The 230,686-nt window shown below is 32.6% G+C and carries 195 protein-coding genes and 3 tRNA genes (2 of these 198 only partly in view); 134 read left to right on the top strand and 64 right to left on the bottom strand.

Annotated features, from left to right (window positions below):
* Nucleotides 1–452: the beginning of an oxygen-dependent tRNA uridine(34) hydroxylase TrhO gene (locus tag BLW23_RS15345; RefSeq protein WP_093671377.1), read on the bottom strand. 580 nt of this gene lie to the left of the window's left edge; 452 of the gene's 1,032 nt are visible here — the first part of the coding sequence; the start codon lies at nt 450–452; its stop codon lies beyond the left edge, outside the window.
* 302 nt (nt 453–754) lie between these two features.
* Here BLW23_RS15345 and BLW23_RS15350 point away from each other — a divergent pair, with 302 nt between their 5' ends.
* From BLW23_RS15350 to BLW23_RS15360, 3 genes are all read left to right on the top strand, one after another.
* A complete protein-coding gene (locus tag BLW23_RS15350) occupies nt 755–1,762 on the top strand; it encodes an aspartate-semialdehyde dehydrogenase (protein ID WP_093671850.1) in 1,008 nt (335 codons plus the stop codon).
* Between the two features lie 237 nt (nt 1,763–1,999).
* The gene (locus BLW23_RS15355) at nt 2,000–2,650 is read left to right on the top strand and encodes an HD domain-containing protein (RefSeq protein ID WP_093671379.1); all 651 of its coding nucleotides are present in this window, start codon (nt 2,000–2,002) and stop codon (nt 2,648–2,650) included.
* 157 nt (nt 2,651–2,807) lie between these two features.
* Entirely contained in the window at nt 2,808–3,239 is a 432-nt protein-coding gene (locus tag BLW23_RS15360; RefSeq protein ID WP_093671381.1) for a GNAT family N-acetyltransferase, read from the top strand.
* A 180-nt stretch (nt 3,240–3,419) separates the two neighbouring features.
* Here BLW23_RS15360 and BLW23_RS15365 read toward each other — a convergent pair whose 3' ends face one another.
* From BLW23_RS15365 to BLW23_RS15380, 4 genes are read right to left on the bottom strand one after another with little or no spacing between them, the layout of a single operon-like run.
* Nucleotides 3,420–4,202, bottom strand: a complete 783-nt coding sequence (locus BLW23_RS15365) for an enoyl-CoA hydratase/isomerase family protein (RefSeq protein ID WP_093671383.1) — start codon at nt 4,200–4,202, stop codon at nt 3,420–3,422.
* 37 nt (nt 4,203–4,239) lie between these two features.
* Nucleotides 4,240–5,649 carry a sensor histidine kinase gene (locus BLW23_RS15370; RefSeq protein WP_093671385.1) on the bottom strand — a complete coding sequence of 470 codons (1,410 nt, stop codon included), beginning with the start codon at nt 5,647–5,649 and terminating at the stop codon, nt 4,240–4,242.
* 44 nt (nt 5,650–5,693) lie between these two features.
* On the bottom strand, nt 5,694–6,269 hold the full coding sequence (locus tag BLW23_RS15375; protein ID WP_093671387.1) for a hypothetical protein: 576 nt from the start codon (nt 6,267–6,269) through the stop codon (nt 5,694–5,696).
* Complete coding sequence (locus BLW23_RS15380) at nt 6,269–7,420, bottom strand: DNA polymerase III subunit (RefSeq protein WP_093671389.1); 1,152 nt, start codon at nt 7,418–7,420, stop codon at nt 6,269–6,271. Before BLW23_RS15380 ends, BLW23_RS15375 begins: the two co-directional genes overlap by 1 nt.
* A gap of 216 nt (nt 7,421–7,636) precedes the next feature.
* Between BLW23_RS15380 and BLW23_RS15385 the strand changes: the two genes are divergently transcribed.
* The 9 genes from BLW23_RS15385 (at nt 7,637) to BLW23_RS15430 (ending at nt 18,603) form a co-directional block, all read left to right on the top strand.
* On the top strand, nt 7,637–7,861 hold the full coding sequence (locus tag BLW23_RS15385; protein ID WP_093671391.1) for a FeoA family protein: 225 nt from the start codon (nt 7,637–7,639) through the stop codon (nt 7,859–7,861).
* 9 nt (nt 7,862–7,870) lie between these two features.
* Nucleotides 7,871–9,976, top strand: coding sequence for a ferrous iron transport protein B (feoB, locus tag BLW23_RS15390; RefSeq protein ID WP_093671393.1), 2,106 nt, complete (start codon nt 7,871–7,873; stop codon nt 9,974–9,976).
* Between the two features lie 287 nt (nt 9,977–10,263).
* Nucleotides 10,264–10,641 carry a hypothetical protein gene (locus tag BLW23_RS15400; RefSeq protein WP_093671397.1) on the top strand — a complete coding sequence of 126 codons (378 nt, stop codon included), beginning with the start codon at nt 10,264–10,266 and terminating at the stop codon, nt 10,639–10,641.
* 349 nt (nt 10,642–10,990) lie between these two features.
* Nucleotides 10,991–11,227: a hypothetical protein gene (locus BLW23_RS15405; RefSeq protein WP_143032198.1), complete on the top strand. Its 237-nt coding sequence runs from the start codon at nt 10,991–10,993 to the stop codon at nt 11,225–11,227.
* 282 nt (nt 11,228–11,509) lie between these two features.
* Nucleotides 11,510–11,890: a hypothetical protein gene (locus BLW23_RS15410; RefSeq protein WP_093671401.1), complete on the top strand. Its 381-nt coding sequence runs from the start codon at nt 11,510–11,512 to the stop codon at nt 11,888–11,890.
* Nucleotides 11,891–12,148: 258 nt separating this feature from the next.
* Nucleotides 12,149–12,388, top strand: a complete 240-nt coding sequence (locus BLW23_RS15415) for a hypothetical protein (RefSeq protein ID WP_093671403.1) — start codon at nt 12,149–12,151, stop codon at nt 12,386–12,388.
* A 911-nt stretch (nt 12,389–13,299) separates the two neighbouring features.
* Nucleotides 13,300–14,478, top strand: a complete 1,179-nt coding sequence (locus BLW23_RS15420) for an outer membrane protein assembly factor BamB family protein (protein ID WP_093671405.1) — start codon at nt 13,300–13,302, stop codon at nt 14,476–14,478.
* A gap of 187 nt (nt 14,479–14,665) precedes the next feature.
* A complete protein-coding gene (locus tag BLW23_RS15425; protein ID WP_093671407.1) occupies nt 14,666–18,046 on the top strand; it encodes a hypothetical protein in 3,381 nt (1,126 codons plus the stop codon).
* A gap of 80 nt (nt 18,047–18,126) precedes the next feature.
* Nucleotides 18,127–18,603, top strand: a complete 477-nt coding sequence (locus BLW23_RS15430) for a DUF3575 domain-containing protein (protein WP_093671409.1) — start codon at nt 18,127–18,129, stop codon at nt 18,601–18,603.
* Between the two features lie 35 nt (nt 18,604–18,638).
* Here the strand turns inward: BLW23_RS15430 and brnQ are convergent, their stop codons facing one another.
* Nucleotides 18,639–19,922: a branched-chain amino acid transport system II carrier protein gene (gene brnQ, locus BLW23_RS15435; protein WP_093671411.1), complete on the bottom strand. Its 1,284-nt coding sequence runs from the start codon at nt 19,920–19,922 to the stop codon at nt 18,639–18,641.
* A gap of 39 nt (nt 19,923–19,961) precedes the next feature.
* Between brnQ and BLW23_RS15440 the strand changes: the two genes are divergently transcribed.
* Together BLW23_RS15440 and upp are read left to right on the top strand one after the other, a co-directional pair.
* On the top strand, nt 19,962–20,732 hold the full coding sequence (locus BLW23_RS15440) for an alpha/beta fold hydrolase (RefSeq protein WP_093671413.1): 771 nt from the start codon (nt 19,962–19,964) through the stop codon (nt 20,730–20,732).
* A gap of 69 nt (nt 20,733–20,801) precedes the next feature.
* Entirely contained in the window at nt 20,802–21,455 is a 654-nt protein-coding gene (upp, locus tag BLW23_RS15445) for a uracil phosphoribosyltransferase (RefSeq protein WP_093671415.1), read from the top strand.
* Nucleotides 21,456–21,465: 10 nt separating this feature from the next.
* Here the strand turns inward: upp and BLW23_RS15450 are convergent, their stop codons facing one another.
* Nucleotides 21,466–22,371 carry a DUF6427 family protein gene (locus BLW23_RS15450; RefSeq protein ID WP_093671417.1) on the bottom strand — a complete coding sequence of 302 codons (906 nt, stop codon included), beginning with the start codon at nt 22,369–22,371 and terminating at the stop codon, nt 21,466–21,468.
* Nucleotides 22,372–22,413: 42 nt separating this feature from the next.
* Between BLW23_RS15450 and BLW23_RS15455 the strand changes: the two genes are divergently transcribed.
* From BLW23_RS15455 to BLW23_RS15500, 10 genes are all read left to right on the top strand, one after another.
* A complete protein-coding gene (locus tag BLW23_RS15455; protein WP_093671419.1) occupies nt 22,414–22,632 on the top strand; it encodes a DUF6341 family protein in 219 nt (72 codons plus the stop codon).
* An 11-nt stretch (nt 22,633–22,643) separates the two neighbouring features.
* Nucleotides 22,644–23,315, top strand: coding sequence for a tRNA (guanosine(46)-N7)-methyltransferase TrmB (gene trmB, locus BLW23_RS15460; RefSeq protein ID WP_093671421.1), 672 nt, complete (start codon nt 22,644–22,646; stop codon nt 23,313–23,315).
* A gap of 9 nt (nt 23,316–23,324) precedes the next feature.
* Nucleotides 23,325–23,936 carry a hypothetical protein gene (locus tag BLW23_RS15465; RefSeq protein WP_093671423.1) on the top strand — a complete coding sequence of 204 codons (612 nt, stop codon included), beginning with the start codon at nt 23,325–23,327 and terminating at the stop codon, nt 23,934–23,936.
* Between the two features lie 3 nt (nt 23,937–23,939).
* A complete protein-coding gene (locus tag BLW23_RS15470; protein ID WP_093671425.1) occupies nt 23,940–24,272 on the top strand; it encodes an MGMT family protein in 333 nt (110 codons plus the stop codon).
* Nucleotides 24,273–24,432: 160 nt separating this feature from the next.
* Nucleotides 24,433–25,563, top strand: coding sequence for an Mrp/NBP35 family ATP-binding protein (locus tag BLW23_RS15475; RefSeq protein ID WP_093671427.1), 1,131 nt, complete (start codon nt 24,433–24,435; stop codon nt 25,561–25,563).
* Nucleotides 25,564–25,664: 101 nt separating this feature from the next.
* Complete coding sequence (locus BLW23_RS15480) at nt 25,665–25,901, top strand: NifU family protein (RefSeq protein WP_093671429.1); 237 nt, start codon at nt 25,665–25,667, stop codon at nt 25,899–25,901.
* A gap of 216 nt (nt 25,902–26,117) precedes the next feature.
* Nucleotides 26,118–27,173, top strand: a complete 1,056-nt coding sequence (locus BLW23_RS15485; protein ID WP_093671431.1) for an NAD(P)/FAD-dependent oxidoreductase — start codon at nt 26,118–26,120, stop codon at nt 27,171–27,173.
* A gap of 76 nt (nt 27,174–27,249) precedes the next feature.
* The gene (locus BLW23_RS15490) at nt 27,250–28,167 is read left to right on the top strand and encodes a sterol desaturase family protein (protein WP_093671433.1); all 918 of its coding nucleotides are present in this window, start codon (nt 27,250–27,252) and stop codon (nt 28,165–28,167) included.
* 5 nt (nt 28,168–28,172) lie between these two features.
* Nucleotides 28,173–28,445 (top strand): hypothetical protein, encoded by a 273-nt coding sequence (locus BLW23_RS15495; RefSeq protein WP_093671435.1) that lies wholly within the window; start codon nt 28,173–28,175, stop codon nt 28,443–28,445.
* A gap of 21 nt (nt 28,446–28,466) precedes the next feature.
* Complete coding sequence (locus BLW23_RS15500) at nt 28,467–28,802, top strand: 2Fe-2S iron-sulfur cluster-binding protein (RefSeq protein ID WP_093671437.1); 336 nt, start codon at nt 28,467–28,469, stop codon at nt 28,800–28,802.
* Nucleotides 28,803–28,878: 76 nt separating this feature from the next.
* On the opposite strand, the gene BLW23_RS15505 is transcribed toward BLW23_RS15500, so the two are convergent.
* The 8 genes from BLW23_RS15505 to BLW23_RS15540 all read right to left on the bottom strand — a co-directional run bounded on the left by BLW23_RS15505 (nt 28,879) and on the right by BLW23_RS15540 (nt 39,420).
* Nucleotides 28,879–30,012, bottom strand: coding sequence for a PepSY-associated TM helix domain-containing protein (locus BLW23_RS15505; RefSeq protein ID WP_093671439.1), 1,134 nt, complete (start codon nt 30,010–30,012; stop codon nt 28,879–28,881).
* A gap of 101 nt (nt 30,013–30,113) precedes the next feature.
* On the bottom strand, nt 30,114–30,635 hold the full coding sequence (locus tag BLW23_RS15510) for a flavodoxin (RefSeq protein WP_093671441.1): 522 nt from the start codon (nt 30,633–30,635) through the stop codon (nt 30,114–30,116).
* A complete protein-coding gene (locus BLW23_RS15515; protein WP_093671443.1) occupies nt 30,632–31,297 on the bottom strand; it encodes a class I SAM-dependent methyltransferase in 666 nt (221 codons plus the stop codon). The genes BLW23_RS15510 and BLW23_RS15515 overlap by 4 nt, the downstream gene beginning before the upstream one ends.
* Before the next feature lie 20 nt (nt 31,298–31,317).
* Nucleotides 31,318–33,375 carry a PepSY-associated TM helix domain-containing protein gene (locus tag BLW23_RS15520; protein ID WP_093671445.1) on the bottom strand — a complete coding sequence of 686 codons (2,058 nt, stop codon included), beginning with the start codon at nt 33,373–33,375 and terminating at the stop codon, nt 31,318–31,320.
* Nucleotides 33,375–33,677 (bottom strand): hypothetical protein, encoded by a 303-nt coding sequence (locus BLW23_RS15525; RefSeq protein ID WP_093671447.1) that lies wholly within the window; start codon nt 33,675–33,677, stop codon nt 33,375–33,377. Before BLW23_RS15525 ends, BLW23_RS15520 begins: the two co-directional genes overlap by 1 nt.
* A 2-nt stretch (nt 33,678–33,679) precedes the next feature.
* Nucleotides 33,680–34,009, bottom strand: coding sequence for a hypothetical protein (locus BLW23_RS15530; protein WP_093671449.1), 330 nt, complete (start codon nt 34,007–34,009; stop codon nt 33,680–33,682).
* A gap of 55 nt (nt 34,010–34,064) precedes the next feature.
* The gene (locus BLW23_RS15535) at nt 34,065–36,737 is read right to left on the bottom strand and encodes a TonB-dependent receptor (protein ID WP_093671451.1); all 2,673 of its coding nucleotides are present in this window, start codon (nt 36,735–36,737) and stop codon (nt 34,065–34,067) included.
* A 271-nt stretch (nt 36,738–37,008) separates the two neighbouring features.
* Entirely contained in the window at nt 37,009–39,420 is a 2,412-nt protein-coding gene (locus tag BLW23_RS15540) for a TonB-dependent receptor (protein ID WP_093671453.1), read from the bottom strand.
* A 344-nt stretch (nt 39,421–39,764) separates the two neighbouring features.
* Between BLW23_RS15540 and BLW23_RS15545 the strand changes: the two genes are divergently transcribed.
* The 26 genes from BLW23_RS15545 (at nt 39,765) to BLW23_RS15670 (ending at nt 67,055) form a co-directional block, all read left to right on the top strand.
* Nucleotides 39,765–40,922 carry a homogentisate 1,2-dioxygenase gene (locus BLW23_RS15545; protein WP_093671455.1) on the top strand — a complete coding sequence of 386 codons (1,158 nt, stop codon included), beginning with the start codon at nt 39,765–39,767 and terminating at the stop codon, nt 40,920–40,922.
* A gap of 86 nt (nt 40,923–41,008) precedes the next feature.
* Nucleotides 41,009–41,206, top strand: coding sequence for a four helix bundle protein (locus BLW23_RS23920; RefSeq protein WP_410529757.1), 198 nt, complete (start codon nt 41,009–41,011; stop codon nt 41,204–41,206).
* A 48-nt stretch (nt 41,207–41,254) separates the two neighbouring features.
* A complete protein-coding gene (gene hppD / locus BLW23_RS15555; RefSeq protein WP_093671459.1) occupies nt 41,255–42,415 on the top strand; it encodes a 4-hydroxyphenylpyruvate dioxygenase in 1,161 nt (386 codons plus the stop codon).
* Between the two features lie 247 nt (nt 42,416–42,662).
* Nucleotides 42,663–43,580: a tryptophan 2,3-dioxygenase family protein gene (locus BLW23_RS15560; protein WP_093671461.1), complete on the top strand. Its 918-nt coding sequence runs from the start codon at nt 42,663–42,665 to the stop codon at nt 43,578–43,580.
* Between the two features lie 132 nt (nt 43,581–43,712).
* On the top strand, nt 43,713–44,492 hold the full coding sequence (locus BLW23_RS15565; RefSeq protein ID WP_093671851.1) for a DUF3108 domain-containing protein: 780 nt from the start codon (nt 43,713–43,715) through the stop codon (nt 44,490–44,492).
* 188 nt (nt 44,493–44,680) lie between these two features.
* A complete protein-coding gene (locus tag BLW23_RS15570) occupies nt 44,681–45,964 on the top strand; it encodes a peptidoglycan DD-metalloendopeptidase family protein (protein WP_093671463.1) in 1,284 nt (427 codons plus the stop codon).
* A gap of 5 nt (nt 45,965–45,969) precedes the next feature.
* A complete protein-coding gene (gene pgi / locus BLW23_RS15575; protein WP_093671465.1) occupies nt 45,970–47,538 on the top strand; it encodes a glucose-6-phosphate isomerase in 1,569 nt (522 codons plus the stop codon).
* 117 nt (nt 47,539–47,655) lie between these two features.
* Nucleotides 47,656–50,190: a TonB-dependent receptor gene (locus BLW23_RS15580; protein WP_093671467.1), complete on the top strand. Its 2,535-nt coding sequence runs from the start codon at nt 47,656–47,658 to the stop codon at nt 50,188–50,190.
* A 131-nt stretch (nt 50,191–50,321) separates the two neighbouring features.
* The gene (locus BLW23_RS15585; RefSeq protein WP_093671469.1) at nt 50,322–50,744 is read left to right on the top strand and encodes a hypothetical protein; all 423 of its coding nucleotides are present in this window, start codon (nt 50,322–50,324) and stop codon (nt 50,742–50,744) included.
* Nucleotides 50,745–50,914: 170 nt separating this feature from the next.
* Complete coding sequence (locus tag BLW23_RS15590; protein WP_093671471.1) at nt 50,915–51,643, top strand: lysophospholipid acyltransferase family protein; 729 nt, start codon at nt 50,915–50,917, stop codon at nt 51,641–51,643.
* 178 nt (nt 51,644–51,821) lie between these two features.
* Nucleotides 51,822–52,802: an acyl-ACP desaturase gene (locus tag BLW23_RS15595; RefSeq protein WP_093671473.1), complete on the top strand. Its 981-nt coding sequence runs from the start codon at nt 51,822–51,824 to the stop codon at nt 52,800–52,802.
* Nucleotides 52,803–53,733: 931 nt separating this feature from the next.
* Nucleotides 53,734–55,314: an NADP-dependent glyceraldehyde-3-phosphate dehydrogenase gene (locus tag BLW23_RS15600; RefSeq protein WP_093671475.1), complete on the top strand. Its 1,581-nt coding sequence runs from the start codon at nt 53,734–53,736 to the stop codon at nt 55,312–55,314.
* 88 nt (nt 55,315–55,402) lie between these two features.
* Nucleotides 55,403–55,738 (top strand): avidin-fold protein, encoded by a 336-nt coding sequence (locus tag BLW23_RS15605; protein WP_093671477.1) that lies wholly within the window; start codon nt 55,403–55,405, stop codon nt 55,736–55,738.
* A complete protein-coding gene (locus tag BLW23_RS15610; protein WP_093671479.1) occupies nt 55,735–56,037 on the top strand; it encodes an antibiotic biosynthesis monooxygenase family protein in 303 nt (100 codons plus the stop codon). The genes BLW23_RS15605 and BLW23_RS15610 overlap by 4 nt, the downstream gene beginning before the upstream one ends.
* Nucleotides 56,038–56,069: 32 nt before the next feature.
* Nucleotides 56,070–56,399: a gamma-glutamylcyclotransferase family protein gene (locus BLW23_RS15615; RefSeq protein WP_093671481.1), complete on the top strand. Its 330-nt coding sequence runs from the start codon at nt 56,070–56,072 to the stop codon at nt 56,397–56,399.
* Nucleotides 56,400–56,543: 144 nt separating this feature from the next.
* Entirely contained in the window at nt 56,544–57,779 is a 1,236-nt protein-coding gene (locus BLW23_RS15620; protein WP_093671483.1) for an NAD(P)/FAD-dependent oxidoreductase, read from the top strand.
* Between the two features lie 11 nt (nt 57,780–57,790).
* Nucleotides 57,791–58,318, top strand: coding sequence for a ClbS/DfsB family four-helix bundle protein (locus BLW23_RS15625; protein WP_093671485.1), 528 nt, complete (start codon nt 57,791–57,793; stop codon nt 58,316–58,318).
* A 35-nt stretch (nt 58,319–58,353) separates the two neighbouring features.
* Nucleotides 58,354–60,108, top strand: coding sequence for a CocE/NonD family hydrolase (locus BLW23_RS15630; RefSeq protein ID WP_176829846.1), 1,755 nt, complete (start codon nt 58,354–58,356; stop codon nt 60,106–60,108).
* A gap of 142 nt (nt 60,109–60,250) precedes the next feature.
* Nucleotides 60,251–60,532 (top strand): hypothetical protein, encoded by a 282-nt coding sequence (locus BLW23_RS15635; protein ID WP_143032200.1) that lies wholly within the window; start codon nt 60,251–60,253, stop codon nt 60,530–60,532.
* 203 nt (nt 60,533–60,735) lie between these two features.
* A complete protein-coding gene (gene map, locus BLW23_RS15640; protein ID WP_093671492.1) occupies nt 60,736–61,500 on the top strand; it encodes a type I methionyl aminopeptidase in 765 nt (254 codons plus the stop codon).
* Nucleotides 61,501–61,596: 96 nt separating this feature from the next.
* Complete coding sequence (locus BLW23_RS15645; protein ID WP_093671494.1) at nt 61,597–62,121, top strand: TetR/AcrR family transcriptional regulator; 525 nt, start codon at nt 61,597–61,599, stop codon at nt 62,119–62,121.
* 11 nt (nt 62,122–62,132) lie between these two features.
* A complete protein-coding gene (locus BLW23_RS15650; RefSeq protein ID WP_176829847.1) occupies nt 62,133–62,543 on the top strand; it encodes a nuclear transport factor 2 family protein in 411 nt (136 codons plus the stop codon).
* A gap of 119 nt (nt 62,544–62,662) precedes the next feature.
* On the top strand, nt 62,663–62,854 hold the full coding sequence (locus BLW23_RS15655; RefSeq protein WP_093671498.1) for a hypothetical protein: 192 nt from the start codon (nt 62,663–62,665) through the stop codon (nt 62,852–62,854).
* Between the two features lie 171 nt (nt 62,855–63,025).
* Entirely contained in the window at nt 63,026–63,544 is a 519-nt protein-coding gene (locus BLW23_RS15660; protein ID WP_093671500.1) for a GNAT family N-acetyltransferase, read from the top strand.
* A 472-nt stretch (nt 63,545–64,016) separates the two neighbouring features.
* Nucleotides 64,017–65,951 carry a LodA/GoxA family CTQ-dependent oxidase gene (locus tag BLW23_RS15665; protein ID WP_176829848.1) on the top strand — a complete coding sequence of 645 codons (1,935 nt, stop codon included), beginning with the start codon at nt 64,017–64,019 and terminating at the stop codon, nt 65,949–65,951.
* Between the two features lie 6 nt (nt 65,952–65,957).
* Entirely contained in the window at nt 65,958–67,055 is a 1,098-nt protein-coding gene (locus BLW23_RS15670) for an NAD(P)/FAD-dependent oxidoreductase (RefSeq protein WP_093671502.1), read from the top strand.
* A 234-nt stretch (nt 67,056–67,289) separates the two neighbouring features.
* Here the strand turns inward: BLW23_RS15670 and BLW23_RS15675 are convergent, their stop codons facing one another.
* Nucleotides 67,290–68,108, bottom strand: a complete 819-nt coding sequence (locus BLW23_RS15675; RefSeq protein ID WP_093671504.1) for an amidohydrolase — start codon at nt 68,106–68,108, stop codon at nt 67,290–67,292.
* Between the two features lie 243 nt (nt 68,109–68,351).
* Nucleotides 68,352–69,611, bottom strand: coding sequence for a C1 family peptidase (locus BLW23_RS15680; protein ID WP_093671506.1), 1,260 nt, complete (start codon nt 69,609–69,611; stop codon nt 68,352–68,354).
* A gap of 283 nt (nt 69,612–69,894) precedes the next feature.
* Here BLW23_RS15680 and BLW23_RS15685 point away from each other — a divergent pair, with 283 nt between their 5' ends.
* Nucleotides 69,895–72,648, top strand: a complete 2,754-nt coding sequence (locus BLW23_RS15685; protein ID WP_093671508.1) for a PD-(D/E)XK nuclease family protein — start codon at nt 69,895–69,897, stop codon at nt 72,646–72,648.
* A 38-nt stretch (nt 72,649–72,686) separates the two neighbouring features.
* Here BLW23_RS15685 and BLW23_RS15690 read toward each other — a convergent pair whose 3' ends face one another.
* Nucleotides 72,687–73,373 carry an ArsR/SmtB family transcription factor gene (locus BLW23_RS15690; RefSeq protein ID WP_093671510.1) on the bottom strand — a complete coding sequence of 229 codons (687 nt, stop codon included), beginning with the start codon at nt 73,371–73,373 and terminating at the stop codon, nt 72,687–72,689.
* Between the two features lie 70 nt (nt 73,374–73,443).
* On the opposite strand from BLW23_RS15690, the gene BLW23_RS15695 reads away from it, so the two are divergent.
* Both BLW23_RS15695 and BLW23_RS15700 read left to right on the top strand, forming a co-directional pair.
* Entirely contained in the window at nt 73,444–73,857 is a 414-nt protein-coding gene (locus BLW23_RS15695; RefSeq protein WP_093671512.1) for an amino acid-binding ACT domain-containing protein, read from the top strand.
* Entirely contained in the window at nt 73,854–74,330 is a 477-nt protein-coding gene (locus tag BLW23_RS15700) for an OsmC family protein (RefSeq protein WP_093671514.1), read from the top strand. The genes BLW23_RS15695 and BLW23_RS15700 overlap by 4 nt, the downstream gene beginning before the upstream one ends.
* Before the next feature lie 231 nt (nt 74,331–74,561).
* Here the strand turns inward: BLW23_RS15700 and BLW23_RS15705 are convergent, their stop codons facing one another.
* Nucleotides 74,562–75,095, bottom strand: a complete 534-nt coding sequence (locus BLW23_RS15705) for a GNAT family N-acetyltransferase (RefSeq protein WP_093671516.1) — start codon at nt 75,093–75,095, stop codon at nt 74,562–74,564.
* Between the two features lie 11 nt (nt 75,096–75,106).
* Nucleotides 75,107–75,529: a molybdenum cofactor biosynthesis protein MoaE gene (locus tag BLW23_RS15710; RefSeq protein ID WP_093671518.1), complete on the bottom strand. Its 423-nt coding sequence runs from the start codon at nt 75,527–75,529 to the stop codon at nt 75,107–75,109.
* A gap of 235 nt (nt 75,530–75,764) precedes the next feature.
* On the opposite strand from BLW23_RS15710, the gene BLW23_RS15715 reads away from it, so the two are divergent.
* From BLW23_RS15715 to BLW23_RS15735, 5 genes are all read left to right on the top strand, one after another.
* Entirely contained in the window at nt 75,765–76,052 is a 288-nt protein-coding gene (locus tag BLW23_RS15715) for a YciI family protein (protein ID WP_093671520.1), read from the top strand.
* 37 nt (nt 76,053–76,089) lie between these two features.
* Nucleotides 76,090–77,277, top strand: a complete 1,188-nt coding sequence (locus BLW23_RS15720) for a phosphoglycerate kinase (protein ID WP_093671522.1) — start codon at nt 76,090–76,092, stop codon at nt 77,275–77,277.
* Between the two features lie 202 nt (nt 77,278–77,479).
* Complete coding sequence (locus tag BLW23_RS15725; RefSeq protein WP_093671524.1) at nt 77,480–77,671, top strand: hypothetical protein; 192 nt, start codon at nt 77,480–77,482, stop codon at nt 77,669–77,671.
* 21 nt (nt 77,672–77,692) lie between these two features.
* Entirely contained in the window at nt 77,693–78,730 is a 1,038-nt protein-coding gene (locus BLW23_RS15730; RefSeq protein ID WP_093671526.1) for an NADP(H)-dependent aldo-keto reductase, read from the top strand.
* A 309-nt stretch (nt 78,731–79,039) separates the two neighbouring features.
* A complete protein-coding gene (locus BLW23_RS15735; RefSeq protein WP_093668298.1) occupies nt 79,040–80,296 on the top strand; it encodes a transposase in 1,257 nt (418 codons plus the stop codon).
* A 307-nt stretch (nt 80,297–80,603) separates the two neighbouring features.
* Here BLW23_RS15735 and trpS read toward each other — a convergent pair whose 3' ends face one another.
* A complete protein-coding gene (trpS, locus tag BLW23_RS15740) occupies nt 80,604–81,572 on the bottom strand; it encodes a tryptophan--tRNA ligase (protein ID WP_093671528.1) in 969 nt (322 codons plus the stop codon).
* Nucleotides 81,573–81,760: 188 nt separating this feature from the next.
* Here trpS and BLW23_RS15745 point away from each other — a divergent pair, with 188 nt between their 5' ends.
* The 3 genes from BLW23_RS15745 to BLW23_RS15755 all read left to right on the top strand — a co-directional run bounded on the left by BLW23_RS15745 (nt 81,761) and on the right by BLW23_RS15755 (nt 84,831).
* Nucleotides 81,761–82,525, top strand: a complete 765-nt coding sequence (locus tag BLW23_RS15745; RefSeq protein WP_176829849.1) for a lysophospholipid acyltransferase family protein — start codon at nt 81,761–81,763, stop codon at nt 82,523–82,525.
* A gap of 257 nt (nt 82,526–82,782) precedes the next feature.
* The gene (locus BLW23_RS15750; protein WP_176829850.1) at nt 82,783–83,496 is read left to right on the top strand and encodes a LytR/AlgR family response regulator transcription factor; all 714 of its coding nucleotides are present in this window, start codon (nt 82,783–82,785) and stop codon (nt 83,494–83,496) included.
* 3 nt (nt 83,497–83,499) lie between these two features.
* Entirely contained in the window at nt 83,500–84,831 is a 1,332-nt protein-coding gene (locus BLW23_RS15755) for a sensor histidine kinase (protein ID WP_093671533.1), read from the top strand.
* A gap of 262 nt (nt 84,832–85,093) precedes the next feature.
* On the opposite strand, the gene BLW23_RS15760 is transcribed toward BLW23_RS15755, so the two are convergent.
* The gene (locus BLW23_RS15760) at nt 85,094–85,564 is read right to left on the bottom strand and encodes a CYTH domain-containing protein (RefSeq protein ID WP_093671535.1); all 471 of its coding nucleotides are present in this window, start codon (nt 85,562–85,564) and stop codon (nt 85,094–85,096) included.
* A gap of 187 nt (nt 85,565–85,751) precedes the next feature.
* Here BLW23_RS15760 and BLW23_RS15765 point away from each other — a divergent pair, with 187 nt between their 5' ends.
* Genes BLW23_RS15765 through BLW23_RS15780 form a run of 4 tightly spaced genes read left to right on the top strand, consistent with a single transcriptional unit; the run spans nt 85,752 to nt 91,568 of the window.
* Nucleotides 85,752–88,076, top strand: a complete 2,325-nt coding sequence (locus BLW23_RS15765) for a type IX secretion system anionic LPS delivery protein PorZ (protein WP_093671853.1) — start codon at nt 85,752–85,754, stop codon at nt 88,074–88,076.
* Entirely contained in the window at nt 88,076–88,798 is a 723-nt protein-coding gene (gene recO / locus BLW23_RS15770) for a DNA repair protein RecO (RefSeq protein WP_093671537.1), read from the top strand. Before BLW23_RS15765 ends, recO begins: the two co-directional genes overlap by 1 nt.
* 7 nt (nt 88,799–88,805) lie before the next feature.
* Nucleotides 88,806–91,289: a TonB-dependent receptor gene (locus BLW23_RS15775; protein WP_093671539.1), complete on the top strand. Its 2,484-nt coding sequence runs from the start codon at nt 88,806–88,808 to the stop codon at nt 91,287–91,289.
* 6 nt (nt 91,290–91,295) lie between these two features.
* A complete protein-coding gene (locus BLW23_RS15780; RefSeq protein WP_093671541.1) occupies nt 91,296–91,568 on the top strand; it encodes a DUF3817 domain-containing protein in 273 nt (90 codons plus the stop codon).
* 168 nt (nt 91,569–91,736) lie between these two features.
* Here BLW23_RS15780 and BLW23_RS15785 read toward each other — a convergent pair whose 3' ends face one another.
* The 11 genes from BLW23_RS15785 to BLW23_RS15835 form a co-directional block, all read right to left on the bottom strand.
* Nucleotides 91,737–91,976: a MoaD/ThiS family protein gene (locus tag BLW23_RS15785; protein WP_093671543.1), complete on the bottom strand. Its 240-nt coding sequence runs from the start codon at nt 91,974–91,976 to the stop codon at nt 91,737–91,739.
* A 130-nt stretch (nt 91,977–92,106) separates the two neighbouring features.
* Nucleotides 92,107–93,108, bottom strand: coding sequence for a glycerophosphodiester phosphodiesterase (gene glpQ / locus BLW23_RS15790; RefSeq protein WP_093671545.1), 1,002 nt, complete (start codon nt 93,106–93,108; stop codon nt 92,107–92,109).
* Nucleotides 93,109–93,663: 555 nt separating this feature from the next.
* Nucleotides 93,664–95,970, bottom strand: coding sequence for a peptidase domain-containing ABC transporter (locus tag BLW23_RS15795; RefSeq protein WP_255362811.1), 2,307 nt, complete (start codon nt 95,968–95,970; stop codon nt 93,664–93,666).
* Between the two features lie 592 nt (nt 95,971–96,562).
* Complete coding sequence (locus tag BLW23_RS15800; protein WP_093671857.1) at nt 96,563–98,716, bottom strand: peptidase domain-containing ABC transporter; 2,154 nt, start codon at nt 98,714–98,716, stop codon at nt 96,563–96,565.
* 26 nt (nt 98,717–98,742) lie between these two features.
* Nucleotides 98,743–99,177 carry a hypothetical protein gene (locus BLW23_RS15805; RefSeq protein WP_093671547.1) on the bottom strand — a complete coding sequence of 145 codons (435 nt, stop codon included), beginning with the start codon at nt 99,175–99,177 and terminating at the stop codon, nt 98,743–98,745.
* The gene (locus BLW23_RS15810; RefSeq protein ID WP_093671549.1) at nt 99,174–99,686 is read right to left on the bottom strand and encodes a TlpA family protein disulfide reductase; all 513 of its coding nucleotides are present in this window, start codon (nt 99,684–99,686) and stop codon (nt 99,174–99,176) included. Before BLW23_RS15810 ends, BLW23_RS15805 begins: the two co-directional genes overlap by 4 nt.
* A gap of 283 nt (nt 99,687–99,969) precedes the next feature.
* Nucleotides 99,970–100,608: a hypothetical protein gene (locus BLW23_RS15820; protein ID WP_093671553.1), complete on the bottom strand. Its 639-nt coding sequence runs from the start codon at nt 100,606–100,608 to the stop codon at nt 99,970–99,972.
* Between the two features lie 221 nt (nt 100,609–100,829).
* The gene (locus BLW23_RS23305) at nt 100,830–100,997 is read right to left on the bottom strand and encodes a hypothetical protein (protein WP_176829851.1); all 168 of its coding nucleotides are present in this window, start codon (nt 100,995–100,997) and stop codon (nt 100,830–100,832) included.
* A 27-nt stretch (nt 100,998–101,024) separates the two neighbouring features.
* Nucleotides 101,025–101,210: a hypothetical protein gene (locus tag BLW23_RS15825; protein ID WP_093671555.1), complete on the bottom strand. Its 186-nt coding sequence runs from the start codon at nt 101,208–101,210 to the stop codon at nt 101,025–101,027.
* A gap of 573 nt (nt 101,211–101,783) precedes the next feature.
* The gene (locus BLW23_RS15830) at nt 101,784–103,682 is read right to left on the bottom strand and encodes an amidophosphoribosyltransferase (RefSeq protein ID WP_093671557.1); all 1,899 of its coding nucleotides are present in this window, start codon (nt 103,680–103,682) and stop codon (nt 101,784–101,786) included.
* A 244-nt stretch (nt 103,683–103,926) separates the two neighbouring features.
* Nucleotides 103,927–104,853: a PfkB family carbohydrate kinase gene (locus BLW23_RS15835; RefSeq protein WP_093671559.1), complete on the bottom strand. Its 927-nt coding sequence runs from the start codon at nt 104,851–104,853 to the stop codon at nt 103,927–103,929.
* Between the two features lie 268 nt (nt 104,854–105,121).
* Between BLW23_RS15835 and BLW23_RS15840 the strand changes: the two genes are divergently transcribed.
* The 6 genes from BLW23_RS15840 to BLW23_RS15865 all read left to right on the top strand — a co-directional run bounded on the left by BLW23_RS15840 (nt 105,122) and on the right by BLW23_RS15865 (nt 109,267).
* Nucleotides 105,122–105,547, top strand: coding sequence for a SufE family protein (locus tag BLW23_RS15840; protein ID WP_093671561.1), 426 nt, complete (start codon nt 105,122–105,124; stop codon nt 105,545–105,547).
* Between the two features lie 10 nt (nt 105,548–105,557).
* A complete protein-coding gene (locus BLW23_RS15845) occupies nt 105,558–105,878 on the top strand; it encodes an iron-sulfur cluster assembly protein (RefSeq protein ID WP_093671563.1) in 321 nt (106 codons plus the stop codon).
* 1 nt (nt 105,879) lies between these two features.
* The gene (locus tag BLW23_RS15850; RefSeq protein ID WP_093671565.1) at nt 105,880–106,386 is read left to right on the top strand and encodes a DUF2480 family protein; all 507 of its coding nucleotides are present in this window, start codon (nt 105,880–105,882) and stop codon (nt 106,384–106,386) included.
* Nucleotides 106,387–106,420: 34 nt separating this feature from the next.
* Nucleotides 106,421–107,269 carry a DUF3078 domain-containing protein gene (locus tag BLW23_RS15855; protein WP_093671567.1) on the top strand — a complete coding sequence of 283 codons (849 nt, stop codon included), beginning with the start codon at nt 106,421–106,423 and terminating at the stop codon, nt 107,267–107,269.
* 77 nt (nt 107,270–107,346) lie between these two features.
* Entirely contained in the window at nt 107,347–108,174 is an 828-nt protein-coding gene (locus tag BLW23_RS15860; RefSeq protein ID WP_093671569.1) for a DUF3078 domain-containing protein, read from the top strand.
* A gap of 166 nt (nt 108,175–108,340) precedes the next feature.
* Entirely contained in the window at nt 108,341–109,267 is a 927-nt protein-coding gene (locus BLW23_RS15865) for a hypothetical protein (protein WP_093671571.1), read from the top strand.
* Nucleotides 109,268–109,376: 109 nt separating this feature from the next.
* On the opposite strand, the gene BLW23_RS15870 is transcribed toward BLW23_RS15865, so the two are convergent.
* On the bottom strand, nt 109,377–110,654 hold the full coding sequence (locus BLW23_RS15870; RefSeq protein ID WP_093671573.1) for a S8/S53 family peptidase: 1,278 nt from the start codon (nt 110,652–110,654) through the stop codon (nt 109,377–109,379).
* A gap of 468 nt (nt 110,655–111,122) precedes the next feature.
* Between BLW23_RS15870 and BLW23_RS15875 the strand changes: the two genes are divergently transcribed.
* From BLW23_RS15875 to BLW23_RS15885, 3 genes are read left to right on the top strand one after another with little or no spacing between them, the layout of a single operon-like run.
* Nucleotides 111,123–111,878, top strand: coding sequence for an SDR family NAD(P)-dependent oxidoreductase (locus BLW23_RS15875; RefSeq protein WP_093671575.1), 756 nt, complete (start codon nt 111,123–111,125; stop codon nt 111,876–111,878).
* Nucleotides 111,871–112,737 carry an aldo/keto reductase gene (locus BLW23_RS15880; protein ID WP_093671859.1) on the top strand — a complete coding sequence of 289 codons (867 nt, stop codon included), beginning with the start codon at nt 111,871–111,873 and terminating at the stop codon, nt 112,735–112,737. Before BLW23_RS15875 ends, BLW23_RS15880 begins: the two co-directional genes overlap by 8 nt.
* Nucleotide 112,738: 1 nt before the next feature.
* A complete protein-coding gene (locus BLW23_RS15885; RefSeq protein WP_093671577.1) occupies nt 112,739–113,878 on the top strand; it encodes an ATP-binding protein in 1,140 nt (379 codons plus the stop codon).
* 38 nt (nt 113,879–113,916) lie between these two features.
* Here BLW23_RS15885 and BLW23_RS15890 read toward each other — a convergent pair whose 3' ends face one another.
* The 7 genes from BLW23_RS15890 to BLW23_RS15920 form a co-directional block, all read right to left on the bottom strand.
* Nucleotides 113,917–114,462, bottom strand: coding sequence for a YbhB/YbcL family Raf kinase inhibitor-like protein (locus tag BLW23_RS15890; protein ID WP_093671579.1), 546 nt, complete (start codon nt 114,460–114,462; stop codon nt 113,917–113,919).
* Nucleotides 114,463–114,709: 247 nt separating this feature from the next.
* Nucleotides 114,710–115,546, bottom strand: a complete 837-nt coding sequence (locus BLW23_RS15895; RefSeq protein WP_093671581.1) for a helix-turn-helix domain-containing protein — start codon at nt 115,544–115,546, stop codon at nt 114,710–114,712.
* 206 nt (nt 115,547–115,752) lie between these two features.
* On the bottom strand, nt 115,753–116,946 hold the full coding sequence (locus tag BLW23_RS15900) for a DUF1501 domain-containing protein (protein WP_093671583.1): 1,194 nt from the start codon (nt 116,944–116,946) through the stop codon (nt 115,753–115,755).
* A 12-nt stretch (nt 116,947–116,958) separates the two neighbouring features.
* On the bottom strand, nt 116,959–118,332 hold the full coding sequence (locus BLW23_RS15905; RefSeq protein ID WP_093671585.1) for a DUF1800 domain-containing protein: 1,374 nt from the start codon (nt 118,330–118,332) through the stop codon (nt 116,959–116,961).
* A 105-nt stretch (nt 118,333–118,437) separates the two neighbouring features.
* Nucleotides 118,438–119,199, bottom strand: a complete 762-nt coding sequence (locus tag BLW23_RS15910; RefSeq protein WP_093671587.1) for a cyclase family protein — start codon at nt 119,197–119,199, stop codon at nt 118,438–118,440.
* A gap of 67 nt (nt 119,200–119,266) precedes the next feature.
* Nucleotides 119,267–121,588, bottom strand: a complete 2,322-nt coding sequence (locus tag BLW23_RS15915; protein WP_093671589.1) for a GH92 family glycosyl hydrolase — start codon at nt 121,586–121,588, stop codon at nt 119,267–119,269.
* Between the two features lie 187 nt (nt 121,589–121,775).
* On the bottom strand, nt 121,776–122,402 hold the full coding sequence (locus tag BLW23_RS15920; protein WP_093671591.1) for a hypothetical protein: 627 nt from the start codon (nt 122,400–122,402) through the stop codon (nt 121,776–121,778).
* A 488-nt stretch (nt 122,403–122,890) separates the two neighbouring features.
* On the opposite strand from BLW23_RS15920, the gene BLW23_RS15925 reads away from it, so the two are divergent.
* From BLW23_RS15925 to BLW23_RS15950, 6 genes are all read left to right on the top strand, one after another.
* Entirely contained in the window at nt 122,891–123,274 is a 384-nt protein-coding gene (locus tag BLW23_RS15925; RefSeq protein WP_093671593.1) for an ankyrin repeat domain-containing protein, read from the top strand.
* Between the two features lie 81 nt (nt 123,275–123,355).
* Nucleotides 123,356–124,441, top strand: a complete 1,086-nt coding sequence (locus tag BLW23_RS15930) for a CNNM domain-containing protein (RefSeq protein WP_093671595.1) — start codon at nt 123,356–123,358, stop codon at nt 124,439–124,441.
* Nucleotides 124,442–124,846: 405 nt separating this feature from the next.
* Entirely contained in the window at nt 124,847–125,059 is a 213-nt protein-coding gene (locus tag BLW23_RS15935) for a hypothetical protein (RefSeq protein ID WP_093671597.1), read from the top strand.
* A 25-nt stretch (nt 125,060–125,084) separates the two neighbouring features.
* Nucleotides 125,085–125,276: a hypothetical protein gene (locus BLW23_RS15940; RefSeq protein WP_093671599.1), complete on the top strand. Its 192-nt coding sequence runs from the start codon at nt 125,085–125,087 to the stop codon at nt 125,274–125,276.
* 66 nt (nt 125,277–125,342) lie between these two features.
* Nucleotides 125,343–126,086: a GLPGLI family protein gene (locus tag BLW23_RS15945; protein ID WP_093671601.1), complete on the top strand. Its 744-nt coding sequence runs from the start codon at nt 125,343–125,345 to the stop codon at nt 126,084–126,086.
* A 4-nt stretch (nt 126,087–126,090) separates the two neighbouring features.
* The gene (locus BLW23_RS15950) at nt 126,091–128,760 is read left to right on the top strand and encodes a carboxypeptidase-like regulatory domain-containing protein (RefSeq protein WP_093671603.1); all 2,670 of its coding nucleotides are present in this window, start codon (nt 126,091–126,093) and stop codon (nt 128,758–128,760) included.
* A 2-nt stretch (nt 128,761–128,762) separates the two neighbouring features.
* Here the strand turns inward: BLW23_RS15950 and BLW23_RS15955 are convergent, their stop codons facing one another.
* Together BLW23_RS15955 and BLW23_RS15960 are read right to left on the bottom strand one after the other, a co-directional pair.
* A complete protein-coding gene (locus tag BLW23_RS15955; protein WP_093671605.1) occupies nt 128,763–131,225 on the bottom strand; it encodes a DUF5686 and carboxypeptidase regulatory-like domain-containing protein in 2,463 nt (820 codons plus the stop codon).
* Between the two features lie 132 nt (nt 131,226–131,357).
* Nucleotides 131,358–133,949 carry an AsmA family protein gene (locus BLW23_RS15960; RefSeq protein WP_093671607.1) on the bottom strand — a complete coding sequence of 864 codons (2,592 nt, stop codon included), beginning with the start codon at nt 133,947–133,949 and terminating at the stop codon, nt 131,358–131,360.
* 213 nt (nt 133,950–134,162) lie between these two features.
* Between BLW23_RS15960 and queG the strand changes: the two genes are divergently transcribed.
* A complete protein-coding gene (queG, locus tag BLW23_RS15965; RefSeq protein WP_093671861.1) occupies nt 134,163–135,089 on the top strand; it encodes a tRNA epoxyqueuosine(34) reductase QueG in 927 nt (308 codons plus the stop codon).
* 331 nt (nt 135,090–135,420) lie between these two features.
* Nucleotides 135,421–136,578 carry a Rossmann-fold NAD(P)-binding domain-containing protein gene (locus BLW23_RS15970; RefSeq protein WP_093671609.1) on the top strand — a complete coding sequence of 386 codons (1,158 nt, stop codon included), beginning with the start codon at nt 135,421–135,423 and terminating at the stop codon, nt 136,576–136,578.
* Nucleotides 136,579–136,773: 195 nt separating this feature from the next.
* On the opposite strand, the gene BLW23_RS15975 is transcribed toward BLW23_RS15970, so the two are convergent.
* Together BLW23_RS15975 and BLW23_RS15980 are read right to left on the bottom strand one after the other, a co-directional pair.
* Complete coding sequence (locus BLW23_RS15975) at nt 136,774–137,382, bottom strand: PAS domain-containing protein (RefSeq protein ID WP_093671611.1); 609 nt, start codon at nt 137,380–137,382, stop codon at nt 136,774–136,776.
* Nucleotides 137,383–137,509: 127 nt separating this feature from the next.
* Nucleotides 137,510–138,103, bottom strand: coding sequence for a PAS domain-containing protein (locus BLW23_RS15980; protein WP_093671863.1), 594 nt, complete (start codon nt 138,101–138,103; stop codon nt 137,510–137,512).
* Between the two features lie 150 nt (nt 138,104–138,253).
* On the opposite strand from BLW23_RS15980, the gene BLW23_RS15985 reads away from it, so the two are divergent.
* From BLW23_RS15985 to BLW23_RS16020, 8 genes are all read left to right on the top strand, one after another.
* Nucleotides 138,254–140,545 (top strand): NADP-dependent malic enzyme, encoded by a 2,292-nt coding sequence (locus BLW23_RS15985; protein WP_093671613.1) that lies wholly within the window; start codon nt 138,254–138,256, stop codon nt 140,543–140,545.
* A 69-nt stretch (nt 140,546–140,614) separates the two neighbouring features.
* A complete protein-coding gene (gene ruvA, locus BLW23_RS15990) occupies nt 140,615–141,196 on the top strand; it encodes a Holliday junction branch migration protein RuvA (protein WP_093671615.1) in 582 nt (193 codons plus the stop codon).
* A 20-nt stretch (nt 141,197–141,216) separates the two neighbouring features.
* Nucleotides 141,217–148,407: a T9SS outer membrane translocon Sov/SprA gene (sprA, locus tag BLW23_RS15995; RefSeq protein WP_093671617.1), complete on the top strand. Its 7,191-nt coding sequence runs from the start codon at nt 141,217–141,219 to the stop codon at nt 148,405–148,407.
* 32 nt (nt 148,408–148,439) lie between these two features.
* Nucleotides 148,440–148,820, top strand: a complete 381-nt coding sequence (gene gcvH, locus BLW23_RS16000; RefSeq protein ID WP_093671619.1) for a glycine cleavage system protein GcvH — start codon at nt 148,440–148,442, stop codon at nt 148,818–148,820.
* Nucleotides 148,821–148,830: 10 nt separating this feature from the next.
* Nucleotides 148,831–149,166 carry a VanZ family protein gene (locus BLW23_RS16005; protein ID WP_255362812.1) on the top strand — a complete coding sequence of 112 codons (336 nt, stop codon included), beginning with the start codon at nt 148,831–148,833 and terminating at the stop codon, nt 149,164–149,166.
* Between the two features lie 64 nt (nt 149,167–149,230).
* The gene (locus BLW23_RS16010; protein ID WP_093671621.1) at nt 149,231–149,953 is read left to right on the top strand and encodes an energy transducer TonB; all 723 of its coding nucleotides are present in this window, start codon (nt 149,231–149,233) and stop codon (nt 149,951–149,953) included.
* Between the two features lie 106 nt (nt 149,954–150,059).
* Nucleotides 150,060–150,815, top strand: coding sequence for an energy transducer TonB (locus BLW23_RS16015; RefSeq protein WP_093671623.1), 756 nt, complete (start codon nt 150,060–150,062; stop codon nt 150,813–150,815).
* A 55-nt stretch (nt 150,816–150,870) separates the two neighbouring features.
* Nucleotides 150,871–151,467: an acyltransferase gene (locus BLW23_RS16020; protein WP_093671867.1), complete on the top strand. Its 597-nt coding sequence runs from the start codon at nt 150,871–150,873 to the stop codon at nt 151,465–151,467.
* Nucleotides 151,468–151,613: 146 nt separating this feature from the next.
* Here BLW23_RS16020 and BLW23_RS16025 read toward each other — a convergent pair whose 3' ends face one another.
* From BLW23_RS16025 to BLW23_RS16055, 7 genes are all read right to left on the bottom strand, one after another.
* A complete protein-coding gene (locus tag BLW23_RS16025; RefSeq protein ID WP_093671625.1) occupies nt 151,614–152,648 on the bottom strand; it encodes a LacI family DNA-binding transcriptional regulator in 1,035 nt (344 codons plus the stop codon).
* A 61-nt stretch (nt 152,649–152,709) separates the two neighbouring features.
* Complete coding sequence (locus BLW23_RS16030; protein ID WP_093671627.1) at nt 152,710–154,068, bottom strand: MptA/MptB family glycosyltransferase; 1,359 nt, start codon at nt 154,066–154,068, stop codon at nt 152,710–152,712.
* Entirely contained in the window at nt 154,069–155,559 is a 1,491-nt protein-coding gene (locus BLW23_RS16035) for a cellulose synthase family protein (RefSeq protein WP_093671629.1), read from the bottom strand.
* Nucleotides 155,559–156,251 carry a glycosyltransferase family 2 protein gene (locus BLW23_RS16040; protein WP_093671631.1) on the bottom strand — a complete coding sequence of 231 codons (693 nt, stop codon included), beginning with the start codon at nt 156,249–156,251 and terminating at the stop codon, nt 155,559–155,561. Before BLW23_RS16040 ends, BLW23_RS16035 begins: the two co-directional genes overlap by 1 nt.
* Before the next feature lie 3 nt (nt 156,252–156,254).
* Nucleotides 156,255–156,773, bottom strand: coding sequence for a toxin-antitoxin system YwqK family antitoxin (locus BLW23_RS16045; RefSeq protein WP_255362813.1), 519 nt, complete (start codon nt 156,771–156,773; stop codon nt 156,255–156,257).
* The gene (locus BLW23_RS16050; RefSeq protein ID WP_093671633.1) at nt 156,760–158,385 is read right to left on the bottom strand and encodes a 4Fe-4S binding protein; all 1,626 of its coding nucleotides are present in this window, start codon (nt 158,383–158,385) and stop codon (nt 156,760–156,762) included. Before BLW23_RS16050 ends, BLW23_RS16045 begins: the two co-directional genes overlap by 14 nt.
* A 3-nt stretch (nt 158,386–158,388) precedes the next feature.
* Nucleotides 158,389–159,732, bottom strand: a complete 1,344-nt coding sequence (locus BLW23_RS16055) for an NAD(P)/FAD-dependent oxidoreductase (protein ID WP_093671635.1) — start codon at nt 159,730–159,732, stop codon at nt 158,389–158,391.
* A gap of 140 nt (nt 159,733–159,872) precedes the next feature.
* On the opposite strand from BLW23_RS16055, the gene BLW23_RS16060 reads away from it, so the two are divergent.
* The 4 genes from BLW23_RS16060 to BLW23_RS16075 are packed head-to-tail and all read left to right on the top strand — an operon-like array spanning nt 159,873 to nt 163,756.
* On the top strand, nt 159,873–160,739 hold the full coding sequence (locus tag BLW23_RS16060; RefSeq protein ID WP_093671637.1) for a transporter: 867 nt from the start codon (nt 159,873–159,875) through the stop codon (nt 160,737–160,739).
* 21 nt (nt 160,740–160,760) lie between these two features.
* Nucleotides 160,761–161,762, top strand: coding sequence for a glycoside hydrolase family 113 (locus tag BLW23_RS16065; RefSeq protein ID WP_093671639.1), 1,002 nt, complete (start codon nt 160,761–160,763; stop codon nt 161,760–161,762).
* On the top strand, nt 161,752–162,486 hold the full coding sequence (locus tag BLW23_RS16070; RefSeq protein ID WP_255362814.1) for a hypothetical protein: 735 nt from the start codon (nt 161,752–161,754) through the stop codon (nt 162,484–162,486). The genes BLW23_RS16065 and BLW23_RS16070 overlap by 11 nt, the downstream gene beginning before the upstream one ends.
* Before the next feature lie 4 nt (nt 162,487–162,490).
* On the top strand, nt 162,491–163,756 hold the full coding sequence (locus tag BLW23_RS16075; RefSeq protein WP_093671873.1) for a POTRA domain-containing protein: 1,266 nt from the start codon (nt 162,491–162,493) through the stop codon (nt 163,754–163,756).
* Here the strand turns inward: BLW23_RS16075 and BLW23_RS16080 are convergent.
* The 7 genes from BLW23_RS16080 to BLW23_RS16110 all read right to left on the bottom strand — a co-directional run bounded on the left by BLW23_RS16080 (nt 163,753) and on the right by BLW23_RS16110 (nt 167,295).
* Nucleotides 163,753–164,244, bottom strand: a complete 492-nt coding sequence (locus BLW23_RS16080) for a rhodanese-like domain-containing protein (protein WP_093671641.1) — start codon at nt 164,242–164,244, stop codon at nt 163,753–163,755. The two genes, BLW23_RS16075 and BLW23_RS16080, sit on opposite strands and share 4 nt — an antisense overlap.
* A gap of 25 nt (nt 164,245–164,269) precedes the next feature.
* On the bottom strand, nt 164,270–165,319 hold the full coding sequence (arsS, locus tag BLW23_RS16085) for an arsenosugar biosynthesis radical SAM (seleno)protein ArsS (RefSeq protein ID WP_093671643.1): 1,050 nt from the start codon (nt 165,317–165,319) through the stop codon (nt 164,270–164,272).
* Nucleotides 165,320–165,437: 118 nt separating this feature from the next.
* A complete protein-coding gene (locus BLW23_RS16090) occupies nt 165,438–165,773 on the bottom strand; it encodes an arsenosugar biosynthesis-associated peroxidase-like protein (protein ID WP_093671645.1) in 336 nt (111 codons plus the stop codon).
* Nucleotides 165,774–165,928: 155 nt separating this feature from the next.
* The gene (locus BLW23_RS16095) at nt 165,929–166,636 is read right to left on the bottom strand and encodes a DUF547 domain-containing protein (protein WP_093671647.1); all 708 of its coding nucleotides are present in this window, start codon (nt 166,634–166,636) and stop codon (nt 165,929–165,931) included.
* Between the two features lie 335 nt (nt 166,637–166,971).
* Nucleotides 166,972–167,057, bottom strand: a tRNA-Leu gene (locus BLW23_RS16100).
* Between the two features lie 57 nt (nt 167,058–167,114).
* Nucleotides 167,115–167,200, bottom strand: a tRNA-Leu gene (locus BLW23_RS16105).
* A gap of 23 nt (nt 167,201–167,223) precedes the next feature.
* Nucleotides 167,224–167,295, bottom strand: a tRNA-Gly gene (locus BLW23_RS16110).
* Between the two features lie 168 nt (nt 167,296–167,463).
* Between BLW23_RS16110 and cyoE the strand changes: the two genes are divergently transcribed.
* The 16 genes from cyoE to BLW23_RS16195 all read left to right on the top strand — a co-directional run bounded on the left by cyoE (nt 167,464) and on the right by BLW23_RS16195 (nt 200,958).
* The gene (gene cyoE / locus BLW23_RS16115) at nt 167,464–168,366 is read left to right on the top strand and encodes a heme o synthase (protein ID WP_093671649.1); all 903 of its coding nucleotides are present in this window, start codon (nt 167,464–167,466) and stop codon (nt 168,364–168,366) included.
* Nucleotides 168,366–168,956 (top strand): cytochrome c oxidase subunit 3, encoded by a 591-nt coding sequence (locus tag BLW23_RS16120; protein WP_093671651.1) that lies wholly within the window; start codon nt 168,366–168,368, stop codon nt 168,954–168,956. Before cyoE ends, BLW23_RS16120 begins: the two co-directional genes overlap by 1 nt.
* Nucleotides 168,957–169,012: 56 nt before the next feature.
* A complete protein-coding gene (locus BLW23_RS16125) occupies nt 169,013–169,993 on the top strand; it encodes a cytochrome c oxidase subunit 3 (protein ID WP_093671653.1) in 981 nt (326 codons plus the stop codon).
* A 19-nt stretch (nt 169,994–170,012) separates the two neighbouring features.
* The gene (locus tag BLW23_RS16130; protein ID WP_093671655.1) at nt 170,013–170,357 is read left to right on the top strand and encodes a cytochrome C oxidase subunit IV family protein; all 345 of its coding nucleotides are present in this window, start codon (nt 170,013–170,015) and stop codon (nt 170,355–170,357) included.
* Nucleotides 170,358–170,510: 153 nt separating this feature from the next.
* On the top strand, nt 170,511–171,158 hold the full coding sequence (locus tag BLW23_RS16135; protein WP_093671657.1) for a hypothetical protein: 648 nt from the start codon (nt 170,511–170,513) through the stop codon (nt 171,156–171,158).
* Between the two features lie 35 nt (nt 171,159–171,193).
* Nucleotides 171,194–171,841, top strand: coding sequence for an SCO family protein (locus tag BLW23_RS16140; protein ID WP_093671659.1), 648 nt, complete (start codon nt 171,194–171,196; stop codon nt 171,839–171,841).
* Nucleotides 171,834–172,364, top strand: a complete 531-nt coding sequence (locus BLW23_RS16145; RefSeq protein WP_093671661.1) for a DUF420 domain-containing protein — start codon at nt 171,834–171,836, stop codon at nt 172,362–172,364. Before BLW23_RS16140 ends, BLW23_RS16145 begins: the two co-directional genes overlap by 8 nt.
* A 433-nt stretch (nt 172,365–172,797) precedes the next feature.
* Entirely contained in the window at nt 172,798–174,162 is a 1,365-nt protein-coding gene (locus tag BLW23_RS16155) for a TolC family protein (RefSeq protein ID WP_093671665.1), read from the top strand.
* 93 nt (nt 174,163–174,255) lie between these two features.
* Nucleotides 174,256–174,930 carry a tRNA (adenosine(37)-N6)-threonylcarbamoyltransferase complex dimerization subunit type 1 TsaB gene (gene tsaB / locus BLW23_RS16160; protein WP_093671667.1) on the top strand — a complete coding sequence of 225 codons (675 nt, stop codon included), beginning with the start codon at nt 174,256–174,258 and terminating at the stop codon, nt 174,928–174,930.
* A 387-nt stretch (nt 174,931–175,317) separates the two neighbouring features.
* Entirely contained in the window at nt 175,318–176,736 is a 1,419-nt protein-coding gene (locus BLW23_RS16165) for a hypothetical protein (protein ID WP_093671670.1), read from the top strand.
* A 420-nt stretch (nt 176,737–177,156) separates the two neighbouring features.
* A complete protein-coding gene (locus BLW23_RS16170; protein WP_093671672.1) occupies nt 177,157–180,645 on the top strand; it encodes an Ig-like domain-containing protein in 3,489 nt (1,162 codons plus the stop codon).
* A gap of 802 nt (nt 180,646–181,447) precedes the next feature.
* A complete protein-coding gene (locus BLW23_RS16175; RefSeq protein ID WP_093671674.1) occupies nt 181,448–188,059 on the top strand; it encodes an Ig-like domain-containing protein in 6,612 nt (2,203 codons plus the stop codon).
* Nucleotides 188,060–188,181: 122 nt separating this feature from the next.
* Nucleotides 188,182–193,632, top strand: a complete 5,451-nt coding sequence (locus BLW23_RS16180; protein ID WP_093671676.1) for an Ig-like domain-containing protein — start codon at nt 188,182–188,184, stop codon at nt 193,630–193,632.
* A gap of 130 nt (nt 193,633–193,762) precedes the next feature.
* A complete protein-coding gene (locus tag BLW23_RS16185; protein WP_093671678.1) occupies nt 193,763–197,929 on the top strand; it encodes a DUF7507 domain-containing protein in 4,167 nt (1,388 codons plus the stop codon).
* Nucleotides 197,930–197,965: 36 nt separating this feature from the next.
* The gene (locus tag BLW23_RS16190) at nt 197,966–198,889 is read left to right on the top strand and encodes a PorP/SprF family type IX secretion system membrane protein (RefSeq protein WP_093671680.1); all 924 of its coding nucleotides are present in this window, start codon (nt 197,966–197,968) and stop codon (nt 198,887–198,889) included.
* 11 nt (nt 198,890–198,900) lie between these two features.
* Nucleotides 198,901–200,958: an OmpA family protein gene (locus tag BLW23_RS16195; protein ID WP_093671682.1), complete on the top strand. Its 2,058-nt coding sequence runs from the start codon at nt 198,901–198,903 to the stop codon at nt 200,956–200,958.
* Nucleotides 200,959–201,066: 108 nt separating this feature from the next.
* Here the strand turns inward: BLW23_RS16195 and BLW23_RS16200 are convergent, their stop codons facing one another.
* Genes BLW23_RS16200 through BLW23_RS16210 form a run of 3 tightly spaced genes read right to left on the bottom strand, consistent with a single transcriptional unit; the run spans nt 201,067 to nt 202,552 of the window.
* The gene (locus tag BLW23_RS16200; RefSeq protein ID WP_093671684.1) at nt 201,067–201,873 is read right to left on the bottom strand and encodes a mechanosensitive ion channel family protein; all 807 of its coding nucleotides are present in this window, start codon (nt 201,871–201,873) and stop codon (nt 201,067–201,069) included.
* A 56-nt stretch (nt 201,874–201,929) separates the two neighbouring features.
* Nucleotides 201,930–202,292 carry a DUF1304 domain-containing protein gene (locus BLW23_RS16205; protein WP_093671686.1) on the bottom strand — a complete coding sequence of 121 codons (363 nt, stop codon included), beginning with the start codon at nt 202,290–202,292 and terminating at the stop codon, nt 201,930–201,932.
* Between the two features lie 59 nt (nt 202,293–202,351).
* Nucleotides 202,352–202,552 carry a dodecin family protein gene (locus BLW23_RS16210; protein WP_093671688.1) on the bottom strand — a complete coding sequence of 67 codons (201 nt, stop codon included), beginning with the start codon at nt 202,550–202,552 and terminating at the stop codon, nt 202,352–202,354.
* Between the two features lie 157 nt (nt 202,553–202,709).
* On the opposite strand from BLW23_RS16210, the gene BLW23_RS16215 reads away from it, so the two are divergent.
* A complete protein-coding gene (locus tag BLW23_RS16215; protein ID WP_093671875.1) occupies nt 202,710–203,054 on the top strand; it encodes a toxin-antitoxin system YwqK family antitoxin in 345 nt (114 codons plus the stop codon).
* A gap of 51 nt (nt 203,055–203,105) precedes the next feature.
* On the opposite strand, the gene BLW23_RS16220 is transcribed toward BLW23_RS16215, so the two are convergent.
* The gene (locus BLW23_RS16220; RefSeq protein ID WP_093671690.1) at nt 203,106–203,744 is read right to left on the bottom strand and encodes a ribonuclease H1 domain-containing protein; all 639 of its coding nucleotides are present in this window, start codon (nt 203,742–203,744) and stop codon (nt 203,106–203,108) included.
* Nucleotides 203,737–204,306 carry a phosphoribosylglycinamide formyltransferase gene (locus tag BLW23_RS16225; protein ID WP_093671692.1) on the bottom strand — a complete coding sequence of 190 codons (570 nt, stop codon included), beginning with the start codon at nt 204,304–204,306 and terminating at the stop codon, nt 203,737–203,739. Before BLW23_RS16225 ends, BLW23_RS16220 begins: the two co-directional genes overlap by 8 nt.
* Before the next feature lie 180 nt (nt 204,307–204,486).
* Here BLW23_RS16225 and BLW23_RS16230 point away from each other — a divergent pair, with 180 nt between their 5' ends.
* From BLW23_RS16230 to BLW23_RS16340, 23 genes are all read left to right on the top strand, one after another.
* Complete coding sequence (locus tag BLW23_RS16230; RefSeq protein ID WP_093671694.1) at nt 204,487–204,720, top strand: acyl carrier protein; 234 nt, start codon at nt 204,487–204,489, stop codon at nt 204,718–204,720.
* Nucleotides 204,721–204,744: 24 nt separating this feature from the next.
* On the top strand, nt 204,745–205,995 hold the full coding sequence (fabF, locus tag BLW23_RS16235; protein WP_093671696.1) for a beta-ketoacyl-ACP synthase II: 1,251 nt from the start codon (nt 204,745–204,747) through the stop codon (nt 205,993–205,995).
* Between the two features lie 6 nt (nt 205,996–206,001).
* On the top strand, nt 206,002–206,739 hold the full coding sequence (rnc, locus tag BLW23_RS16240; RefSeq protein WP_093671698.1) for a ribonuclease III: 738 nt from the start codon (nt 206,002–206,004) through the stop codon (nt 206,737–206,739).
* A gap of 83 nt (nt 206,740–206,822) precedes the next feature.
* Complete coding sequence (locus BLW23_RS16245; protein WP_093671700.1) at nt 206,823–207,290, top strand: IPExxxVDY family protein; 468 nt, start codon at nt 206,823–206,825, stop codon at nt 207,288–207,290.
* A 3-nt stretch (nt 207,291–207,293) separates the two neighbouring features.
* Nucleotides 207,294–208,721, top strand: a complete 1,428-nt coding sequence (gene pyk / locus BLW23_RS16250; protein ID WP_093671702.1) for a pyruvate kinase — start codon at nt 207,294–207,296, stop codon at nt 208,719–208,721.
* 103 nt (nt 208,722–208,824) lie between these two features.
* Nucleotides 208,825–209,505, top strand: a complete 681-nt coding sequence (locus BLW23_RS16255; RefSeq protein ID WP_093671704.1) for a toxin-antitoxin system YwqK family antitoxin — start codon at nt 208,825–208,827, stop codon at nt 209,503–209,505.
* Nucleotides 209,462–210,673, top strand: coding sequence for a hypothetical protein (locus tag BLW23_RS16260; protein ID WP_143032201.1), 1,212 nt, complete (start codon nt 209,462–209,464; stop codon nt 210,671–210,673). Before BLW23_RS16255 ends, BLW23_RS16260 begins: the two co-directional genes overlap by 44 nt.
* Nucleotides 210,661–211,005, top strand: a complete 345-nt coding sequence (locus tag BLW23_RS16265) for a hypothetical protein (protein WP_093671708.1) — start codon at nt 210,661–210,663, stop codon at nt 211,003–211,005. Before BLW23_RS16260 ends, BLW23_RS16265 begins: the two co-directional genes overlap by 13 nt.
* A complete protein-coding gene (locus tag BLW23_RS16270; RefSeq protein ID WP_093671710.1) occupies nt 210,992–211,483 on the top strand; it encodes a prepilin-type N-terminal cleavage/methylation domain-containing protein in 492 nt (163 codons plus the stop codon). The genes BLW23_RS16265 and BLW23_RS16270 overlap by 14 nt, the downstream gene beginning before the upstream one ends.
* On the top strand, nt 211,473–212,594 hold the full coding sequence (locus BLW23_RS16275; protein WP_093671712.1) for a type II secretion system F family protein: 1,122 nt from the start codon (nt 211,473–211,475) through the stop codon (nt 212,592–212,594). The genes BLW23_RS16270 and BLW23_RS16275 overlap by 11 nt, the downstream gene beginning before the upstream one ends.
* 50 nt (nt 212,595–212,644) lie before the next feature.
* Nucleotides 212,645–213,055 (top strand): prepilin-type N-terminal cleavage/methylation domain-containing protein, encoded by a 411-nt coding sequence (locus tag BLW23_RS16280; RefSeq protein ID WP_093671714.1) that lies wholly within the window; start codon nt 212,645–212,647, stop codon nt 213,053–213,055.
* A gap of 4 nt (nt 213,056–213,059) precedes the next feature.
* On the top strand, nt 213,060–213,557 hold the full coding sequence (locus BLW23_RS16285) for a hypothetical protein (RefSeq protein WP_093671716.1): 498 nt from the start codon (nt 213,060–213,062) through the stop codon (nt 213,555–213,557).
* Between the two features lie 4 nt (nt 213,558–213,561).
* Nucleotides 213,562–214,941 carry a GspE/PulE family protein gene (locus BLW23_RS16290; protein WP_093671718.1) on the top strand — a complete coding sequence of 460 codons (1,380 nt, stop codon included), beginning with the start codon at nt 213,562–213,564 and terminating at the stop codon, nt 214,939–214,941.
* Between the two features lie 6 nt (nt 214,942–214,947).
* Nucleotides 214,948–216,843, top strand: a complete 1,896-nt coding sequence (locus BLW23_RS16295; protein ID WP_093671720.1) for a hypothetical protein — start codon at nt 214,948–214,950, stop codon at nt 216,841–216,843.
* The gene (locus tag BLW23_RS16300) at nt 216,843–217,991 is read left to right on the top strand and encodes a hypothetical protein (RefSeq protein WP_093671722.1); all 1,149 of its coding nucleotides are present in this window, start codon (nt 216,843–216,845) and stop codon (nt 217,989–217,991) included. The genes BLW23_RS16295 and BLW23_RS16300 overlap by 1 nt, the downstream gene beginning before the upstream one ends.
* Complete coding sequence (locus tag BLW23_RS16305; protein ID WP_093671724.1) at nt 217,988–218,524, top strand: hypothetical protein; 537 nt, start codon at nt 217,988–217,990, stop codon at nt 218,522–218,524. Before BLW23_RS16300 ends, BLW23_RS16305 begins: the two co-directional genes overlap by 4 nt.
* Nucleotides 218,521–219,015: a hypothetical protein gene (locus BLW23_RS16310; protein WP_093671726.1), complete on the top strand. Its 495-nt coding sequence runs from the start codon at nt 218,521–218,523 to the stop codon at nt 219,013–219,015. Before BLW23_RS16305 ends, BLW23_RS16310 begins: the two co-directional genes overlap by 4 nt.
* Before the next feature lies 1 nt (nt 219,016).
* On the top strand, nt 219,017–219,550 hold the full coding sequence (locus BLW23_RS16315) for an OmpH/Skp family outer membrane protein (RefSeq protein WP_093671728.1): 534 nt from the start codon (nt 219,017–219,019) through the stop codon (nt 219,548–219,550).
* 26 nt (nt 219,551–219,576) lie between these two features.
* On the top strand, nt 219,577–220,203 hold the full coding sequence (locus tag BLW23_RS16320) for a hypothetical protein (protein WP_093671730.1): 627 nt from the start codon (nt 219,577–219,579) through the stop codon (nt 220,201–220,203).
* A gap of 138 nt (nt 220,204–220,341) precedes the next feature.
* On the top strand, nt 220,342–226,452 hold the full coding sequence (locus tag BLW23_RS16325; RefSeq protein WP_093671732.1) for a hypothetical protein: 6,111 nt from the start codon (nt 220,342–220,344) through the stop codon (nt 226,450–226,452).
* A 14-nt stretch (nt 226,453–226,466) separates the two neighbouring features.
* A complete protein-coding gene (locus tag BLW23_RS16330) occupies nt 226,467–229,943 on the top strand; it encodes a leucine-rich repeat domain-containing protein (protein ID WP_093671734.1) in 3,477 nt (1,158 codons plus the stop codon).
* Entirely contained in the window at nt 229,933–230,664 is a 732-nt protein-coding gene (locus BLW23_RS16335; protein ID WP_093671736.1) for a LolA3 family protein, read from the top strand. The genes BLW23_RS16330 and BLW23_RS16335 overlap by 11 nt, the downstream gene beginning before the upstream one ends.
* 18 nt (nt 230,665–230,682) lie before the next feature.
* Nucleotides 230,683–230,686, top strand: partial view of an RHS repeat-associated core domain-containing protein gene (locus tag BLW23_RS16340; RefSeq protein WP_143032202.1) — the 5' end (the start) only. It continues 10,406 nt past the right edge of the window; 4 of the gene's 10,410 nt are visible here — the first part of the coding sequence; its start codon is at nt 230,683–230,685; its stop codon lies beyond the right edge, outside the window.

Consider the following 230,686-nt stretch of genomic DNA (forward strand, 5'->3'; position numbering starts at 1 on the left):
ACGCAAACCGTATTAGGGTCTTCTAGCATGGCGTTAAACTCTTTAGCTGATAAATGAACACCTTTGTCTGTTACGTCAAAAGTATTGTCGTTGAGACCGTCAGCAACAATTTTGTCGCGAACCTTTATTTTTAATTTTAAAAACGATTTATTGTCTTGTTCAACGGCAACATTTAAACGAATATCATTTAAAAAAGAAATGGCATCTAATTGTGCCTTTAAAGCTAAAAACTTTTTTGCTGGAACAGAAATTTGAGCGTTTATTCCTTCGTTGGCAACATAAGTTCTTCCTAAAACATCGAGTTCATTCCACTCAATAAATAACTTGTTTCTGAAAAGTGTAGGATTTTGTATTTTATAATACTGATAAAAAGAAATGGTGAGACGGTCTTCTCCCGCCTCGTCAATTAATTTAGCGCGTTCAGCTGCGCTTAACTTGTTGTACAGTTGCATGCTATACCTTTTTAAGTTAAACAAAAATTTAATGTTTTTTAAAACGCGGCAAAGTTACTGATTTTTTGGGGTTTATTGTTTAATATATCACTTTTAATATATTTTTGATAAGATTTTAAACTTAACCTAAAAAATACTAAAATTAGTATACAACTAAAGCTTATTTTTTAAACCTTTGTATTTGTTATGTGTAAGTAACAAATTATATAGTAATTAATTTATAGAAATGAAATCAGTGTGTTTAGTGTTGATTGTTAAGTATTAAAGGTTTCATTTTACCACTAAAAATAAAAAATAAAAAGATGAAAGTAGCGCTTGTAGGAGCTACCGGAATGGTAGGTAATGTAATGTTACAGGTATTGGCTGAAAGAAATTTTCCAGTAACAGAGTTAATTCCTGTTGCTTCTGAACGTTCAGTTGGAAATCAAATAGAATATAAAGGAACCAATTACAGTGTAGTAGGTTTAGAAACAGCGGTTTCTATGAAGCCAGATGTGGCTTTATTCTCTGCTGGAGGTGGAACATCTTTAGAATGGGCTCCAAAATTTGCTGCAGTTGGAACGACAGTAATCGACAATTCATCTGCATGGAGAATGGATCCAACAAAGAAGTTAATCGTTCCAGAAATTAATGCTGGTGAGTTAACAGAAAACGATAAAATTATTGCCAACCCAAACTGTTCTACAATTCAAATGGTTTTGGCGCTGGCTCCATTACATAAGAAATATAAAATCAATAGAATTGTTGTTTCTACATACCAATCAATTACAGGAACAGGGGTAAAAGCTGTTCGTCAGTTAGAAAATGAATCTAATGGAGTTGAAGGGGAAGCGGCATATCCGTATCAAATTCATAAAAATGCATTGCCTCATTGTGATGTTTTTGAAGAAGCTGGTTACACTAAAGAAGAATTAAAGTTAGTAAGAGAAACTCACAAGATATTAGGAGATCCAAGTATTGGCGTTACAGCAACTGCTGTAAGAATACCTGTTGTTGGTGGGCACTCAGAAGCGGTAAATTTAGAGTTTGATTCGCACTATGAATTGGAAGATGTAAGAGCGATTCTTTCTGAAACTGATGGTGTAATTGTTCAAGATAATATTGAAAACAACGAATACCCAATGCCTTTCTTTGCTGAAGGAAAAGATGAGGTTTTTGTTGGAAGAATTAGAAGAGATTTGTCTAGAGAAAATGCATTAAATATGTGGATTGTTGCTGATAACTTAAGAAAAGGTGCAGCAACTAATACAGTTCAGATTGCAGAATATTTAGTAGCAAATAATTTGATAAAAAACACGGTGTTAGCTTAAAAAACGCTAAACAATAATAAATGAAATCCTGAGTGAACGCTCAGGATTTTTTTATTGAACTCATCTTGACTTTTTGTTTTTAACCGAAAATGAGTTTAAATTTGACCAGATGAGACACTTTTTGAAAGTCATAGCCAATAGCTACGAATAAAGAGAGTAACGAAATATGGGTGAATTTCAGTCGTTTTTTAGGAAATAGAAAAAGCCAAGATGAGTTCATTTCTATATTTTTGCTTTATGGATAAAAAAACAATTATTGAGAATACAATTCAATTTGTAAAGGATACACTCAAAGGAGCGGAAGGTGGACATGATTTTTTTCATATAGAACGTGTGTATAAAAACTCTTTAACCATTGCAAAAACGGAAAATGTAGATGAATTTGTTGTGGCATTGGGAGCGTTGCTTCATGATATAGCTGATAGCAAGTTTCATGGTGGAGATGAAAATGTTGGACCTAAAAAAGCACGCGTTTTTTTAGAAGGCCAGAAAGTGGAAGAGCCAGTCATCGTTCATGTAGAAAATATTATTAAAAATATTTCTTTTAAAGGAGGTAATTTTAATCAACAGTTTAACTCTATTGAGTTAGATGTTGTTCAAGATGCTGATCGTTTGGATGCCCTAGGTGCTATTGGTATTGCAAGATGTTTTAATTATGGTGGCTTTAAAAATAGAGAGTTATATAATCCAGAGATTCCTCCAAATTTGAATATGACAAAAGAGGAGTATAAAAAATCTAAAGCACCTACAATTAATCATTTTTATGAAAAACTTCTTTTGTTAAAAGATCGAATGAATACGAAAACGGGAGAGGTAATGGCTATTAAAAGACATTGTTTTATGGAAGAATTTCTGAATCAATTTTATATAGAATGGAAAGGTGAATAATGTTAAATTAATATTATTTTACAATAAGCTTTATGTTAAATTTTGTTTTTTAATAAAATAAAGCTAAGTTTGACAGGTATTCCCAAGAAAAAAATCTTTTTTTTCCCCTTAAGTAAAGAAATAGCATTTAAAACTTTTTAAGTGCTATTTTTATTTTATGGAACCTATTATTACATATCAAGTTATTTTAGAAACATTTAAAGAAAACGAGTTAACAAACTTACTCGATTTATATACTTCAATTTTTGTTTCTGCTGATATTCATTTTTTCAAGAAAAGAATTTTAATAAAAGAAAATGTTATAGCGATCATTGCTTTTAGCGGTGAAAGAGCAATTGGTTTTAAAATAGGGTATCGATATAATAAAGAAACAATGTATAGTTGGGTGGGAGGTGTGTTGAAGATGTATAGAAAACAAGGAATAGGGCAGAAAATGATGGAATTGCAGCATCAAATTGCCAAAGAACAAGGATATAAAAAGGCGAGAACAAAATCAATGAACGAGTTTAAGCCAATGATGATATTAAATCTAAAAAATGGATTTAATATCACCAATGTATATACCAATACGGTAATTTATACCAAATGAACCCTAAAATGCCACATAAATACTTGTTCATTTTTCCTGTTTCTACATTGAAAAACAATTCCGTAGCAAAGGCTATGCAAGAGTTTTACAGCTTTGAAAAAGAAAAAAGCAAGGTCGTTTTTTTTGCATCATTTTAAAATTCGTTTGGTATCAGACTAAAATTGTTTTCGAAAAACAACTTTAGGCACCAGGGAAATTAGGTTTTCTTTTTTCTAAGAAGGCCGTGGTTCCTTCTTTAAAGTCTTCAGTACCAAAACTGTTTCCAAATTCTTCAATTTCGGTTTCATAACCATTAACACCATCTCTAAAGTTGTCATTGATAGCTCTTATTGCAGCACTAATGGCAACTGATGAATTTTTCATAATTTTCGAAGCAAGTTTTTCAGCAAGAGCTAACAGCTCGTTGGGAGAAGTTACGTGGTTTACAAGTCCGTATTCTCTGGCATCCGATGCACCAATCATACTTGCTGTCATAATTAACTCCATAGCTCTTCCTTTTCCTATTAGTTGAGGTAAGCGTTGCGTTCCTCCATAACCAGGAATAACCCCTAATGAAACCTCAGGAAGTCCCATTTTAGCATTATCAGAAGCTATTCTGAAATGACAAGCCATAGCAAGTTCTAAACCACCACCTAAAGCAAAACCATTCACTGCTGCAATTACAGGAGTGGATAGATTTTCAATATAGTCAAACAACATTTCTTGTCCTTTTCTGGCTAAGCCAGCACCTTCTTCAGTTGAAAAGCTGGCAAATTCCGAAATATCTGCTCCTGCAACAAAGGCCTTTTCTCCGCTTCCTGTAATAATAATTACTTTAATACTAGCATCATCTTCTAAGGTTTCAAAAGCTGTATGAAGTTCTTCAATAGTAACCTTATTTAAAGCATTTAATTTTTTCGGACGATTAATGGTAAGCATCGCTAAACCATCTTTTTTTTCAATTAAGAGATTTTCGTAACTCATGTTTTTGTTTAGTTTATTTTGTCAATATAATGCAATACTATGTTTTAGGTAAAATTACGGTAAAAACGGAACCAATGCCTTCAGTTGAAGTAAAACTGATTGAACCATCGTAGGTTTCAATGATTTTTTTAATCATCGGTAGTCCTAATCCCATGCCACTTGTTTTTGTAGTGAATTTAGGTTCAAATACTAACTCTTTGTTTTCTTCAAGAATTCCTTTTCCATTATCCGAAATAGAAATTTTAACGTTGTTACCATCAGAACCTACCTTTACCTCAATTTTTGGAGCAGTTTCATCGTTCTTCATGGCTTGTGTAGCATTTTTAACCAAGTTGGTTACTATTCGTATAAGCTGAGTTTTATCCAAACTAGCATATAATTCATTTTCGCCTGAAATATATTCTATATAATCTTCAGTAAAAATATCCAAAGCATGTTTAACTACATCGTGAACATTAAGTTTTTCTCTCTTTTGTTTTGGCATTTTCGCAAAATCTGAAAAAGCAGAGGCAATAGAACTCATTACATCTATTTGTTGAATAAGTGTTAAGCTGTACTCCGCAACTTTTTCTTTAATGTTTGGATCGTCAGGATTGAATTTTCTTTCAAAACTTTGCACGGTAAGACGCATAGGTGTTAGGGGGTTCTTAATTTCATGTGCCACTTGTTTTGCCATTTCTTTCCAAGCTTCTTCACGTTCACCTTTGGCAAGTTTTACAGCACTTTCTTCAAGCTGATCAATCATGTTGTTATACGATTCAACAAGTGAAATAATCTCTGAGCTAGCGGCATTGAGAATTATTTTTTCATTGCGTTGGTTTAATCGGGTTTCTTTAATTTTTTCAGCGATAGTTTTAATTGATCTAGTAATATAGCTAGATAAGAAATACGCCAATACAATTGCCAAAATGAGCATTAAACCATATACCAAAGTCAATCTTGATAAAAACTCTTCAAGTTCCTTTTTTTGATCAGAATTGTCCTGTGCAATTCTAAGTTCTAAAATTCCTATTCTTTTAAACCTTGAATCATTGATATACGTAAAAGATGATTGGTGTTTTAGCCTGTCAATTATCGTATCTTTTTCAATTCTATGATCTGAATTAATAGCTAAATTCTTTACGGTTTTTTGAGGTAAAGGAATTTCTTTTGCTTGATCGAAATTGTAAGGAATTGATGATTTTAAAAGCTTTCCATGCATGTCATACATAGAAATTGTGAGCTTGTGTACCGAGGCTATTTCATAAATTTTATCTTGAAATATCTTCGGTAGGTTTTCAGAAGTAACAGGATACGTAGTTTTACTAAGCTCTATTTCAATATTATGAGCAGTAGCTTGTTCTTTTCTTCCAAATCGTGATTCGTTGTAGTCTTTAGTTTGTTCTTCGTATTGATATACCGTTACGTAAACGATGAGCATTGATGTCAATAATACCAAGAGTATCATTGATAAGAATATTCTCGTTCTTAAAGAAATGTTGTTAAAAAATGTCAATTGTTAGTTAGTCTTTTAGTTTTCATTAATAATTTGTCGTCAAACTCAGAATCATTATCCCAATCGTATATAACTTTTCCTTTAAAGCCATTTTCAGTTGGCGTAATAGTATAGAAGGTTTTTACCTGTTTTCCTTGGTATTGGTAGTTAACATATAAACTATCTCCTTTGGTTTTCCAAACACCACTAGTTTCACCAACTTTTTTGTCATTAGCTAATAAAAACCATGCAGAAAAAGTCCCATCTTCTTTGTAAGTAGATTGTGCTTTTCCAGAGTTCGGTTTGCTAAAATCGTCTTCAAACACATAATTGCTATCTGATTTTTTATATGTTGGATAGGTTATTTTTATGTATGATGTTTCCCAGTCCCCGATCATGAACTTTTGTAGCAAAAATTGCGCCGATTTTGATTCAGATGAATTTTTACTTTGTTTTTTAAAAGAATCGCAGGAAATAAATAGAAATACAATCGCAATTAAAAGCACTATAAAAAAATAAGAATACGTTCTGTTTTTTTTTATACTATTATTAGAAATGGACTCAAGTTTGATAGAGATTATATTAGTAACCATTACGAATTAAGTTTTTCCTCTTTTGCATGCAAAAGACGCGTAAGTTTAATGGATAAATCTAATAAAATTATTTTAGCATTTCCGTTTCTTTCAATATGGTATTGAGCATCACTTACCTCTTTTTCAATGGTTAAAATGTTTCCACTATGAACAAAAGGCGCGAATTTAGCCAAATCAAAGTTAGAGGTTTTTGTTTCTAAAAACACTAAATCAGGAGTCCCGTAATTAAGTAATAATGCCTGGCGGAAGAATTGCAAACAGTATTGAAGAAATTGCTTTTGTGTTTCTCTTCCAGATTTAGCAATGGTCTCTGACCATCCAATTAAATCTTGAATAACAGCAGCATTTCCTTTAGCTTTAAAGGCACTTCTAATCCAGGTAATAAACCATTGTTCATAAATGGTGTCATTTGAATCGTTATGAAAAATATGGAGTGCTTTGTTATAATTGCCTTCTGATTGATGTGCAATTTTAAGAGCTTCGTTTTCGTTAACACTTTCGTTTTTCACAAGAGTTTTTACAATATCATTTTCAGCAAGTGAAGGGAAATATAATGCTTGACATCTTGATTTAATCGTATTTATGATTTGTCCTTCGTCTTCAGCAACCAATAAAAATATAGTTTTACTTGGAGGTTCTTCAATAAGTTTTAAAAGCTTATTTGAGGCTGCAATATTCATCTTTTCCGCCATCCAAATAATCATAATTTTGAAGCCTCCTTCATATGATTTTAATTGAAGCTTTTTTACAACATCTTCGGCTTCATCAACCCCAATTTGACCTTGTTTGTTTTCAACGCCAATATGTTGAAGCCAGTTGTATAGGCTTCCATAAGGTTGTTCGGTTAAAAAAGAACGCCATTCTTCTAAGAATAAATTGCTTACTGGATGACTTTTTACAGAATCAGTAGTGGTAACAGGAAAAGCAAAATGTAAATCAGGATGCTGTAGTTTATTACATTTTATTTGACAAGCTTCTGGGTTATCAGAAAAGTTGCATAAAATATGTTGGGCATAAGCTATTGCCATGGGTAAACTTCCAGTTCCTTCTTTTCCTATAAATAATTGGGCATGTGGAATTCTTCCATTTTCAGAAGATTTTTTTAAATGCTCTTTAATATGTTCTTGCCCGATAATGTCTTCAAAAGTCATAGTACAAATATACAGTTTCATCTGTTTATTTTTCACTGTTTTTTCTAGCTGATATCAATTGATGGTCGAAATTGCATTAAAAGAAAATTAAAGTAAAAGCATCGGTCAATTAAAGTTTTGTCTATCGTTTTAGAATTAAAATAAGAGATTCCTATAATAGCTTCAGTTTAGAACGGTTCTATTTTGGTATCTTTGCAAGCTAAATCACCATTTTTTTTGAACACAATCGCTACGCTACAAATCGGGGAAAAAGGAATCGTATCAGAGGAATGCCTTGATCGTATACCTTTAAAATTATTAGAAATGGGTTGTTTACCCGGAGTAGAGGTAGAGCTTTTACAAATTGCTCCCTTGAATGATCCTATGTATATATGTGTTAATGGAAGTCACCTTGCCATTCGTAAAGAAACTGCTTGCCAAATTATAGTTACTAAAATTTAAAAATAAACAATGAGTAATAAATTAAAAGTAAGTTTAATTGGAAATCCAAACACAGGAAAAACATCATTGTTTAATGAGTTAACAGGATTAAATCAAAAAGTTGGTAACTATCCTGGAGTAACTGTTGACAAAAAGCAAGGAGTATCGAAGCTGAATAAGAATACTTCTGCGTTAATAACCGATTTGCCTGGAACCTACAGTATTAATCCTACATCATTAGATGAAAGCATTGTGCTAAAATCGTTATTGAGTAATGACCCAAAAGATATTCCTGATGTAATTGTATTGGTGGCTGATGTAGAAAACTTAAAACGAAACTTACTTTTATTTTCTCAAATCCAAGATTTAAAAATTCCTGTAATTCTTGCCATTAATATGGCAGATCAAATGAATAAAAAAGGAATTTCTATTGATGTAAAAGCTTTGGAATCTGAATTGCAAACTAAGGTGGTTCTGATTTCAGTTAGAACAAAAGAAGGTATTCAGGAACTAAAACAAAGTATTGCTGACTTTTCAAAGTTAAAAACACCTTCTAATTTTAAAAGTTTTTACGAAAAAATTGACGCTGAATATTTTACTTCTTTGGAAAAAGTAAGTAGTCGTTTTTCGGTGTATGAATTATGGTTAATGCTTACTAAAAATCACGATGTTAACTTATTATCAGATGAGATTGAAGCGTTAAAATTGTTTAAGAAAGATATTTCAAAACAAAAAAGATACCAGCATAAAGAAACAATATATAGATATCAAAAAATTAACCAAGTTTTAAAGGAAGTCTATACTATTGATAAGGAAAAAGCTTCGGATTTAAGGAGTAGATTGGATAAGGTTTTTACACATAAAATATTCGGGTATGTGCTTTTTTTCGGTCTGCTGTTATTAATTTTTCAGTCTGTTTTCGATTGGGCTTCTGCCCCTATGGATTTTATTGATGGGACGTTTGCCGATTTGGCTGAATATGTAAAAGGAGTATTGCCAGCGGGTATATTTACGGATTTGCTCACAGATGGAATTATACCAGGAATAGGAGGTGTGGTAATTTTTATTCCGCAGATAGCAATTTTATTTTTATTTATTGCCATTTTGGAGGAAACTGGTTATATGAGTAGGGTGGTTTTTCTGATGGATAAAATCATGCGTCGATTTGGAATGAACGGAAAAAGTGTAATTCCTTTAATATCTGGAACAGCTTGTGCGATTCCGGCAGTAATGGCGGCTAGAACTATTTCAAATTGGAAAGAACGTTTGATAACAATTTTGGTAACACCTTTTACCACATGTGCTGCTCGATTGCCTGTCTATGCTATTTTAATTGCCTTAATTATTCCAGATAAAAAGATTTTTGGTTTTTTTAGTTTACAAGGACTTACTTTGCTTAGTTTATACATTTTAGGGTTTGCAACGGCAGTAGTTGCCGCAGTAATTTTACATAAAACACTTAAAATTAAAAGTGCAAGTTTCTTTGTTGTTGAAATGCCAGATTACAAATTACCTTCTGGAAAGAATATTTTTTTAGAGGTTTTTGAGAAAACAAAAACCTTTGTTCTTGATGCAGGAAAAATAATCTTAGCCATTTCTATAGTATTATGGTTTTTAGCTTCTCATGGACCATCTTCATACAATACTGTAGAAAAAGATGTAACGGAACAATATTCTAATTCTGATATTTCGAACTCAGAGTTAGAGCAAAAAATAGCTTCAGGAAAATTAGAAAATTCGTACTTAGGTGTTATTGGTAAAGTAATTGAGCCCACTGTTGAGCCATTGGGTTATGATTGGAAAATAGGAATAGGTTTAGTAGCTTCTTTTGCTGCAAGAGAGGTGTTTGTAGGTACTTTAGCTACAATTTATAGTGTTGAAAGTGGTGATGAGGATACAACTACGATAAAAGAAAGAATGGCTTCAGAAATTAACCCAAAAACAGGGAAGAAGCGATTTAATTTTGCTACAGGAATATCGCTATTACTTTTTTACGCTTTTGCAATGCAGTGTATGGCAACTTTGGCCATTGTAAAAAGAGAAACGAATAGTTGGAAATGGCCTATGATTCAATTGATAGGAATGGGAGTTTTGGCCTATGTTTCTGCTTTAATATCATATCAAATTTTAAGATAATGCAAGAACTATTAGCATATATTACTGTTGCAGGCGCCCTGTTTTTTTTAATAAAGAAATTCTTGTGGAAAGGTAAAAAAAACAAGGGTTGCGACACGAATTGTGGGTGTGGGTAGATGCAATAGCTAGTGCTCGTCTTTGACGAGTACCGAGTAAGAAAAATAGAAATTAATTTTTAAAAACAGATAGAGCCACGTTATAAGCGATTATAACGTGGTTTATTTTTATAAGCTATGGAAATTAAATTTGTTTAATCTCGAAAAAATAATTTTTATAGTTCTAAAAACATGAAGAAACGAATTTATATTACCATTATCATTTTATCATTGTTCTTATCAACCTGTAAAGATTCAAAGAAAATGGAGGCTAGAGTGATGAAGATTGGAAAAGAATTAGTTATGATGGAAACTAAGGGAGATTTCAGATCAAATGAAAACTTTTTGGTAAATGATGTAGTCAATGTAGGAAAGAGCTTATTTAACTTAATTCAAACATTAAAACCTTTTGATAATGTTAGATTTAACGTTGAAAAAGGAGATATACCTTATGGAAATGGGAGTGCAGACTATACATTAGAGATTCTTAAACAAGAATTAAACCTTAAAGTAAGATTAAAATACGATTCTAATTATGATCGGTTTCATCTTTTAGGTTTTTTAACATAAAATGATCGTTTAATTTAAATCAAGAGACAATAAAGTTACAAGTAAAAAGTAAGAATATGCTTTTTTTTGCGTACAATTTATCTCATCATATTCTAAACTAGTTACTTAAAAAACTAAAGATTGTTTGTGTTGTTTTAAGGAATATTATAAAAAACATAAAGTTATGTTATAGCCTTTAAATCCTAAGGTTCTCAATGTTTATTCTCGTAAATTAGAAGAGAAATATGCGATAAGAAAAGAAAACCTCACTTGAAAACAAGATTATCATTATTCATTATAAAAAAATAGACTCAAGCTGTAGGGGTCTTAAAATGCCTACAGTGTTATGAAAACAAATAATTATACTATTATGAAAAAACAAATTTTAAATTTAGGTAAATCTTTAACCAAGTCTCAACAGCAGGATATTTATGGAGGAGTCCCTGGTTATTGTTTTGACAATTCTTCTGGCTACAGAGCAGAATGTAGAGAACTTGCGTTGAATGAATTTAACGATGGAGGATGTCCTACATGGGATTCATGTTTTTCTTATGGATCAGGAGGTTGTGTAGATATGTGTAGAAGTGCACCAGGAGATAGGTACTAATTTAGAATTCCAAACTAGTTTCTACTAATTAATTAAAAACATTTTGAGCCACATTATAAATTAAAAAATATAATGTGGTTTTTTTATTATTTATGATAGAAGTAATGAATCAATAGCTAGTGCTAGTCTGTGACGAGTACCGAGTAAGAAAAATAGAAATTAAATTTTAAAAATAGATAAAGCCACGTTATGAGTAATTGTAACGTGGTTTACTTTTTTATAGATAAGAAGAAAATTAAATTTGTTTAATCTCGAAAAAATGATTTTTATAGCTCTAAAAACATGAAGAAACGAACTTATATTACCATTATCATTTTATCATTGTTCTTATCAACCTGTAAAGATTCAAAGAAAATGGAGGCTAGAGTGATGAAGATTGGAAAAGAATTAGTTATGATGGAAACTAAAGGAGATTTCAGATCAAATGAAAACTTTTTGGTAAATGATGTAGTCAATGTAGGAAAGAGTTTATTTAACTTAATTCAAACATTAAAACCTTTTGATAATGTTAGTTTTAACGTTGAAAAAGGAGATATACCTTATGGAAATGGGAGTGCAGACTATACATTAGAGATTCTTAAACAAGAATTAAACCTTAAAGTAAGATTAAAATACGATTCTAATTATGATCGGTTTCATATTTTAGGGTTCACCTGTAAATAAATACCGTTAGTAGACGGATATTGTATGGTATTTTAAAGTAATATATGTTATAAAACACCTATAGTTTGGCTATAGTCAGTAAAATTGTAGGTTTTAACTATTAATTCTTGTAGATTACAGAAAAAAATAAAAGCTTAAAGAGGAAAACTTCATAGACAAACGATCAAGAAAGTTATTTTTAATAATTATAACAGAATAGACTCAATCTGCAAGAGTCTTTAAATGCTTGTGGAGATATAACCAATTAATTATACTATTATGAAAACACAGATTTTAAATTTAGGAAAATCTTTAACCAAGTCTGAACAAAAAAACATTCAAGGAGGAGTCGTTCCAAATTCTTGTTTTGACAATTCCCCTGGTTACAGAGCAGAATGTAGAGAAATAGCTTTAAATGAATTCAAGTCTGGAGGATGCCCTACATGGAATGCTTGTTTTGTTGGAGGGCCGGGAAATAGTTGCACTGATATGTGTGAAAGCGAACCAGGTGGTAGATAATAGTTTAGAATTCCAAACTAGTTTCTACTAATTAATTAAAAACATTTTAAGCCACATTATAAATTAAAAAATATAATGTGGTTTTTTTATTATTTATGATAGAATTAATAAATCAATAGCTAGTCTATTGAATTACAGAACCACGAAATTTGGATTTAATTTATGTTTAAAAAACTGTTTATGAGTTGTTTATGTGTTGTGTTGAGTTGTGGTTTTAAAATTGAAAATGTTTCAAAACAAGGCATGTGTAAAACGTATGTTTAAGGTAGTGAGGTGTTTATCTGTATACTCCTTTTTTACTACATGCCTACAACATAAGTACTTCACCTACTTTTCGCCAAGTATTCAGCGGTATATTTGCAGTGTAATTAATATCTCTCTCCCCAAAGTATTAATTATTCCCCCTTTAAAAAATAAAGAAAACAAAAGCAACAAGCTGTCAAAACAACTCCCCCCCTCATAACGTTTTGGCAGCTTTTTTTCTTTTTCGCAGTACAAATAAAATCCTTCAAACCTTATAAAAGTTATTTGTTGTTATTATTGTCGACTCTATATTTGAGTTTGTTACGCAGGAACTGATAATTACAATCAGATTAAGTTTAGATTGTAATACGATTTATAAATCAATCCCATGGGGTACAGTCATAAGTTTGAATCAAGTTTAATAAAGAAATTTTAGGATTATATAAAAAAGAAAAAATGTCTCAGGGGATTCTATAATTAAAATGCTAAGACATTTTTAGGGGAATAATTAATATACAAGATAGACTAAAGTTAAGAAAAATATTTTAAAAAGCAAAATAGTTAAGAAAAAGTCATTTGTAGAATAGAATTGTAGTGAGTAAAACTTTTTTACTTTAATAGATTTCCTTTAGTATTGTATTCAAGTAACTACTACTAACCAAAACAATATGATATTACGATTTCTATTAGCCTTTTTCGTGCTTATTAACTTCCCAATCCTGAGTCAAAATAAATCTATATGGACTTTTAAAACTAATAATAGAGTGTATTCTTCACCAGTTATTGAGAATAACAGAATATATATAGGTAGTGGGGATCATTATTTATATGCGATAAATAAAAATACTGGAAATCTGGTTTGGAAATACAAAACAAAAGGAGCAGTGCATTCGACACCCTTTATTTCTAATAATCTAATTTGTTTTTCTAGTGCCGATGGAAATTTATACGGAGTAAATAAGAATAACGGAAACCTTGTTTGGAAATTTGAATCGAAAGGAGAAAAAATGTACGATTTATGGGATTACTATCTTTCTTCTCCAACAGGAAATACCGAAACAGTTTATTGGGGATGTGCTGATGGTAACTTGTATGCCATTGAGAATAAAACAGGAAAGCTACAGTGGAAATTTAAAACCAATGGAGTGGTTCATGCATCACCTGTTTTATATAAAGAGCAGGTATATATTGGAAGTTTTGATGGATATGTATATGCTTTGGGAAAAGATAATGGTCAACTTCTTTGGAAGTTTAAAACAGTAGGAGATGAGTATTTTCCAAATGGAGAAATTCAAAAAGGACTGCTAGTTAAAGATGATGTGGTTTATTTCGGAAGTAGAGATTACAACATGTATGCAATTAACTCCAAAACAGGAACTCTTTTATGGAACTTGAAAGAAAAAAGCGGTTGGATTATAGCGATTCCTACCGAGCATAAAGGCACGTTGTATTTCGGTACTTCTGACGCTCATTTGTTTTATGCAGTAGATAAAAAAACGGGAATTGTTAAATGGACAGCACCTTTACAAATGAGAGTTTATGGATCGGGAGTAGTTCATAATAATACCATTTACTTCGGAAGTTTTGACGGAAAAATTATTGGATTAAATTGCGATACAGGAGAGAGAAACTATGAGTTTCAAACTGAAAGCAGCAAGAAAAATTATAGTTTAATGTATAATGAAAAGGGGCATTTTAAAAAAGGGTTTGAACTTTATGGAGATGATTTTGAGGCTACTGAAAAGTTAATTCATTCACTCGGGTCTATTTTATCTACGCCAATTATTGAGAATAATAGAATATACTTTGGTAGCTCTGATGGTACTATTTATACAGTTAAATTGTGATTTATTTTATGTGTTAACATGAATACGATTCCAGCAGTTTTTTCTTATTATAAAGGGAAATTACGCTAACAAAAAAATACAAAAAGAGTCGTTTTTAGCTAAGAAAACTCAATAAATACAACGATTTTAAAATATTAAGCCCATAACGATAAATAAACTATTTTTGTTTTTACTACGTTGTTAGAATATGATGAACAAAATTTTTTGTGTTTTCTGTTTTTTCGTGATTGTATACGGTCATGCACAAACCAAACAAGAAGAATTTCGTTCTAAAAAAATTCGAGTACTCAAAAATATTATTCAAATTGACAGTTTGAGTATATATCCTGAAGATTTCAAAGTACTAACAGCTAAAGAAAAAAAGGTAATACCTCAAAGTGAATATCAAATCGATTTTGGACTGTCTCAGTTATCAATAGACAAAGAGAAGTATCCAGAAATCATCGTTCAATATTACTTATATCCTGATTTTTTAACAAAAACCTATGTCCCTTTTGATAAACGATTAATTGTAGAAAACACAAAAAACATGGGTAGATTATATAGTGAAACCACTAATAAAAAGACGAAAGATGTTAAATTGTTTGATGGTTTAGAAACCCAAGGTTTTATTACTCGAGGACTTACAAGTGGAAACAATCAAAATGCCGTTACCAATTCTACACTCGATTTAACTATATCAGGAAAACTCTCTAAAAAAGTAGGCATTAGAGCGAATATATTTGATACTAACTTCCCTTTACAACAAAGTGGTTACTCACAAAACGTGACAGATTTTGATAGGATATTCGTTGAATTATATAGTAAACATTGGAATTTGAAAGGAGGAGATATTAGTCTCTCAAATAGAAATAGTTATTTTTTAAATTTTGACAAGCAAGTTTCTGGAGTTGAAGTAGGAGCTAAATTCAATGAAGGTTTAAGCGCTGGGGCTTCTGGAGCTATTGTAAGAGGAAAATTTTCCGTGTTCAATTTTGTTGGTGCTGAGGGCAACCAAGGACCATATAAAATTTTGGGATCGAACAACGAATCTGCCATTATCATGATTGAAGGCAGTGAACGTGTATTTGTAAATGGTATTGCTATTGAAAGGGGCGAAAATAAAGATTATATAATAGATTACAATTTAGCTGAAATACGATTCAACACAACATACCCGATTACCAATGATATGCGTATTCGAATTGAGTTTCAATACTCCGATAGAAATTATACACGATTTATTACTTATGGAAAATCTGAGTATAAAAGTGATTCGTTTGCTATAGCGGGATTTTTCTATAATGAAAACGATGCCAAAAATCAGCCAGTACAACAAAGTCTTACGGATGCCCAAAAGCAAATTTTAGCAAATGCTGGAAACGATCCAAGTAAAATGACTGCCCCAAGTGCCTTTGCTGATCAATTTTCTGCAAATAGGATTCAGTATAAAAAAACAATAGTAGGAGTAGAAGAAGTATTTGAATATACTACGAACGAGAGCGATGAGGTGTATACTGTTACCTTTACGAACGTAGGTCAAAATAGAGGGAATTACGAAGTAGATAAAACCATAGCTATTGGAACTATTTATAAGTATGCAGGAATTAATTCAGGGTCGTTTAGTCCTATTATTCAATTAATAGCACCAACAAAATTACAGGTAGCTGTGGTGAATTCTATGTATAAACCTTCAGAGAAAACAGAGCTTTCTACTGAGCTGGCATTTAGTGACAATGATCAAAACTTGTTTTCAGAAATTGATAATAGAGAAAATCAAAAAGTAGCGGCAAAAGTTGGATGGAAACAGCAAATCTCAAATAAAACTTGGGATGTTTCTAGTAGCTTGGATTATAAATTTATTCAAAACAACTTTCAAACTGTTCAACGTTTCCAGTCAGTTGAATTTAATAGAGATTGGAATTTAGAAAATAGAGCTGGAGATCAAAACGAATTGGGAGTAAAACTGTTTTTTGATAATAAAAAACACACCAAGTTTTCATATGAGTTTCAACACCTTTCTTTTTCCAATAATTTTTCAGGGAATAAGCATGCAATACAAGCAAACATAAAAAAGGAAAAAACTAGTTTTTGGTTACAAGGGAGTTGGTTAGATAACTTCACTAATTCAAGAAACGATAATTTTTACAGGATAAAATCAAAAGCTATGAGAAGTTTTAATAAATCGTGGATAGGAGCTGCTGTAAATCTTGAATCTAATTCCAGAAAATTAACGGCTACCAATAATTTCGATGCTTTAAGTCATAGTTTCAATGAAGTTGAAGGATTCTATGGTGTTGGAGATTCTACCAAAGTATACGTCAAAGTAGGTGTGAATTATCGTACAAATGATAGTATAAAATCAAACGCATTTACACAGGTTAACAATCGTAAAACCTTCTATATAAACAGTAGACTTATTCAGAACAAAACAACCAATTTAACTGTTTTTGCAAATTACCGTAGTACCAATAATACATTCAAAGAAAATGAAGAAGCACTCAATTCAAGAATAGCTTATAACCAACGTTTTTTTAAGAGTTTTTTGACACTTGGGACTAGTTATGAGACAACATCGGGAAATATTGCTCGGCAAGATTTTGTATATGTTAAAACAGAACCAGGACAAGGATATTATACTTGGATTGATTATAATAATGATGGCGAACAACAATTTAATGAGTTTGAAGTAGCACAATTTCAAGATCAGGCAACCTATTTAAGAGTAGCACTCCCGAATATTCGATTTGTTCCAACGCAAAGAGTAAAATGGAAACAATCCGTTACTCTAAATCCGCAAATATGGAAAGCAAAAAAAGGATTGATAAAGTTACTGTCGCATTTCTATAATCAAACCTATGTTACTATTGACAATGAACGATTAAAGGAAGAAGGAGGGTTTCATTGGAATCCCTTTCAGATGGATGGAGAAGAATTATTAGGGCTAACATTTAATATTAGAAATAACTTTTATTTCAATAGAAGTTTGCAAAAGTATAGTTGGACGTATTCTTATGGAAAGTCGAGAAACAAACAGCAATTTTCAATTGGAACTCAAGAAAATAATTCACTCATTCATCAACTAGAGTTTCAGCATAAATTAACCAAGTTTTGGTTGTTTGAGGCGAAAGGAGCACTTTCAGAAAATCAATTGCAAACCGAAAATTTAGCTAATAGAAATTATAACATTCAAATTAAAGAAGTGCAACCTAAACTAACCTTTTTATATAATAAGGATCATAAGTTTTCTTTTTTCTATCATTTAAAAGATAAAGAAAATATTGAAAAGGACTTTGAAAAGCTCCAGCTACAGAAATTAGGATTGTCATACTTTTTCTTAAGTCCAAAGAAAAATCAGTTAACAGCTGACGTTACTATGTTCATTAACAATTTTAGCGGAAATGAAAATTCTCCAGTAGGATATCAGATGCTAGAAGGTTTACAAGTAGGAAGAAACTATACTTGGAGTTTACTCTGGAATCAAAAACTGACTTCCATTTTAAATTTATCGTTAAATTATTTTGGAAGAAAAAGTGAGGGTTCGACAACAATACATTCAGGAACTGTACAATTAAAAGCCATTTTTTAAGTATGTTTGTGGTATAATAATTGCAGAGAATAAGCCTTTAAACAAGATAAAAACAAAATCAAAAAATAAAAAAGAAACCAATGAAAAAAATAATTGTAGCCCTTGTATTATTTGCAGGTACTTTCGCAAACGCGCAACAAGAAGTAAAGATCGACATTGCTGATGGAATCATATTAAAAACCTTAGAGCTCTCTTACGAGTATTATTTGAGTGATCAATCGTCGGTAGGTTTATCAGCGCTTTTTAATTTTGAGAAGGAAAGTGCGGATTTCAGATATAATGAAGATCAAATGTTCACACCTTATTTTCGTCATTACTTTACCAGTAATAGAAACTGGAATCATTTTGGAGAAATATTTTTAGGAATTAATTCTGGGACAAAGGATTCAAGAGAATATACAGACGGAGCCATTGGAATTGCTGCTGGTTCAAAATATGTTTCTAACGGAGGTCTAGTTGTTGGTGCTTATGTCGGAATTGGAAGAAACATGTTTACTTCAGATTCTTATGCAGTTGTGCCAAGAGTTGGAGTAAATGTTGGGTATCGATTTAACTAATCTTATATCAAATAAAAAAATATGAAAACTCACTTTTAAGTGAGTTTTTTTGTTGGCTGTAAGTTTTCAAAAACATTAACTATAATCAATACAATAAATGCTGGAAGTACCCATCCCAAATGATGATTTGCAAAAGGAATTAAATTTGTAGCAGAAGCAAGGATGTTTTTATCAAAAAACTGTAAAAAATCGGGAGTGCTAAAAATAAAAGTAGTGACGATAACTAACTTAAAAGTAGTTGAACTCGCAAATTTCGTAGGTAAAACATTCAAAACAATTAACATAATCGTTATTGGATAAATAAACCTTAATGCAGGAATTGCTACAATAATAATTTTGTGCACATCAAATTGACCAACAGCAACACCTAAAACACACCCAACTAAGGCCGTTATAAAGTAAGCTTTTGAAGAATCTTTAAATAATCCCTTAAAATAATCAGCAGTTCCTGTTATAATACCAACAGCTGTCGTAAAACATGCAAGAGCTACTAATACACTTAATAAAGTAGCACCAATATTTCCTAAAGTTTGCAAACTTAAAGATGAAAGCACTTCTGCTCTCGTTGCACCTTCTTTAAAAGTTGTATTAAACAAGGCTCCATTAAAAATAAGGCCGGCATAAATGACCAATAAACCCGTTGCGGCAATAATACCAGCTCTGGTTATAAAACGTTGTTTTAGTGTAAAAGAAGCATTTTTTTTGAAGTTCATAGAAATAACTAAAACGCCCCCAACGACAATAGCTCCAATGGCATCAAAAGTTTGGTACCCTTCCAAAATACCACTGACTAAAGGAGTCTTAAATGTGCTCGCTAACATGGTGCTTGGAGGGTTGAATATTCCGATACAAATAATTGCTAACAAGATAAGAATGATGAGTGGAGTTAAAAACTTTCCTAAAAGTTCTAATACCTTCGACCTGTTTAATGTAAAAACAAATACCAATGAAAAATAAATAAAACTTGTAATTAATGAGTTTAATTCAAAGTAAGGAGCAATAGCCATTTCATGAGTTACCGAAGCTGTTCTTGGGGCAGGTAAGGCAATAGAAATGATGTAAACAATAATACAGTAAAAGGTGCTAAAAATAGGTGAAACTTTTTTACCAAAATCGTACATCGTTCCTTGAAGTTTAGCATGCGCTAAAATCCCTAAAAAAGGAATAATTACAGCGGTTAAAAAAAAACCTAGAGTTACGAAAGACCATGAATCACCAGCACTTTTCCCTAAAGAAGGAGGAAGAATAAGGTTTCCAGCTCCAAAAAACATAGAAAATAAAGCAAAGCCAATTATAAATACTTCTTTAGTTTTGTTCATACCGTAACAAATTTATCTTTGTCCGAATATAGGTTAAAAATGATTGTAAAATATAAGGAATCAGAAGTTTTTTATACTGATAAAGGGAAAGGAAGTGCCGTTGTTTTATTGCACGGTTTTCTAGAAAATCATTCCATGTGGAATGAAGTGTCTGGGGAACTATCAAAGAAAAATCGTGTTATTACGGTTGATCTATTAGGACATGGGAAGACAGATAGTGTAGGTTATATTCATTTAATGTCGGAAATGGCTTTGGTAGTGCAAACGGTTTTAAAAAAGCTTCGAATTCGTAAATCGTATTTTATAGGTCATTCAATGGGGGGGTATGTGTCTTTAGAGTTTGCAAAATTATTTCCAGAGAAAGTGAAAGGAATTTGTTTAATGAATTCCACTTCACAAGAAGATACCGAAGAGCGAAAAAGAATTCGTAAAGGAGCGAATGAAATAGCCAAGAAGCATCTTACAAAACTTATCCAGAATGCAATTCCTAATTTATTTGCTGAAGATTCTAAAGAGAAGAATTCTGAAAAGATTAAAGAGGTTTTGGAGCAAGCGAAACAAACTTCAGTGAGAGGTTACATGGCTGCGAATGAAGGAATGTTGTTAAGAACAAATAACGAAGAAGTTTTAAAGCAATTTGAAAAGAGAGCGATCATTGTAGGAAAAAACGATCCTGTTTTGAATTATGATACGATCGTAAAAGAAGCGAAAAGAACAAATACAACTCTTGTTGAATTTTCAAATGGTCATATGAGTCATATTGAAAACAAAGAGCTTTTAATCGACTTCTTAAAACAATTTGTAAAATAAAATTGATTCAGCTTCGTAATTTTATAGAAGCTTTTTAACTTAGCCTAGTTACTTCAAAAAAGATTTTATATGAATATACATCACCTATCCCAAGAGAATTCAATAGTAAATAAGTTTTTAGCTGAAATCAGAGATGTTTCCATTCAAAAGGACGCCATGCGTTTTAGAAGAAATATTGAAAGAATTGGTGAGGTTTTGGGGTATGAGCTGAGTAAGAAGTTAAATTATACAAAAATTGTTGCCACAACACCGTTGGGAAAAAAAGAAACCACAATTCCTGAAAGTGATGTGGTATTATGTTCCATACTTAGGGCAGGACTTCCATTGCATCAGGGAATTTTGAATTATTTTGATGACGCAGAAAATGCGTTTATTTCTGCCTATCGCCATCACCCAAAAAACGATGAAAATTTTGAAATAGTTGTCGAATATTTTGCATCTCCATCTATTGAAAACAAAACATTATTATTAATTGACCCTATGCTAGCAACTGGAAAATCGCTAGTAGCGGTGCTTGAAGGAGTGTTAAAGCACGGTACACCAAAGAAAATCCATATAGTTTCTGTAATCGGTTCAGAAGAGGGCGTTACTTATGTAAAAGAAAACTTCCCTAAAAACACGGAGCTTTGGATTGCCGCTATTGATAAAGATTTAAACGATAAAGGATATATTGTTCCAGGCTTAGGTGATGCTGGAGATTTGGCTTTTGGAACAAAAATGTAAGCAATGCGTTTTAAGTAAAAACCAATACAAACGAAGAAATTAAGAAAAGTAAAATAAAAACATCAGCTAACCATCTTTTTTTAATCAATTCAACGCCGTTTGCCAGAACAACAGAGGTAGGAAATAGCAAGTACATAAATTCTACTCCAGTTCGTTCAGGAACTTGTAAAAATACAACCCCAGAAAGGATAAGATGCAACAAGATAAGTATCCAGTTTTTTCTGAATTTATTCAAAACAGCAAGTGTTCTTGGAGACTTCAGTATAATCGATAAAAACGTAAATACTCCAATAAAAAGAATGGAAAACAAAAAGTTTTTTGAAGAATACAAATGGTAGTCAAATACAATTCTCCAAGAGAAAAGATTTGAAAATTGTTCAGTTTTATCGTACCAAAAGCAGTAAGTATAATAAAAAAAGACAGGAACAAAATAACCTAAAACAGGAATAAGTAAGGTTCTATAAGTAAGTTGATTGTGCAAATAAACCGCTATATAAAGTAAAAAAATGAATATAAAGGTGTAGGGTTCAAGAATAAATGAAATACCTAACCATAATCCAGCGTCAAAAAGTTTTTGGTATACTTTTTTAGAAGTTTGCACGCTATAAGCTTTTCTAAAAAGTAATAAGCAGATTAAGTTTGCATAAAATATAGAGTTGATTTCTATATGCTTAATAAAAAAACCTATGAGTATTACATAAAACAGAAAGGCAAAACTATTGTCAAACGTAACTTCGTTTTTTAAAACTATAAAGTTGTAAATAGAAAATACAATAATGAATAAAAAGACTTCTTTTCCAGCGGAAAAAAATGAAATATTCTTCAAAAATAAAGCGATACCAAAATAGATTAGGAATAGTAAGAAGAGTACTACAAAATTAACAGGTTTAGATTTGCTGAAAAAATTGGCTAACATCGATTGTTTTATTATTTTTGCAGTCGTAAAGATAATCAAGTTATGTTAGGATTAAATATTTTTAGATTAATTGGAGACTTATTCTCAATGTTATTAAAGCCATTTGAATGGATTCGTCTTACTTTAGCAAAGGGAGATGCTGGATGGTGGACTTCTAACGCTGTAAATTGGTTGTTTTTATTAGTACTTATTTTATTATTAGGGTACTGGATGGGACAAGCGCTGAAATTTAAGCGTGAAGGAACAGAAGACAGAGCTTAATTCACTTACACTTGGGAAGTAAAAATAAATTAAAACGTTTCAAAGAAAATGAAACGTTTGATAACGTAATTCAGCCTACAAGAGAAGAAGTTGTTTCAGATTTTCAATACAAAGGAAAATGGAATGATTTTTTTGGAAATGATAATCCTATTGTTTTAGAATTAGGATGTGGTAAGGGGGAATATACAATTGCCTTAGCTGAAAAAAATCCCGAGAAGAACTTCATCGGAATTGATATTAAAGGAGCACGGTTTTGGAGAGGAGCAAAAACGGCTATTGAAGAGAACATGAATAATGTTGCTTTCATTAGGACGCAAATAGAATTAATCGATTTTATTTTTGCTGAAAGCGAAGTTTCTGAAATATGGATCACCTTCCCAGATCCTCAAATTAAATACAAAAGGACAAAACATCGTCTTACTAATTCTGAATTCCTGAAGAAATATCAGCATATCATAACGCCTGAAGGAACCATTAATTTGAAAACAGATAGTGAGTTTATGCATGGCTATACTTTAGGTTTATTGCATGGTGAAGGTCATGAAATATTACATGCCAATCACGATGTGTACAAGAATCATTACTCGCCTGGAGAGGTTGTTGAAACACAAACTTTTTACGAAAAACAATATTTAGAGCAAGGAAAACCAATTACATACGTCAAATTTAGAGTGAAGTATTAAAACTCTCTAATGATTTTATTGTATTTGTTACTCGGATTTGTAACCGCTTTTTTAGGATACCTTCCACCGAGTATTCTTAATATTACTGCAAGCAAAATTAGATTGCAAAGAAATAAAACCGCCGCAAAACAGTTTGTTTTAGGTGTGGTATTGGTGGTTGCTATTCAATTGTTCGTAGCATTCATAATCGTTTCTTACTTAAATAAAGCACCTGTTTTATTAGGAACTTTAAAGAAGATTTCTATTGTTGTGTTTGTTTTAATTTCATCCTTTTTTATATATAAAGGATTAAAAACACAAAACACCAGATATAAAAAAAGTATAAAAAACAGCTTTTTTCTTGGACTCTCTCTTTCTTTAATTAACATGTTTGCTATTCCTTTTTTTATCGTCGGATATAGTTATTATCACTCTAAAGGATATATTATGGATGATAAAATTTCATTAATTATTTATACAATGGGAACTGCTTTAGGAGTGTACATGGCATTAACAGGGTATGTTTTCTTAGCAGATAAATACCAGTACAAATTATTAGAGAAAGTAAAGTACTTCAACCTTTTTATAGGAGGGGCCGCTGGTGTAGTTGCATGCTATTCACTCATAATATTGTATTTTTAGCATATGGGAGATTCTGATAATTTTTTTGAAAAAGTCTATAAGGTGGCCAGGTTAATTCCTTATGGAAGAGTTACCAGTTATGGGGCGATAGCCAGATACTTAGGAGCAGCTCGATCTGCTAGAATGGTGGGATGGGCAATGAATAATTCAGGGTCTTTAGAAGAAGAAGTCCCAGCACATAGAGTGGTAAACAGAAAAGGTATATTAACTGGGAAACATCACTTTCAAGGAACCAATTTAATGCAACAATTATTAGAGAGTGAAGGAGTTGAGGTGGTTGATAGTGAAATCCAAAATTTTGAAAAGGTTTTTTGGGATCCAGCCAAAAATTTATAATAGTCATCTGGTAAAGGGTTTACCATAAGTTCAGTTTATAAAACCATAAATTTTGATAATTCAAAGACTTTAAAATCTAAGTGTTATAGCGTATCTTTGTGAACTGGTAGAATATATAAATTACAAGCGTAAAGCAAGTTGTATAAAGCGAATAGCAGAAATGAGTTTTAATAAACAAGATATATACAAAGCGTTAGAAACAATAACAGCTCCAGGAGAGGGAAAAAGTTTAGTTGAAAACGAAAACATAGATAATGTTGTTGTGTTTGGAGAAGAGGTTGTGGTTGATGTAACCATTAGTAATCCTACGTTGCAAGCAAAGAAAAAGGTTGAGGTTGAAATCTCAAAAGCCATTCACGAGCATGTTAATCAAAAGCTTGATGTTAAGGTAAATGTAAAAGTAGAGGTAGAGCCGAAAGAAAATCCAAATCAAATTAGAGGTAAAGAAATTCCAAATATTAAAAACATTATTGCTGTAGCTTCGGGAAAAGGTGGAGTAGGGAAATCTACGATCACATCTAATGTAGCTGTTTCTTTAGCAAAAATGGGATTCAAGGTTGGTGTTTTAGATGCCGATGTTTACGGGCCATCTCAGCACTTAATGTTTGATGTAGAACAAGAAAAACCTTTGGCTACCAATGTTAATGGGCGTTCGAAAATGAAGCCTGTTGAGAATTATGGAGTAAAACTGTTATCATTAGGTTTTTTTACAAGTCCAAACCAAGCGGTTATTTGGAGAGGCCCAATGGCGTCGAAAGCACTTAAGCAATTAATATTTGATGCAGATTGGGGAGAGTTAGATTTTCTATTAATCGATTTACCTCCAGGAACTGGAGATGTTCATTTATCAATAGTACAAGCAGTTCCAATTAACGGGGCAGTTGTGGTAAGCACACCTCAAAATATTGCTTTGGCAGATGCTAAGAAAGGAGTAGCAATGTTTCAACAAGAAAGTATTAACGTTCCTGTATTAGGAATTGTTGAAAACATGGCGTACTTTACACCTGAGGAGCTACCAGATAATAAGTACTATATATTTGGACAGGGAGGAGCTAAAGATTTAGCTGAAGATATTGAAACGAGCTTTTTAGGCGAAATTCCATTAGTTCAAAGTATTAGAGAGGCAGGTGATGTAGGGCATCCAGTAGCATTACAGGAAAACACTCCTTTATCAAACGCTTTTGAAGGTGTTACTAAGGAAATGGTTTCTCAATTATTGAAAAGAAATGCAAACCTTCCTCCAACGGAAGTTGTAAGAATTACAACAATGAGTGGTTGTAGTACGAAATAAAGTGTATTTTTATAGAAATATTAGTAGAAAATTTGTTTAACTAAAAACTCAAATACCCGGTTTGAGTTACTTCTCTTAAGAGAAGATTAAGTGGGGATGTTATGGCATCAACGGAAACGAAAAACAACGTAGAGAAAGCTTTAGAAGAAATCCGTCCTTTTTTAGTAAGTGATGGGGGAAACATTAAGCTACTGTCTATTGAAGAAGATACAGTAAAAGTGCAGTTAGAAGGAGCATGTAGTGGTTGTTCAGTAAACCAAATGACATTGAAAAATGGGGTGGAAGCAACCATTAAAAAATACGCTCCTGAAATAAAAGAAGTAATAAACATAGCGTAACTACTTTTTAACTTTCAGAAACTTATTTTCTGCTTTGATAAGAATTGGAAATATGGTTTCAAGGAAGGTCAGTAATTCAAGTCTGTTTAGAATAGATGTTTTTGTTTTACTGGAAATAATAAGCGGTTGCACAAGCTATTGCTAATAAAAAATATTCCTGTCTTAAATTTTTAAGACAGGAATCTCAGTATAAAAAAGAATATTTTAGTACAACAAATGATTAAAACAGATATATTAATTATCGGTGCGGGTCCTACTGGATTATTCACCGTTTTTGAAGCAGGATTACTTAAGTTACGTTGTCATCTGATTGACGCTTTACCACAACCAGGAGGGCAGTGTTCTGAGATTTATCCGAAAAAACCCATTTACGATATACCCGCCTATCCAGAAATTTTAGCTGGAGATTTAACGGATAAATTGATGGAGCAAATTAAACAGTTTGAGCCAGGTTTCACCCTTGGAGAAAGAGCGGATACTGTGGAAAAACAGGAAGACGGAACTTTTGTAGTAACCACAAATAAAGGAACAAAACATCAAGCACCTATTGTTGCTATTGCGGGAGGTTTGGGAAGTTTTGAGCCTAGAAAACCACCAATTCCAAATATTGCAAATTTTGAGGATAGAGGGGTTGAATATATGATTAAAGAACCAGAGTTATATCGAGATAAAGACGTGGTAATTGCTGGAGGAGGAGACTCTGCTCTAGACTGGTCTATTTTCTTAACAGATGTGGCTAAATCGGTAACCTTAATTCACCGTAGAAATGAATTTAGAGGAGCTTTAGATTCTGTTGATAAAGTTCAGGAATTGAAAAATGAAGGAAAAATAAATCTAATAACGCCCGCAGAAGTTAAAGGAATTGTAGGAGAAGATAAGGTTGAAGGCGTGCTAGTTGAACAAAAAGAGAAAGAGCCTTTTATCCTAAAAACGGATCATTTTATTCCTTTGTTTGGATTGGCGCCTAAATTAGGTCCTATTGCAAATTGGGGGTTAGAAATTGAAAAGAATGCTATTAAAGTAAATAATGCACTAGACTATCAAACGAATATACCAGGTATATATGCTATTGGAGATGTGAACACGTACCCTGGTAAATTAAAGTTAATTCTATGTGGTTTCCATGAAGCAACATTAATGTGTCAAAGTGCGTATCAACGTATTCACCCGAATAAAAAATATGTGATGAAATACACGACTGTTGGTGGGGTTGAAGGTTTTGACGGAACCAAAAAAGAGGCTCCAAAGGCCGTTGTTAAGGCAATCAACTAAAAAAAATTGAACAGGTATTCAAGGTTTTAGTTTTATTAATTATATTAAGACCAGCTAATTAATAAAATTAAAACCCGTGAATATCTTAGATTATGTTACACAATTGTCACAAGACAAGTTATTGTTCTTTGCTTTACCACTTTTTTTTATTTGCATACTTGTAGAGTATCAATTTGCAAAAGAAAAGTACAACGGTAAAGATTCAGGAGTCTCGCTTTTAATGATGCTTTTTTCAGGAATTGTTGAGTTCATCCCGAAAGTATTGGCATTTGTGGCATTTTTCTATTTACATGAAATAAGCCCACTTAAAGATGTTATCCAACGTCAATGGTGGGCTTGGTTATTGTTATTCTTTGCTGATGATATTTCCTATTATTGGTTTCACCGTTTAAATCATGAAGTGCGCTTGCTATGGGCAGGTCATGTATCACATCATTCGTCAATATATATGAATTTGGGAACCGCTTTACGACAAGGAGTAGGTGAACGTGTTCACAAGTTCTTTTTTTGGATATGGATTCCATTATTAGGGATTGATCCTTTAATGATTTTTACGATGATGGGAGTAAGTTTAATTTATCAATTCTTCGTGCATACGGAATTAATTGATAAACTTCCGAAAACGATTGAGTTTATATTTAATACGCCATCACATCATCGTGTACACCATGCCTCCAACATTCGGTATTTAGATTGTAATCACGCGGGTGTGTTGATTATTTGGGACCGTTTGTTTGGAACATTTTCTGAAGAAGTTAAAGAGCTTGATAAGCCTGTATATGGACTTACAGTAAATATTGAAACCTTTAACCCAATAAAGGTAGCAACTCACGAATATTCGGCTATTTGGATGGATGTCCAAAGAGCAAATAAATGGAGCGATAAGTTGAATTATATTTTTAATGCACCAGGGTGGAGTCACGATGGAGAAGATAAAAGAGCCAAGGTTTTAAGAAAGAAATTGAAAGAAGAAGAAAACATTATAGACCTTTAGTAACTATGGAACATTTGATTATAAATTTTGATCTATTAATTTTGGTAGTATTAGGGGGGGCAATAGTTTATTTGAAATATTTGGAGTCTCCGAGAAAAAGAAATCAATTTGCTAAATCGTTATTTGAAAACCCAATTTTTATGGAGGAAAATGATTTTTTCAGCTTTAAAAGCCCGAATTTTAAAACAGGGAATAAAACTACTTCAGTTGGAATAAGAATTCTAGCCATTATTTTGATTATTTTTGTCGCTGTAATTCCTTTAGAGCAATTTTTTTAGAAAAGAATATTAGAAGAGTCTATGGATAGTCAAGATATCACAATTAAAATAACAGATAGAGAAGGTGTTACTCATGAGGTAATAGCACCTACTGATATGGCAATGAATTTAATGGAAGTAGTTCGTTCATACGAACTAGCACCAGAAGGAACCGTTGGAATATGTGGAGGAATGGCCATGTGTGCTTCTTGTCAATGTTATGTGAATTCTAACCACGAACTACCTGAAATGTCAGATGATGAAGACGCAATGCTTGCAGAGGCATTCGATGTTCAAGATAACAGTCGTTTGGGCTGTCAAATTCAAATGACACCCGATTTAAATGGGTTGGAAGTTGAGTTAGCTCCTGAGAGTTAAGCTAAAATTTAAGACAACACTATTTTTGATATGTATTAAACAAGAGATCATGTCTTAAATTTTAACTGAGATAATACTACGCTGTTCTTTTTGAGGTTTTCCTTTTTCGTTTTCTACTAAGCCAGAAAATAAAACCAGTAATAGGTAAACTTGTACAAATGAGACCAGATAAAAAAGTAATAATTTTACCAGTCATCCCCATCCAAAAGCCACAATGAAGATCGAAAATTGTTTGTTCGATGATTTCATGATTCTCTAGTTCCTCTGGCATTTTTACGGGATATCCAGTATAGCCATTGATTAAAATAGCATGACCATTTTTCCAGGTTTTTAGGCCTATTTCTTCTGCGGCTACGCCAAAAAAATGTGCTTTAGTTTCTTTTGAATATGGAAATCCTAATCTTACTTGATGAGCAGTTGGATTTAACTGATATAAATTATTAACTATTGTATCTAACGGAACTATTTGTTTCCCTTTTTCGAATTTCGGATAATATTTTTCAGCCAACTCATGCCCATTTGGAGTACCACCAAAGATTTCTTGAGTTACGTCATTTAATATTTTAAAAGACATTATTAAACCTGTGATTGTAATTAATAAGGCGGGAATCAATACATAAAAACCAAGTACCTTGTGTAAATCGTATACTTTACGTTTCCATTTGGTTCCTTTTTTTATGGTAAAGGAAGCTTGTTTTGATTTTTTATTCCATCGTTTTGGAAACCACAGAATCAAACCCGTGATTAACTCAAATAGGAAGATAATAGTAGATATTCCAACAATAGTCTGCCCCGTTTTATTGAGTAATATTTGGGAATGAATTTTTGCTGCTATATAGAAGAAAACCCAATAGGATTTTGAGTTTTTTAATAATTCACCAGTATATGGATTTATATAAGTATACCTGAAATCTTTAAGTTTTTCGTGAGAAGCAACTCTAAAACTTCGAGTAGGATCTTTATAATCGTCGAAGTAAAAAAGCTCTCTTTTCGGATGTTTTTCTTTAAAATTTCGTAATAACTGATCGTAAGGTTTTTTGCTAATAGCCGTATCATAAGTAACATGTTTTGCTTGACCAGCGCAAATATCTATTACTTCATCGCAGAACACAAAAAGGGTTCCAGATAAAGAAACAATAAAAACAATTAAACCAGAAGTTAACCCCAACCATTCATGGATTGAGCGAGAAACATTTTTAAAATTTTTCATGTGCAGACTATTGCTGCAAAATTATTTCAGATGCCTCGTTATCTTATAACGTAAATGGAATTATTAACAACGCAAAAGGTTGAGGTTAACTAAATACTTTATTAGTTTAAAGAGGCTTCGGTTTGTAATTGATCAAGCCATTTTTTCACTCTTTCTTGTGTTAACTCAGGTTGATTGTCTTCGTCGATAGCTAAACCGTAAAATAGATCCTCACCCTGTATTTCAGCTTTCGATTCACTAAAATCATACCCTTCCACAGGCCAGTTACCTATTATTTCTCCGCCATTTTCTAGAATTACTTTGGCTAACATACCAACACCATCTATAAAGAATTCACCGTAACCGTATTGATCCCCTAAACCGAAAAGAGCTATAGTTTTACCCGTAAAGTCAATGGTTTTAAATTCCTCAAAATAACTTTCCCAGTCGCTTTGAAGATCCCCATCATACCAAGTAGATAAACCTAAAATTAAAAAGTCAAACTTTTCGAAGTCAGATAATGTAGCATTACTTACTTCAATTACTTTAATGTCTGAGGTATTCCATTCATCAACAATATTATGTGTAATTTCCTCAGTCATTCCTGTGTCCGATCCGTAAATTAATCCTATTGTTTTATTCATGATTTGTGTTTTAAAATAGCTATCGTAAAATGTCGGTCAACCAATATGCCCGTTTTGGTTTTAACTTTCTCGGTTCGATGAAGTAATTGACTAATTCGTAATGACGAATGTTTTACCAATAGCTCTATATCTGTTGTATTGTATAACTTAAAATTATTTCCTACGAAAGGAAGTTTTTGCATGAAGTCTTTTTGAGCAAAGGTTACAATGCAAATGCCATTTTCTGAAAGTACCCTTGAAATTTCTTCTAAAAATTGTGTGGGATTTTTCCAGAAATACAAAGTGTTCACCGTAAATATTTTCTGAATGGATTTGTCTTCCAATGGAAGTTTTTTTCCATCATATAATTTAAATGAAACCTCAGAAAAATATTCTTTGTTGAGAAGCTGTTTTTGAGCTTCGAGTTTCATAGTTTCAGAAATTTCTAAACCTATATAACTCAGTTTTGAGGCTTTTTTTAATAAATAATCAAGGTGACCACAATTACCATGTCCAAGTTCTAAAACCACATCATTATTAGCAATGTGGAGTGCATCGATAGACGATTTTGTCATACCAATGTTTGTGTTGTTCATTAAAATTGCCGTTTCAATACCTTTATCTCCTGTTGGGCAACTTAATTGATTTTCTAGTTCCTGAAGTTCTTCCTTAGTAAGTTCCATAGTAAATTTATGGTGTTAAATTAATCTTTACGCCATTGGTTAATGCTCTTAATTAAGAACACGCTAGCAATAACTAAAAGGAATAAAATTAAAATTTCAGATAGGTTAGAAGCTTCGTGAATAATCGCGGTAATAACGTGGTAAACGTTAAATAATCCGACGATAATGGCCCAAATAAAAGAGATTTGTATAAACCACTTCTTTGAAATTTCTATACTTAAAAGACCAAAAGTTAAGGCGAGTCCTTCCATTAAAATTCTCCACTGATGAGCCCAGAAAGGGGTTTCTCCAGTGCTACCTTCTATTAAAACAGATTCTTGAAAATAGATATGAGCTAATCCGTAAATATGATGTAGAATAAATCCAATGGCAATAAATATCCATAAAAGAGAGATTTTAGTTCTCATAGGTATGTAGTTTTTGTCGTTAATTATAGTTTGATCTTGAGGTTTTCTTTCTTTTTTTAAGGCTTCTTCCTCTTTTAAAGCCGCTATATTTTTATAATCAATTGGAGCAACTGAAAAAGCACTTTTTTCTTTGATACTTGGCTTTATTTTAAAATAAATGATTAAGGCAAGTGAAGAAATAATGATCCAAAGTAAATCGATAAATAAAATGTCAAACTGATTATTTAGGTAGGTGTTCCAAATCCAATTATCTGAAATAATTCCGTTGCTAATAGGAATAAGTAAACCAAGAATCCCCCCTAATAATAAGCTTGATTTGTTGGTAAAGTAATTATCTCTTTTAAATCTGTAAAATAGGATGAATAATAACCAAGTTGTAAAGTAAAAATAGTAAATGGCATTCTGTTTATCGTCGAAATACCCGCTCGTAAACTTTACAAATAAAAAGGCCAATGCCGTTACTGGAAGTAAGGATAAACACATTGCAAGGTAAATATGCCCAACTTTTGCAGTGTATAATCGCTGCTTTAAAGCCATGCTTTTTTTATTTCGTGCCTCTATCCATATAAGTACTCCAGTAATAATAACAAAGCAAGTAATTAAGGCTAGAACGAAATAAATTATTTTAAGTGAAATACCACCAAAATCTGCAAAGTGTAATTTACTAATAACACGTTGCGCATCTTGTGCATAATTTAGACGGTTTGGATTTTTAACAGTGTCAATAGTACCAGAATTAACATCATAGGTAACTCTACCCGATCCAATGAAGCGATCATGGCTTTCTAGTTCACCTATTAGTATGTATTTCATATTAACGCCACCGTAGTTTTTAATGTATGCGTTGGTTAGGTGAAAGTTATCCCATTCATTTACTGTTTTGGTAGCAAAACTATTAAAGCTTGGACTTTCTTGTTTCGATGTAGTAATCCATTCATAGCTTTTCATTTCAGGTCGAAGACTTTCCATAAGTTTCGCTTGATTACCATTATACAAGAAATTAGCAGGCAATAAAACTAAAATACCGATACCGAAATAAGCACCAGTAACTGCGAAAATAAACTGAAATGGTAAACCAATAACTCCGAGTGTTGTATGAGCATCTGCCCAAACTTTCTTTAAAATCGCTTTTGGATTAAATGCAAAAAAGTTGGGGATTATTTTTTTCCAGTGAACAATAACTCCCGTTACAATTGCAAACAGAAAGAAAAACGAAACAAGACCAGCTAGGTAAACACCAATAGTTGGTAATTGTTGGAAAAAGTGAAGACGAAAAAGAAATTCTCCTAAGCTATATTGTTGCGTATAGGTTTCGGTTTCAACAGTATTTATGTTTACATAAAAGTAGTTGGGTTGCTTCCCTTTTTCAGAAGCTAGAGAGTCTTTACTGGCTCCCATAGATAAATACATTTTATCTGATGTCTCACTTAGAATTAGTCTTAAGTCTCTTCCATGTAGCTCATAGCGATTGTTTAAGCTGTCGAGTATTTTATCAAAATTGATATCATTTCTCTGAGTATAACTAATAGGATTTCCTTCTTCCCAAACTTGAATTTCTTCTTTGAACAAAGAAAAAGCACCTGCGAAAAAAATTACATATAATGCAATACTTATCACAATACCGCTTATGGTATGAGCATTAAAAAATACGTTGTAATTTCTTGTACTCATTATATAAACGGATTGTTTTTATTAGCAAAAAAGTACAAGGTATATAAGAATATAATTGAAACTCCATAGATGCCCCAGGCTTTCCAGCCGTTCTCAAATAAATAAGGTACAATTAGTAAAACACACCAAACGATGAACAGTGAAAAAACGGAGGTAATGAGTACTTCATTATGTAATGGAACCCAGATAGCAAAAAGCATGTGTAGTAGGGCGGTAATGATATAACCACCTAAAATTCCCGCAGAAATTTTAGCGAATTGGTGCCATGGTGATTTGGTTAAATATTTTGGATTAGCAGGCATGGTTAAAGTAAATATTCAAGGATTAAACAAATGGCAAAAATGAAGATTACATCTATTTTGGTTAACTTGTTGGTAGGAACCAATACAATTAATAAACTCAGTAGTATCATGGTTATAAGGAACCATATTAAAACACCAGAAGTTTGACCAAACAAAGAAATGGCTATAAATAACGAAACCATAAGGTTAATTGACCCTATGATTTTTGAAAGGTTTCGGTTGTTTTGCATCCAAATTTCAACATGAGTGTTTTGAGGAAGAAATATGTTTTGCGAGGTGCTATAAATAGCATAACATCCGGTGAGTGTAATTATAATAAGTAGGTTAATCATTTTGCTAGTAATAATAAAGGACTCCGAATAGTAATTATTCGGAGTCTGATTTTTGTTAAAACTTATAGGTAAGAGTACCTAAGAAAGCACGAGAAGCTTGTGCATTTATAGTACTCCATCCTTTATAATAAACTTCATCTGTTAAATTGTTTACTTTCAAACCAACTCTGATTTTTTCAGCGTCGTAATAAGCACTCGCATTAAATACTGTATAACTTGGTAAAGTAAATTGCCCTGTTATAGCATTATTAATGGTATGATGTTCTGAGGCTCCATTGAATCCGGCACCGAACCCAATATTTTTTAAGAAAGTTCCTTGCTGAAACTTATAATCTGCCCATAAATTATAGATAGTACTTGGTCCTGATTCTTCTGGTCTTCTGTTCAAAAGTTCATCAACGTGTCTGTCTCCAATAATACTAGTAGCATCAGTTACTTTTGTATCGTTATAAGAATACGAAGCCCTGATGTTTAAACCTTTAAAAGGATTGGCATTTATTTCGAACTCTAAACCTTTACTAACAGTTTCTGCTAGATCTATTCTGTCAATTATTAATGCCGATGTGGGATCAGTAACGGTTTGATCATTAGCTGTGATGTGATAATAACTAGCTCCTAAATCTAGTTTTCCATTGAATAAATTGGTTTTAACCCCTCCTTCGAACTGGTTTGCTCTTACTGGTTGAAAAGTGGTAACAGATCCATCGTTGTTAATTGCTGGATCAACATTGATAAAACCTGTTTGATAGTTAGAGAATACAGATAACTTATTTGGAATTGCTTGATACACTACACCAATTTTTGGTGATAATGTTGTTTTTGTATAGTCATCATTTGGATCATTCTCGTTTCCGTTTTGGTCAAAGTGATCTAAACGTAAACCTAGGTTTAAGGTTAAATCTTTTGTTACATTTAGTACGTCTGAAACGTAAACGGCGTAAGTTTTTGAATTTGTTCTGCTGCTCACTTGAGGTACTTGATTAAAAACTTGTTCTAAACGTTCAGCTGAAGGTGAGTAGGTAGCTCCAGGTGTAAAACTGGTATTAAGTACGTTTCCTTGTGCATTAATAAAAGCATCAAAATATGGTAAAGCATTAAATCCACCAGCTACTTGTTGTCCAGTTGCGTTTAAAGCGGGAACAAAGTTGCTTGGAATCGATGGTAATACAGATTGAGGGTCAGCGAAGAATCCTAATAATTGTGGGAAGTTAGATGTTGTAGTTATAACAGGATTCCCGTTTTGAATTCTTGTGTGCTGAGATCTACTCACAAAATCCAATCCAACAACCAATCTGTTTCTTAATTCTCCAATTTTAAAATCACCAATAAAGTTTTGTTGGAAGTTGTAGTTAGAAGCATTGGCATCACGCTTATCGAATATTCTAGTAAAAGCATCCGTTTGAAGTAATCCTCCTGCCTCAGTTAACATAGGCTGAACAAGTGGAGTAATAATAGGTGATAATGATTGAAGGTTAGGGTTTGTAAGTAAACTATTCAATTGAAGAATAGCTAAGGCACCACCATCAACATTATATTGATAAAATCCATTAGCTTCAGAATAACTACTTGCAAAAATAGATTGAGAAGTCCATTCGTCAGAAATCTTATAATCAATAATAGTTCTAGTATTAAATGTTGGGCTTGTTAAGTAGATATCGTTAGAAGTATATGATTTGCTAGGATCAATATTTAACTCTTCTGGATTCTTAGCTAATAAAGGAATTCCTTTTCTTAAGAATAACATTGAAGGATTGGTTTGTTGTGTTCTGGCGTATTCTAAACCAAAAGAGAAATTCAACTTATTATTAACTCTGTAAGAGATCGAAGGAGCTACGAAAAATGTTTTTCTAAAACCAGCGTCTTGAAAGCTGTCTTGAGTTAAATATGATGCATTTAGTCTGAAATAAGGTCCTTTTTTCCCGGCAAGAGGAGTATTGATGTCAGCAGAAACACGATGTGTTCCAAACGAGCCTGTCGTATAGGATACGCTTCCTCCAAATCCTTCATAAGGTTTTTTGGTAACTACATTAATAAGTCCTCCTAATGAAGTTGCTGTACTTCCAAATAATGTTGCAGAAGGCCCTTTTACTACTTCAATTCTTTCGATATAAGAAGGATCAACAGCACTTAATGTAAAACCAGGCATACCATCAACCAATTGAGGCTGTGTAGCAAAACCACGCGAAGCAAAATAACCAGTTCCTTCACCAGGAGCTCGACCTGTAGCTTCCCATAACTTGCTAATTCCAGTGGCGTTATTTAAAGCGTCATCTATATTTGTTACAACTTGAGAATCTAATAATTCAGAAGTAACGGTAGTATAAACTTGTGAGTTCTCAAGATCCTTTAAAGGTAACTTTGAAACATAAGCGGTTTTTTTACGTGAAAATTGATTGTTTCTGCCCGTAACTTGTACTTCTTGTAGTAGTTCATTCCCTTCATACATAACAACTTTTAGGTTCTTTGAAGGAACCGTAATTAAAAGGTTTTTGGTTTTGAAACCAATATATGAGAGTTTGATTTCTTGTGATCCGTTAGGTACATCTTTTATTTCGAAAAGTCCTTCGAAATTTGTTTGCACTCCAATTTTAGTTCCCAATACGGTCACATTAACTCCAGGTATGGGTTCGTTGTTATTGTCAACAACCGTACCTCTAATTTCCCCCTGTTGAGCTACAGCACTAGCCATTATCAAAAACATTGAAATGGCATTTAAAAATCCTTTCATTTTATTTATTTAGATTTAATAAATGATTAAGTATGCAAAAATACTTGATGAGAAGGTAAAAACAAAGTTTGTTTAGATTAAATTTAAATAAAGAAAGGTTTTCGTTTTGATATTCTGATTCTTACAATCGATGTTTTTTTAGAAAGATTACTGAAATTTTAATGCTAATTGTTGATTTTAAAATAGTTCTGGTTTTTAAAAGATGAAAAACCTCAAAATGAAATCATTCTGAGGTTTTTGGGGGATAGGTTGATTTTAAGAAAAATAGTTGTTAGAACTTATAAGTTAAGGTTCCTAATAGAACTCTTGGTGCTTGAGGAGTTAGAGTACTCCAGCCTCTATAATATTCTTTATCCGTTAAGTTGTTTGCTTTAAGACTAATTCTAACTTTTTCAACTTCGTAATAAACAGAAGCATTGAAAATTGTATATGCTGGTAAATCAAAACCGCCTGATGCTGGGTAATCTATCATTGTGTCATAGTCACTGGCACCGTTAACTCCGAAACCTAAACCGAAGTTTTTGGCAATTCCATGCTTGAATTTATAATCAGCCCAAAAGTTATAAGAAGTAGTAGGTCCAGCTTCTCCAATTCTTCTTCCAACTAAATCAGGCCTTGATTCTGATTCTATAAGTTTGTTATCATTATAACTAAAACCACCTCTAAGGTTTAATCCGTCAAATGGGTTAGCATTTACCTCTACTTCAAAACCTTTACTGTTTATTTTACCATCTTGCTGCTTATTAGCTCCAAAGCCCATAACTTTATTGTCAACAGTGATATCATAATAACTAATGCTTGTTTCTAATTTATTATTAAATAAATTCGTTTTTGCACCAAACTCAAATTGATTTGCTTGCTCTAGCTCGAATGACTGAACTCGTGTTCCCGCAGATGGATTTGCAATATCTACTGGAACAATTTCTGGATTTACATAAGTGAAACCATTTTGGTAGTTAGCGAATACAGATAACTTATTTAAGATAGGTTGGTAAACAACTCCGAACTTTGGTGAGAAAGTTGATTCAATATATGTCGTGTCATCATCAGTTGGATTATTAGCATCTCCCTGGTAGTTAAATCTGTCAAAACGCACTCCAGCCATAAATGATAATTCGGGTAAAACGTTTACAACATCAGAGACATATCCACTTAATATGTTTTGATTAATGTCTGTGTCAATGTTACCAACACCACTTAATAAACCGTTAACATTTGTGGAATTAACAGGTAAACCGCTTAATAAATCTCCTTGAGGAGAGTTCACGTTAATTAATGCCCAGTTAGAACTTCTGTCTAATGTTTGTGATTCTAAATAATCAATTCCTACAACAACTCTGTTACGAACTGTTCCTATTTTAAAGTCTCCAGAAAAGTTTTGTTGTAAGTTGAAGGTGTTTGTTTCAGAATCTGATCTTTGTGCGTTTAAACTAAAAGCGGGTAAAACTCTTGGGTTTGTTGGTACTGACCAGTCTGCAAGGTTCCATAAATATGTGTAAATCCCATCTGATTTTGCATTACCTCCTGCAATAACAGTTTGAGAAGACCATTTATCAGAAATTTTATATGCAATTTCCCCTCTATAATTCTGGGTTGGATTTTTTATAGAAATGTCATTGCTTGTTAACGATTTTTTACGATCGTAATTAAGTTCTGCTGCATTACTAAAAGGTAATTGAGCCGATCTGTTAAAGAATAAAAATGGCTGGTTTGTTTGATCTGTTGACGATAACTCATAATTGAAATTAAGAGTTAAACGATCATTTACTTTATACGATAGGGCAGGCGCTAAAAATAAGGCTTTTCTAAAACCAGCATCCTGAAAACTATCTTCAGTTTGGTATCCGGCATTAAAACGTAACGATATGTTTTCATTACTTTCTAAATTGGTATTGAAGTCTACGGTAACTTTACTGAATCCGAAAGAGCCTGCACCAACAGTAATATTACCTCCGGTACCTTTATAAGGTTTTTTAGTAACGATGTTAATCAGCCCACCGTATGATGTAACGGTACTTCCGAATAATGTTGCAGAAGGTCCTTTTACAACTTCAATACGCTCTACATTATCAGGATTTATGAAACCGTTGGTTATACCCGGAACTCCATTTACCAATTGCGGTTGAACAGAGAATCCTCTAATCGAGTAAAAACCAGCACCATCACCACCTCGTCCTGTTGAAGACCAAAGTTTTTCAACTCCAGTGGTGTTTTTTAAAGCTTCTTCAAAGCTTACTACTGACTGAGATACTAAAAGTTGGTTAGTTACGGTACTGTATACCTGTGAATTTTCGATATTTTTTAAAGGTAATTTTGCAACATAGGCTGTTTGTTTACGAGAGAATTTGTTTTTCCTGTCGGTGTCAATCACCACTTCGTTAAGTATTTCATTTCCTTCGTAAAGTGTAATACTTAATTTCTCCGGTTTTTTAACGGAAATTACTTTAGTCTTGAATCCTACAGAAGAAATGATTAATTCTACATTATTAAAAGATTTTAGAGTTAGTTGAAATTCTCCATTGATGTCCGATTGAATACCAGTTGATGTATTTTTAACAAGTACATTGGCGCCAACGATGGGTAAATTATTGTTATCAACAATTACCCCACTCACTTGTCCCCCTTGAGCGATGGATTTTACTATTACTAAAAGAAATAGAATAGTAGATATAGTTCCTTTCATTTTATTTAGATTAATTTAAAACTAACCGCAAAACTATTTCAATCTATTCGAATAACAAAAATTATTTAGAATAAATTTAAATAATATTCTGTTGATGATCGTTTCCCGCTAGATTACTGCTGTTTAGAGTTGTTTTAAATAAAAAACGCTGATCTATTGATGCTGAATTGCTTAACGGAGCATTGAATAAATCTGTATATTTGTAGGAAGAATCTAAAATTATGATGGCTTGTAATACTTACGAGGGCTTATTAATACTTTTAAAATTTCTTATAAAGAGAAATCCAGAGTGATATTGATTTAAAGAGAGAAACAATGAATAATAATCTTTAAATCAAAAAAATATGCCTTTTTATCATAAACTAGGAAAAATTCCACCAAAACGCCATACACAGTTCCGCAAGGAAAATGGTGACTTATACTACGAGCAACTTTTTGGCACTATTGGATTCGATGGTATGTCTACTAACATGTACCACGAGTATAGACCAACGATGGTCAAAGAAATAAAAAAACAGTATAGTGTTGAACCAGAGGTTGCTAAAGCCAATAACATTCAATCGTATCGTTTTAGAGGGTTTCAAGTACCTCAATTTGACGACTATTTAGAGAGTAGAAAAGTTGTACTTACCAACAGCGATTGTAATGTGATTTTATCGGCGCCGAGAAAATCTACTGAAGATTATTTCTATAAAAACACCGATGCTGATGAAGTGATTTTTATCCATAAAGGATCGGGTAGGTTACGCACCATGTTGGGTAATTTAGAGTTTAAATATGGTGACTATTTAGTAATTCCACGAGGAATCATTTATCAATTAGATTTTAATGATGAAGATAATCGTTTATTTATTGTAGAATCATATAGTCCGGTTTATACTCCGAAACGTTATAGAAATTGGTTTGGACAGTTGTTGGAACATTCGCCTTATTGCGAGCGAGATATTCGTCGTCCTGAAGAATTGGAAACTCATAATGAAAAAGGAGATTTCCTAATGAAAATTAAAAAGAAGAATGAAATCATTGAAATGGTTTATGCTTCTCATCCTTTTGATGTAGTTGGGTATGATGGTTTTAATTATCCATATGCTTTTTCTATCCATGATTTTGAACCAATAACAGGTAGAATACACTTACCACCTCCAATTCACCAGACTTTTGAAAGTGCTGGATTTGTAATCTGTAGTTTTGTACCACGTTTATATGACTATCATCCCGACTCTATTCCGGCTCCATATAACCATAGTAATATTGATTCTGATGAGGTTCTTTATTACGTAGATGGAGATTTTATGAGTAGGAATGATGTTGCTCCTGGGCATATTTCATTGCACCCAGCAGGAATTCCTCACGGACCGCATCCTGGTGCTGCAGAGAGAAGTATAGGAGAAAAAGAAACAGAAGAATTAGCGGTAATGGTCGATACTTTTAAACCGTTAATGGTAACTGAAGAAGCTATGAAAATAGCAGATGAAGATTATTATAAATCTTGGTTAGAATAACTTTGAATAAAGAGACAAGAGGATAGAAGGTGAAAATTTTGACTGGTATTTTAAGTCAATGAAAGTTAATTTTTATCCCAAGAAATATTCAGGAAGGACCTTCAAGAGTTGATAAAGGGTTTTCTCATTTTATGGATATCTCACTTGGCTCATCATTCAAGTTAGAAACGCAATTAATAATTGCTCTTAAACGAAATTATATAACGAAAAAAGAATTAACAAAGATTGAAGAAAGAATTGTAGAATTCCATAAGATGGCAATGAGCTTTCAAAAAAAGTTATAATAGCATCTTTTCTAATATCTTTTTTCTCTTTTCAAAAAAGAAGAACACATGTCAAAAGAAATAAAATCAGTAAACTACGGTTTAGAAAAAATATTTGAAGGAGCTCAAGATTTCCTTCCACTTTTAGGAACAGATTATGTTGAATTTTATGTAGGTAACGCAAAACAATCTGCCCATTTTTATAAAACAGCATTTGGGTTTCAATCTCACGCTTATCGTGGTTTAGAAACAGGATCGAAAGACTCCGTAAGTTATGTGTTAAAGCAGGATAAAATAAGATTGGTTTTGACTACTCCATTAAATAGTGAGTCAGCTGTTAACGATCATATTGTTAAGCACGGTGATGGTGTAAAAGTGGTTGCTTTATGGGTAGAAGATGCTCGTTCCGCTTGGGAAGAAACAACAAAAAGAGGAGCAAAATCTTATATGGAGCCAACTGTTGAAAAAGATGAACATGGAGAGGTAGTTCGTTCTGGAATTTACACCTATGGAGAAACGGTTCATATGTTTGTAGAGCGTAAAAATTATACTGGTGCTTTTTTACCTGGTTTTAAAGAATGGAATCCTGATTATAACCCACCAAGTGCCGGATTAAAGTATATCGACCACATGGTAGGTAACGTCGGTTGGGGGCAAATGGACAAGTGGGTGAAATGGTATGAAGAAGTAATGGGGTTTGAGAACTTTCTTTCATTTGATGATAAGCAAATCCATACTGAATATTCAGCACTTATGAGTAAAGTAATGAGTAACGGTAATGGAAGGGTTAAATTTCCAATTAATGAGCCAGCAAAAGCAGCAAAGCGTTCTCAAATTGAAGAGTATTTAGATTTTTACGAAGGAGAAGGCGTTCAGCATATTGCAGTTGCTACGGATGATATCGTTAAAACGGTTGCTCAGTTAAGAGCTAATGGAGTAGAGTTTTTACCACCACCACCACAATCTTATTATGATATGATCCCTGAGAGATTAGGAGTGCATATGGAAATAATGAAAGAAGATATTTCTAAATTACAGGAGTTATCTATTTTAGTTGATGCAGATGAGGAAGGATATTTATTACAAATATTCACAAAACCAGTAGAAGATAGACCAACTTTATTCTTTGAAATTATTCAAAGAATGGGAGCTCGTGGATTTGGAGCTGGAAATTTTAAAGCGTTGTTTGAATCTATTGAAAGAGAGCAACAATTAAGAGGAACACTATAATCAACTATAGAATATGAGAAAATAAAGCCAAGAATTATAACTAATTTCTTGGCTTTTTGTTTTCTAAAAAAAAATGAATCGATATATAAACATAAAATCTCCTTTTTCTTAATCATATTATCGCATATGGAAAAAGTCAAACGCCCTGTATTAAAAATACACTAAGAGAAGAGGAATTCCGGTTTTTGGCAAACATTTAAATACTCATAAGCGAGTAAATGATTAACAATTATTGTAATTTTGACACATGAATAAAGAGGAATTATTAAAGGCCATTGAAGAAAAATACAATGACCTTGGAGTCTCTACAGAAACAATGCTAGAAGGACTTCTTTGGAGTAAACCTATTACGTATTGGGATTATATACAAACTGATGCTCTTTTAGGTTTGCAAATACCTAGAACAACTGAGCCAGACGAGATGGTGTTTATTATGTACCATCAAGTAAATGAATTATTGTTCAAAATGATTTTGTGGGAAATTGATCAGGTAGCAAAGGCTGTTGAAATTTCTGCGGAGAAATTCTCGAAACATTTAACAAGAATTAGTCGATATTTTGATATGCTTTGCAGCTCGTTCTCAGTAATGGCTGATGGAATGGATGTTGAACAATATTTAAAATTTAGAAGCGCTTTAACGCCAGCAAGTGGTTTTCAAAGTGCTCAATATAGAAAGGTTGAGTTTGCTTCAACTGAATTAATCAATTTAATTGATTCACGATTTAGAGATACGATTGATCGAAGCTCGTCATTTAAAAATGCCTATGATCATTTGTATTGGCAAGCAGCTGGTAAAAATTATACTACAGGTCAAAAAACAACTTTATTGAAACTCTTTGAGAAAAAGTATATGGGAGAGTTTATTGATTTTATGGAAGATTATAGAGATTGTAATTTATCTGTAAAGTTTAAACAATTACCAAAAGAAACCAGAGAGGATAAAGAGTTGATTGAAGCTATGCGTCATTACGATTATACCGTAAATGTTAAATGGGTAATGGCACATTATAATGCCGCTGGAAAATATTTAGGAGGAGATGATACAGCTTTGGAAGCAACAGGTGGTAGTAATTGGAGAAAATATTTACACCCAAAATATCAAAGACGAATTTTCTTTCCCTATTTATGGAGTGAAGAAGAGCTTAAAAATTGGGGAACATTTTAAAAATTATAGCCATTGATGAAATTTCAATGGCTTTTTTTATTTTTTGGAATAGAAATTGTTTATCAAAATTCATAAGTTTGATGAAAACAGAATTAAATGTTTTGTTTCATGTGGAACTATAAAAGAATACAGATGAGAAAATATATCACTTTTTTAGCTTTAATATGTTTGACGTTAAATATTAACGCTCAAGAATTACCTACTCCATTTAAAGGAGGAGAATGGCTAAAATATAAAATGAGCTATAGCGGTTTTTTGAGAGCAGGAACAGCCACTTTGGAATTAAAAGATGAAACGCTTAAGGGCAGAAAAGTAATTCATGCAATTGGTAAAGGATGGACATCAGGTATGATCAGTTGGTTTTTTAAGGTAAATGATAGGTATGAAAGTTATTTTACACCAAAAAAAGTAAAACCCTATTTATTTGTAAGAGACATTGATGAAGGCGGATTTAAAAAGAAAAGAAATGTCACCTTTAATTATGAAAGCAATACAGCATACGTTCAGGATTTTATCAAACAAAAGGACAGTATTATTTCTGTAAAAAGTCCTCAAGATATGATTTCGACATTTTATTTTTTGAGGAATTATAATACAAAAAGCATGAAGAAAGGAGACGAAATTAATGTGTCAATGTTTTTTGACGACAAAAGTTATCCTTTTAAATTAAGGTGTTTAGGATATGAAACCTTAAAAACTAAGTTTGGAAAAGTAAAAACGCAAAAATTCCGTCCGTTAGTGCAAGCAGGAAGAGTGTTTAAAGCTAAAGAAAGTGTTACCGTTTGGATTACGGCTGACGATAATAAAGTGCCAATTAAAATGAAGGCATCTTTAGCAGTAGGGTCTTTAAGGGCAGAATTAGAAGCATATAAAGGCTTGGCCAATCCTTTTGAGATTATATTTACAAAGTAATAATACCTGTTCTGATTTAATACTACGTAAATAAAAAGTCGATATTTTTTGTGTAAACGAAGAAGGCCAATTTTTAATGGGTAATACTGAGTTGGAAATGCTATATGTTGTTTGTGAGTTGTTAAAATGTAAAAATCAAATGTAAATATTTGTATTTTTGCGAGAATGGTCATTAAAAACAGCTCTTTTTGAAACAAATAACATACCTACTACTACTCACTATCTTTATTATTTTATCTTGTAAAAAAGAAGATAAAAAGGAAGTCATTGAAATAAAAGAAATAAAAAAGCCAGAGCCGATAATGTTTTTCGGGTATAGCTTAGATAAATTTAATATTGTAAACGATACCATTAAAAAAGGGGAAAGTTTTGGTGTTATTTTGGATAGACATCATGTGATGTATCCTAAAATCAATAAAATAGCTACGACCATTAAAGATACATTTGATGTTAGAAGGGTTAGAACTGGCAGGCCATACACTATTTTAACCTCAAAAGATTCTTTAGAAAAAGCGCAAGTTTTTATTTACAAGCATAATAGAGTTCAAGCGACTGTTATTGATTTTAAAGATTCTATTATTTCCGCTTTTAAGCATAAAAAGAAGATAAAAGTTATAGAGAAAGAAATAGTAGGTGAAATTAATTCAAACCTTTCTGTAACTATGGATAGTTTAGGGTTAAATGCATCGCTAACAAATACAGTTGCTGATATTTATGCATGGACATTAGATTTTTATCGTCTTCAGAAAGGAGATAATTTCAAACTTGTTTACGAGGAAAAGTTTATTAACGACACTGTTTTTGTCGGATATGGAGAGGTAAAGGCTGCTTTATTTAATCATAAAGGAGAAGATTTATATGCTTATAAATTTATTGCCGATACTATTAAGAATGAAGCCGATTATTATGATGAAAAAGGAAATATGCTTAGAAGTACTTTCTTAAAATCACCAATAAAATTTCAATACCGAATTTCATCAAGATTTAATTTACGTAGAAGGATTAAACTTTACGGAAATAGAATAAGACCGCATCGAGGAACTGATTTCGCAGCTCCGTACGGTACACCAATTATGACTACCGCAAGTGGGACTGTTGTAGAATCTGCCAGAAGAGGAGGGAACGGAAACTATGTGAAAGTAAAACATAATAGTACTTATACAACTCAATACTTACACATGAAAAGGAGAAAGGTTCGTGTGGGAGACTATGTGAAGCAAGGAGATATTATCGGTTGGGTTGGAATGACAGGAAATACTAGTGGGCCTCATGTCTGTTATCGTTTTTGGAAAAACAGAGTACAAGTTGATCCCTTCAGAGAAAAACTTCCTTCAGCAAAACCTTTGGCAGACTCTATTAAACCTCGATTTTTTAAATATATAGAACCATTTCGAAAACAATTAGATAGTATTTGTTTTTTAAAAAAGGAAGATTCTATACTTTTGGGGGAAGAAAATCTTGCAACTAATTAAAAAACATGGCATTAAAGAACATTAATCCGACGGAGACCGAAGCTTGGAAAAAATTAGAAACTCACTACGAAAACACAAAACATTATAACTTAAGAAAGTTTTTTCAAGAAGATGGAGAAAGAGAAAAAGAGTTTGCCTATGCATTTGATGATTTCAAAATAGATCTTTCAAAAAATTTAATTTCTAAAGAAACACTAAGCAATCTATTGTCGTTAGCCGATGATGTTGATTTAAAAGATGCCATAGAAAAATACTTTACAGGTGATGCTATAAACGTAACGGAAGGAAGATCTGTTTTACATACAGCGCTGAGGAGTAATTCTGAAGAACCTGTTTTAGTTAATGGTAAAGATGTTAAACCTCAAATTAAAACTGCACTTAGAAAAATTAAAGCTTTTTCAGGAAAGGTAATTTCCGGTAAATGGAAAGGATATACAGATAAGCCAATTACAGATATAGTCAATATTGGAATTGGAGGCTCAGATTTTGGACCTCGAATGGTGGTTGAGTCGTTAAAGTATTATCAAAATAAATTTAACACTCATTTTGTTTCAAATGTAGATGGTGATCATGTTCAGGAAATTTTAAAAAAAATAAACCCTGAAACCACACTCTTTGTAATTGTTTCGAAAACTTTTACAACGCAAGAAACTATCACAAATGCAAATACCATAAGAGATTGGTTTTTAAAGTCAGCAACCGTTTTTGATGTCGCAAAACATTTTGTGGCAGTATCAACAAATATAAACGCCGTTGTAGATTTTGGAATTGATAAAAAAAATATCTTCCCAATGTGGGATTGGGTAGGAGGACGCTTCTCCTTATGGTCTGCAGTAGGACTTACTATTAGTTTATCTCTAGGGTTTGATAAATTCAGAGAATTGTTAGATGGAGCAGAAAAAATGGATATCCATTTTAGAACTTCAGATTTTGATCAGAATATTCCTGTTTTACTATCATTATTAAGTGTATGGTATAACAACTTTTTAAATTGTGAATCGGAAGCTATCTTTAGTTATTCTCATTATTTGAAAGATTTACCTGAGTATTTACAGCAAGCATTTATGGAAAGTAATGGGAAAGGAGTTGATAGGAATGGGGCAGAAGTTACTTATCAAACGGGATCTATAGTATGGGGAAGTGTTGGTACAAATATGCAGCATTCGTTCATGCAACTTTTGCATCAAGGAACTAAGATAATTCCAGCTGATTTTATTGGTTTTGAAGAGTCATTATATGGAGACGAGGATCATCACAACAAATTGATGGCTAATTTTTATGGTCAAATAGAAGCACTGGCTTTTGGTAAAACGAGGGAAGAGGCACATTTAGATTTAAAAGTAAACGGGAAACTTGATGATTTAGCACGCTTACTCCCTTACAAAGTTTTTTCAGGAAATAAGCCCTCAACGGCAATAACTATCAAAAAATTGACGCCAGAAACTTTAGGGATGCTTATTTCTATGTATGAACATAAAGTGTTTGTGCAAGGAATTTTATGGAATGTATATTCTTTCGATCAATTTGGAGTAGAACTCGGTAAAGAATTGGCAAAAAAAATGCTAAAGTCTTAAAAATTAACTACTTTTAAAACTTAAAAGTATGTTAAAAAACTTAACATTTAGTTAATATTGGGAATGAGTAAATGTTGGAATTTTGCTCAAGCTATTTAATAACAATTAGATTAGACAATGAGAAAACTTAAAAATTTGCTACTGACCATGTTATTTTTTGTAACAGCGTCAGTATTTGCACAAACAAAAATTACTGGTACAGTGCTTGACGAAACCGGAGAGCCTTTACCAGGAGCAAATGTTGTAGAAAAGGGGACTACAAATGGTGCTTCAACGGATTTCAATGGAAAATTCCAATTAAATGTAAAATCAACTTCAGGAACAGTTGTGGTTTCTTTTGTAGGTTATGAGACAAAAGAGGTATCTTATGATTCAAGTGACTTAGGTACTGTTAAATTAAAAATGTCCAATTTGCTTGAAGAAGTGGTTGTAATTGGTTCTGGGGTGATAGATTTGGCAGAAGGAAGAAAAACACCGATTGCTGTTTCTACAATTAAAGCTTCTGAAATACAGGACAAGGCAGGAAACTGGGATCTCCCAGAAATCTTAAAATCTACTCCTTCAGTACAAAATATAAAAGCTGGAGGTTTTGGTGATGGACAAATGTTTCTAAGAGGGTTTGATCAAACGAATACCGCTTTCTTACTGAATGGGCAGCCAATAAATGGAATGGAAGATGGAAAAATGTATTGGTCAAATTGGTCTGGAGTCATGGATGTTGCGAATGCTGTTCAGGTACAGAGAGGTTTAGGATCTTCAAAATTGGCTATATCATCTGTAGGTGGTACGGTAAATATCGTTACTAAGACTATTGATAATAGAGAGGGAGGTTATGTAAAACAGACTTTTGCTAATAATAATTATATTAAAAGTACGGTTTATTATTCGACAGGAGTTAGTGAAAAAGGATGGTCTTTTTCTTCTTTATTAGGGCATTGGCAAGGAGATGGTTATGTTAACTATACAGCAGGACAAGGTCAGACTTATTTCTTTTCTGTAGGATATCAACCAAATGAAAGTAATACTTTTAATTTTCTTTTAACAGGCGCACCTCAATGGCATGCGGCTGCGGGAAGAGGGACAATTCAAGAATTTTTAGATAACGGCATAAGATTTAACAGTTGGAATGAAGAAGGAGTGAATAGTCCTAATTTAATAAATGGACCAGAAGGTAAACGTTATCCAGGAGGAAGAAATATCTATCATAAACCAGTAGCTAACTTATCTTGGGATTGGACAATTAATGAAAAATCTTCATTATCTTCTGTTTTATATGGGTCATTAGGTAGAGGAGCCTTTGCATCTGAAAGAATTTCAGATGGAGTAGGATTTGCTAGGGGATCATATAATAACCACAATTGGTATGGTTTAGTATCTAATTATACAAATCAGTTATCAGATAATTTAGAATTTAATATAGGAACAGATATTAGAACTTATAATGGACTTCATTTTAGAGGTGTAAATGAATTTGTAGGGATTTCATCAATTAATGAGTCTAGTACATTCTCTGGAAATTATGAAATAACGAATACATATGGAGGAATTAATCCTTGGGGAATGTTATTTAATCCAAATACTGAACATGATCAAAGATTGGGTTACGATTATGAAGAGGATATTACTTATTATGGTTTGTTTACACAATTAGAATACTCTAAAGGTAGTTTTTCTGGATTTTTTCAGGGATCTGTATCCAATCAAGATCATGTAAAAACGGATCACTTTAATTTTGCCGAGTCTACTGATTCTGAAAAAGTATCTAATTTTGGTTATAATTTAAAAGGAGGAGCGTCATATGAAATTACAGATAATCATAAAGTTTTTGGTAATTTAGGATATTATTCTAGGCAGCCATTTCATGACGATCTTTTTGATAATATCAGAAATTCGAATGACCTAATAGCCCCAGCAGTAGAAAATCAAAATATAACAGGGTTTGAGTTTGGTTATCAGTATGGTAGTGAGTTCGTTTCAATGAATTTAAATGCTTATCATACTAAATGGGGTAACAGAACCTTATTATCAAATAATGGAGAGATTTTTGATACTCCAGCTTATGAGTCATATCAGACTCAAGGGGTAGAACAAATACATAAAGGTATTGAGTTAGAGGTGATGACTCGACCTTTACCTGGTTTAAAAGTAAATGGATTTATTTCGATTGGTGATTGGAAATTTAGCGGAGATGGTAGACAGAGGACTTTTGATTCTGATGGAGATGAAATAGGATCTGCAACAACTGTTCAATTGGATGGGTTAGAAGTTGGAGGCGCTGCGCAAACAACAGCTGGAGTTTCCGCTGATTATAAACTTTCTCCAATTTTATCTGTCGATGCAAACTGGAACTTCTATAAGGATTTACATTCAATAGGTTCTTTAACGCAAGCACCTTTAAAGTTGCCGACATATAATATTGCCGATTTGGGAGTGTCAATTAACCCTACTTTAAAAGAGGGTACATATATTAAAGGGGTTGGTTTTAGAGTTAATGTTAATAACCTTTTTGATGAACTATATTTAGAGTCTGTTAATGGTAATACACAAGCTTCATCAAATCCTTCTGAAAACTGGAAAGGATTAAATACAAGTAATAGAGCTCGTTTTGGTTATGGAAGAACGTGGAATGCTTCTGTTAAAATAAGTTTCTAGAAATTATATTTATATAATTCAAAACCACCTCATATGAGGTGGTTTTTTGTTTTAATTCATATTATATAATAAAACTTACTGAGTAACTAAAATTCAGTAAATTTGTAAGAACAAAAACTAGCAAAAGCATGATGAAAACCATTCACTCTTATTGGGCATATATCGTACTGGCTGTATTGATTTATACAGTTGTAAATGCAATAATAGGATTAACTCAGAAAAAAGAATTTACCCACAAAGAATTCCGTTTAGGGTTGTTTACATTAATTACTAGTCATATTCAATTGTTAATTGGATTAGGATGGTATTTTATGTCTCCTTGGTTTAAGGCTTTAAAAGCAAATGGTGGTGAGGTAATGAAAGAATCAGCAACCAGATTACTGGCTATTGAGCATCCGTTAACAATGGTTATAGCCATTGTATTAATTACAATGGGGTGGTCGAAACACAAGAAAAAGGTAAAAAGTGAAGATAAATTTAAAATGTTTGCTGTTTTTTATGGAATAGCATTAGTCTTAGTATTATCTCGAATTCCTTGGAGAAATTGGTTCTAATCTTAATTAGATACTATAAAATGGTTATTTATTGAGGGTTTACTCTAAAAAAATAGTCCTGCCTCGGCAGGATTTTTTATTTTTGCATATAATCACGAAACTCAAGAAGTATCATGAAGTTGTTTCTGATAAGTTTAATGTAAAACTTGAGTTAAGTTCAATTAGTAAAAGTGAAAATATTTAGTTATCTCCTGTCGCCGATATTCGCATTGGTGTTTTATGTATTATTATTAATATTTCATCCAATACAATGGATTGGATTAAAAATTTTTGGAAGCAAAGGACATCAAAAAGTTGTTAATATTATGAACTGGTTTTTGGTGAAATCGCTTCTAATTTTAGCAATTCCAGTAAAAGTAATTAACCGTCAAAAATTACCTGAAAACACCACATTATTATTTGTATCAAATCATCAAAGTTTATTTGATATTCCACCAATTATTTGGCATTTTAGAAAGTACTGGCCAAAATTTGTTTCTAAAAAGGAATTAGGGAAAGGAATACCAAGTGTATCCTTTAACCTTCGACATGGTGGAGCTGCCTTAATAGACAGAAAAGATGGAAAGCAAGCTCTGGCTGAGTTGGCTAAATTTGCGAAAAGGGTTCATAAAAATAAGTGGTCTGCAGTAATATTTCCAGAAGGAACGAGAAGTAGAACAGGAAAACCAAAAACCTTTGCTCCCAATGGGCTAAAAATGTTAATAAAGTACAACCCTGAGGCATATGTGGTTCCATTAACGATAAATAATTCTTGGAAAGTATTTAAATACGGTAAGTACCCGTTGGGAATAGGAAGTGCAATTACTATAACTACTCACGAACCTATTAAGGTAGATAGTTTGCCATTTAAAGAGTTGTTAGAAAAGGTTGAAACTACTGTGAAATCTTCAGTTAACTAAATAAAGAGAGAACTACGCATTAACCAAAAACGATCTTAAACGGCCTTAAATAAGGTTGAAGGAATTATAAATTCTCATGTAATGAGAAAAGAGTAAAGGAAGTATACATAATGTTTTGTATGGCTTCTATACTTATAGAATAAAGCAACAAATAACTAAAAATAAACCCCTGTAATTTATGTCGATACATAATATAAGAAAGGAAGTAATGCAAACACTGGAAAAGAATATAGACAGTTTTGTAGACAAATTTCTAGTTCCAATAGAAAAGATATGGCAGCCAACGGATTTTTTACCAAATTCTCAAAATGATAATTTTATAGAAGAGGTTAAAGAAATTCAGGAAATATCAAAAGAACTAGAAGACGATTTTTGGGTAGTATTGGTAGGTGATACTATTACTGAAGAAGCCTTACCAACCTATGAATCTTGGTTGTTAGATTTAGATGGCGTTACGCAACACCCTGATAACGGATGGGCAAAATGGGTAAGAGCTTGGACGGCAGAAGAAAACCGTCATGGAGATGTACTTAATAAGTACTTATATCTTTCAGGACGCGTAAATATGCGAGAAGTTGAAATTACAACACAACATTTAATTTCGGATGGATTCGATATAGGTACAGCAAGAGACCCTTATAAGAATTTTGTATACACTTCATTTCAAGAATTAGCTACTTACATATCACATTTAAATGTGGCTAAAATAGCAAAGAAGAAAGGTCATAAAGCGTTGGCTAAAATGTCAAGAATTATTGCAGGAGATGAAATGCGTCATCATCTAGCATATTCTGAGTTTGTTAAGGAAATATTCAAGTTTGATCCAAGTGAAATGATGTTAGCTTTTCAGCATATGATGAAGCACAAAATTGTAATGCCAGCAATGCATTTAAGAGAATCATTCGGAGAAAAAGGAAGTTTATTCGACGATTTCTCTACAGTAGCTCAGAGAGTTGGTGTATATACTGGTTTCGACTATGTTGATATTATAAAGAAACTGAATGAATTTTGGGAGATTGACAAGATCACTAACCTTACTCCAGAAGCGGAAAAAGCTCGTGATTTTCTTATGAAATTACCAGACCGTATGTATAGAATTACAGAAAGGATTTCGGTACCTGATACCAAATTCAATTTTAAATGGATGATTCCAGCATAAAAAAATAGGCAACCAGTAAATGGTTGCCTTTTTTTAAATTACTTGGTTGCTTGTAATTTACTGTGTATTTTACTCTACTTAATCTAAACTTTCTAAGAAAATACACTAACCTTGATTAATTAAATGGTTGGTCATTAGCCAGCCTTAGGGGATTCGATTCAAAGCTAGTTAGAGTTGAACAACTAATTTTACGGAGTCCCGTAAATGCATAGCTTTTTAACAAATTAATCGATCGTTTTAAGAAAGTATTAAGAAACTCTTGGTTTTCATTTAGCCTAACACACCCAATAAAGGAAACAAACTGTTATAAAAAATAAATGTATAAGTGGAACGTAAAAAATATATTTTATCTTCTTGAAAATATATAATAACAGGGCTATTAAGTATGAAATAGGGTATAATGTACTACTCCAAAAGAATAATTTAAAAATTACATTGTGAAAATGATTTTGATGTGCACATTCATGCGCAGCAAAAGATATGATATTCATTAAAAAGAGAAAAGGGTAAACTAGCAAAGGAATACCAAGGAGAATAAAAGCGATACGATGTGAATTTTTTACACTCATTTATGTGATAGTGGTAAATTAATTAACTCACTATAAATATATTAAAATACATTTTTTTGATTGTGATATTTTTACAAAAAACCACTTTTTTTTATGTTTAACTCCTGTAGTCGTCGGTTTTTGTTAGTTAAAAATACATAAAAACCTTAAAAAAACAAGTTTTTGCTATTGCAGAATTTTTAGTTTTATAGGAGAATAATAATCATATTTTTTTCGAAAACGATTGCAAAAATATGGTTTTAATGGTGAAAGTAAGTATTTAATAATTTACCCTTAAAACTAGTGTAACTAGTTGTTTATTAGGTTTAAAAGTAAGAGTTTTATATGGGGAAATTTCTGAAAACAAACTAAAGACAATACTTATGAATGCAATTCCAAAACATTTAGAGATAAATCAACCTATTCATCAAAGAGAGTACTTATTGGATGGTAAGCTTAAAACATGGGAAGGAAAAACAACGGAAGTTTTTTCGACTATTTCTAGTACAAATGAATATAAGCATACTTTAATTGGCTCAATTCCTTATATGGGAGAGAAAGAAGCTTTAGAGGCCTTATCGTCTTCTGATAGTGCTTTTAAAAACGGACAAGGAATCTGGCCAACGATGAAAGTCCAAGACCGTATTCAATGTATGGAGAATTTTGTAACTCTTATGAAAGAAGCACGAGAGGATGTGGTAAAACTATTGATGTGGGAAATAGGGAAAACAAAAGCAGATAGTGAAAAAGAGTTTGATAGAACTGTTAAGTATATTTATGATACTATTGAAGATTATAAAGAACTCAATCATGAAGGGGCTCGCTTTACCAAAGTACAAGGAATAAATGCCATGATAAAGCGAAGTCCTTTAGGAGTTGTTTTGTGTTTAGGTCCTTACAATTATCCATTAAATGAAACTTTTACTTTATTAATTCCTGCCCTGATAATGGGGAATACAGTGGTGTTTAAGCCAGCGAAATTCGGAGTGTTACTTTTATCTCCACTGTTGAAAGCATTTCAAAGCGCCTTTCCAAAAGGAGTAATCAATATTCTATATGGAAGAGGAAGAGAAGTAGCATCACCCATAATGAAAACAGGTTTGGTTACAGTTTTGTCGCTAATAGGAAATAGTAAGTCGGCTATTGCTTTACAAGACCTACACCCAGGTAAAAATAAACTACGATTAATCCTTGGTTTAGAAGCGAAAAACCCAGCAATAGTACTACCAGATGCTAATTTAGATTTAGCGGTATCCGAATGTATTTCAGGATCATTATCTTTTAATGGACAGCGATGCACTGCATTAAAAATTATATATGTACACGAATCTATTGCTGATGAGTTCAATAAAAAGTTCTCAGAAAAAGTAGATCAGTTAAAATTCGGAAACCCTTGGGATGATAACGTTTTTTTAACTCCACTACCAGAACCTAATAAACCCGATTATATTCAAGAGTTAATAGATGATGCCAAAGAAAATGGGGCTGGTATTTTAAATAAAAAAGGAGGAGCGCGCAGTGATAATTATATTTTCCCAGCAGTGTTGTTTCCGGTAAATAAAAAAATGAGAGTATATCATGAAGAGCAGTTTGGTCCTGTTGTACCTATTATGACTTTTAAAGATATACAAGAACCTTTAGATGATATGGCAGCTTCTGACTATGGACAACAGGTCAGTTTGTTTGGAAAAGACACTAATACCTTGGCGCCGTTAATAGATGTTTTAATTAACCTAGTTTGTAGGGTAAATTTAAATAGCTCTTGTCAAAGAGGACCCGATGTTTTCCCATTTACAGGAAGAAAAGACTCTGCCGTTGGAACGTTGAGTATTCACGATGCTTTACGATCGTTTTCAATTAGAACATTTGTAGCATCAAAAGAAAACGACTACAATAATGAAATTTTACAGGAACTTCTAGATAGTAAGAAAAGCAATTTCATAAATACAGATTATATTCTTTAGGATTTTAAATAAAATTAGGAATGAATTCGTTTAGGTTTTATAGATTGCTATAAAGTTTAAACGAATTTATTTTTTTCAATAGTATTTTATGAATTACAATAATAGAAAATTTAGGACTATTTCCAGCTCAAAGAATTCTGAAACGTCGGAAGAGACAATATTTTTGTATTGTCAAAAAGAGAATATTCTTACCTCCAATTATAGCGGAGGTGAAATTAAAGAAGGTCATTTGATTGGTTTAGTGGATGAAGAGGGTAATATTGAAATGCGATATCATCAGATAAATTTGAAGGGAGAGTTAATGACAGGGATATGTTTTTCAAAACCAGAATTGATGGCAAATGGAAAGATAAGGTTATATGAGTCTTGGGAATGGACTTCTGGAGATAAATCTAAAGGACAATCAATAGTAGAAGAAATATGATTTTGGAAGTGGCTATTTTAAATGTGAGGCAAGGTGAAGAAGGCAATTTTGAACAAGATTTTAAAATTGCGAGTCGATATATTAGTGCTATAAAGGGTTATTTGAACCATAGTTTGAAGAAGTGTGTAGAGACAAAAAATCAATATATTTTACTTGTGAATTGGAAGGATATTGAAAGCCATGAAATAGGATTTAGAAAATCGAAAGAATACCTTAAGTGGAAGGAATTATTACATCATTATTATGATCCTTTTCCTATAGTTGAGCATTATGAAACTGTTTTTCAAAACATGAAATAGCTAGTAAATTTATAACGGTAATTTAATAACTTATGGAAAAACTATTTGTTTATGGAACCTTAGGGCCGGGAAAACCGAATGAACATATTTTAAAAAATATAGGAGGAAGTTGGAAGAAAGGTTATGTTCATGGAAAGCTATATGAAGAAGGATGGGGAGCCTTAGTAGGATATCCAGGTATTCGATTAGATGAAAAAGAAGGAAAGGTATATGGTTACGTGTTTTATTCAGAACAATTGGAAGTGTATTGGCAGGAGCTAGATAATTTTGAAGGAGAGGAGTATGAAAGAGTAAAAACCAAAGTTATTATTGAAGATAGTAATGAAACTATTGAGTCATTCGTATATGTTATTGAAAGCTAAAGTATCCAAATGTTGCTGTAAAACAAGAGTTTATAGAATCTAAAAGAAGTGTTAAAATTACTGAGTTTTTATCGAATTATGTGAGAGAATAATTTTAATTAGTTAGGTTTGAGAGTATAAAACCAAACTATTACTACTAACATCATGAAAAGAAGAAAATTTCTCCAACTCTCAGGAATGGGAGCACTAGGGGTTTCTTTAACGAGTTTTTCCCAAAAGAAAATAGTTGAAACAACCAACTCTACTGAAATTATTGTAGTTGGAGCAGGAACTTTCGGTGTGTGGACGGCGTATCACTTAAATCAAATGGGAGCGAAAGTTACATTACTGGATGCATACGGACCAGGAAACTCAAGAGCTAGCTCAGGAGGTGAAACACGATTGATTCAAGCAGATAATGATAACGATACTTATATTGAAAGCGCTTTACGATCCTATCAACTATGGAAAAACATAGAGGAAATCTCAGGCGAACAAATAGTGCTATCTACAGGGAGATTAGCCATGTCTAGTAACATAGCGCATGAGCATCAAGCATTAAAAAGACAAAAACAACTAGAAAGGCAAGGAATCAATAATACAGAAGTATTAAGTCAGGATGAAATCCGATATCGTTGGCCGCAAATAAATTCTGAAGGCATTGCAACAGCCATGTATAATGGAGGCGGTGCATCGGGAAGCACTTTCCTAGCAAGAAAAGGAATACAAACGGTAGCGAAGGAGTTTGAGAAAAACGGAGGGAAACTAAAAATCGCTAAAGGAATTCCAGTAATTAAAAACGGAAGAGTCCAGGGAATTGATATAGGAAATGAAGTATTAAAATCCCAACACTATGTATTTGCATGTGGCTCTTGGCTATCGAAGGTATTTCCTGGATTGTTGTTGCCAAAGTTAAAAGTAGAAAGAAGGGATGTGTTGTTTGTTGGTACACCTGCAGGAAATAGTCAATTTACATATCCGAATATACCAGAATGGAGCGTATATGGAAGTGGATTTTATGGATTTCCAAACATTAAAGAGAGAGGCTTTAAAGTAGCTATTTATCCTGATCATAATACTTTTGATCCAGATACTGACGAACGTTTGATTAACCACTATCAAGTCAAAAGAACTCATGATTTTGTAAAGCATCGTTTTCCAGCTTTAAAAGATCAACCTATTGTTGAAAGTCGCGTTTGTCAAGTAACGTATTCAACGGATGGTAATTTTATTATTGATAAATTACCTGCTTCAGAAAATACATGGATTGTAGGCGCAGGTTCTGGACATGGATTTAAGCATGGACCAGCGATGGGAGAACATGCTGCCAAAAGAATTTTAAGGAAACAGATAAATACCAAATACACTAACCTCTTTAAGTTAAAAGAGAAGAATTTTTGAAAGTGAAATAAATGGCCGTACCAAAGAATAAAGAAGAGCTGATTCAAGCAATAGAAGAAGCGTATGCTAAATTGAAACAAGATTTAGAAACGATTCCTAACGAATTAGAAAAATCTAAACAGTTAGAAGGACATGCTAAGGATACCAACATGAGTGTGTCTGATTTAGTTGCGTATCTAATTGGTTGGGCTGAACTCGTATTGAAATGGCATAGAAAAAGAGAAAATAATGAAAAGGTTGATTTTCCCGAAGTAGGATATAAATGGAATGAATTAGGAAAACTAGCTCAGAAGTTTTACGAAGATTATGAAGAACTAAGTTATAAATCACTTTTAGAAAAATTAGAAAAACATGTTAACGAAATTCTCGAAATAGTAAAAGGAGCAACGAATGAAGAGTTATATGAACGTTCTTGGTATGAAAAGTATACGAAAGGGAAAATGATTCAGTTCAATACTTCGTCTCCATATAAAAACGCGAGAGATCGAGTTCGAAAATGGAAAAAGACCTTGAAAAACAAGAATAAAGTTAATCACTAAACTTAAAAACAACTTACTGCATTATGAAGAAAAAAATGATAAAGCTTTTTTTTGCAATATTCTTGGGAATGAATTTTGCTCAGTCACAAAACTTAGATTCGTTAGATGTAAAAATCTCTTTTCATCAAAAAATTAAGATGTCAGATGGAGTTCATTTATCTTCTAATATTTACAAACCATTCGATATTACAAAAAAATACCCTGTAGTACTTGTGATAACTCCATATGTTTCGAATGAAAATCATTCCAGAGGGTTGTTTTTTGCAATGAATGGATACGTTTTCATAACGGTTGATAGCAGAGGTAGAGGTAACTCAGAAGGAAATTTTGTCCCTTTTGAAAATGATGGAAAAGATGGTTTTGATATTGTTAATTGGATTGCGAAACAAGAATGGTGTAACGGAAAAGTTGGAATGTTTGGAGGATCCTATAGGGGAATGAATCAATGGTTAACATTGAAATATTTTCCAAAGAATTTAAAGTCAATTATACCTATTGCTTCCGTTGGGCCCGGAAGAGATTTTCCTAAATACAATAATATATTTTACCCATATTCTATTAGATGGCTTACTTTCACTAGTGGCAAAACAAATAATAACAAAATCTTTGGCGGTTCCTATTGGTCAAATAAATTCGAAAAATTGTATAAAGAAGGAATTCCATTTAACAAGCTCGATAGTGTGATTGGTTTGCCTAATAAAACCTTCCAAAAATGGCTAAGACACCCTAGTCATGATGATTATTGGAAGCAATTTTATTTAACACCAGAAGAAAATCAAAGAATTAACATTCCAATATTATCAATTACTGGACACTTTGATAGTGACCAACCAGGTGCTTTGTTATATTATAAAGGACATATGAATGAAGGGAATACTGATGCAAAAAAAAATCATTACTTAATTATAGGGCCATGGAGTCATGGAGGAACCAGAAGACCAAAGAGTGAGCTAGGTGGGTTTAAGTTTGGAAAGAATGCTGTAGTTGACATGAATGAATTGTACCTTAATTGGTTCGATTGGACTTTGAAGAAAAAAGAAAAACCAAAATTGTTAAAAGATAGGGTAATGTATTATGAAATGGGAACGAATGAATGGAAATATGCTAGCAAAATAGAAGCGGTTTCTAATGAAAAAAAATCATTATACCTGAGTTCTTTAAATACTACAGCAAAAAATGTTTTTAATTCTGGAGAATTAAAAGAACAACCATTAAAAGAAGATAATACTCCCGATGTAATTATTGATAATCCAAAATTAAATAGAGGGCTTACTAATCCCACGAATATTAACAGCGATAATGAATATTATCGAACTCAAAGTATAGTTAATAATTTAGAAGTATTAATATACCATTCAGAGCCTCTTAAAGAAGATATTATTATAAATGGTAAAATAGCATTGGAGACTTTTATTTCAATAGATGTTGAAGATGTTGATTTGAAGTTTGACGCATATGAAATAACAAAAGAGAATAAGTCGCTATTTCTTCAAAGCGATTATATTAGAGCCAGTTATAGAAATGGATTGAGTTCTCCGAAAAAAGTAGAAAAAAATAAAGTGTTAAAATATCTTTTTAGTGGAGAGAACTTTTTTAGCAGAGTACTTAAAAAAGGAAGTCGCATAAGATTAGTTTTTTCATTTATTGATTCTCCTTACACTCAAAGAAACTTTAATTATGAGGAATCTCCTTCATATCAAACAATTGATAAAGCTAAAAAAGCAACCATAAAACTATACCACAACAAAAAATACCCAAGTAGAATTATTCTACCAATAAAAAAGGAATAATGTTATTTAACAATTAGAAACTGTGAAGTCCAAGGAACATTATCTGTTTGGACTTCTTAATATAGAATGTTACTTGTTTTGGAGAGTTTATTATAGAAATGCTCGAGTTTTTTCAACAGTGAATGCCCTTGAAAAATAGGTGTTGACTTTACAAGAAGGTGAATTTATATCAAGAAAAAGTAGTGAAGAAATGTGGACTCCTGCTTTATTAAAAAATGTAGAGTATGGTGGTTTTGGAGGTCTTTTAAAAGGTTATGGATATGGCTGGACAGAACTCTTAATACATGAAGGAGAATGGAATCCTGAAATAGCAGTTGCTTGGTGCGCTATTACGACTTATATAACACTATCAGGAATTGGAATATTTCGTAGTTTAAAAATGCTGCCAATTATGCTGTTCCTGATACTCTACAAATGCCTTTGACTAATTTTGTTGCCTATCCTTTATGGCAAAACGGAACGCTTGAAGGTTCAGAAACCCAAGAATGGGTACAAGTATTTCTGCCTTGAAAATATGTTTTTAAAACATATATTCTTGGAAGGGACTATTCATAGAAAATTGTTAAAATTATTTTTTAACTAAAAACTCACATGTTTTAAGGCTACCTTACATTTAAAATTAACGAAATGTCGATTACAAAAGAGTCCGAACTTATCGGAATGAAAGCTATCAGTGAAATAGTAGCTATTACTTTAAAACAGATGAGAGAGTTTGCAGAAATAGGAATGTCTACGAAAGAACTAGATGATTTTGGTGGAGCATTACTCGAAAGTTATGGAGCAAAATCGGCTCCCAATAAAACATATGGCTTTCCTGGACATACATGTATTAGTGTAAATAAGGAAGCAGCACACGGAATACCCTCAGAAAAGAAAATTTTAAAGGAAGGAGATTTAATGAATATTGATGTGTCCGCCGAATTAAATGGCTTTTGGTCTGATAATGGTGGCTCGTTTGTATTAGGAAACGATATTCATAATCATCAACCTTTGGTATCCGCTTCTAAAAACATTTTAAAGAAAGCGATATCGAATATTAAAGGAGGTGTAAAAATCTCTGATATTGGTTATTTAATTGAAACAGAGGCGAAAAAACATGGTTACAAAGTAATTAAAAATCTTGCGGGTCATGGTGTCGGACGAAGTTTACATGAAGAGCCAGAAGATATTTTAAATTACCGTGTTAAATGGAATAAAGAAAGGTTTAAGAAAAATACAACAGTAGCTATTGAAACATTTATAGCTACAAAATCTACCTTGGCAATCGAGCTTAAAGACGGCTGGACTTTAGTAGGAAACAAAGGAGGTTATGTAACGCAACATGAACAAACTATATTAATAACCGATAATACTCCTGTTATTTTAACGAAATCAAATGAAATTTGGGCGTAAGTATAATTAATTGAATGGTCGAGATACGCCATTCGATTAATCAAGACAGACTTGTCTGTTTTAATTATATTGTTTAAATTTGTAAAAAGAAATAATATGAGTCTCTCAAGAGAAAGAATTTTGGAAACTGCTTCCTATTTAATTCATCATCAAGGATACAATAGTACCGGAATTAATCAAATTATTAAAGAAGCAAAAGTTGCAAAATCTACCTTCTATCAACATTTTGAGTCTAAGGATTTACTATGCGTTGAGTTTCTTAATAGAAGGCACAATTTTTGGTTTTCTGAATTTTCAAATTTTACATCACAGTTTACTAGTTTAAAGGAAAAGACACTAGCCGCTTTCGATTTTATTATGATTATGAATAAAAATGAAAATTTTAGAGGTTGCAGTTTTTTAAATATCCTTTCTGAAATATCTGAAGAGCAAAAGAGTATTCGGTCTGTGATTCAGGTTCATAAAAATGATTTAAGACAATTTTTTCAAGAGTTAATTGAAGAAGAACTTTTAGCAACACATGTATATATGCTTTTTGAAAGTTCAATTATCGAAAGCCAATTATTCAAATCTAATGAGATCGTTGAGAAATCAAAAAAAATTATAAAAACACTACTTTAACCAATAATATAATGGAAAAAAAATATCCACTACCACCGTTCACCCTAGAAACAGCCAAACAAAAAATTCAATTGGCAGAAGATGCCTGGAACTCTCAGAATCCCGAAAAAGTTTCATTGGCGTATTCAGAAAACAGCGAATGGAGAAATAGAGATACATTCGTAAATGGACGAAAAGAGATTGTTGATTTTCTTACGAATAAATGGCAAAAAGAGCTTCACTATAAATTGAAGAAAGAATATTGGGCACATACGGAAGATAGAATTGCAGTGAGGTTCGAATATGAATACCAAACTAAAGAGGGAATATGGTTTAGATCTTATGGTAATGAAAACTGGGAGTTTGATGAAAATGGGTTGATGAAAAAAAGATATGCCAGTATTAATGATTTAGAGATTCAAGAATCTGAAAGGCAATTTTAGACTTGAAAAAATCATTAGATTTATTTAATTTTGTGTCCATAATACCAAATAACTTTAAAACATATAACTGTTTTTATGTCGGTTTGGTATAAATTGTTTTACTGATTAAATTGAATCTTATGGAAGAATTAAAACTACATACCTTTGGTAAGGACGATCAAATCAATGCTGAAAAAAATAAGCATCGTTTATATGGAGGGGAGAAAAAAGGAAATAGAAAAGCGAAAACATTTCAAGAAGAAACACAACTGAAAAAACTTGATAAAATTTCTAGAGAAAAGAAGAGAAACTCTAGAATGAATTTATATTGAATCTAATAAAAAAAGATAGCTGAAAATCTCTTGGATTGCAGCATTTGTAATGTTAATATCGCTTTAAGTTATATAATAAGTAGTATGCTACATAACTGTTTATGTAGCATTTTATGATTATTTATGTATAACACCATTACTAACAAATAGTTCTAATCAAATTTAAAAGAATTGAAAAGTCAAAGCATACTTTTAAGACCATTACAAATATCCGATGCTGCTGAGATTACCGTGTTGTTAAACAATAAGAATATTTGGGATCATTTAAGAAATTATATTCCTTTTCCTTATACTGAAAAAGATGCAAAGGATTTTATTAATATGATTCATAAAGAAGATCTTTTACAGAACTTCGTAATCGAATATAATGGTAAGCTCTCTGGTGTTATTGGCTTAACCTTACAAAAAGATATTTATACAAATTCAGCAGAATTGGGGTATTGGCTCGGCGAACCTTTTTGGGGAAAAGGAATCATGACTCAAGCCATTAAATTAATGATAGAGATTGGTTTTAGTAAACTTGATTTACGAAGAATTTATGCGGGAGTATTTGCCTTTAATATTGGCTCAATGAAGGCTCTTGAGAAAAATGGATTTGAAAAGGAAGGGGTGTTTAAGCATGCTGTAATAAAAAATGAAAAAGTGTATGACGAACATCGGTTTTATAAATTAAATCCACGCGTAGTTTAAAACATGAACCTCCATAGCGAAGAGTATCGATGTGTTTTTTATTTTGTTATGACTTCATAAAAATAACTCTAATTGGTGTTGGGTAATCTAACGGTTATTTAGACGTGTCTGAAATGTCTAAAAAAACATATACTAAATAAATTTTAAGATTAACGCGACCTGGTTTTTTTCAAAGCCATAAAACCCTTATATAGTCTTCTCTACCGAATTGTTTTTCAATCTAGAAAAAGGGGCGAATCGACAAGTATTTGTGCAGAGTTATAACGGAGTTTGGTATTAAAGTTTTTCTACATTAGGAATGAAACTTGTGTATTGAAGTGATCTGTTAATTCTTTATTCTCTTTTAACTACATCTTTGAAATAAATCTTTTGTTTACGGAATTCCATAAGGAAAATTGATGGATAGTTTTTAAGTTTGGTAAAATCGTAAAAATCGATTTACTATTAATAACCACTCAAAACTAAAAAACTAATGGATATAAGTAAAATCAGTCATGTTTCAATTTACCCACCTATCGGAATTGCTCGAATAGGAAATTCACCAGAATATTTTTTAGCGTCGGAAGTTCCAGGAGTTGAGCCTCAACCGACGGAAGGATATAAAGATAATGAAGGGCGAATTAAAAAGCAGGCGGTAAAATTTAAAATCTATGCTTTTGACAGTAATAACAATGTTTTAGGAGAACTCACAGAAAAGGAAGCAAATATTAAATGGCACGTACATGTAGCGAATATAAAAGCAGCTTGGTATGAGTTTAATAATGCTTTAGATTTACCCAAGGCAGGAATTCCATCTGAGTATAGAAATATTAATGAAAAACACAGAGAGAAATTGGCCATTAAGCCAAGTCCGATTGAAATTTCAGGAACCAATTTGTCTGGTGAAAACTATAATTTTGATGATGGCGAATTCTACGGAACAAAGGTGAACCTTGGTAATATAGAAACTGATGCCCAAGGAAGAGTAATTTTTGTGCCAGGTAATGGAGATGCGCAATCGAAAGATAATATACCACCAACAACATTTGCGAATAATGTTGGGTGGCATGATGATACTTGCGACGGTGTTATTAGAGCAACGGTTGAAGTTAATAATATACCCTTAGAAGCAACGCCAGCAATGGTAGCAGTAACTCCTCCTAATTTTGGACCAGGACTTTTCGGTGTTGTTACCATGAATGATGTAGTTCAAGATTTATTTATTCGTGAAATGGAGTATCCCGATCCAGCCGCAAACGGAGTGGTATTTTACGAACATATTTACCCAATGTTGGAAAGAATGACAAATACACAATGGGTAAATGAAGGATTTGCCATGCTTTTTGGACACAATTCACCATCAGATTTTACTAATCCAGAGTTTGTAGCAATGCTAGCATCTCCTGATCAGAGTTCGCAAGAAGTCCGTCAAAAAGTGTTTGAATGGTTTAGAGACCCAAGCTCCGAAGCCTATAAACCACAACAAGTACCACCATTTTATGGTGATGGGTTTGGGGAATATGAAGGACTTTCGATTGTTGATTTACCAATTACTCAAACACAATTTAACCGATTACAAAAATGGGCTGAAGGCGAATTTACCACAGGACAATTACAACCTAAAAAAGCGTTCGATGAACTTAGTTTAGAAGAACAACTAAATGCACTAAATCAAGCCCCTTTAGAGGAATGCTTAGGAGGGCCATTTCATCCTGGGATTGAATTGACTTGGCCAATGCGAGTAAAACTGATGTGGTCGGCACCATATCGATTAAAAGTTGTTGCTAAAAATAAAGATACAAGATTAGCTTTTGGACCTTTATTATCACCCCAAATCGCATTAAGTGAAGACGGTCCTTTATCTAAAAGTGGACCAGGAGCTTTAACAAGATGGTTGGGTGTACCTTGGCAAACTGATGAAGCAAGTTGCTTATCTGGATACAATCCATCAACCTATTTACCATTGCCATCGTTCTGGGCAGCGAGAGTTCCAAATCAGGTATTAAGTGAAGATGGTTTTGAACGGTTAAAGGATGATAGCGTGAATATTGGGCAACGTTTAAAACATTTCGATTATCGTCAAGATTGGCTGCGAGATTTAGGAACACAATACTTTAAGAAAATTGATAAAATGACTAGGCAATGGCATAATTTAGGAATAATTGCGCGTCATGAAGACAATGTTCCTGGTGATTCAGAGTTGTTGCCAAAATATGCATGGGTAGAATCTGGAAGACCTCTGCCTGCAGTAGACGCAAGTTTTGAGCAAGTAGAATATGTTGAAGAAGTAATACTAGGAGCAAGAGAGCAAGAAGAACGTAGTAAAGATGAATTGCTAGAAAAAACGGAGCTTTTAGCAGCGAAAAAAGATGTTTTAAAATCGCGAAGAACTGCTGCAGGAACTACGTTCAAGCGTGATGAAATGTAATTTACTATGCAAAATTCTTATCAAGTAATTATAGTAGGAGCAGGTCCAGCGGGACTTGCTTCTTCCTTAACGTTATCAACTTACAACATTCCGCATTGCATTGTTGATGCCAACACTAATTCAGTATTAAAATTAGGAGATTCTTTACCTCCCAATGCTAAGCCCTTGTTAAAGCAGTTAGGCATTTTACATTTGTTAATTAGCCCCGAACACATTCCTTATTATGGAAATAAAAGTATCTGGGGAACAAACGAAGTACACCAAAAAGAGTTCATAGAAGGAGTATATGGATCGGGTTTTCTGCTAGATCGACTACATTTTGAAAATCAGTTAAGAGGTTTAGTTAAAAAGAACCGAACCGATTTTTATCAAGGTTATCAACTCAAAAAAGTATATAATCATGAGCAATTTGTAGAAGCATTGATTCAAAAAGATACCGAAAGCTTGCATTTAAAAGCAAAATTTATAATTGATGCCACGGGTAGAAAAGCTTCTGTATGCCGACATTTAGGTGTTTTAAAGCATAATTTAGATACCCAGTTTACGGTTTCTTTTTGGCATCAAACAGCAAAAAAAATACCTCGACAGATATGGATTGAAGCCACGGAGAATGGTTGGTGGTATTTATCACCTAAAGCAACTAATGAAGTAAATTGTATGTTTTTCACCTTAAAAGACCTGTTGCCTTCTAGGAAGGAAATGTTCACGTTTTTAACAAAGGAACTTCAAAAAACACAAGATATAAAAACAATTATCCAGCCCACTGATATAGAATTTAATGATTATAAAATTATGGCAAGTGGCACCAGTTGTTTAGAAAAACCTTTTGGGGAAAATTGGCTAGCTGTAGGTGATGCTGCTTTTTCTTATGATCCTATTTCTTCCTATGGAATTACATCGGCATTGGCCTCAGGTTTCTATGGTGGACACGCCATTGCTGCTAGACTTAAAGATGAAGAGGATGCTTTTATTACCTATCGATATATTATTGAAAACGGCGCCAAATCTTACTTAAACAAACTTGAACATCAATACAATATGGAGCAACGATGGCCTAAAAGTTTTTATTGGAAAAACAGGTTAAAACAGGTTTCGTTAGTTTAGTTATTGATAAATATTAGATGGTTTTATTAAAGGCAATTGAAATATTCTGTTTAACTCTGCTACCATCTCGAAACAATATAAGAGACCTAATGTTTAAGGAATACTCCTTTTAACTATACGAATGGTCAGGAGATATCTAAACCTCATTTCAAAATCCAATTGCTATAACATATTAGTGAGTTTATCAAAGTATAGGGAAATGTATTGTTCACGTGCGTTCTTTAAAAATCTAATTTATATCATGATGCCATTGATGCCGGAGAGCCGAAAACCATCTCTATCGGCTAAAAAATTAAACTTTTTCCTTAAAAGATCTTGAGTTTCTTTTTCAAGAGTAACGATTAAGGTACTTTCTTTTCCGTTAATATCTTTCGATAGGCAGTTTCCTAGAGCATCAAAACAAGCAGAATGCCCTACATAATTATGATCATTTGCATCTCTACCTACACGGTTTACACCAATAGTATAGCTCATATTTTCAATAGCTCTTGATTTTAATAAGGCATCCCAAGCACTAATTCTTGACTCTGGCCAATTTGCGACATAAAATAATAAGTCATAATCGTCAGTATTACGAGCCCAAACAGGGAAACGTAAATCATAACAAATCAATGGGCAAATTTTCCAGCCTTTATATTGAACTAAAATACGCTCTTTACCAGCAGTATATACCTCGTGTTCTCCAGCAAGTGTAAATGTATGCTTTTTGTCGTAATGTTCAATATTTCCGTTAGGATGGGCAAACAGTAACCTGTTATAATAACGAGTTTCTTTTAGGTTTTTTGAAATTTCTTTGATTACCACACTTCCCGTAATGGCGGTATTTCTTTCTTTAGCCAGCTTACGCATCCAAGTAACCGTTTCACCACTCATGCTTTCCGCATTTTTTGCGGGATCCATAGTGAAACCTGTAGTAAACATTTCGGGTAAAATAATTAAGTCAATATGTTCTGGTAAAGAATACACCTTTTCTCTAATAGCATGCAAGTTCGATTGTCTATCCTCCCAAAATAAATCGATTTGCATTAAGGCTACATTTAATTTTGCAGTCATAATATTATATAATTGTCAATCAAAAAGTGGTGTAAGCTATTATGAATGATAAATGTAAGAAACCTTTTCGACAAAACAAACAATTATTGTTAATAAATGGTCGAATAAATACGATAAGTGGTTGTAAAACAGTAATATTCTTCTAAAGTTAATGATGTTTTAACCTGTTTTTTTAGTTGTACTACTCATTATGAAAACCAACAAAAGACAAAATATTTGAATTTTGTTGGTTTTATGAAGTTGTTAATGCATTCCTCCACTACCGTTTGATATATGTATAACCTTCTGCTTCCATGGGGTCCAATAACCTCCTTTTCTTGCTCGAACTTTAATGGTAACCAAGCCACTTGAAGTAGGACTAATCAGTACACTTGACATCGTAGAAGTATTGGTAGGAGAAGTCATATACACATTTGAAATATTCCATTCCCATTCATCAGCTTGAATATTAGAGTGCACAAATACCTTAGAGTATAAGTGAGGTCCGATCCAAGCATGATGGAGCAATGTGCCAATAGAAAAAAGTTCTAACGTTTCTTGGGGGGCAACACATTGTAAAGAAGCGTTTACTGTAAAATCATCAACTTGGGAAGTAGCACCGTTTTTTAATATATGTTCAACTCTGCTCAATTCAATAGTGCCTGAAGAAAGCAAGTTTAAAAATTTAGTATTGTTTAATTGTTTTCCGCTAGCTATTGGCCAGCTATCTTTAAAAATCCATTCAGTAGTGTTTCCTTGACCATTTTTCCAGCCGATCATTAAATAAGCGTGATAAGAAAGTGGGCTAACATCAGAATTACTATAGGTTTTGAATTCTTGAAGAGTAAAACCCGATTCTGAAGCGACATTATTTACTTTGATCACCACAGGACCTTTAGTCAGTATAATATTTTTCAGTTGATCAACTGAATTCAATTGATTGATAGGAATAACCTCTAAGGCGGCTAAATTGTCTTGTTCGTGAATAGATGTTCCACAAGCATCTAAGATTTCATATTGACCTGGATCGGTATCAATTGGTTCTACCCTGAAGTTACGATCAACATTAATACAGTTTAAAGCTTTCATACGAAAACCGTTATATTTCGTGCTTAGCCATGAGTTAACGTTGGGTAAATAGATGCTCTGAAAAGGAGACCTTTTTGGAATTCTAAAGCCCGACTCTAAAACAGTTTTAAAAGCAGGCATTTCACCGACAAAAACCTTCATGTCTGTATAAGCATCTGATAACAAAATTTGGGATGAGGTATTAAACTCAATCTTATACATCGTTTCAATCGCGGCATTAAAAGCAAAAGACAGACAAGGGCCTTGAAAAGGTTGATTACGTTGAGGGGTTGTAAAATTTCGAGTTCCATAAGTGGTATACACCTTTTTCCAAGAAAATTCACAAGGAAGATTATAAGAAGCTATAGGTAGAGAAATTTCATGAGGTGGCTTATCCAACTGCCCAAAGGCAAAATATGAAAATAGAAAGGCAATAAAAGTAAGTGTATTTTTCATGTGATAGTTTGTTTGAAATGTTTTTAATTGATGAACTCATCTTAACTTTTTCCTTTTTTTAAAAAAGAATGAAAACTCCTCGTATGTCTGATTTTTAAGGCGTTTTCTATTAAAACTTAATATAAAGTCTTTGTAATAAGTGTTTTTTATTGAAAAATATTACCCATTGATGATTTTTAGGAAAAAGGATATGATGGTTTTAAAAATTAAGAGGAATAGAGTCGTCAATTTTTTAGGGGTTATATAAAAGAAAATTGTACTTTGCTTTTACAATATAGAATCGATGCAGTCCTTTATTACTGATACTTTAGACACCATTTTAAAAACAACACAAACCTTTGAAGAGGTGGAATTTATTTTGCCCTCACAAAGGGCAGGGGTCTTTGTAAAACAAGCTTTAAAAAACAAAATAAAGACAGGATTTTTACCTCGCATAAGTAATATAGGCGATTTTATTGAAGAGGTTTCGGGAATTAATAAAGCAGATTCGGTACAATTGCTTTTCCATTTTTATAGTATTTATAAAAAAGAAGAACCAAAAGCAGACCCGTTCGATGTGTTTTCTTCATGGGCATTTACCGTTATACAAGATTTTAATGAAATTGATCAGCACTTAATTAATGCTCGTGAAATTTTTGTGTATTTAAGAGATATACACCGATTGCGAAAATGGTCGGTGTCAGGTACTTTTCAAGAAACAGAGTTGATGAAAGATCACTTTGCATTCATGGAAAGATTACATAAGTTGTATGAACTGTTTTACGAATTTTTGGTCGATAAAAACATCGGATATCAAGGAGTGATTTATAGAGAGGCGGTTAAAAAAATTGATGATTTTATTCCTACAAAAACTAGTAAAAAGTATTTTTTTATTGGTTTTAATGCCTTGAATGCTGCTGAAGAATTGTTATTTCAAAAAATGCTTGCTGCTGGAAATACTGAAGTTTATTGGGATATTGATAAGGCTTTTTATGAAAGTAATCATCAGGCAGGAAGTTTTATTAGAAAATACAAAACACGTTGGAAACATTATCAAAATAATCCGATAGAAACCATTGCAGAGCATTTTGCAGCAACAAAAAATATACAGGTAATAGGTGCTTCAAAAAATATTACTCAAATAAAATATGCTGGCGAAATATTGTCAACCTTTTCAAACTACAATAATACAGCCTTGGTAATGGCAGATGAATCACTATTACCTATTACACTGAACTCCTTGCCACCAAAAGTAGATGCGGTAAACATTACAATGGGGTACCCATTAAAAGATGTACCCACTACAAGCTTGTTACAAATTATTTTTCGACTTTTTTTAAATCAAGAAAAATTACAGAAAAAAGAGAGTCAGTTATTTTATTATAAAGATGTTATTGCTTTATTGAAGCATCCGTCCATTTATCAATTGCTTTATATTGAAGATGAAAACATTTCAGATGTTTTGTCAGAAGTGATTGTAGAAAGCAATAGCACGTTTGTGAGTTTGGAAAAAATAGAGAAGTTTTTCATTCAAATACCTGAAAAAACAAAAGCTGTAGTTTTGGGTTTATGTAAGCCATATACTAATATTGATGAGTTTTTATCGAGAGTTATTACGCTATTATTGATTTTAAAGGATACGGCGAATGAGTTGGAAAAAGAATACTTATATCGTTTTTATACCGCATTTACTCAGCTACAAAATTTACACGATACTTTTAACTATATCCAAGATTTAAAAACATTGCAACAGTTTTTTAAACAGTTAATACAGTCGGAAAGTTTATCGTTTCAAGGTGAACCCTTACAAGGGTTGCAGTTAATGGGGGTATTAGAAACAAGAGTCCTCGATTTTGAAAATGTAATAATTACATCGGTTAACGAAGGAATATTACCAGGAAACCACCAACAAACTTCATTTATTCCATTTGATGTAAAGTTAGAATTTGGACTCCCAACTTATAAGGAGAAAGATGCACTATTCTCCTATCACTTTTTTAGGTTATTACAGCGAGCTAAAAACATATACATATTATACAATACCGAACATGATGTTTTTGGTAGTGGAGAAAAAAGCAGGTTTATTACACAACTTGAAATGATGCGTAATGATATTAAGGAAGAAATTATTAGCCCTAAAATTATTACTACCGTAACAGAAGAAAAGGAAATTTCGAAAACGGAAGATGTTTTAGAAAGGCTTAAAGAACTAGCAGAAAAAGGAATTTCACCGTCGGCATTAACTAACTATTTGTACAATCCGTTTTCTTTTTATAAACAGAAAGTATTAAAAATTAAAGAATTCGATGATGTAGAAGAAACCGTTGCGGCAAATACAATGGGTACGGTGGTACATGATACATTAGAAGCGTTGTATAAACCATTTGAAGGAAAGTTCTTGACGTTGAGTAATGTTACAATGATGCAGCAGAAAACAAAGGAACTTATTGTGTTTTATTTTTCGAAGCATTTTAAAAATGGAGATATTAGTACAGGTAAAAACCGTTTAATTTTCGAGGTTGCCAATCGCTTTGTGATTAATTTTTTAAAGCAGGAGAAAGAACTTTTAAAGGATGAAGCGAATCAACTTAAGATTATAGCAACTGAACAAACGTTAGCAGCCCATATTCAAGTCGATGGACTAGATTTTCCTGTAAAAATACATGGTCAGGTTGATAGAATTGATCAACTAAATGGCGTTACAAGAATTATTGATTATAAAACAGGAAAGGTAGAAAGTGCTAACTTAAAAGTAATTGATTTTGAAGGGGTAAGGGAGTTGAAGTTTCATAAGGCAATTCAGGTAATGCTATATGCTTATTTATACACGCAAAACAAGCAATACGATTTTTCAAAGCCATTGGAAGCCGGGATCTTTTCATTTAAAAATTTAAGAAAAGGATTCTTAAAGATGAATTTTTCTTCAAACTACAGGACTCCAGATAATAATGTAACGCAAGAGCGATTGGAAGAATTCATGTCGGAAATAAAAGAATACATTAAAGAAATATACAATCCAGAGTTTTCGTTTGTTGAACCTACAGATTTAAAGTATTAGAAGTTATAAGCTAAGTGGGTTTTTCAACTATTTGGTGACTAATGCAAAACAATTCCGAGTAAATTATTAAGTGATTGTTTACCTTTGGAAGTAATAATAATCTCTCTTGAAAACTTAACTTTTTTCAACCAATTATTTTCCAGCATTTTATTCAGAAGTACAGCACCCAAATGTCCTGCTAAATGAGGGCGACGTTCTGACCAATCAAGACATTGCCGAGTTAAAGCTCGACGACTTTTTTTAAAATGAGCTTCCAAAATTCCAAATTTAGAAAGCCATTCCCAACCTTTTTTAGTTACAAGGTAAATTTTCTCAGATTTTATCAAATAACCTTGCTCCTCCATTGCTTCAGTGATCATAACACCGACATAACCCGCTAAATGATCATAACAAGTTCGACAATACTTAACTCCAGTTTTGGTTAATTTTTTATTTGATTTAGAAGGTAAATTATCATTAGATAAATTTGCTAAAGATTCTACAGCATAAGCTACATCAGAATTAGCAAAAGAATAATATCGATGTCTTCCTTGAGTGTCAACTTTTAGAATATTATTACTCAGGAGTTTTGATAAATGATTGCTAACTGAACTAGGTGATAAATCTGAAACTATGGCTAATTCACTTGCTGTATACGCCCTACCGTCTAATAAGTTCCAAACTATTTTTGCTCTCGAAGGCTCGCATAATAATGAAGCTACTGAGATAAAATTATTTTCTTCCATTGTTCATTTTCAAATGAAGTATAAAAGTAATAAATCGATTTACTTTGCTGAATATAAAAAGTTATAATAAATGAAAAACATAGAAATATTACTTGAAAACAAATGTGGTCAATTGGCTCTAATGGGAAAAATACTCGGGCAAAATAAAATCAGTCTTGAAGGCGGCGGGGTTTTCCAAAATGGCAATTTTTCAATAGCTAACTTTTTAGTCGAAGAGGCAGAAAAGGCAAAAACAGAACTAGAAAAAGTTGGAATAAAAGTCACAAAAATTAGTAATGTAATTATTCAAAAACTCAGACAAGATATTCCTGGTCAATTAGGAATGTTTTGTAAAGAATTAGCAGATGAAAACGTCAATATTTTAACACAATATAGTGACCATGACAATCAATTAATTGTGGTGGTTGACGAATATGAAAAAGCAAAAAAAGTATCTGATAAGTGGATGAAGACATGGACAAACAACGATGATTACGTAATATGAAAAGACAACACAATTATTTAGCTACAATAAAATGGACAGGAAACAAAGGAAAAGGTACTTTAAACTATAAAGAGTTCGAAAGAAGTCATATGATATCTATCAATAATAAGCCAGGTATTTTATGCTCTTCTGATCCAGCTTTTCTGGGTGATAAAACTAAATATAATCCAGAGGAATTATTGCTTGCCTCATTATCATCTTGTCATATGCTTTGGTATTTACATTTATGTTCAGAGTCTAATATCGTAGTAACAGAATATGTTGATAAACCAACTGGTATTATGATTGAAGAACAAAATGGAAGCGGATGTTTTTCTGAAGTAAGTTTAAACCCAATTATTAAAGTTACTGAAAAATCAATGATAGAGAAATCAATTGAATTACATAAAAAAGCGAATGAATTATGCTTTATTGCTAACTCAGTAAATTTTAAGATTCTTCATAATCCTTGTTGTTCAATCGAAGAAAACTAGTGAAAATTGAGAAGTAAGCAATAGTAAAAGATAGGTGTTAGATTTTGAGTTTACTTCTCCTCAGTTATTTTTTACCTAAAGAGAAAGTGCATTTCAATGTTCAAACGATTCTCGATACATTTTTTAATCAGTATTAAAGACTGACAAATTTATACATAATCTACTTTCGGCGCTAGGAGAAATCTAAAACTTAAAATTCAATATTTATAGCTCAGGACTAAAATCGATTGGTTAAATATCCATAAACACCACAACCCAAGTTTCGCCCTCAAAATCGTAGCGCATTAATTCATCAAAGCCGATGCTACTATGTGCGTTAATGGAACGTGTGTTTTTGGCATTAATTTCCGTAATGATGCTGTCATAAAAACCAGAAAACACCTTTTTCATATGTGTGTACAAACCCCGAAAAACGCCTTTGCCTCGAAAATCTTTAGCAACACAAACCTGCCCCATAACTAAATAATTTGAATCTCCTTTTTTAGAGGCGTCTATTTTTAAAAACATAGGAGCGAGAACAGGAATGTCATTTCTGAATTTCCGTGACATTGATAATGCGTATCCAGCTACATTTCCTTCGGATACTGCAATGATATGAGGATGCACATTGTGCATAGTTTCTAAGATTTCTAGATCATGATGAACCGATACAAAACCTTGTTCCTTTTTTGTTTCTTCGCTTAAGTTAGTAGGTAGGTTCTGGGCTTGAAGCGTTAAAATTTGAGACAGTTCTTTTGTGTTTTCGGTAGTTTTATAGTTAACCATATCAATTTGTTTTAAGGATGAGCATTTACCCAGACTTCGCCATCAGAAAAATATTCTTTTTTCCAAATTGGAACAGTTTCTTTTAAAGTGTCAATGGCATATTGACAAGCATCAAAAGCAGCTTTTCTGTGAGGTGATGAAACAGTAATGATTACAGGAACATCACTTATTTTTAATAAACCTTCAGCATGGTGAATGGCAATTTTCGTAATTCCAAATTTTTTAAGGATCCGGTCTGCGATTTTTTGCATTTCTTTTAAAGCCATAGGTTTGTACGTCGAAAAATCAAGTTGTGTTACCTCTTTATTCTGGGTAGCATTTCTTACGGTTCCTACAAAAACAGCGATTCCTCCACAAGAAGGATCAGCTACGAAGTCGTAACATTCTTGAAGATTTAATACTTCAGAGGATATTTTAATAGATGTCTTGCTCATAATAGTCTATCAAAAATACACGATTTTTTTCATTTGATAATTCAGTAAAATTTAGGACAAAAATCAGGGGAACTAACAAATTGATTACAAATGTTTAAAGAGATTTTATTGTATCAGTAAAATTTATATTTCTTTTAAGAAATACGTACCCTTTGTTGTGTTTTTGTTGAGGTTTTATGTGATTTTAAATAGTTACATTTGTTGAATTCAGGATTTAGAAAAGAAAACTTAAAATATGTTTATTATCAGTTTAACGTATCAAGTACCGTTGGATATTGTAGATACGTATATAGAAGAGCATGTTACTTATTTAGAAGAACAATACAGTGCTGGCAATTTTATGGCTTCAGGAAGAAAAGAGCCTAGAACCGGAGGAGTTATTTTGGCAAAAGGAGAATGTCTTAGTGATATAGAGAAAATTATTGAAAAAGATCCTTTTAAAAAACAAGGTGTCGCTAATTATGAAGTAATAGAATTTACTCCAAGCAAAACCAGTAAAGAACTAGCATTTTTATTAAGCTAAAAGAATAATAAAAAACACAAAAAACAATTACAACAAGATGAAAACACTTAATGATTTTAACTTTGAAAATAAAAAAGCACTCATTCGTGTTGATTTTAACGTGCCATTAAATAATGCTTTTGAAGTTACAGATGCAACTAGAATACAAGCAGCAAAACCAACCATTATAAAAATATTAGAAGATGGAGGTAGCTGTATTTTAATGTCTCATTTAGGGCGTCCGAAGGGTGTTGAAGATCAATTTTCACTACGTCATATAGTCGATAAAGTCACTGAAGTTTTAGGCGTAAAAGTAACTTTCGTTGAAAATTGTATTGGAGATAAAGTAGCAGAAGCGGTAAACAATTTAAAAGCAGGTGAAATCTTATTATTAGAGAACTTACGTTTTTATGGAGAAGAGAAGTCTGGAGATGCAGCTTTTGCGGAACAACTTTCAAAGTGGGGAGATGTGTATGTAAATGATGCTTTTGGTACAGCACATAGAGCGCATGCTTCAACCGCTGTAATTGCGAACTACTTTGAAAATAATAAATGTTTTGGAAGTTTACTGGCTCAAGAAATTAAGAGTATCGACAAGGTTTTAAACAATTCAGAAAAACCAGTAACGGCAATTTTAGGTGGAGCAAAAGTGTCATCTAAAATCGGAATTGTTGAGAATATTATTGAAAAGGTAGATCACATTATCATAGGAGGAGGAATGACTTTTACTTTCGTAAAGGCTTTAGGGGGAACAATTGGGAATTCTTTAGTTGAAGATGACAAGTTACAGTTAGCTCTTGAAATTTTAGAAAAGGCAAAAAGAAACAATACACAAATTCACTTACCTGTTGATGCTGTAATTGCGGATGCTTTTTCAAATGATGCAAACACGAAAACGGTAGATACTAATGAAATTCCAGATGGATGGATGGGATTAGATGTTGGGCCAAAGACTTCTGAGAAATTTGCAGAAGTATTAGCAGCTTCTAAAACTATTTTATGGAATGGACCTTTAGGTGTCTTTGAAATGGATAACTTTTCAAAAGGAACTACTGAATTAGGGAATGCCATTGCTGAATCTACCAAAAACGGAGCATTTTCATTAGTAGGAGGAGGAGATTCTGTAGCAGCAGTAAAGCAGTTCGGTTTTGCCGATAAAGTAAGTTATGTATCAACTGGTGGAGGAGCCATGCTAGAAAGCTTAGAAGGAAAAGTACTTCCAGGAATTGATGCAATTTTGAATTAAACATAAAGTGAAGAAGTTTTTAGTTTTGCTTTCTTTTATAATGTTTATTAACTGTTTTAGTGATCATGAATCTGAACTGATTATTTCGCCATCAAAAGAATATTTTTTGCAAACTAGTGTAAATAGAACTGATAAGTCTCTGGAAGATTATGCATATGTATTTTTACATTTATATAATTGAAGAGGTGAGTTTCTGGACAGTTTGAATACTCGAGCAGGCGATTTTAGCACTTGGAAAATTGCTTGGGATCAAAAATCGGATTCTATAATAATGTATAGCGGAGATGTAGGGAGTCTAGCTTTTGTGATAAAAGAAAATCGATTGTGTTCACTTAAAGAAATATCAACTCGTCTATTCAACAAAGCTGAAAAGCTTAGAGGTATTGGGAATTAAAAGATCTGAAATAAGAAAACAATGAAATACACAACTTTACCAAATACTAATATAAAAGTTTCTAAAATTTGCCTAGGGACAATGACTTGGGGGAATCAGAATACTGAAGCCGAAGGACATGAGCAAATGGATTATGCTCTTGAGCAAGGTGTTAACTTTTTTGATGTTGCTGAGTTATATCCAGTACCAGCAAATGCCGAAACCTATGGAGAAACCGAAAGAATTATTGGAACTTGGTTTAAAAAAACAGGAAATCGTGAAAAAGTAGTCCTAGCAACCAAAATTGCTGGAGCTGGTGATTATACAGCGCATATTCGTAAAGATGGTTTTAGCAAACGAGCTATTGAAGAGGCTGTTGAAGGTAGTTTACAACGATTGCAAACAGATTATATTGATTTGTATCAATTACACTGGCCAGAAAGAGGAGTTAACTGCTTTGGAGTTCGTGAATATCCATATAAAGTTTCAGCGAAAGAAGCTGAAAATCATTTAGAGATTTTAGAAACTTTAAACAATTTTGTAAAGCAAGGAGTTATCAAGCACATTGGTTTGTCTAATGAAACTCCTTGGGGAACAATGAAGTATTTGCAAACTTCTGAACAACATAACTTGCCTAGGCCTGTAACAATTCAGAACTCATACTCGTTAATTCATCGTTCTTATGAATATGGAATGTCGGAGGTGTCTTTGCGAGAAGATATCGGTTTATTGGCGTATTCACCTTTAGCATTCGGGGTTTTATCTGGAAAATATTTAGGAGATAAAAAGCCCGAAGGAGCACGTGTAACGCTATTTCCAAATTTTAGCAGGTACTCATCTTCTGAATCTGAAAAAGCGGTTGAAAAGTATCAAAAAATCGCTCAAAAGCACAATTTAACATTGGCAGAATTGTCATTGGCTTATGTCAATCAATTACCTTTTGTTACCAGTAATATTATTGGTGCTACAAAAATGGATCAATTAAAAGAAAATATCAATTCTATTAATATTGATTTATCGGCAGATATTTTAAAAGAAATAGAAACGGTGCATAGTTTAATACCGAATCCAGCGCCTTAATTTGTAGGTGTTTAAAGTATAAAAAAAGCGAGGATTAGTTAAAATTCTCGCTTTTTTGTTTTTTGGTCTTAAACGTAGTGTATTACCAAGGCACTGTCATAAAATAGCTAAACCCTTGTTTTTACGAGGGTTTTGTTGTATCTTATATTCATAATAAACCCCGAAAATCACCAAAAAAGGTAAAAAACGGGGTTTCCATTTGTGTAATTATGAAAATACGAAGAATTTCTGAAATGCAACACCGCATTTCAATTTTTTCCCCTCAGTGAGAATTATGATGCTCATTACACACGTTTTTTAGAGGGAGATTTGGGCAAAATCTATTCTGCTATTGATTGGGATGACTTGGTTACTACTTTAAATATTACTGAACAAAAAAAAGGGCGTAACTATCTTTTTAGCCCTAAAGGAAGACTTGGCTTGATGTTTTTAAAGCATTATGCCAATTGTTCGGATAGGAAAATGATTGAACAACTCAACTCAAATTTAGACTATCAATTTTTCTGCGATATAGAATTAGGTTTTGAACGTTTAACAAACTATAAAATAATAAGTCAAATACGTTGTGAATTAGCAGAGAAACTAGATATTAATTTAGTAGAAAAAGTTCTTTTTAATTCTTGGAAAAATCATATTGATAGTACCGACCAAATCGTAATGGATGCTACTTGTTACGAAAGTGAAGTTCGTTATCCTACCATCCAGAAATTACTTTGGGAATCTGTTCACTGGTTGTACAATCAATTACGTAAAACTTGCTCCATCTTAGGAACTAAGATGATCAGAAGTAGATATAACAAGTGGAAAAAACGTTACCAAGGATTTAGTAAAATGCGAAGAAAAACCAAGTCTAAACGTACTTCATTAACCCGAGCTTTACTGAAGCTATTAAGTAAGTTTATCGATTTTGAAAAGGAATTATCCAAGGCCTACAATATCGAGTTTAAGCCCTTGTATTATAAGCGAATCGACACAATCCAAAGAATTTACAAACAACAAAAAGATCATTTTGATACAGGAGAAAAAATCAAAGATAGAATTGTAAGTATTCATAAGGATTATATCCGTCCTATTGTTCGCGGAAAAGAAGTAAAGCCTGTTGAGTTTGGAGCAAAAGTTAACAAAGTTCAAATTGATGGAATTAGCTTTATAGAACATATTAATTTTAATGCGTTTCACGAAGGAAACCGTTTTATACAAACAGTTCAAAAAGCGCAAGGGTTAACTCGAAAAAAGGTAAAAGTAGCCGGTGGAGATAAAATTTATGCTACCAATAAAAACAGAACATATAGTAGCTCAAAAACCATACAGACAGACTTTATCCCCAAGGGTAGAAAACCTAAAAATCATAAAGAGAAAAAGCAACTTAGGGCTATCATTGCTAAAGAAAGAGCAACAAGATTAGAAGGCTCTTTTGGTAAGGATAAAGAACATTATCACCTACGGAAAATAAAAGCCAAAACAAAAAAGAATGAAATTCTATGGATATTCTTTGGTATACACACAGGAAATGCATTAGAAATTGGTCGAAGAAAAATAGCTCAAACAGACCAACAAATAGCCTAAAATAAAATCTTAGTATTTTTTTCATGGGAGAGCTACGTCTTGTAGGTACGTTTTTAGGAGATTCAATCAATAAAACCTCTTTTAAACAGAAATAGAGGATAGAATTTATATAATTTTATCCTCTATTTTCAATGTATTTTAAAAAATAGACTGTTTTCTGAAAGTGCCTACCAACGCTAAGACTCAAATTATTAAGATTCTCTCTTGTTTAGAGAATTATATTGATTGGAAATATCAACGCTAGTTTAATACCTTTAGTTGAATATTACATTTTCTAAAGAGATACCCTAAATCAGCTCCTTTTTCATTAATATCCTATTTTTTTACGTAGCCTTTGTAAAACATCTTTAGCAACTTTTCTGGCTTTATCAGCTCCAATAGCTAAGGCTTCGTCAATTTCATGGCGGTTTTCCATGTAATGGTTATATGCTGATCTAACGTCGGCAAACTGCTCTATAATCAATTCATATAAAGCTTGTTTTGCATGTCCGTAACCGTAATTTCCACCTTCATAGTTCGCTCTCATCTCAGCAATTTGCTTTTCATTGGCTAAGAGTTTATACAAAGCAAAAACATTATCAGTATCTGGGTTTTTGGGTTCTTCTAAAGGTGTACTATCCGTTTGAATACCCATAATTTGCTTTCTAAGCTTTTTATCTGGCAAGAAAATATTAATGACATTATTTCTCGACTTACTCATTTTTTCGCCATCAATCCCAGGAATTAACTTAGTTTCTTCATTAATCTTAGCTTCTGGTGGAACCAACGTTTCTCCAACAATATTATTAATTCTGTTGGCTACATCTCGTGAAATTTCTAAATGCTGTAATTGATCTTTACCAACAGGAACTATTTCAGCATCATATAACAAAATATCGGCAGCCATTAACATTGGGTAAGAAAATAATCCCGCATTAACATCGGCTAAACGATCCGCTTTATCTTTAAAACTATGAGCTAAGGTGAGTCTTTGGAAAGGAAAATAACAACTTAAATACCAAGATAACTCAGCAACTTCTGGAATATCACTTTGACGGTAGAATACTGTTTTATTAATATCAATACCACAAGCAAGCCAAGTTGCAGCAACACTATAGGTATTTTCGCGCAGTTGCTCCCCGTCTTTAATCTGTGTTAAAGAGTGCATATCTGCAATAAAAATAAAAGATTCATTGTTTGAGTCATTCGCCATTTGAATAGCAGGTAAAATAGCTCCCAATAAATTTCCTAAGTGTGGTGTTCCTGTACTTTGAACTCCAGTTAAAATTCTCGCCATGGATTATTATATAAAATTGGTTATATCTGGTTTGTTAAAAAAACACAACTAATTTTATCATACTCAATGGAATAAAATTGGTTGTAATTGATCCTTTAAAATCTTATGCAATTAGTTTTATTATAACACAAGAGGGCAAAAATAAGCTTTAAATTTATCAAACGAAAGAAATTACTACATTCGCAGTTATGAAGTATTTTAAAATTCCTTTTCTTTTAATTTGGAGGCTTTGGTTTTACGTATTAATGTTTAGTACAATTTTGATAATGATGCCATTGCTTTTAGTGCTCACTTCAAATGAAAAATACTATCCAACATTTTGGAAAACAATAAGAGCATGGTCTTTTTTATTGGTATATGGAATGGGGTTTCGATTAAAAATTGAAAGAGATGAACGAATCGAAAAGGATAAAAGTTACCTTTTTATTGCGAATCATGCCTCTATGATTGATCCTTGGATTATGATTATTCTAAGCAAGAATCCTATTGTTTTTATCGGAAAAAAAGAATTGGTAAAAATTCCTGTTTTCGGTTTCTTCTACAAAAAAGTAGTAATTATGGTTGATAGAGGTTCAGATAAAAGTAGAAAACGAGTTTATAAAATGGCTAAGGAAAAGTTAAAAAATGGAACCAGTGTTGGTATCTTCCCTGAAGGACTTGTGCCAGAAGAGGAAATAGTGTTAGCCCCGTTTAAAAATGGAGCATTTAGCTTAGCTATTGAACATAAAATACCTATTGTGCCTCAGGTTTATTACGATAGCAAGCGGTTTTTTTCTTGGAATATTTACAAAGGAGGACCTGGTGTGATCAGGATAAAACAAGGGCGTTTTATAGAAACAGGCCACAAAGAAATAAGCGATAGAAAAGAATTAAGAAGACAGGCATATGATATGATTTATCATGAATTAAGTAATGATAAACGATATATGGATGATACAAACAAAAAGTTTTAATATTTTTGCAAACGATTTTTTTGGAAAGTAGCAGTCTAAACCTGTGATTTATTGCAGTTTTATTTCTTTTTTGATGAGGAATTTAAGAAAAAATTCCTTATATTTAAGACTGATACTTAAAGATAAAAGCTTTTAGAAGCAAAGCGAACCTTAATATGAAAACAAGTGTTGTGCCTTTTTTCATATTGCACGAACGCTGTGTTTACTCCCCCACATTATAATAGTCTTGATACAATGTAATATTGATGAGTAAACGTATGATAAAGATTGTCTTGATTGATGATGAGAATGATGCTTTAGAGGCATTAGAGTGGAAAATAAGGAAGTGTAGACCAAATGAAGATTTGAACATTGTAAAATGTAGTTCTCCCGTTGTGGCGTCTGATATAATTAGAAAAATAAAGCCTGATATTGTTTTTTTAGATATCCAAATGTTAGAAATGGACGGTTTTGCCTTTTTAAATAATTTTCCAAATAGAGGATTTGATGTGGTTTTTACAACGGCCCATGATGAGTATGGTGTGAAGGCAGTAAAGGCGAATGCTTTAGACTACCTTTTAAAACCAATTGACTTAGATGAGTTGCAACTTACTTTTGAAAAAGTTAAAAAGCGATTTTATTATAAACAAAGAGACGCCAAAGTAGTAAATAAGATAAATATTTCTGCCGATGGGAAGGTGTATTTAATTGATAAAGAAGATGTGGTTTATTTGAAAGCTGATAAAAGTTACACAACTGTTTTTTTGACTGAAGATAGAAGAATAGTTGCTACCAAAACTTTAAAAGAAGTTCAAAAAAAGTTTTCTTTTCCTGAGTTTTATAGAGTACATAATTCTTATGTGATTAATTTGAATTGTGTAACAGAGTACAATAGAGGTTCAAGTGAATTGACCTTAATCGATGGAACGGTTGTAAGTGTAAGTAGGCGTAAGAAGAGTGAGTTGGTGGAAATGTTACAATTGGATAAATAATTAATGCTTCTTGATATAACTTCTGGTTTTTATTCTTGGATAAGAGGAGGGCTTTCTGTTCTCTTCATTTATCATTTTATCTTTTATTTATTGAATAGAGATAGGCTTAATAAGTACTATAGTATTTATTTATTTTGTATTGTGGTATATCTAACCAGAGACGTTTTTGAAAATCAAACTGTGGTGTTATTTTATCAATACATCAGTTTTTCAATTCAATACATCGCGTATTTTTATTTTATCCAGTTTTGTAGGAGTTTAATTAGAAGTCAAAGAGGTTTTATAAAGCTAGATGTTATCGCTAGAAAATTTTCTTGGATGCTTATTTTTTTTGCATTGATACTTATAGTTGTTCAGTTTTTTTATGGATTTGAAATTCAAAAAAAAGTGGTAGCTTTTTCTGTGCCCTTTGCTTCAATTTGTTCTTTGTTCGTTTTTTATATGCTGGTTAAAAGTAAATCAAAGCATTCGGTGTATTTGTTAATTGGGAGCGTTTTTTTTCTTATTGCAGCAAATATAAGCTCAATAAAAATGATGAAAGGAGAGTATTACCTGATAGATTTGCCTGTGCATAGAATGTTTTATTATTTCATAGGAGCGTTTACACAGAGTATAATATTTACTGCATTAATCAGCGGGTACTTGAAAGAAATCTTTGAAAAAAAGCAGCAAGCAGAATTGAACTTATTAAAGCAAAAAAACCAAATAGCTCAGTTAAAAATGGTTGCTCTTAAAAGTCAGATGAATCCACACTTTTTGTTTAATTCATTAAACTCTATTAATAGTTATGTGATTCAAAATAAAGTTGATGAGGCTTCTAATTTTATTACAAAATTTTCCATACTTATTAGAAAAGTTCTGCAAGTAACAAATGAGAATTCAATTAGTTTAGAAGAAGAGTTGGAGATACTATCAGTTTATATAAAGCTTGAACAAATGAGACTTAAAAATGGATTTAGCATTGAGACTCAAATTGATGAAAGCATTGAGGTCTCTAAGTTGAGAGTAGTTCCTCTTTTTTTACAACCGTTTATAGAGAATGCCATTTGGCATGGATTGAGTTTTAAAGAAGGAGAGAAAAAGATTAAACTCTCAATTTATAAACTAGGTGAAATGGTTCGGGTTTTAATAAGAGACAATGGAATTGGAATAAAAAGAAGTAAGAGCAGACGTTTAAATAAGAGTTCTGATAGAAAATCGTTTGGAATTAGTATTGTAAAAGAACGAATGGAAATTATGTATGGAAAAACTGTTGATATTCGTATTAAAGACTTAAAGGATGGTAAAGAAACAGGAACTCAAATTTCTATTGTTTTTCCTTTAAAATTAGCTTAATACAAATTGGTAAACACCAGTTATTGCTTGATGTTAGTTGTTTGTTTAAGTTTTTCTTCCAATGGCATAATTCATAGAAAATGAAGTGTAATCTTTTGTAATTTAGAAACATGAAAAGAAAGGGATTGTGATTTTAGGGGGAACTCACAGTTTTATTCGAGAAAAGATCAAGAATTGCTTGGTCTTTTCTTTATAATACGAAATTTAGAAGAAGAATATGAATTCTTGGATTATAACTTGAAAATGGTAGTACTTAATAGTACTACCATTTTTTGTAAGGTAATTTGCTTAAGTTGGAATTATAATATTTAATGTCACCAGTAACCTCTTTCGCTAGCCAATCTGGTTTTGAGAAAAATTCATTTTCAGAATTGAGTTCAATTTCGGCAACTATTAAACCTTCATTATCACCTAAAAATTTATCTACTTCGTAAGTATGTGCTTCTGTTTTTACTAAATATCTGAATTTTTCAATAATGCCTTCTTCACATAAATCAAATAAACTATCAGCTTCTGATTTGCTTATTTGTTTTTCCCATTCAAATCGCGTAGTTCCTTCTTTATTTGAAGGTCCTTTTATAGTTAAAAAACCTTCATCATCTTTTATTCTAACTCTAACAACACGTTCTTTATCAGAATTCAGAAAACCTTGCTTGATATAAACTTTTTTAAATGCGTAGGTTTCAAAGTTATTGGAAGAAACCAAGAATTTACGTTCAATTTCTACAGACATAAAAAATCAAATTTGTACGAATGTACTGCTTTTTAGCGTTAATAATAATATCTTTGATGTTAGGACAAAATGTTTAAGAATAAATATTACCTATGTTGCTGGTTTTTGGGCTTGGCAATTTGGTATGGTTAGACTAAAATTTACGTCATTCATCTTTGAAACTAAATATTTAAATCAAGTTGTACAAGTGAAAAAAACACTGCCATTTTTTCTGCTTTTGTTTAATATCGTATTATTCCCTCAGGTAGACTATTCTGACAGTTGGGAAGATCTTTTTTCTTATTCGAATGTAAAAGATTTTACGAAAGAAGGTGATTTTATGTATGCTTTGGCCGATAATGCGGTGTTTATATATAATGAGGTTGCGAATGAAACCAATAAAATATCATCAATTCATGGGTTGTCAGGCGGCACAACTTCAGCATTGCATTACAGTAGTTCACTTGAGAGGTTGATTATTGGTTATGAAGATGGATTGCTGGAAGTGGTAAGTAACGATGGTAGAATAACCAAGTCTCCAGAGATTACTAATTTTAATCAAACAGGAGAAAAAAGAATCAACCATATTTACGAGTTTAATAATAAATTGTATTTAGCAACACCTTTTGCTATTGTTGTTTATGATATAGAAAGGTTGGAGTTTGGAGATACTTATTTTATTGGCTCAGGGTCGTCTGATTTAGAGATACATCAAATAGCCGTATATGAAGAAAGAATTTACGCTGCGACGGAAAATGGAATATATATTGCTGATGTGAATAATCCAAATTTGATAGATTTTAATAATTGGACACGAGCATTTATAGGAAACTTTACGAATATTTCGGTTTTTAATAATCAGGTATTTGCTTCAAGAGGAAATGAATTGCTTCGAATTCAAGGATCAAATATAAATACTGTCCGAACGTTTCCAGAAAGTATTAGAGGAGTTAAAAGTTCTAATAACAGCATCACTGTTGCTTTGAGTAATACTGCAGTGGTCTTGAATTCTAGTTTAATAGAGGTAAAACGAATAGCTGCCAATAGTAATTTTGATTTTCAATTAAATCAGGCTTTTGAAGAGAATGGTGACGTCTATTTAGGAACCAGCACTTTTGGAATTTTAAAAACCTTTAATGGAAGTGCTTTTCAAGAAATTCACCCAGAAGGACCAATGTTTAATGACATTTTTTCAATGGATGTTCATAATAATAATTTGTGGTTAGTTTATGGAGGCTATGATGTAACATATACCCCATCAGGAAGCAGAAAAGGATTCTCTCATTTTAACGGTCAGAATTGGAATAACTACCCATATGATCCAAATACACCATTTGCAGATTTAGTTTCTGTAAATATTAATAAAAATGAAGAGAGTTCAGTTTTTATAAGTTCATTTGGAGATATTACAGGAGCAGAGATTAGCACTCCGTTAACTGGAGGGTTGTTAAGCATTCAGGAAGGCCAAGTCCAAAATTTCTATAACCAATTAAATAGCCCTTTGGAAGATATTGTAGAAGATATTTCTAATAGAGTGACCATTCGTGTAAGTGGATCAGCTTTCGATAGGCAAGGGAATTTATGGGTAACAAATATTGGAGTTTCGGAGAGGTTAAAAAAAATGTCAGTAAGCGGTCAATGGACAAGCTATGATATTGAGTCAATTATTAACTTTAGTAAAATAGGATTAAATGAAATTGAAGTTGATAGGTTTAATAATGTATGGATTGGAACAAGAGCGAATGGTTTATTGGCTTATAATGAAAACGGAGATAGAAAGGAGGCTTTAATTGCTGAAATTAATAAAGGAGATTTGCCGAGTAATAATGTTAGAACCATTGGAGTCGATAGAAATAACAGAATTTGGATTGGTACATCTGTTGGATTGGTAGTGTTTAATAATGCTTCGGGAATTTTTGAAAGTACTATTAATAATGCTGAACCTATTGTGATTTTGGATGAAGGAATTCCGAAAAAACTTTTAGGCGATCAAAGTATAAATTCTATTGAAGTTGATGGAGGAGATAATAAATGGTTTGGAACAGAAACAGGAGGTGTTTTATATACAAATCCAAGTGGAGAAACTACCTTGTCGGCATTCAATAAAGATAACTCACCTTTGCCTTCGAATAAAATTGTAAAAATAAAAGTCGATGATATGACGGGTAAAGTATATTTTGCAACAAATCGAGGAATGGTAGCTTATAAAAGCGGTGTTGTGCCTTTCGGGGAAGGTTTAGAAGAGGTGTATGCTTATCCTAATCCGGTACTAAGAAAACATGATGTTGTTACTATTGACGGACGTAATAATTCTCACTTACCCAAGGGAACGAATGTGAAAATATTAGACGTTTCTGGAAATTTAGTTTTTGAAACAAATGTTGTGGAAGGTCAGCAGTTGGGAGGAGGGAAAGTAACGTGGAACAAACGAAACTTAGCAGGAACAAAAGTGGCATCAGGAATATATATAGTATTACTTTCTAATGAAGATAATACTGAATCAGCAACAACTAAAATAGCGATTGTAAACTAATGCCAATTGTGAATACCAAAGCCATTGTGTTTGGAGCTATTAAATATGGCGATACCAGTTTAATTGTAAAATGTTTTACACTTGAAGACGGGGTTAAGTCTTACATGGTTAAAGGGGTTTTAAGTTCAAAAAAAGGGAAGCTTAAAACGGCCTATTTTCAGCCGCTAACTCAACTACAAATGGTGGCTAATCATAATCATAAAAACACACTGAACTCAATTAAGGAGGCACGTGTTGTCCATCTTTATCGTAGTATGCACACATCTATTGTAAAGCAAACAATTGCTATGTTTCTTTCTGAAATACTCTCAAGTATTATTCAGGAAGAAGAAAAAAACCCAGGGTTGTATATCTACATAGAAACGGCCTTACTTTGGCTTGATAGTCATGATGAAATTTCAAATTTCCATTTAGTGTTTTTAATGAATTTATCTAGGTTTTTAGGTTTTTATCCAGATACGGCAAATATGGGAAAAAAAGGTTTTAATTTAGCCGAGGGAAGCTTTACCGATTCTGAGCATGAAAATTTAACACTTTATAATGTAGAATTAATACTTTTCAAAAGGGTGTTAGGCATAAATTTTGATGCAATAAATGCAATTTCATTGAATAAAAATGAAAGACAAATTATACTCAAAACAATTATAAAATATTTTGAGTTGCATTTGGATGGGTTTAGAAAGCCAAAATCATTAGATATATTAGAAACTGTGTTTAATTAAATAAACAATGAAGCAAGTAGTATTTACACTATTTTTATTTTTAACGCATTCAATTTTTTCTCAGGAAATAACAATTTTTGATGCAGAAACAGGAAAGCCAGTTGAGTCGGTTGCCGTGTATAATAGAGGGAAATCTAAATCCGCGATTAGCAATGATAATGGTGTTTTAGATATTTCGGAGTTTTCTCGCAATGAAACATTGATATTTTCTCATGTAGCATACTCTGAATATAAAGTCAAAAAGAAAGCTGTCTTAGCAAATGATAATCACGTTTATTTATCCAAACATTCTGAGCAATTAGATGAGGTAGTGCTATCCGTGTTTAAGAACAAAGAAAAAAGAAACAGAATTGCAGAGCAAATAGCACTGATAACAAGTAAGGATATAGCTAAAGTTTCACCTCAAACATCGGCAGATTTATTGGCAAATGTTCCTGGGATTAAAGTACAAAAATCTCAATTTGGAGGGGGAAGTCCTGTGCTTAGAGGTATGGAAAGTAATAGAGTATTGTTAGTTGTTGACGGAGTTCGATTGAACAATGCAATTTATAGAAAAGGACACCTTCAAAACTCTATAACGGTATCTCCAAACTTATTGGATAGGACAGAGGTAGTTTTTGGACCATCTTCAGTTATTTATGGATCCGATGCTTTGGGAGGAGTGATTCATTATTATACAAAAACGCCAAAGCTATCAAAAAATGAAAGTGAGGTAAAAGGAGGATTGTTTTCACGATTTAGTACTGTAAATAATGAAATAACCAATACAGTATCAGCCGAATTAAGATTTAAAAAATGGGCATCGTTTACCAGTGTTTCTCACAGTGATTTCGGTGATTTAGCTATGGGAAAAAATAGATCACATGGTTTCGAAAACTGGGGAAAAGTTCCATTTTATTCAGAAAACATTAATGGGAACTATGAAGAAAATCAAACAGTAAATGATGATCAGAATATACAGAGAAACACAGGGTTTAATCAAACAGATGTTCTTCAAAAGTTTTTTGTTCCATTATCTAAAAGAACAGACTTAAAGGTAAATATTCAATATTCAACATCTTCGAATATTCCTCGTTTTGACAGATTAACTGAATTGAAAGATGAAGAGTTAAAGTTTGCTGAATGGTATTACGGGCCACAAAAAAGGTTGTTAATATCTCCACAATTGGAAATTAACCCAAGGAAGAAGTGGTTAGAAAAAGGTGTTATTACTTTAGCATATCAAAACATTGAAGAAAGCAGGATTCAAAGAAAATTTGGAAGTTTAGATAAGTCTTTTAGGGAAGAAAGCGTGAGTGTTTTTAGTGTTAGTGGTGATTTCAAAGTACCATTAGCGAAGAAGCGTAATTTAGAGTATGGTTTTGAAATGGTGTATAATGATGTAGGCTCCAACTCTTATGGGAAAACGTTGAACATAGTTGATGGGGCAATTGACGGTTTTAATGACGATTTCGCTGTTCAATCCAGATATGCAGATGGTGGGAGTTCTTACTTTAGTTCGGCTTTGTACTTGGGATATCGTCAAGATTTAAATAGCAAATCTACCTTAAATACAGGAGTTCGATTAACCAATACAAATTTAACAGCAAAATGGATTGATGAGCAATTTATTCAATTACCAAATAACGATATTAATTTAAACAATACCGCTATAACGGCTACTATTGGTTATGTATACAAGCCTAATAGAACATGGCAGTTAAACGCTGTTCTATCATCAGGTTTTAGATCTCCTAATATTGATGATGTAGGAAAGGTAAGAGAGAAAAATGGTTTTGTTACGGTTCCAAATATCGATTTAAAACCAGAGCATGCTTATAATGCTGAAATTGGGGTTCAAAAATATTTCAACGATCGTAAATTTAGACTAGGAGCGAATGTGTATTATACGTTGTTAAATAATTATATATACCGTACTCCATTTGATTTAAGTCTTAATAGTGAAGCAGAGATAGGTTCAGAAATTCAATTTGATGGAGAAACGGGAAATGCTGTAGCTAATGTGAACAAAGGGAGTGCTTACGTGACTGGGTTTACAGTTAGTTATGAAGGAAAGTTACATAAAAATTGGAAAACATCAGGATTTATTACCTATACAAAAGGAGAGAGTCATGACTTAAAAGAGGCATTGTCTTCTATTCCTCCGTTGTTTGGGAACTTCGAATTGAATTACACAAAAAATAAATTTGAAGGAGGTGCTAATTTCGTTTTCAATGCTAAAAAAGACATTAAAGATTATAATATTAGCGAGGGGATCGATAATCATGAGCAAACTCCAATCATAAATGCCGATGCGCAAGAAGATGTAGATAAATACTATGGGAGCCCAAGTTGGATGACGGTTGGATTGTTTGGAAGGTTTGCCGTTTCAAATAGTTTGACTTTACAAGGAAATATTACCAATCTTTTTGATGAGCATTTCAGAGAATTTGCTTCAGGAATATCGGCTCCAGGAAGAAACTTTTCAATAGCTTTGCAAGTAAATTTATAATTAGAGATGATCAAGTTTTTTAAAATTGTAAGTCTTTTAGAAGGACTTTCTTATATACTACTATTATTTATTGCTGTTCCTATTAAATACATGCAAAACAACCCAGAATATGTAAAAATGTTAGGGATGCCTCATGGCTTATTATTTGTGTTGTATATCGTTTTGGCTATTATGTTGAAATATGAATTAGAATGGAAAGGTAAAGATTTCTTCATGGTCTGTTTATTATCAATATTACCGTTCGGAACATTTTTCGTTGGAAAGTATTTGAAGAAGTAGTTTTCTTGAATTAAGAATGTTCAAATTTAAGTTTTGGATGTTGGTGTTTTTTGTTTGGATTGGTTTTTTCGAGAGTCGAAAGTTGTAAGGGGGAAAAACTGAAAGCAATAATGCAATACAAAAACTCAAAACTTGGCACTAGCAATTTATCGCAACTAATAATTTCCATTAACCGCCGCTAACAGGAGGGATAATAGCAACTACATCATTATTCTGTATCTGCTGCTCGTCATTTGCGTATTCCTCGTTAATAGCAATGGCAAATGAACTGATTTTACTCATTTTAGGGAATTCAGTAACCAAATGTTGTTTGAGTTGTGCTACTGAAATAGTATTATCAAATAGTAGTTCAGAAGAAGAGCTAAGTATTTCACTAGCGACACCAAAAGCAAGTAATTGAATTTTCATGATTATAAATTGATAAATAGTGTTTCAACAAGTAGCTGAAACTTATTGAATAATCGATTTTAATTAGCTATTGATTTTAGTTCAACAGATTACCAAAAATAAGCATTTCTATTGGTATAAGATTGAACTCTTATTTTCTAAGGAAATCAACCACCTTATCAGGGAAATCGGTAAAAGCACCATCAATATTTGCTTCGAAAAAAAATACGCTCATCATTTCTTCGAAAGTTGAAAACTCATCTAACTGATCATGTCTAAATGTATAAGGGTGTACTACCAAGTTAAGCTCATGAGCCTTTTCAACTAAGTTTGTAAACAACCATTTATTGTTTTCTTTTTTATCAAGAATTTGTTTGTACCAAGGGCCAATTCCATCTGCATACGAAGCGAAATGTTGTAATTGTTTGGTTTCTTCAGGAAATTCAATTAATTGAACGAGGAAAAGTTCAGATTGTAGTTCTTTGCGAATTCGTTCCAACTCTTTGGCATCGAAACACTGTAAAATACAGTTGTCTTCCTTTGTTTTGTAGCCATAAAAAGAAAGAATGTCCAATGTGATTCTGGCAATATCTTTTCCATTTTTATGATGAAACTCTGGATTCTTAATTTCAGGATAAATCCCAATTGATTTGCCAGTACTATAATTCAATCCTTGAATCAGTTCAATTTCCTGCTGTAGAGAATGTAGTCTAAAATTACCTTTGTTTTTAGGAAAACGATTTGGATAAAATTGCTCTCCTGTTGAAGGTTGAAAGCGCTCAGTTACTTGTAATAATTGTAATTCATCAAAAGTAAAATCGATAACATAATATCTGCCATCTTCCCTTTTTCTTTCGGGAAAAATGGTGGCTACATTGGTTACATCATCCAAGTAAATGTCATGAATAACTATAGGTATATCATCTTTACTTAAAACCAAATCTTGTTCTATATAATCTGGATGCATTGCATAAGCCATGGCTTTTGATTCCATTGTATGTTCAGGTAAATACCCAGAAGCACCTCGGTGTGCGATTACCACTTTAGAATTTGTAGAATTATTCATGTCTTTTTTGCAGCTAATACTGATAAAAATAATAAGTACAATGTTACAAATAATGCTTCGATTAATTGTCTTTTCATTTAGTGACATAGAAAAAGGTTTATACGAACTCGTTTAACTGAGTTCTATGGCTTTACTAAATATACACAAATGTTACATATTTATTTACAGGCTGCTCAAAGTTGATTTAATTTTAATATTTTACTTATGTATCTGCTTGGAATGTCACTTCTAGTGAAATTGGTTGAATAAAATGGAAATTAATTTTGTATTGAGAACTACTTTTGAGCCTTAAAATACTACTCTCGATTCAGTTTTTACGTCGTTATAATTTCGTAAAAACCTCGTGAATAGTCTTTCCGATATAGAAAAATAGATCAATTTATTAGTACATGGTAAAAATTTGTCAGATCATCTTCAATGTCAGGTCGAGCGCAGTCGAGAACTTATTTGTATTGATACTTTAGTAAAAGAGCTTTCGACCTCGCTCGGGGTGACATAACGATTGGTTTTTGTCATTCACTAAAACCAATTTTATAATCCAAACCTATAACTTAAAGAAAAATGATAATAGTTTCAACAACTTTTAATAGTATATGTATCATAGATAGATTTTTTAAGTGTAGAATTAATTCGATATTATTTTTAGAAGATTTTAGGCATTTGCTGTTGCCACAAATTGTAATAAACCCCTTGTTTTTTGTACAGTTCCTTATGATTTCCTTTTTCGAAAACTTTTCCCTTTTGTAAAACGATAATTTCGTCGGCATTAACTACAGTGCTTAATCGATGAGCGATAAGAATTACTGTTTTGCCATTTTTCCTAAGGGTATTAATAGCTTTTTGAATAAAGTTTTCAGAGTTAGAATCAAGAGAAGATGTTGCCTCATCTAATACTAGTATTTCGGGTTTTTTATATAAAGCTCTTGCAATTGCAATTCGTTGTTTTTGCCCTCCAGAAAGAGATGCTCCATTTTCGCCTAAATAGGTGTTGAATCCGTTAGGTAATTCTTCTATGAACTGGAGGATTCCGATAGAATTACATATTTGAATAATTAAATCCATATCGGGATTAAAATCACCTACAGCGATATTATCAACAACGTTTCCTGAAAATAAATCAATTTGTTGAGGTACTACGCCTACAAAATCTCTAAGACTTGAATTCTTTATATATTTTACATCGATCTCTCCAAATTTTATGCGTCCCTTTTGAATTGGATATAAGTTTTGAAGTAATGAAATTAAAGTAGATTTTCCCGAGCCGCTTTCGCCAACAATAGCTGTAATCTTTCCTTTTTTTAGGGTTAAATTAAAGTCGTTAAAAACTTGTACTCGGCTTCCATAACGAAACGCAACATTTTCTATATTTATATCTCCAATTTTATCGTTGGTTAATTCCATTTTCTGTTCACCCTCTTCTCTTTCTAAATCCATGATTTCAAACAGCCTGTCTGCGGCTATCAAGGCATTTTGAATTTGTTTATTGGCACCGATTAAACTAGCAACAGGACTCGTGAAATAACCAATAATTGCGTAAAATGACATTAATTCTCCTGCTGTAATCTGTCGGTCAATTACAAAATAAGAACCACTCCATAATAAAACGACAGTGAAAATTTGGGCGATTAATTTAGTTGAAGTCCCCGAAAAAATGGAATTCAAGGCCGACTTGTATCCTATTTGTAATAGATTGATAAAACGAGTTTCAGTTTTAATATTGGCAAAATCTTCCAACCCAAAACGTTTTATGGTTCCTACCGAGTTTAAAGATTCCACTAACTGACTTTCGAGATCAGCCGAAGACTCCATAATTTCGCGCTCTGTCTTCTTATTTAGCTTATTAATAATGAAATATATTAAATAGTAAAAAGGGACGACTACAAGCATAATAAGAGCTAGTTTCCAGTAATACATAAACATTAATCCAAAAGAAAAAAATAGAATTAATATGTTTACGGTTAAGGATAGCGATACCTCGTTTATAAAAGTCCGTATTTTAACAGCGTCATTAATTCGCGAGATAATTTCTCCTACACGCATCGTGTCAAAGAATTGCTGAGGTAGCTTTAATAGGTGTTTATAATAACCTAGAATAAGTCTAGCGTCAATTTGTTGTCCTGTTTTGATTAAAAAGATGTCTTTGAAAACTCCAATAATAATTTGTAAGGCTATTAGTGCAAGCATAATAACACTTAGTAAATTTAATAGTTTGGTATTACCGCCAACTAATACATGATCCGTGATTTTTTGAATATAGATAGAGGTAGAGAAACCTAAGAGAGTGTAAATAACTGCCCCAATAAAAGCTTGTAGAATTACGAATTTATGTGGTTTTAATAAAAACCAAAAACGTTTCATTACCGATTTTTTTTCATTACGGGGAGTAAAATCTTCTTGAGGCATTAGTAAAACCAAAACACCTGTCCATTCCTTTAAAAATTCTTCATGAGTTTTCTTTTGAAATTTACCATCGCCTGGATCCATTATTTTCACGTATTCCTTGGTTACCTCGTAAATAACAACATAATGATGTAAATGTTCTTTAACAATTACATGGGCTATAGCGGGTTTGGGTATTTTAAACAAACTATCTAATTCTCCTCGAACTCCTTTTGCTTGAAAACCTAATTTTTCGGCAGCCTCAATAAGTCCAAGTACATTGGTTCCTTTTTTGTCTGAATAATAGAAAATCAAAATTCCAAATAAAGAGGCTAGTATGTCGAAGGCGTCAAAATTAATATTTTGATTGTAATAGCGTTCTAATTCCATAAATAGAACCAGAGCCATTGTGAATATTATGGATTTAAGTTTATTAATGTTAAGTTTTAAATAAACTAGGTAGACAATAGCAGCCCCAATAAAATTGGGGAGTATTCCCATAATAAAAGATAACGGAGTTTCTGGGGAATTTACATATACATAAGGTCTCAACCATTTGTTTACATACATGTATAAAAGAAATAAAATTGCAATGGAAGTCACGCGACTATTGTGAAAACAAAGCCTATTCATTTTTAGTTATTTATGAGTTGGTATTTACTTTAACCCAAGTAATATTCCATCGATAAAAGCTTCTCGATAATCGAATAAATAAATTATAATAAGGAGTAAAAAAGTAATTGCTATAGGTTTTTTAATCTTGTTTTTCATATTAGTAATTTTAGTAAGTGTTTTTAGTCAATTGTTTTTTCAACGGGCTGCTTTCCGTATAAACCAGCCTTAAAGTTTGACCAATCAGAAAAAATCATGTTAAAAAAAAGAAACGTGAGAATGAGGGCAATAAATGATTTTAATTTTTTTTTCATATTTAAAAAATTTAAAAAAGAGTGCTTTCGATTTACACCCTCATTTATTATTTATTAAAACCTTTTTATTTGGTGGTATAAAAAGGTCTTAGGAACATTAGTTAAAATGTATTCAAATTTAGTATAATGGTTTAAGATATCGTCAATAGCATTTAATTGTTAATACTAAATTAAGTTAGCGGGTTGTAATAATAATTTCAACAACTTTTAATAGTATGTGAATCATAGACGGTTTTTTAAGCTAATTCTTTCCAATAGTCGCTATAAAAGTTGGAGGTATTAAGTATTTCTAAATGACTTCCTTTTATAGAAATTTCTCCATTTTCTAAGACATAAATGGTGTCTGCGTACTTTTTTAAGGTCTCCAATCGATGTGAAATGAATAATACTCCCATTTGTTTTTTTAATTTTGAAATTAATTCAATACTAAACTTTTCCGTTTTTCTATCCATTGCAGCGGTAGCTTCATCAAGTATTAATAATTGTGGTTTTTTATATAAAACTCTAGCTAATGCAATAATTTGTTTTTGTCCTCCTGATAGATTAATTCCTTCTTCTCCTAATATCGTAGCATAGCCCTGCGGAAAGCTGTTAATAAACTCTTCAAATCCATATTCCTTGCAAAAATCAATTACATTTTCAGGAGTATCTTCTTTACCAACGAGTATATTGTCCAAAACATTTCCATTAAAAACGGTAATTTCTTGAGGAACCACTCCTACCAAATTTCTCCAATTAGTGAGTTCCACATCCATTAAAGAATTCTGATTATTTATAAGAATATTACCGTTTTCAATTTCATAGAACTTCTGGAGAATCTGGCCTAAGGTACTTTTACCGCTACCACTTTCTCCAACAATGGCAGAGATTTCACCTTTATTAATCGAAAGGTTGATATTTTTTAGCAATTGACTTCTACCTGCAAAGCGAAACGAGGTATTTTGAAACTCTAATGTTTCAAAGCTGGCGAGTTTAATATTTCCTCGCTTTTCTTTTTCAATAGAGGTAAATTCAAACATACGATTGAAAGCAATTTTAGCTTCATTAATAGGGATAGCAATTAGCGCTAAATTGGTAATAGAGGGTAGTAAAGATCCCGCGATTCCTAAAATAGCCATTAACTCACCCAATTGTATTTGTTTGTTGTATACTTGGAATGAAGTATAGGCTAAAATGGCCATCAAAAATAACACGCCAGATATTCCTGATAGCAAGGCTAAACGAACATTAATTTTACCCAAATCAACAATCTTATTCTGTAAATTACCAAATACGATTTGATTCAATTTTTGAAAAAAAGACTGACGATTAAAATTTTTAATCGTAGCAATTCCTTGCATACTGCTAATATAATTGCTTTCACTCAAAGCGTAACTTTGCATTACTTCTTTTTGCGATTGTATAATTTTGGTGTTGAAGCGATAAACTATAAAAAAGTAGATAGGTAAACTAACCAAAGCGATAACACCAACTTTCCAAGAATACGAAAAAAGAAAACCGAAGGATACTAAAACTACTAAAATGTCAATAATAAAGTTTCCAGCAATTAGTTTAATTACTTTTTGAACTCTGTTTGTGTCATTTAATCGAGCTACTAGTTCACCAATTTTTCGAGTATCAAAAAAAGGTTTTGGCAAATGCAGTAACGATCCGTAAAACGAATCGATAATTCTATTATTAAAATCTTTTGATTGTTTTATAAGTAACAGCTCTCTTAAAGCAGTAAAACCAACTCTAACTAATAATAAAAAAGTTAATAACCCAATACCTAATACTAGTTTTTTGGTGTTTTGAGAAGGTAAAATATCATCAATTAATTTTTGAGAAAATACTGACATTGCCATACCTAGTAAAGCAATACCAATACCAATTACAATACTACTTATAAGGAGTTGTTTATCTTCTTTTAGTAGATTTATAAACCAATCTTTTTTGGTTTTTTTAATGTTGGTAGCCTTTACGAAACTATCGTTAGGTGTAAGTGTTAAGCAGGTTTTAGATACCCAAATTTTATCTAATTCTTCTTTTGAATATTGAACAATCCCTTTTCCTGGGTCTCCAATAATAAATTTATTGTTTTCGTAACCATAGCAAATTACATAATGTTGTAATTTTTCCTCTATTATTACGTGTAAAATTAAAGGTTCTCCATGCTTTATAATGGCTTGTATATCGGCTTGATTACCTTCAGCAGTGAAACCCAGTTTATTGGCTGTTTGATATAACCCGAGTAGGGTTGTCCCTTGTTTTGTAGTACCACTTAATTCTCTAAGTTTTTCTATAGAACCGCTTCCTTCATAATATTGAAGTAATGATACCAAACAAGCTACACCACAATCAGATTGGTCGTGCTGTAAAATATGTGTTTTTTGTATGTGTTTTATGTTCATAGAATTTTTTGTTTTAGCATTCATAATCAAGCCAAGGAGGGGTTTTTATTATCGATTATGTTTTTTAAGATGTTGTATAGTTTTACAATATCCTTTTTTTGTATGTTACTAATATTAAAAACTAAATCATCCATTTCATATCTTGAAATGATAAACTCAGAATCACTCAGTTCAATATCTTTTAATTGATGATAGTTTAATGACTTACCCCAAAAGGATTTAATTTTAATGACCATACCGCGTTTATTGTATTGAACAGCATTTTTATACCAGAGATATTTTGAGTAAAAAACAGCTTGGGTAGTATTGCCTAGAGCTATGATTGCACTATTCCATTTGTTATTTTCATCGTAGAAAAACCCGAAAATTCCAATAATAATAAATATAAGTGATAGCCCCATAATAATCAACCATAGCTTATTATTTGAGTGGTTATCGAAATGTATTGTTTCATTTTTCATTTTAAAACATCTAAAATATCGCTCACTTTAGTAGCTCCTTTAAATTTTTTTAGCAATTGTTTATTGTTATCATACACTACGATATAAGGAATAGAATTCACATCAAATATTTTTGAAAACTCACCTTTTGAGTCTTCTAAAAAAGTAATATTAGCTTCTTTATCGAGTTTGTAGTCTTTAGCAAATTTTTGAATACCGTCTTTGTTTTCAAAAGACACAAAGATGATTTGCGTGTTTTTAAAGTCTCTTAGATGTTTTTGTATTTTGGTAGCCTCTGCTTGACAATAATCACAGTCTGAATTAAAATAAACAAAAATCGCGGGTGCTTTCGTTAAATTATTTTCAGTGAATATTGACCCTGTAAGCGTTTCAAATGAAAATTCAGGTATACTTTGCGTGCGCTCAGCTACCTCTTTTTTATGGTTGAGTTTGCTAGTTATTTTATAACCTAAAAAACCAATGGTGCTAAGAATAACTATGGCAATGGCAATTTTAATTGACTTTTTCATGATTGTTTTTATTTTTATACAGGCGAAACAAAATTGATAAGCTAATAGCTAGGCAAGGAATCAAAAAAATGTCAATAATTGTTTCGATTCTAACAACATCATACTTACTAAATAGAATACTCAATAAAAGTAATATTGACTTAATAATTAGTCCTGTTTTTATTTGTGTCTGTTTCATGTTTTCTCTTTCACTATTTTTTAAATATAGGTCTAATGATGTCTTGAAAATAAAATAGTCTCAGTTGATTTATTGTATCACCTTTTTATATATTAATTAGAAGTTTTAACTCATATTTAATGTTAAAAACATAACGAGTCCAATCCATATAATCAAACCGGTACCGTAACTAGCAGCCGTAATTTCAAAACTTTTCCAATAGTTGTTTCTTAATAATTTATGCAGTCCATACACCAACACAAAAAAGTAAGCAATTTCAAATAAGTTAATGCTTTGTAAAGGATAAATTAGCCAAGGTTCTAAATTGCTAATGTCTAAAAAGTTAATATAACTTAGTGGGTAATATTGTTGTATATCTTGTAAGGTATAGTCTGTTTTAATGAATAGGAAGTAGAATAATTTTACAAAACCAACGAGTACTAATACAAATTCTCCTAATAAAGCCACTCTAAAAAATTGCCTAAACTTCAGTTTATGCTCCATGTTATAAAAGAACATACCAATGCTTAAACATATCGCTACTAGACTGCTTCTTAGTAAAATAACAAGAGGGATGATGGCGTATCCAAACCATTCCCATTTTTTCTGACCGTTTAAAAGTTGTTCTACTTTATCTTGGGTTAGTTGTTCTGCATAAAAATTATAAACTAATTCATCTACTCTTATTACTTCTTTAAATAAGAAGGTTATAGTTACTGAGGAAAGAAATAATAAAGATAGATTAAAAAGAGATCCTTTAAACATTATTTCTTTTTATTATCGAAATTAAATAAATCAATGATGAAATTATTACAACATAATTTAATGAATGTTTAGTTATATTTAAATAATTACCTTGAGATATTACTTTGTAAACAGTGTAAATTAGTAAAATGAAAATTATCATTACTAATCCAATATTTTTTTTCATATTGAAGTTATAATTTGTTAAGAGATTAGAGAGAGGTAAACCTCTCTCCTTCTGTTTAATTTCTAAAGTAGTTCCAGCAACCAGCTGCAGGAATCCATGCAACGTAAAATTGACCTGTTAAAAAACCAGCTACAGCTGCACCACAGGATAATCCACCAATAAATTCATCTATTGTGTCTCCTCCTGCTACTATTTCCATTTCAATTAAATTTAACTGTTTCATGAAATTATGTTTAAGTTAGTGTTTATTTTAATGAGCATCTTGGGCACAACCAACAGATGCACCCGCTACCAATCCATAAGCAGCTCCTGCAGGACCTCCAAGAAAAGCTCCTAATACCGTTCCAAATCCAATTGATGCTCCACAAATAAAAGCTGATGAAATTGACCCACCACCTTGAAGGCTTTCCATTTGATTTAATTCTAATTTTTTCATAATTTAAAAATGTTTTAAAATAAACGCTATTCAAGTGAGTGCAATTTTTATCATTTCAATAGCATTTATAATTATAGTTTTCCCATGAATTTTTTATAGTCACTCATAGCTATATGACCATTTTTGCGCAAAAATATTTTGAACCCATAAGGGTTGTTGTTTTAAAAGTAATGAGTAAGTTTTATATGGTAATTTTATTAGCAATTACAACTTACTTTTTCGTTAGCAGTGGCTAAATTAGAAATATTTTTTAACTAAACAAACGTTTTTGTAGTGGATTTTCATAGGTTTTTTATGTGGTTTTGAAAATGAGATGTTTATGAGATGATTTTGATAAATTGTGTTTATTTCTTTTTGTGTCTAAATTGTATAATGCTAAGGGGCTGGAAATACCGATAAAAATTTATTGCGTTAAAAGAGTTTGGTTTCAATTTTTTTATCACTTTGCAGATAGTTGATTACTAGAGTGGTATAGTAATATTAATACAAAACCCAACACTTTTTTGAAAAAGTGCTGGGTTATTTATGTGTTCTCACTACTCAAAGAGTAGCGATCTAAGAAAGAGCTAAAAACTAATAAGCTCTTTTGTCATTTCCTTCGTAAAAATTAATAAAGGCCTGATTTACCACTCTGTTACCACCATTAGTAGGGTAATCTCCGGTAAAATACCAATCACCTAAGTTATCAGGACAAGCTTTGTGTAATTCACTTACAGGTTGATAAATAACTTCAACGTCGGCTTTAATTTCAGATGTTTTTAACATCTCTGCAGTTTTATTAGAGATTTGTTCGTCGGTAAAAGGAGCGTAAATCTCTTTTACATAATTTATAATATACTCGTCTTGCTTGTTTTGTTGAGCAATACATTTTTGATATACATCATAAACAATATGATACTGATTTGTTTCCTTCAAGAGTTCTAAAGCTGCTTTAAAAGCAATAAAGTCTCCGATCTTAGCCATATCAATACCGTAACAATCAGGATATCGGATTTGAGGAGCTGAAGAAACGATTACAATCTTTTTAGGATTTAATCGATCTAAAATTTTGATGATACTTTTCTTTAAAGTAGTACCTCTGACAATACTATCGTCAATAATTACTAAGTTATCAGTAGGTTTTACTACGCCATAAGTAACATCATAAACGTGAGCTACTAAATCATCTCTACTGCTATCATCAGAAATAAATGTTCTTAATTTAGCATCTTTTATAGCGATTTTCTCAAAACGAGGGCGTGTTGATAGAATTTCTATTACTCTTTCTTTAGAAAGTTTTCCACCACCAGCTAATATAGCTTCCGTTTTTTGTTGGTTTAATACATCTTCTGCTGCTTCCATCATACCAAAGAAAGAAGTTTCTGCAGTATTAGGTATGTAAGTAAAAACAGTGTTTTTAATATCGTGATTGATCGATTTTAACACATTAGGAAAAACGTATTTCCCTAAATTTTTACGCTCGTTATATATGCTTGCATCACTACCTCTCGAAAAATAAATACGTTCAAATGAACATGCTTTCTTAGGTTTTTGCTCTAAAATAGGAGACATAGTAGTTGTACCGTTCTTCTTGATGATTAAAGCATGTCCTCTTTCGATTTCTTTAATAGTATCAATATTTACATTAAATACTGTTTGAATAACAGGACGTTCAGAAGCAACAACCACAACTTCATCATCTTGATAATAAAATGCAGGACGAATCGCTGAAGGATCTCTAAACACAAAAGCATCTCCATGACCTAATAAGCCAGCCATAGCATAACCACCATCCCAATTTTTTGAAGATCGTTGTAAAATTCTTTGAATGTCTAGGTTTTCTTCAATAAAAGGAGAAGCATCCTTTTTATTTAAACCGTTCTTTTTTGCTTCAACATACGTGTCAGCCACTTCATCTTCTAAGAAATGACCTATCTTTTCCATAACCGTTACCGTGTCAGCAGATTCTTTTGGGTGTTGCCCTAAATCTATCAACTCTTTCATTAATTGACTAGAGTTGGTCATGTTAAAGTTACCAGCTACAATTAAACTCTGATGACGCCAATTACTTTGACGTAAAAAAGGATGAACATTTTCAATGCTGTTTCCTCCAAAAGTTCCATAACGAACATGGCCTAAAAATAGGTTCCCAATATAGGGCATGTTTTCTTCCTGCCATTGAACATCGTTAATCTTCTCTGGGTTTTTCTCAAAAACACCATTAATTCGTTCGTTTATTTGCCCAAAAATATCCTGAATAGGTTGGGTTTTATTCGAACGAATTCTACTAATATATCGAGTACCTGGCTCAACGTTAAACTTAATACTTGCAATACCAGCACCATCTTGTCCACGATTGTGCTGCTTTTCCATAAGCAAGTACATTTTGTTTACTCCATAAAATGCGGTACCATACTTTTCCTTATAGTACTCTAAAGGCTTTAATAATCGTACCAAAGCAATTCCACATTCATGTTTTATAGCGTCGCTCATTGTTTAAAAAAGTGTTATACCAATTGAATTTTGAAATGCTGTATACATAAAATGAAATCTATTTAGAATTGATTTAGGCAAAAAATACCAACATAGCCTGTGCTATGAGGATGTTTTTTAACGACAAACAAACTAAAAAGAAACAATTTATATGCATCATTTTAAGGTTTAATTGGTGTTAGTTGTGTTGTGTTGTTTTTTATAGTGTTGAATAAAAAATCCGCAGTTAACCCGCGGATTTTCATTATGCTAATTCGATATCAAATTGTGTTAACTCCTTAAAGGCCTGTAAACGATTCTGAACTTCTTCTTTTGTAAGTTCTTCCATTCGTTGTGTTCCAAATTTTTCTACACAGAAAGAAGCTAGGTTCGATCCGTAAATAATGGCGTTTTTCATGTTTTCAAAAGAAACATCTCCAGTTTTTGCTAAATACCCACAAAAACCACCTGCAAAAGTATCTCCAGCACCAGTTGGATCAAAGACCTCTGCTAAAGGTAAAGCGGGAGCAAAAAACATTTTTCCTTCGTTAAATAAAAGTGCACCATGCTCTCCTTTTTTAATAACTACAAATTTAGGCCCCATTTCATGAATCTTTTTTGCAGCATTTACTAAGGAATACTCTCCACTTAATTGACGAGCTTCTTCGTCGTTTATAGTAATAACATCAATGCTTTTTAAAACTTCGTGTAAATCGTTAAGAGCAATATCCATCCAGAAATTCATAGTATCTAAAACTACCAATTTAGGACGCTCATTCATTTGTTCAAGAACAGAAGCTTGTGTTAATGGATGAAGGTTTCCTAACATCACAATTTCAGAGTTTTTAAATTCCTCTGGAACAACAGGCTTAAAATGTTCTAAAACATTTAATTCTGTAACTAAGGTGTCACGAGAGTTCATGTCGTTATGGTATTTTCCACTCCAAAAGAAGGTTTTTCCTTCTTTTATAATTTCAATACCATCGGTGTTAATTCCTTTGTTTTCCATCATATCTAAATATGATTGAGGAAAGTCTCCTCCTACTACAGAAACAACTCCAGTTGATACTCCGAATTGAGCAGCAGCTAAACCTACAAAAGTTCCTGATCCTCCTAAAATCTTATCTGTTTTACCAAATGGTGTTTCAATAGCATCAAAAGCTACTGTACCTACAGCTAATAATTTACTCATAGTGTTAATTTACATGTCTTACGTATAGAAACTCTGTTTTGAAGTCAACAAAAACATTTTAATAAATTGTCGCGATAACTTGTCAACACTCTAATAGTTTCTATGTTCAAGAACTTTATTCTACTTTGTACGTATTCTTTTGAATACCTAACAAAAATTAATATTTAAGTTTACTTTATTAACAGAAGGCATCAAAATGCCTTTTTTTGTCGTAATTTTGCATATCAAACAAAATTAGTCTTTGACTGTGCAAAAATAGTTCTAAAAAATGACTATCAAAGAAATACAAGAAGAAATTATTGATGAGTTCTCTATGTTCGAGGACTGGATGGAACGTTACGAATATATTATTGAATTAGGGAAATCATTACCTTTAATAGACGATTCTTATAAATTAGATGAAAATTTAATAAAGGGATGTCAGTCAAAAGTATGGCTGCATTCTGAATTGAATGATAATAAAGTTCAATTTTCAGCGGATAGTGACGCCATTTTAACAAAAGGAATTGTAGCGCTTTTATTGCGCGTGTTCTCAGAGCAATCTCCCAAAGACATTTTAGAGGCTGATACTGAATTTATCAATGAAGTTGGTTTAAAGGAGCATTTAAGTCCTACTAGAGCTAATGGGTTAGTATCTATGGTAAAACAAATTAAACTATATGCTTTAGCACAGCAAACTAAAATAGCGAAATAAGACTTTAATTATGACGGAAGATAAACTTGAAGAGTTAGGAGATAAAATTGTACGTGTTTTAAAAACTATTTTCGATCCTGAAATCCCAGTAGATATTTATGAACTTGGGTTAATTTATGATGTTTTTGTCTCAGAAGAAAACGATGCTAAAATTTTAATGACATTAACTTCTCCGAACTGTCCAGTGGCTGAAACATTGCCTGTTGAAGTAGAGGATAAGGTGAAAACATTAGAGGAAATTAATAATTGTGAGGTAGAAATTACATTTGATCCTACTTGGACTCAAGATTTGATGAGTGAAGAGGCAAAATTAGAATTAGGACTTTTGTAAAATGGCAGATGAAATTATTAATAGAGTAGCCAATAGCCCTCTTCAAACTATTGATCTTGAGGATTTTTATCCAAACGGACAACGAATTGTTTTTGATATTAAAGATTGGTTGTTTGAAGGATTAATTTTAAGAGAAAAAGACTTTAGAGATCAGGTGAAATCTCATAACTGGGAACAATATCAAAATTGCTACATAGCTTTAACTTGCAGTACAGATGCCATAATTCCTTCTTGGGCCTACTTATTACTAGCAACTGTGCTAACACCATATGCAAAAAAAGTGGTGGTTGGCGATTTAGAATTATTGGAAACAGTTGTTTTTAAGGAAATTATTGATAACTTTGATATTGAAAAATTAAAGGATAAACCAGTAATTATTAAAGGATGTGCTAGCAAACCAATCCCTTCTTCTGCATATACCTTTTTAATTCAAAGAATACAGCCTGTAGCAAAAAACATTATGTTTGGTGAGGCTTGCTCTACAGTACCTTTGTTTAAAAGGAAATAAATAGAAGTTAAATAAATTATATCGTAATAGTAGAATGAGAACTATACTTTTTACGCTATTAGTGAATGTCCTGTTTTTTGGATATTCACAGGAAAAGAAAGACAGTATCCCAAAGGTATGGAAGGTTAACGGGAAACTAGCATTTGTATTAAATCAATCGTCATTTTCTAATTGGATTGCAGGGGGAAGTAATACCGTTGCAGGAAATATAGCGCTGGATTATGATTTTAATTACCATAGAAATAAATGGCGTTGGGACAACAAAATTACTTCTATATATGGGTTGAGTTATATTGATGGACAAGGTGTTAGGAAAACTGACGATCGTTTTGAGTATAATTCTTTACTAGGTTTAAAATCAGGAAAATACTGGTTCTTTTCATTTATCAGTAATTTCAAAACGCAATATACTCGCGGGTACGATTATAAAAAAACTCCTTTCGAACCTATTTCAGATTTCTTGTCACCAGCATATTGGAGTTTTGGGCCTGGTATGTTATGGAAAAAATCTGATAGCGCGAGGGTAAATATTGCACCAGCATCTGCCCGTTTAACATTTGTTTCAGACGAGTTTTCTGGAAAATACGGTGTTGATGAGGGTAGAAACACTTCTTTTGGTTTGGGATTTAATTTATCTGGATACTTCAAATTTCATGTTATGAAAAATGTTGAAATGGAAAATATTCTTGCCATGTATTCTGATTATTTAGACAAACCTCAAAATATTGATGTTGATTATCAAATGAGGTTTTTCATAAAAATAAATAAAAATTTATCTACCAATTTAGGGTTTCATACGATTATAGATGATAATGCTTCCAGTAAAATTCAATTTAAACAGATGTTTGGATTGGGATTAAATTATATTTTTCATAAAACGTGACTTTTTCAAAATATCGTTGTCCTAAGCTAGGAAAACAATTAGATTTGTATATCTAAAAAATCAAAAAGAATATTATAATGAAAAAATTATTAGCTATTGCAATTTTATTTGCAGCAGTAACGGTTAAAGGTCAAGAGGTAAAGGAAGAGCCAAAAGAAGGTTGGAAAAAAGGAGGTATTGTTACTTTCTTATTTAATCAGTCAGCATTTAATAATTGGTTAGCTGGAGGTACAAACAATATCTCAGGTACTTTAGGGGTAAATTATGATTTTAATTATACGAAAGGTGATTGGACCTGGGATAATAAGATTATAGCTTCTTACGGATTAACTAAATTAAAGTCTGAGGAGGCTCAGAAAACCGATGATCGCCTTGAGTTTAATTCGATTGCAGGAAAGAGAGCATCTAAAAATTGGTACTACTCTACATTTTTTAACTTTAAAACTCAAATGTCATCTACTGATATTAATGGAGTGCAGCAATCGCACTTTTTCTCGCCTGCTTATTTCCAGTTTGGACCAGGTATGATGTGGAAAAAGTCAGATAATTTAAAAATTAATTTCGCTCCTGCAACTTCAAAATTAGTAGTATTAAGTTCTGATTTAGCTCCAGCATTTGGTGTTGATTTTGGAGAGTCTACTCGTTATGAATTAGGTGCTGCGGTTAATGCGTATTACAAATTTAATCTAATGGAAAATGTTTCTGTTGAAAATATTTTAAACTTGTATAGTAACTATTTAGAAGAAGCTAAAAACGTTGATATCGATTATACAGTGAATGTAGTTATGAAAATTAATAAGTTCTTATCAGCTAACTTAGCTCTGCAAGCTATTTATGATGATAATGCTTTTGAAGGTTTTCAAACTAGAGAAGTATTTGGATTAGGAGTTAATTATAATTTCTAAGATAAAAACAAAAAATATATAAAAGGCTGTTTACTAATGTAAACAGCCTTTTTTTGTTGGGTTTAGTAATGGGTTTTTGGAGTGTAATGTATCTTTTTTAGAAGGAGATTAATTTTTTTGGCACGCAATTTGAATTTAGAATAGCATAACCACAAAACAGATGCGTATGAAACGTTTAAAAATACTATTACTATTATTGATTACGGGATCAATGTTAACTTCATGTGTTGTAGTTAATGACGAGTATATAGATAACGGAATTTCTCTAAATGAATTAATATCGAGTTACGATTTATGGTATATCGATTATCATAGAACTCAAGGTAATGACGATATTCCATTCGTTTCAAAAGCTTTTACAATGTCGTTTTTAAATGGAAGAATGTATGCCAACAATAATATTGTAGATATAGGTAGGACAGGAAATGGGTTAGGAGTTCAAGTAGGAAGGTATGATACATTTAATTCTATTTTGGAAACTAATCATAGTTTAGATGGACGATATGATTTTGAGGTAGTTCAAATATCACAAAATGAAATTAGAATAGATTGCGTGTCACGAAATGTGAGTTACTATTTAATAGGTTACCAGAAAAATACGTTTGATTATGATAAGTTGTTTTACGATAATATTGAATATTTCCTACAGGAGTATGTTGCTTGGGAGAGAATAAGGTCAGAGGACGGTGTTCCGAATGCTTTTGATGATGAGCACTATTTACAGTTTACTCCAGAAAATAATGTAACATTCTATTCATCTCATGATCCGTTTGGCACGAATATTGATAATATCTTATGGGATTACGTTGGAGGATATGAAGTAGCTAATGTAAATGGATACGACGACCTAAAAGTTTTAACACTTAATTATGATCAAGGTGATACTGAGACATTTGAGTTAAGCGTTATAAATGATGAAACGGTAGCATTGTACCATATACGTTCTCAAACTACGTATACTTTTGCAGGAAGAGGATTTATTCAGTACCGAAAGGCAGATGGAAAAATGAAAGCAAAAGATATTGTAAGGAATAGTGGAAGAAAACGTACTAAAATAACAAGAAAAACAGTTGAAAGAAGAGTTTTAAAATAAAGTTTGGTTAGTTGATTTTTGGTTGGTTATGAATAATAACCAATTAAAATACCGCCCCTCTCGGGGCGGTTTTTTTATGCGTAAATAATTTGATCAAAACGCAAATAAGTTAACGGATCGATGGTACTGGTGCTGTATAGCCATTTTTTGTAATGTTTAGAGCGTTTTTTGGTTTGTTATTAGTTAGTAACAAAACAGCGGCCGCAATAGGTGCAGCATATGAGGTTCCACTACCAAAACTATAACGATTGTGCTTTTTATTCCAAGAAGGAAGTTTACCAGCAGGAAGCCAATAATCTATTTGTGATCCAAATCCAGAATTTTCCCATGGAGCATAATATATTCCTCTTCTTCCGATGAATCGAGAAAGCCCACCGATAACCTTTAAATTATCATTTCGAGTACTCCAAGAAGATTCAAAATAATGGTCTGTATCTAAATTTTGACTAGAGTTACCGGAAGCAATAGTACAAACAGCAACCTTCGATAATGATTTTAATGCTTTTTCAAATAACCTTAAACCTTTACGTTCTTCTTCTCCCCATAATGATTCACCTTTAAATCCAGCACTAAAATTAAAAACCTCGCCAGGTTTGATGTTTTTTCTTACATAATCTAAAGCTTCTACCAAACCTGAAAAGCTGCTGGCGTCAGGTCTAATTAAAACGACGGTGGCACCGTGAGCGATTCCATGAATTCCTGTTCCATTTTTCTTTGCTGCGAGTATTGAAGCTACATGGTTTGCATGAGTAGAACTGTATGGATCCCCCCAACCAGAACTATTAAAAGATTTACTTCTGTTCCAATCAATATTAACTTCTCCATCTTTATAGTATCCATGAGGTTCATATACCCAAACTGTTTTACCAGTTCCATTACCTGACCCTACTAAAGATACTGCCCAGGGCTGAACTTCTCCTGATGGAAGTGTAATGTTTCCATGTTCATCCATTGAAGAACCATTGGCATTTCTTTTTGTAACGTTTTTTTTGTTAGATTCGAAATAATAAGGTTCTTCAGGAGCTTCTGAAATCTCTATGATATTATCCTTAACTACTGATTCTATTTTAGAATCTAGTCCAAACCTATTTGCAATGTTTTTTGAGGTTTTAAGAGTAAAACCTTTGAAAATACTGCTATACTCTTTAGATATTTGTTGTTCGGTAATACCATATTGAGTGGTGAGATAGTTTTTTAAAGAAGGAATATCTTCTAAAACATTATCTTTAAAAACAACAATATAGTTTTGTTGTTGAGCTTCTTCTGTCGTTGTCATTATGCTACTATCCAAATCACTATCATTGGTCTCACAAGAGCCCATTGAAAGTAAACTTGCGGTAATTACTGTTGACAATACAGCTCTTCTCAGTCTTTTAAAATTTTCCATTTAATTTTAATTAAGTTATTTGCAGCGAAGCTAATTATTTTAATTAAATCTAAATAAATTCATTTTTGCGTTTTTAACAATTTGTCTTCTAATTTGATAAAAGGACAGTAAAAAAGGGATATTATTATCGATTCTTACAAAATAGGGGTAAGTGTTGAGCTATTTTGTTTTTTGGTGTATTATGATGATTCATAGTTTTTTAAAAATGAATAAATCATAGCTTTTCTCATGATTTCACTTTTAGAAAGTGATTAAAAGTTTTTTCATTATTCACATATTGTTTTCTCGGGGATTGGAACAGGTTTAGCGTTTTCATAAAGTAAATAATCTTTTAAAGATAAAAACATGAACAACTTTGATAGGGGACTTAAAAAAGATTATTTTTATAGTAAATTACTCTTTACTCTAAGAAGTTAGAGGAAATACAAGTAGTTGGTTATGTAAAATTGTAAACTTACTTTAATAACAATGATTAAAACAGCTTTTATTACTGGAGCTACCTCGGGAATAGGGAAAGCCACTGCAATACTTTTTGCTAAAAACTCTGTAAACTTAGTAATATGTGGAAGAAGGGAAAGTAAACTAAAAGAACTTAAGGAAGAGTTACAGCAGTATGCTCAAATACACACACTTCAGTTTGATGTTAGGAATAAAGAGGAAGTTCAAAAAGCTATTGAGAGTCTTCCAGAAGAATTTAAATCTATTGACTTGCTAGTTAATAATGCTGGAAATGCTCATGGGTTGAGCCCAATTCAGGATGGTAGCGTTGATGATTGGGATGCTATGATTGATGGCAATGTGAAAGGATTACTTTATGTTACCAAAGCGATCATGCCCGGAATGATAAAAAATAAAAAAGGATTTATTCTAAATATTGGTTCAATAGCGGCAAAGGAAGTATATCCAAATGGAAATGTTTATTGTGCCTCAAAATATGCAGTAGATGCATTGAATAAAGGTATGAGAATAGATTTAAACAAACATAATATAAGGGTGTGTGCAATTCATCCTGGGTTTGTAGAAACAGAATTCTCAGAAGTACGTTTCAAAGGAGATACCGAAAGAGCTGATAATGTTTACAAAGGGTATAAAGCACTTCAGTCTGAAGATATAGCAGATATTATTTACTTTGTAACCACAAGACCGTATCATGTTAATATTGAAGATTTAATTGTATATCCTACGGCACAGGCAAGTGCTACAATTATTAATAAAAATGTCTAAGTATTCAAAAACCATTGCAGGTTGCATGTCTTGGGGGCAATGGGGAAAGAAACTCAGTACCCCCAAGATGGTGGATCTCATTCATTTTTGTATAGAAAACTCAATTACTACATTTGACCATGCCGATATTTATGGAGATTATACTACAGAAGCTGAATTTGGAAAAGCGCTTAAAGAAAGTCATATAGTAAGGGAGAATATTCAACTGATTTCTAAATGCGGAATTCAATACATCGGAAAGTCTAGATCTAATAAAGTAAAGCATTATAATTATTCAAAAGAGTATATTGTTTGGAGTGTTGAAGAATCATTGAAAAACCTGCAAACGGAGTACCTCGATTTATTGTTGTTACACAGACCAAGTCCGCTAATGAATCCTAAAGAAGTTTCTGAAGCAATACAGCAATTAAAAAATGAGGGAAAAATTAGAGACTTTGGACTGTCTAATTTTACACCTAGTCAAACAGAACTAATTAAGAGTAAAGAGGAGGTATTAGTAAATCAGATTGAAGTTTCATTAACTCAATTTTCTGCAATGCTTGATGATAGCTTGCAATATATGCAGTTGAATAAAATACAACCAATGATATGGAGTCCGTTAGGGAAGTATTTTAAAGAAAAGAATGATCAAAATACTCGAATAAAAAACGAATTAGAAAATCTTTGTAAAAAATATGGGGTCACAGAGAGTCAATTATTGCTGGCTTGGTTATATAAACATCCAGTCAATATGATTCCTGTAATTGGAACCACAAACAAAGATAGAATCATTGAGTCAGTAAAAGCGCAATCAATAGAATTGGAATTGGAAGATTGGTTTGCTCTTTTGGTAGCGAGTCAAGGACATAAAGTACCTTAAAATGATTAATAAACGGCTTTTAATAAAGAGTTTGCTTTCTAAGAATGATGAGAATAGCTTTTACGATAAAAAGCAAAAATTATCGCTTCAATCAAGAGAAAGCAAGGCGAAATTTATAAAGCATGTTTGTGCCTTATCCAATTCAAACCCAGACAACAATTCTTACATTGTTATTGGGGTTGAAGATGAGGAAAACAAAATTGTTGGAGTAGATTTTTTTGATGATAGTAAAATTCAGAACTTAGTAAATGCCTATCTAATAAATCCTCCAAAAATCAGTTATGAAAATGTTCATTTTCCAAGATTACCTCGTTATAAAGTCGTTGGACTCGTAACTATTTATCCAAATAAAGAGATTACTTCTCTCTCCAAAACAGCATGGAAATACCCCAAAAAAACCATATTTTACAGAATAGGAAGTAATTCTATTCCTTTCGAGGGAAATTTCATTCTCAAAAACACAAATAAACCCATTGTTCGCGCTATTGAAAAACATGCAGGAAATAATATAGAACTTACTTTGAATGGAGTTTTTGATTTTTTCAATAGACATAAAAAGGAATACAATCCGCAATACAAAGTTTTTAGTGAGCAATTCGTTTTGTGTTGGGCCGGGAAGAAATCAAAATTTAATGGTGAAGAATATTATTCAAGAGTCGATATTGAGTTGATTAATGAGCAAGTACGTCTGTTTTATTCGAATTTAGACGATGTGAAAATTTCATATAATGAAAACTCTTTTATTATAACGGAATACATTTTGCTTGGAATTGACAAAGAACATAAACACTATCCCCTAGAGAAAACAGTTATTCATTTTAAAGAAAATGGAATTCATGATATAGCTACTGAGTTTTTATTTGAGTCACCGAAATTCAATAAAAAAGTGTTGTATCATATTTATAATAATAACAATGCGATAATTTCAAAAATTGAAAAGGAAATACCGCTATCAGTATCAGAACATGAAGATGTACTTAAGTTACCTACTTCATATTTAATTTGCTATCTGAATGGATTTTTAGAGGCAGAAGAAAATTTGAAAAAAGCAAAAAAGTATATACGAAGTTTGGAGGATAAAAAAACCTATATAGAATTTAAGGAAGTTTTACGAGTATTAAGGAAAGTGAAATATAAATAAAGCGCCAATAACATAGTTTTATCGACGCTTGTTTTTGTTTATTTATCTCGCTTATAATAAGCTACAATACTTGCTTTGGCAAGAGTACTACTATTTAAATAATATCCTACAACCGCTGGATTTGTTTTTGCATTGAGTTTTAAAGTTTCTTTATTCAATGCATATACAGTAATAATATATTGATGGAAACCATGGCCTTCAGGAGGACAAGGACCTCCATAGCCTTGAGTGCCATAGTCCGTAATACTTTGAATTACTTCTTTAGGTAGTAGGTTTAAATTTATATTTCCAGCATTGTTAGGAATAGAATTTATGCTCGTAGGAATGTCAAAAACAAGCCAATGCCACCATCCACTTCCTGTCGGAGCATCTGGGTCGTACATGGTAATTGCGAAACTTTTAGTTTCCATAGGTGCATTTTTCCAAGATAGTTGAGGAGATTCATTGTTTCCAGAGCATCCAAAACCACTGAATTCTTGGTTTTTAGTCACTTGTCCCCCTAAATCTGAACTTGTAAGTGTAAAGGTGTTTTGTCCTACTAAAGAGGCCGTAGCAAGCAATAGAATAAGTGTTAATTGTTTCATGTGTTTATATTTATTGTTTCTCAATCGTGGCATGCAACCTTTGATGTAAAAAATAATCATTTCGTTGTGTGTTAATAATTATTTTGAACATGTCGGTTTCATTGAATTTTAAGTTATTTTATTTAAATAAAGCTTTTTTCTTATCGTCTTAATTGAAAGATATAGTTTCCTCTTAATGACAGTACAAAGTTAATTGGAATTCAAAATAAAAAGGATGTGAATTAGTTCAAAAAGTATTGGAGAAAGCTCAATTTGATTGAAATTGCTTGGGTGTTTGTCCAAACCTAATTTTAAAGGCTTGTACGAAGCTCGATAGACTTTCATAGCCTATTTCATGGTAAATTTCGGAGGCTCTTTTTTGTTCGTTTTTAAGTAAGAAAGCAGCGTATTCAAATCGTTTTTCTTGAAACCATTTTATAGGCGATTCTTGAAAGTGTTTTTCAAACTCTCGTTTAAAAGTTGAAATACTCATATTTGATAAAAAAGCAAGTTCGGCTAAAGTTAATTTCTTGTGCTTATTTGTTTCTACAGTGTTTAAGAAATCATTGCTTTTGTGATTGCCATTTTTAATAATTGAAGATAAAAAACTGGTTCCATAAGTTTCTACTAAATACAACATAAGTTCTTCAAATTTTAGAATAGTAAGATGTTGTTGCGTTTTTGAAGGTAGCGTTAAAGTATATTGCAAACCTTGAATGTAGTTCTTTAGAAACAGATCTTTTTGAAAGGAATGGATCAATTTTTGATCGTTGTTTTTAATATTTTTTAAATCATATTTTCTAATGAAATTTAAAATAACATCATCAGAAAAAAAGAGAAGGATACTTTGATATTTTTTTTGAGTATTCGAGAGCTTCTCAGTCATTAAACAATACCCCGAATTCATTAATAAGAAGCTGGAATTATCAATTGAAACTGTGTTGTTGCTAGAGATAACCTCCTTGTTTCCTTCTATTAAAAAGCTAAAAGTATTCTGTGTTAGTTGAATTTGCTGTTTAGAAATTTCTTGAGTACTCTTATAATTGTATAGTGAAACCTCAGAGGATTCAATATTTAATTCTTTAGGTAGCGAAATTGTAGTCATTATAAAAGCAGAAAGTCTATAGCGAATGTAGTCAATATCCGAAGTTTAAACAAGCTCTCATTCGCATTCATAAAGAAGTTAAGAACGATATGACACCAAGATTAAGCGTGAATATAGTATAAATTACTTTAACGTGAGTTGGATATAAAACCATTGCTTTATTTGCAAGTAAATTCACTTCCTTCTTGCGTCGAATTTAGATTACTTTAGATAAACGAAAGTTTAGAAAAGGATTTATTTAGGATTTTTTGGTCGTCAACCCCAAGCCATTTATCTAAGATAGTAGCATAAACTTCCCTAAAATCTATTGTGTATTTAAGGTCGCCATTATTGTCTAAGTCATCAAGTTTTGAAAGCTCGTTATAGATTCCAGATTGTTTTAAATTTTCGCCAATAACAAAAACATTGTTTGCGGCTCCATGGTCGGTGCCATTTGCTGCGTTTTGTTGTACCCTTCTTCCAAATTCTGAGAATGTTAAAATAAGAGTGTCTTCAAAAGTGTTTTGATCCATTAAATCATTAATAAAACAGGAGATACTTTCTGCATAAGTTTCAAGCAAGCGGGATTGTTTGTTGACTTGATTCACATGGGTGTCAAAACCAGTTAACGCTGCATAATATACCTGGGTATCTAAGCCTGAGTTAATAAAATCAGCAATGGTTTTTAATTGTTTTCCAAAAACATTTTGAGGATAGGTTTTACTGGAAGATTTAGCATTGCTTTTTTCATAGATATATTTAGCCGATGATGTAGCATTAATCATAGTGTTATATAAATAACCAAGATTGTGTTCATTAAGATGCGTATCATCATAACTTTGCAAAACATCTGAGAAAAAAGGTTGTTTTAATGATTGGTAAAAGAGTTTAGGATTGGTAATAGCCAAACCATTTTGTTCATTTCCTTTAAGCATTAACGATAAACTTTCGTCTACCTCAATTGCATTGAAAGGTTGAGAATTGGTTGCATCAAGAAAGCGGCCTATCCAACCGCTTTGAAGATATTCATTGCTATTGCTTGCAGTTTGCCATATATCAGTAGATCTGAAATGTGATCGATTTGGATTTGGATACCCTACATTATTTATAATACTTAAATAGCCCTGATCATATAATTTCTTTAATGGAGTTAGTTTTGAATGCAAGCCAATTTCATCGTTTAACTTTAGGAGCCCCGATTTGGAAATGGCGATATTTTGCCGTTTTTGATAGTAGATATCATTTCTAAAAGGAACAACTGTATTTAAGCCATCATTGCCACCTTTCAATTGAATGATTACTAGTTTTTTATGGTTAAAAAGCTTTGTAGCGTTTTGACTAAAAGCCTGAATGAATTGAGGAATAAAGAATAATCCACCAGTGGCGATAGGTGTTTTTTTTATAAAATCTCGTCTGTTCATGCTCATAATTTTTTAACAAAGTTGGTACTCAGGAAGTGATAATAATTGGATACAGAAATCTCTTTTTGAAACGTGTTTGCTTCTTTCAAGAAATTCCAAAGTTCCGTTGTTTATCGGACTTGTAATTAGTTGATGTATTAATTCCTGCTTATTGTTTGTTGGGTAATTCTTATTGAATGTATTCCAGTCAGTTTTTGTTTTGATAAAAGCTTTTCTTCTCAACCTTCTTTTCGCTAGGTTGTTAGCGTCGTCTTTTAAATGGCCTTTATCTGAATAACTTATTTCAGCATTATTTAGTAGTACCGAAGGTAAACGAAGTCGTGTTACAATGGTATTGCTATCAATCCATGCTTTTCCTGTTTTCCATCCCGCAACATTTGGAGGAAAAAGTAGTAGTTGTCCAAGCAATCGTTGAATTAATAATTCTTGTTTTTGTTTTTCAAGCACAAACGGAATAGTTGTATGTAACCCAATAAGCAACTCGATAGGGGATTTAATTTTAATCCCAATGTTTACTGTATGATAAAACCAATCTGAATTTAGAACATGACGCATTAATTCTTGAATATCATAACTTGGATAAAAGGCGTTTGCCATTTCCTCAACATGTTTTGAGTTTATCGTTTCATTGACAAAGTATTTGTAAATTTTTTTGCAAATAAACAAAGCACATTGTTTTTGATCTAAAATAATGTCGATGATATCGTCTCCATTGAAATTGCCAGTTTTTCCAAAGAAAGTTTTCTCCCCATAATCGTGTTGTCTTCTTCTCAGAATAAATTCACCAGAAAATTTGTGATTATATCCGGTAAAAGCTCTGGCGCTTTCTTTGATGTCTTTTTCTGAATAATTCCCTTGGCCAAGAGTAAATAGTTCCATGAGTTCTCGGGCAAAGTTTTCGTTAGGACTTTTCTTTCTATTTTGTTTATTATTCAAATACTTCAACATTGTAGGCTCCTTTGAAATAGCTTTTACAAAAGTTCTAAAATTTCCAAGTGCGTGTTCCCGAAGTGTATTGTTATATTGCTCAGCGAAAAGAATGTTTTTGTCTTGACATACAAAATGATTTGCCCAAAAGAGTGTCATTTTTTCTCTTAATAACTCATTTGGATAACAAAGTCTTTCAAGCCATGCATGATTGAATTCCCTGATTTTTTTACGACTTATTTTTACTAATTCTGATCTACGAGATTTGCTTTTCACATCATCTCGTGTAATACCTCTAAGAAAAGAAGTGTCTATTTTTAAAGGGGTGTATTTAGAAGAAGCCAGAAAAAGAGTATCAAGGATTTGTCTTTTAGATAAATCCTTGATGTTATGGAGTTGTTTCGGAGTAATCCCAAAACCAATTCTGTTGTATAAATGCTGTATGTCTTTTACTTCCATATGTATAAGACATAGTTTTTGACAAAAAGTTTAATAACAGTACGATAATCTTTTAGTAAACCTTTTATGGTAATTTTAATTGGTAATTGGTAATTGGTATAATGTTTATTCTAACATGGCAACTACTCTGGCTGGTGCGGCAGAAGCACCTACTATTTTTAACGGAAATACGGCTACTTTGAAACCAGTTAAAGGTAATGCGTCAAGATTTACTAATTGTTCCATATGACAGTACTCTTTATCTTTTCCAACCAAATGAGCTTCCCAAAATAATTCAGCATTATTGGTTTCTTTCGCTTTTTGAATGAGGTAAGGAAGTGGTAAATCCCAGCCCCAAGAATCAATTCCCATTACTTTGATTTCTTTGTCAATTAACCATTCAGTTGCTTTGGCGCTCATTCCTGTTCCTATTTTAGGAAAGTCTTTGGTACCGTTAAATTTATCGCGGCCCGTTTTTATTAGAACAATCATGTTTGGTTTTAAAGAGAGTTCATTATCCTTCAAAAATTGTTCGATATCTTCTACGGTAATAGGGTCGAAGTCAACTTTATGTTTCATGTCTATCACAATTCCATCTCCATAACACCAGTCTAAAGGGATTTCATCAATGGTTTTCGATTTCTCTCCATTTGTAGTTGGTGAATAATGCCAAGGAGCATCGATATGAGTAGTAGAATGTACTCCCATTTTCTGTATGGTATCATCGGCCCAGCCAGTAAAATTTTTAGGAAATAGTTTGAAAGGAAGTCCCAATATTCTGATCAGCCATTTTGCTTTATGATGAGGTTTGTGTTTGATTTTAACCTTCATAAACCAAGGATCCTGTTTGTTATACTGTATAGGTTTCGATAAATCGATAATTTTCATGAGAAGGAATTTAGTTTAGAAACAAAAGTAAAATAAAAACCCCCACTTTGCAGTGAGGGTTTGTGTTTTATTTATTGGTCATTTCAAATACAATTTCACCGCCATTGGCAATATCTTGATGTGAGAGTAGTAAACCTTCTAGTTTCTTTCCATTAACCGTAACGCTTTTTACATACACATTTTCTTTACTTTGGTTGTTAGCAATTATTTTCAGTGTTTTTCCATTTTCTAAGTTAATAGTTGCTTCTTTAATGTTTGGACTACCGATTGCGTAATTAGGAGATCCAGGAGTTACAGGATAAAAACCTAAACTGCTAAAAATATACCAGGCGCTCATTTGTCCAGCATCGTCATTACCACAAAGACCTTCAACCGTAGGCGCGTACATGGTGTCCATAATCATACGAACTCTTTTTTGAGTTTTTTCTGGATTGTTGGTCCAATTGTATAAATAAGGAATATGGTGGCCAGGTTCATTTCCATGCACGTAATTTCCAATAATACCATCACGAGTAATATCTTCATGATGCGCAATATATTTATCGTCAATTTCCATAGTAAATAGTTCATCCAATTGTTTACTGAATTTATCTTTTCCACCCATCATTTCAACCATATGATCAATATTCTGAGGAACATATAATCCGTAATTCCAAGCGTTTCCTTCAATAAAACCTTGACCATGTGTGTCCATTGGGTCAAAATTCTCTCTAAAATTTCCATTAGATAATTTTGGACGCATAAAACCGATAGAAGGATCGTAAACATTATTATAATATTCTGATCTTTCTAAATATTCTTTCTCTGCTTCTTTATTTCCTGTTTTTTTAGCGATTTGAGCAATACACCAATCATTATAGGCATATTCTAATGTTTTAGAAACAGCTGAATGACTCTTGTCGTCTGGTACATATTTGTAATCAATATACTCACCTATACCATCAAAATACCTTACAGTAGCTGTGTTTCTTGAAGCCTTTAGGGCGTGGTTAATATCGAAATTACCAACGTTTTTCGCCATGGCATCAGCAATTACTGAAGTAGCATGATATCCAATCATACACCAATTTTCATTTGCATAATGACTCCATATTGGTAGCATATTGTGTACACTTTCATCATGATGTGCAAGCATAGATTTAACCATGTCGTTATTTCTGCTTGGTTGAATGATATTATATAAAGGGTGAAGAGCTCTATAGGTATCCCAAAGAGAAAAAATAGTATAATTTGTGAAGTCTTTTGAGGTATAGATGTTTTGATCTAATCCTCTATATTTTCCATCAACATCTTCATATAAAATAGGAGATAGGCTGGTGTGGTATAAAGCTGTGTAAAAAGTAGTTTTATCGTCTTCAGAAATTGTTTTAACCTGAATTTTATTAAGTTCTCTATTCCACTTCTTTTGAGTTTCTTCTTTGGTAGTATCAAAATCCCAATGAGGAACTTCGGTTTTTAAATTGTTTAAAGCACCATTTGTACTAACAGGAGATAAAGCGAACTTCACTTTGATTTTTTCATTTTCGTTTGTGTCGAAATTAAAATAGACTCTTATGTCTTTACCTGCCATTTCAGGAAAGTTTTCGTTTTGTTTAAAACGTCTATAAAAACCATCATAAGTTTCTTTGTTGTATTTCTTATGTCCATAGCTTTTAAAAGGTTTAGAGAACTCCATTGCAAAGAATATTTTTTTCGTTCTTGCCCAACCTTTTGTTTGTCTGTATCCAGTTATCAAGCTGTCATTTTCAACACGAATAAATGTCCATACATTTTTGTTGTCGTGATGATATACATTATATACTAAATCAAGAATAATATGAGCATCCTCTGATTTAGGAAAAGTATATTGGTGAAAACCAACACGTTCACTTGCTGTTAATTCTGCTTTAATATCGTAGCTGTCAAGATTTACTTGATAATATCCAGGGGAAGCTTTTTCCGTATCATGAGAAAAGTTTGAATAAAAACCTTTTGAATCATCTTTTGTTTTTAAAGGATCTAATACAAGTTTTCCTGTGGTTGGCATTACTAAAAAATCACCTAGATCAGCATGTCCAGTCCCGCTAAAATTAGTATGAGCAAAACCAATAATTGTACTGTCTTTATGTTGGTATCCAGCACAATATTCATAAGTTTCTTTATTATAACTCCCATCATCCTTAAACATTACCTGAAAGTTCGTTTGAGGGCTTAACTGAACCATCCCGAAAGGAGCGGTTGAGCCTGGAAATACATGCCCCATTTTACTAGTGCCAATTAAAGGGTTAACATATTTTGTTAAGTCCGTAGTTGTTTTTTTCTCAAGGGAGCTCTCTTCTGTCTTTTGTTTACAGGAGAATGACAAAATAACGAATGTACCTAGTAGTAGAGTTAATTTCAGATTTTTCATATTTAGTAATAAAAGAAGGTTTATATTGATAAAAAGGTAAAAATAGCACAGAAAATGAGATTAGAAATAATTTATGAGTAAAAAGAAAGGGAGGGTTAACAATTTTCTTTATTCAGTTGATTTTTAAACAAAAGAAAACCTTGCTTAACAAGGTTTTCTTTTGTTTTAACGAAATAGTAAGGACCAATTAAGCCTTTCCTCCATTTAATTTATCTTGCCATTCTTGAAGCTCTTTCCATTTACCTTCATAGGCAAATTTAGCTTGTTCAGGCCATGTTCCTGGTTTGTGTATTCTATAACGGTCGCCGCCACTGTTCAATACTTCTTGGCATTTTTCTATAGAAGTATTGGATAAATCTTTCCAAGTTTTGATATCAAAGTTGTGAAATAGTCCTTCAATTTTAGGGCCAATACCTTCAATGATTTTTAGGTCATTATGTTTTATTTTTTTTCCGAATATTGCTTTTGCTGCGGCAGCATCGAATGCAACATCACTTGAAACGCTACCTCCTGAAAAAGCGGCGGCACCCAGGTTAGCATTTATTGAAGAGTCTTCACTAGATAATCCTTTTTCTAAATCCAATTTAACCTTGTAACATTCTTGTAAGTCTGCTTTTAAAACAGATTTTTGTTTCTTACAGGCTTCTAAATCAGCCTCTAATTTTGCTATAGCATCATGGGAGTCTTCGTCTTTGTTGTTCGAGTTCTTATTTCCGAATAATCTTCCGAGAAGGTATCCTAAGATCGCACATAAAATCCCAACAATTATTGGAATTATCCAGCACCAAGGTATTTGGGTTGCTAATACATTCATTTTTTGACTTTTGTTTTTAATTAATCGTTATTTAAATTTTTTGCATTGATCACATATTTGTAATTAAGATTGTTAGGAATCATAAATCATTTATATGGTTGTTTTTTAGTGTTAAATGAAGTGTAGTTATTGACCTAGTAGTAGAGTTGGTTTTTTGAAAATTAGTGCTCATGTTCGTAATGGGTTCGATTCAACCTAATTTTTGCCTTTTTTCTTAAAAAGTTGCAAAAATTCACCCACAATAGGAACGTTCTTTTTGGGAAAATTACAGGAATATTCCCTAATGAATAAGCCAAATTATTACTCATTATCTATTTATTTAAACAATTGATTGTTAAAATATTAAAAAATGATGAGAAATTAAAATTTTGACAGAAGAATGACTCTTTTAAGTAAATGCTAAATAATTGTTAATAAGATGGTTTGGGTGAAACATTTTAAAAAATAGCCAGTCTTATAAGCAACAACATAAACTAAAAAAGAATACCATGAAAAAATTTGTTTTAGCATCATTCGTTATCTTATTATCATTAACATCAGTAAGCGCTTCAAATAGTAAAGAAGTTATAGAATCTACTCGTATTGAATATGAAGGTTTAAGTACTTTTTGTAAAATGATTAGATCAGGAAATTATGAAACGGTAAAAGCTTTTATTAATAACGGAACCAATATCAATAGAAAGTCCTTAGGGCTAACGCCTGCAATGTATGCAGCTCGCTATAATAAAGTAGAAATTTTAAAACTATTAATAGAAAACGGAGCGAAATTAAATATAAAGTCTTCAAAGGGATATACAGCTTTAGAATACGCAAAAATGTCAAAGGCTAATGATGCATATACTGTTTTAAAAGAGGCTATGGATAAAAAATAGAAACCTTAAACTATTATATTGATTATGAGGCTGTCTTTCGAGATAGCCTTTTTTGTTTATTTTTGTCTTAAAAACTAAATAATGACTTTATTACTTATTTACGCAACAGTATCCATTCTTTTCTCTTTCCTGTGTTCTATATTAGAAGCAGTTTTGCTTAGTGTAACACCTACTTTTGTTAATGTTAAAAAAAAGGAAGGAAAAGCATATGCTAGCGAATTAGAAGCGTTAAAGAAAGATGTAGATAAACCGTTAATAGCTATTTTAACTGTAAATACTATTGCTCATACAGTAGGGGCTATTTTAGTTGGTGTGCAAGCAGAACAACTACCTTATAAACTTGAAATTTTAGGAGTTAATATGGTTGGGATTGTTTCTACAATTATGACTATTTTAATTTTGGTTGTTTCTGAAATAATTCCAAAAACGATTGGGGCTACCTATTGGAAAGGCTTGGCAAATTTTACGGCGAAAGCTTTAAAAATTTTAATTTTCCCTCTACGTTGGACGGGTATTTTATGGTTGTTACAATTAACAACAAAGCTTATAGGAGGAAAAGGAGCTCATGGAGAAAGTGTGTTGAGTAGAGAAGATTTTACTGCAATGACTGACATAGCCGAGCAAGAAGGTGTTTTTAAAGAAAATGAAAGTAAGGTGATTCGTAATATGATTGGATTTAAAGAAGTTCAGGCAAAGCACATTATGACACCAAGAACTGTGTTGAAGTCGGCCAATGAGAATCAAACAATTCAAGAATTTTTCGATGAGAATCAACCGTTACGATTTTCGAGAATTCCAGTTTATGCCGATAAAACAGATAATATTACGGGGTATTTTTTGAAAGATCAGTTGTTACTGTCGTTAATTAATAAAAAAGGAGCGGAAACTTTAAAAAGTATTAAAAGAGATATTATTGTAGCGAAAAGAGATTTATCAATTCCAGATTTATTTGAAAAATTAATTGAACAAAGAGAGCACTTGGCTTTGGTAGTTGATGAGTTTGGAGCTGTAAGTGGATTGGTAACTCAGGAAGATGTAATTGAAACTTTACTTGGTTTTGAAATTATGGATGAAAGTGATAATGTTGCCGATTTACAAAGTTTTGCACGAAAGAACTGGGAAGAAAGAGCAAAACGTTTAGGAATAATTGAAAAAGATGATGAATAAAAATTCACTTAGCTTTTTAATATAAAAAAAAACAGATCAAATTAATTTGATCTGTTTTTTTATTTAAAAGTTGTCCCGTCCTAAAATAGCGTTACACTAAAAAGTTGATTTATAGAGGTGTAAAATTTAATGTTTGCAAAAAAAGCAAAGATTACTCATTGGAAACTTGAAAAGTATTTTTGTATTTCGTTTTTTTTTTTAAGTTTGAAACGTTTTAATGGAGAATTGATCATTTTTCGTTAAAATATCTAGCTAGAAAAAGAAGGGGATGATCATGAAAAATTGCGCACATTTCCTTTTTTAATTTTGAATTATATATAAATCATCTTTTTGGAATGATTTATGAAAGTGTATCCATAAATTTTATGGATTAGTATTACTAATTAAAATTTAAAAATTTACAAAATGAAAAAAATATATATAGCAGCTTTTATGTTGTTTTCTATTTCGGCAGTAAATGCGGAAAATTCGGTGTTAGGGGGTGATTGTGTAGATAATGCCATTTCTAGTTTAGAAGATGCAGAAAATAAGTTAGGTCATATGATGAGTGATATTGATGCGGCAGAATTTCTTAACGTCTCAATAGCAATGTGTGAAACATTTCCTTGGTACTGGTAAAAGTTATTATTAGAAAAATATTATTATGAAATTATTTTATACATTATTTATAGTTACTTTGGGTTGGAGTGGCTATGTTGAAGACGGAGATTGCCTTGATACTGCAATAAGAGCATTAGAATTTGCTGAAGAGCATAGAGGGAGCTCTTTTAGTGATGAAGAAGCTACTGAATACATGAACGGTGCTTATGCCGTTTGCTGGAGTATGCAACATTAAGAAGATTTATTAACCAGGTTTAACCTATCAATTTAATGATAGGTTAAACCATTTAAAAAATTAATTATGAGAAAAACAGGTTTTATGTTTTTGTTTTTATTTACCGTTTCTATTATATATTCACAGAATTCAGGTAAAATAACATATGGAGTGTTTATAGATAATTCTGATAAACTGGAAAAAGAAAAGATAAATGATGCGAAAAAAAGTGAGTCTCGTTTTATGAAAGCAATTGAAGAGATTGGGGGTGATTTTGAGTTGGAATTAAGGTTTTCTGGGAAGGAATCATTTTATAAGTTGTTAGAGCCAATGGGGATGGATTTTAAAAAGGAGACTTTGTTCAATATGGCGAAAATCGTTTTCAAATCTAAAAGCTCGTATTATACTTCTCTTAAGGATAAGAGAATAATTGAGGAGAAAAATTTTATGGGAGAAATATTCTTAATTGAAAAAACTCAAGATATTTCCAATTGGAGTTTTAGAAATGAACAAAAGAGAATTGGTAAGTATCTGTGTTATAAAGCTGAAAGAGATTTCGTTTATGAAAGTCGAAAAGGAAAAACATCAGTAAAACAAACTGTATGGTATGCTCCTGAGATACCACTTTCTTTTGGCCCATTGGAATTTTATGGGTTTCCAGGACTTGTGATGGAGGCTAGAATTGGTAACATCGTTTATTTTTCAAAAAAAATAGAGTTAAATAAGGAAGCGAAGTTTAAGATTGAGAAGCCTAATGAAGGAAAGAAAATTTCTGAGAAGGATTTTTTAAGAATAGCTAAAGAGGCTAGGCAAAATTTAATATCTAAATAGTTTAATGAAAAGAGTTTGTTTTTTTCTTCTAATATTGTTTATTCAGGGTATTTCTATTTCTTTAGCGCAAAATATTGTATTCAAAGGTAAGGTTAAAGATTCTTTAAATGAGCCTTTATCTTATGTAAATCTTATAGCGAAGCCTGTTAGTATTGACCAGAATATGACTTTCGCTATTAGTGATGAAAATGGAAGGTATAGTTTGGTACTTAAGAAGAACAGTCAATATACTATAACTGCTAGTATGATGGGGTTTGAAACTGAAAATTTTGAGCTTACCCCAACTGAAAATGTTACTAAGGATATTGTGCTTTTTGAAGCTAAAAATCAGTTAGACGAGGTGACGATAGAGTTACCCGTAATAGTGAAAAGAGACACCATTATCTACAATGCCGATAAATTTGTAAATGGGAATGAACGAAAACTAAAAAATGTTTTAAAGAAATTGCCTGGTGTTGAGGTGAATAAGGATGGAGAGGTAACTGTACAAGGTAAAAAAGTAACCACCTTACTGGTTGATGGTAAAAAGTTTTTTGGAGGAGGTACTAAGTTAGGCGTTGAAAATATTCCTGCTGATGCTGTTGATAAAGTTGAAGTAATTGATAATTATAATGAGGTTGCTTTTTTAAAAGACTTGACCGATTCGGAAGATATGGCAATGAATATTCAATTGAAAGAAGATAAAAAACGTTTTGTTTTTGGTGATATTGAAGCAGGGAAAGGAAATGAAGATTATTATAAAAGCAATGCAAACTTATTTTACTATACTCCAAAAACCAATGTCAATTTTATTGGAAACCTTAATAATATTGGAGAAAAGACCTTTACATTTAAAGATTATTTGAATTTTCAGGGTGGTGTAAATGCGGCGTTTAGTGAGAACTTTAATTGGAGAGGTGGTGATTTTTCTCAATTTTTGCAAAATAAAGATGTTTTAGGAAGTGGTCAGCGTTTTGGAGCTATTAATATTACTAAAACTACTTCTGATAAATTAGATATTTCAGGGTACGCCATTTTTTCTCATAATAATACAAGAAGTTTTCAAGAAACATTAAATAATTACACGGAATTTACTGAAAATAAAGAGGCACAAGGTAATGTGAAAGATGTTTTAGGTATTGGAAAATTAAACTTGGAATATGCTCCGAACAATAACGAACAATTTTATGTCAGAAGTCAGGTAAAAAGAAGTACACGTTATGGAACTAGTAGCATTTTATCTTCAATTGATAGTCAGGTAAATTCAATATTTAGCGATAGGTCACTTGGAGCTTGGAATGTAAATCAAAATATAGAATGGCATAAAAAACAATCGAAGAAGCATACCTTTTCTGCTGTTGCCAATTATATTTTTGATAGTAATAACCCTACCACAATGTGGGATGCATCACAATCGTTTGCTCAGACGATTCAAACAATTATAAATCCTGTAGATGTCAATCAAAATCAACTTCGATTACAGCAAATAAAAGAAAAAAAACAACATTATTTATATACCGTCTTTAAGGATTTTTGGGTGTTGAATAGAAATAATCATATTTATACAACACTGGGAAATACACATCAACAAGAAAAGTTTATAAGTAATGATTCGCAGATATTGGATGACTCAAGCGTTAATAATTTCACTTCTGGAGGCTTCAATAATAATACAGTTTTAAAGTTTAATGATTTTTTTGCTGGAGTCCATTATAAATTCAGAACGGGAATATTTACTTTTAAACAAGGTGTTTTCTTGCATAATTATAATTGGGAAGTTACACAATCGAATTCTTTAGTCCGCAAGAATAAATGGGTCGTATTACCAGATGTATTCGTAAATATCGAGTTTAACAAGTCGAAAAAACTGAAATTTAATTACAATTTAAAAACAAATTTCTCAGATATTTCTAAGTTGGCGAATAGATTTTATTTACAGTCGTATAATTCTGTTTTTAAGGGAAATGAAAACTTAGAAAATGAACTATTTCATTCGGCTAGACTTTTTTATAGCAGATTTAGTTTGTATCGTGGACTCATGCTACATGCAAGTGCAAACTATACTAAAAAAGTAAAGGGTTTTAGAAGTACCGTTGATTTTGATGGGGTTAATCGCTTCGTGAGTGTGAATCTATTTGATAATCCAGATGAAAATTGGGGGTTACGTGGAAGTCTTCGTAAGAAAATTAAAAAGATGCGCTATAAAGTTGAAGGGAGTTATAGAAACTCAACGTTTATTCAACAGGTAAATAATGCATTTACAAATAATGTAAATAAGAATTACTCGTATACATTAAGTGCTGAAACATTATTCGATAAACTCCCAAGGATTGAATTCGGGTATAAACAAAGTATCGGGGATTATAGGTCAGGAATTACAAATTCAAAATTTATAACAAACGAGCCTTTTGTTGATTTAGAGTATACTTTTTTAAAAGATTTTACCTTAAAAGGAAATTATAATTACTACGATTATAAAAATAAAACATTAGGACAGCAGAATAACTACAGTATAGCCAATGCTTCATTGTTTTATCAAAAAGAAGATAGCCCATGGAATTTTAAAATTACTGCCCAAAACATATTAAACGAGACATTTAAGCAGAGTAATCAATTCTCAGACTATTTTATTTCTGATACTAGAACATTTATAATGCCTAGGGTTGTATTGTTGAGCGTAGGATATAAATTGTAATTTTACAACTTAAACCCAATTAAAAATCTGTTTTCTGTAACACCATTGAAGTTCGATCTTACAAAATCAACTCTTAGAAAACGCCATTTCCCAAAACCAACATTATCTAGTCCAATAGAAAATTCAGAATAGGGTCTATTTCCTCCTGTGAATAACCCTTTCGCTCCAGCCACTAAATGAAAGTTTAATTCGTTTATTAAAGGAATTCTACTTAAAACGGCTCCTTTGAAATTTTGTTCCACATGGAATTCTCCATAACGATCGTTGGTGCTTAAATCATAGAAAGGGAGTGAAAAGAAACCATCAAGATAATTGTCATTAGGAGCTATTGTTAATCTGTTTCCATTAAAATGTGCATAATCCATAAACGGAATATCTTTCTTTTCTAAGAAAACACCTCCTTTGACTTTATAGCTTAAACGTCCTAAGTTTCCGAGGCTAATACTTTGATTTAATTCGGAAAATACAACGTCAGAACCCCATTGATTATTACCAGAGCCAAAGTTTTTTCGATACCCAACATATAAAGAAGGATATTTTGAGTTAGGAATATTAATTTTACTATCAGGATATGACAAGTATTTTTGTCCAAAACGAATTGATGCTCCAAGATTCATTGTCCACATATTATGTGATGTAAAAGAACTGTTGAAATTGGCTGGTTCCTGTGGGTTATTTGAGGTGTATTCCACATCATCTTCAGGGAACATTACATAATTTGTGGTATTGAATAATGGATTTCTTCTGGCATATTCGAGGCTTGAAAACACACGAATTCCATTCACCGCTTCCCTAGCAAAAGAAACCTTAGCAAAAGTCTTTTCATAGATTTTCATATAGTTTCTTTCATAGAAAATAGAACTAATAGTATTCCAAAATGGCGATATCGGATTTTTAGCATTGAATTGTGCAGTAGTAACTCCTCCAGATACGGATAAAATTGGATAGGTTTTGTTGTTCCATTTATACGATAAGTGCCCCGATGGTCGCAGTCTTTCATCTGAAAATCCATAATTCGCGTCTAATCCTATATTTAGGCGTTTCCCTTTGTCGTTATATCTTTTGGTGTAATCGACACCAATGCTAGAATTCCAACCTTGAACAGTGTTAAAACCTAGTTTTTCGATAGGTGATGAAAAGGAAAGAGACCATTTATTATAAGTGTCTTGGTAAGTATAGCCTGTAAGAATATCTAATAACCCGAATTTGTTTTGTTTATGATCAACGGAATCAAGATATTTTTTAGACTTTCTGAGTACTTTAATACTGTCTTTTAATTTATAGTCAGACACTTCTTCTTTTGTTAAAGGCATTGGTCGGATAGTATTCCAATATACAGAGTCTTTTTTGGTGGCATTCTCAGCAAAAGACAATACTTCGTTGGTAAAGGATGAGGTCTTAAAATTTGGAGTGAAATTGTAATTTGAATAGGCAGCAGAAAAACGTCCTTCAAAATTAAAACCAAGGATTCCTGCTTCAAAGTCTATGGTTTGTGTCACAATAGCCCAAGCATTTGACTCTTTTACATAATTGTAATTCTGTTTAATTTTTAATTCTTTAACAAATGGAATTCCAACCTGGGTACCAGAAACAGTTACATCTGTTCCGTAAACTGCCCAATCATCTTCAACGATATAAATATGCCCTGAAAAAACACGATCGTTTTTTCGTTTAGGAATGAGTTGTATTTTACTTATAAGTTTTCCATTGTCATCGTATATGGTTCCTGCCAATTTGTAATTGTAATATCCAAAAGCGCCATTGGCAATAGGAGAAACCATCTCGGCATCTGCTAAATCGAAAGAGTTTTTATAAAGATCAAAGTTTACTTCGTCTGCCCGATTGAAGCTAATTCCATTGTCCTGGCCTGCAACTTTTGAAGCAATAATTCGTTCCTCAAATCTTTTTGGTTTTTTTTGATATTTAATTTTTGATATGGTTTCCGATAGGTAAAAAACACCACTTCTTGTAGAGTCCAAACCTCCTCCTAGATCTCCAATTTCTTCACCGAGGAATTTTTCAGGAGCATTTTTTATTTTGAAAAGTCCTCTTGAGTAAAAATTAGCAGTATACTTTCCTAGTTTGTCAGTGTTCTTATCCTTGTTTGCAATGGCATTACGAATAATTCTGTTAGCAGGATTCTCTTTAGAATCTATGTGTACTTCACTTAAAGACACTTGTTCTTCAAGTAAGGTAATATCTACATTAGCAGATTTGTTAAAACTAATTTTCTTTTTCTGAGTTTTGTATCCTAAGAATTGGAAAACGACTATATAGTCTCCTGGTTTTTTAATTTGGAGGAAATAGTCTCCACTGTTATTTGTAGTAGTTCCAGTAATACTTCCATCTAAATAAACACTCACGAAGGGTAATGGAGAGCCATTTTTATCTGATACTTTTCCTTTTAATTGAGCAAAGCTCGAAAAAAAAGAAGTTAATAGAATAAACGTAATTATTTTTCTCATTATGAACGGTTTGAAATTAGTTTTGTGACAAACTTAACTTATATGAAATCAGCAATATGACTACAAAATGTTAAGTTTGTTACAAAGAAATCTTAAAATAAAGACATTCATTTAATGAGAAAGGTTGCCTGACTAATTTTTCTTTTTCTTCTTTTTACCAAAAAGTCCGCCAAGTACATCTTTTACCTTATCCACAGCATCTCCTTTTGCATCTTTTCCTGTCTTCGTTGAATCTTTTTTATTGCCGCCTAATAAATTACCAAGCGTATTGTTCACTAAGTCATTTTTTTGTTGCTGAATTAATTTTTGACTTAATTTTGAGGCAGAAGAAGCTAAATCTGTTTGAACACTTGGTGATTTCATGTTTCCGCTAATGGTGGCCGTAACTGGTACGGTAATATTTTGATCTTTTGGGCTTAATTTAGATAAAAGCCCTGAAACCTCACTGCCTAGATATTTAGCTGGAACATCTAAGGTAACATTATAATTCATACTTTGATCAAACCCATGGCTACCTCCAATATTAATTCCAATGTCTTTGTAGTTTAATTTAAACGGAGCAACTTGCACTTTACCATCTTTAAAAGATAAATGTGTTTTAATGTCTGATAAATCGAGTTTTGTTAAATCTATAAAAGACAGTTTACTGTCTAATAAACTAAGTGCTTTGGTTTTTTTAGGATCGATCTTTGTTGTTAATAATTGGGCTAATGCTTTTCCAGAAACTGTCCCTAAGTTTGGTGTGAAATCATCATTTAAACTTCCTGACAAATTAATATCTGAGTTTAGCTTGCCATCCATAGCTCCTGCTATTGGACTTAACGATTGTAGCAAGTCCATAGTATTAAATGATTGCGAAATATCAAAAGAGTCAACACCTAATTTCATAGCAAAAGTAGGTTGTTCTTTTTGCGTATTTACTTCACCATTTAAAGAGATTTGCCCATTGAAAATTCCTGCCTTCATATTTTGCAAGGTTGCTTTTTGGTCTTTTAACCAAAGGGTGCCTTTTACATTTGAAAGTGTTAAGTTATCATAGTATACTTTTTGGGCATCAGCGTTGATTTTACAGTCTAAAAAATCTGGAATTTTTAAAGAACCTTCGCTTGATTTGGTGCCGTCCTTTTCTTCGGGGCTTTTATCAGAAGAAATACCTTCGTTTTTTTCCATGAAATCACTTACATAAAAACTATTAGAGGTAACATTAAATGTTCCTTTTAGTTTTTTATCAGATAATAAGAAGCCAAGAAGGTTATTGATTCGTCCAGTGGCGTTTAAATCACTTTTACCAGTACTGGCTTGAAATTCATTTAAGGAAACAGTTTTTGGTGTAAACTTCACAAGAGAATTCTTGATTTCTATAGGATTTACAATATCTTTTGATGAATAAATAAAGTCACGAATTTCAACAGTTCCATTATTTTTAATACGACTTACAATATTCTTTTTAATGGCGTTTACATCGAATCTTGTATTAAGATTTGCTTTAAGAATACCGCTTAATTCATTTTCTAAACTAACAGGATAAGCTTTGTTAATATTAGCAAGGTTTAAGGTTCCTTTTAAGTTTGCATTAACCAAAGGATTGGTAGTTAAGTTGTGAAGACTACCATTTCCAGAAAAAACATCTTCATCAATTTTAAATGATAAATTGTCAATTGTTACAAAAGTATTTTGGACTTTTCCGGTAGTATTTTTCAACTGAGAGCTAATATTAATATTACGCACACTTTTTGGCAAGTCAGGATATTTAAAAGACGCGTTTTCAGCCTTCAAAGTAATATCGAGTTTTGGAATGTTTTTATCGTCAACGATTCCTTCTATATGTCCTGCAACACTAAAGTTTCCAGATGTTTTTACATTAGATATATTCTTAGCATAAACTTCTGGAATTAAGCCTAAGAAGTTTTTAAAGTCGGAAGATGGGGTTTTAAAATGAACCGAAACTTCTTGGTTATTTTCGTTCAACTTTACATATCCATCAAATACTAAAGGAAGGTTGTTTAATTTGGCTTCATTTTTTAAGAATGAAAATTTGTTGTTCACAAGATCCATTCCTAAAACAGCATCTAGTGAAATTTTTTGTTCTTTTACATAGTTGGTGTCTTCCATATCAAAAGATACGGTGGTGTTCGTCTTTGTTTTCAATTCGCTATTTGATTGCGAGAAATCTCCACTTCCACTGTGATTAAAATCAGTCAAAAGTAAATGAATGTTACCTTTTTTATCTTCGTAATTTATATTCGAATCAGAAATACTATAGCTTTCAATAGATAAGGTGAATGACGATGGCTCTGTTTCTTTTGTTTCTGCTGGCTTTGCTTCCGAATCGGTTTTTGTAATTTGGTAATTGGCAATACCATCTTTATTCGTTAAAACGTTTACTTTGGCATTATCTATAGAAAAAGATTTAATACTCTTTTTTTCATTGAAGAGATCCGTGAGTTTTAAAGTTCCATTAACCTCTTTCGCATATAATAGGGTATCACCTTCGAATGGTTTAAAGTTAATAATAGAAACATCTGTTAGGCTGATTGAAGCATTCGGAAAGTTGCGTAAAAAGCTTAAATTTACATCAGAGAAATCTACTTTTGCGTTTAAGTTTTCATTGGCGGTATCTTTTATTAATGATACAATCTTATCCTTAAATAATAAAGGTGCTGTTAATAGCAGTAAAAAAAGAAATACAATAGCGCCTAGGATAATTTTATAGAGCTTTTTCACAGGTTTAAAATTTTAAAGTAAAGAATTGACTTTTATAATGTTTGATAAAAAAAAAGTCGTTGAATTAATAATTTTTTTCGAATATTTCATACAAGAAATAGTTCATATACAGATACTAACGAACAAAGGTCAACATTTATTTGTTAAGAAAAGAATAAGAAAACTATAAAAATAAAAGTTTTGATAATTTTGCAAAAATTATAATCATTGGCAATTATTACCAAAGAAGAATACAGCGGGTTTATAAAGGAACAGGCAAAACGTTTAGGTTTTTTGGCTTGTGGTATTGCCAAAGCAGAATTTTTAGAAAGAGAAGCTCCTCGATTGGAAACATGGTTAGAGAATGGTTACCATGGAAAAATGCAGTACATGGAAAATCATTTTGATAAACGATTAGATCCTACATTATTAGTCGATGGAGCCAAATCAGTTATATCCTTATCATATAACTACTTCCCAGAAAAGACTCAGAAGGCGGAAGAATATAAAATTTCAAAATATGCTTACGGTCAAGATTATCATCACGTAATTAAGGACAAGCTGAAAGAATTATTACAATTGATTAATGATGAAATAGGAGAGGTGTCCGGGCGTTGTTTTGTTGATTCTGCACCTGTGCTTGAAAGAGCATGGGCTGAAAAATCGGGACTGGGATGGAATGGAAAACATTCATTATTAATTCAGAAACAACAAGGGTCCTTTTTCTTTTTAGCTGAGTTAATTATTGATTTAGAATTGACTTATGACCATCCTTTTACAACAGATCACTGTGGTGAATGTACACGATGCATTGACGCTTGTCCCACTCAGGCTATTTTACCTGATAATACTGTTGATGGTAGCAAATGTATTTCCTATTTGACAATAGAACTAAAGGATGCCATTCCAACCAACTTTAAGGATAAAACAGAAGGGTGGATGTTTGGGTGTGATGTATGCCAGGATGTATGTCCTTGGAACCGATTTTCAAAACCTCATTCTGAACCGCTATTTAGTCCTCATGAAAACTTACTTGATATGAAAGCCAGAGATTGGCAAGAGTTAACGCAGGAAACTTTTAGCAAAGTGTTTAAGAAGTCTGCAGTAAAAAGAACAAAGTTTTCTGGACTTCAAAGAAATATAAAATTTATTCAAGAATAAAATCGTGTTCTAAATTACAATTTCTTACTTTTTTAGTATAAGTAAAAACCCTGAATTTAATATAGGGTGTACTACTGATGCGATTGATTTTCCATTACCAGTTTTTGGATGATTTTAATTTTATTGGTTTGTTTTTTAGTGTTTTGCGTTTTTGTCACTTATCAGGGGTATTGTTGTAAGGAGTTTTTACCTCTTTAAGCTGAGATAATCAACTAGTTGATTTATTGAGTGATTCGTTTTATCTATGCTGTAAATTAACCAAATTAATAAGTATAAAAGCTGAGATATAGTGTTGATAGCGCTGTTTTTTAGTTTTTATTTTCATAGATAAATGAAGGAAGTAAAAACAATAGGAGTTATTGGAATGGGCGCCGTTGGTATTTCAGTTTCCTGTATATTGCAGCAGGCCAATATTAGAGTTTTAGGGTATCAGCACAAAAGCAGAAGTAAAAGAAATTTCAAAAAACTTTTGGAGGAAGAAAAAATCATTGTTTCGAATAAAACCAATGTAAGTGTTTTACCTAAAAAAAATGTTCTGAATATTGAAATTACAGATTCATTAGACGATCTCGTATCTTATTCTGATATTATTCTTAGATGTTGTAGTTTTTCAGAACAAAAAAGCATTTATGACTTTACGGAATATCAAAAGTCAATTTTAAGAGAAAGAAGTATCCCGTTGTTTCTTTTTCCCGGTAGTTGGGTGTCATTAGGGACTTTTTCAAATGATGAATTAAATGTGGGAATGATCGGGTATTCTCCTGTTTTTGCAACGAGTACATTGAGTTCAGATGGAGTTTTTGTTGAGATTTTGGATTTTAAACTCAATATACCATTGGCTTTTTATGATGTGGAAACTAAAAATGATATGTTGATTTTTTTCAATAAATTATTTTCGAAGAACACAAATACGTTGATGTTTATTGATGGAGGCTCTCCTATAAAAACAGTTTTAAGTTCTCCAGTAACAGCAATTAATGCATCTGCTATTTGTGATAATGCCTTAAAGTTAAAAGCTTCAAATGGAGGTACGATTTATGAGGAAATTTATATGTTAAGTGATGTCTATACGAACATGTTTGATAAGTTGTATAAAGAACAGGTGCTGATAGGAGAAGTAATGAACTGCGGAGGTATCTTTAAGCTTAGAGATTGGTTTTCCAATAGGATTAGTAGTCTTTCTAAAGAAGGTGATTTGCAACTAATTCTGTCTCATGTGTATAAAGGAAAGCTAGTAGCTATTTCTGGTAAAGACAGACGATTGTTTGAGACATTTTACACATTGCTCTTTTTTAAATATTTTTCTAATGCCATAGGTATCGACGTTCCAGCAACCGATTTAGCCGTTTGCGAAATGAATAGTTTACAGAAAGAGATAAACGGGAGTACGTTTCCCGAAAGTATTTGTAATTATGTGAAAGCGTCTGCTATTTCATACGCAAATTTAATGAACCCGAAAATAGAGAAAATGGCGTGCTCTATGTTTTAAGAGAGAGGTGTTTGGATGAGTGTTTTTATCCGTTTGTTAAAATTATTGTTGGACTGAGTTGTTTTGAGATGTTTTTTTCTCAGTCCTTCTGTTGGTTTCTGGGGTTGGATATGATTGCACGCATGTCTGCTAAAAATCAAAAAAAGGAGAAGATTTTTTTGATAGTGGTTGCTCGTGTTTTTTTCGTTTAATGATCTAATCACCAAAGAAAAACCATGTTAATCCTTTTTTAATAGTATCTCTTGTTGTTTGTTTTTGAAAGTTTAGATTTTGTTGATCAAATAAATCTAATACAAACTCATTGTATGGCTTTCCAATTTCTTCTTCTAAATAAGCATTGAAGTAAAGTTCGCTTGCTTTTTCTCCTTTTACTTGTTCAATTTTAAGAAGTGTTTTATATAAAGGTTCAATTTTATCAATGACACTTTGCGGAATAGATTTTCTTCTTCCTGTATATCCTGTCGCTTTTCCGTTTTGATCGCGTTCAACTTCGAAATCGGTTATTACCCAATAATATCTTCCTGTTTTCGAGAGGTTTTTGACAATAGCATGAAAGTTTTCTTCATTTTTTAAAGCTTTCCAAAGAACTTTAAAAACAACTTTAGGCATGTCTGGATGTCTAATAATATTATGAGGTTCTCCAACGAGTTCTACTTTAGGGTATTCCGAAGCTTCTTCAAAAGTATCATTCATATAAAGAATAGTACCTTTTAAATCCGTTTTACTTATAATAATGCTTGAGGTATCCCATTTTACCTCTTCATCAATAATTTTCTTGGGACGGGGAGCCAAATTTGTATTCATATTTACAAGTTTAAATTGAATGCAAAAATAAGCCGATAAAATAAAAAACACAAGAGAAACCCCTTTTGTTAATGGTTGCTCCTGTGTTTTTGTTTTGCAGTATTTAAGGTATGTTTTCTATCTAACGTTAATCACCGAAGAAAAACCAGTTAAGTCCTTTTTTAATGGTGCTTTTAGTTTTATCTTTTTGATATTGTTCTTTTTTGTTTTCTTCTTCAAATAAGTCTACAACAAACTCATTGTAAGTTTTACCTATTTCCTCTTTTAAATAGGCATCAAAGTATAATTCACTGGCTTTTTCTCCTTTTAACTTTTCAATGTCTAATAACGTTTTATATATAGGTTCAATTTTCTTTACAACACCATCAGGAACAGCTTTTCTTCTGGCAGTATAGCTACAAGGTTCTCCTTTTTCATTTTTGTCAATAGTGAAATCAGTAATTACCCAATAGTATCTTCCTGTTCTGGTTAGGTTTTTAACAATTGCGTGGAAATTTTCGCCTTTTTTTAAGGCGTCCCAAAGAACTTTAAATGCTATTTTAGGCATGTCTGGATGCCTAATAATATTATGAGGTTCACCAATTAGTTCAATTGCGCTGTATTCGCATACTTGTGTAAATATGTTATTAGCATATAAAATTGTACCGTAAAGGTCGGTTTTACTAACAATGGTTTGGGTTTTATCCCATGTCACTTCTTCGTCTATAATCTGTCTCATCATCTGGGGGGCTTGCATATTAAAAATTATTTAGGTTAATGATATAACAAAGATCACTTAAAGAAACAGTATAAAATATGACTTTTATCAGGTTGTAAATTTTTTACTCCGCAACAAACCTTATATTTGTATGTTCATACAAACAACACTATTATGAGCGAATCAAGAAAAAGACGAGAAGCTTTATTATACCATGCAAAACCAACTCCAGGAAAAATTTCTGTGGTGCCTACAAAAAAGTATGCAACTCAGCACGATTTATCTTTGGCGTATTCCCCTGGCGTTGCAGAACCTTGTTTAGAAATAGCAAAAGACAAAAACAATGTTTACAAGTATACTTCCAAGAGTAACTTAGTAGCAGTTATTTCTAACGGAACGGCAGTTTTAGGTTTAGGAGATATAGGGCCAGAGGCATCAAAGCCTGTTATGGAAGGGAAAGGATTGCTCTTTAAAATTTTTGCAGATATCGACGTTTTTGATATTGAAGTAGACGCTACTGATGTTGATAAATTTGTTGAAACAGTGAAAGCAATAGCTCCAACTTTTGGAGGGATTAATTTAGAAGATATTAAAGCTCCAGAAGCCTTTGAAATTGAAAGAAGGTTAAAGGAAGAGCTTGATATCCCTGTAATGCATGATGATCAACATGGAACCGCAATCATTTCCGCAGCAGCATTGAAAAATGCATTAGAAATTAACGGGAAGGATATTTCAGAAGTTAAAATTGTAGTGAATGGTGCTGGTGCAGCTGCTATTTCATGTACTCGTTTGTATCTTGCTCTTGGAGTGAAGAGAGAGAATGTAGTAATGTGCGATAGTAAAGGAGTTATCAGAAAAGATAGAGGCAACCTTACTTCTCAAAAGGAAGAATTTGCAACAGATAAAGATGTAAATACTTTAGAGGAAGCTATGCATAATGCCGATGTATTTATCGGTCTTTCAAAAGGGAATGTAGTGTCACCAGAAATGCTACTGTCAATGGCGAAAAATCCTATTGTGTTTGCAATGGCAAATCCAGAACCAGAAATATCTTATGATTTAGCTGTGCAAACTAGAGAAGATATTATTATGGCTACGGGAAGATCGGATAATCCGAATCAGGTGAACAATGTTTTAGGTTTTCCATTTATCTTTAGAGGAGCGCTAGATGTTAGAGCAACAAAGATTAATGAGGAAATGAAAATGGCTGCAGTACATGCCTTAGCTGATTTAGCAAAAAAATCTGTTCCTGAACAAGTAAATATTGTTTACGATGAAATAAGCTTATCTTTTGGAAAAGAATATATAATACCTAAACCTTTTGACCCTAGATTAATTTACGAGATTCCACCAGCGATAGCGAAAGCAGCGATGGATTCAGGAATAGCTCAAGAGCCAATTACTGATTGGGACAAGTACAGGGAAGAGTTAATGGACCGCTCTGGAACAGGAACAAAAGAAATTAGATTACTTCATAACAGAGCTAAAAAGGATCCTAAGAAAATTGTTTTTGCGGAAGCAGATCACTTAGATGTATTAAAAGCTGCTCAAAGAGTATTTGAGGAAAAAATAGGGAATCCTATTTTGTTGGGGAGAAAAGAGGTGATTTTGGAACTGAAAGAAGAGCTTGGTTTTGATGGAGAAGTGCCAATTATCGATCCAAAGACAGATGAGGAAGAAGAGACTAGAAATCGATATGCAGAAATATTCTGGAAGTCTCGTCAAAGAAAAGGAGTTACATTGTTTGAAGCTAAAAAATTAATGCGTGAGCGTAATTATTTTGCAGCAATGATGGTGAATTCTGGAGAGGCAGATGCGTTAATAACTGGATACTCTAGACCTTATCCTTCAGTTGTTCGTCCAATATTAGAATTAATAGAAAAAGATAAAGGAGTAACAAGAGTAGCAGCAACAAACCTTATGTTGACAAAACAAGGGCCAATGTTCTTGTCAGATACTACAATTAATGTGAACCCATCGGCAAAAGACTTGGCGAAAATTACCCAGTTAACTTCCGCTTTAGCAAAAATGTTTGGTATGACTCCAAATATTGCCATGTTAGGGTTTTCAAATTTTGGATCAACAAAGTCTGAAAGTTCAGCTAAAATTAGAGAAGCAGTATCTTATATTCATAGAAATCATCCAAATGTGGTTGTTGATGGTGAATTACAAGCCGATTTTGCTTTAAATCCTGAGTTACTGGCAAAAGAGTTTCCTTTTTCAAAACTTAATGGGAAAAAAGTAAATGTTTTAATATTTCCTAATCTTGATGCCGCCAATATTACCTATAAATTAATGAAGCAAATTAATGGAATTGAGTCTATTGGGCCAATTTTATTAGGAATGAGTAAGCCAGTTCATATATTGCAATTAGGGGCAAGTGTTGATGAAATGGTGAATATGGCAGCGGTAGCTGTAGTGGATGCTCAAAATAAGGCTTCAAATAAAAAAGCATCGTCTTTTTAAAACATTGAAAACGAGAATTTTTAAAAACAAATAATTTTTCTACTTTAGACAACGCGAAACAAGAAATAGATGATAACACAAATAAGGGGAAGACTTGTGGAAAAAAATCCAACGTATGTTGTGATTGATTGTAACGGTGTGGGATATTTACTTCATATTTCTCTGAACACGTATTCTTTATTGCCAAGTGATGAAAATATTGTGTTGTACACACATTTATCTATTAGAGAGGACGCGCATACTTTATATGGTTTTATTAATAAAGTTGAACGAGAAATTTTCAAATTATTAGTATCTGTATCAGGTGTCGGTCCAAGCACGGCTAGAACAATGCTTTCTTCTATGACATCTGAAGAAATTCAACAAGCAATAGCTTCAGAGAATGTTAAGTTAATTCAATCGGTAAAAGGAATTGGAGCAAAAACAGCCCAGAGACTTATTGTTGATTTGAAAGATAAAATATTAAAAACGTTCGATTTAGAAGAAGTTTCTATTGTTCAGAACAATACTAATAAAGAAGAAGCGTTATCTGCTTTAGAGGTCTTAGGTTTTGTTCGGAAACAAGCCGAAAAGGTTGTCAATAATATATTAAAGGGAATGCCTGATGCGACTGTAGAACAGCTCATTAAGCAGGCGTTAAAAAACTTATAGAAAAGTTGAAAAATACATTTATGAATAAATTATTTACAGCACTTACTTTATTGGTAAGTGTTGTTTCGTTTTCACAAAGTGTTGCTAATACGGTGTTAAAGGATACAGTAATACCGCTTAAATACAATTTTAAACATAACCAAACAGGAAAGCTTTTCTTAAACAATCCTTCAGAGTTTCAAGTGACCTTTGATAAGGCCTTGAATAAATTTGTTCTTGTTGAAAAAATAGGAGACTATTTAATAGGGACTCCCATATTTTTGACACCGAAAGAATACGAAAAATACCGCCTTAAAAAAGACATAAAAACCTATTTTAAAGAAAAGGTCGATGCTACGGATACAAGGAAGAAAGGCAAAAAAGGTGCAAGAAAAAATTTATTGCCAAAATATTATGTAAACTCAAAATTCTTCGAATCTGTTTTTGGAGGAAATACGGTTGAGGTAATTCCAAGAGGTCAGGTAAACATAAAACTTGGAGGAGTTTATCAGAATAATGAGAATCCTCAAATATCTATTGATCAACAGAGTAGTTTTACATTTGATTTTGACCAACAGATTAGTGCAAGTTTACAAGCCAAAGTAGGAAAAAGATTGAAGGTTACAGCAAATTATGATACACAGTCTACCTTTAATTTTCAGAACTTAATAAAACTTGAATATACTCCAACTGAGGATGATATTATACAAGGAATTGATGCAGGTAATATTAGCATGCCAATTAAAAACTCGTTAATTAACGGGGCGCAGGCTTTGTTTGGAGTAAAAACGGAACTTCAATTTGGTAAAACAACAGTAACTGCAGCATTCTCGCAACAAAATTCTCAATCTCGAACAGTAGTTGCTGAAGGAGGTGCTACCATAGAAGATTTTGAATTAAGGGCTTCAGATTATGATAATGATCGCCACTTTTTCCTTTCACAATACTTTAGAGAAAATTATAAAAAGGCGCTTACACAATATCCTTTGGTCAATAGCCCAGTTAATATTACAAGAATAGAGGTTTGGGTTACGAATAGAACCCAAAGTGTAAATGATTTTAGGAGTATTGTTGCTATAGCGGATTTAGGTGAATCGAATACAACTCCAGCGTCTAATAATTTAGTAAATAATACGGTAGTTGATCCAACAATAGTTCCCGTTCAAGCAAATGGATCTAATATTCCATATAATGGAGTTAATAAACTAGATAGGTTATTAACTGAAAATGGTTTGATTAGAGATGTTACAACCATGCAAAGTGCTTTTGCAAATGAAGGGATTACGGGAGTTGCTCAAGGAACTGACTTTTCATATTTGCAAAATGCTAGAAAATTACAGCCTAGTGAATATCGTTTACACCCTCAATTGGGTTTTATTTCTTTAAATAGAAGATTAAATGACGGAGAGGTTCTTTCGGTTGCTTATGAATATACCGTTGTAGGGGCTTCAACGAGCGAAGCTGTTTTTAAGGTAGGAGAATTTTCTAATGATGGTGTTATTGCTCCTTCAAATTTAGTAGTAAAGTTATTAAGGAGTGAAATTTTAACTACTGTCAGACCTGGAGTTACTCCAGCGGAGCCATTCCCAACTTGGCGTTTAATGATGAAAAATGTGTATGCGCTTGGTGCATATCCATTAAGACAAGAAGGATTCCGTTTTGATTTATTATATAGAGACGATCAAACAGGAACACTACAAAACACATTACAAAATGCATCAACTGCAAATATTGGAAGTTTGCCATTAATGCAAATTTTCCATATTGACCGTTTAGATCAAAGTCAGTATCAAGTAGCAGGAGGAGATGGTTATTTTGATTTTGTTGAGGGAGCTACAGTAAATTCGGAGAAAGGATATATTATATTTCCTGATCCCGAGCCCTTTGGTAATGATTCGTATCTTGACAATAGGTTAGTCGGGGCAGATGATAAGACCAAGTATTTGTTCGACGAACTATACCTTACCACAAAAATTCAAGCAAAAAACGAATATCAAAACAAGGATAAGTTTTTTTTAAAGGGATATTATAAATCAGAGACAAGTAGAGGAATTTCTTTAGGAGCTTTTAATATTCCAAGAGGTTCGGTGAAAGTTACAGCGGGAGGTAGAGTTCTTGTTGAGGGAGTTGATTATGTGGTAGATTATCAATTAGGAAGAGTTCAAATTCTGGATCCAGGACTAGAAGCCTCTGGAGTTCCAATTAATGCAACAGTTGAGAACAACACCTTTTTTAATCAACAAAGAAAAACGTTTATAGGAGTCGATGTTGAACATAGATTTTCAGAAGATTTTGTTTTAGGAGGAACTTTCTTAAATGTAAGTGAACGTCCGATTACACCAAAAGTGAACTTTGGTGGAGAGCCAATTGATAATATTATGTTAGGGATGAACTTAGATTATTCGTCTGAAGTTCCTTTCTTAACAAAACTTGCGAACAAATTACCGTTTGTTGAAACTGATGTTGCTTCAAAGGTTTCTGTTAGAGCCGATATGGCGTATTTATTGCCCGGTTCACCAAGTGGTATTGATGTAAATGGAACGGCTACTTCTTATTTAGATGATTTTGAGGCATCTCAAATACCTATTAATTTAAATTCGCCGCAACAATGGTTTTTAGCAAGTACACCAGAATCTCAAGGGTTTGAAGCTGATGGTGGCGCAAATAATAATTTGTCGTATAATGACCATAGAGCGAAAATTGCTTGGTATAATGTAGACCAATTGTTTTATGGAACTGTAAATAGGCCAAGTAATATTGATGAGATTGAACTTTCTAGAGATGAGGTTCGTCAGGTTCGATTTGAAGAACTTTTTGATCTTGATTTAGATATTACACAACAGAATTTAGTGAGAACTTTAGATTTGGCGTATTATCCTTCAGAAAGAGGTCCTTATAACTTTAATGGAAATAACGATGAGGTAAATATTGATTCTGAGAGTAACGAAATTAGGTTAACGAAGCCAGACGAAAACTGGGGTGGAATTATGCGCTCCTTGACAACGAATAATTTTGAACAAGCCAATGTTGAGTATATCCAGTTTTGGCTAATGGATCCTTATGATAACTATTCATTAACTGGTGAAGAAGGAGTGCCAGCTGGGGTGAATCCAGATTTACTGGTTAATCAGGTGGGAAAACTCTTAATTAACTTAGGTAGTATCTCTGAAGATATTTTACGAGATGGTAGCAAGCAGTACGAAAATGGATTGCCAGAAGATGGCGTAAAAACAGTAGGGAGTAATGTTCGAGAGTCTGTTTGGGGGTTCACACCTATTAATCCTTCAATTTTATATGCCTTTGCCGCTGACGCTAACGCAAGAGTAAATCAAGATGTTGGTTTAGACGGGTTGAATGATAGTGAGGAAAAAGCTAGGTTTAACGTTTCTGTTAGTGGTAGAAACTATAACCAGTTACCAGATCCAGCTGGAGATAATTTCCAGTTTTTTAGAGGAAATGACTTAGATGCAGCAAATGCTTCTATTTTGTCACGTTATAAAAGATATAACAACCCTCAGGGGAATTCACCAACACCAGAACAGTCTGCTGAGACTTATCCTACATCGTCATCTACATATCCTGATACAGAAGATATCAATAGAGATCAAACAATGGATGCGGTAAGCAGTTATTTTGAATATGAGGTATCTTTAGATAAAACGGATTTAAATAGGGGAGTAGGTTTTAACCATATCGTAGATATAAAAGATACGAATGTTACACGTCCCGATGGTGAAGCGAAGACTACTAGATGGTATCAATTTAGAATTCCAGTAAGATCAGGAATTCCTATAAATGGAATTTCGGATTTTAATAGTATCCGTTTCGTAAGAATGTTTTTGACTCAGTTTAAAATGCCTGTTGTTTTACGTTTTGGAGAGTTAGAACTAGTAAGGAGTGATTGGAGAAGATATGTTCAAACTGTACCAGATGATCAAGTTAACAATTTCGAAATTGGAGTTGTTAATATTGAACAAAATGGAGATAGATATGAATTGCCTCCAGGAATTCAAAGAGAATTACTTCAAGGAACAAACAGAATTCAAAGACAAAATGAACAATCGGTAACTTTAAAAGTAACAGATTTACCAGCAGATTCAATACGTACTATTTACAAGAATATTAGTATCGATATGCGTCGCTATAAAAATATGCGTATGTTCTTGCATGCCGAAGATCCTGCAAGAAATGCTAGTCAAGGTCAAGATGCGGGAGCTGTTGCTATTATTCGTTTAGGTACAGATTTAAATGAAAATTATTACGAAATTGAAAAGCCATTAGTGTATTCGGCAGTAGGAGGAAGTCCAGTAGCGGATCAAATTTGGCCAGTTGAAAACAATCTTGATGTGATACTTGAAGATTTATCAGGATTAAAGTTACAACGACCGTCAGGGGCTATTGTGTCTGAATTATTTTCAGGACTCAGTTCTAACGGACTCAAAATATCTGTAAAAGGAAATCCAACTTTAGCTCAAGTTCGAACCGTAATGCTTGGTGTAAAAAACACCTCTCCCAACTCTAAATCAATTGAAGTTTGGTATAATGAATTAAGAGCCGTTGGATTTGATAATAAAGGAGGATGGGCAGCTGTTGTAAATGCAGATGCTAACCTTGCAGATGTAATGAACCTTTCTCTTGGAGGGAGGATGTCAACTGTTGGTTTCGGGAGCGTAGAAGATAGAGTACAACAGAGAAGTATCGAAGAAGTAAAACAGTATAATGTAGCTACCAACGTTCAGATAGGTAAAATGATGCCTAAGAAATGGAACATGCAAATTCCTATGAGTTATAGTTATGGCGAGGAGTTTAGAGATCCTAAATACGATCCGCAGTACCAAGATATTACTTTGGAGCAAGCTCGAGATGCCGCTGAAACTTCAAATAATGAGCAAGCAAGAGAGAATATAGCCAATGCTCAAGATTATACACGTAGAAAGAGTATTAGTTTCATTAATGTTAAAAAGAATAGAAATCCTGATAGTAAGAAAAAACAAAAATTCTACGATGTAGAAAACTTCTCAGTATCATATTCTTTTAATGAAGAGTACCATAAAGATTATAATATTGAGAAATATATTAATCAAAATGTAATGGCTGGTGCGAGTTATAACTTTAATTTCAAGCCATTTGTTATTGAGCCGTTTAAGAAGACTAAAATTTTAAGTAGTAAATATTTGAAGTTTATAAGAGACTTGAATTTGAATCCCGTACCAAAAACTATTGCAGTAAACTCAAGAATTAATAGAAACTTTAGTTCTCAAAAATCGAGAAACTTGATTGAAGGTTTATCGGCTCAACCTGAATTGAAGCAACGTAATTTTGTGTTTGATTGGGATTATACTATAGGATTTGATTTAACAAAGTCGTTGCAATTAAACTTTAATGCGACCAATAGTTTTATCTATGATAGCTTTGGTAGAGAGGAAGATTTAGAAATTTATGATAAGTTTTTCAATATTGGTAGGCCGAATTCTTATCACCAGAAATTAAATGGTACATATAAAGTTCCAATTAATAAAATTCCATATTTAGGGTTCTTATCGGCTGATTATGGCTATACTGCTGATTTCGATTGGCAAGCGTCATCTCAAAGTCCAATTTTTAATGAAGTAGGAGAGCTAGTAGGTAATGTACGAGACAAAGTTGGTAACATGATTCAAAATGCAAATACGCATAATTTGAATGCTACCATAGACTTTGGACGTTTTTATAAAACCTTGAAGCTTGATAAACTTTTAGTTAAAAAAGGAAAAAAAGGCCCAGTAAAGAAAGGTTCTTTAAAATTAGGGGCAGATCAGAAAACGGATGGAAAACTAAAGTTAAAGAAAAACGCAAGTTTTGGACATAAAGCATTAAAAGGATTATACGATGTGTTAACATCGGTAAAAAGAGCTAAAATTAGTTATAGCCAAAATAACGGAACACTTCTTCAAGGGTATATACCATCTGTTGGTTTCTTGGGAAGAAATAATTTTGGAGGTGGATTGGCTCCAACCTTCGGATTTGTATTTGGAAGTCAAACGGATATTTTAAGGAATGCAATTGATAATGGATGGTTAGTTACGAGAGATCCTAATAATGCAGATGACACTTATTATAACAAGAATTATGGTAAGAACAGCAATAAGAAGTTAGACTATACAATTTCAGTAAAGCCTTTTAAAAGTTTGACTATTGACTTAAGAGGAAATAGAATCCAAACGAGTCGTCTTACGCAACAATTAGATGTGATAAAAACAGGAGTTAATGCGAGTGGCGAAGATATTTTCGAACAAAATAATACCATTAAAGCATTCGAAACTGGAGATTTTAGTATAAGTCATTTTATGTTGTCAACCATGTTTACAGATGGAGAAAGCCTATACCAAAACTTTAGAGATTATAGATCGACTATAGCAAATAGATTGTATAATGAAACAGGTTTCACGAGGCCTACTAACCCAGATGATCCTGCATTTAAGGAAAATGGACAGCAAGCGATGCTCCCAGCTTTCTTAGCGGCTTATTCAGGACAGGATCCTAATTCAGTTAGCACGAGTCCGTTCAAAAATATTCCTATTCCGAATTGGACTTTACGTTATAATGGCTTAATGAAGTATAAATGGTTTAAGAAAAATTTTTCTTCATTTACACTTACCCACGGTTACAAATCATCATATACAATAGGTAATTATACTAACAACTTACAGTATGAAGAAGGTGTTGCAAATACTTCTGGAAACTTCCAGCCTAATTTGCTAATTTCCTCAGTAACACTTATTGATGAGTTTTCACCGTTGATAAAAGTTGACTTCAGAATGAAGAACTCCTTATCATTTAAAGGGGAGATTAGAAGAGATAGAAGCTTGACCTTAAATTTTAATAACAATACAATTACTGATATAAATGGAACAGAATATGTATTTGGATTTGGATATAAGATAAGAGATGTTAAATTTGTAACCCGATTTACAGGGAAGAAAGAAACCTTGAAAGGAGATATTAATTTAAGGGCTGATATTTCAATGAGAGATAACCTTACTTTAATTAGGAGTGTAGATGAAAGTAATAATCAGGTAACCGGAGGAGAAAGATTGTTTGGAATAAAGTTTTTAGCAGATTATAATTTGAGTAAAAACTTAACGGCATCTTTCTATTACAACCACCAAACATTTAATTATGCTATTTCAACAACATTCCCTAGACAAGCTATTAATGCAGGATTGAATCTTGTATATAATTTAGGAAATTAAAAAACAAATCAAGAATAAAAACAAACAATACAATGAACATTCCATCAGAATTAAAATATACGAAGGACCACGAGTGGATAAAAATTGAAGGTGATATCGCTACAATTGGAATTACTGATTTTGCGCAAGGAGAATTAGGTGATATCGTTTATGTAGATGTAGATAGCCTAGATGATACCGTTGAAATTGAAGAGGTTTTCGGTTCTGTAGAAGCAGTTAAAACTGTATCAGATCTATTTATGCCTTTAACAGGTGAAGTAATCGAGTTTAATGGAGGCTTAGAAGATGAGCCGGAATTAGTAAATTCGGATCCTTATGGAGAGGGTTGGATGATTAAAGTGAAGATTTCGGATGCTTCTCAAATTGACAACTTATTAAGTGATGAAGCTTATAAAGAGCTTGTTAAATCATAAAAAAATTAACTTGGCAATAGCGGTATTCATTACAATGAGTATCGCTATTCTTTGTTTAATAAAACTAGATACTCCGCCAGTCAATGTGAAGCATATTGATAAGCTAGAACACATTACAGCTTATTTTTTTCTAACGTTATTTTGGTTGTTAGCTTTTCGGAAAAAGTCTAATGCATTTATAGTCTTGTTATTATGTTTTTTTTACGGCATAATTATTGAGGTGTTACAGGCAACATTAACAACATATAGAAGCGGTGACTATTACGATATTATAGCCAATGTAATAGGTGTGTTTTTGGCTTTTACAGTGTTTCGAGTGTTTTTTTACAAAAAAGACACTTTTTAGAAAAAATAGCTTGTAAAAGTTGAAATAAATTAATTAAATTAGCGAACTATTAAAAACATAAAGGATGGAAATTAAGAAAAATCCAAAATCAAATCTTGAAAACTACAGCAAGCTGTTTGTACAGTTAGGTTTGGTTTTAGCTTTATTTATTACGTACATAGCCATTGAAAATAAAACATACGATAAAGAGTATGGCGACTTAGGACAAAGTAATATGTCTGCAGACGTTGAAGAAGAAACTATTGAAATACAACAGGAGATTACGCCTCCACCAAAAAATACACCTCCACCTCCAGCACCTGAGAAAATTGAAGTAGTAGAAGATGAGCAAGAAGTGGAAGAAACAATTATTGAATCTACTGAAACTGATGAAGCTGAAGCGGTAATCGTTGAAGAAATTGAAGAAGTAGAAGAGGAAGAAGATTTGGTTGAAGATGTACCTTTCTCAATTATTGAAGACGTACCAGTATTTCCTGGTTGTAAAGGAACAAAAACTCAAAAGAAGAATTGTTTAAATCAGAAAATGAATAAACACATTCAGAGATATTTTGATGCTGACTTAGCGAATGAGTTAGGATTATCTCCTGGAAAGAAAAGAATTTACCTAGTTTTCAAAATCGGTAAAACAGGTAATATTGAGGATATTCAAGCAAGAGCTCCACACCCAAGATTAAAGCAAGAGGCCATCCGTATTGCTAAGAAATTACCAAAAATGGAACCTGGTAAACAAAGAGGTAGAGCTGTACGTGTAGGGTATACATTGCCAATTACATTTAATGTAGAGTAGACTTTAATAACTTACGATATTTACAAAAAGCAACCAATTTGGTTGCTTTTTTTTATTGGCATGTTTCTTGTATTGAAAGAGTAATTATAATTTAAACTCAATCACTATGAAAATGCAAAAAAAACATGCAAGAAAACAACTGGAAAAATTCTCAACAATTTTCACGCAATTAGGCTTGGTACTTTCTCTGTTTATAGTCTATGTTTTGGTAGAATATGAATCAGAGAAGAAGGAAGATGTGGTCATTGCTTATAATCATTTCGATGCGGAAGATATGTACACATTAGATGATCGACCCGTAGTTTTTGTGAAGGATGTCCCTAAAAAGAAGGCGGCAGAAGTAAAAAGAAAAATTCATGTTGATATAACCAAAGTTAAAATAGTTGATAATGAAGAAGACCTTAGAGAGTTAATTGATTTACCAACTAATGAGGATAAACCTCTTGTTGATATCAATAAATTGGATGAGGTTTCCGATGGTGATGACATAAAAGAAAGTGAAGATCCTATACCAATGGTTAACATTCAAAATGCACCTGTTTTTAAAGGTTGTGAAGGATTGAGTGAAAAAGAAGGTAGATTATGTCTAGAAAATAAAATGAAGCAGTACGTGCGACGTTATTTTGATGCGGATTTAGCGAATGATTTAGGAATGAGATCGGGGAAGTACAGAATTTACACTCAATTTGTAATAGACAAGCAAGGAAATGTTTCAGATATTAAGATAAAAGCTCCTCACGTACGACTTAAAAAAGAAGTAAGTAAGGTAATTAATAAACTCCCACAGTTTACCCCGGGCAAACAGAATAGTAAGCCTGTTAAAGTAAGCTATATGCTACCTATTACATTTATGGTGCAATAGATTATGATTGAAAACTCAGTTAATTTTATTAGCTGAGTTTTTTACATTTGTAATTATGAATAAAAAAGATCAATATTTTGCTCATGAAACTTCGGTAATAGATGAGGGGAGTTCTATAGGAAGTGAAACGAAAATATGGCACTTTAGTCATATTATGTCCAATGCAATCATTGGAACTAATTGTACTATCGGACAAAATGTTGTCGTTTCTCCAGAGGTTATTCTTGGACAAAATGTTAAGGTTCAAAATAACGTTTCTATTTATACAGGTGTAATATGCGAAGATAATGTGTTTTTAGGGCCTTCAATGGTGTTTACTAACATAATGAATCCTCGAAGCGAAATTAATCGTAAAAACGAGTTTAAAACAACATTGGTAAAGCAAGGAGCATCAATTGGTGCGAATGCAACAGTGCTATGTGGTATAACGATTGGAGAATATGCACTAATAGGTGCTGGTTCAGTTGTTACGAAGGATGTTCCTCAGTACGGTTTAGTTGTTGGGAATCCATCTAAGCAAATAGGATGGGTTAGTAAACGGGGGTGTCGTTTGAATTTCAATAAAAAGGAAGAGGCCTTTTGCCCTGAATCTGGAATTTTGTACGTTAAAGAGAACAATATTGTACGTGTTGAAAACCAAAAGATTAACTAATATTAAAGAAATGTGAAATTTTTGTAAAAAATATTTGTGTAAAAGAAAAAGTTTGTTAAATTTGTAATGTGGTTGAATAAACCACTTTCTTTTTCTTTTTCATAGCAATTTTTCCCACTCAGTATTTTTTGAGTGGGTTTTGTTTTTTAGTAAGTTTTTGTAGGTCTTGTTGATTCTCGAATAACTAAATCAGTCTTGATAACTTTTGTCTCGTTTTTGTTGGAGTTTCCTTTTTTTTCCAATTTATTAATTAGCATTTCTGCTGCGGTAGCTCCCATAATCTCCCCATGTTGACTTACAGTAGTCATTTTTGGGCTTGAGTGTCGGGCTAATATTCCATTTGAAAAAGATATAACTGAAAAGTCTTGCGGAATTTTGTATCCCATTCTTGTTGCAACTTTCATTGCGGCGATAGCAGAAGATTCATCAGTAGTAATAACGCTGTCGATTGTATTGTTTTTAAATATGGGATCTAAAATAGATTCATATTTTTTATAATCCTCTTCAACAATATTAATCACAAGATTTTTATTAACGGTAAGATTTAAGTCTTCCAAGCCTTTTAAATAGCCTAAGTATCTACGTTCACCAATTTTTAAATCACTGATTGTAGAAATAAAAGCAATGTTTTTATGACCGGTTTTGTAAAGATGTTTTACAGTAGTTACTGTTCCTTCAAAATCATTTGTAATGACCTTGTCGCAATCAATGTCCTGAGCAATTCTATCGAACATAACAATAGGAACACCGCTATCGATAGTGTCTTGAAAATGATCGAAGCTTCTTTTTCTAATGGTTTCTTCAGACAATGATAAAATAAGACCATCAATACTACCGTTAGATAACATTCTAATCGTTTCCACTTCTTTGTCATAAGATTCATTGGAGATACAAGAAATAATTTTATAGCCATTTTCACTTGCAACCGTTTCAATTCCATTAAATACTTGAGCTAAAAAGTAATTTAACATGTTGGGAATTAAAATACCAATTGTTTTTGTTTTTTTGTTTTTCAGGTTAACAGCAGTAATATTGGGCCTATAATTGTTTTCTTTTGCAAATTTTCTGATTTTCTCTTTTGTTGTTTCACTAATTTCATAGCTGTCATTTAAAGCTTTTGAAACTGTTGAAATCGAAACACCAAGATGTTTCGCTATGTCTTTAATTGTTAGCCTTTTCATAAAAAATTAGGAAATAGTTAAAAACAATAATACGAAAATCCGCTAATATGAGCGCAATCTATTACGTTAGCTTTGTTTTAAAACTCGGTTTAGGAATGTTTAATTCATACATTAACACCAAAAAAACTATGAAATATTCAATAAAAACAAACCATAAGTTTTCTTTCCATGGTGTGTTAGCATAGGCCTGATAACTAAAAATTATAACAAAACTCCAAATTAAAGGGAAGCGATATTTTGTGAAAACACTCAAAATTAACAGGGTAGCTAAATACCAAGGATGAACCGTGGTGGAAATAAAATAGTAGAATGATAAACATAAAAGCATTGCTGTTATCAAATCTTGCATTTTTTTATTCTTTCTAAAGAAAGTTACACCTAGTATAAATAGAATAGCAACTAAAGGTATTATTTTTCCAATGATACCAATTTCATTATAACCTCTAAAAAGGTAGCCAATTTCTCTGGCTAAATAATAAATACTAGCATTAAACTCAAAACTTCTAAACCAAAGGCCAACGGAATTGCCATAATTAGCTAGAAATTCTCCTGACATAAAAGGAATAAAAGTTCCAAGGAGCGTTGCTATTGTAACAAGGTAAAAAGCTATTAGTTTTTTGGTTCCATTAAAAAAAGAAGTTTTATCATTCACAAAGTACTTAAAGAACAAAGGAAGGAAAAGTATCGGAATTAATTTTACTGAGATTGATAGTGCTAAAAATATACCTGAAAGAACCCATTTTTTTTGCGATAATTTATACATCGATAAAATCAGAAAAAATAACATTACGGGTTCAAAGTGCAAATTTCCTGTTAATTCGACTATTATAAATGGATTTAAAATATATAGGAAAATATTCTCTACGGGAAGATTCATTATTTTCAATAGCTTTTTTCCATAAAAAAGGATTCCTATATCAGCTGCGATAATTAAAAAATGCATTACTGTTACAGAAACTAAAATACTGTTGTTTCCTACTAGTGAGGCAATATAAAAACATAATTGATTAATAGGAGGGTAATTCGTGAAGTGACTTCCGTTCATTTCTCCCATTCCTTTATACAGTTCTACAGCTTCATTTACTGGTTGTTTTCCAAGTTCAATAAAGGTTTCAGGCAGGGATAAGTACGGATTGAATCCTTCAAAAAGCATTCTGCCATCCCAAATAAAGCGATAAAAATCTTGCGATAAATTTGGAATAGAAAATAGAAAGACCAACCTGAATAATATTGAAACTCCTGCTAGATAAGAGAAGTCTTGTTTTTTGACACTAAACAAAAAGTAAGTAGCGGTAAACAAGCTTCCCCACAAAGCTAGTAAGGAATAAAAAGAGGTTCTTTCTAAGTAATAAGCAAATAAGAAATATAGGATTAAAATAACTCCAGTTAGTAAAGAACTATGTTTCTCGATAAATTTCATTTAAGCTTTAGAAAAAAGAGATTTAAAAAATACGTATCCAAAGCCAATAAAAAGCATAAGGTGAAAAGGAAACAAACCAAAATCACCACCTTGGTCACCTACGATAAAGGCACTATACATTCCAAAAGCAAAATACACGGCTAGCAAGCCTTCAATAATAACATTCATAGAAGGTTTATTTCTTACGTATTTATTGTTTTTCCAACCATCTGCTATAGATTTTATATTGAATTTAGGTGTTCTTACAAATTCACTTTTTTTACCAAAATGCCCTTCCATTACAGCTATTGTATTATGCAAAGAAAAACCCATTGCGATTGAGAAAAATGAAAAGAATGCACCTATGTATTTTATAAAGTTTATAAAACCGCCACCGTATGTTTTCTTGTACATGAACCAATAGCAAACGAAAAAAATAAGTGTGCTAACAATAAAGAAACTCATTACTAAGAAGTATATCTTTAAGTGAGCATATTCATTTTTTATATAAAGCATTGGAATACTTAAAATGGCTACTAGGAAAATACAAGTAAACATTGAACTGTTTAGTAAATGAAGCATTCCATGAACTTTTGTTTTAAAAGGAATGTTTTTGCAGGTAATAATTCGTTTTAGCATTTTTTGAAAGTTTTCAGCACCTCCCTTATTCCATCTAAACTGTTGCGATCGAGCCGCACTAATAACTACAGGAAGCTCAGCAGGTGTTTCAACATTTTCAAGATATTTGAATTTCCATTTCTTTAGTTGAGCTCGGTAACTAAGGTCTAAATCTTCTGTTAAGGTGTCTCCTTCCCAGTTTCCAGCGTCGTAAATACATTCTTTACGCCATATACCAGCAGTACCATTAAAATTAATAAAATGTCCTTGGCTATTTCTTCCAACTTGTTCTAAAGTAAAGTGAGCATCTAAAGCGAATGCTTGTATTTTGGTAAGAGTAGAGTAATTTCTATTAATATGCCCCCAACGTGTTTGAACTACTCCAATTTCTGGATTTTTAAAGAACGGAACTGTTTCTTCTAACCAACAAGATTTTGGCAAGAAATCAGCATCAAAAATTGCAATGAATTCTCCTTTGGCAATTTTCAATCCTTCCTTTAAAGCTCCAGCTTTAAATCCTTCTCGATTTTTACGTCTTATATGTTGAATGTCTAAACCATTTTCTTGAAGCTTTGTTATATGCTGTGCGGTGGTTTCAACAGATTCGTCAGTAGAATCGTCCAATACCTGTATTTCTAGTTTATCACTCGGATAGTTTAATTTAGCAATGTTATCTAGTAAACGTTCCATAACATAAAGCTCATTGTAAACAGGTAACTGAATTGTTATATAAGGAACTTCTTCTGCGTTCGCTAAATCAAACTTAGGCGAATTATCTTGCTTTTTTCTTGCTTTTAAATAATTAAAAAGCAGATTTAATTGAGCCAACGCATACATTAAAATAAGAACTAATGATATTGTGTATAACGCGATTACAATATATTCTAAAATCATTATTTGAAACTGTATTTAAATATCCAACCTAAAATTTTTACGCCTGCAAAGATAGTACCTTTAACGGTTCCTGAAACTTTTGATACACCTATTCTGTTTCGGTATTTTACAGCGATTTCTTCATAGGTTAGTTTCTGTTTTATTGCCTTTAATTGCATTTCAACAGTCCAACCATATGTTTTGTCTTCCATGTTTAAATTCAATAGTTTCTCATACTTAATAGCTCTAAAAGGGCCAAGATCTGTGAATTTGGCTCCAAAAAAGAGTTTCATTAAAAAAGTAGCAAGCCAGTTTCCAAAAACTTGTTGTGGAGTCATAGCTCCTTTTTCGCGCAATTTTTTAACTCTAGCTCCAATTACAAAATCAATATTATTATCTATTATAGGAGCAACGATTTCAGTTAATTGCTCTGGATAATCTGAATAATCTCCATCGAGGAATACTAAAATAGTCGGTTTTATTTCTTTACTAGCAACATAGTCCATTCCTTTTAAACAAGCATAACCATAGCCTTTTCGTGATTCTTTCAGAACGGTTGCTCCTGCATTTTTCGCATTTACTTCAGTATTATCAGTAGAATCATTGCTTACAACAATTACTTCGTCAACAGTAGGAGGTATGTCTTTAATTACATTTGCAATAGAATCTTGCTCGTTATAAGCAGGAATAATAACTTTTATTATTTGGTTCATTTTTTATTTTAAATCATTCAAATTGTTCTCCTTTTTAAAAGAAGAAAAATCAGACCATTCATTTATTTTTTTACCGTCTTTAAATTTAACAGCTTTTATTAGTTGTTTTTTGCGATAAAGTAAACAATACCCATTCTTTATATTATCTTTTAATTGGCATTTATGGTTAACATTTCCCACTTTATCATAGTATAACCACCATTTGTTTTGTTTACCATTTATAAAATGCCCTTCCTTTTCTTTTTTACCATCTTTGCGGTAAAAGTACCAATAATTTGTAGGAAGATTGTTCTTGTAATGCCCCTCTTTTTTTACGGTACCATTTTTATAGTAAAACTTCCAATAGTCAATTTTTTTATCATTAATTTCCCAACCTTCGTTCTTTAACTCTCCATTAGAATAATAGTTTTTTTGATATGTTTTCTGTCCCCATGATTGTTGGGAAATAATGATTAGAAAAAGGACATAAACACTCTTTCTAACCATTTTGTTGCTAATAGTGAATAGCTTATTTTTTTTCATTAACTAGCTTCATTAAGTCAATATCGTTACCAAGTAAAACATCTGTTGGGTTAATTCTACCTTTTTCAGGTCCGTTTTCTAATTTTAAAACACCTCTAGGGCATACAGCAGAACATATTCCACATCCAACACAACTAGAACGAACAATGTTTTCACCTTTTTGTGCATAAGCTCTAACATCGATACCTTGCTCACAATACGTTGAACAGTTTCCACAAGAAATACATTGCCCTCCGTTTGTTGTAATTCTAAAACGTGATTTAAATCTTTGAACAAGTCCTAAATATGCTGCTAAAGGACAACCGAATCTACACCAAACTCTATTTCCAAATATTGGATAAAAACCAGTTCCAATTACACCGGCAAACCAAGCTCCAATTAAGAAACTATATGAATCTTTAATCCATTGCGAGTTAATTCCCAGAAAAGAAGAAGCGCTTGTAAAATAACAATATAATGTAACGATGGTCATAACAAGAGAGAATACCAATACTGAGTGAATTACCCATCGTTCAAGTTTCCATGCTTTTAACGTTTTATTAGAATGCTGACGGTAAGGATCCCCTAAAGTTTCAGCCAGTCCTCCACAACCACATACCCATGAACAGTACCATCTTTTACCAAAGAAATATACCATAACGGGAACAAAAACTAAGGTTAACAATACACCCCAAACCAAAATAAAAACACCAATGCCACCACTTTTTGATAGAGAATCTAAATTCCATTCAAAGAAAAAATCATAGTCCAAAGGAAAGGCATTTTTAAAATCATACCCAGGCATGTTCAAGCTTGTCATAATTTCAGGAATTAAGAAAGCAAAAACAATTTGAAAGAACAGTACAGAAGTGGTACGAACAATTTGATAATTGTTATGACGATATTTAATGTACATGCGTACTCCCATTGTAATCATAATAACACAATACAGGAATCCATAAACAAACCATTGACTAGCCGCACCTCCGTTCAGAGCTTTGCTAATTGGATCAAGAATGAATGTCCAGTTTACCACATAATCGGGTAAAAAATATAATAAGATGTAAAAGAGTACTAAGTAAATTAAAACAAACCAAGCTATCCAGCCTCTATTGGTACTCGATTCCAAGTAAATACCGTTGTTTTTTATTCCTTTAGGGCCTAATAAAATAACATTAGGAATTATAAATAATAAAGCGCCAATAATACCTAGCCCGAAGGTTAAAAACCAAATCAATCCTGGGTTTTCTATGATATATCCTTTACCAGCTTTTTTTGCTAAGTCGTAGCTTAGTGTATGAGGTTTGCCGTAAATTTTATATTGAAACTGAGCTCCTTTTAAATCCCAATTCTTTTCCGCATCATATTTTGCAATGAGTTGATCATAATGATCATTTGAATTTTTAAAAGCTTGACGAACTCTTGATGAAAACTCAAAAACACTTAATGGTTCATCGGTAACTACGGCTTTTACTAATTCGTCTTTTATGATTTCACTTTTGAATCCTTTTTCTTGGATATAATTATCTAATTCGGCAGAACTTAAATTAAAAGAACCTGTAAATAGACTTCCTGTAAATATGCTAAGCCCAAGTAAAAATATTACTAGGCCAATTTGTTTGATTGCTTTCATATTTTAAACTCTGCTAAAAATGCGTTTCCAGCTTTTCTTTTTTAATTTGATGTTAGTGTTGTTTTCTTTATTGAATTTTTGAACGATTTCTGGTTCATGAAGTTTATAAAACTCTGGGTCGAAGTTGGCATCGGCTAAATATTCAATTACATGATCTACCGTTTCACCATCGTTAAGGATTTTGTCAAAGAACTCATGTCTCATTCGTATTCCAAAAGTGTTGATCCCAATAAACTTTCGTGTGTTTTTGTCGTAGTTAATATGAATACATTTTTTACCGCTTTCATGTTCCCAGTAAAAACGAGCTTCATTTTCTTTTGGTTTTGCCCAAACCCAGCCATAGGTTTGATATTCAATATCAATAAATTTTGCTGAGTTAAACCAATGTCCAGGTTTATATTCGAGCTTATTGCCACAAATAGTTTGAGCTACGGTTTCTCCCATCATTCTTCCAGTATACCATACCGCTTCAATAGCTCTTCTTTCTCCTATAGGTTCATGTTGTTCAGCGCAATCACCAATGGCATAAATATCAGGGTTACTTGTTTCTAAAAACCTGTTTACCTTAACTCCTCTTCCAATCTCGATATCACTATCTCTTAAAAAATCGACATTTGGTGATACCCCTGCAGTTAATCCTACAACATCACATTCAATTTCTTCACCTGTTTCGGCAATAACAATCGACTTGGCTTTGCCATTTTTATCGGTGTTAATTCCTTTTAGGTTCATGTTAAGACGCAAGTCGATATGATTCTCTACAATTTCTCTATTAATCATAGCAGATTCACCATCAGGCAAAACACCATTCCAAAAGCTGCTTTCACGAACTAAGAAAGTTACTGGAATGTTTCTGCTATGAAGCATTTCGGCAAGTTCTATTCCTATGAGTCCACCACCAACGATAACAGCTCTTTTACATGTTTTGTTGTCGGGAGCATACTTTTCAAGTTTTTCTAAATCCTGTTTATGGTACATTCCAAAAACTCCTTTTGCGTCTTGACCAGGCCAGCCAAATTTGTTAGGTTTAGACCCTGTTGCAATAATGAGTTTGTCGTATTTTAAGGAATCCTCATTGTCAAATAGAATGCTTTTAGTTAAAGGATTAATTTTTGTAACGGTTCCTTCTTTTAATTCAATATTGTTCTTCTCCCAAAACCAAGGTTCATAAGGTTGAGTGTGCTCAAACTTCATGTGTCCCATGTATACATACATAAGAGCGGTTCTAGAGAAAAAGTATTTTGTTTCTTTCGATATTATTGTGATTTTTTTATCAGATAATTTCCTGATGTGCCTTGCAGCTGTAACTCCAGAAATTCCGTTACCAATAATTACAACATGTTCCATAAAAAGTTGATTTGCAAATTAGGTCGTGTTTAAAGTTAATAACTTAATGAGTGAAATAAATTTAGAATGGTTTTAAATAGAAGTTGATTGTAAGTCTTTTTATTTTCCTTCGACGTATGAAGCATTAAAAATAATTTAAGATGAAAAATAGAGCTAAGCTTCTTTTAATACTTTTCGCTTTTATCGGTGTAAACACGTTTGCACAAGAAGAAGAAAAGTCAAAAAGTAATATTCAAACCTATACACCTTCTCGTTTGCTAGACAAAGGTCAATGGGATATCAAACTCTTTAATAATTTATATACAGAAACCAGAGGGAATTTTAATGATGTTACCTTTGATAAGCCAAGAGAAAACTATTTTACGTCTACTATAGAGACGTTTACAGGTGTTTCTGAGAACAATAGAATTAATGTAGGTGCTATACTTGAGTTTAGATCAAATACAAGAGGTGGCAGACAGGCTTTATCTGTTTTTAGTTTAGAAGATACAAATTCCGATAGAAAAGGGCTTACTACAATTGCACCAGCTATTAAATTTCAACCTTTAGAAAGTGTAGGGAATTTCTCTATTCAAACAGCATTACATATTCCATTGGCTGATGAAGAAGTAGATGAGAATGGGGTATTCTTGGATCAAACAGCATGGGCTTTTCAAAATAGATTCTTTTACGATTATACATTCAGTAGCGGGAAATGGCAAATTTTCACCGAGTTAAATACTGAATATAACTTTGGAGATGAGAAAAGTTTTGCAAATAATACAATTTTATTAGTGCCAGGAGCCTTCTTAAGTTACTTTCCAAGTGATGAGTCTACGGTATTAGTTTTTGCACAGCATGCACAGCGTTTTGGGGACTTTACGCAAGATTATACTGCTTTAGGGTTTGGAGGGAAATATCAAATTTCGAAAATATTGAACTTAGAAGTGTTATATAGTAAGTTTGTAGCAGGTACAGATACTGGTTTAGGTCAGAGTTTTAACCTAGGGTTAAGAGCTTTATTTTAATAAAAAATGTAAATTGCTGCTATGAAAATTAAGTGGCTCCTAATTATAGGAATAATCTGTCTCCATACATCTTGTGAAAGTCAAAAAAAAAGAGTTAATGGAGTAAGTTTTGTAGCTTCATCAAAGGAAATCGATTTTAATCATACCATACCGATTAAAAAGGTATCTGCGAATTATGTTTCGTTGATGCCTTTCGGCTTTATTGAAAACGTTAACTCTCCGATAGTTCATTTTAATTCTCCTAAACAATGGTTTGGAGAAACTGATAAGGGAGTTGAACAGTATGCTAAAAAATTCAAACGAGAAGAAATAAACATTATGGTGAAACCACAAATATGGGTTTGGCATGGTGAGTATACTGGGTTGATAACCATGAAATCTGAAGATGATTGGAAACAATTCGAAAAAACATATTCAGAATTTATAGTTGGTTTTGCTAAGGTTGCGCAAAAAGTAGGTGCTCAAATTTTTTGTATTGGTACTGAGTTGGAGAAGTTTATTATAGCTAGGCCCAAATATTGGAAATCTCTTATAATTGAAGTGCGAAAAGTGTATACTGGTGAGCTCACCTACGCGGCTAATTGGGATGAATATAAAAAAATTGATATTTGGAAGGAACTCGATTATATAGGTGTTGATGCTTATTTCCCTTTGAGTGATAAGAAGACACCTACAAAAGATGATTTTAAGAAAGGTTGGGCTCCACATAAAAAAGAAATCATTTTAATTAAAGACAAGTTTGAAAAACCGATTCTTTTTACTGAATATGGTTATCGAAGCGTGTATTATACAGGAAAACAGCCTTGGGATTCAAATAGAGTAGAAGGGAACGTAGATTTAAGGTCGCAAAAAATAGCCTTACAGACACTGTATGAAGAATTTTGGGAAGAACCTTGGTTTGCTGGTGGTTTTTTATGGAAATGGTTTCATAATCACGGTCAAGTAGGAGGGAATGATAACAATCGTTTTACTCCTCAGAATAAACCAGCTGAAGATGTTATTAAAAAAGCATATGCAAAGTAGAATAATATTCGTTTTATTAACTTTTTTCATGATGTCTTGTTCGAAAAACGATCAAGGTTTAGAGAATCTTAATAGATATTTAAATAGTAAAGAAGCGGTTAAAAAAGAAGGAGTTATAGCTTGTGCGGCAAGTGATAAGAATAATACTTCGATATCGTATATTTTTTATTACCCAGTTCCTGAAGCGAGAAATATTCAATACTTCGAAACTGACGATATAAACGCTAATTCTGATGACTTTTCTCAATATAAAAACGTCCCTTTAGAAAGAGAAGATGTTTTTAATGGATATTTAGGTAGATTTATTAGAGATGGAGTAAATGAAACATGGAGTGTTGTTACTTTTGAAGTGGATGGAGTGGTACATGTGTCGAGTCCAATAAAATTAAAAAACACATCAAAACCTACAGAATGGAGTAGCTTAGTTAGTATAGATTATCGATCAGAATTGATGCCTGAATTTTCTTGGATGGATGGACTTGTGGAAGAAAACGTAATTTATTTTCAAGTTATATCAAACAATAATGGTGATTTGTTATCTGGAACGTATACCCATGAGAAGATGTTTCAGTATTATAAACTTGATAATGTTGTTTTAAATGTAACAAGAGATACACCGCCTTCATTACAACCTGGAATAAATTATGGTTTTACCTTAATGGGAGTCAGCGAAGATAATTGGGTAAATCTTGTCATTGAAAAAAACTTTGAAGCCAACGAATAAACTAATGAATAAACTAACGTTTCTTTTTATAACTATTTTTTGTGCAGCTTCTTTGTTTTCTCAGGCTCCTACTATTTCTGACATAAATTTTGAAGGCTTAAAAAGAACGAAGGAAAAAATTCTATTCAGGGTTGTTGAAGTTGAAAAAGATGAAGAATTAAATCTTTCAAAACTAGAGAAAGATATCATTCAGTTAAAAAGATTACCTGCAATATCTCATGCTTATTATAAAATTAAGAATGTTAATGATACTAAGTGTATTGTTACTTTTTTTATAGAAGAAAACTTTACCGTGATTCCTGAGGTAAACTTATGGACAACCACTAACAAAAGATTGGCTTACAAATTAGGCGTGTACGATTATAACTTTTTAGGGAGGAATATTGGAATCGGAGGGTTTTACCAGCAAAACGGTTTTGATTCTTATGGTTTTAATTTTAGAGCGCCAATGTTGTTCTCAAGAACAATGGGAATTGCTTTCAATCATCAAAACTGGAGTAGTGAAGAGCCTTTGTATTTCGGAGATAATTCGGCAAACTATAAATACCAAAACATATCATATGAGTTGCTTTTGTTGTGTAGAATTAACTTTAAACACACTATAGACTTTGGGGTTAATCTGTTTAATGAAAAATATACTTATTTAAGTGGGCATACTATGGATGATGTTCCACAACAATTGGATTTGAATAAGAAATTATTAAAGTTTGTCTATACGTATGATGATTTAAATTATTTTTATCATTATGTTGAAGGGTTTAAGAGTCAGTTGTATGGGCAATATGTCACAACGATAAACGAATATCAAAACGATTTTTTTATTGCTTGGAATGATGCGTTTTACTTTAAAAGAATAGGCGAAAAAGGGAATTGGGCGAATCGTTTACGAATTGGTTTGTCTACAAATGAAGAGAGTCCATTTGCTCCGTTTGCACTTGATAATAACGTGAATTTAAGAGGGGTTGGTATTTTAGTTGATAGAGGAACAGGAAGTATTGTTTGGAATACAGAATACCGCCATACTTTATATGAGAAGAATTGGTTTGTACTTCAAGGAAATGTTTTTACCGATTTTGGAACTTGGCGAACTCCTGGTGGAAGTTTAAAAGATTTCGTAAAAAGTGAGAACGTTCGAGTGTACTCTGGAGTAGGGCTAAGATTTATTAGTAAGAAAATATTCAATGCTGTTTTCAGAATTGACTATGGCTATGGAGTAACACCAAACTCTTCTTCTAGTGGGTTAGTTTTCGGTATAGGCCAATATTTTTAGTAAACCTTTTTCCCTTTTAATAACCATTTACTCCAGTCCTTATTGAATGTATGAACTTTCTCTGTTGGTTTGTTTTTTTTGTGAACCACCTTATTTCCTCCATTTTTCCATTCAAAAATTCCCCCGTAAAGGTTGTATACATTTGAAAATCCTGCTTTTTGGAGTTTTTCGGCAACATCTTCTGATCGAATTCCAAGAGAACAGTATACGATAATTTTGGCATCTTTGTTTTTTAAGGAAGAAATCGTTTTGCTTAAATTAAAATGATCATAACCAACACATTCGGCGTTTTTAATATGACTTACTTTAAACTCTTTAGGTTCTCTTGCATCTAAAAGGATGATATCAGTATTTTCTTTTTTTAATTCATCAACTGTAATATAAGGAACATTTTCAGTGTTATGTTCTTTCAACAATTGCTTCAAATTCCCTTGTGCATTTATAGTTAAACTACAAAGAAAGAGAAGGATATAAAGTGAATTTTTCATCCGTTTTTAATTTTTAATAATTCAATTAAGCAACAGTTCCCTGACAACTACTTCCAGCACCAGCTGTGCAACCATAACAATGTTGATTAATTATTATATTTCTATTCGCCAGTAATTCCTCATTGTATTCAGAGATGTGTTTTACTTTGCTTGCAACCTTTAAATTCAGCATCTGATTGAAATCGCAATCATACAAATACCCATCCCAGCTTACAGAAAGTGTGTTGGTACACATTACACTTTCAACAGCCATAGGATTGTAGGCTTCAACCAGGGCATACATATAATCTTCGTAATTTTCTGAAGCAATTAAATAGTCTAAAAACCTACTTATGGGCAAATTAGTAATAGCAAATAAGCTGTTAAAAGTTACATTGAAATCCTCTGATAAAGCTTTTTTGAAATCTTTTTCCATAGAAACTTGATCGCCAGGGAGGAATGCTCCCGAAGGATTGTAAACCAAATCAAGTTTAAGTCCTGAGTTTTCAACTCCATATCCTACAGCGTTTAGTTCCTGTAGCGCTTTTATTGACTTGTCAAAAACACCATTACCTCGTTGTTTATCTGTTTTACCTCGTGTCCAGTGTGGCATTGATGAAACAACATGAACATTGTGCTTTTTGAAAAACTCAGGCAAATCATAATACTTCTTATTAGCTCTGATGATGGTTAAGTTTGAGCGAACTATAAAATCTTTAATTCCCGCTTTGGCTGCTTCTTCAACAAACCATCTAAAATTTGGATTCATTTCTGGAGCTCCTCCCGTTAAATCGAGGGTATGAGCACCTGTTTTTTTAATAACTTCTAGGCATTGCTGCATAGTTTCTACTGTCATAATTTCCTTCCTGTCTGGACCAGCATCAACATGACAATGTGCACATACCTGGTTACACATATATCCAACATTAATTTGAAGTATTTCCAATTTTTTAGGGCGCAGAGGAAATTGATTCGTTTCCTTTATTTTGTTCGCAAACGTTGGAAGTTCATCTTTAAAAATTCCATTGGATAAAATTTCTAACTGACGTTGCGTATTTGCTAAATCATTATTTCTTGCTAATAGGGATTTTTTCATTTTTAATGATAGATTTTGAGTGTTGAGTTTTAAGTATCTCGAAATAGTTATATAAGAGATTTGTTTTATATATAATGTTTAAAATCTGAATTTAAAATTCAACACTCAAAATTAATTTTTACATTTCTAACTTATTTACTTTGTTCATCATTTGAACTCCATGAACGAGAGTTGCGCCACTTTTAATAGCCGCTCCAACATGTATGGCTTCCATCATTTCTTCTTTGGTAACACCTCTTTGAAGACCATCTTTTGTATAAGCATCAATACAATACGGGCATTGCTCAGTATGGGCAACAGCAAGGGCAATTAAGCTTTTCTCTCTAGCTGTTAAGGCTCCTTCCTCAAATACTTTTCCATAGTAATCGAAAAACTTTGTACCTAATTCTTCGCTCCATTCTGTAATTTTACCAAACTTTCTTAAATCTGCAGGATCGTAATATGTTTTAGACATGTTTTATATTTCTGTTTAATTGGTATTGCCTCACAAGAGTGCGAGGCATTAAAGGAAAATCCTTAAAAATATTTCTTAAGTGATTTTTAAACGAATCACACTTAGAGAGTAAAAATACGAATTGTTTTGCTTAAAATTCACTCTGAAACACCTTACTACTTTCCGTTCAAACTCCAATCATACTTTAAATATTTGATCTTAGCTTTAGAACTGATTTTTGTGTTTGAATATTTGTTAAGAAAATTAATTAAAGAACCTTTCTTTGTAAAGTCACCTTTAAACCATTCAAAAATCTTCGAAATTTGAACTGTATCTTCAGAAATTTTATTTCTTTTAGGATCATTAACAAACTTCTTCATTAAGAAGTTGGTTTTGGTTTCGTAATTAGCTTCTGTAAAGGCAAAGTTTCCTAATTGCGGACAAGATCCAGAGGCACAGTTAACTCCAACGTGAATTTTAGGATCATTGAATTTCTTTCTCAAAATTTCATGTTCTATATGGTTTAACGTGTAGTCTTTACCACCAACTTTTGCAAATTTGATATTCCATGCGTCTTTACCTCCTTTTTTAATATTGGTAATACTTTTTAGAGGATAATTATCTAAAATTAACTTTATCGTATAAGCATTGTACGCGTTTACCCAAAAAGCTTTTGTTTTAGGGGCTGACCAATTTTTTTGAGGTGATGTTTTAGCTAAATAATTCAAATAATTTTGAAGTTTTGCTTCATCATTTTTGAAAGCCTTATAATTTACATTTCCTTTAGAATCAACATGTTTCTTCAATAATGAATTGAAGATATTTGTTTGACCATATGAGCTTATGAAAAAAGATAAGCTTAGAAGTAAAAATAATTTTCGCATGTTTAATGTGTTTAGAACTGTTGATTTAGACGAAAAGAAAAACAAGTCATTACAAATAATGATCGAATGATTTGAAAGTTACTTAATAATAGGTGATTAGTTGCGACTAAAGTTAATGATGTATTATAAAATCGAACCTTTTAATATTTAAATTTTACATAGAAAAAACGGTGAAGCTCCAATGTCTGAGCAGAAAGTCAATGAATTGATGGATATAAATATAACTTATACAGAGAGAAAATGTCAGGAGTGAGGAGGTTACTGTCCAGTAAATGATGAAGATTAGTGGTGCTGATAAAACAAAAAAGCCTTAACATTAAATGTTAAGGCTTTTGTACTGAAGGCGGGACTTGAACCCGCACGGGCATTACGGCCCATTGGATTTTAAGTCCAACGTGTCTACCAATTCCACCACTTCAGCGTATATGAATATTGACTATTTTTAAAATTAAGCCTCACTAATAAAAGTGAGGCTTAGTACTGAAGGCGGGACTTGAACCCGCACGAGCATTACGGCTCATTGGATTTTAAGTCCAACGTGTCTACCAATTCCACCACTTCAGCATAATCTTTTAAAAAAGGATCAGAGCGAAAGACGGGATTTGAACCCGCGACCCTCACCTTGGCAAGGTGATGCTCTACCCCTGAGCTACTTTCGCGTAGTCAATAATATTATTTTAAAGAACGTTGCATTGCTTTGAATGCGGGTGCAAATATAAAATGATTTTTTGAAATACAAAGCTCTTTTTTGTTTTTTTTAAATAATTTCAAAAAATTCGGTGGTTCCCTCAGAAAGAAATATCTTTGCAAAAAATTTTTGAAAACAAGTGAGTACTGTTTCAACAATACAAGATAAAACTTCAGTAAAAACGCTTTTTTCTGATTTCAAACAACTTACAAAAATAGGGTTGTCTGTAAGTGTGGTTTTTACTTCCATTACTGGCTACCTTTTAGGTGCAACTGAAATCAATTATACCACTATTTTATTATTAGCAATAGGAGGATACTTTATGGTGGGTGCTTCAAATGCTTTTAATCAGGTAATCGAAAAAGATATCGATGCGGTAATGAAGCGAACAAAAAACAGACCGTTACCATCTGGTAGAATGTCGGTAAGTACAGCAATGATTATTGCAAGTTTCTTTACAGTCGCTGGATTATCTATTTTATATAGTATCAATCCTAAGTGCGCATTGTTTGGAGCTGTTTCTATCTTTTTATATACTTCGGCATATACACCTTTAAAAGCAGTAACACCTTTAGCTGTATTCGTAGGAGCCATTCCTGGAGCTATTCCTTTTATGCTTGGCTGGGTTGCGGCAACAGGAAGTTTTGGTATTGAAGCAGGTTTCTTATTTATGATTCAGTTTTTCTGGCAATTCCCACACTTTTGGGCTATTGGGTGGTTGCAATATGAAGAGTATAATAAAGCTGGATTGCATATGCTTCCAATGGATAAAAAAGATAAAGGAGCGATTGTGCAAATTATTTTTTATACCTGTATTATGATATTAATGTCTGTAGCTCCAGTATTAAAGGTTACAGGAAACTTTTACATTTACCCATTAACAGCGGTAATTATATTCTTATTAGGAGTGCTAATGCTTTGGTATGCCTTTAAGTTATATAAGTCTGAGGATAATGTAGACGCAAGAAAATTAATGTTGGCAAGTGTGTTTTATATTACAATTGTGCCAATTATATATGTAGTAGATAAATTTTTACACTAATGAGTGAACAAACACAAATAGTAGACGAAGAATTAAGAATTGGAAGAAGAAAGTCTGCAAAGCCTATGTTATGGGTGTCAATGATTAGTATGGTAATGTTTTTTGCTGGGCTAACAAGTGCTTACGTAGTAAGTATGAATCGTGAAGATTGGGTAACTTTTGATTTGCCTCAAGCTTTTTACATAAGTACTGTTTTAATTGTACTGAGTAGTCTGACGCTTTTCTTATCGCAAAAAGCATTAAAAAAAGATCAATTATCAAATTCTTTAATCCTGTTATTAGTCACGTTCATATTGGGGTTAGGGTTTGTTTGGTATCAATATGTAGGATTTAATCAGTTAAAGGAAATAGGATTGTATTTCACAGGCCCTGAAAGTACAGTATCAACATCTTTCATTATAGGGATCACTTTTATGCACGTACTGCACTTAATTGCTGGGGTTGTTGTATTATTAGTCGTTATTTATAATCATTATAAAAAGAAGTATTCATCTGCCAATATGCTTGGGTTTGAACTAGGTGCAATCTTTTGGCATTTTGTAGATGTTTTATGGATTTATCTATTTTTCTTTTTCTATTTTATTAGGTAATTAAAAATGCGTAATTTTGGCGCACTGTTTTAACAAAAAATAACAAAAGAGTATTTATGGAAGCAAATATTGCTGTAAATTCTGACAAAAAAGAGACTTGGAGCGGAGGTGGTGCTAAGCCATTTGGCGCTACTTACGGTAAAATGATGATGTGGTTTTTCATATTATCAGATGCGTTAACCTTTTCTGGGTTCTTAGCGGCGTATGGTTTAACTCGTTTTAAATTTATTGATTCTTGGCCAATTGCCGATGAGGTGTTTACACACATCCCATTTTTTCATGGTAATTTCCCAATGATTTATGTTGCGTTTATGACGTTTATCTTAATTGTATCTTCTGTAACAATGGTGTTAGCGGTAGATGCAGGACATCATATGAAACAAAAAAAGGTTGCAGGATACATGTTTGTAACTATCATTTTCGGTTTAATTTTTGTTGGATCTCAGGCTTGGGAATGGAAAACATTCATTAATGGTTCTTATGGAGCAGTGAAAACATCAGATAATCATATTTTGCAGTTTGTTAAAGATGGTCATCAAATAGCATTAGCTGATTTTGTTCATAATGAAAGGGTTGATGGAAGAGAAGAACACTCTAGAAAAAATGGATTATGGTTTGAGAACGAAGGAACGATTTCTGAATATTCGGTAGCTCAAGTTCAAAAAGCTTTCGAAAGTGATGCCTCTTTGTTGATTAAAACAGAAAGAATTAATCCAGAAACAAAACAAAAAATAATATTATCGAGAGAAGAAAGTTTAGCTCAATTAGCAAAAGCTACAGGAGTAGTTGAAGGGGCTAACTTAATACAAAACGAATATGGTAATCCAATATTTGCCGACTTCTTCTTCTTTATTACTGGATTTCACGGTTTCCACGTATTTTCAGGAATTGTTTTGAATATTATCATCTTTTTCAATGTTGTTTTAGGAACATATGAAAAGAGAGGTCATTATGAAATGGTTGAGAAAGTTGGTTTATACTGGCACTTTGTAGATTTAGTATGGGTATTCGTATTCACATTCTTCTACTTAGTATAATTATAAAAAATAGCATACAATGGCAGGTCACGCACACGAATCAAATACAAAAAGAATCTGGATTGTTTTAGCAATCTTATCAATTATAACAGCAGTAGAAGTAGTATTAGGTATTTATAAACCAGACTCACTATACTTAAGTGGTTTCTTAGGAACTAGTTTTTTAAACTGGATATTTATCATTTTAACTATTGCAAAGGCATATTATATTGCATGGGCATTCATGCATTTAGAAGGAGAAAAAACGTGGTTCAGACGATCAGTAGTTTGGACAGCAGTTTTCCTTATCTGCTACCTAGTAACCTTAGTGTTAATTGAAGGTGGTTATTTATTTGAAACTTTAGCACCATTAGTAAAGTGGTAGAAAAATATAGCAAAAAAAAGGTGGTGGTTTATACCACCTTTTTTTTGCATTAAACTACCCTGTACGATGCTTGTAGAGTGCAAGTTATTACGCTCTCATAGCAAGAATGAGTAATTAAACGTTGGGTGTCATCCAATGTTAAACAGAAATATTATGAGTAAAAAACAAAAGTTTATAGTTTTATTTGCACTGTTTATAGTGCCTTTACTTTTTTATATTTTTTTATCACTGGGAATCAATAATTTTGCAAAACTTCCAGTTCTAACTAAAAATGTAATTGATGTTTCAACAGTAGATGCTACAAAGAAATTTGATCGTAAAATATCAATAGTAACGTTTTTGGGAAGCGATATTGAAAGTGTGAAAGGTGAGTTCTTTAATTTAAATCAAAAAATCTACAAACCTTTTTATGGATTTAAAGACTTTCAAATGATTGTTGTTGCTGTAAAAGGAACGGAAAGTGATGTAGAAAAACTAAAAAAGGAAATAGGAGCATTCACTGATATGAGTAAATGGCAATTTGTTTTTGCAAGTATTGCAGAAATAGAAGCATTGTACGAAAGCTTTCAATCGGATCAGTCGTTAGATGTAAATTCACATACATCGAAAGCCTTTATTATTGATAAGGAAGTTGGTTTGAGAGGTAGAGATGATGATAAGGATGCTGCCAATGGAAAATTGTTTGGGTATAATATGAAATCGGTAGGAGAGTTGAATGATAAAATGAAGGATGATGTAAAAATAGTTTTAGCAGAATATCGTTTGGCACTTAAAAAGAATAACGCGGATAGAGAAATATAATTTTATTCATTTTCTTAATAAAGAAACTTAAACGAATGAAAAAACAGAATTATTCATATGTAGGAATATCGTTAGTAATACTTCTCTTTGGAATTTATGCAGTTCCAAAAATTGTAAAACATTTCGAAACCTCAGATTTACATGTTTTTAATAAAGTGCCTGATTTTGATTTTGTGAATCAAAATGGAGAAACTATTACTAATAAAGATTATAAAGGAAAGGTATATGTAGTAGAGTTCTTCTTTGCTACTTGTCCTACTATTTGTCCTATTATGAATACGAAAATGGTTAGTATTCAGAATGAATTTATGGGGAATCCTAGTTTTGGAATTGCTTCTTTTACGATTACCCCAGAAATTGATACTCCCCAAAAGTTAAAAGCGTACACTAAACAATATGGGATAAATCACAAAAACTGGCACCTATTTACAGGAAGATCAGAGGATATTGTTTATGATTTATCGAACGAAGGTTTTAAAATGTATGTAGGAAAGGGAGAAGTTTCTCATGGAGGTTTTGAGCATTCAGGTTTGTTTGCCCTAGTTGATAAAAATGGGTATATCCGTTCGAGATATGATGAGCAGGGAAATCCGATAGTGTATTATAGAGCTCTTGATGAGCATGGATTTAAAGATCAAATAACAGAGTTAAAGCAAGATATTAAATTGTTACTAAATGAGTAATTTAACTTCACAAGAATCAAAGTATAAAAAATTTATTACGGTAATTTCCGTTGTGATTCCATTGGCAGTCGCTGCACTTTTTGGAATAAAAATACCGAATGTAGAACCTTTGTCATTCTTGCCACCAATATATGCAAGTGTAAACGGATTAACGGCGGTTTTATTGGTGTTTTCAGTAATTGCAATAAAAAAAGGGAACAAAAATTTACATGAAAAATTAAACACATTGGCTATCGTTTGTTCTGCATTATTTTTGGTGATGTATGTAGCGTACCATATGACGTCAGATTCTACAAAATTTGGAGGAGAAGGCTTTATAAAATATGTTTATTTCTTTATTTTAATAACGCACATATTACTTTCTATAATAATTATACCTTTTGTACTCATAACGTTTATGAGAGCGAGATTAGGGCAGTTTAAAGAGCATAAAAAAATTGCTAAGATTACGTTTCCATTGTGGCTATATGTTGCTGTTACAGGGGTAGTCGTTTATTTAATGATATCACCATATTATGTTTAAAAAAATTATAATAGTATTCTTAGCTCTATGCGGCTTTAGTACCACAAATATATACTCGCAATGCGCCATGTGCAAGGCGGTAATTGAAGGAGGTAATGAAAATATGGCCGAGGGAGTTAATAGCGGAATTACATATTTGATGGTGTTTCCGTATATATTAGTAGGTATTCTATTCTACTTTATTTATAGACACCGAAAGAAAATAAAAAAATAACCTCATAATTAGAAGATTTTCTTGTAACAAAATTAAATTTTAGTCGTCATATACGCGTAAATTGTTAAAGAATGTTCGGGAATAGACACATGAGTGTTCGGTTTCGAACTTTTTAAAACACTGAAAATGAGTGAACTGATTGGTTTTTAGAGCATTGTTCGTTCTTTTTTATTTGGAATAGCAATTGAGAAAACTAATTGAATATTAAAAATATACGTTTTGAAAACTAAAATTGTATTACTGGTAACGTTGTTATCAACTTGTAGTCTATTCGCACAAAAACAATGGACATTAAAAGAATGTGTAGACTACGCATTAAAAAATAATATAACCATAAAACAAAATGAGGTCAATGTTCAGTTGGCTGAAAAAGATGTAGCAATTGCTAAAGGAAACTTTTTACCTACATTAAGTGGTTCGGCTTCGCAAAGTTTAAATTTTGGTTCTTTTATCGGACAAAATGGTTCAAGGATTTCTAGAGATACAAGAGGAAATAGTTTTGGATTAAATTCTAATGCCACGCTTTTTAATGGGTATAGAAATAAAAACACATTAAAACAATCTAAACTCGGAGTAGAGGGAAGTAAGTTGGATCTTGAAACTAATATTAACAATATCTCGTTAAATGTTGTTCAAACATATTTAAATGTATTATTTGCTAAAGAGAATTTAAATGTAGCTAAGGTTCAGTCAGAAATTAGTAAAAAACAAATAGATAGGGCTCAGGCACAATATGACGCCGGAGCAATACCGAAAGGTGATTTGTTAAATGTTCAGTCTACATCAGCAAATGATCTTCAAAATGTGATAGTTCAGGAAAATACATTGAATATCGCTCTATTGCAATTGGCACAATTGCTTCAGGTTCCTTCGGAGGGATTTGATGTTGCATCATTATCAATCAACGATCCATCTGCGGCTTTTCTTTATGGTAGTTCGAAGGAGGTGTATAATCAGGCATTAACCAATCGTCCTGAAATATCAAGAGCAAAACTTAATTTAGAGAATGCTGATATAAATATTGATTTAGCAAAGGGTGCTTTATTACCAACGTTATCGTTCTTTGCAAGCGCAAATACTTCTTACCAAACTGTTCTGGGAGAAGAAGATGTAATACCTGTTCAGGACCCAAATACTGGTGATATAATATTACAACGTAATGGCTTCTTTACTCAGTTAGATGGGAATTTGGGATATTCTGCAGGACTAAGTTTAAATATTCCAATTTTTAGTGGATTTCAAAATAAGAACAGAGTGTCGAGATCTGTAATTAGTAAAAAAGCTTCTGAGTTGGAGTTGGAAAATCAAAAACTTCAATTGCAACAAACCATTGAGCAAGCGTATTTAGATTCAAAAGCTGCGGCTAAAACTTTTGAAGCAGCGAAAATTTCATTAGAAGCGCAAAAAGAAGCTTTTAAAAATGCGCAAGTTAGTTATGATTATGGCTCAATGACTCAATTTGACTTTGATCAAGTTCGAAACAGATTGGTGAATGCAGAAGGGGCAATGATAAGAGCTAAATATGATTATGTTTTCAAAACCAAAGTGTTAAAGTTTTACTTTGGAGAATCTATAGTAGATTAATGTACAGGGGAAAATTAAATATTAATCTATATAAAACCTTACCAATTGGTAAGGTTTTTTTTATGATTATCTTTGTTGCATAAAAAGAACTTTGTGGCACTAATATTAAATATTGAAACGGCAACTAAAAATTGTTCAGTAAGCTTAGGAAAAGAAGGAAAACCTTTAGTAATTAAAGAACTAAACAACGGGAATTATTCACATGCAGAAAAGCTACATCCATTTATTCAAGAAATAATGGATGAATGTGGAATTCAAATGAATCAAATAGATGCTGTTGCTGTGAGTAAAGGCCCAGGTTCGTATACAGGTTTAAGAATTGGTGTTTCAGCTGCGAAAGGATTATGTTTTGCAAGTAATATTCCTTTAATTTCGATTGAAACATTAAATTCTTTGGCAACTAGTATTCAAATTGAAAACGGATATATTGTTCCAATGCTAGACGCAAGGCGTATGGAAGTTTACTCTGCAGTTTATAATGTTGATTATTCTCAACAGAGAGAAATTCAGGCTGAAATTATTAATGACAAATCTTTTGTTGAGTTATTAGAAAGTAATAAGGTGCATTTCTTGGGCGATGGTGCCGATAAATGTAAGGATGTAATTAAAAGTGAAAATGCTGTTTTTTATAACGATAAATATCCTTCCTCTCAACAGATGATTGCGTTGAGTTATGAGAAATTTCAAAACAATGAATTTGAAGATGTAGCATACTTCGAACCGTTTTATTTAAAAGATTTTGTTGTGATACCCCAAAAGAAGAAGTAATCTTAATTTTTATAGACAAATTATTAAAAACCATGTTGTTAAGATTAATTAACGCATAAGTTGTATATTTACCCATTGTTAATGCCCCCGAATTTATTATAGTGAATTAAGTTTAATATTGAAATAATAGATCAGGGGCATGAAATACTTCGTATAAAAGAGATTGTTTTAATTTTTGTCGATCTCTGTAGCTACAAATAAATATCTTGTTTGTTGCGCTCATTTTAGAGATTTACTAAGATTAACCAGGTTTCATTTTTCTACAAAGAAATTTCAAGCACATTACCTTAAGAAAGCTATATAAAATAGATCATAAATATAGTTGTTGAAAGGAGATTTCTGATTTCTTTATTGCATTATAGAGTGTTTAAACAAATATATAATTATATGAAAGGTAGGTTACTAGTTTTTATAATCATAGCAATATTTAATGAGACGGTTGTTGCTCAAAGTTTAAGTTCGTTAAACAATCGTTTAGCAAATTATTATAATTGGTCTTTATCCAATGTTTGTTCTCATCCAGGAAGTAATAGCCAAGGAGGCTGGGATAGGCATGGAAGTGGAGTTTTAGCTATAGGGAGAGACGATACAGATTATTATGATCACTGTGGTTCGCAAACAGGGCCTACTGCTTCTGTAAACCTAAACGTAAATACGAGAACTTTTTTCGGAGCATATATTTATGTTAGAGTAACATTGAAGGCGAAAAACTACGCGAATAACAACTACGGGAGAGGAGAGTTTTATGTTAATTCGACACCTTATTTTAGTATGTATAATGTAGCGAACTCTCCTTCAATAAATTCTAGTCAAGTACATAATTCAGCAATAGGTTATGCAGGATATAGTGCAAGTGGGACAAGATTACCAAGAACTGGTACTTTTCCAAATATCTATGGAATTTCAGGACATAGAACATCTAATGATCAATACAGTACTTTTGTAATAAGAATTCCAAACCCAAACACTAGTTCCTTGAATTTAAAATGGAGATTTATGTCAGGAAAGGATGATTTGTTTTTTGGAAGAGTTGAAATATTAGGAGAGTCTTTGCCTCCAAAATGTACGGTGCCTAGTGCTTGTAATGTGACTTCCAGTTCTGGTAACGACATAGATGTTGGAGGTACAAGTATTTTTAGTGTTTCTGGTGGAGCTCCTTCTAATAGCACTTCTTGGTCTGTTTCACCATCAACAGGCGTGAGCGCTTCAAGCGGCGCAAGTTCAAGTACCGGGACTTTGGTGTTTTCAACCCCCGGAACTTATGACATAACTTTTAGAAGACTTAACTCAAATTCTCCAGCAAATTGTGCGGAACCTAAAACGGTAGAATGTACAAGAAGAATAATAGTTAACTCTCCTCCTCCCGATTTTTATCCCACATTACTTACTGGTAAAACTGTAATTTCTGGACCTGAGGGCAATATTGATTTTCATGTGGTAATAGGTGAGGCAAGTGGCCGAGCTTCCAATAGTGTAGATCCGGTAGAGTTTAGAATAGCAGATAGTGGAAGATTTAATTTCGAGTTTGATAGCGGTTTAAATAGTATTAATGGAATAGAAGTTAATAATTCAGATTGGACCTATCTTTTAGAAGGAGGACTTCATAAGTTTACCTATATAGCTAACGGAGGAATATTTCCTAAAAGTAGTTTTTCGAAAGTAGGAATTAAAGCTGTTTTCAATTCTCCGAGGAATGCAGTAGGAAAAGTTCCATTAAAAATTACGTTAAAGTCTAATTCTGGAGGACAAACAAATACTCAAAATGATAACGATCAAGATGTTATTGAGTATAAAAACAAGGGATAATTCCCCTTATTGAGTCTTTTTGTTTTATTCAAAGAGATTTTGGTTATAAGTTCTAAAGGTTAGTAGAATGACGATTTACCTTTAAGGTGCAAAATTATTTTGAAAAATGTATTTCGTTGATAAATTTACTGACAACTAGTATAGTTGGTGAATATTGGTTTGTGAATGGTAAAAAGCATCGATAAATGGTTAAAAACATTAAAGTATTGTATCTTAAATAATTAAAAAGTGTTTCTTGCGGGAGTAGTTTTTTCGTGTATATTTGCCCCGCCTTTAATTAGATATATTCCTCCCTAAATTTATTTCATACAAGCAGCGTAGTAGCTTACTGTAAGATTTTGGGATTTTTGTTTTTATAAACATGGTCCCGGTTAAATTAAGTTGGCAAAACGATTTTTGTGTTATAAAACTTGTTTAAAAGTGGGGAAAAATATTATACATTGGCTTACCAATTTTGGAGCTAAAAACTTAGGGGAGTATCTGCAGAAGTTTAGCATGTCTTTTTTTAACATGTTCGATTTTATTTTATTTTTATGCGGAAGATCAACAAAAAAAGAACTAAACACTTGTAGTGTAAGTGGTAGATATATCGGTTCAAAAACCTTAATACTTACGCTGTTTTCAATCTTATTTTTATCGTTTCATAATGTAAATTCTCAAAGGGCTAGTAGTCGAGGTTATTATTACAATAATCCTCCTGTGGTTACTTCTCCCAATGTTGTTTGGGTAAATGAAAATCTTGCGGGGCCTGTAATGAATATTGAGGCATATGATCCTAACCCAGGGGGGCGTTTAAAGTATTATCTCATGAATGTTTGGGATTCTCATCATTTTACTTTAGATCGTTATTCTGGTGAATTACGTTTTATTGTGCCGCCAGATTATGAAGTGCCGCATGATAGCGATGGTGATAACAGGTATAAAATTAAGGTTAAAGTAATTGATTGTTATGGAGCCTGTGGTTATAAGTGCATTTATATAAAAGTTAAAGATGTAGATGAGTTTTCATGTAGTAACCCAAATCCAGAAGATGATCCAGATGGAGATGGAATTCATAATGATTGTGATTTGGATGATGATAATGATGGTGTTTTAGATGTGGATGAATTTCAAAGTTTAGCTTCTACGATTAATAATCCACCTCACTCAGATGCGGTTAATTGGGGGTTAGATGGTTTTCAAATATTTGTTATAGGTAGTAATACCAATGGTTTGGGATATAAAGAGTCGGGCTTTCAACAAGCTGTCGTTAACCAAGGTAAATCACTAGTCGTACTTAATAATTTAAACGACTTTAGCGCTACTCGTACTGGTCCAGGTACGGCAATACATAGTACTGTGAATTTTCCAAATGGTTCCATGAGATACACTTCAAATACAAGTAGTAATTACGCTGAATTTAAGGATACCACTCTTCAAAATATAGTTTCAGGAAATTCAGGAGATGCCGCTTTTGTTGTTCCAGAATACGGGATGTGCCATAATAATTATTACAAAATAGAAATAGACTTTGATACTTCCGTAAATGCTTTCAATATAGATCTAACAGATATTTTTGATATTAGTGTACGAGGGCATTATTGTCCACCAACATTAAGTTATCAAGTGTATGCAGATGATAAGCTAATTGCTTATTTAGAAGGTCAAACAGTGGGGAGTGATAGTACAGGATATGTTAAAGTCTATGATGCAAATGGAAGCTTCAAGAAATCGATAAAAGTAGGCCATAATATTGAAGCATCAATAGGTTTCAATACAAGTAAGTTGGTTAAGAAAGTAACAATTAGAAATGATGTTAAGGAAGGGTATTTAAGAAATGTTGCTGATCATATAGGTTTAGATAGTTTCGTCTACAGTACTGATTTCCCTGATTTCGATAAAGATGGTATACCAAATCACTTAGATTTAGATAGTGATAATGATGGTATTTATGATATTGTTGAAGCTGGAACTGGTTCAATGGATACAAATAATGACGGAACTATTGATAGTATAACAAGTACGTCAGGAGATACTGATAATGATGGTTTAGCAGATTCAATTGAAGCTATTAACGGTCAGAATACTGGAACCGCTGCTAGAGAAACTTCAGCAGGAACGGTTGATTATTTAAATGCTGATAGTGATGATGACGGATGTAGTGATGCAAACGAAGCTTATAATAACAGAAATGCAGATGGAAATGGGGATACTTATTACAACCCATCAAATTTAGCTGAACCATTAACAGTTAGTTCTGGAGCGGTAAGTGCTTCTGGTAAAGTGGTGGCCGCGTCATATGATACTGGAGATATAGCTAAAGTAATTGATGGAAGTTCAATGAACTCCGTTTGTAATAATGATACTTTCGCAGTAAATGATTTTGTGAATACAATTGAAGGACAGCTGGTTACTGGTAATGTGTTAACAAATGATTACGATTTGCAAGGAGATACACAAAGCGTAAAGTCAGATCCTATTGTGAATGTTGCTAATGGAACATTAACATTAAATCCGAATGGGGACTTTAGATATACACCAAACCCAAACTTTGTTGGAGAAGATTCATTTACCTATGAAGTTTGTGATAATAATTCTGCTCAATCATGTAGTAGAGCTATTGTGTTTATTGAAGTACTACCTGAAAGAACAACAGATAACGAGCCACCAATTGCTAATGTTGATACAGGAACTACTAAGATGGGAATAACTCTTAATGGAAACGTAGCAAGTAATGATTTTGATCCAGATGGTGATCCATTAACTGTAAATACAACACCAGTAAATAATGTAAGTAACGGAGTTTTAACATTAAATGCTAACGGTAGTTTTATTTATGTGCCAAATGCAGGATTTATAGGAGCAGATACTTTTACGTATCAAATATGTGATAATGCGAGTCCAACACCACTTTGCGATACAGCAATTGTAAATATTATAGTTACTCCTGCAACAGGAAATATCACAGTAGCGAATGATGATGCCTATTATACTGTTGGAGATACGGCAAATAATAATGTTGAAGGTAATGTTTTGGATAACGATACAGATCCTGAGGGGCATACACAAACAGTGAATACAACACCTGTTAGTAATGTGAATAATGGAACTTTAATATTGAATGAAAATGGAACGTTCAATTACCAACCAAATGCGGGATTTTTTGGTCAAGACACCTTTAGATATTCGGTTTGTGATAATGGTTCTCCTCAAGCATGTGATATAGGAACTGTAATTATTTTGGTGGACAAGTTTTTACCTCCAGATTACAAACCAACATTATTTACTGGTAAGACAATTGTAAATGGTAGTAAGGCAAAAATTGATTTTGTCATTTTCGTTGGCGAGGCAAATGGACAAAATGAAAATGGATTAAATCCTGTAGAAATTAGGATCGCCGATAGTGACAGGTTTATCTTCCAGTTTGATGCAACTTTAACAACTTTGAATGGAACTAATGTAGACAATTCAGATTGGTCATATAGAAAAGAATCAGGGCTACATAAGTTTATTTATGTGAAAAGTGGTGGATTCCAAGGAAATACTGTGTCAAAGATAGGGGTAAAAGCAACATTTAATTCTCCAGAAAATTCAAGTGGGAAGGGGCCTTTAAAAGTAACTGTAAAATCCGATTCAGGAGGTCAAACGAATACAAGAAACGACAACGATCAAGATATCATACAATACACCAACTTAGTTGCCAATGGAAACAATGGTAATGGTAATGGGAATAATGGCAATGGAAACAATGGTAGCGGTTATGGGAATGGAAATAATGGTAACGGTAATGGGAACAATGGCAATGGTAATGGTAACGGGAATAATGGCAATGGAAACAATGGTAACGGTTATGGGAATGGAAATAATGGTAACGGCAATGGGAACAATGGCAATGGTAATGGTAACGGAGGAAATAGTGATGATGATTAATTAATAATAAAAAGAAGAAAGAGGTTCGTGATTAAGTAATCTATTAGTAATAAAAAAGACTGATAACAGTTTGTGCTTTACAATTATTAGTGTTTTTAAATAAATAGTTTGAGTTCTATAATTAAAGATGTTTTTTATGAGGTAAAAGAATATTTAATTCACCAGAAAATTCAAGTAGGAAGTGCCGTTTAAAAGTAACTTGTAAAATCCGATTCAGGAGGTCAAACAAATAGAAGAAACGACAACGATCAAGATACTATTGAGGATAGCAATAACTATTAGTTTTTCTTCTAACTAGGTCATTGTTCGTTTTTTTAGTTTGAGTGATGTTGACTTCGTCTGAAAATGTAAAGTAATAATGTTTCAAAAAGGTTTACTATTTCTTGATATTTGATTGAATTTTATATCCGCTATTTATGGGAGAAAACAAGGTTTTATATAGGTTATGAAATGGATAATATATAAACGAAGAAATCTTTTTAAATCATGATTTTTTTTATAGATTTAAAGAAAACTGTTATGGTTGGTTATTAATGGTCTGTGAATGGTGGAGAAGTGTCGATAAATGGTGTAAAACATTAAAATATTGTATTTCAATTGATTAAAAAGTGTTTTTTTTTGCTGGAGTATATTTTTAGTGTATATTTGAACCGCCTTTAATTAGATGTATACCCCCCAAATTTGTTGCAAACAAGCAAGGTAGTAGCTTGTTGTGATAAGTTGGGATTTGTGTTTTTTATAAATACAATCCCGAATGAATTAAGTTAACAAAGCAGTTTTTGCTTTTTAAAACTTGTTTAAAGTGGGGTATAATAATTTTATAAATAAGGTTTCTTTATACGAAATCATAGACTTCTTTATATATGTAATAAAGAGTTGTGGAAAAAATAATTGTAAAGTTGTTTTTTTAAAGGAAGAATCTTCTTGCGCTAAGAAGATGGGGGAGGTTGTGTTTGTCTTTTTTATCTCTTTTTTCATCTATTCTCAAAATACTTATGCACAAACACATGAATATTATGTAGATCATCTTAATGGACCAGGGTCATTTGAGGTTAGTAATAGTGCTTACCATAATCCTGGTTGCGGAAACTATGATTTTAATTCAGGGTCTTATGCACCTGCAAATTATAGAGCAGGAAGTACTCGGTCAGTTAGAAATTACACTCAGGGAAACTGCCCACATAATGGAGGTGATGTTATATATAGAAAGAGAGGTATAAGTATTCGTCCAAATCAGCAATACACGTTTGAATTTTGGTATAGAAGATGGTCTCCAAGTGGTCCTGTTGCTCCGTCGTTACAATTAAGGGTTAATGGACGTAATGTTGGTGGAAGCTACAGTGTTGTTTCTACTGGTTGGGCTCATGTTGTATTATATCATAACCCAGGGAATACGAGTAGACTTAATTTAGAAATTATAAATAATTCTGGAGGAAATAATGGAAATGATTTTGCAATCGATGAAATAAGAGTTACTGGAGGACCTCCATTTACTCCAGAAGTGTGTGATGGAAAAGATAATGATGGCGATGGACAAATTGATGAAGGATTTGATTCAGACAGAGACGGTATTGCCAATTGTTTTGATAATTGCCCAACAGTTTCAAATTCTAATCAACGAGACTGTGATAATGATGGTATAGGAGATGCTTGTGAAACTGATACCGATGGTGATGGTGTTCCTGATGATTGTGATGTAGAAGAATGTGACGGATTAGATAATGATGGTGATGGACAAATTGATGAAGGATTTGATTCAGATGGTGATGGTGTTGCTAATTGTTTTGATAATTGCCCGACGGTTTCAAATTCTAATCAACGAGACTGCGATAATGATGGTATAGGAGACGCCTGTGAAACTGATACCGATGGTGATGGCATTCCAAATGATTGTGATGTAGAGGAATGTGACGGATTAGATAATGATGGTGATGGACAAATTGATGAAGGATTTGATTCAGATGGTGATGGTGTTGCTAATTGTTTTGATAATTGCCCGACAGTTTCAAATTCTAATCAACGAGACTGCGATAATGATGGTATAGGAGATGCTTGTGAAACTGATACCGATGGCGATGGTGTTCCAAATGATTGTGATTTAGACGATGATAATGATGGTGTTCCAGATGTTGAAGAATCAGATTGTACGGGCTCAACCCTAGCAAGTGACTTTACTTGGCATGGTGGTTCGGTAGCAAATGTACAAGCAACGGATACAACATTAGGAATGACTGGAGCAGCCTGGGGGAATGCTTACTCTAATGAAGAATTATCTTTGCCAATACATTTAGAATTTACTATTTCTTCGATTTCTAATGGGATGTTAGGACTTCTTCCAGTGAGTAAAACGGAAACGTCTAGTTGGGATGATAAAGGATATAAATATCAACTGCAAAATAATAATGCCTATATCCGTCATGAGAGCGGGAATTCAGGTTGGCAGGGTGCTGCAAATGGAACAGTAAAAGCTATTGATATTGATGAAAATGGAGTAGTTACCTATTCAATTGATGGAGTAGTAAAGAAAACATATCAAGGACAAGTTGAGAATTATAAAATAACAATTTCTAGAGGAGCCTTTACTGCAAATAATGTAGTAATTACTACAGGAAAAGCAAGTTTGTGTACAGGAGATGAAGATGGAGACGGTACACCAAATCATTTAGATTTAGATAGTGATGGTGACGGTTGTAGTGATGCCTACGAAGCAGGAGCCACAACAGATACAACTGCTGATTATGAATTTACTTCAGCAGTAGGTTCAAATGGACTTGCCGATGCTGTTGAAACCTCGGCTGATAGTGGAGTGATTGACTATACTTCTTTCTATGAGGAATATGCGAAAAATGATGGATTAAATGCTTGTGCAGATACAGATGGTGATGGTATAGGTGACTTAATTGATATTGATGATGATAATGATGGAGTGTTGGATGTCGAGGAATTAGGGTGTAGTTTATCTCAAGATATCTCTGAGTTGACATTTTCAGGAAATGCAACTGTCACAAACCAAAATAAGACATTAACTTCAGGAAGTGGAGGTTGGAAATCTTCATATAGTAATCAGATATTTAGTTTGCCTATTCATCTTGAGTTTAAAAGATCTGGTTTGTCAGGAATTACAATGTTCGGTCTAATTCCAACTGGAGCAAATAAAACAGTTTCTAATTGGAATGATCAAGGTTATAAATTCTATAATTACAATGCAACCACTTACGGTTACTTTCCAAATGCTTGGACATTTACTCATAGTTCACAAACTGATGAACTATATGAAATAGATATTGATGTAAATGGTGTAGTTACTGTTAAAATTGAGGGAGTGGAAAAAGCTTCTTTTAATGGAACAGTTTCTGATTATCAATTAGCAATATCACAACATACGCCAACAACATATAAAGACATTGTAATTAATGCAGACAACCTTAGTGGATCTTCAAATGATTGTCCATTAGTTGATACAGATAATGACGGTACACCGAATCATTTAGATTTGGATAGCGATGGTGATGGTTGTAGTGATGCTTATGAAGCCGGAGCTACAACAGATACCACATCAGATTATAAATTTACATCTGCTGTAGGTTCTAATGGATTGGCAGATGTTCTTGAAACTTCCACAGATAGTGGAGAAATTAACTATGCTTCTTTCTATGGGCAATATGGTACAAATTCTGACTTAGACGCTTGTGCGGATACTGATGGTGATGGTATAGGTGATTTAGTGGACATTGATGATGATAACGACGGAATTTTAGATATTGATGAAGGAATATCTGGAGGTTCTTCTAGTTGTGTTGATTCGCAGAATGGAACCTACTACTTTGCCGATATGAAAGCGGGAAGTGAAGGTTGGAACAGGTCTAAACAGGTTCAAATATCTAATGGAACTAGCACTTTAAATGGAACTATTACTTCCAATGTAGATTTCTCAATGCAGCAAAACAATGCTAGCTGTAGTTTATCTGGGAGGGTAAGTGTTATTACCGGTTTATCTACCAGAGGAAGTCAGCATCAATATACAGTAACTTTTGAGCAACCTGTAACTGATATGGTTGTATATTTTAATGATATAGCGGGTGGATGGCAAGGCCCTTGTGGAACAGAAACTGTTCGTTTTGACAGAAATATTGAAGTTCTTCAAAATTGTGGACTTTCTATTGGTTCCACAACAGCTACTGGAACTTGTTCTAATGTAGCAGCCCAAGGGTTGGTTAAAATACCTGGAACTTATACAAGTTTTAGCTTTACTGTTGATAATTCGAATGCTTCTTCTTGTAATTGTGAAAATTACTTTATAGGGGTTGGAGTTATGGGGTATTGTGCCGATAACGGAGGAACCACGGCAAGAGATACTGATAGTGATGGAGTACCTGATTATTTAGATTTAGATAGTGATAATGATGGTATTTATGATGTAGTAGAGGCTGGAACTGGTTCAATGGATACAAACAATGATGGAACTATTGACAGTATAACAAGTACCTCAGGAGATACTGATAATGACGGTTTAGCAGATTCTATTGAGGCTATTAACGGTCAGAATACTGGAACCTCACCTAGAGAAACAACTACAGGAACTGCTGATTATTTAAATGCTGATAGTGATGCAGATGGATGTAGCGATGCTAATGAAGCTTATGGGAATAGTGGTGCAGATGGATCAGGAAATACTTATTATAATCCAAATGATTTAGCTGAACCTTTAACGGAAGCTTCAGGTGCTGTAAATGCCAATGGAAAAGTGGCTGCAGCATCTTATACAACTGGAGATGTTGCCAAAGTTATTGATGGAGACTCTGATGCTGCAATATGTGGACCTTGTTATGATGGAGCAATTAAAGGAACACCTACAGCAAACGACCCTGATGGTGATGGTATCAATAATGATTGTGATTTAGATGATGATAATGATGGAATCGCAGATGAAGATGAGAATGTATGTGAAACACCAGATGATTTACCTGTTACAGGTACAAATTATTGGAGTACATGGAATGGACCTTATCAAGGACCAATTAACGGTGTTATTTCTTCAGGAGCAGGAGCGGATATAAATATAAAAACGGAGCACGTATCGGGAACAAATAATTTACATGTAAATCAAATGTATTTTTATTGTGATGGAAACCAACCTAATCCAAGCAGAGGGTATTCTAATTCGGCGAATGTGCCTGTTGGAGCCTCTCGAGCGATGGCGGTATCGGTAAATGCAAATAACTCTGTAACGATCAAGTTTACTTTTGAAAATGGAGTCGCCGTTGATCCAATGATACACTTGACGTCATTCTCAGGTGGTGCTGCTTCGGAAAACGTGTCGGATGTAGTATCGTTTAATAAATCATTCTCTGTTCTTGATCAATGTTGGACAACAAAAAATGGTAACAGTGTTACTGGTGCTTCTGGAATGAGAACTGGAACCAATGAGCCAAATGCTACTTTATTGTTCTCAGGAGAACATAGTTCTATAACAATGACAATTAGCCGTCCAAGTGCTATTGCAGGAGATGCAATTTTCTTTTCTGTAGGTACTAGAGGGTTCAAATATTCTTCTGGTGGAGGATCAGGTTCTAATTGTACCTCAGCGGGTAGTGATTTTGATCAAGATGGGATTCCGAACCACTTAGATTTAGATAGTGATAATGATGGAGTTTATGATATAGTTGAAGCAGGTACAGCTTCATTGGATACTAATAATGATGGACGCGTTGATAATATGGATAGTGTTTCCGTTGATGTAGATGCTGATAACGATGGATTAGCAGATTCAATAGAAACAACAAACGGTGCGGATAAAGGAACCGTTGCAAGAGAAACAACTACAGGAACTTTAGATTATTTGAGTTCCGATAGTGATGGTGATGGTTGTAGTGATGCAAACGAAGCTTATAATAACAGAAATGCAGACGGAAATGGAAATACTTATTATAATCCATCAAGTTTAAACGAGCCATTAACAGTTAGTTCGGGTGCCGTTAGCACTTCAGGAAAAGTAGTTGCAGCATCTTATGATACTGGTGATGTAGTTAAGGTTATTGATAAGAGCAGTATAAATTCAGTTTGTCATAACGATACGTTTGCAGTAAATGACTTTGTGAATACAAGCGAAGGTCAGGTAGTTACAGGGAATGTGCTAGCGAACGATTATGATTTACAAGGAGATACTCAGTTGGTAAAAACAGAACCAATAGTAAATACTACAAATGGAGCATTAACATTAAGCGCTAATGGAAACTTTAGCTATACACCTAATCCGAATTTCTCTGGGGAAGATGTTTTTACCTATGAGGTTTGCGATAATAATTCTGCTCAATCATGTGGTAGAGCAAGTGTGTTTATTGAGGTTTTACCAAATAGAACAACTAACAATGAAGCCCCAATAGCGAATGTTGATACAGGAACTACAAAAATGGGAGTTACACTTACCGGTAATGTAGCAAGTAATGATTTTGATCCTGATGGAGATCCTTTAACTGTTGATACAACACCAGTAAATAATGTAAGTAATGGAACTTTAACATTAAATGCTAATGGTAGTTTTACTTATGTGCCAAATACTGGGTTTATAGGACCAGATACTTTCACATATCAAGTATGTGATAATGCAAGTCCAACACCACTTTGTGATACGGCTGTTGTAAATATTATGGTAACATCTGAAACGGTAAATATAACAGTGGCTAATGATGATGCTTATCATACTGTTGGAGATACTGCAAATAACAATGTAGTAGGAAATGTATTGGATAATGATACAGATCCTGAGGGACATACACAAACGGTAAATACGACCCCTGTTAAAAATGTAAATAACGGAACATTAACGTTAAATGCAGATGGAACGTTCGATTATCAACCAAATGCAGGGTTCTTTGGCCAAGATAGCTTTAGATACACAGTTTGCGATAATGGTTCTCCACAAGCGTGTGATTCAGGAACGGTAATTATAGTAGTGAATAAATTTATAGCACCAGATTACTATCCAACTTTATTTACAGAGAAAACAGTAGTCAATGGGGATAGTGCTAAAATTGATTTCGTGGTTTTCATTGGAGAAGCAAATAGTCAAAATGCAAATGGTATAAATCCAGTAGAAGTTAGAATTGCAGATAGTAATAGATTTTCTTTTCAATTTGATAAAGATTTGACATTGTTGAATGGCACGAAGGTGGATAATTCTGACTGGTCTTATAAAAAGGAATCGGGGTTACATAAGTTTATTTATGTAAAAAGTGGTGACTTTCAAGGGAATACTGTGTCAAAGATAGGGGTGAATGCCATTTTTAAGTCACCTGCTAGTTCAAGTGGAAATGTTCCTCTGAAGGTTACCGTCAAGGCAGATTCCGGAGGACAGGTCAATACAAGAAATGATAATGACCAGGATATAATACAATTTAGTAATAAAAATAAATAAAGAATTAAAAGAGTTAATAATTAATAATCTACTAGTAATGGGGAGATTGATAACAGTTATACTGTACAATTATTAACATTTTAAATAAATAGTTTGAGTTTAATAATTTAAGATGTTTTCTTATGAGGGGAAAAATTACATTTTTGATAATGTTTTTATGCTGTATTCATTTAGGATATAGCCAGTCTGTAAATTTAACAGATGCATTAATTTCGCCAGCACCACTTCCGTCGGTGCAGGCAAATGGTTCAGGTACAGCCGAGTTTAGGCTTCAAGAGACTTCAGGAAGTCCGGTATCATCACCAGTATTTGGTTCTTTACCAAATGTGACTATTACAGTTGACTTAGGTGATTTTATTGACTTACCAAATGGAGTGGTTTCGTTAAGTGATATCACAATAGAAGATTCCTTTGATGGAACTGATATGAGTGGTTTGTTCACAATGACATATGACGGGACGAGTAGTATTTTAAAGTTTGAGCAGACGAATAACAATATTCCTGCTGATGCAAACATTAAATTTACTTTTCCAGTTAAAGTTGTTCAAAATTCAAGTGAGTCAGAAGTAAGTAATGGTTTCAATGCGAATATCGCAGCATTAGGTTCTGATACTAACGCAGAAGGAAACGCGGCGTTTTTTACTTGGACAACGAATACAACTACAGCAGTTAATGATATTAGTAATACATATGAAGGAGTTGCCGTAAGCGGTAACGTGTCTACAAATGATTTCGATTTAGAAGGCGATACGCAAACTGTAAGCACTTCTCCTGTTACTAATGTAAGTAATGGTACATTAACGTTAAATGCTGATGGTAGTTATACCTATACTCCAAATGCAGGGTTTACAGGTGAAGATAGCTTTACCTATGAAGTTTGTGATGATGTTAGCCCATCTGCTTGTGATGAAGCAACAGTGTTTATTGAAGTATTACCAAATGGTTCAGTAGCTAATGAGGCACCAATTGCAAACGCTGATACAGTTTTAACTGAAGAAGGAACTACTGTAACAGGGAACGTAGCAAGTAACGATTTTGATCCAGATGGAGATCCTTTAACAGTAAATACAACGCCAACCACTGATGTAAGTAATGGTACATTAACCTTAAATACTGATGGTACATTTACTTATGTACCTGATGCTGGGTTTACAGGTACTGATACCTTCACTTATGAGGTTTGTGATGATGCGAGTCCAACTCCATTATGTGATACTGCTACAGTAGAGATTAATGTAAATCCTGACACAGGAAATATCACAGTAGCGAATGATGATGCATTTACAACAACTCCAGGTGTAACATTAACAGGAGGGAATGTATTAGCAAATGATTCGGATCCAGAAGGAGATGCGCAGACAGTAAATACAACACCAACAACTAATGTAAGTAATGGTACATTAACGTTAAACGCTGACGGTACATTTACCTATGTTCCAAATGCTGGATTTACAGGAACTGATAGTTTCACTTACGAAGTGTGTGACGATGGAACTCCACAAGCTTGTGATGAAGCTACGGTTGCTCTTACAGTTGGAGGTATTGCAAACACTACAATCGCAGAAAATGATATAAACAATACATATGTAGATAACGCAGTAGCAGGGAATGTATTGACAAACGATTATGATTTAGAAGGTGATACACAAACGGTGAATACTACGCCAGTAAGTAATGTAAGTAATGGTACATTAACATTAAACGCTGACGGTAGCTATACATATACTCCAAATGCTGGATTTACAGGGGAAGATAGTTTTACATACCAAGTTTGTGATGATGGAAATCCTCAAGCATGTGATGAAGGTCAGGTATTTATTGAAGTAATTCCTGAAGGAACTGCTGGAAATGAAAACCCAATTGCAAACGCTGATACTGTAACAACTGAAGAAGGAGCAACAGTAACAGGAAATGTTGCAAGCAATGACTTTGATCCAGATGGAGATCCACTAACAGTAAATACAACACCAGTAACAGATGTTACTAATGGTACATTAACCTTAAATCCTGACGGTTCATTTACTTATGTTCCAGATGCAGGATTCACAGGAACTGATAGTTTTACGTATGAAGTTTGTGACGATGCAAGTCCAACTCCATCATGTGATACTGCTACAGTTGAAATTCATGTAAATGAAGATACTGGAAATATCACGGTAGCGAATGATGATGCATTCAATACAACTCCAGGAGCAACATTAACGGGTGGAAATGTATTAGCAAACGATTCAGATCCAGAAGGTGATACGCAAACAGTAAATACAACACCATTAGTAGATGCTAGTAATGGTACATTAACGTTGAATACTGATGGTACATTTACTTATGTTCCAGATGCAGGATTCACAGGAACTGATACTTTTACTTATCAAGTATGTGATAATGGTACTCCTCAAGCATGTGATGAAGCAACGGCTGTTGTGACAGTAGGAGGTTTAGCAAATACTACAATTGCTGTTAATGATATCAGTAATACATACGCTGATACTGCAGTAGCAGGAAATGTATTGACAAATGATTATGATTTAGAAGGCGATACTCAAAGTGTAAATACAACACCAGTAAGTAATGTAAGTAATGGTACATTAACGTTAAATGCTGATGGTAGTTATTCATATACTCCAAATGCAGGATTTACAGGACAAGATAGTTTTACATACCAAGTATGTGATGATGGAAATCCTCAAGCATGTGATGAAGGTGTAGTATTTATAGAAGTAATTCCAAATGGAACAGTAGATAATGAAAATCCAATTGCAAATGCAGATACTGTAACAACTGAAGAAGGAACAACAGTAACAGGAAATGTTGCAAGTAATGATTTTGATCCAGATGGAGATCCATTAACAGTAAACACTACTCCAGTAACAGATGTTACTAATGGTACATTAACCTTAAACCCTGATGGTACATTTACATATGTTCCTGACGCAGGGTTTACAGGAACCGATAGTTTTACTTACGAAGTTTGTGATGATGCAAGTCCAACACCTTCTTGTGATACGGCTACAGTAGAAATTCATGTTAATGAAGACTCAGGAAATATCACAGTAGCAAATGATGATGCATTTAATACAACTCCAGGTACTACATTAACAGGAGGTAATGTACTAGCAAATGATTCAGATCCAGAAGGAGATGACCAAACTGTTAATACTACTCCAGTAGCAGATGTTGCTAATGGTACGTTAACGTTAAATGCCGATGGTACATTTACATATGTTCCAGATGCAGGATTTACAGGAACTGATAGTTTTACCTACCAAGTTTGTGATGATGGAACTCCACAAGCATGTGACGAGGCAACTGTAATGGTAACAGTAGGAGGATTAGCAAATACAACTGTAGCAGTTAATGATATTAGTAATACTTATGAAGATGTTGCAACATCTGGAAACGTATTAACGAATGATTATGATCCAGAAGGAGATACTCAATCAGTGAATACAACACCTGTAAGCAACGTGAGTAATGGTACATTAACGTTAAATGCTGATGGTAGTTATACATATACTCCAAATGCAGGATTTACAGGTGAAGATAGCTTTACATACCAAGTATGTGATGATGGAAACCCACAAGCATGTGATGAAGGACAAGTGTTTATAGAGGTACTAGATTCTGGTACAGCTGCTAACGAAGCACCAATTGCAAATGCTGATACAGCTACTACTGAAGAAGGTACAACCTTAACAGGAAATGTAGTGAGTAATGACTTCGATCCAGATGGAGATCCTTTAACGGTAAATACTACTCCAGTAACAGATGTTACTAATGGTACATTAACGTTAAATGCTGATGGTACATTTACATATGTTCCAGATGCAGGATTTACAGGAACAGATAGTTTTACGTATCAAGTATGTGATAATGCAACTCCAACAGCAGCTTGTGATACAGCAGTGGTTGAGATTATGGTTATTGAAGATAGTGGAAACACAACTGTAGCAAATGATGATGCATTTACAACAAGAACTGATGTAACATTAACGGGAGGAAATGTATTGACAAATGATTCTGATCCAGAAGGTGATACTCAAACAGTGAATACAACTCCAATAAGTAATGTAAGTAATGGTACGTTAACATTGAATGCTAACGGTACATTTACATATGTCCCTAATGCAGGATTTACAGGAACAGACAGTTTTACGTATCAAGTATGTGATAATGGTACTCCTCAAGCATGTGATGAAGGTACAGTAGTATTAACAGTTGGAGGATTAGCGAATTCGACAATAGCTGTTAATGATATAGGAAATACCAATGAAGGAACAACACTAGCAGGAAATGTATTGACAAATGATTCTGATCCAGAAGGAGATACTCAAACAGTGAATACAACTCCAGTAAGTAATGTAAGTAATGGTATTTTAACCTTAAATGCTGATGGTAGTTATACATATACTCCGAATGCAGGGTTCACAGGAGAGGATAGTTTCACTTACCAAGTATGTGATGATGGAGTACCTCAAGCTTGTGATACAGCTGAAGTGTTTATTGAAGTATTACCAGATTCAACTTCATCAAATAACGCTCCAATAGCTAACCCTGATACTGTAACTACAGAGGAAGGAACAACAGTAACTGGAAACGTAGCAAGTAATGATTTTGATCCAGATGGAGATGACTTAACGGTAAACACTACTCCAGTAAGTGATGTAAGTAATGGTACATTAACGTTAAATGCTGATGGTACATTTACATATGTTCCAGATGCAGGATTTACAGGAACGGATAGTTTCACGTATCAAATTTGTGATAATGGAACACCTCAAGCATGTGACACTGCAACAGTAGAAATTCAAGTTAATGAGGATTCAGGGAATATTACAGTTGCAAATGATGATGCGTTTGATACAGTTGCAGATACAGCAAATAATAACATAACTGAAAATGTGTTAGCAAATGATTCTGATCCAGAAGGAGATACGCAAACAGTAAATACCACACCGGTAAATAATGTAAGTAATGGTACGTTAACCTTAAACGCTGATGGTACATTCAACTATCAACCGAATGCAGGGTTTACGGGGCAAGATAGTTTCACTTATCAAGTATGTGACGATGGAACACCTCAGGCCTGTGATACAGCTACAGTAATTCTACTTGTGAAGAAATTTATGGAGCCAGATTATACAGTTTCTGTGATTACTAGAGAAACGAACGTTGTTGGTGCTGAAGGTGATATTGATTTCGTAGTGTTCGTAGGTGAAGGAAATGGATTTAATTCAAACGGATTAGATACGGTAGAGTTTAGAATATCAGATAGTACAAACTTCGAGTTTACTTATGATGATACGCTTACAACATTAAATGGACAAACATTATTCAACTCTGATTGGAGTTATGAATTAGATAGAGGTCTTCATAAGTTTACCTACATTGGAAACGGAGGTATATTTAATGGAAATACATTCTCAAGAATTGGAATCAAGGCGAAGTTTATTTCACCGGCTAACTCAAGAGGAGAAAGACCATTAAAAGCGACAATCCGTGGTAATTCTGGAGGTCAAGTATTTAGAGGAAATGATAATGACTCGGATACTATAAGTTATAGTAATAACCAATAAAATTCCCATATGCTGGTGCTAGTTGAAAGCTAGCACCGGCATTATTAAAAGATTGAAGGGGCAAAAAATCACTCTTTTAATAAAGGATTTTATTTAAGTAAGGGGATAAAAAAATAAACATAATGAATATATGAGGGGGATAGTTAAGTTATATGCTTTTCTATTATTAATGTGTTCTCAAGTAGGTTTTTCTCAATCAGTTAGTTTGCAGGATGGTTTTATTACACCTGCTCCATTGGGAACCATTGAGAATTCAGGAGAAGGAATAGCAAGTTTTAAGATTCAGGAAACCTCAGGGGCAAATGTCGAAGCTTTCGTATTTGGAGGTCAACCTAACGTTACAGTAACTATTGACTTAGGCGATTATATCAAGTTAAAGAGCGATGATATTTCTCTAATTACAGGAACGTCCAATGATATAGATGTATTATCATTATTTGATATTACATATGTGTCAGCTGATAAAATCCTGAAATTTACACAGAAAGCAGAAATTCCTGCTGATCTTTTTGAAGAAGTAAGTTTTCCAATTGTGGTAACTCAAAATTCTTCACAAGGAGAAAGCCTTAATGGATTTAACGCAAATATTGCGGCATTAGGAACGACTACAAATGCGTCAGGAAACACGAGCTTCTTTACTTATACATCTGGAGCTTCTTTAGATGTTATTAAGTCGGTGGTAAGTTTACCATCTGAGTTTACTGTAGGAACGGTAATCAATTATGAAATTGAAGTTACCAATTCAGGAAATGAAGAAATTACTAACATTGAAGTTGCCGATTTAGGTGCAACCATTATTTCAGGAAACCCTATTGCGAGTTTATCGCCAGGTGATTCAGCAACTGTTACAGCGAGTTATACATTAACTCAGGCTGATATAGATAATGGAAGTTATAGTAATACAGCAACGGTTACAGGAGATAGTTCTTTTGGAACAGATGATGTAACATCAACATCAGATGCTGGAACGGATGAAAACGGAAATGAGATTACAGATCCATTAACTGTTGATGGTCCAGATGCTGATACTGATCCAACAAACGATTCTACAGATATTGATTTATCAAGTGGGCAGAGCCCAAGTATGACTTTAATTAAGAGTGTAACTTCTAATGGTCCATACTCAGCAGGCTCTATGTTAACTTATGAGTTAGTGGTTACCAATACAGGTACAGTTACCTTAAGTAATATTGAAGTAGCTGATGCAGGAGCAACAATCACTTCAGGGAATCCAATCGCGAGTTTAGCACCGGGAGCCTCGGCTACAGTGATGGCTAGTTATACATTAATTCAGTCAGATATAGATAGTGGTAGTTATAGTAACTCGGCTACAGTAACTGGAGATAGTACAAATGGAACAGACGATGTAACATCAACATCAGATGCTGGAACAGATGAAAATGGAAATGAAATTACAGATCCATTAACTGTTGATGGTCCAGATGCTGATACAGATCCAACGAATGACGATACCGTAATAAACTTATCTGGTTCAATGACCTTGATTAAGAGTGTAACATCATCAAGTCCTTATAATGTTGGTGATACTATTAATTATGAATTGGTTGTTACTAATACTGGTTCTATTACAATTACAAATATTGAAGTAACAGATCTAGGAGCAACAATTACGTCTGGAAATCCAATAGCGAGTTTAGCAGCAGGAGAATCAGCTACCATAACGGCAAGTTATTTATTAACACAATCTGATATCAATTCTGGAAGTTATAGCAATACGGCTACTGCCACAGGTGATGTTTCTGGAGGTACAGATAATGTAGGAGTAACATCTGATGCTGGAACAGATGAGAATGGAGATGTGATTACTGATCCATTAACTGTTGACGGACCAGACACAGATACAGATCCTACAAATGATGCGACATATCTTGATTTGACAGAAGGTAATGGGCCAAGTATGACTATGATAAAAAGTGTAACGTCTAATGGACCTTATGCAGCAGGCTCTATGTTAACTTATGAGTTAGTAGTTACCAATAATGGTGGTGTTTTATTAACTAATATTGAGGTAACAGATTTAGGAGCAACAATTACTTCTGGAAATCCAATAGCGAGTTTAGCGGTTGGAGAGTCAGCTACAGTAACAGCAACTTATACATTAACTCAATCAGATATTGATAATGGAAGTTATAGTAACTCTGCGACGGCAACGGGCGATAGCCCTAACGGAACAGATGATGTAACTGTAGAATCAGATGCTGGAACCGATGAAAATGGAAATGAAATTACAGATCCATTGAATGTTGATGGTCCAGATGCTGATACAGATACTACAAATGACGATACAGTGATTAACTTATCTGGTTCAATGACCATGATAAAGAGTGTGACTTCAAATGGTCCTTACTCAGTTGGTGGTACAATTACGTATGAATTGGTAGTTACAAATACTGGAGCTACAACAATTACAAACATTGAGGTAACGGACTTAGGAGCAACAATTACATCTGGAAATCCAATAGCTAGTTTGGCACCAGGAGCTTCAGCTACAGTAATGGCGAGTTATACGATTACACAATCGGACCTTGATAGTGGAAATTATACAAATACTGCTACTGCTACTGGAGATGTTTCAGGAGGGACTGATAATGTTGGGGTAACATCAGATGCTGGAACTGACGAAAATGGAGATGAAATTACAGATCCATTAACTGTTGATGGTCCAGATGCTGATACTGATCCAACAAACGATGCAACTGATATTGATTTAACTGAAGGTCAAACTTCAAGTATGACTTTAATTAAGAGTGTAACTTCTAGTGGACCATATTCAGCAGGATCAACAATTACGTATGAGTTAGTAGTAACTAATACAGGTACATTAACTTTAAGTAATATTGAGGTAACTGATCCGGGAGCAACAATTATTTCTGGAAATCCAATAACTAGTTTAGCTCCAGGAAATTCAGCAACTGTAACCGCTGCTTATACATTAACGCAGTCAGATCTTGATAATGGAAGTTATAGTAACTCGGCAACAGCAACAGGAGACAGTACTACTGGAACTGATGATGTGACTGTTGAGTCTGATGCAGGAACTGATGAGAATGGAGATGAAATTTCTGATCCGTTAAATGTTGATGGTCCAGATACAGATACAGACCCAACAAATGATGATACTGTATTGAATTTATCTGGTTCGATGACTTTAATTAAAAGTGTAACTTCTTCTGGACCTTATGAGGTAGGAGATGTGTTAACTTATGAATTAGTTGTTACGAATACAGGAACAGTAACATTAACAAATATTGAGGTAACTGATCCAGGAGCAACAATTACATCTGGAAATCCAATAGCTAGTTTAGCGCCAGGAGCTTCGGCAACTGTGTTCGCTAGTTATACATTAACAGAGTCAGATATTACTACTGGAAGTTATAGTAATACAGCTACCGCAACAGGTGATAGCCCAAGTGGAACAGACGATGTAACAGTAGGTTCCGATGCGGGTACAGATGAGGATGGAAATCCAATTTCTGATCCATTAAATGTTGATGGTCCAGATGCTGATACAGATCCAACGAATGATGCTACCGATATTGATTTAACTAATGGAGGGAGTGGAAATAATTCAAGTATGACATTAATCAAGAGTGTGACCTCTATTGGGCCATATGATGTTGGTTCTATGATTACTTATGAGTTAGTGGTAACCAATACAGGACAAACCACACTTTCTAATATTGAAGTTACTGATTTAGGAGCAACAATTACGTCTGGCAATCCAATAGCTAGTTTAACACCAGGAGAATCGGCTACGGTAACAGCTCAGTACGCAGTAACACAGTTGAATCTTGATAATGGAAGTTATAGTAATATTGCTACAGCGACAGGAGACAGTCCAGATGGAACGGATGATGTAAGTGTAACTTCTGATGCTGGAACAGATGAGTTCGGAAATACAATAACGGATCCTTTAACGGTTGATGGCCCAGATATTGGTAATGACCCAACAGATGATGCCACTTACCTAATTTTAAATACATGTTTACATATTTATAACGAGTTTAGTCCAAATGGTGACGGTGTTAACGAGTATTTTAAAATTGATTGTATTACAAATTATCCAAATAACACAGTTGAAATATTTAACAGATGGGGTAATCTTGTATTTAGAGTTGAAGGATATAATAATAATACAATTTCATTCACCGGAAAATCCAGAGGTAGAGCAAATGTGCAGGTAGATGAGGAGTTACCAACGGGAACATATTTTTATATGGTCGATTTAGGTAACGGAAGCGATGTGTTAAAAGGGTGGCTATATCTTAACCGATAGTCACTTAGGTATAAAATTTTCAAATAGAGTGAAAACATGAAGAGAATAATAAGATTATATTTTTTTCTTACAGTAATGGGCCTTGTTGAGTTAACCGCTCAACAGGATCCTCATTACACCCAATATATGTTCAATACAATGAGTGTGAATCCTGCTTATGCTGGTTCACGAGGTCATGCGGTAATTACTGCACTGGGTAGAGCTCAGTGGGTTGGATTTAATGGTGCTCCAGACACCCAAAATTTAAGTTTTGACACACCTCTTGGCTATTCTGGCCTTGGGTTGGGAATAAATTTGTTAAATGATAAAATAGGACCGTCGGATGAATTTTATTTCGATGCAAATGGTTCTTATAGTATCGAAACTGGACATCAAGGAAACTTATCGTTCGGATTAAGATTAGGAGGTAGAATTTTAAACATTGATTGGTCGAAAGGACAGGTTGATGAAAATGAACCAATTTTTGCAAATAATATTAGTGGTAGATTTTTGCCTACTATTGGTGCAGGAGTTTATTACCATCAACCAAAATGGTATGTTGGTTTATCTGTACCTAACTTCTTGAAATCTGAACATTATGATGGAAACCTTCAATCGCTTCAAACAACAGCAGTAGAAAGAATGCACTTTTATTTTATTGGAGGGTATGTGTTTGATTTATCAGAGAGTATAAAGTTAAAACCTGCAACGTTGTTAAAGGCCGTATCAGGTGCTCCTGTTTCATTGGATATTTCTGCGACTGTAATGTTTAATGAGAAATTTAGAACAGGTATTGCATGGAGATGGGATGATTCCATTAGTGTGTTATTAGGATTTCAAGTTAGTGATTCTTTCTTGATAGGGTATGCGTACGATCTTACAACAACAAATTATAATGTAACAAACTCGGGAACGCATGAGGTAATGATACGTTATGATATATTCAAAGAGTTAAAGTATAGATCTCCAAGATTTTTCTAATTAAACAAGTCATGAGAATAAAATTACATTATAAAAAGTTACTTGTTTTGTGTATGTGTGTTAGTATTAATTCTTACGCACAAAGTAGAAGAGTGGCAGATAGGTATTTCAATGAGTTTTCTTATGTACGTTCAGCTGAACTGTATAAGGATATATATAATGAGAAGGGTGATGACTCAAAGCACGTGCTGTCGAGGCTAGCCGATTCATATTATAACAATGCAGATGTTAAAGAAGCTGAGGTATGGTATAGTAAATTGGTAGAGAAATATAAAGATGAACTATCAGATGCATATTTATTTAAATATGCTCAGGTATTGAGAAGTACAGGGAAGTATAAGAAGTCAGATTCAATATTAAAATCATTAAAATCTTTACCTGACAATATTGTAAAAAGTGGAATGAAGAGTTCAGAATACATTTTAGAGCATTCTAAAATGAAGGAAGAGCGAATTAGTGTTAGTAACTTAGCGATTAATTCTGAGTATTCTGATTACGGAGGGTTTATTCTCGATGGAAATGCGTATTTTACTTCATCAGCTTTTAATACAAATTTGAAGCAGAAAATATATGATTGGAACAACCAACCGTTCCTTAATATATACAAAGCAAAAACTAAAGTACAGCCCTTAGATTGGAGTAAAAAAGATACGGTTTTAGTATTAAACGAGGCTAAAATGATTAGTGCTCCGATTACGACAGAGTACCATGAAGGAAAACCAGTTTTTACCAAGGATGGAAAAACTATGTATTTTACTAGAAATAACTTTGATGGTAAAAGAGTACGAAAAGACAAAAAGAAAATTGTAAACCTTAAGGTTTTTAAAGCATCTTTGGTTGATGGTATTTGGGTAAATGTTGTTGAACTTCCTTTTAATAGTGATGAATATTCAGTTGGACATCCAGTTTTAAGTCCAGATGAAAAAATATTGTATTTTACCTCTGATATGCCAGGAGGTGAAGGTATGACTGATCTATATATGGTAGAAATCTATGCTGAAGATAATTATGGAGTTCCAAAAAATTTAGGAGACAGAATTAATACTCGTGGACGAGAGGAGTTTCCATATGTTGGAAAGGACGGAACCTTATATTTTTCATCTGATGGTCATACTGGTTTAGGTTTGTTAGATATTTTTCAAACGAAACTGAATGAAAATAGTGAAAATAACGAGGTTATAAACCTAGGAGAACCCTTAAATAGTAACCGAGATGATTTTGCTTTTTTTATAAATGATGAAGGAAAATATGGTTTTTTCTCTTCAAATAGAGATAAAGGCAAGGGAAGTGATGACATTTATAGTTTTTTCATTTATTCGGTACCACCACCTTGTACGAATGAAATAAGTGGTCATGTGGTTGATTCAAAAACAAAAACGAATGTCTCATATGCTACCATTTCCTTATTAAACGAAAGTGGAGAAATAATTGAAGAAGTTTTATCGGATGAAAACGGTATGTATAACTTAGAGAAAGTTCCATGCGACTCTAAATACACTATAAGTTCTAAAAAATTCGATTACGAGCCATCTAAGAGAAATGTAGAATTGTCATCTAAAGCGATTCGTGATTTTGATATGACTCTAGATAAGTTGATTGTTGGAGATCGTATTGATTTAAAACCAATTTATTTTGATTTAGATAAATACGCTATCCGTGATGATGCGAAGTATGAATTAGAAAAGCTTTATAGAGTAATGACAAATCACCCTGAGTTAGTTATCAGAATTGAATCTCACACTGATAGTTGGGGTAAAGCAGCTTATAATTTAAGACTTTCTCAAAACAGAGCAAGTTCTACTAGAGAATACCTTATTGAAAGAGGTATCGATAGAGAAAGAATTATGAGTGCACAAGGTTTTGGAGAATCTAAACTTCTGAATAACTGTAATGATGAAAATCAAAGAAAGTGTTCTAAAGAAGAACATCAGTTAAATAGAAGATCATATTTTATCATTATCGATGGTAAAGAAGCCATGGAAGATAGAGTAGAAAAGGAAAGGCTAAAGGCAATGAAAGAAATTCAAGACAGAAGAGCTAAAATTAAGAAGCTAAGAGAGAATAAGTAATTCTCTATAACAATTATAACTTGGGTCAATAGAGCCCCCATTATGTTTGAAAGTCGTTTGTTTTTATTTATCAAACGACTTTCTTAATTTACAATGTTTTGTTATGTGTTATGCTTTTTTCTGAATTTCAACGGCATGAGGATAAGGAATTTCAATACCAGCTTTGTCTAAAGCAATTTTTACATTTTCAGTGGTTTCAAAATAAATATCCCAATAATGAGCTACATCTACCCATGGTCGGACAGCAAAGTTAACAGAGCTATCAGCTAGTTCCGAAACGTTTACAGTAGGAGCAGGATTTGATAACACTTTATCATTAGAAGTTAATACACCCATTAAAATTTCTTTTGTTTGCTTTATATCTGCATCATAAGAAACACCAAAGGTTAAATCTATACGAAGTTTGCCTTCTTTTGTATAGTTAATTATGTTTCCATTTGATAAAGCTCCGTTGGGAATAATCGCTAATTTATTATCTGGTGTATTGACATGAGTGGTAAATATCTGAATTTCTTTAACAACACCTGTTACGCCTTGAGCTTCTATTAGGTCTCCTGTTTTAAATGGTTTAAATATCATTATTAAAGTTCCACCTGCAAAATTTGATAATGAACCTTGTAGTGCTAAACCAATAGCTAAACCAGCAGCACCAAGAATAGCTGCGAAAGAAGTAGTAGCAACTCCGAGTTTTGAAATAACCGTTACAAATAGTAAGGCTTTTAGTGCCCACCCTAATAAATCACCTAAAAACTTTTGTAATGTGATATCCACATTTTGTTTTTTCATTACTTTTTTAACTCCCGTAACAACTAATTTTATGAGAAATAACCCAATAATTAGAATAGCTAATGCTGTAATAGCCTTCGGAGCATAGTCCATTAACAATTCCTTTGTCTTTTCAATGTACTGTTCCATTTTTTTAAAATAATTAATTTAATAGTTAATATTGATTTGTAGTAGTGTTAATGTACTTAACTCATTTTTAATAATAATAAAATAAAAGTTATAAGTGCTGGTAAGGACTGTATGTATAATATTTTCTTTTTTCCTGTTGAATAGGAACCATAAAGACCAGCAATAAATACGCATAAAGTAAAAAAAATAGCGATATCTACTTTTTGAGAAATCATTGACCAAATAAATCCGGCGGCCAAAAAACCATTATACAACCCCTGATTTGCTGCCAAAGTTTTCGTGTCTTTTGCAAATTGTTCATCTCTTATGCCAAAGGCTTTTCTACCCTTTGGCGTTGTCCATAAAAACATTTCTAATACTAAAATATAAATATGTATTAGAGCTAAAATACCGATAAAGAAATTTTGAAGTAAGTTCATGGCATAAAAATATGCGATTTCTTAAGAAATCGCATATTAAATACCTGATATTTTCAGAATTAGACTACTTCAAAAGTAACCTTTAAGTTAACTCTGAATTCTGCAACTTCGTCATTGTTGACAACCACACTTTGCGATTGAACAAAGGCCGACCTAATGTTTTTTACAGATTTAGAAGCATTTTTAATTGCTTTTTTTGTAGCGTCTTCCCAGCTTTTGTCTGAATTAGCTAAGATTTCGATAACTTTCATTATTGCCATGATTTTTTGTTTAAATGATTGAATAACAGTAAATATAATAAAATGAAAGGAACAAGTGTTAAAACTTCAATGTTAAATTAATGTTACCAAAATGTTGCTTATGTGTAAAATAGATGTTATATTCGTAAAATAAATGTTAATGATTTAAATGTTAGATATGAAAAAAATAATTGTTTTAGCTTGTATGTTATGCTTCGTTGCTGTGCAAGCTCAAGTAGAACCGAAATACGAAAAAGCAGGTGATTTAGTAAAAGCGACATATTTTTATAAAGATGGAACTGTAAAAGAACAAGGCTTTTTTAAGAATAAAAAACTTGAAGGAACTTGGCTTACTTTTGATAAAGAAGGTAATAAAACAGCCATTGCTCATTATACGGAAGGTAAAAAAACAGGTAAATGGTTTATGTGGCATAAAGAAGGTCTAAGAGAAATTGATTACAAAGATTATACAATTGCTAGTGTCCAAACTTGGAAAGAAGAAACCAAGATCGCTGTAAAGTAATATCTAAATGAATATAAAAAAGAAAACCGAGTAAATTAATACTCGGTTTTTTTATTTTCTTCCAAAATCTGCAGGAATTTCTCCCCATGCTTTTGTTTCCCATTTTAAAATAGGATTTTTAAAAGAGTTATTTCGAAGCCAATTTTCGGCTCTTTTTATGAGCTCTAAGAGATCTTTGTTTGAATTATCGAAAGTTACATTGGTTTTACATTTCTTTTGCTTAATCCAGCTCATAGCTATCCTAGAGTCTGAGTAAATAGGAATGTCTTCCATTTTTTTGCTTTTTAAAAAGGCAATTCCATGAACTAGAGCTAGAAACTCACCAATATTGTTAGTTCCGTTTTTAAAAGGGCCTTTTATAAAAATTTGCTTTTTGTTATGGGTTAAAACACCTCTATACTCCATTTTACCAGGGTTCCCAGCGCATGCCGCGTCTACTGAAAGACTTTCTAAAATAGGAACCCCATACTTTTTTTTCTCGGCGTCTGTTAAGCTTTTTACCTTCGTATTTTTCCCTTTATAGTCATTATAGGATTTTTTAAGGGCTTTTTCTGCTTCTTTTTTATCAATAAAAGATTTGTACTGGGCTCCTTCAAAACCATCTATTTGTTTTTTGCATTCTGCCCAGGAGGTAAAAACACCAGTCTTTTTGCCCTTCCATACTACATAATATTTCTTTTTCTTACTCATTACCTAAAATTACGTTTTCAATAACTTTAGGGAAATGTTCGTATTCTAAATTATGTATTTTACTAGCAATGTTCTCAGGTGTGTCTTCCGAAGTTAACTCTGTTTTAGCTTGAAAAATAACAGCTCCTTCATCATAATTTTCATTCACATAATGAATGGTAATCCCGGTTTCCTTTTCATTATTCTCTTTAACTGCTTTATGAACATTCATTCCATACATACCTTTGCCGCCGTATTTAGGTAATAAAGCTGGGTGGATATTGATGATTTTATTTGGAAACGCCTGAACAATTGCTGCTGGGATTCGCCATAAAAATCCGGCAAGAACGATAAAATCAGCTTCTACAAGTAAAAAATTTAGTACCGTATCTTCCTTTATAAAGCTCTCTTTATCGAATAATGAAGCATCAATATTCAATCTTTCGCATCGTTCAAAAACTTTTGCGTTCCTATTATTTGAAAGAACATGAGTTACTGAAATATCGGTTGAATTTTTAAAATAAGTAATGATATTTTCGGCGTTACTCCCTGATCCTGAAGCAAAAATCACTATACGTTTCATGTTTTTTTTAATTGTGTTGTTTGTGCAAAAAAAAGAATAATTATTAAGATTGAAGGGCTCTTAGACAAAAGATTCAAGTATTTTTTTTATTTTAGACATCACATTTTTAAGGAAAAATTAGAATTAAAACTTAAGATTTGTATTTTTGCCCCGATTTTAAATTTTAAAACTTATAAAATTATGTCAGACATTTCATCAAGAGTAAAAGCGATTATCGTTGACAAGTTAGGAGTAGACGATAGCGAGGTAACAAATGAAGCAAGCTTCACAAACGATTTAGGAGCTGATTCGTTAGATACTGTTGAGTTAATAATGGAATTCGAAAAAGAATTTGATATTCAAATTCCAGATGATCAAGCTGAAAACATTGCTACCGTTGGACAAGCGATTAGCTATATTGAAGGCACTAAATAATACGAAGCAAAAAATAAAAATTATATGCAATTAAAGCGAGTTGTAGTAACTGGACTTGGCGCATTAACGCCTATAGGAAACAATAAAAATGAGTATTGGAATAGCTTGGTTAACGGAGTTAGCGGAGCAGCGCCTATAACATATTTTGATGCTGCCAAGTTCAAGACTCGTTTTGCATGTGAGCTTAAAGACTTCAATGTAAATGACTTCATCCATAGAAAAGAAGCGCGTAGAATGGATAGATTTACGCAGTATGCTATGGTTGCTTCAGACGAGGCAATTGCAGATGCGAAGCTTAAACTAGATGAAGTTGACAAACTAAGAGTGGGAGTTATATGGGGTGCAGGAATTGGAGGATTAGAAACTTTTCAAGAAGAGGTTTTAAATTATTCCAGAGGTGATGGTACTCCTAAATTTAACCCATTTTTTATCCCAAAAATGATTGCTGATATCGCTCCAGGACATATTTCTATTAAAAATGGTTTTATGGGGCCTAACTATACAACGGTATCTGCTTGTGCATCATCTGCGAATGCGATGATTGATGCATTAAACTACATTAGGCTGGGTCATTGTGATGTAGTGGTAACTGGTGGTAGTGAAGCGGCTGTAACAATTGCAGGTATGGGAGGATTTAATGCAATGCATGCTTTATCAACAAGAAATGATAGTCCAGAAAGCGCATCGAGACCTTTTGATGCTGAGCGTGATGGATTCGTTTTAGGTGAAGGGGCAGGAGCAATTGTATTAGAAGAGTATGAGCATGCAAAAGCAAGAGGAGCAAAAATATATGCTGAAGTTGTTGGAGGAGGATTATCTTCTGATGCGCATCATATGACAGCTCCACATCCAGAAGGGGTAGGTGTTATTGCTGTTATGAAAAACTGTCTTCAAAATGCTGGTTTAAAGCCGGAAGATGTTGATCATATTAATACTCATGGAACTTCAACTCCATTAGGAGATGTGGCAGAATTAAAAGCGATTTCCGAAGTCTTTGGAGATCACGCTGAAAAGATTAATATAAATTCTACAAAGTCAATGACGGGTCACTTGTTAGGAGCGGCAGGAGCTATTGAAGCAATAGCCTCAATACTAGCTATGGAACACGGTATTGTTCCTCCGACAATTAATCATGCTACCGTCGACGAGAATATAAATCCAGACCTTAATTTAACACTCAATAAGGCTCAAAAAAGAGAAATCAAAGTAGCCATGAGTAATACTTTTGGTTTTGGAGGTCATAATGCTTGTGTTGCTTTCAAAAAACTAGATTAGTCTCATATGAATTTCCTTCGTAGAATAGTTAAGCCCCAGAATAAAGAGGATGAAAACTTTTACTACGAATTAAAGGAATTGTTGAATTTTAAGCCTATAAAGTTAACGCATTATAAAAAAGCGTTTACTCATAGATCCTTGAAGTTACTTGACCGCAAAGGAAATCCTATAAACTATGAGCGATTGGAGTTCTTAGGAGACGCCATTTTGGGGTCTGTAATTGCATCTTATTTATATAAGAAGGTTCCTGAGGGAGACGAAGGCTATTTAACACAAATGAGATCGAAGGTTGTTAGTAGAGAGCACTTGAACGCCCTAGGTAAGGATTTGGATCTTTTGAAATTTGTAAAAAGTAATATTACAAACAACCAAATAAGTGAGAATATTCACGGAAATATTTTTGAAGCCTTAATTGGTGCTATTTATTTGGATAGAGGGTATAATTACTGTCATCAGTTTATTTATGAGCAGGTAATTTTACCTTATGTAGATATTGAACGATTAGAAGGCAAAATTTCAAGTTACAAAGGGTTTATTATTGAATGGTGCCAGAAGAATAAGAAAAAATATAAGTTTGATTCTTATGAAGATACTGGTAAGCAGGACAAGAAGCATTTTAGTGTTCGAGTAAGTATTGACGGGGTAATGGTAGCCAAAGGAAGGGCGACTTCAAAGAAGAAGGCAGAAGAAATTGCAGCGAAAAGAGTTTATTTCGCAATGCAAGATAAAATGTCGAATTCTTAATAGCTTCCTCGAAAACCTTTTCGTTATTTTCACATTTAATTTTAACGACATTCATTAACTTAGCAAAAAACTTAACGTTATTTATGACGATTTATGAGTTAGATTTTAATGATTTTTCATCTAGTGAGTATTCATTATTAGCGATACATACAACATTAGGCGATTATAAGTTAGCCTACTTATTAAATCGACAATTAAGTTATACATTTAAAAAGAGTACTTTTAATTTAGATAAGAAAAATAAAAATGATGTGAAAGCATCATTTTCTGTATATGAATATTCCAATACAGAGTATGATTTCTTTCTAATTAATAATACTTTTAAGGATAAATCAACGACCAATGGAGTGAGTTTGTTTACTGAAAGTTATGCAGTAGATTATCTGGTTCCAGAGAAGAAAAAAGTTGATTATTTCGTAAAAATAGAAGGGGACGTTAATTCAGATTATTTATCGAACTTAGTGATCAAATTGAAGGAATTACCTCAAGTGTTAACGTCATACAAAATAGATATAGACTCATTAAAATCTAAAGATTTTTTAATTTTTTAACATATGCTACATAATAAAAAGACAAAAATTGTTGCCACATTAGGACCCGCCACGAATACAAAGGAAATTTTGGAGAGTTTGGCGGAAGAAGGTGTTAACGTTTTTAGAATTAACTTCTCGCATGCCGATTATGATATCGTAAAAGAACGCGTTCAACAAATTAGAGAAATAAATGAAGAGAGAGGGTTCAATGTAGCAATTTTAGCCGATTTACAAGGGCCAAAGCTGCGCGTTGGAGTTATGGAAGATGGAGTTGAGTTAAAAGAAGGAGATACTTTTGTGTTTACTACTGAAGAATGTAAAGGTACCAAAGAGAAGGCCTATATGACCTACCAAAACTTTCCGAGAGATGTAAAAGTGGGAGAGAATATTTTGGTTGATGATGGTAAGTTAATGTTTGAAGTAATTTCAACAGACAAAGACAAAAGTGTTATAACTAAAGTAATTGTGGGAGGTCCTCTAAAGTCAAAAAAAGGGGTAAATCTTCCAAATACCGATATCACACTTCCTGCGTTAACAGAAAAAGATAAAAAAGATGTTGTCTTTGCTTTAGAGCAAGAAGTTGATTGGGTTGCTCTTTCTTTTGTAAGAACACCTGAAGATTTAAGAATGTTAAGAGATTTAATCAAACAAAAATCTCGATACAGAGTGCCGGTAATTGCTAAAATAGAAAAACCAGAGGCAGTAGAAAATATCGATGCTTTAATTCCGTATTGCGATGGATTAATGGTTGCTAGAGGAGATTTAGGAGTTGAAGTTCCTATGCAAGATGTACCGTTAATTCAAAAGAGTTTAGTACAAAGAGCTAAACAAGCTAGAATTCCAGTTATTATTGCTACACAAATGATGGAGACCATGATTGAGAATTCAGTGCCAACAAGAGCAGAGGTTAATGATGTTGCTAATTCAATAATGGATGGAGCTGATGCCGTTATGCTTTCTGGTGAGACTTCTGTAGGAAAACACCCAATAAGAGTTATTAAGAAAATGACTGAAATTATTGGAAGTGTTGAGTTTTCTGACCTTATTAAAGTACCACAAGAAGCGCCACATATTAGAACGAATCGTTTTATAACAAAATCTGTTTGTCATCACGCAGCTATGATGGCTGATGATATTAAAGCTTCTGCTATTTCTACTTTAACAAACAGTGGTTATACAGCTTTCCAAATATCAGCATGGAGACCAAAAGCTCAAGTTTTAGCGTTTTCTTCTGAAAAAAGAATATTAGGGAAGTTGAATTTACTATGGGGAGTAAGAGCTTATTACTACGATAGAAATTTAAGTACAGATGGTACAGTGGAAGATATTAATGAAATATCTAAGGAGAAAGGATATGTAAAAACAGGAGATTTTATTATTAATCTTTCTTCAATGCCAGTTGAAGCAAAGGGAATGGTGAATACGTTAAGAGTTTCGCAAATAGATTAAAAGTAAAGACAATATATTTAAAAAACCTCTTCATTGTTTTGAAGAGGTTTTTTTAGTTTTAAAAAATATATTGTTACTTTGTACTTGTAAATTACAAATTGTTATGAAGTTTTTAGTGTTATTTTATCTATCTGTAATGTCTTTTTTTATTTCGGATAGTTCAAAGAGGAAGTACAGTGATGTCGAATTTACTTATGAGTTTTCGATTACCAATAATAGTTCAAAAGTTAAACTGAAAAAAGACATTAAAATTTATTGGTATACTTTCGAAAAAATACAATCGTCATTTTATGGGTTTAATGGTAAATTACTCAATGGTTATTACAGGAAAAGTTTAAAAGACTCCAAAAGAATTATCGAGGAAGGTTCTTTTTTTTATGGAATGAAAGATGGAGAATGGAAAGAATGGGATAATAGAGGGAGTTTAATTAACATAATACATTGGAAAAAAGGAAGGAAAGAAGGGATTTCTGAGTGTTATGATGAGAATCATAAAGTTGTGTCTAAAGGAGCTTTTCGGAAGGGTATGAAAAGTGGGGTCTGGATAAATTTTCAAAGTGGAATTTTACGAAAATCTAATTGGTCAAAGAATTTTTTAGAAGGAAGTTATAAAGAGTATGATAGTTTAGGGAATTTATTAAAAAAAGGCAGGTATAAAAGAAACATGAGAACGGGAGTATGGACTGATTACGTAAAGAAGACGAGAAAAAGATATGATAAAGATATAATAGTAGAGGAGAATGTTGAGACGTTTTGGGACACTTTCAAGGAAAAAAAGAATTAGTGCGAAGTCACTACCATATGTAATAATTACATTATTACTTATAGGAATTGTTTTGTCTTCAATTGTTTTAATGGTGAGTTATTTCTATAAAATTACGAGTGAATTTGAAAATCAAAACTCATTAATTGATAAGGCGAAATCTATCCGTAATTTTTGTAATTCTAAGTTAGGAAGTGAGGGGCACATTCAGAATTCATTTAATGATATTGACGCTATAGAAAATGTAGCTATAAGTAAAGGAAATTGGGGAGTTTTAGATAGGGTTCAGTTCAAAACTTGGAGTAAAAATGATACCATAAAAGAAACATTGTTTTTAGGTGAAAATAGAGATAGAAAGATATCATTGTATATTCCAAATATTAAAAAACAATTAAAACTAGGAGGGAAAACAATTATAGAAGGGGATGTTTGTTTTCCGATGAATACTTATGGTGAGTTATATATCCCTCAGAAATCTAATGATATAAAGATTAAAGGTAGAGTATATAGTTCGTTAGATCGATTGCCTACAGTGAGAGATTTTTTGATTGAGAAAAATGTTGAACCTATTGATTTAGGAAGTTTTAATAAAGTGTATTCCAATAGCTTTTTTTCGTCTACAAAAAAAATTATTGTTGAAAATGGTGTTTTGGAAGATTTAAAAATCAATGGAAATGTTATCATAGAATCGCGGCAAAAGCTTATAATTAAAAAAAATGTAGAATTAAGAGATGTTATTGTTCTTGCACCAGAGGTTGTTATAGAAAATGGTTTTGTCGGTAATATTCAAGTATTAGCGACCAAGAAGATAAAGTTAGAAGAAAATGCTAAGCTAAATTTCCCATCAGTTTTATATTTAAAAAGTGAGAAGGAGGGAGAAATTATAGTTGAGGATGAAAGTTATGTCTTAGGGGCGATTATTGGGGTTTCTGAAGAAAATAAAACGAATATTACAATAAATAAAAATGTGAAAATAGTTGGAGACCTGTTTTGTACTGGTAGGCTTTCTTTTAAAGGAGAAATGTTCGGAGAGGTTAGGGTTAATCAATTGTATTATAGGACTAATGAGTCAGAGTATGGGAATGCTGCTTTTGATTTGAAAATATTTAATTTACCATCTTTTACCTCTCAACTACGTTTGTTTGAGGAAAAGAGAAATACATATAGAATATTAAAATGTATAAAGTAAAGGCGTCGTCTTTAGCAGAAAGTGTTCTCTCTTTAGCATTGGTATCAATCGCTATTGTTATTTCTATGATGATGTTTTCTAATTTATTCGGTTCCTTCCACAGTAGGGTTATTGAAATAGAAACAATTGCTAGAATGGATTCGATAAAAATTGAAATCGAACAAAGTCCAAAGGTTTTCCTAGGAAGAAGAAAGTTTAATTTTAATAACGTTATTATTACAACTGACTTGGTAGAGAAAAGTGAAGATTTGGCTTTACTAAATGTTTTGGCAGAAAAGAATGGGAAAGGAATTTTAGATAAAAAGTATCTAATCATATATGAAAAGAAATAAAGTAAAGGGGTATACAATACTTGAATTGTTAATTGCTATGGTTATTACGAGTATTATCATAAGTATATTATATATACTTTTTTCAATGCTGTCTCAGAGGTGTTTAGCTTTTAATAGAAATGAGTTTGAAGTAACTCAAATTTCAATGTTAAAAAACACTCTAAAGAGAGATTTTTATAAATCGGACTATTTAATATTTGATTTAGGTCAGCTTACATGTATAGGGAATAACCAAACTATATCTTATAGTTTAGGAGATGGATTTGTAACAAGAAGACTTAAAGAAAACAGTAATGTCGATACTTTTGAAGTAAAAGTAAAACAGATAAATCCGGTTTTTTTTGACGAAAAAGATCTCAAGATCCTTAAAAACCTTTCTATTAGAGTAGATTTCCTTGGAAGAGATTTGGGGTTTCATTTTTCAAAGGAATATTCATCAGATATATTAACTAATCAAAAATTTGGTTATGGAAATTGATGTGAAAAAATATAAAAGAAAAAAAGTAAAGAAACCTGGAAAGAATCTAGGATTTGATTTTGTGTTTGGAGGGAAAGTTAGTGATAAATTAAAAATGATAATGTATAGAGAGTTGAAAGTTATGCTCAAATCCGGAGTTACCTTGGAAGAAGCTTTTTCATTATTAATTTCTCAATATAAGAACAAAAAAATAATTTTAGGGCTAAAAAAAATTAGAGAAGAGCTGTTAAAAGGGAAGACTTTGTTTTTCTCAATAAGTCAAGTGAAGTTTTTTACTCCATTTGAAATTAATAGTTTGTCTATTGGAGAGCAGACTAAAACATTACCTCGAGTACTAGAAGAGCTAGAGATGTTTTTTGAGAAAAAAAATAAATTAAAGAGCCAGATAAAAACCGTATTAACATACCCTGCCTTTGTAATTTCAATAACTTTAGGGGTGCTGGTTTTTATGTTAAGAAATGTTGTTCCAATGTTTCGTAAAGTATTCAGGCAATTTAATAGCGACTTACCTAGTTTAACAAAAAAGATAATATATGTGTCAGATAATTTTTCGTTTTTCTTATTGATAATAATTGGCGTTTGCGCTTTTGTTTTTCTATTCTATATTAAATTTAGAGATTCAGATAAGTTCAGAAGAATAACATCCAATGGTGTCCTAAAAACACCTTTTATCGGATCAATGGTAAAATCAATTTATTTATCGAGGTTTTGCAATGCTATGGGGTTGTTACTTGGAGCAAATGTGTCAATAGTTGAATCATTAACACTCATAAAAGAGATGATCATGTTTTATCCTATAGAGTCATCCATAGATGATATCAAGAAGGAAATTGTTAAAGGAAAGAGCTTAACAAATAGTTTAAAAAAGCATACTTTTTATGACAATAGAATGACCTCAATGATAAAGATTTCAGAAGAAGTAAATGAATTGGAAGATATGTTTAATTATTTGGCATCACTTTATTCAGAAGAGGTAGAAATTAAATCGAAAAGAATTGGAGTTATTATCGAACCAATTATTATAATAGTAATAGGAAGTTTAGTAGGGGTAATTTTAATTGCCATGTACCTTCCAATGTTTGACCTTAGTAAAATACTAAATTCAAATTAATTTATATATTTGCAAATAAATAGCTTATGAATCGTTAATTTTTAATAGATATGAAAAAAGAAACCAAAAAATATGTAAAAGCTTATTCCTTAAGTGAAATTCTTGTTGTTTTGGCTATCATTGGAATTATAATTTTATTAGTAATGCCCAATCAAACATCTGTTGTTTCTCAGGCAAAATCGTTGGAAGCTCAGAATATGTTAGCACATTTACACGGATTGCAGAAAAATTACTTTTATAGATATTCAAAATACACCTCTAACATTGATGATATTGGCTTTATTCAAGAGAAAACAATAGAAGAGAATGGTCAAGCAGTTTATGTTATTACAATTCAAGAAGCTTCGAATTCTGGCTTTATCGCAAAAGCGAGAGCATTAGCAGATTTTGATGGAGACGGTGTTTTTAATGAATGGCAAATTGATCAGGATAGAAATTTAAAAGAAGTTGTAAAAGACTAGTAAAATGCTCTTGTTATTAAATTTGTTGTTAGTTTTTTTTTTAGGGCTAATATTTTTAGAAGACTTTAAATTCAGACTAGTCAATATACTATATTTTGGTGCGTTAATTATTATTAGTTTTACCATCTTTATTCTTAAGAATGGAATTTTTAAGAATTTAATTTTTAGTTTGTTTTTCCTATTGTTGAATCTTTTTTTTATTAAGGTCTATACGATAATTAAAGAAGGTGGTTTTAAAGGTAATTTATTTAAAATACCTGATTTAGCGGAAGGTGATATACTTTTTTTTCTGGTAGTTATTCCTCTTTTTAGTTTTTTTAATTATGTTGTTTTTTTTATTACAGGATTGTTAATTTCTCTTTTAATTCATGTTGTTGTAAAAAGGAAAATCGATAAAAGAGAGACTATTCCTTTAGCTGGTTATTTGGCGTTGTATTTAGGAATTTTAGTTTTGCTTGTTCAATTCTCAGAAAGAAATTTATATGTAAATGTAATTTTTTAGTGCTATGGAAAATATTTTAACAAAAGAACTGGCTTGGTTTTATAGGATTGTTCATGTAAAAGAGGATGATGATAGTGTTGAGCTGCTTGTTGATGAGTCAAAATTTAAAGAAGACTTAAGTATTGAACTTGAAATAATTTTTGGGAAAAGAGTAATTCTTAAGAAAGTAGGTTCATCGGAGGTTGAGAGAGAGCTAACTCAAAGGTTTCGAAGTAGTAGGGGCAAAGGCACAGAAGAAAAGAAGAATGAAGTACAGTCTGATTTATTAAGTGAAGTCATAGAAGAAGCTATTTCTTTAAAAAGTAGTGATATTCATTTCGAAATTTATGAAGATTACACAAGGGTCAGATATCGATTAGATGGAGTTTTAATTCAAAAAAGAAGGATTGAAAAAGAATTATATCTTGAATTTGTTAATATTATTAAAATTAAATCAAATTTAGATATTACAGAGAAGAGACTACCTCAAGATGGAAGAACTAAGTTAGAGGGATATGATATAAGAGTTTCAGTTATACCTACTCAGTTTGGAGAGAAAATAGTGATGAGGGTTCTTGGTAAAAGTACGGATTCTTTAGATTTAAATATGTTGGGGTTTGATAAAGACGAGTTAAAACGTTATTTGGAGGCTGTTCAGAAAAGTAACGGGATTGTTTTGATTAGTGGCCCAACTGGTTCTGGTAAAACAACTACTTTATATGCTACACTTAAAATGTTAAACAGTGTAGAGAAAAATATTATGACGATTGAAGATCCAATAGAGTATGTTTTGGATGGGGTAAACCAAATGCAACTTAATGAGGATATAGGACTCACTTTTTCTAATGCGTTAAGATCTTTTTTAAGACAAGATCCTGACATTATAATGCTAGGAGAGATAAGAGATAAGGAAACTTCTTCAATGGCAATTAGAGCGTCCTTAACAGGACATTTAGTTTTATCTACAATTCATACAAATTCTGCTTTAGGAACAATTTCTAGGTTAGTAGAAATGGGAATTTCTCCGTTTTTATTATCGGAAACAATAAATGTAACTCTTGCTCAGAGACTGGTTAGGAAATTATGTGATTGCAAAAGTAAAGTAGCTTTTAATAGAAACCACTTCCCAAGTACTTACAATCTGTCGTGTGAAACGGGGTCATATTTTAAGGAGGTTGGTTGTAAAAAATGCCATTATACTGGTTTCAGTGGTAGAAGAGCTATTTATGAAATTGTAATTGTAGATAGAGAATTGGCAATTGAGATTAGTAAAGAAACAAATGACTTTAATAAAATTTTGAAAAAGAGAAATATAAAAACATTAGCCGATAAAGCTTTTGATTTAGTAATGAAGGGGGAAACCACACCAAGTGAAGTTTATCCGATTTTAATTAATGCTATTTAAAAAGAAATGAAGAAAACGTTTAGTTTAGTAATTTTCTGTTCCATGTTTAATCTTATCATTGGACAGGAATCTGGGGGGATAAATGAGAAGTTAGAGAAGTTATCTCTAACGGAAAAAGGATTGAATAACTTGGTTCAAATTAATGTGTCACAAATTTCTATATACGATTTTGTAACTGCATTGAGTAATGACCATCAGTTAAACGTCAGTGTGGATAAGGCTTTGAGTGAAAGGATAATAAATAATTTTCATGATGTGAGAGTTAAAGATGTATTTTCTTTCCTCGTTAGGAAATATGATTTAGATGTACAGATTTTAGGCAAGATTATTGTCATTGAAAAAAAGAAGAAACAAGTAAAAAAAGCACAGAAAAAGAAAATTGATGTTTCTTATAAAGAAAATGAAAAACTTCTTTCGTTAAATTTAAATAAAGATTCTCTTTTCGCTGTAGCGAAACTAATAACAAACAAAACGAAAGAGAATATTGTTTTGAGTTCAAAAGTCAAGAATGAGGTTGTCAGTGCTTTTGTGATGGATAAGGAAATAGATTTTGCCTTAGATATGATAGCAAAGTCAAATGATCTTCTCGTAACTAGAAATAATGAAGGGTATTATTTTATTACTAAGAAGCCAAAAGAAAGTAAGCCCATAGTAAAAAAAAGAGGGAGAGTAGTAAATCTGCAAAGAGTAACGGATAATCTGTTAATTGAACTTAATTCAGATGGAACTGTGAATGTTTTGGCAAACGAAGTTTCTATAATTGATGTGATTTATAATTTGTCAAAGGAAATGAAAAAGAGTTATTTTTTGTATTCTAACTTAAATGGCGGATCCAAAACATCATTCTCTATAAAAAATGCATCCTTTACGGATGTATTACAACATATTTTAAAAGGGACTAAATTTACATTTAAGAAAGAAGGAGATTATTTTTTAATAGGGAATAAGACTACCGAAGGAATGAGGATAACCAAGGTTATAAAAATGAAGAATAGAACAATTGAAAATGTTTTAAAATCGATACCTCAAAGGATAGTTTCCGAATTGGAAGTAAAAGAATTTATTGAGTTAAATGCGCTGGTTGTTACTGGGCATTTTTCGGCTATATTGGAACTTAGAGACTTTTTAAATCAAATAGACAAGAGTGTGCCAGTTGTTCAAATTGAAGTTATTATTTTTCAGTATGAAAAATCGCATGATGTCCAAACAGGATTAAAAGCAGGTTTTGACAAAACTCAGCAAACATCAAATTTAGCGAGTGCATTTCCTACTACTGATGTTCATTTAAATTCAAACAACATAAATAAAATTATTGATGCATTTAATGGATTTGGAATTGTTAACTTGGGTAAAGTGCCTTCTAGTTTTTTTATGCAGTTAAAGGCGTTAGAAAACAATGCTATCATTGATTTGGAATCAACCCCTAAGGTAGCTACTCTTAATGGTCATGAGGCTTCATTAAAGATAGGGGCAACAGATTATTATTTCGAGCAGACAAATCAAATATTAAACGGTAACAACAACAATAATGATAATATATTGCAATCTGGAAAATGGAAACCTACAGAGGCTAATTTAAGCCTAAAAATAAAACCATTTGTTTCTCAGGATGAGAGTGTAACATTAGAGGTGAGAGTAGAGAAAAGCTCTTTTACAGGAAGAGTTGGAGAGACAGCTCCTCCAAGCAAAAGTACGCAACAATTTGAATCATTTATTAGGGTGAAAAATGGAGATATGATATTGCTAGGTGGCTTAGATGAAGCGGAAAAGAGTAATTCTGGAACGGGAACCCCATTTTTATCTAGAATTCCAATTATCAAATGGTTTTTTAGCGGAAGAAAAAAGAAAAAGGCTAAGAAGAAGCTGCATATGTTTATAAAACCAACTGTATTTTATCAATAATGGATTTTTTCAAACAGAATCATGAATTACTTGTTGTAAATGCGTTATTATGTTCTAACGAGCCTATATATATATGTACTCAAGTAAAAAAGATAGGAGATAAAATAAAGGCAGATGGAGAGTCTGTTGTTTATAAAAGAGTTGAAGAGCTAAAGAAATTTGCAGGAGATAAAGGGGTGGTATTACTATTAAATGGAGAGAAAGTTCTTTATACTTCTAAAGGAGAGTTGTTTAAGTCAACGATAAATTTGTTTTATACCACAAAATATATCACTAAGGCAAATAAGGGTTTCTTGGCACTAGCCAGAAAAGAGGAAGTTGAAGGTGTAGTTGAAAGTTTTTTGGGTAATAATATTTTTCTAATTGATCTCTATATTGGAAGTTTTAGCGTCGGACTTTTCTACAAAAAATATTTTGTAAATAAGGAGTTTAAGACAAGCTATTTTTCTTTGTTTTTTGATAATGAAGATTGTATTGAAGTCGAAAAAAACACAAATTCACTATTGGAAATTGAAATTGATAATGAAAAAGAAGCAATGATAGCTTTATCGTTATTGTATGATCATTATTATCCTTCTGATAGACTAATTAGTAGTTACGAGAATTCGGTAATAACAGAGAATAAATCTGAAAACGTTCATAAGTCTGAATTTCGATTTTATGGTAAGATAGCTTTGATGATAGTGTTCGCTATAATGTCTTTAAGTTTTGGTATAACTGTTTTTTTTTCGATTCAAAATGAAGAAATAGAATCTAAGTTAAATTATTTAATTCAAGAAGAATCTCTGCTCAATAAGTTAAGTAAAGAGAGAAGTAAAAAAGAGGAAATATTGAGAATTTCAGGGGTTTTAAATTCAGATGGAATTAGTTATTGGACAAATACCATAGTTAAAAACATTCCTGAAAGTATATTGTTATCAGAACTTGAAGTATTTCCTCTGGAGCAAAAAATAAAGGAAAATAAAAAAGTAGATATTGATGGAACTCTAATTATTGTAAGAGGGATCTCTTTTGATGAAAACAGATTTAATAATTGGGTTAAAATGCTAACCTTAAAGGAAGAAATATTTAAAATTAATATTATTAATTATTCTCAGAAAAAGGAGCAAGAGGTAAGGTTTGAATTAAAGGTTGAATTGAATAGATGATGCAAGATAAATTTACATATAAGCAAAAGAAAATAGGAGTTTTTGTTCTCTTTGTCCTTGTTTTACTCCTTGGATATAAAAGAATTATTAGGAATACAATTATTGAAGCGAATAGATATTTGAAAAATAAAAATATAAAAAAAAATGAGGAGGGTATTCGACGATCAATATTAAATGTTCAGAATGAGATTTATAATTTGGATGATTATTTAGGAGAAGAGAATTTTAATGAACACCAAATTCAACAAGAAATATTGGAGTTTATTACATCAAAAGAATCAAATAATAATGTGACAGTAACCGATATAAGACCAACTCATTCATATTTGGTAGGGAATTATTCTATCATATCAAATTCATTTACACTTAAAGGACGGTATAACTCTCTGATAAATTTAATATATCAAATTGAAAAAAAATTCAGGAAATCAAAGCTTAATAATGCAAGGTTTTTTAAGAAAAGAAATTACAAGTTAAAAAAGGAAGAGTTGTTTGTAGAATTGCTGTTCCAAAACTTTAAACATGATAAATGATGAATAAGAGTTTAACAAATAAAGTCTTAATTTTCTTTGTTGTTCTTATTTGGGCTTTGGTTGTATATAAATATTGGTTTCGAAGCTCTTCTGAAAATCAGTTCCAAGCAAATGAAGTGAATTACAATAAAGTTGTTCACAGTCCTAAGAAAATAAAAGAAGTTTCTGTAGTTACTTTAAATCGAGATCCATTTTTGAATGAAAAATTAAATGTTAAAAAGAGAAAAGAGAAAAGAGTTAAGTCTAACGTTACTAAAAAGAAAAATTTCAACAGGAAAAGTAATAATAATATTTGGCCAAAGATTAAGTATTTAGGTTTTTTGCAAAAAGAAAATAAGAGTAAGAATATTTTACTTATTATAAATGGAAGATTCAAAAAAATATCAAAAAACGAAATTATATTACAAGATTTCAGAATAAAACAAGTATTTAAAGATTCAATAATAATTGAAGGAAAAAAGAAAATAAAAACCATTAAAAAAGGAAGTTAAAATGAAACAGATTAAAAAAAATAGTTGGAGTGTAATAAATAGTGTTTTTCTCATTGTGTTAGCTGTATTGTTTATTGTGATGAGTAATAGTAAGGAGAGGGTTGTTTATATTGATAATGTTAAGTTGTACAATGAATTCAATATGACTAAAGAGTTAGGAGATATAAATGAAAAAAAATATAAACCTCTTTTAGTTAAATTTGACAGCTTGGTGAATAACTTAAAAGGTTTGGAAGAGAAGTTGAACAATCAAAAAAAGATATCTAAAAAAGAAGAAGATGAGTATATGAAACTTAAGAGGTTTGTTGTTTCTGGAGATGCTGAAATTCAGGATTTAAGGGCGCAAGTTAAGATGGAAATCAATAAGAAAGTTTGGGAGCGATTAAACACTTATGTAAGAGAGTTTGGAAAAGAACGTGATTATGATGTTGTGTTAGGAGCGCAAGGTCAAGGTAATATAATGTATTCAAAAGAAGAGTTTAATGTTACAAATCAGTTTATTGAATACGCTAATTCAAAGTTTGAAGGAAATTAACTTTTATAAAATAAAAAAATAAAAAAATGAAAAAGATAGTTTATTTAATTTTAATTTTAATAGTTGCTTGTAAATCAAAAACACAATCGAAACAGGGAAGCAACTTTGTTGGAAACGGGGATGCCAATTCTAGTATTTCAGATTTTAAGTTGCATGATGAAGATAACTTTAAAGATGTTCGAAAGAGTTTTAATTTTTTAGGAGAGAGTTTTTTAGGGACTAAAAAAACAGTTTTTATTAACAATATGTTTTATTCTGCTTCAATTTTACCTAAAGAGTATTATATAAAAAAGCACTTAAAAAAGACAGACTCTCTAGATACTTACCTAAAGAAGTTGAAAAAAGAAGAGGTAATTCAATTTGATTTTCAGTACTTCAAAGGAGACGATTTGTTTAAGGATAAATCAGCGGAAGAGGTGGAAGAACTAGTGAAGTATTTATCGTTTAATATAAAGAATGATTTTTACGCCATTACCCAAAAAGGTGATACTATTCATACTTCAGGAGTTCTTTTTGAAAGAACTTTTAAGGTAACCCCTTATAAGAGATTACTATTGTATTTCAAGTTCCCTCAAGAACAAGAAAAAATGAAATTAGTATATTACGGAAAAGTGTTTGATAATCAGATAGTAAAATTTTTACTAGAAAAATAATTGATTTTTTTTTGAATAGATATTTGCTATGAACTAATAAAATTCTAATTTTGTACTAGAATTAATTGCTAGGAGTTTACTTCTAAAATTGTAAGAAAGATTATTAACAGATTGCTTAAATATTGCTAATTACTTATTATGAAAATTTCTAAGACTAGTAGAGCCAGTAAGGCTTTATCGGTGTACATGGCATTGAGTTTGATATTTCCTCAAACCTTTATTAACAGTGCCTTTGCCCTTACAGGAGGGCCGTCTCAACCCGAATTTAATGCTTTTACCCCCATAGGAACCACTGATATGGTTGATTTATCGTCAGGAGACTTCAATTATAACATTCCCATTATGGATGTAGGAGGATACCCACTTAATTTAGCTTATACTTCAGGAGTAAATATGGATCAAGAAGCTTCTTGGGTAGGTTTAGGTTGGAATCTAAATGTAGGACATATTAAAAGAAGTGTAAGAGGATTACCCGATGATTTCGATGGAAGCCAAGAGAATGGTGACCAAATGAGATATGAAAATAATTTTAAAGACAATAATACCTTTGGAGCCCATTTTGGTTTAGGCCCTGGATTTTTTGGGATTGGAGAAATCGGAGGTGTTGGTATAGGTTTAGGGGTAGAGTATAATAATTATACAGGTTTTACAGCCACTCCATCTTTAGGTGTTTCATTTAAATTGGGAAAACTAGCAACTGTAGGGTTAGATATTTCAGCGTCTGCTGTAGATGGACCAACGATAAGTCCGTCAGTAGGTTTATCAACTAAAATTAAGCAAAAAAACGGAACTAATAATGGAAGTGCAGGTGTAGGGTTATCCATAAATTCACGAAAGGCATTATCTTCTTTGAGTTTATCTGCAGGAGTGTATACAAATGAGAAAAAAAAGAAAGATGGTGTAGGAGCAGCAGGGTCTACAGGAGCTAGTATTTCATTTAATGATCATATGATCTTTACACCAACCAAAAGGGTGTCTACTACCTCCACACAATCAAAATTTAGTGGAGCAATAGGAGGCAAGGCTTTTGGTATCAAAGGAGAAGTTAAAGTAACTGGATATGGGTCAAGTCAAAAAATTCATCCTAATGAAAAAAACAAATATGTTTCCGCTTTTGGTTACGAAAATACTGAGAAAAATGAGAGGGATAGCATTAATGGCGTGTTAGATTTTGTAAGAGAAAAAGATCGTAATTTTAGTAAGCATACGACCATTTTACCGATAACAAACTATACCTATGATAACTATGTAGTGAATGGTCAGGGTGTTAGCGGGACCTTTAGACCTCATAGAGGTCAAATAGGATTTATAAATGATATGGCAGTTGCTGATATAGGTGATGGTACTACCTTTGGAGCTGAAGTTCAGGGGGGATGGATTTTTGCTTTTGGTATGGATTTTCAAAACACCAAAACGTATTCTGTATCAAGTAATTGGACTCAGAGAATGGGAAATAATGCTATTAATAAATTTAAAGATCAAACAAAGTCTCAAGGAGGAACTTATGAAAAAGTCTTTTTTAAGGACGATGGAGATATGAATGTTGATACTGAGCAACTTTCATCAGGGATGTTTTCAAATAGAAGTATTGGAGGTAATAAACCGGTTCGTTTAGGGATTTCTGGACGTAAATACAATAGAAATCTAACGAGTAACTATCATTACAAATCAAGCGCTTTATTTAGAATAAATAGCGCTAAGGTTCGTGAAAATCGTTTGCTTCGAAATCAAGTAATTCAAAAAGTTACACAGCAAGAAGCACAGCAATATTACAATGGTTTTTTTAGAACAAGTACATATGGAAAGCCGCACCATACTGCTGGATTTAATGTGTTAAAACCAGACGGTAGTCGATATGTTTATGGATTACCAGCGTATAATATTACTAAAAAAGAAGTAACCTTTGCAGTTCATCAAAGAGCAACTGTTGATGAAGAAAAAGGATTGGTATCATACACTAGTGATAGTGAAAATAGTGTTGAAAATGGAGCAGGAGTAGATAATTATTTTAATAGAATCACAACACCCGCACATGCACATTCGTATTTAATTACTTCTGTGTTGTCATCAGATTATGAAGATGTAACAGGTGACGGTCCTACCGATGATGATTTTGGTGCTTACACCAAGTTTAGTTATGAGCAACCTTATAGATATAATTGGCGAGTGCCATACACGCAAAATACGGCTACTTTCAATAGAGGTTTGTATTCACATCCCAACGATCAAAAGGGGAACTATATCTATGGAGAACGCGAGCAAGTTTATATAAATGAAATAGAAACCAAAACGCATATCGCTATATTTTCTTTGTCTGACAGAAAAGACGGTTATGGAGTTATAAATGAAAATGGAGGAAGGGGAAGTGCAACTACTAAAAGAATAGATAGTATTTCCTTATACTCTAAAAAAGAGTTTCGAGAATTAGGAACAAATGCTACTCCAATAAAGGTAGCTCATTTTGAATACGATTATTCGTTATGTAGAGGGATACCTAATAACTCTCGAATAAGTACTCCAGGAGAGTTAAATCAAGGAGGAAAGTTAACCTTAAAGAAGGTATACTTTACGTATCGAGATTCGCATATGGGAAGACATATGCCTTATGAGTTTGATTACGGGCAAATCGATACCGATGATGATGGTGTTTTTGATAAAACAATCAACCCTTCATACCATATTAAGGGCTATGATATATGGGGTAGTTTCAAGGTTAATAAAGGAAATGGAGGTAATTTGGACGGTGTTCCTTCGAATTCAGAGTTTCCGTATACCGAACAGATTTCTCAAACTAATGATCCGAACCAGAATACGGTGCATGAAAATTCTGTCGCTTGGTCTTTAACTACGGTACAGTTACCATCAGGAGGAGATTTAAAGTTAGATTATGAAGCAGATGATTATCAGTTTGTTCAAGATAAAAAAGTGATGCAGTTATTTCAAGTTACTGGAGTAGGTTCTGTTGAGCGCCCATCAGGTAATCAAATAACTAATAATGAATTGTATGGTCATTTTCGAGACAATAAATACATCTATATAAAAATACCAGAAGCATACAAAAATAAAGAAGCTGCTGATTTTATTGAAGGATTGGAAGAGGAGGCTATTTATTTTAAGTTTTTATTAAATATGACCAATAAGTATGCGTACCAATATGATTATGTTAGTGGCTATTTACATTTAGATGATTCACGATCCGTAACAAAGTTTACAGATAATGCTGATGAGTATTTAAGTATTCCGATGAAGTTTTTAAAATTGGATGGTAAAGATGGTGATGCTCCTATCAACCCAATATCAAAAGCAGGAATGTATTTTGGACGTAATAATATGAATCGTATCGTATTTCATGACGATGCCCAGTACGCCTCATCGCCAGATCCTACTGCTATAATAAAAGAGATAGTTGCCTCTATAGGAACTTATCTTGAAATAGGAAAAGGTCCGAATCAAGTATTACGAGGTAAGTCATGTGCTAGATATTTTAAACACAATAAGTCTTGGATTCGATTGTATAATCCTCTAGCAAAAAAATATGGAGGAGGTTTACGAATCAAGAAGCTTCAGATGAGCGATAATTGGGATATAATGACAGGAAATGATGGAGATCCATTATATAAAAAGTTTTATGGACAAGAATATGTATATAAAAATGCAGATAATACTTCAAGTGGGGTTGCTACCTTTGAGCCAAATAGCAGTAGAGAGAATCCTTTTGTAATTCCAGTCTATAGTGGGGAAACCACCGGAAGTGAGGCAGTTATTGCTCCAAAGGAGTCTAATTATGTTGAAAAACCAATAGGAGAGTCTTTCTACCCAGCGCCAACGGTTACGTATGGAAGAGTCATGGTTAAAAACTTAAGTCATGAAAATATTAGCAAACACGCCACAGGAAAGGTAGAACATCAATTTTATACCTCAAAAGATTTTCCAACCAAAACATCACGTACAGACTTAGAAAATGATAAAAGCTTACGAAATGATCCTGCACCTAGCACTGTTGGTAATCCTTTTAACTTTAGTGTAAAGCATCATTTAACAGCTTCACAAGGATTTGTAGTTGAGGCGAATAATATGAATGGCAAGCCTTTAGGGAATTGGGTGTATACAGAAACAGGAACTTCTCCAATTTCTGGAGTAAAGTATGAGTATGATTTGGAAGCGGATGGTTCATTAAGGAATACCCAACGTGTAATAAATAACCAAGGAAATATCTCAGAGGCTTCTTTGGGTGTAACCTATGATGTTGTTAATGATTTTAGATCAAATTATAACAAGCAAGTTACGGCAGGAGTAAATACAAATTTAGCAGGATTTTTAGCTGTTATATGGCCAGTATTAGTTCCTATTCCATTACCGAACTATGAAAGTCATGAAAATGTATTTCGTTCGGCAGTAACAACAAAAGTTATCAAGAGAAAAGGAATTTTAAAGAAGAAAATAGCGTACGATTTAGGTGCACAGGTATCAACAGAGAATTTAGCTTGGGATGCGGAATCAGGACAAGTATTAGTAACCAAAACAAAGAATGAATACGGCGATCATTATTACAATATCAATTATCCAGCATATTGGAAACACAATGGAATGGCTAGTGCCTCAAGGAACCTTGGAGTTTCGGGAGTGTTAAAAAAGGATAGTACTGGAAATACTTTTTCGCTTGGGGATAATAGTATTTCGGATTTTATTAATATCGGAGATGAATTGAATGGAATTATTACGGGCTTTAGGTTCAGTGGTGGTTTGGTACCGATTCCTTTACCTTATGTTGTTTCTAAAAAACTATGGGTTATAAAAAAGTTTGCAGTGGCAGGCTCAACCAAGTTTTTATTAATGGATCAACATGGTAAGCTTGTTAATGATTGTAATGTTGAAGATACAAAAGAATGGGTTGAAAACATACATTTTAAAATAGGTCGTTCTTCACATCGAAATTTACAATCAGCATCAATGGCAAGTATTACTACAAAGCAGAACCCAATTGTTGATCAAAACAACAATTATAGAAGTCAGTTACCTTCGTTTTTAAATAACAATCCTCAAGAAACGAAGATAATCAATGCAAGTGCAGTTGAGTATAGTGATTTTTGGAAGCCAGTAAATCAAAATAACAATAAGTATTTTGTGATGGATTCTTCAGTGTATATCAATGAGCAATTTGGAGAGTTGAATGAAGATAAGTTATTAGAAATTTATGATAATTATGACATCAATCCCTATGTTCATAATATAAGAGGTAATTGGAAAGCAAAGAAGTCATGGGCTTATTTAACAGGTAGATATCATTCGAATAATCCTAATACGAGAAGTGATGGGTATTTTACAAGCTTTGCTCCATTTTATTCGTACAACAATGGATGGGAGATCAATAGTAATGCGATTAATCAATATTCACCAACAAAATGGACTTTTGCCAGTGAGGTAACGCAATACGCACCCCAAGGAGTGGAGTTAGAGAATAAGGATGCATTGAATAGATATTCATCGGCTCAGTACGGATATAAGTATACTTTACCTACTGCAGTGGCTTCAAATACGGGGTATAAAGAATTAGGATATGACGGTTTTGAAGATTACGGAGGAATACAGAATGCGGAAGCAGATGTAAATTCAGTAGATCATTTTAGCTTTACAGACGCTTATGCTGTAAAAGGTGAAGGAGGTATTACCGATACAGAAGCACATACAGGAAGAAAGAGTATTGAAGTAAAACCTAGCAAGTCGGTTAGTTTAATAAAAAAGTTAAATGATGTCAACCCAGATGTAATTGAGGATTGTGTGACAACTGAAATACCTATTTCAGATGCTATCATTGAGAGTATTACTAGTAGAGATGGTGTCTGTTATGGAAATAGAAGAGGAGGCGGAAAAGATTTTACGATTTCAGGAACTCCAGGTCAAAATATAAAATTTAATATAAAAGCTTATTTAGGGGAGTATGCGGAGTTTGTAGATACTCGAATTAAGATAACAAGTAGTGATTTTAATCAAACCCTTTTTCAAAAACAGGATACTTCCGAAAACCAAGGAGATAAGGAGTATAATTATAGTTTTACTATAGGGAGTTCGGGTAAAGCTTATGTTCAGTTTGATGTATGCACTGGGAATTGTAAAAGTGGGCCAGGAAATATTTTACAAGATATAACAGTTAAAGGAACTTTTACCTTGTATAAATCGGATAATACTACGCTAAATTATTCACAAAGTGTTTTGAATGAAAGCGCATGTGATACAATGATTGGAGAATAAGTTATAAAAAAGATATGTCTACTAGAAAAAATAAAAATAATCATATTTTAATTTGGGTATTTATGTTGTTATTTACAACCATTGTAAACGCTCAAGATTTAAAAGAGATAATTTGTAATAGCGAGGCTATTTACGAAGTAAAAGCAGAAAATATAACAGAGAATTCGGTCATTATAAATTGGTTTAGCATAGCGGATTCTGATGACTTTGTTATAGTATATGGATTAAAAGGATTTAAACCAAGAAATAAAAAGCAACGAATAGGTAAAATTCGCTCACGTCATAATACAGAGCTTTTTACAGGATTGTCTCCTGAAACCGTTTATGATTTTTATATAAAATTGAAGTGTCAAAAAGGTCGTTTTTTTAAACGTATTAGAGTAAAAACCTTAAAGTCTAGTGAAATAGCGAAAGTTTCGACATTTTCTACTAGGATGGCACGTTCTATGAGTACTTTGTCTAGTACATTAGAGCAAGAAAAGCAAGCGTTGTGGGATTTTTATAATACAACAAATGGAACTCAATGGAGAAATACCACTTCAAATAGAAAGCCTTGGTCACTCAGTATTCCTGTTTCCGATTGGCATGGGATTACTGTGGATGCCGATGGGCATGTGACTAAAATTAATTTGGGGTCAAATAATTTAGTAGGAACAATTCCATCATCTATTTCAAAATTAACAAGATTAACTTACCTGAACTTACCGTATAATAAAATAAGTAGTATCCCTGCTGAAATAGGTAATTTAAATGAGGTAACATGGCTTCAGTTAACTAGAAATCAAATTACTCAATTACCAGTTGAGGTTTTTAACTTGACGAAGTTGACACACTTATTTCTTGATTATAATAAAATCATGGTACTTCCAGCGGAAATAGGAAAATTAGTAAATCTTAAACAGTTTAATTTTTCAGGCAATGCGATATCGGTATTGCCAAGTACAATCGGAGACTTATCAAGTTTGACAACGCTTAATTTGGCTAGCACAAAATTATCAGGACCTTTTCCTAATGATTTATTAAGATTAAATAATTTAGGAATTTTAAATATTCATAGAAACAACTTTACAGGTTCAATTCCTGAAGGTATAGGTAACATGGTGAACTTACATTCTGTTTATTTGAATTTTAATAAGTTTACAGGGGCAATACCTTTGTCTATAGTAAATCTTACTAGACTTGGATATTTACATCTACATGGTAATGAATTATCAGGGGATTTGAGTCATATTAACTGGTCAGGCTTAATTAATTTAAGCTCTTTAAATCTTGGGGCGAATAAATTTAGTGGAAAAATTCCTGTTCAATTAGGAACGCTTTCGAAACTAAGATATTTGAATCTAGGAAGAAATCAACTTACAGGTGAGGTTCCATTAGAACTACAAGGATTAGTTAACTTATCGGGGATGTATTTATTTGATAATCATTTTTCTGGAGGGCTTCCAAATATATTTGGAAGTTTATTAAAACTTCAAACCTTGACAATAAATAAGAATAATTTTGAAGGGGTACTTCCTGCTTCTTTGTCTCAAATACCGAACTTGAGATATCTCCGAATAATGGATAACAATTTTAAGGGGAAACTGCCATTTAATTCTACTTCAAATAAATTTCAATGGTTACATATAGAAGGTAATAAATATGTTTTTAATGATTTAGAAAGTGATTTTCCAGGATATAGTTCTTTGGGTAGAAATTTTAAATATACACCTCAGAAAAAAGTAGATTCGATTTTGGAGGAGTCGCAAGAAGTAGGTAAAACAGTTACTTTAACTAGTAATGATCTAACTAGCGTAAATAACAGCTACCAATGGTACAAGGATGGCGTACTTATACCAGGAGCAACAAATAAAGATTTGGTTTTGAATAATGTTCAGGAGTCGGCCGCAGGTGTGTATCATTTTACGGCAACCAATAGTGTTGTTACTGGGTTAACTCTAGAGCGTCATCCAATAACATTAATAGTATCTGTGCCAAAATGTCAAGTTTCGGAAGCTGAGAAGAATGCTTTATGGAGTTTTTATACGTCTACCAATGGAGCTAATTGGAAGAATACAGTTTCAGGGAATAAGCCATGGAGTTTAGGGGTTCCTGTTTGTGATTGGTATGGAGTAACAGTTGGAGTTGATAATAAAGTGGTAGAGTTAAAACTTACAAGTAATAATGTATCAGGTACTATTCCTAGTGAGATCGGTAATCTATCGAGTTTAAGTGTTTTAGACTTACGAAGTAATTTGATATCAGGAGTTTCAACAGGTATAGGGAGCCTTTTAAGTTTAAAGAAGTTGTATTTGTATGAAAATCAATTAACAGTACTTCCAGAGAGTATTGGTAATTTATCAAGTTTGGAGACTTTTTATTTAAACAGAAACCAAATCACGGTACTACCAGAGAGTATAGGGAACTTAACAAATCTTAAAACTTTAGCAGCTCATGAGAATCTATTGACTTCTTTACCTACAAGTATTAATACACTTACTAAGTTGAAGTTTTTATATATCAATAAAAATAAGCTCTCAGGAAGTATTCCGATAAGTAATACGGTTTTGATTAATACATTACTAGAGTTTGTTTTTAGTGATAATTATTTAGTTTTTTCAGATTTTGAGAGTAATCACACGAATTATAAGACAGAGATTTCGAGATATATTTATTCACCTCAAGCGAAGGTTGATGTTGTAGAGGAAAAAGTAGTTCAATCAGGGAGGTCTATTACTTTATCTAGTACTGATTTAACTAGTTCTAATAATAGTTATCAATGGTTTAAGAATGGGGTAGCTATATCAGGAGCAACAAGTAAAGACTTGGTATTAAACAATGTTCAGGAGTCGGCCGCAGGTGTGTATCATTTTACGGCAACCAATAGTGTTGTTACTGGGTTAACTCTAGAGCGTCGTCCAATTACTTTATTTGTGTCAGAGACACCTGTAATTACTCCAGTGCCATTAGCTACTATTGAGAGCACACATGCTGGATCTTTCCGTCCTGTTTATGAGAAGAAGTATATGATTAGTGGTTGGGTAAAGGAGAAGAATGTAGCAGGAATCAAGTCATCTAATTATACAAGTTCGGCGATTCGATTGTATACCGTTGGTTTGGCGTCAGGAAGTTTAGAGGAACCTGTGTTTATAGGAGATTTTCACCCTACAGGCGATATTATTGATGGTTGGCAACGCATCGAAGGTATTTTTAAGATCAATAGTTATCAGAGTTCAGATCAAACCGCAGTAAATAACTTGGTGATAGAGTTAAAAAACACTTCAGCGGATGTAACGAGTTATTTTGATGATATCCGTATTTATCCATTTAATGGAAGTATGAAGAGTTTTGTTTACGACGATGATACGAAGAAACTCATGGCAGAGTTGGATGAGAATAACTATGCTACATATTATGAGTATGATAAAGAAGGCGGTTTGGTACGCGTAAAGAAGGAAACAAAGAAAGGAATATTTACAATTCAAGAAACAAGATCGAGCAATGCGAAGTAATAATAGTAGAAGAGTAATATTACAGATAGGATTGTTTTTATTGTTTTTTCTAACTGTTAGAGGATATGCACAAAGGAGTAAGGCGTCCGCACTTATGGATAGGTACGCTGCATCCCTTAAGACACATAAGGAATATCAGGTAACCATAAGTTACCAGATTTATAAAGGTTCAGAATCAACAACACCCCATGATAGTGTCACGGGTATTTTGTATAAAAGCCAAGGGAATACTTATAGTAATATGGGAGAGGCAGAAATTATAAGTACAGGGTCAAATTATATCAAGATCAATCATAAAGAGAAGGCGATGCTTTTAAGCCAGCCTTTAGCCAATGCAAATCAATACGATATTAATTTAGTAGAGCTTTATAAATATCTTGATGTTAGTTTACTAAAAGAGACAGAGAGTTTTTATCGATTGGAATTTAAACCTAAAGGTTTAACACAATTACCATTTAGTTCTCTCATTATAGATTTAGATAAGAAGACTTACTTAATCAAGCGTCAATTGTTTAAATACTTTTCGAAGATGAATTTTTCGAAGGATTACCAGAACCCTGATTATGATCATTACAAGTTAGAGATTGTTTATGAGAGTTACCGGATGTCGAATTTTTCAATATCGAAGAAAGCTTTTGATGTTGGTAGTTATATAAAGGATGTAAAAGGAAAAAAAGTTGTTGGCCCGAAGTATAAGGGTTATGAATTAGTAAAAATATAAAGGGAAAAAATTACTATGATGC

The organism is Tenacibaculum sp. MAR_2009_124, assembly GCF_900105455.1.
Lineage (GTDB): Bacteria > Bacteroidota > Bacteroidia > Flavobacteriales > Flavobacteriaceae > Polaribacter.

Excerpts from the sequence above, each read along its gene's own strand:
- BLW23_RS15350 (WP_093671850.1), top strand. The coding sequence starts at position 755 with ATGAAAGTAGCGCTTGTAGGAGCTACCGGAATGGTAGGTAATGTAATG.
- BLW23_RS15355 (WP_093671379.1), top strand. The coding sequence starts at position 2,000 with ATGGATAAAAAAACAATTATTGAGAATACAATTCAATTTGTAAAGGAT.
- BLW23_RS15360 (WP_093671381.1), top strand. The coding sequence starts at position 2,808 with ATGGAACCTATTATTACATATCAAGTTATTTTAGAAACATTTAAAGAA.
- BLW23_RS15365 (WP_093671383.1), bottom strand. The coding sequence starts at position 4,202 with ATGAGTTACGAAAATCTCTTAATTGAAAAAAAAGATGGTTTAGCGATG.
- BLW23_RS15370 (WP_093671385.1), bottom strand. The coding sequence starts at position 5,649 with ATGATACTCTTGGTATTATTGACATCAATGCTCATCGTTTACGTAACG.
- BLW23_RS15375 (WP_093671387.1), bottom strand. The coding sequence starts at position 6,269 with ATGGTTACTAATATAATCTCTATCAAACTTGAGTCCATTTCTAATAAT.
- BLW23_RS15380 (WP_093671389.1), bottom strand. The coding sequence starts at position 7,420 with ATGACTTTTGAAGACATTATCGGGCAAGAACATATTAAAGAGCATTTA.
- feoB (WP_093671393.1), top strand. The coding sequence starts at position 7,871 with ATGAGTAATAAATTAAAAGTAAGTTTAATTGGAAATCCAAACACAGGA.
- BLW23_RS15400 (WP_093671397.1), top strand. The coding sequence starts at position 10,264 with ATGAAGAAACGAATTTATATTACCATTATCATTTTATCATTGTTCTTA.
- BLW23_RS15405 (WP_143032198.1), top strand. The coding sequence starts at position 10,991 with ATGAAAAAACAAATTTTAAATTTAGGTAAATCTTTAACCAAGTCTCAA.
- BLW23_RS15410 (WP_093671401.1), top strand. The coding sequence starts at position 11,510 with ATGAAGAAACGAACTTATATTACCATTATCATTTTATCATTGTTCTTA.
- BLW23_RS15415 (WP_093671403.1), top strand. The coding sequence starts at position 12,149 with ATGAAAACACAGATTTTAAATTTAGGAAAATCTTTAACCAAGTCTGAA.
- BLW23_RS15420 (WP_093671405.1), top strand. The coding sequence starts at position 13,300 with ATGATATTACGATTTCTATTAGCCTTTTTCGTGCTTATTAACTTCCCA.
- BLW23_RS15425 (WP_093671407.1), top strand. The coding sequence starts at position 14,666 with ATGATGAACAAAATTTTTTGTGTTTTCTGTTTTTTCGTGATTGTATAC.
- BLW23_RS15430 (WP_093671409.1), top strand. The coding sequence starts at position 18,127 with ATGAAAAAAATAATTGTAGCCCTTGTATTATTTGCAGGTACTTTCGCA.
- brnQ (WP_093671411.1), bottom strand. The coding sequence starts at position 19,922 with ATGAACAAAACTAAAGAAGTATTTATAATTGGCTTTGCTTTATTTTCT.
- BLW23_RS15440 (WP_093671413.1), top strand. The coding sequence starts at position 19,962 with ATGATTGTAAAATATAAGGAATCAGAAGTTTTTTATACTGATAAAGGG.
- upp (WP_093671415.1), top strand. The coding sequence starts at position 20,802 with ATGAATATACATCACCTATCCCAAGAGAATTCAATAGTAAATAAGTTT.
- BLW23_RS15450 (WP_093671417.1), bottom strand. The coding sequence starts at position 22,371 with ATGTTAGCCAATTTTTTCAGCAAATCTAAACCTGTTAATTTTGTAGTA.
- BLW23_RS15455 (WP_093671419.1), top strand. The coding sequence starts at position 22,414 with ATGTTAGGATTAAATATTTTTAGATTAATTGGAGACTTATTCTCAATG.
- BLW23_RS15465 (WP_093671423.1), top strand. The coding sequence starts at position 23,325 with ATGATTTTATTGTATTTGTTACTCGGATTTGTAACCGCTTTTTTAGGA.
- BLW23_RS15470 (WP_093671425.1), top strand. The coding sequence starts at position 23,940 with ATGGGAGATTCTGATAATTTTTTTGAAAAAGTCTATAAGGTGGCCAGG.
- BLW23_RS15475 (WP_093671427.1), top strand. The coding sequence starts at position 24,433 with ATGAGTTTTAATAAACAAGATATATACAAAGCGTTAGAAACAATAACA.
- BLW23_RS15480 (WP_093671429.1), top strand. The coding sequence starts at position 25,665 with ATGGCATCAACGGAAACGAAAAACAACGTAGAGAAAGCTTTAGAAGAA.
- BLW23_RS15485 (WP_093671431.1), top strand. The coding sequence starts at position 26,118 with ATGATTAAAACAGATATATTAATTATCGGTGCGGGTCCTACTGGATTA.
- BLW23_RS15495 (WP_093671435.1), top strand. The coding sequence starts at position 28,173 with ATGGAACATTTGATTATAAATTTTGATCTATTAATTTTGGTAGTATTA.
- BLW23_RS15500 (WP_093671437.1), top strand. The coding sequence starts at position 28,467 with ATGGATAGTCAAGATATCACAATTAAAATAACAGATAGAGAAGGTGTT.
- BLW23_RS15505 (WP_093671439.1), bottom strand. The coding sequence starts at position 30,012 with ATGAAAAATTTTAAAAATGTTTCTCGCTCAATCCATGAATGGTTGGGG.
- BLW23_RS15510 (WP_093671441.1), bottom strand. The coding sequence starts at position 30,635 with ATGAATAAAACAATAGGATTAATTTACGGATCGGACACAGGAATGACT.
- BLW23_RS15515 (WP_093671443.1), bottom strand. The coding sequence starts at position 31,297 with ATGGAACTTACTAAGGAAGAACTTCAGGAACTAGAAAATCAATTAAGT.
- BLW23_RS15520 (WP_093671445.1), bottom strand. The coding sequence starts at position 33,375 with ATGAGTACAAGAAATTACAACGTATTTTTTAATGCTCATACCATAAGC.
- BLW23_RS15525 (WP_093671447.1), bottom strand. The coding sequence starts at position 33,677 with ATGCCTGCTAATCCAAAATATTTAACCAAATCACCATGGCACCAATTC.
- BLW23_RS15530 (WP_093671449.1), bottom strand. The coding sequence starts at position 34,009 with ATGATTAACCTACTTATTATAATTACACTCACCGGATGTTATGCTATT.
- BLW23_RS15535 (WP_093671451.1), bottom strand. The coding sequence starts at position 36,737 with ATGAAAGGATTTTTAAATGCCATTTCAATGTTTTTGATAATGGCTAGT.
- BLW23_RS15540 (WP_093671453.1), bottom strand. The coding sequence starts at position 39,420 with ATGAAAGGAACTATATCTACTATTCTATTTCTTTTAGTAATAGTAAAA.
- BLW23_RS15545 (WP_093671455.1), top strand. The coding sequence starts at position 39,765 with ATGCCTTTTTATCATAAACTAGGAAAAATTCCACCAAAACGCCATACA.
- hppD (WP_093671459.1), top strand. The coding sequence starts at position 41,255 with ATGTCAAAAGAAATAAAATCAGTAAACTACGGTTTAGAAAAAATATTT.
- BLW23_RS15560 (WP_093671461.1), top strand. The coding sequence starts at position 42,663 with ATGAATAAAGAGGAATTATTAAAGGCCATTGAAGAAAAATACAATGAC.
- BLW23_RS15565 (WP_093671851.1), top strand. The coding sequence starts at position 43,713 with ATGAGAAAATATATCACTTTTTTAGCTTTAATATGTTTGACGTTAAAT.
- pgi (WP_093671465.1), top strand. The coding sequence starts at position 45,970 with ATGGCATTAAAGAACATTAATCCGACGGAGACCGAAGCTTGGAAAAAA.
- BLW23_RS15580 (WP_093671467.1), top strand. The coding sequence starts at position 47,656 with ATGAGAAAACTTAAAAATTTGCTACTGACCATGTTATTTTTTGTAACA.
- BLW23_RS15585 (WP_093671469.1), top strand. The coding sequence starts at position 50,322 with ATGAAAACCATTCACTCTTATTGGGCATATATCGTACTGGCTGTATTG.
- BLW23_RS15595 (WP_093671473.1), top strand. The coding sequence starts at position 51,822 with ATGTCGATACATAATATAAGAAAGGAAGTAATGCAAACACTGGAAAAG.
- BLW23_RS15600 (WP_093671475.1), top strand. The coding sequence starts at position 53,734 with ATGAATGCAATTCCAAAACATTTAGAGATAAATCAACCTATTCATCAA.
- BLW23_RS15605 (WP_093671477.1), top strand. The coding sequence starts at position 55,403 with ATGAATTACAATAATAGAAAATTTAGGACTATTTCCAGCTCAAAGAAT.
- BLW23_RS15610 (WP_093671479.1), top strand. The coding sequence starts at position 55,735 with ATGATTTTGGAAGTGGCTATTTTAAATGTGAGGCAAGGTGAAGAAGGC.
- BLW23_RS15615 (WP_093671481.1), top strand. The coding sequence starts at position 56,070 with ATGGAAAAACTATTTGTTTATGGAACCTTAGGGCCGGGAAAACCGAAT.
- BLW23_RS15620 (WP_093671483.1), top strand. The coding sequence starts at position 56,544 with ATGAAAAGAAGAAAATTTCTCCAACTCTCAGGAATGGGAGCACTAGGG.
- BLW23_RS15625 (WP_093671485.1), top strand. The coding sequence starts at position 57,791 with ATGGCCGTACCAAAGAATAAAGAAGAGCTGATTCAAGCAATAGAAGAA.
- BLW23_RS15630 (WP_176829846.1), top strand. The coding sequence starts at position 58,354 with ATGATAAAGCTTTTTTTTGCAATATTCTTGGGAATGAATTTTGCTCAG.
- map (WP_093671492.1), top strand. The coding sequence starts at position 60,736 with ATGTCGATTACAAAAGAGTCCGAACTTATCGGAATGAAAGCTATCAGT.
- BLW23_RS15645 (WP_093671494.1), top strand. The coding sequence starts at position 61,597 with ATGAGTCTCTCAAGAGAAAGAATTTTGGAAACTGCTTCCTATTTAATT.
- BLW23_RS15650 (WP_176829847.1), top strand. The coding sequence starts at position 62,133 with ATGGAAAAAAAATATCCACTACCACCGTTCACCCTAGAAACAGCCAAA.
- BLW23_RS15655 (WP_093671498.1), top strand. The coding sequence starts at position 62,663 with ATGGAAGAATTAAAACTACATACCTTTGGTAAGGACGATCAAATCAAT.
- BLW23_RS15665 (WP_176829848.1), top strand. The coding sequence starts at position 64,017 with ATGGATATAAGTAAAATCAGTCATGTTTCAATTTACCCACCTATCGGA.
- BLW23_RS15670 (WP_093671502.1), top strand. The coding sequence starts at position 65,958 with ATGCAAAATTCTTATCAAGTAATTATAGTAGGAGCAGGTCCAGCGGGA.
- BLW23_RS15675 (WP_093671504.1), bottom strand. The coding sequence starts at position 68,108 with ATGACTGCAAAATTAAATGTAGCCTTAATGCAAATCGATTTATTTTGG.
- BLW23_RS15680 (WP_093671506.1), bottom strand. The coding sequence starts at position 69,611 with ATGAAAAATACACTTACTTTTATTGCCTTTCTATTTTCATATTTTGCC.
- BLW23_RS15685 (WP_093671508.1), top strand. The coding sequence starts at position 69,895 with ATGCAGTCCTTTATTACTGATACTTTAGACACCATTTTAAAAACAACA.
- BLW23_RS15690 (WP_093671510.1), bottom strand. The coding sequence starts at position 73,373 with ATGGAAGAAAATAATTTTATCTCAGTAGCTTCATTATTATGCGAGCCT.
- BLW23_RS15695 (WP_093671512.1), top strand. The coding sequence starts at position 73,444 with ATGAAAAACATAGAAATATTACTTGAAAACAAATGTGGTCAATTGGCT.
- BLW23_RS15700 (WP_093671514.1), top strand. The coding sequence starts at position 73,854 with ATGAAAAGACAACACAATTATTTAGCTACAATAAAATGGACAGGAAAC.
- BLW23_RS15705 (WP_093671516.1), bottom strand. The coding sequence starts at position 75,095 with ATGGTTAACTATAAAACTACCGAAAACACAAAAGAACTGTCTCAAATT.
- BLW23_RS15710 (WP_093671518.1), bottom strand. The coding sequence starts at position 75,529 with ATGAGCAAGACATCTATTAAAATATCCTCTGAAGTATTAAATCTTCAA.
- BLW23_RS15715 (WP_093671520.1), top strand. The coding sequence starts at position 75,765 with ATGTTTATTATCAGTTTAACGTATCAAGTACCGTTGGATATTGTAGAT.
- BLW23_RS15720 (WP_093671522.1), top strand. The coding sequence starts at position 76,090 with ATGAAAACACTTAATGATTTTAACTTTGAAAATAAAAAAGCACTCATT.
- BLW23_RS15730 (WP_093671526.1), top strand. The coding sequence starts at position 77,693 with ATGAAATACACAACTTTACCAAATACTAATATAAAAGTTTCTAAAATT.
- trpS (WP_093671528.1), bottom strand. The coding sequence starts at position 81,572 with ATGGCGAGAATTTTAACTGGAGTTCAAAGTACAGGAACACCACACTTA.
- BLW23_RS15745 (WP_176829849.1), top strand. The coding sequence starts at position 81,761 with ATGAAGTATTTTAAAATTCCTTTTCTTTTAATTTGGAGGCTTTGGTTT.
- BLW23_RS15750 (WP_176829850.1), top strand. The coding sequence starts at position 82,783 with ATGATAAAGATTGTCTTGATTGATGATGAGAATGATGCTTTAGAGGCA.
- BLW23_RS15755 (WP_093671533.1), top strand. The coding sequence starts at position 83,500 with ATGCTTCTTGATATAACTTCTGGTTTTTATTCTTGGATAAGAGGAGGG.
- BLW23_RS15760 (WP_093671535.1), bottom strand. The coding sequence starts at position 85,564 with ATGTCTGTAGAAATTGAACGTAAATTCTTGGTTTCTTCCAATAACTTT.
- recO (WP_093671537.1), top strand. The coding sequence starts at position 88,076 with ATGCCAATTGTGAATACCAAAGCCATTGTGTTTGGAGCTATTAAATAT.
- BLW23_RS15775 (WP_093671539.1), top strand. The coding sequence starts at position 88,806 with ATGAAGCAAGTAGTATTTACACTATTTTTATTTTTAACGCATTCAATT.
- BLW23_RS15780 (WP_093671541.1), top strand. The coding sequence starts at position 91,296 with ATGATCAAGTTTTTTAAAATTGTAAGTCTTTTAGAAGGACTTTCTTAT.
- BLW23_RS15785 (WP_093671543.1), bottom strand. The coding sequence starts at position 91,976 with ATGAAAATTCAATTACTTGCTTTTGGTGTCGCTAGTGAAATACTTAGC.
- glpQ (WP_093671545.1), bottom strand. The coding sequence starts at position 93,108 with ATGTCACTAAATGAAAAGACAATTAATCGAAGCATTATTTGTAACATT.
- BLW23_RS15795 (WP_255362811.1), bottom strand. The coding sequence starts at position 95,970 with ATGTATGTAAACAAATGGTTGAGACCTTATGTATATGTAAATTCCCCA.
- BLW23_RS15800 (WP_093671857.1), bottom strand. The coding sequence starts at position 98,716 with ATGAACATAAAACACATACAAAAAACACATATTTTACAGCACGACCAA.
- BLW23_RS15805 (WP_093671547.1), bottom strand. The coding sequence starts at position 99,177 with ATGAAAAATGAAACAATACATTTCGATAACCACTCAAATAATAAGCTA.
- BLW23_RS15810 (WP_093671549.1), bottom strand. The coding sequence starts at position 99,686 with ATGAAAAAGTCAATTAAAATTGCCATTGCCATAGTTATTCTTAGCACC.
- BLW23_RS15820 (WP_093671553.1), bottom strand. The coding sequence starts at position 100,608 with ATGTTTAAAGGATCTCTTTTTAATCTATCTTTATTATTTCTTTCCTCA.
- BLW23_RS23305 (WP_176829851.1), bottom strand. The coding sequence starts at position 100,997 with ATGAAACAGTTAAATTTAATTGAAATGGAAATAGTAGCAGGAGGAGAC.
- BLW23_RS15825 (WP_093671555.1), bottom strand. The coding sequence starts at position 101,210 with ATGAAAAAATTAGAATTAAATCAAATGGAAAGCCTTCAAGGTGGTGGG.
- BLW23_RS15830 (WP_093671557.1), bottom strand. The coding sequence starts at position 103,682 with ATGAGCGACGCTATAAAACATGAATGTGGAATTGCTTTGGTACGATTA.
- BLW23_RS15835 (WP_093671559.1), bottom strand. The coding sequence starts at position 104,853 with ATGAGTAAATTATTAGCTGTAGGTACAGTAGCTTTTGATGCTATTGAA.
- BLW23_RS15840 (WP_093671561.1), top strand. The coding sequence starts at position 105,122 with ATGACTATCAAAGAAATACAAGAAGAAATTATTGATGAGTTCTCTATG.
- BLW23_RS15845 (WP_093671563.1), top strand. The coding sequence starts at position 105,558 with ATGACGGAAGATAAACTTGAAGAGTTAGGAGATAAAATTGTACGTGTT.
- BLW23_RS15850 (WP_093671565.1), top strand. The coding sequence starts at position 105,880 with ATGGCAGATGAAATTATTAATAGAGTAGCCAATAGCCCTCTTCAAACT.
- BLW23_RS15855 (WP_093671567.1), top strand. The coding sequence starts at position 106,421 with ATGAGAACTATACTTTTTACGCTATTAGTGAATGTCCTGTTTTTTGGA.
- BLW23_RS15860 (WP_093671569.1), top strand. The coding sequence starts at position 107,347 with ATGAAAAAATTATTAGCTATTGCAATTTTATTTGCAGCAGTAACGGTT.
- BLW23_RS15865 (WP_093671571.1), top strand. The coding sequence starts at position 108,341 with ATGAAACGTTTAAAAATACTATTACTATTATTGATTACGGGATCAATG.
- BLW23_RS15870 (WP_093671573.1), bottom strand. The coding sequence starts at position 110,654 with ATGGAAAATTTTAAAAGACTGAGAAGAGCTGTATTGTCAACAGTAATT.
- BLW23_RS15875 (WP_093671575.1), top strand. The coding sequence starts at position 111,123 with ATGATTAAAACAGCTTTTATTACTGGAGCTACCTCGGGAATAGGGAAA.
- BLW23_RS15880 (WP_093671859.1), top strand. The coding sequence starts at position 111,871 with ATGTCTAAGTATTCAAAAACCATTGCAGGTTGCATGTCTTGGGGGCAA.
- BLW23_RS15885 (WP_093671577.1), top strand. The coding sequence starts at position 112,739 with ATGATTAATAAACGGCTTTTAATAAAGAGTTTGCTTTCTAAGAATGAT.
- BLW23_RS15890 (WP_093671579.1), bottom strand. The coding sequence starts at position 114,462 with ATGAAACAATTAACACTTATTCTATTGCTTGCTACGGCCTCTTTAGTA.
- BLW23_RS15895 (WP_093671581.1), bottom strand. The coding sequence starts at position 115,546 with ATGACTACAATTTCGCTACCTAAAGAATTAAATATTGAATCCTCTGAG.
- BLW23_RS15900 (WP_093671583.1), bottom strand. The coding sequence starts at position 116,946 with ATGAACAGACGAGATTTTATAAAAAAAACACCTATCGCCACTGGTGGA.
- BLW23_RS15905 (WP_093671585.1), bottom strand. The coding sequence starts at position 118,332 with ATGGAAGTAAAAGACATACAGCATTTATACAACAGAATTGGTTTTGGG.
- BLW23_RS15910 (WP_093671587.1), bottom strand. The coding sequence starts at position 119,199 with ATGAAAATTATCGATTTATCGAAACCTATACAGTATAACAAACAGGAT.
- BLW23_RS15915 (WP_093671589.1), bottom strand. The coding sequence starts at position 121,588 with ATGAAAAATCTGAAATTAACTCTACTACTAGGTACATTCGTTATTTTG.
- BLW23_RS15920 (WP_093671591.1), bottom strand. The coding sequence starts at position 122,402 with ATGAATGTATTAGCAACCCAAATACCTTGGTGCTGGATAATTCCAATA.
- BLW23_RS15925 (WP_093671593.1), top strand. The coding sequence starts at position 122,891 with ATGAAAAAATTTGTTTTAGCATCATTCGTTATCTTATTATCATTAACA.
- BLW23_RS15930 (WP_093671595.1), top strand. The coding sequence starts at position 123,356 with ATGACTTTATTACTTATTTACGCAACAGTATCCATTCTTTTCTCTTTC.
- BLW23_RS15935 (WP_093671597.1), top strand. The coding sequence starts at position 124,847 with ATGAAAAAAATATATATAGCAGCTTTTATGTTGTTTTCTATTTCGGCA.
- BLW23_RS15940 (WP_093671599.1), top strand. The coding sequence starts at position 125,085 with ATGAAATTATTTTATACATTATTTATAGTTACTTTGGGTTGGAGTGGC.
- BLW23_RS15945 (WP_093671601.1), top strand. The coding sequence starts at position 125,343 with ATGAGAAAAACAGGTTTTATGTTTTTGTTTTTATTTACCGTTTCTATT.
- BLW23_RS15950 (WP_093671603.1), top strand. The coding sequence starts at position 126,091 with ATGAAAAGAGTTTGTTTTTTTCTTCTAATATTGTTTATTCAGGGTATT.
- BLW23_RS15955 (WP_093671605.1), bottom strand. The coding sequence starts at position 131,225 with ATGAGAAAAATAATTACGTTTATTCTATTAACTTCTTTTTTTTCGAGC.
- BLW23_RS15970 (WP_093671609.1), top strand. The coding sequence starts at position 135,421 with ATGAAGGAAGTAAAAACAATAGGAGTTATTGGAATGGGCGCCGTTGGT.
- BLW23_RS15975 (WP_093671611.1), bottom strand. The coding sequence starts at position 137,382 with ATGAATACAAATTTGGCTCCCCGTCCCAAGAAAATTATTGATGAAGAG.
- BLW23_RS15980 (WP_093671863.1), bottom strand. The coding sequence starts at position 138,103 with ATGATGAGACAGATTATAGACGAAGAAGTGACATGGGATAAAACCCAA.
- BLW23_RS15985 (WP_093671613.1), top strand. The coding sequence starts at position 138,254 with ATGAGCGAATCAAGAAAAAGACGAGAAGCTTTATTATACCATGCAAAA.
- ruvA (WP_093671615.1), top strand. The coding sequence starts at position 140,615 with ATGATAACACAAATAAGGGGAAGACTTGTGGAAAAAAATCCAACGTAT.
- sprA (WP_093671617.1), top strand. The coding sequence starts at position 141,217 with ATGAATAAATTATTTACAGCACTTACTTTATTGGTAAGTGTTGTTTCG.
- gcvH (WP_093671619.1), top strand. The coding sequence starts at position 148,440 with ATGAACATTCCATCAGAATTAAAATATACGAAGGACCACGAGTGGATA.
- BLW23_RS16010 (WP_093671621.1), top strand. The coding sequence starts at position 149,231 with ATGGAAATTAAGAAAAATCCAAAATCAAATCTTGAAAACTACAGCAAG.
- BLW23_RS16015 (WP_093671623.1), top strand. The coding sequence starts at position 150,060 with ATGAAAATGCAAAAAAAACATGCAAGAAAACAACTGGAAAAATTCTCA.
- BLW23_RS16020 (WP_093671867.1), top strand. The coding sequence starts at position 150,871 with ATGAATAAAAAAGATCAATATTTTGCTCATGAAACTTCGGTAATAGAT.
- BLW23_RS16025 (WP_093671625.1), bottom strand. The coding sequence starts at position 152,648 with ATGAAAAGGCTAACAATTAAAGACATAGCGAAACATCTTGGTGTTTCG.
- BLW23_RS16030 (WP_093671627.1), bottom strand. The coding sequence starts at position 154,068 with ATGAAATTTATCGAGAAACATAGTTCTTTACTAACTGGAGTTATTTTA.
- BLW23_RS16035 (WP_093671629.1), bottom strand. The coding sequence starts at position 155,559 with ATGATTTTAGAATATATTGTAATCGCGTTATACACAATATCATTAGTT.
- BLW23_RS16040 (WP_093671631.1), bottom strand. The coding sequence starts at position 156,251 with ATGAACCAAATAATAAAAGTTATTATTCCTGCTTATAACGAGCAAGAT.
- BLW23_RS16045 (WP_255362813.1), bottom strand. The coding sequence starts at position 156,773 with ATGAAAAAAAATAAGCTATTCACTATTAGCAACAAAATGGTTAGAAAG.
- BLW23_RS16050 (WP_093671633.1), bottom strand. The coding sequence starts at position 158,385 with ATGAAAGCAATCAAACAAATTGGCCTAGTAATATTTTTACTTGGGCTT.
- BLW23_RS16055 (WP_093671635.1), bottom strand. The coding sequence starts at position 159,732 with ATGGAACATGTTGTAATTATTGGTAACGGAATTTCTGGAGTTACAGCT.
- BLW23_RS16060 (WP_093671637.1), top strand. The coding sequence starts at position 159,873 with ATGAAAAATAGAGCTAAGCTTCTTTTAATACTTTTCGCTTTTATCGGT.
- BLW23_RS16065 (WP_093671639.1), top strand. The coding sequence starts at position 160,761 with ATGAAAATTAAGTGGCTCCTAATTATAGGAATAATCTGTCTCCATACA.
- BLW23_RS16070 (WP_255362814.1), top strand. The coding sequence starts at position 161,752 with ATGCAAAGTAGAATAATATTCGTTTTATTAACTTTTTTCATGATGTCT.
- BLW23_RS16075 (WP_093671873.1), top strand. The coding sequence starts at position 162,491 with ATGAATAAACTAACGTTTCTTTTTATAACTATTTTTTGTGCAGCTTCT.
- BLW23_RS16080 (WP_093671641.1), bottom strand. The coding sequence starts at position 164,244 with ATGAAAAATTCACTTTATATCCTTCTCTTTCTTTGTAGTTTAACTATA.
- arsS (WP_093671643.1), bottom strand. The coding sequence starts at position 165,319 with ATGAAAAAATCCCTATTAGCAAGAAATAATGATTTAGCAAATACGCAA.
- BLW23_RS16090 (WP_093671645.1), bottom strand. The coding sequence starts at position 165,773 with ATGTCTAAAACATATTACGATCCTGCAGATTTAAGAAAGTTTGGTAAA.
- BLW23_RS16095 (WP_093671647.1), bottom strand. The coding sequence starts at position 166,636 with ATGCGAAAATTATTTTTACTTCTAAGCTTATCTTTTTTCATAAGCTCA.
- BLW23_RS16120 (WP_093671651.1), top strand. The coding sequence starts at position 168,366 with ATGAGTGAACAAACACAAATAGTAGACGAAGAATTAAGAATTGGAAGA.
- BLW23_RS16125 (WP_093671653.1), top strand. The coding sequence starts at position 169,013 with ATGGAAGCAAATATTGCTGTAAATTCTGACAAAAAAGAGACTTGGAGC.
- BLW23_RS16130 (WP_093671655.1), top strand. The coding sequence starts at position 170,013 with ATGGCAGGTCACGCACACGAATCAAATACAAAAAGAATCTGGATTGTT.
- BLW23_RS16135 (WP_093671657.1), top strand. The coding sequence starts at position 170,511 with ATGAGTAAAAAACAAAAGTTTATAGTTTTATTTGCACTGTTTATAGTG.
- BLW23_RS16140 (WP_093671659.1), top strand. The coding sequence starts at position 171,194 with ATGAAAAAACAGAATTATTCATATGTAGGAATATCGTTAGTAATACTT.
- BLW23_RS16145 (WP_093671661.1), top strand. The coding sequence starts at position 171,834 with ATGAGTAATTTAACTTCACAAGAATCAAAGTATAAAAAATTTATTACG.
- BLW23_RS16165 (WP_093671670.1), top strand. The coding sequence starts at position 175,318 with ATGAAAGGTAGGTTACTAGTTTTTATAATCATAGCAATATTTAATGAG.
- BLW23_RS16180 (WP_093671676.1), top strand. The coding sequence starts at position 188,182 with ATGAGGGGAAAAATTACATTTTTGATAATGTTTTTATGCTGTATTCAT.
- BLW23_RS16185 (WP_093671678.1), top strand. The coding sequence starts at position 193,763 with ATGAGGGGGATAGTTAAGTTATATGCTTTTCTATTATTAATGTGTTCT.
- BLW23_RS16190 (WP_093671680.1), top strand. The coding sequence starts at position 197,966 with ATGAAGAGAATAATAAGATTATATTTTTTTCTTACAGTAATGGGCCTT.
- BLW23_RS16195 (WP_093671682.1), top strand. The coding sequence starts at position 198,901 with ATGAGAATAAAATTACATTATAAAAAGTTACTTGTTTTGTGTATGTGT.
- BLW23_RS16200 (WP_093671684.1), bottom strand. The coding sequence starts at position 201,873 with ATGGAACAGTACATTGAAAAGACAAAGGAATTGTTAATGGACTATGCT.
- BLW23_RS16205 (WP_093671686.1), bottom strand. The coding sequence starts at position 202,292 with ATGAACTTACTTCAAAATTTCTTTATCGGTATTTTAGCTCTAATACAT.
- BLW23_RS16210 (WP_093671688.1), bottom strand. The coding sequence starts at position 202,552 with ATGGCAATAATGAAAGTTATCGAAATCTTAGCTAATTCAGACAAAAGC.
- BLW23_RS16215 (WP_093671875.1), top strand. The coding sequence starts at position 202,710 with ATGAAAAAAATAATTGTTTTAGCTTGTATGTTATGCTTCGTTGCTGTG.
- BLW23_RS16220 (WP_093671690.1), bottom strand. The coding sequence starts at position 203,744 with ATGAGTAAGAAAAAGAAATATTATGTAGTATGGAAGGGCAAAAAGACT.
- BLW23_RS16225 (WP_093671692.1), bottom strand. The coding sequence starts at position 204,306 with ATGAAACGTATAGTGATTTTTGCTTCAGGATCAGGGAGTAACGCCGAA.
- BLW23_RS16230 (WP_093671694.1), top strand. The coding sequence starts at position 204,487 with ATGTCAGACATTTCATCAAGAGTAAAAGCGATTATCGTTGACAAGTTA.
- fabF (WP_093671696.1), top strand. The coding sequence starts at position 204,745 with ATGCAATTAAAGCGAGTTGTAGTAACTGGACTTGGCGCATTAACGCCT.
- rnc (WP_093671698.1), top strand. The coding sequence starts at position 206,002 with ATGAATTTCCTTCGTAGAATAGTTAAGCCCCAGAATAAAGAGGATGAA.
- BLW23_RS16245 (WP_093671700.1), top strand. The coding sequence starts at position 206,823 with ATGACGATTTATGAGTTAGATTTTAATGATTTTTCATCTAGTGAGTAT.
- pyk (WP_093671702.1), top strand. The coding sequence starts at position 207,294 with ATGCTACATAATAAAAAGACAAAAATTGTTGCCACATTAGGACCCGCC.
- BLW23_RS16255 (WP_093671704.1), top strand. The coding sequence starts at position 208,825 with ATGAAGTTTTTAGTGTTATTTTATCTATCTGTAATGTCTTTTTTTATT.
- BLW23_RS16260 (WP_143032201.1), top strand. The coding sequence starts at position 209,462 with ATGTTGAGACGTTTTGGGACACTTTCAAGGAAAAAAAGAATTAGTGCG.
- BLW23_RS16265 (WP_093671708.1), top strand. The coding sequence starts at position 210,661 with ATGTATAAAGTAAAGGCGTCGTCTTTAGCAGAAAGTGTTCTCTCTTTA.
- BLW23_RS16270 (WP_093671710.1), top strand. The coding sequence starts at position 210,992 with ATGAAAAGAAATAAAGTAAAGGGGTATACAATACTTGAATTGTTAATT.
- BLW23_RS16275 (WP_093671712.1), top strand. The coding sequence starts at position 211,473 with ATGGAAATTGATGTGAAAAAATATAAAAGAAAAAAAGTAAAGAAACCT.
- BLW23_RS16280 (WP_093671714.1), top strand. The coding sequence starts at position 212,645 with ATGAAAAAAGAAACCAAAAAATATGTAAAAGCTTATTCCTTAAGTGAA.
- BLW23_RS16285 (WP_093671716.1), top strand. The coding sequence starts at position 213,060 with ATGCTCTTGTTATTAAATTTGTTGTTAGTTTTTTTTTTAGGGCTAATA.
- BLW23_RS16290 (WP_093671718.1), top strand. The coding sequence starts at position 213,562 with ATGGAAAATATTTTAACAAAAGAACTGGCTTGGTTTTATAGGATTGTT.
- BLW23_RS16295 (WP_093671720.1), top strand. The coding sequence starts at position 214,948 with ATGAAGAAAACGTTTAGTTTAGTAATTTTCTGTTCCATGTTTAATCTT.
- BLW23_RS16300 (WP_093671722.1), top strand. The coding sequence starts at position 216,843 with ATGGATTTTTTCAAACAGAATCATGAATTACTTGTTGTAAATGCGTTA.
- BLW23_RS16305 (WP_093671724.1), top strand. The coding sequence starts at position 217,988 with ATGATGCAAGATAAATTTACATATAAGCAAAAGAAAATAGGAGTTTTT.
- BLW23_RS16310 (WP_093671726.1), top strand. The coding sequence starts at position 218,521 with ATGATGAATAAGAGTTTAACAAATAAAGTCTTAATTTTCTTTGTTGTT.
- BLW23_RS16315 (WP_093671728.1), top strand. The coding sequence starts at position 219,017 with ATGAAACAGATTAAAAAAAATAGTTGGAGTGTAATAAATAGTGTTTTT.
- BLW23_RS16320 (WP_093671730.1), top strand. The coding sequence starts at position 219,577 with ATGAAAAAGATAGTTTATTTAATTTTAATTTTAATAGTTGCTTGTAAA.
- BLW23_RS16325 (WP_093671732.1), top strand. The coding sequence starts at position 220,342 with ATGAAAATTTCTAAGACTAGTAGAGCCAGTAAGGCTTTATCGGTGTAC.
- BLW23_RS16330 (WP_093671734.1), top strand. The coding sequence starts at position 226,467 with ATGTCTACTAGAAAAAATAAAAATAATCATATTTTAATTTGGGTATTT.
- BLW23_RS16335 (WP_093671736.1), top strand. The coding sequence starts at position 229,933 with ATGCGAAGTAATAATAGTAGAAGAGTAATATTACAGATAGGATTGTTT.